Below are 230,686 nucleotides of genomic sequence, written 5' to 3'. Positions count from 1 at the left end.
CCGGATCCTCATCGACAAACTTGCCATCCACCAGCCCCGCACTGGGAACACTTTTTGGATAATCCATTACTTATCTCCTGATCTGAAATCACATACATGCTGACGGCGTTAGCCAACATCAGCGGCTAGCCAATCGGGGGCCGAAGGCCGGGAAACTGGCGAAGGAAACCGGCTTGAATCCGGCCAATCGCGCAGCGCCTGGCGGTATTCCAGCAACTCCAGATACTGCGCAGCCTTGAGCGTGGTTCCACGCCCCAGCGCCTGTTCGTCGCGATGCCGCGTCACCCACCACTCGGTGGCCGACAGACCGGACTGGCGCCAGGCGCGCGCGGCCATCAGCGGCTCTTGCTGATCGGAGATGATTTCAGGGGTGACGACAGGAGTGTCGATAACCGGCAACGGCACGCTCTCAGGTCGCAGTTCGCCGACGGGCGCGCCGATTTCGACCTGCACACTCTCCGGTACCGGCACCATCGTCTCGACGAAAGCGGGAGCAAACAGTTGGGTGATCGCGTAGTCACCGGTATCGATGAGTTCGACCACAACACCGTTTTCCACTCGTGCATAACGGGCCATTATTCGTACTCCCATATTTCACAAAAAGCGTTGCCGCCAGCGCCGCTCAGAACAGATGCGGAGGCATTGGTGGAGCAAGAACCACTGCCACCCGAGCCTCGAGCGCCAGCGATGCCGGTGCCGTTTACACCGACCAATGGACCACCGCCGTCAAAGGGACTTGGGCCGCCGCCACCGCAAAGCACTCCCCAATTGGAGTTGTACATCGCATAAGTACCGGGAATGCCCCGGGCACCGCAGAGGTTGCCGCCTGTCACTATTTGACCTCCCGCACCACCTTGTACAAAGCCGGACGTACCCGCTCCCGTCACGACCGAAATCGTCTGCCCGCCCATACCGCCGGACACACTCAGGAATGATCCGAAGGACGCGCCGCCGCCCGCCTGGCCGATCGCATTACGGGCAGCACCGCCGGCTCCCAGCGAAACCGGCACACCGGCGAACATTTCCGGGGTGACGTCATACAGGCTCTCGCCATAAGCGCCCGCCCCGCCACCGCCACCGATTCCTTGATACGTCGCCGCAATGGGCGCACAGCCACCGCCCGAACCACCCGCCCCCACCAATCGCACGCGAATTCGTCTGGCTCTCGGATTGGGCTTGTAAACCGTGATTCCGACGGTCTCGATCTGCCGCACCGCCAGCAACCGCCCCACCGCATCGGTGATGCCGTAACCGGCCAATGTGCTCGGGGTATTTTTCAGTTTGGTGAAATCGACCAGTGCACCAATGGCCGTTGCCAACTGGTCGGTTCTGGCTTCATCAGGCGTCAGCCCGGCCGCCTTGATCGCGTTGAGAATTTCCTGCGTGACGCTGTTGCCCCACGCGGCGGGAATCAACGATCCCGGGGTACCGGCGACCGGGTTTTCATCGACGAAGGCGCCGTTGATCAACCCCACGCCGGGGACAGTTTTTGGATAATCCACGTCAGAACCTTTCAGTTTTACAGGCAGCCGAATGCTGGAAGCACAAGGCTGCCGGTGAGTTTTCAGTGAATGACTTGCGAGTTAAACGGTGGGCGAAACCACGAGGCGCTCAGGTGCGCTCGGCCATTCGATTTTCGATGGATAATCCGTTTGCAACTCAATTCGAGCCAGGTTGAGGGTGTACCGTTTCCACGCCTGCAGCGATGCCAGCTGATCACTGCTGGCCTCCCCCAGGTCGTACGCGTATTGCAGTGGAGCAACGCGAATGACCACTTCGCGCAGGCGACTGTCGCGCTCGACATCCGCCTGCGCCGCCAGCCCGGCACGTTCGGCTTCGACGTTCAGCACCCAGTCATCGTCCTTCCAGAAGTAATACGCGTTGGGACGAGGCTTGGCCGTCAGGTCATCAGGCAGCGGTCCCAGTTCGGTCCAGTAGACATAGTTGCCATCGACCTTGCGGTAGACGAACCGGTTGCGCAAATCGATCAACTGCAACGTCTGGCCATTGCGCCAGACCCAGACATGACCCGGTTCGGCGGCTGGCAATTGTTCCGTCAACTCGATCACATTGCCGGGAACCTGTACGCCTATACCTGGAGTAATCGGCAACTCGATCGGTCCGCTCAATTCCTGGGTTGTTTCATTTACAACATAGTAATAAGTCATTGCTCACTTCCTTTTGCTATTGAGAACTGCCGGAAAGCGGCAGCGTCAGATCAGTTTGATTCGGCCGGGATAGGCCATATTGCGCGGGCGGGTTTCGGCCCCGCCGGTGTTTTCGGTAAACCCCAGACTCATGTTGGCCTGATTGAACAGGGCGTCAGGCGCTGCGTTCTGTGCCGACACCAGCGGAACGCCCAGCATGTCGCTTTTGAGTTCGTGTCGATGGGAGCGGAACATGTCGACCTGCCAACTGCCGATCGAGCGACCAGCATCGACTCCGCGCCCCTCATCGCACACTCTGATGAACTCGCCTCGCCCTTCAGGCCCACGGAAAGTCAGCGTGCCGTCTCCGCTGGTCCAGCCCCCCTCTGCCCCGACCCTCGCAGCTTCAGTGGTCAAGGCGCCGGACTGCTGTGCGTGATCCCATAACCACGGCCAGTCGCTGCGACTGAATACCGCGCCGTTAAGCGGGCCGTATCCTCCGGGGTTGAGCAGTGCTGTGGTCTCGAAGACGGTCCGGCCCAATGGCGTGCCATCAAAGCGACCGATCGGCCACCAGTTACCTGCGCCGTCACTACGCAGATGCCACCAGTCACCCGCCCCCATCAGGACAAAAAACGGGTAACCGTCCAGGGCCAGATGGGTATGAAATCTGATTTTGTCAGTGCCCGAAGCGCGCACTGCCAAGCGCGAAGTCGAGTTGTCGACCCGACGCACAATGACGTCGCGCACCCCTAAGGCAAGGTCCGCCGGCGGCAGGCTGATAGTGCTCGCACCACTACTCGCATTGACAAGCACCAGCCCTAGCTCATTGGCCGCCAATGCTTTGGAGGACGACACATTCGTTACCGACGTGGCCATCGGGCTGGCCAATGCCAGCAGCACTCGCAAGGCCTTGAGCAACTGCCGGTTGTCACCTTCGGCAGGTGTCAGCCCAGCGGCGGTGACAACGTTGAGCATTTCCTCGGTTATAGCATTGCCCCACACCGCCGGAATCAACGACCCCGGCGTTCCCGCCACCGGGTTTTCATCGACGAAGCGGCCATCGACCAGGCCGACGCTGGGGACGCTTTTTGGATAGTCCATAGGTTTTTCATTCCTCTGAAATAACAAATCAACCGCGTCGTCAGGCTCACGACCGAGAGCCCGCCAGCGGTCTGTTTTCTGAAAATAAAAAGCCCACAGGACGTGGGCTTGGGCGCAGCAGAGGCGGGGTCGTGGCTAAGCGCTCTGGCTGTCGAGCAGTTCGCGGATTGCCGTCAACGCCTGTTCCCCAACGCTGCGCGCCAGGTCGAGGTTGCCTTTGGCCCCATGCGCGCGGATCTGGTTTTTGGCCTTCAGGCGCAAGGTGCGCAAGGTCAGCAGATGGTCGGTGAGCTGGTCGGCTTTGCTCAGGATCTGCTCGGCAGCCTGTTTGGCGGTACGACCTTTAACCACCCATGCTGCGACTGACAGCGGCACTTCTTTTTTCGGGTAGCCGGCGTCCTGATAGGCCTGCGCGTCGGCCGCAGCCTGGGCGTATTCCATGGCCTTGAGCGGGTCGCCGGCCAGCAGGTTGCGGGCGTAATCTGCGGCGGCGTCAACCTGAGCACAGAGTCGTTCGGCTTCCTGTTGCTCGAGCAAAGCGACCTTTTCGGCGTTTGCCAGCCATTGCTCGCCGTCCCAGTCATGGGCTGCGGAAGGTTGTGGCAGGCGCAGTTCGCCATCGATGTGATGGAGTTCCTGAATGACGATCATCGAATCAGCTCCCATGTCAGTTGCACATTCACGGCTTCGGCAAAGTTGATCGGGATACCCACGCTGTAATCCGTCGTCGGGTGGGTCTTGATGCCCATACTCATTAACAGCTCATCGCTGTCGGCGGTCGTTTGCCCCAGAGTATGTTCGGCCTGATAGCACTGCCACAGGGAGCGCAACTGGGTGTGATCGAAACTGGCGGTCAGCGTCGAAACAGTCACGTCATTGAGCACGTTGTTGGTGAAAATGGCGCATGGATAAAGGTTCGCCGCAGTCCAGCCAGTCGGGTTGTTGGACACACCGGTCGAAACCGGTGACAGGTAACTGTAGTTCCCTCCCATCCAGCCTGCGCCGGGAAACGCGACACTGGTTACTGACGTCGAGGAAGGTGTCGGATTACCCGCGACCAATCGTGCAGCCCTGGCATGCGGATCCAGCGGCAGAAACAGCGCACCGGTGCCATTGATCGTTTGTGTCCATACCAGCCGCGCACGGTTGTAGATCGAACGCACCACCGGTACCGATCCCGGCGCCCCGGTCACGACCCAGGCCAGACACATATCCAGCACCGAAGACTGGAAGCCGCCACCGGATGCGCCGTTGACCGTGCCTTTGAGCGACTCGGGCACCACATCGAAAATCGTGCCGCGCTGCATGTAAAACGTCAGCACGCCCGCGATCACCTGGGCGCGCAGAAAGTACGCAGAACTGGGCAGCAAATCGACACTGCTCCAGGCGCTCGTCTGGAACGTACGCGAACGCCCCAATTGCCCGGCCAGCACCTCCTGACCAAGGCTGACATACACCCCCGCCGGCACCGACACACGTCCACCACTGGTGGACACCGCCGCCGGCGTAATCGGCAGACGCCCGTCAGTCGTGGCAACCGTGGGCAACGGCAACGCGCCCAACGGCAATGCCGAGTCCAGGTTCCAGCCCTTGGCCGAAACACTCTGAATCGCCTGCAGCAGTTGATCGTATTTCTTCTCGTCCGGGGTCAGGTCCCCGGCCTTGATCACGTTGAGAATTTCCTGGGTAACGCCGTTACCCCAATCTGCGGGGATCAACGATCCCGGGGTTCCAGTCATCGGGTTTTCATCGACGAACTTGCCATTTACCAATCCGGCGCTGGGCACACTGTTTGGATAATCCATCCCGTCACTCCTCCCTAGTCATAGTTGATATGCACCTTGGTATGCGCCGGTGCGCTGCGGTGGATCAGGCACTCCAGCGCCGAGCCCGGGTTGACGCCGAAGCGTTCGCCCCAGTAGCTCGCGCCATAACGCCGACCGAGCAGCAGCCGGCCGCCGGTATTGAGCGTCCACATGAACTGCGCTTCCCAGGTGCCCCAGTGCGCCGCGCCGAAACGTGCGCGGCCCATGCGTGGAGCTTCGTGTTCGGTGATGGAGGCGTTGGGGTAGCCCTGGCTTTTGGCGATGTCGAGGTAGTAACCGACGGCCTGGCTCCCAACCGCGAGCAAGCGTCGGCGCACGGCGAGGCGGCGGTCGTCGAACAGCGGCGTGGCGCCCAGGCACGGGTCGGGCAATTCCATCACCCGCTCCCAGTCCGGCACCAGTTCGCTGACCCCGGCCGGGTCCATCTCGTTGAGCAGGTCGGCAGCGCGGGCGTCGAGGCGCGCCAGTTCGACGGCGACGCCTTGCAGCACTTCCTCCAGTTCCGGCACGCGCTCCGGGTCCCACGCCGGACCGCTGGGCAGCAACGCGCGCAGTTGCGCCTGGTATTGCGCGGCGGTTCTTATGCCCCCCATACGCAACCTCCGAAGGTCAGCAGTTCGCTTGCCCCCGCAGGCACGTCAGCAGCCGGCGCGGTCAGCGTGTGATCGTACTCGCCGCCGGCGCTGCTGATGGCTTCGCGGATATGGCTGATCAGCAGCGGCACACCCAGATCGGCCTCGCGGTTGTGCAGGTCGCGCAACTGCGCTTCGACCGCGGCGCGCACGGCAGTGGTGTCGGGATTGACGCTCTTGAAGCGGTACACCACCGGCACCTGAATTGGCCGCTGCACGTGCACTTCAGCGGTCACCGGACGCAGCGGTTCGATGTACGCCTGAACCTCCGCCAGTTGCTCATCGTTGGGCACCGGTTGCGGGTCTTCGTCGCGCATGATGAACACCGTTACGGTGCCCGGCCCGAGCAGGCCGCCACGACACCAGGCGCGGGTCACGCCCGGCACTTCCAGGGCCCAGGTCTCGTAGTCGCTGGCCGAACCGCCATGCGGAATCACTCGATAGGAGCGGATCACCCGCGAGCGCAGCGACTCCAGGCTTTCCCGCGCCACACCGCCGCTGAGACCCGGCGCCAGTACCACAAAACTGTTGCCGACAACGCCGGCAATCGGCTGAACCGGGTTCAGTGCCAGACCCGCATCGGCATTGCCGAGGCTGCCGGCATCCAGTGCGGCGATGGTGGTGCTGTTGCTGCTATTGACGGTGGTGCGTGCGGTGGTGACTTTGTAGGTGCGGCCATCGCTGGCTTGCAGCAGCGTGTCGACATCCAGCACCGCCCCGGCGGTTGCGGTAAAACTGACGCTGCCAGTGGCGACTTGCGCCGGTTTGCGCGGCTGGTTCAGGCGCAGCGCAGCGATCCGTTCAAGGGTCGATTCGTCGGCGGTGTCCGGCAGGATTTGCTCGGCAATCCAGTCGAGATAACCGTACAGGCCAAACGCGGCACCACCAAGGGTACGCGCCAGTACTTGCGCATCGGACTGGCGCAGCGAATCGCCGGCCAGGTCGCTTTGGGTGCGCTTGATCAGCACCGGCAGCGAAGGGGTTTCAAACGGCATAGATCACCTGCCAACTGTTATCGGGGTTGATGTCCAGACGTTCGCCGTCGGCCAGGGTCAGGACCGTGCGCAGGTTCAGGCGCTGGGCGTCGAGGCGTTCGCTGATGATGTCGATGGCGCTGCAGTGACCGTCGTCGATCAGCCATTGCAGGGCTTCACGGGCGTAGAACTCGGCGTCCATCTGGGTCTGTCGGGTCAGCTTGACCCGGCGCAGCAGCCACAGCCGCGAGCCGATACGGTCGTCGGCAACGGTGGGGAAACTGTCGCCCCACCAGCCGAAGCGCTCCTCGTCGTCGAGGGCGTCGTCATCGGCGGCACGGCGCCAGGTGAACAGGCTGATCAGTACGGCGCGGGTCAACGCGGCCTCAAGGTTGGGCGAGATCAACATCAGGCACCTCCCGTCGGCGCAGCAGTCTGGCCGTTGCCACCCTGCACGCCACCGTGCACATGTTTGATCTGGCTGATGGCGCCAGCGACCTGATCGCCCTGGGAGACGATCTTGCCGGTCTGGTTGATCACCGGCGTGTCGAAGTTCACCGCGCTGCTGGCGCGGATGTTCAGCGTGGCGGTTTCGATGTCGATGATCCGCCCGCGCTTGAAATGAATCTTGTCGCCCTCGTCGGTGTAGATCGCCACTTCGCCAGAAGCCAGCGACTGCAGGCGATAACGGCGGTCGGCGACCACCAGGGCGATGGCGTGGGAACGGTCGCCGCCGAGGAAAGTGACGATGCCCTCGGCGCCGGCCAGCGGGTTACTGGTAAAACCGTAGGGCTCGAAATGCTCCATGTCGTCGTTCACCTCGCCGGCGGTGAGGCGCATTTGCAGCGATTGCAGCTTGGATGCCGACTGGGCGAGCACGACAGTGCCGCGCGCCAGCAGGCGTGTCAGTAGGCTCATAAGTTGTCCTCAAGGAGCAGACCCGACACAGACAAAATGTGGGAGCGGGCTTGCTCGCGAAAGCGGTGGGTCAGTCAATGGGGTGTTGGAGCGGCCGACGCTTTCGCGAGCAAGCCCGCTCCCACAGGTTTCGGAGTCAGGCTCAGGTTTTTTTCGGGGGGACTGGATCAGGATCAAACGTATGCGGCGGAGCCACTTGCAGGGTGGTTACCGAACCCTGTGCCGACAGCGAATACGACACCTTGGAGATCAGCATGTCGCCATCGAAACCGAGCACCGGATCCTTGACCTTGACCAGCGTGTTGTGGCGCCACAGATCGCCGTTCGACTGACGCCAACCCTGCACCTGATAGGTGGTGGTCTGCGCCCGGCCCATGCGGGTGACGCTCTCCCACTGGGCGCGTTGCTGGGCCAGTTCGAAGGTCAGCGCGGTGCCCTCGTTGATGATCGTGGTGCGTCGCCGCTTGAAGCTCAGGTCGGCGGCTGTGGATTCAACCTCGCTCACCGCCGCCCCGCTCTTCTGGTCCGAACCTTTCTGCTGGCCGATCACCCGGTATTCGGAAAACACCTGGCTCTGATCCATCGGCGCATTGGCCGACAGAATGTTCTTGCCCAGCTCCAGCGCATCACTGGCGCGCCCGCCGCTGCCGGGTTTGGCCAGCACCAGCTGGCCTTGCTCGTCATCGGTAGAAAACACCCGGAACAGCGAGAGCAAACGGTCGATCGACTGAAACACCGTTTCCCCCGGCACAATCGTGTGTTTGGCCAGCCGTGCGGTCTCAGGAATCTGGTTGACCACCATCAGCTTGTACTCCATCGCCAGTGCCTGAACGATGGTCAGCAACGGCTGGTCCTGCCATTGGTTGGGCCGGTTGGTGGCCGCGCAATCGACCAGGTCCTGGGTCTTCGAACTGCCCTCGATGCTCAGGCTGATCTGGCGTCCGTCATAACTGATCGGCGCCTTGAACACGTAGCCGGTGAGCACCAGGTCCTGGCCGATTTTCACTTCGCAGGGGTCACCCGGTTTGATCCGTTGATCCACGGTCTGCCCCGGCCACTGCCAGGTGATGTCGAGCTTGAAGGTACGAAACTGACGCTCCAGATCAGCGGTGATTTCCACGCTTTTCCAGCCGCCGTATTCCATGTTGTCGACAGTCAGCGTGACGCGGTTGTCCATCTCGCTCATGGCTTACTCCCTGGACACTTTCACGTCGTTTGGCGAGAACCCCGGATGGGTGATGCCATTGCGCTGAGTCACTTCGTTCACCCGCGTCGCATCGCCAAACTGCTTGTAGGCCACTACCAGCGCGGGATAGCTTTCCTGGAAGGACTTGGTGACCTGTCGCACCCCGGAAGACGCCACGGCCTTGAGATGCGCTATCAGCGCTTCCTTCACATCGTTGATAGCCTGGTGATGCTTGGGGTCGGCCTTGTCCAGCATCGGATCAATGGCCACACTGACGGCCTTCTGCAGCGCTTTCATTTCCTCGGTCACCGGCACTTCCTGACGGGTCACCGGTTGATCCGCCTGATGCGCCACCGAAGGAATCGACGGCAGCTTCACCGCCGAGGTCGCGACCGGCATCGATGCCACCCATTGCGCGACTTTGACCAGCATCGTGTCCTGCACCAGATCGGCCATGGCTTGCGCCGCGGCGTTGGTGTCCTTGCCCGTAGTGATCTTCGGCGCGTCGGCCTTGCGGATAGCTTCGAGTTGTTGGGAGACGTCGGCAATCACGCCACGGTAGCCCTCCTTCGCAAAGGCCTTCAGCTCCTTGATATCGCCGAGCAAGCCCTTGAACTCGGCCGCCACTTCCTTGGGCAACTCCTTCACGGCTTTGACCAGTTCGGTGATCTGCCGGTACTGCTCAATCAGCGGTTTGAGCTGCTCCTTGATCACCTCATACACCCCGGTCAGGCTGTTGCGCAGATTGGCAATGCCGATCCGCGCCGCCTTGATCAAAGTCATCGCCTGCTCGAAGCGCGCCACCGCCGAACCCAACAGCGTGTCGGCCTTGGCCAGCAGGACTTTTTGCGTACTGACCGTCGCGGTCGGAAACGGCAACGGCTTGTCCGGATAGAACTTCAGACTGAACGTCACCAGCCCGCCGTCCTGGCGGGTGTGGGTCATGTCGCATTCGCCGACCTTGACCTGCAGGCGTCCGAGCCACGGATGCACCAGCTCGCCACTGCCCTGCTCCAGTGCCTTGAGCAGCTTGTCGCGCTGCTCCAGGCAATCGGCGCCGATGATGAACGCCGTCAGATCGTGGGTCTTGGCCTGCTGGCCGAGATCCTCGAAATACGGCAGGTCGCGTTGCGGATACTCGTGCAACTGACCTTTGCGTCCGACCGGGGTTTTCGCCTGATCGATCCAGAACCCGACACCGCGAAACGATGCCGGCAACAAACGGTCACGCCAATTCATTGAGCACCTCCCATGGACAGCGAGCGATAGCCGATGCGCGACGACACGGCCAGGCCCGGCTGATTGGTTTGCGGTTGATCGGTACGCAGCCCCGCCGGCGCATTTTCAAAGCGCACGGTCAGGCCGCCTTCGAGTTGCGTACGGTTGTTGGCCGCGCTTTGCTGGATAAGGTTGCTGGAGGTTTGTGGGAGCGAACTGCCCTGCAATGCACCGTTGGCCGCAGGTGTCGGGCTCGCGCCAAAGAACGCTGGCGCCAGTTCACCCTTGCCTTCGGCGTTGGTTTGCAGCTGCGCCTTGGTCAGGGTTTCGACCTTGCCGGTGACCTTGGCAATCAATCCGGCGAAACCACCGTCGAACAATTCCTTGATCGGCGCGATGACGGTTTGCAGCTTTTGCCACAACTCGCCGAACCACTCGGTGATCGGCCCCCAGTTCTTGATGATCTGCCCCAACGGCGTCCACTCGAACAGGGTGTGCAGAAACTCCAGCACTGGCGCGGCCAAGGCCTGCACCACGCCCCACAGCGCGGAAAACACCTCGCTGATCGGCTGCCAGTACATCGCGATCTGTTCCAGCGGCGACCATTCGAACAGGCTCTGGAAGAAGCCTTTGACTTGCTGCGCCGATGCTTGCAGCGCGGCCCAGATCGGTTCGAAAAACGCGACGAGGCTGCCCCAGTTGTTGACGATCATGCCCAACGGCGAATAGTCGAACAGCGTGACGAAGAAATCTTTGACCACCTGCCCCGCCGCTTGCAACTGCGCCCACAGCGGCGCGAAAAACGTCAGTACCGCGCCCCAGGCGCTGACGATCATTTGCATCGGCGAGAAGTCGAACAGCCGGCCGAGAAAATCCTTGATCGCCTGCGCCGCAGGTTGCATGGCGGCCCAGATCGAAGCGAAAAACCCGCTGATCGCCCCCCAGTTCTTGATGATCATGCCCAACGGCGTCCAGTCGAACAGTCCCTTGAGAAACGACACCAGCGGCACGCTCAACGCCTTGAGCAGTTCCCAGATTGCCGAGAACAGCCCGGTCAGCGGTGCCCAGTTATCCATGATCATGCCCGCCGGCGACCACGAGAACACCGCCTTGAAGAAGTCGATCACCGGTGCGGTGACCGCTTTGACCTTGTCCCATATTCCCGAGAAAAACCCGGTCACCGGCTGCCACAAGGCAGCCAGTGCTTCCAGCGGTCGCCAGTCGAGCACCGAACGCAGCAGCGCCATGGTGCTGGCCGCGGCGTCTTTCACGCCTTGCCAGAGGCCGGTGAAGAACGCGGAAATCGGTGTCCAGTTGGCGATGATCAAACCTGCCGCCACGGCAATGCCCATGGCGATCAGCATGACCGGGTTGGTCTTGAGCACCATGCTCATCACGTCCATGACTTGCGTCGCGCCGGTGATGGCGGTCTGCATCGCCGAGAAGGCAATAGCCCCCGCCGCCAGTCCTTCGACCAGTTGCGGGTTGTCGGCAAGCAGACTGCCAACCTGGGTCAGCATCGGCTCGAGGCCGACCACCAGTGCGCCGACCGCAGGCACCAGTGCCGCATCCACGGACGCTGACACTTTCGCCATCGCATCACCAAAGACGTTGAGGTTTTGCACAGCGGCTTTCGGGGTCTCGGGCAGGTCGACGGCTTTCGCCGCTTCGCCGACCTCGGCCAGTTTGCCCTGGAAGGCTGCCGCCGATTTGATTCCATCCACGAACGGTGTGACCACGCTGCCGCCCTTGAACAGGCCACTGATGTCGATCTTGTCGAGGCCGACCTGTTCGAGGTTTTTCCTGAAACTTTCGACTCGCCTGGCCAGCGCGCCGAGCTTGGGTGACAGTTCATCGATGCCCGTGATCAGCACCGGTTTTGCTGCATTGTTTTCGTCTGCCATCACTGCACCTGCTGCATCGCATTGATCCGTTGCGCGTGCTCCAGCGATTCGCGGAGCACATCCAGTGGCCTGGCCATCATCTGTTCGGGGTCAACCTTCCAGAACCAGGCCAGGTCATAGGCGACTGCGATCAGGTCGGTGATGGCTCCGACGCCGCACTCATGAAAAAACTCGCAACGGCCCAGCTCAGCGCATTGAGGTCAGCCAGATCGAGCTGGTTGACCGACGACGGTGGAATACCGGCGCACACGGCGATGTATTTGGCCGCCACGTCCATGTCGAGGCTGACTTCTTCGCTCTTGTCGATCTTGTACGGCAGCGCCTTGATCGCTCGCACTTCCTGCACCGTCGGACGGCGCAGGACGAGTTCGGTCAGGGGCTCGCCGTGAGCTTCGATCGCAACCTGAAGCTTCACGGCGCCGCTCATTGCCAGGTCCCCTTGATGCCTTCGAATTTCAGTTCGATGGTGGCGTCATCGCCCTTGGAAACCGGCTCTTCGACCAGATAGGCGCCGGCCAGCACGTAAACTTTGCCGTTGCTGAATTCGCAAGTGACGGTGATGTCGGTGCCTTCGATCAGTTTCTTCAGCGGGAAGTCGGCGGTGTGCAGCGCGGTCACTTTGAACGACGGCGCGACGTCGGTTTCCTTGTAGAAACCCGGTACGACGGTTTCGCGTTTGACGGCCATCAGCGGGGCTTCGCAGCCGCCGTTGATAGTCAGTTGTGCACCGTCGACTTTGACGTAGCAGGTGCCTGCAATCACTTGACCCATGGTGTTACTCCCTTCAAATAAAAAGCCCACGCGAGGTGGGCTGAATGCTTCACGTCAAACGCGGCTATCAGGCCGCGTCGTCGTATTGCAGACGGAATTGGTTGAGCAGTGCGAACACGCGCAGACCGTTGATGTAATCCGGCGGGAACAGCACGTTCACGCGGCTCGGGTCCTGCACGTCGCGCTCGACGATCAGGTGCTCGGCGAACAGCTCGGCGTTCTCCACGTGGCCTTCCAGTTCCAGCTTGGCGTACTGCGCAATCAGCTCGCCGCGAATGGTCGCCGGCGTCACGATCGGCTGACCGGCGCCGAAACGGGTGCCGTCGGAGGCCAGTTTGTGGCGCCCGTATTTGCTGGTGATCACGCTTTGCAGACGACGCACGATGAACGCCGACTGGTGCATGGTTTCGCTGTCCAGATAGGAGTTGTCGGCCTGACCGTAAGCGTTCTTCTGGTAGGTGGTGATCGAACGCTGGATGCGCACATAACCGCCTTCGTAGTAGGCCGTGGCGATGCCGTAGTTGAGCAGCGACTGACGCTCGGTCAGGGTGAAACGCTCGCTCGCCGGCGCTGGATCAACGCCCGGCAGGCTGCCGCTCTGGGTCGGACGGCTGGCGTCGGCGGAGATGAACACCGCAGTGCGCGCAGCCAGGGCTGCCGCCTGGACCCAGACGGGTTGCGGCACGCCCAACTCCAGCGCCTGAATGGTCATGTGCTGATCGTTACGCGCCTGGCCGGCGGCAACCAGTGTGCCGACGGTGCCGCGTTTGGCGCTGTAGACGTGACCGAACAGTTGCTTGGCCCAGGACCAGCGACCGGTGCTGTCATCCATCACTGCTTGCCAGGTGTTGAGGGTCGACAGATCCGACCATGGCAATGCGATGAATTCGAACGGCTCGTCGCCCAGTGCGGCAACCGCAGCGACCTGATCCGGCACGCCGGCGCCGCCGGTCATGGCGGTGATCGCGGTGGTCAAACCGGCCGGGGTTTCTTCGCCGTTGCTCTTGCCCAGGCGATTGAATTGCAGGCTGATGTCGTTACCGCTGTCGCCCGTCCATTTGGCGTTCAGGGTGACCACACCTTCGGCAGCCGCAGCGCTGACCGGCAGATCGGCGCTTGCGTTGATTTTCTGCGCCAGCGCAGTGGCCGCTTGCGCAGCGGTAGCACCGTTGACCACGGTGGCCTGCACCCGCACACCACCGACGTACAGGTTGAGCACGCCCGCCTGAGTCGCGGTGCCGGTCAGGGTCAGCACGCCTTTGGCGATGGCGCCTTCAGTGTTGTGCAGCGGCAGGCACCAGATCTCGCCGATCGGGTCGGCCTTGCGGAACGTCTCGTACATCGAGGCGAGCATCGAGCCCTGACCACCGATGCTTTTCGCCAGCGCCACGCTGGAGACCAGCACCAGTTTGCCGACTTCAGTCGGGGCGATGTTGTCGTTGACCTGAGCGACGATCAGCCGACGCAGGGTCGAGCTCGCGCTATTGGCGGCCGAGTTGTCCATTTCGGCATAGAACAGCGGTACACGAATGTCCGCGGGGATGTTGCTGAATCCGATCGCCATTATTTGGCTCCCTGTGGTTTAGCCGCTTTTGCGGTTTTGAGTGTGATATCGCCGTCGGCCAGACGCCGGCGCCACCAGGCGCTGTCCAGCACTTCACGGCCTTCCTTGGGCAGCAGATCGCCCGCTTCCGGGTCAGGCACGGCACGGCCAGCGGCCGGCAGTACGGTGATGCGATTGCTCATGGGGTTACGTCTCCAGAGAAAGTCAGTTCCACGCGCCCGTCTGGGCCCGGGTATTTCAGGTTGGGGTCCGCCGGGTCGATCGCATCGACCCGCACGGTGGCCCCGGTAAAGGACGACAAAGCGTCCAGTTCACGTTCGTGCCAACTCTCCGCAGGCTGACTCGGCAGATTGCGGCCGAGCTGGAACTCGGCAAAAAAGCGCAGCCGGTAGAAGGCGCGGCTGCTGTTGATCGAGACCATTTCGCCGCCGTCATAAACGATGGCGCTGTAGTGGGAATCGGGTTTGAAACCGACCAGTGCGCGCCACAGTTCGGCGCGCAGGTCGTGCAACAGATCCAGCGCTTTTGTGCCGTCAGTGGCGTCAAGCGCGAGGACGATTTCGAAGCGGTCGCGGATCGGTTGGCTGGCGGAGTTCTGTGCGGTGCTGGCGCTGGCTATGTCAGCCAGCGGCACGACGTAGGCACATGGTGTTTGCAGCGGGTTGTCAGCTTGCAGTGTTGCCAGGTCAATCCCGGCTGCGATTCGATAGCCCAAGGTCGGGCACTGATCGCGCAGCTGCGCGATCAGGGGAGTCATTTTCATGATGAAAGTACCGAGTAGGAGCAGTCGCTAGAACCAGCGTCCGATCGCGAGACAGTCAAAGGAGACCATCGAAACGTCGGCCTCCGCGAACTGCCCGAGACTGAAAACACAGACGCTGGCGAAGGTGTTGGTTCTGCTATAGGCGCCAACGGACGTCACTTGTTTCACCACACCCAAAACGCCTACCAGATTGCCGGTCACAAAACCCGGCGCCACGAAGGCCATTGGATACGTCCAAATGAAACCTATGTTGGACGTGTTGTTGAACGCGACCGCCCCCTTATTGAAGAGGGTGCAAATCAACGTACCGTCGGCAAACTTGACGTATTCCCCGTTGGCGTTCGAGCCACGCTCAATCACAGCGCCCGTGGCAACACCCCCGACTTGACTGACCGTTCCCACCAGCGAGGCGACGGCCGCGCTCCCCAGGCCAAGGCCAGACCTGGCCGCTGCCTGGGTTGTGCCTCCGGTGCCACCACGCACGATCGGAACAATCGCATCAGTGGCGACGGCCCCCAGCCCCAGCGCCTGGCGAGCGGCAACGACATCGGTCGCGCCGGTACCGCCATTTCGCAGAGGCAGGACATCAAAACTACTCGCCTCCCCCATGGCCGCCAGCTTCGGGCCGTATTGAACATTCAGGTTGTTGAATGCATCAGCCAGCGCCTTGGGATAGCCCTGCACCGGCATGATCGAATAGGCCGCACCGGTTACCGTTGCGCCCTGATAGGCCGGCGTGATCGACAACATCGCCGGGCCTACGATATTGCTCACTTCATATTGCCGGCCGTCCGGCCCGACGAAGGCATCGCCTATCCGGGCATTGCTCACGAAATCAACATTGACACCGATGACCGCTGGCGAGTTACTCGTGACATTGACCGTACCTGCTCTTAGCCATGGCATGGCGTCGTCCTTGTTTTCTGAGTAAAAAAAACCGCCTCTGGGGGCGGGGATCACAGGCTGCGAGGACTCATGCCGTTGCATCGCCGGCATGTTCCGGCACTGCGGAAATCTCTGGAATGGCCGGCTGCACGGGCCATGCCGGCGACGCTGGCCAACCGGCCTGACGGGGCACATTGCCGAGGGTGAATTTGTAGGCTTTCCAGGCTTTGAGCCCCTCCATCAATGCCCGTTGTTCCGCCTCGTCCTGAGGCGTCGCGGCGCCAGCGTCAATGCCGTAACCCAAGGTTTCGACACGATCCTGAATACGCGAAATCTGTGCGGCAGCCGCCTCGTTCCGGTCAGTGAGCAGCGCGTGCGCTTCGTTCAATCGCGCAACAGTGGCAGCAGCTTCTTTCATGTCACGGGTGATCAGTTGCGACCAGTCGATATTCATACGCCTGCCTCCGGTTGCGACAACGGTGGTGGCAATGCCACCTCTCCATCCGGTACCTTGACAAGGTCCTCGGGAAACGCTTGCGCCGGACTGTAGTGAGCAGGAATCGGCAGCAACAGACGAAGCGTCAGCTCGCCTTGCTCCCGGGTCACATCTCCGACAAACCACTCGGATTGAATCGCCCCCTCAGGAAGCGTGTCTCCGTCTCCCAGACGTGAGAAATCAAACAGTTCACCGTTGACGGTGAGTTGATCCCCAAGCTTGCGCAGCACCAGAGAATCCTCTCTGCGCTGCGGCGACAAAATGATCTTCATTAGTACCACCGCCCGATTGCGATCAGGTTGATTTGAGCAGCCACGGCTGCGTTGGAAATTGCCATTGCGCGCCATGCGCCCCAGCTGTTTAGCGTCGGCGGATTGAAGGCACTGGCCAGGACACAATCCGAGTTGACTCCCCGTGTTGCTCCCGATGCCACCATCGGCACCGATACGTAAGCCGAGGGAAATGCACCCGGCCCATATGCATCGCTGCCAAACAGCGCGCCCGCCGCATAGGTGCCCGTCGAATTCGTCGTGATTGCCTTCCAGCAGATCAGGGTTCCGTCGGCATACTTGGTGTATTCGCCATTGGCATTGGCGCCACGCTCGATGATCGCACCCGTAGGGGCACCCGCCCCGGTCACGGCTCCGATAATGTTGTTCTGCCGGTAAACCATGCGCCACGGGCCAAACACCCCCGTACCGTATTGATCACGCTCCCAGGTACGCAGGGTGCCGCCGGATGCGATTCCGTTGACTTCGTGCCAGATCTGATGGACCGGCTGCCCCACGACCATGATGGTGTCCAACAGGCCGTAACTGGCGCTTGGGGGCTTGACCCCGCCGCTGGTGTTGACAACGAAACAACGGCCCGCTGGTACCGCCGACTGGTCGTCAATGCTTCCGTAGAACACCGGCGTATCACCGCCAATGCCAAAAGCGCCGACTTGCATCACTCGACCAGGGGTTGCATCACTCGGACTGGCTTGCAGGTTCGCTGACGCGGCACTGCCGAGTTCCAAAGCTGCCCGGGCGGCGGCTGGCGTTGTGCTGCTGGTTCCGCCTCTGGATACTGGCAGCACATCGAAGTTGGCGGTGGCGCCCAGCGCAGCCAGCTTTGCTCCATGCTGATTGACAACCGTGCGCAGTTGGTCGGCAGAGTCCTTGACGTACCCCTGCATGGGAGCCAGCGTATACACACCGCTGCCGGTGCTCCCCCGATATTCGGGCGAGATAGAAATAGCCGTATCACTGGCAATGTTGACGACTTCGTACCATCCCCCATCAGGGCCTCGGAAGGCATCACCCACACGACTGTTGGCTATGAAAGCAGTGCCATTTCCAACGACGGCTGTTGAATTCTGGACGACAGAAACTGTTCCGGTCTTATACCAGGGCATATAAACTCCAAAAAATAGAAAGAGCTCCGAATGCAACAACTATCAATTAGAACGAAAGTTGTAGGCACATTAAAATGTCGAAAAAGATCAATTATTCCTTGATGATCGGAATGGCCGGCATGGAATAGTAAATAGCCTTTGGAATACCCGGATAATTTGTACTAAACCCGGTGCGCGAATCCAGCATCAATCGTGGTTCGCCATTGACCGCAAATCCCCAGCGAATATAGGTAATCGCATTGACCGTCGCGCCATTGACCGCCACTTGACCGAGTTCCACATCCAGCGCCATACCGACTGCCAGATAAGTGTTGCCACTGGAAATCCATGACGCTGGACGATAGATATCCATACGTGCAGCACCGGCGATCTGTTGTCCGGACACCTGTATCCAATCCGCAGGATCGCCACCCAGCTCTCTTTCGAATACCGGAGGCCGGAGCAGGGAATCAAATACCACTTCACCCCTTTCGTTGCGTACACGCATACCGTAACCACTGGTGGAGCGGAGGTTGTAAGCATAAACGCGTATGGCAATATTCTGCGTTGTGTGCCCCCCATTACCGTTGAATGCCAGAACCGCGCCGGTCCAGTTGCCTGGCCCCCCCAGATACTGGACGCTGTCGTAAAACAACATCGGATTATTCCAGGCTTTAACGGCCAGGATAGGTGGAGCCGCCGAAGTTATCGGATAGGGGAAAGGCAAGTTAAAGACAGCTGTCGTACTGACATCTATATTCTGCTCCAGCAAAATTCCGAGATTGTGGAACTTGCTGTCGATGATGGTTGCCCCTCCGGCATTGCGTACCAATAAACCAAAATCACTCATGATTTGGCCACCACATAGAGCGTCCCGGCCGTGTGGAAATCGTTTCTCCACCAACCGTAGTAGCCCCACTCGACATAGCCATCGCGCATGAATGCCCATACCGGACGTTTATTGACTTCGTTTCCGACCACGTAGGCAGTTGCATTGCCGGCATTGAAGCCAGGCAGGGCAAAAGTTCCTGAATCGGCGAACTTGACGGGCATTGAGTGAATAACTCTCAAGGCGCGATCCGTCACATCAATAGTCATTTTTCCATTCTCGTCGAACGTTCGAAATCCAAAAGTCATGACGACAGCATCCCCATTTCGACTCGAACCGTCCCCGCCTGATCAACCACCGTCCAGCGTCCCCCTTTGTCCAGCGTCCAGATGGGAGTGCCATTGTTGGCTAAAGCTGTAGATTGAATGACGTTGCCGATTTTCGCGTTAGTGATCGTACCGTTCTGGATAAAGGCAGAATTGATATAGGTAGCACCACCCGAGACGGTGAATGGTGAGACCGGCGTTCCATTGTTCAAATTCAACAGACTGAACGTATCCGCCCGCACCACAAACTGCGAAGAAACACCGGATGGATCAACCTGAAGCCCCAAACCAAAGGACGCGGCGTATTTCTGGCCGCCCGCCGTGGTATCCATTTTCACCGACCAGAGCGTCGACAGCTTGCCGTTGGTGTCCGCCAGAGCTGTCGTCGCTTGCTGGACTGCCGCGCTGTTCTGCCCGATCGACGCATTTAACTGATCGATTTTCATGGCCGTTGCAGCATTGGCGGTCGTCACGGCCTTGTCGAGCGATGTGATCGTGGCCGTGTTCTGGCCAGTAGTGACCTCTACCGTAGTCAAGCGCTGTGCGGTTGCCTCGTTCTGAGTCGAACGTACAGAACTTTCCGTAGCAATGGCCGCCGTACTCGTCCAGCCTTTGAGGGCATCCGCCAGTTCACCTTCCCCGTTGTCGTCGCGGGAGGCTGCTCGCAGTGCCTGGAATGCAGCGGCCTGGGCGGTCATCGCTCCATCAATCTTGCTGATATCGGCGGTGTTGGTCCCGACCTGTTGAACCAGTCCATTGGCGGTCTCGACCGATTGCCCTACGTCCGTCCAATAAGTGGCATCCGGCGGTGGCAGATTGGCCGGTACCGGGCCTTTGGCCTGATACAGTCGATCGCCCTGACGCACGATCGCGTATTTGGCGTAGGTTCGGGTTGCGTCATAACCTTCTTCCAGCGAATCGATCTGACTCTGCAAGCTCGGAATTTTCTCGATCTCGGTTAGCAGGTCTTTACCCAACTCGGTTTGCGAAACCTTTCCCGCGAGCATTTCGAGAATCGGCCCGGCCTCGGAACTGGCCTGACCAAGCACCCCATTCCCGGTGGGATACCACGGGCCTATATTGCCCGTGCGATCAACCAGCCGAGCCCAGAAGAAAAACGACGTGCCAGCCAACAGGCTCTGCATCGTGTAATCACTTTGCGGATAAGCCAGATCCGCCAGCTTCTTGGCGGCGTCCAGATTCGGAGTCGGTCCATGCCAGATCTCAGTGCGCTGAGTGTCTTCGGCACCCACAGGGAATTCCCATTTCAGGCCGATACCGAACAACAGGCTTTCGGCCTTGAGCATGGTCACCGAAGGTGGTGGCGTGGTTTTACCGGAAAGCTGGGTTTCCACCGAAGTTGCATAGATCGAACCGATGTCCAGCGCATTGATTGCCCGAACCTTGGCCACGTACCGCCCGGCATAGATGCCGCGTACTTCCATCGACGTACCACCGGTACGGCCGGCGAAAACCCATTCGCTGTCGTTCTTGCGCCAGTGGACTTCGTAGGCGATGGCATTGGCCGGACGCGTCCATTCAATGGTCATGACGCCGACTGCACTGCCCTGATCAATGAAGTGGTTGTTACTGACGGTGACCGAGCCCGGCGGCGCCTGGACGCCTGGCGGGATGACGGTGATCGGCGGCCGCTCGATGCGGGAACCGTTGTCGATGGCGCCGAATTTGCTCGGCACATGCTTGACGGCACTGATGCTGTACTTGATTTCGTTGTCGGTGAAATCTTCGGCAATCGACATTACGCGAAATTGCTGCGTAGCCAGATTGGGCGAATCGATCGCCCACATCGACTGGGCCGGTGGCAGTTCACTCAAGGGCTGGGTCAGCAGCACACGCTGAACGTCGCCGCTGATGTCTACTGACTTGATTGAGCGAGATACAGCTTTGCCAGTTGGCATGACCAGCGTGATGGTGTCACCCGTTGTGGCGGTGACCTGCGCGTCGAGGGTCAGCACATCAAGCGTTGCATCACGCAGGCGTCCGCCGATTCGACGCCCGGCGCGATCGTTGTCGGCCACCCGGATGATCTGCCCCGGGCGCGCCAGCGTGCCATCAAGCCCCACTGCGAAGGTGACGCTTTCGGTTTCCATGCGATTGGTCAGCAGTGCCCACTTGCCGATTCGCTGTGCCTGCGCCTGAGAGGTACAACCGGTGGCGCTGATTTCTGTCTGCTGGACACCGTAACGGGCGATGCCGTCCGGGTCGTCGACATACTCGACCTTCTGCCGGTAGAAGTCCGAAGGGTCGTTCCAACTGACCAGCGCCACGCTGAACCGGGTCTTTTTCGCCGACCCGCCGTAGATGAATTTGCCGTCGATGACATTGCCATTGGAGTAGGTGTAGACCGGGTCCTCCGGCATGTCGGCCACTGCCATGACTGAACCTGCGCCCCAATACGCCATACCCCGGAACGTCGTGGCCAGGTCTTGCAGTACCTTCAACGCATCGGCGCGCGCCGAAAGGTAAAGGTTGCAGGTAAAGCGCGGCTCGGTGCCGCCCTTGCCATCGGGAACAGGCTGATCGCAGTACTGGCCGATGCGATACAGCTCCCATTTATCGACCTGGCCGGCATTGAGCAAATGCCCCAGGCCATAGCGCGGATGCAGCAGAAGATCGTAGTAAATCCACGCCGGGTTATCGGTCCATGCCGATTTGAACATGCCGTCCCAGACGCCCGAGTAGAGGCGACTCTGTGGATCGTAGTTACTCGGCACTCGAATGATCCGACCCAGCAGTTCAAAAGAGCGCGACGGGATGGACTGGAACTGCGACGCGTCGAATTGCAGGCCAATGATCGCCGAACCGGGATAGCGCAACTTGGCGTCGATCACCTCGGTGCTCGACTCGACACTGGTGGTGTCGGCGATAGCGCCGCTGGTGGAGTTGGGGGTCAAACGACGCACCCGTATAGTCCAGCCGCTTTTGGCCGTCGGCAGATCGATGCGGTGCGAACGCTCGTACTTACTGCTGGTCTTGCCGCTGAAAGCAGATGCCAACACCTCGACGAAGGCACCGCCATCGGTAGACAGGTCAATGGCGTACTTGACCGTATAGCCGTTAGTGTCGCCATTGCTGGTATTGGTCTGTGCCAGACGCGACACCGCCAGGCGAATCCGCACGGCGGACAGTTGCAGATTGGTGAAGGCCTTGGTCCAAGGTTGATCGCCGCGCAATTCGACAGCCGCAGCCGTTTCGTTTTCCACCGCAGGGAAACCCGGGATGTACGCCTGGTCCTGGCTACCGGTACGAACGTCGAGCGTCACGCCGTTGAAGTTCAGGCTACCGTCGTCGTTGGCAAGCGGCGTTTCGTCCAGAAACACCGATTGAGTATGGTTTTTCAGACCGACAATCTCGCCTTCGCTGACGAGATCGAGGATACGAGCGTAAGCCGTGCTTTGCAGGCTGTCTGGCGCTTCCACGGAGGGGCGCGGCTTGGCGGCGCCACCTTTGCTGCCAGCGAGAATGAGGTCAGTCATGGCTTTCCTTCAGGCGAAATAAAACCCGCACCGGGCGGGCTGGATGGAAATCATTGAAACGTGTAACGCTAGAGCTGATCCTGGGCGTAAACGCCGGCGCTGATCACGGCGCTGCCGACAATCATCTGACCGTAAAGAAGGCTCACGGGATTGCCTTGGGCACTGGTATTGACCGGCCCGTTGAAACTGTAGCTGGCACGATTCTGGGGAGCATCCATGGAGCCTAGTCCCTTGGCCTGCGGCGACATCATTTGCATGACGCCGCCCATTGCCATTGCAATCCCGACATTCGCAGCCGCTGTCCAGCCCGCACCGGCCCCTGTGCCCAGCAGACCTGTGCCACCTGCAGCCATTCCTCCGGTGAAGTAGGAGGCTGCGACGACCAGCGCAACACCGATGATGGTCTGCAACGACCCCGCCCGCTTGCTGCCTGTCATCACCGGCGCAATACGGATATCCGTGCTGCCACTCGGTGCCTTGAGCCGGTCATGGCCAATATTTTCGCGTCCTAGAAAGACCGAATACGCCATCCCACGATCCTTTGATTCCATCAGGAAGCGCTCGAAACCCGGGATCAAAATGCACAGCGCATGAATGGCTTCCGCCGCGTTGCTGACGGCCAACCGGTGTACACGGCCGAAACTGGCCCCCAGGGTGCCGTAGAGGCGGATGGTTCTGAGTTTTTGCTGATTCATCTCACGGCTCCAGGAGAAGAACTCCAATGTGGTATTAAATCCGTTGTTCGGGGATCAGACAGTCGCACTGGACATCTTCGAACGATGCCGCCAGCAACTCACCGTCACCTCTGCCCAATACCCGCCGTAGATGTCGCGACGGCTGTCGCGTCCATACAAGTGATGCAGGATCGAACCCGGCGCCGGAAAGTGATCCGGCTCGCTGTTGAGCACGCCATCTTCCAGATAAATGGCGGCATGGTTGGGCACTGGCGAGCGGATCTGCATCAATACGACATCGCCCTGTTGCAGCCGGCTGACCAGTTCGAAACCGGCGGCGGGCAGATTGTCGAGATAGAGATTGCCGCCCTTGTTCCACCAGCCGTCTTCACGCTGATAGTTGCCCAGTTCAATGCCCATTTCCCGGCGGTAGTAATCGAGGATGATGCTCAGGCAATCATGCACACCATGGACGAAATCCCGCCCGATCAAGGGCGCCAGATAACCCATGGGAGCGATGCTGACCAGTTCGCCTTTGCCGACCGTCCCATCATCGCCTTTACGTACTTCCAGTATGTGCCAGGGCAAACCGGAGGCTTCACAGGCGACCCGATCCGCCTCACTGGCTGTCGCCGGATAATCCGGATGACTGTGCACCACCGCCAGAACCTCGCCGCACTCTTCGGCCGCCGCATAATCCTGCGGTGCCAGACGAAAGTGCTCGCTGGGGGTGGTCGCGGTATTGCGGCACGGTACATATCGCTGTTGACGCCCTTCGCGGATCAACAGACCGCAACACTCGTCGGGGTATTGAGCGACGGCGTGACGCTCGATGGCGGCCAGTATTGCCTTATTCATGATCAACCCCGAATCAGGCCGGCGGCGGGAAACGAACCGTAGGGCAGTGGATTGTTTTCGCCGAAACGCAGCTTGCAGCTGCTCAGGCGACCACCGCACTTGTCCTTGGCGGCGTCAGTGACGATCACGTCATTGGCGTCTGCCACCGGACCACCGTTGTAACCGCAATAAGGGCCACGGTAACCGCCGCAACTGAGCCACCAGCAAACGTTGGCGACAATCTGCCGACGTGGCAATTGCACGCCGTTGAAATCCAGTGCGCTGGCCAGTTCGAACTTCACTACTTCGCTGTCTTCACTGAGCTTGCGCTCGATGTACCAGAGGTCGGGTGGCAGTTCTTCTTCCGGATCGGCTTCCGGCTGGCCATCAAGGTATTTGCCCAAGGTGCGATGACGGATCAACCGCGCCCCGACCAGATCCTGGAAATACAGCACCAGAGCCGTAATGAAACCGCCCACATTGCCCACCGACAACGTCGGCGTCGGTTGCGTGCCCTGCCCGGTCATTTCGAACCCCTCGGCCAGGATTGGCCAGGGTGAATACTCAAGGCCTTGCCAGAAAATCGAGGATTGCTGGGGATAGCCGTGAAAGCGGTACAACTCGGCGCCGAGGCTGGTGGCATCGAGCTCGAACAGTTCGACCCAGGCGCCGGGCTCCAGCGCCTGGATATCTGCAGTAATGGACATGTGAATCTCCGGGCAAAGAGAACCCCGCTTGAAGCGGGGTTGTAGTCGTGGCATTCAGCGCCGTCAGCGTCTTATGGATGAAAGGCCTGCTCGAAGGTCGCCGCAAGGCTGTACAAGCCAGCCCCCAGCGGGCTCGGCTGATAACCCTTGCAACGGAAGAGAGCAGGTTCGCCCAAGGGTGCCGTCCAGTAAAACGGTGTAGCACCAGCGTGGCGATCAAGGAACTGCACAATGGTTTTGATCCGCGTCTCATCACCGACAAACGTCAACGGCCAGGACTGAGATCTGTTGTTGATTCCGTCCTGCACCACCTGCTGATATCCATCGCCGAACTTTGCGGACTTGAGACGAAATTCGACGTTGCCGACGGGTTCGACTTTCGGTGTCCAGGTGAATGTTTCTGTTGTCATGTTTCCTCCGGGCGTGAACCGTTGCGGCCACTGATATTCAGCGGCCGTTGATGGCCGACCAGATCTGGCCGCCCGGTTTCAGGTCACGGGCGATCTGCTCGGCAGCGCCCTGCTTGGCGGCGCTGGCATAAGCCTTAGCGACGGTCTGCGAGTTCATATCCCCGCTCGCCGCTGCACCCGAACTATCGCCCACATTGATGGTTTGCTGAATCACGACCTGCTGACTGCTGGTCCCCCCCAGACCGGCGCCCTGCACCTGCACGCCGAGGGAGCCATCGGAACTGCGACTCAGCGGCATGATGGCTTCCGGTCCGGCTTCACCGAACATTGCCATCGGGGCCAGGGTCGGCCCGGTGGCGATACCGTTGGTGAAAGCACCGCCCTTGGCGTGGAAGGAAACGTTCGACACGTCGAGTTGCGGGACGTAAGTCGTACTCATGTCATCCAGTTTGAATGTTTGCGGTGTTGGTGCAGTTGTACTGCCAAACATCGACGATGCCGCCGACCCGACCAGACTGAACAGCGAACTCAAACCGCTGGAAACAGCCGTCTGCGCCGCCAGTTTGGCCATATCGGCGAGTACCGATTTGGCAAAGTCGGAAAACGAGAACTTCCCCGTCATCGCAAACGTGCTCACGGCGTCGCCCATGGTATTGAAAGCCTTGGTGAAGACCTCCTTGGACTTGCCGGCCACATTCGCGCTGTTGTCGAGGTAGTCGTCCCAGGCCGATGTGGCACCGTTGATCCAGTTGCCCTGAGCCTCCGTCATCGCCTCATAGTTGCTTTGAACTTGCAGGGTCAGTTGATCGTGGTTGGCTTTCAACGCATCGAGACTGGCCAGGTAATCGGCCCCCTCCCGAGGGTCACCGCCTCCTGCCGAAGGCATGTCCAGCTTCTTGCGCGCCAAAGCATAGTTCTGGTCGATATCACTCAGTGCCTGCGCCCGCGCGCTTTCTCGGGCACCCATTCCAACTTGTGCAGCCGCAAGTGCACCGGCACGTCGCGACTTGTCAAAGTCATCGGAATAATTGATTTGCTTCCTGGCTTCTTCCTGAACATCGACATAGGTCGCGATATTTGCCTGGGTTATCGAGCTGGCGGACGCATTCAGCGTCACGCCGATTTTCTTTGCCGCGTCTTCGATCTGTTTTTGCATCTGACGCAGCTTTTGTTCGGTGATACGCGACGCCTGGGTCCACGCTTGTTCAAGGCCGTTGAGATTAGGCGTCAACCCTGCTGAAGAAGTAACTGCCATGTGCTTTTCTCCGGGTTAAGAAAAAACCCGCCGAAACGGGTCATGTAAATGAACGCCTATCGCCACTGCTCAAGAGCACGCTCGAGAGAAAGTCCCTGGCGATGCTCATGAGGCATGAAGTCCAGCAGCTCCGCCATTCCGCCGCCCAGCCGGTGGATTTGCAGCGCGACCAGCGCGCTGCCCGCCTCCAGCCGCCTACCGGCGTGGAGCGAGCCATATCGATCGATATAGCGGCCCCACGCCAGGGCTTCGTGGTAGGTCATGCGTTCCTTGGCTTCGGCAATCGTCCGGCCGCCGACTCCGTTCAGCACCAGTTCGTGCCAGAACTCATCGGCGGCCGTCAGTTTTTTGCTGCGACACCGCCAGTGCCATTGACCTCATTGACGGCGTTGAGCATCAGGAACCCCAACGATGGCTCAAGGTTGTAAGCATCGTCGTAGCCGAGCGCTTCCATACCGTCATCACCAAGCGAAACGCAGGCCGCGAGATAGCTCGCGTTGCGGCTTTGCTCGGTTTCATCCTGAGCGAAAAGCCGTTCGATGACGCCGAACGACTGACGACGGATATGCAATGTGAACGAGTCGGTCACTTCCTGGCCCGACTCGGCATCCAGATGCTTCCAGCTCACTTCTTTCTTGACGGGCTGGCCATCGACAATGCCGCCCCGGGCTTTCAACTGTTTGAGGTTCATGATTGGCCTCAGGCTTTCTTGATCCAGGCGGAACCGCCGGTGCGCTGGATGGTGACGGTAGTGGTCACTACAGCATTCAAGGCGAAATTGAACGGGAAGTCCGAGACGTAACCATCAAAGGTGAACCAGGTACGAGTGGTCGGCAACTCAAAGGCATTGCCTTGAGTATTGACGGTTGGCAGAACGTCTTTGCCATCCGACCAACCCACCACCCATTTGATGCTGGTGTCGCCATTGGCTTCGGACAATTGATGCAGACGGATGTGACTGGCATTGGTCGGATCGGCATTGAGACCCAGACTGGCCGTACCAGGTGTACGAAGACCTTTCTTGTAGGTACGTTCCTGGGCATCAAGCGTGGTGTCCTCGATCTGTTCGGCAGGTGCACCGCCCGGATCGAAAGAGGTGGCGTGCTCGACTTCCAGCACGGTGTAAGGACCGGAACCGGTGGTCGGCGGCACGAGGGCGAAAATTTGAGTACCTTGGGTAAGGATCGACATCTGGCGTTCTCCAGCGAACATAAAAAAACCCGCGGATGCGGGGTTGTGGGTGTTGCTCGGTTGGTTGTTTCTGGAAGGATGAACCGGTGCGTTCAGGGCGCCGGCGTACCGTCCAGGTAGGGTGGCGCATTCGGATCCGGCTCACGACTTTTGATCAGGTCAACCAGCGCCTGATTGCTCTGAGCCAGCAATCTGATGGAAGCATTAAAGGCTGTTTGGCTGTCCGTCTGAACCTGCAGGGCGGCAATGAGTCTGTTCAGCGCCGCCAAGTCTTCGTCATTCATGGTCTGTCATTCTCTTCTCAATGATCATTGTTCGGATGAAGGATCGTGCGGTGGAACTTCGCAAACGCCAATCCGCTTGGCGGCCCAGCGTTCGTACAGGCCGATGGCGACGTCGGCGCCGGCCATCGCGGTCAGGCAGCCGAATGCACCGGCGGCCCAGATCGACAGCCCGGCGGCGTACAGCAGCATGATTGCCGACACGCCACAGATCATGCAGGCGCCGGAGCGCAGGGCCAGACGCCGCAGCAATGACCAGCCGCGGGCGCCCTCCTTGTCGGCGCGCCACATTTCGCCAGACACCCCGCCCACGACAGCAAGGAGGATGACCAGCCAGATTGGCATGTCGGCCAATGCTTGTTGCTCGGTTGTCATGTCACGCCTCCTGTTTTCAGTTGATTAATGTTGAGTGTTGGGTTCAAGCGATGTCTCTTCAGGTAGGCATTCCAAAAAGCCCGGCTATGCACCGGGCTTTTCAGTAATGCGCTCCTTCGCCTTCCTTCAAATCCTGTGTTCAAGAAGGAAGCTGACTTTTCGGCGCTACTGGCGCGGTACGAGTCCATTCAAATTGTTTTTCCGACCGCGGTCCCTGCCCGCCGGATAACTGCTTCTGGTGCTTTACGCTGCACACCCGGGTCAGTTGCCAACCCTCTGAACCGTTGAGGCCGGTTCATCGCTGCCTGTTCTTGTGGAACTAAAGAGCTGTTGTTGCCAGCCGCTTTGTCGAGCGGCTTGGTGGCAAGAATATGCATGGATGCATATACAGTCAATGCGTAAATGCATTTATTTATGCACAAGAAATGCTCGGGTGCATGGGAGCCCCGTCGTGCAAGGGTTCGGGGATTTTGCACAGGCGAAAAAAAACCCGCCGAGGCGGGTTTTTATCTGAAGGGGTTCAGGTCAGCGGGCGTACATGCCCCACCAGAAGACGTGGCCGAGGATGACGATCTGCTCATCCTGCATATCCTGGAAGCTGTAGTCCTCGTCCGGATGCTCATCGCGGTTGAAGCTGCGCAGACGGATGCCGGTCGGCAGGCGATAGAGCTGCTTCACCCGCAACTGACCGTTGTGATTGATCGCGTACAGGTCGCCATCAATGATGTCGCCGATGCCGCACTTGCCCGCATTGACCCCGACGGTGGCACCGTCACGCAACACCGGCAACATGCTGTTGCCACGCACTGTCACACACTTGGCCTGGTCGAACTGCACACCGTTATGGCGCAGGCTGCGCTTGCCGAAGCGCAGGCTAGAGCGCTCGCTCTCTTCAATGACGAATCTTCCTGATCCAGCAGCCAATTCAACCTCGCGAAGAAAGGGCACCGACACCTCGTCGTCATCGACAGGAGTATCGTCGTCCCACAGGCTTATGTCCTTGAGTTCTGCATGCACGTCGTCGCGCGCGCCGCCAGTCGCGATTGCGACATCTACGCGGCCGCGCAGTTGATCGGTGCTCACATTGAAGTATTCGGCGATCTTCGAGATGTGTTTATCCGAAGGATCGACAATCTTCCCGCTGAGAATCCGCGAGAGCGTTGATTGAGGCACGCCGGTGCGACGGTGGAGCTCCGTGGGGGAGATCCCGTGCTGGTCGAGCAGTGCTCTTAAGACGGAGGATACGTTGCGTTTTTGCATAAGGCGCATAGTGCTTGAAGTTTTTTCCGAAGACAAATGCTGATTTGCATAAATCGTGCATAAGTCACAAATAAACGCAGAACGTGTCAGCGGGCCGTCATGCCTGCGTCGAGCAGACCGCCCATGGTAACCTTGCGTCCATCGCGGAAAAGCCCGGCGCTTGCCCTCGCTTTTGCCCTACATCATTTAACGAGTTACCTGACAATCCGATGAATAAAGCCGTCTCCGACCTGTCCTCCCACACCCCGATGATGCAGCAATACTGGCGCCTGAAGAATCAGCACCCGGATCAGCTGATGTTCTATCGCATGGGCGACTTCTACGAGATCTTCTATGAAGACGCGAAGAAGGCTGCCAAGTTGCTCGACATCACCCTGACCGCGCGCGGGCAGTCGGCGGGACAGGCGATTCCGATGTGCGGGATTCCGTACCACGCGGCGGAAGGTTATCTGGCGAAACTGGTCAAGCTCGGCGAGTCGGTAGTGATCTGCGAGCAGGTCGGCGACCCGGCGACTAGTAAAGGCCCGGTGGAGCGTCAGGTAGTACGGATCATCACCCCAGGTACGGTCAGCGACGAAGCGCTGCTCGATGAGCGCCGCGACAACCTGATTGCCGCGGTGCTGGGCGACGAGCGCCTGTTTGGTCTGGCGGTGCTGGACATCACCAGCGGCAACTTCAGCGTGCTGGAGATCAAGGGCTGGGAAAACCTGCTGGCGGAGCTGGAGCGGGTCAACCCGGTGGAACTGCTGATCCCGGACGACTGGCCGAAAGACCTGCCGGCGGAAAAACGCCGTGGCGTGCGTCGTCGCGCACCGTGGGATTTCGAACGTGACTCGGCGCTGAAGAGCCTGTGCCAGCAGTTCTCCACGCAAGACCTCAAAGGCTTCGGTTGCGAAACCCTGACCTTGGCCATCGGCGCCGCCGGTTGCCTGCTGGCCTACGCCAAGGAGACCCAGCGCACCGCCCTGCCCCACTTGCGCAGCCTGCGTCACGAACGCCTGGATGACACCGTGGTGCTCGACGGCGCCAGCCGCCGCAACCTTGAACTCGACACCAATCTGGCTGGCGGTCGCGATAACACCCTGCAATCGGTGGTCGATCGCTGCCAGACCGCGATGGGCAGCCGCCTGCTGACCCGCTGGCTGAACCGTCCGCTGCGCGATCTGACGGTGCTGCTGGCGCGGCAGACCTCGATCACTTGCCTGCTCGACGGCTATCGCTTCGAAAAGCTGCAGCCGCAGCTCAAGGAAATCGGCGACATCGAGCGGATCCTCGCGCGGATCGGCCTGCGCAATGCGCGGCCCCGTGACCTCGCGCGCCTGCGTGACGCTCTCGGTGCCCTGCCGCAGCTGCAAGTGGCAATGACCGACCTGGAAGCGCCGCACCTGCAGCGCCTGGCGACCACCACCAGCACCTACCCGGAACTGGCGGCGCTGCTGGAAAAAGCCATTATCGACAACCCGCCCGCGGTGATTCGCGACGGCGGCGTGCTGAAAACCGGTTACGACAGCGAGCTGGATGAACTGCAGTCGCTGAGCGAAAACGCCGGGCAATTTCTGATCGACCTCGAAGCCCGGGAAAAGGCCCGTACCGGCCTGGCTAATCTCAAAGTCGGCTACAACCGCATCCACGGCTACTTCATCGAGCTGCCGAGCAAACAGGCTGAATCCGCTCCGGCAGACTACATCCGGCGCCAGACCCTCAAGGGCGCCGAGCGCTTCATCACTCCGGAGCTGAAGGAGTTCGAAGACAAGGCGCTGTCGGCCAAGAGCCGCGCGCTGGCCCGCGAGAAGATGCTGTACGAGGCGCTGCTGGAAGATCTGATCAGCCAGTTGCCGCCGTTGCAGGACACCGCTGCGGCACTGGCCGAGCTGGACGTGCTGAGCAACCTTGCCGAGCGTGCGCTGAACCTTGACCTGAACTGCCCGCGCTTCGTCAGCGAGCCGTGCATGCGCATCAGCCAGGGCCGTCACCCGGTGGTCGAGCAAGTGCTGACCACGCCGTTCGTGGCCAACGACCTGAGCCTGGATGACAACACCCGGATGCTGGTGATCACCGGCCCGAACATGGGCGGTAAATCCACTTACATGCGGCAAACCGCATTGATCGTGCTGCTGGCGCACATCGGCAGCTTTGTGCCGGCAGCCAGTTGCGAACTGTCGCTGGTGGACCGGATTTTCACCCGGATCGGCTCCAGCGATGACCTCGCCGGCGGCCGCTCGACGTTCATGGTCGAGATGAGCGAAACCGCCAACATTCTGCACAACGCCACCGAGCGTAGCCTGGTATTGATGGACGAAGTCGGTCGTGGCACCAGCACCTTCGATGGTCTGTCGCTGGCATGGGCGGCAGCCGAGCGTCTGGCGCAACTGCGTGCCTATACTCTGTTTGCGACGCATTATTTCGAGCTCACAGTATTGCCGGAAGCCGAGCCGCTGGTGGCCAACGTGCACCTCAACGCCACCGAGCACAACGAGCGCATCGTGTTCCTGCACCACGTGTTACCAGGGCCTGCCAGTCAGAGCTACGGCTTGGCCGTGGCGCAACTGGCCGGTGTCCCGAGCGAAGTGATCGTGCGCGCCCGTGAGCACCTGAGCCGACTGGAAGACACCGCCTTGCCGCATGAAGCACCGAAGCCTGCCGTCAAAGGCAAACCGGCGGCGCCGCAGCAGAGCGACCTGTTTGCCAGCCTGCCGCATCCGGTGCTGGATGAGTTGGCGAAAGTGGATCTCGATGACCTGACCCCGCGTCGTGCGCTCGAATTGTTATATGCACTTAAGAACCGGATCTAAGCAGCGAAGAACCGGATATAACGCAAACGGCTTCAAGCTGTTAGAATCTCGCGCGGTTCGGGATGCTGCTGGCTAATAGCCTGGCTGGCAGACATCGCTCCCGAACCTGGCGACCCCAACCGTGAAGGGGCAACGCTGCCGCCGCCTGAGGAGAAAATTAGAAATGACCTTCGTCGTCACCGACAACTGCATCAAGTGCAAGTACACCGACTGCGTAGAAGTGTGTCCGGTGGACTGCTTTTACGAAGGCCCGAACTTCCTGGTCATCCACCCGGATGAGTGCATCGACTGCGCCCTGTGCGAACCAGAATGCCCGGCCGTGGCGATCTTCTCCGAGGACGAAGTTCCGGAAGAGATGCAGGAGTTCATTCAACTGAACGTTGAATTGGCCGAAATCTGGCCGAACATCACCGAGAAGAAAGAATCGCTGCCGGATGCCGAAGAGTGGGATGGCGTCAAAGGCAAGATCAAAGATCTCGAACGCTGATCTGCTGCGCGTTCCGAAAAGGCCCCTTGCGGGCCTTTTTTTGCTTTTGGCTTTGACTTTTTTCGGGCAAAAAAAAGGGGCGGTATGACCCGCCCACATTTTTTCCCTATTCCCTGTATTCCTTTTCATCGTCCTGATGAATCGCGTCCTGCAATGTCCTTTCCCCTCCTCCTTGAAGGGCGTGTCTGTCCGTCGACACAGGGCTGATATTAGAGATTTCTCTGCAGGGAGCAATCGGCTGTGATGGCCGAAAAATGCTGTCATAAGCACTTCACATTAAAAAATAAATATGGAAATCAACCAGTTAGATTGCTACGCCGTGAGCAATCGACGTCTGCCGGCCTGTAAAAATAGGGAACACTTACGAAAGAGTAAGCCAAGGCTTACACCGCCAGACTACAAATCCCGCCCTGTAGGAGCTGCCGAAGGCTCGGGCCGCGTTCGGACGATCTTTTGATCTTGATCTTGATCTTGATCTTGATCTTGATCTTGATCTTGATCTTGATCTTGATCTTGATCTTGATCTTGATCTTGATCTTGATCTTGATCTTGATCTTGATCTTGATCTTGATCTTTAAAAACAAAGTCAAAAGATCGCAGCCTTCGGCAGCTCCTACAGGAAATATTTCAGGTAACAAAAAGCCCCGAACCAGTCGGGGCTTTTTGAGGCGGTCGGCAGAGGTGCTTACTGAAACAGCGACTCGCTCGACAGACCGTTCTTCTCGAGAATTTCGCGAAGACGCTTGAGGCCCTCCACCTGGATCTGCCGTACCCGTTCCCGGGTCAGACCGATTTCCAGGCCGACATCTTCCAGCGTGCTGCTTTCATGGCCGCGCAGACCGAAGCGGCGTACCACCACCTCGCGCTGCTTGTCGGTGAGTTCCGAGAGCCATTGATCGATGCTCTGCGAAAGATCGTCATCCTGCAGCAGTTCGCACGGATCGGTCGGACGGTCATCCGTCAGGGTGTCCAGCAGGGTTTTATCCGAATCCGGACCCAGCGAGACGTCGACCGAAGACACCCGCTCGTTCAGGCCGAGCATGCGCTTGACCTCGCCCACCGGTTTTTCCAGCAGGTTGGCGATCTCTTCGGGTGAGGGTTCGTGATCGAGCTTCTGTGTCAGCTCACGTGCCGCCCGCAGGTACACGTTGAGCTCCTTGACCACATGAATCGGCAACCGGATGGTGCGGGTCTGATTCATGATCGCGCGTTCGATGGTCTGACGAATCCACCAGGTCGCGTAGGTCGAAAAGCGGAAGCCGCGCTCAGGGTCGAACTTTTCCACCGCGCGGATCAGGCCGAGGTTGCCCTCTTCGATCAGATCCAGCAGCGACAGCCCCCGATTGACGTAACGCCGGGCGATCTTCACGACCAGCCGCAGGTTACTTTCAATCATGCGCTTGCGCCCGGCAGGGTCGCCACTTTGCGACAGACGCGCAAAATGAACCTCTTCCTCCGGGGAGAGCAGTGGGGAAAAGCCGATTTCGTTGAGATACAGCTGCGTGGCGTCGAGCGCCCGGGTGTAGTCGATGTACTTGTGTTGTTTAAGTGAAGCGGATTGTTTGGATCTGGAACGAACGGAAGGTGGAGCAGCCCCTTCATCATTCGACATCGAAGATTCCGAATCGATGCCGGCCTCCATCAGGAGAACCTCATCGTCGATGTCAAACTCCGGCACTTCTTTACTGAGAGCCATTGTTATAGTCCTTTGGTGAGTTCGACCCCAAGCTCAAGCGACGCCTTTATCCTTGGCAGCGCTGGAGCCTGTCCCCTCTACGCGACGGAACAGGCTGGCCTCAAATCAACGTCTGGGCAGGAACTGCAGCGGATCGACTGGCTTACCTTGTCGGCGAATCTCAAAATGCAGTTTCACCCGGTCCGTACCCGTTGACCCCATTTCGGCAATTGTCTGTCCGACCTTGACCTGCTGCCCCTCCCGTACCAACAGCCTGCGGTTATGTCCGTAAGCACTGACGTAGGTTTCACTGTGTTTGATGATGACTAATTCGCCGTAGCCCCTTAAGCCACTCCCGGCGTAAACCACCGTCCCATCAGACGCAGCTAAAACAGGCTGTCCCAAATCTCCGGCGATATCAATTCCTTTATTCAAACTACCGTTTGAAGAGAATTTTCCAATCAGAATGCCATTAGAAGGCCATCCCCAGCCGGTCGGGGCCGGCCCTGCTGGAGGCAGCGGAGCCGAGGTCGGTTTGTTGGCGACGGACGGTGTAGCCCCCGCAGAACCGGCACCGGAGCCGGTCACCGTGGTGGTCGTCGTGCCGTTCGCCTGACGCCGGATTACCGTGGTTTTGCTCGACGAGGATGGCGCAGAACCGCCGCTGCTCACCACCGCCGTCGGCGTTGAACCGCTGCGCCCGTCGAAGCGAATTGTCTGACCCGGATGGATCGTATACGGCGTAGGAATGTTGTTCCGCGCGGCGAGGGCTTTGTAGTCCCAGCCGTAGCGAAAAGCGATGGAAAACAGCGTATCGCCCGGACGGACTACATACTGCCCGGTCGTGACGACAGGACGCTGGGGCGCCGCATTGTTGCGATCGACCACCCGCACGTTACTCGATTTGGTGCTGGAGCAACCGACCAGCAAGGTGCTCAATACAAGGCCAGTCACCAGGCGCTGAAAGCTCGTGTTACCCATACGCTGCGCTATGACTGTGAGACTCACCCGCCGCTCCCTTTGTGCTGGCTGAAATAGATGGAATGCCGTCTTTCGGCAAGCAGTGTCGCAAGTATAACGGGCCGAACAGGCTTTACCGTTAAAGATGCGAAAACCGCTCGCGCACACGTTTGCCCGTGGACTATATGTAGTGTTTAACGCCTTGCCGCCGGTGTAAGACCGAGTCCGGCGAAAGGAATTCAGCGCCTTTGCACAAATGCTCAGGCCAGCGGGCCATTAAGCAATGGCACGAAGCGCACCGCTCCCAGAACGTGACGGGAAAAGCCATGCTCCTCACGCACGATCAGCATCAGTTGCTGCACTTCCCCCGAGCCCACCGGTATCACCAGCCGCCCACCCGGCGCGAGTTGATCGAGCAAGGCCTGCGGCACATCGGTCGCAACCGCGGTGACAATGATGCCGTTGTACGGCGCCAGCGCCGGCCAGCCCTCCCAGCCGTCGCCCCAGCGGAACACCACGTTGCGCAGGTTCAGCTCCAGCAGACGTTCCTTGGCCCGGTCCTGCAGAACCTTGATGCGTTCGACCGAGAACACCCGCTCCACCAGTTGCGACAGCACTGCAGTCTGATAGCCGGAACCGGTCCCGATCTCCAGCACCTTGTCCAGAGGCCCGGCCTCCAGCAGCAGCTCGCTCATGCGCGCCACCATATAAGGCTGGGAGATGGTCTGGTTGTGGCCGATCGGCAACGCCGTGTCTTCGTAGGCGCGGTGCGCCAGCGCTTCATCGACAAACAGATGACGCGGCGTGCGGCGGATCACTTCCAGCACCTTGGCGTTGGACAGGCCTTCTTCATAGAGACGCTGGATCAGACGTTCGCGGGTGCGCTGCGAGGTCATGCCAATGCCGCTGCGGAATCTGTCTTCGTGTTCACGGGCCATCAGCGCAGTCCCTCCAGCCAGCCATCAAGACTTCTGAAGGCGTCGTTGAAGGTGCGATCGAGCAACAATGGCGTGATCGACACGTAGCCTTGCATCACCGCATGGAAGTCAGTGCCCGGGCCGCCATCTTCGGCATCGCCGGCAGCGGCAATCCAGTAACCGGCCTTGCCACGCGGGTCGACCACTTTCATCGGTGCCGCCGCGCGGGCGCGATGGCCGAGACGGGTCAGCTGAATGCCACGAATGTGCTCGATTGGCAGATTGGGGATGTTCACGTTGAGTACCGTACGCGGTGGCAGGTCCAGCCCGGCGTGGGCCTCGACCAGTTTGCGCGCGAAATGTGCTGCTGTCGCCAGATTGTCCACCTGCCGTGACACCAGCGAGAACGCAAACGAAGGACGCTCAAGAAAGCGTCCTTCGAGGGCCGCCGCCACGGTGCCGGAATACAGCACGTCATCACCCAGATTGGCGCCGAGGTTGATCCCGGAAACCACCATGTCCGGCTCGCGCTCCAGCAGACCATTGAGGCCCAGGTGCACGCAGTCGGTGGGTGTGCCGTTGAGGCTGATGAAACCGTTGGCCAGGTATTGCGGGTGCAACGGACGGTCGAGCGTCAGCGAACTGCTGGCGCCGCTTTTGTCCTGCTCCGGGGCGATAACCACGCACTCGGTGTAATCCGCCAGCGCAGCATAAAGCGCGGCGAGACCGGGTGCGGTTACCCCATCGTCGTTAGAAATCAGAATACGCATGGGCTGTCCGTCTGCCCCACCGGCACCAGATCAACGAGTTCGCGCACCAATACGGTGGCGAAGCATCCGGCCGGGAGGACGAATTCCAGTTGCAGAATGTCAGGCTGGGGATAATGCCACGACAACCCGCCAATGGGCAGCCGCAGAATGCGCCGTTCGTGGCTCATTCCGGCATTGATCAACCAGTCGCGCAGATCTGCCTCGCGAGCAGCAATCCCCTGCTCCAGATCATGGACAGCACCGGCGGCCGGTGAGTCACCTTCGCCCCACTGCGGACCGGTCGGATGCAGATCGAGAATCGCCAGGCGCGGGTCGCTGCATTCAGCTTCACCGGCAGGGAAAAAACTGCGGCTGTCGGTGAACGCCAACAGATCGCCGACCTGCGCCTGCTGCCAGGTGCCATCCGCCACCCGCGCTGCCAGCACCTGGTTGAACAGAAAACTGCGCGCCGTCGAGAGCAGCCGCGAGCGCACGTTGCGCTGTTCTGGCAACGCCTTGCGCGCCGCCCAGGCACGCGCATCAACGACGTTGCCGCCGTCATGGCCGAAACGCTGGGTGCCGAAATAGTTGGGAATGCCGTGCTGGGCGATCAGTTGCAGACGCTGTTCGATCGCTTCTTTGTCGCCGGCGAATTGGGTCAGGCGCAAAGTGAAACCGTTGGCCGAATGTGCGCCGCGTTGCAGCTTGCGTTTGTGCCGGGTGGTCTTGAGGATCTTCAGCGTGTCGTTTTCCGCCGCCGACAGATCCGGATCCGCCTTGCCCGGCAGTTGCACGCTGAACCACTGGCGGGTCAGCGCCTGGCGATCCTTGAGTCCGGCATAGCTGACGGTGCGCAGTGACACACCGGCGGCCTTGGCAATCCGCCGCGCCGCCTCTTCGGTGTTCAGGCCACGCTTTTCCACCCAGATCCACAGGTGTTCGCCATCGCCGCTGAACGGGATGTCGAGTACTTCATCGACCTGAAAATCTTCGGCGATGGCTTTCAGTACCGCGGTGCCGAGGGGTTCGCCATAGGCGCGCGGGCCGAGCAGTTGCAGTTCGTTCATGCGCGCAGCAACAAGGCAACGGAATGCACGGCGATGCCTTCTTCACGGCCGACAAAGCCGAGCTTTTCGGTGGTGGTAGCTTTCACGTTCACTTGGTCCAACTCAACTTGAAGATCGGCGGCGATCAGCGCGCGCATCGATTCGATATGCGGGGCCATTTTCGGCGCCTGGGCGACGATGGTGTTGTCGACATTGCCGACTTTCCAGCCCTTGGCGTGGATCAGCGCAACCACATGGCGCAGCAGCACACGGCTGTCGGCGCCCTTGAATTGCGGATCGGTGTCCGGGAAATGCTTGCCGATATCACCCAGCGCGGCGGCGCCGAGCAAGGCATCGCTCAAGGCGTGCAGCAGGACGTCACCGTCGGAATGAGCGAGCAGCCCGAAGCCGTGTGCAATGCGCACGCCGCCCAGAGTAATGAAATCGCCTTCAGCGAAACGGTGCACATCGTAGCCGTGGCCAATACGCATAAAAAAACGCCCCGATTTTTGTCAGGGCGTGATTCTACCTGCATTAGCTCCGAAGGGCTTGTGCGTGATGCTGCAAGTGACCGTCAATGAAGCTTGAGATGAAGAAATAGCTGTGGTCGTAGCCCGGCTGCAGGCGCAACGTCAACGGATGGCCCGCCTGTTTTGCAGCTTGTTGCAGGGCTTCGGGCTTGAGCTGGGTCGCGAGGAAGTCGTCGCGGTCACCCTGATCAACCAGCAATGGCAGCTTTTCATTCGCCTCGGCGATCAACGCACAGGCATCCCATTCACGCCACTTCGAACGGTCTTCGCCCAGGTAACGGGAGAACGCCTTCTGCCCCCACGGGCAATCCATTGGATTGGTGATCGGCGAAAACGCCGACACCGATAGGTAACGCCCCGGATTGCGCAACGCACAGACCAACGCACCGTGGCCGCCCATGGAGTGGCCGCTGATGCTGCGCTTTTCCGACGCCGGGAAATGCGCTTCAACCAGTGAAGGCAATTCCTGCACGACATAATCATGCATCCGATAGTGCCGCGACCAAGGTTCCTGCGTGGCATTCAGATAAAACCCGGCACCGAGACCGAAATCCCAGGCGCCGTCCGGATCACCCGGCACGTCCGGGCCGCGCGGGCTGGTGTCCGGCGCGACGATGATCAACCCCAGCTCGGCCGCCATGCGCATTGCGCCGGCCTTCTGCATGAAGTTCTCGTCGGTGCAGGTCAGCCCCGACAACCAGTACAGCACCGGCAATTTGCCGCCCTGCTCCGCTTGCGGTGGCAGGTACACGGCAAACACCATGTCGCAACCCAGCACCTCGGAGCGATGACGATAGCGCTTGTGCCAACCGCCGAAACTTTTCTGACAGGAGATGTTTTCCAGACTCATGGGATTCTCCCAGCTGCAAGCGGCAAGCTTCGAGCTGCAAGGCCAGGCAAAAGCGCCCTGACTTGCAGCTTGAAGCTTGTAACCTGGAGCTGCTTTTTAGAAATGAATGACCGTGCGGATGCTCTTGCCTTCGTGCATCAGGTCGAACGCCTTGTTGATGTCTTCCAGGCCCATGGTGTGGGTGATGAACGTATCCAGCGGAATCTCACCGCTCTGGGCCATGTCGACGTAGCTTGGCAGTTCGCTGCGACCACGCACGCCGCCGAACGCCGAACCGCGCCAGACGCGACCGGTCACCAGTTGGAACGGACGGGTGGCGATTTCCTGACCGGCTCCGGCCACGCCGATGATCACCGATTCGCCCCACCCCTTGTGGCAGCACTCAAGGGCGGCGCGCATCAGTTGCACGTTGCCGATGCATTCGAAGGAAAAGTCGACGCCGCCATCGGTCATGTCGACGATCACTTCCTGGATCGGGCGATCGAAATCCTTCGGATTGACGCAGTCCGTGGCGCCCAGTTGTTTGGCGATTTCGAACTTGGCCGGGTTGATGTCGATGGCGATGATTCGCGCAGCCTTGGCTTTCACCGCACCAATCACGGCGGACAGACCGATGCCGCCGAGGCCGAAGATTGCCACGGTATCACCCGGCTTGACCTTGGCAGTGTTGATTACCGCACCGATCCCGGTGGTCACGCCGCAACCGAGCAGGCAGACCTTTTCCAGCGGCGCATCCTTGGCGATTTTCGCCACGGAGATTTCCGGCAGCACGGTGTACTCGGAGAAAGTCGAGGTGCCCATGTAGTGGAAAATCGTCTCGCCCTTGTAGGAAAAACGCGAAGTACCGTCCGGCATCAGGCCTTTGCCCTGAGTGGCGCGAATTGCCTGACAGAGGTTGGTCTTGCCCGACTTGCAGAATTTGCACTGGCCGCATTCCGGGGTGTACAGCGGAATCACGTGATCACCGACGGCGACCGAAGTCACGCCTTCGCCGATGGCCTCAACGATCGCCCCACCTTCGTGACCGAGGATCGCCGGGAAGATGCCTTCCGGATCCGCGCCAGACAAAGTGTAGGCGTCTGTGTGGCAGACCCCGGAAGCCACCACGCGCAGCAGCACTTCACCGGCCTTGGGCATGGCGACATCGACTTCTACGATTTCCAGCGGCTTTTTGGCCTCGAAGGCAACGGCGGCGCGCGACTTGATCATGCTGACTCTCCAGTGAATCCATTGAATAAAAAAGCAGACCGGCAGTGTAGTACAGCGCGATCTGATGAATAATCCGGACCAAAGCAAAACATTATTGCCATACAGGGATAATCCCGATGTCCGAAAATCGCTGGGAAGGCATCGACGAGTTCGTCGCGGTTGCCGAATGCAGCCAGTTCACCGCCGCAGCGGAACGCCTTGGGGTGTCTTCCTCACACATCAGTCGACAAATCGTACGGCTGGAAGAGCGTTTGCAGACACGGCTGCTCTATCGCAGTACCCGCCGCGTCACGCTGACGGAAGCCGGGCAGACTTTTCTGCAGCACTGCCAGCGCCTGCAGGACGGTCGCGAAGAAGCCCTGCGCGCGGTCGGTGATCTGACCAGCGAACCCAAAGGCATGCTACGCATGACCTGCGCCGTCGCCTACGGTGAGCGGTTCATCGTGCCGTTGGTGACGCGATTCATGGGCCAATACCCGCAATTGCGCGTCGATATCGAGCTTAGCAATCGCCAACTCGACCTGGTGCATGAAGGCCTGGATCTGGCGATCCGCCTCGGTCGGCTGCAGGACTCGCGACTGGTCGCCACCCGACTGGCGCCACGGCGCATGTACCTTTGCGCGTCACCGTCCTACCTTGAACGGTATGGTCGCCCGCATAGTTTGTCGGAATTGAGTCGGCACAATTGCCTGATCGGCAGCTCGGACCTGTGGCAACTGGAACAGAACGGGCGGGAATTTTCCCAGCGCGTACAGGGAAACTGGCGCTGCAACAGTGGGCAAGCGGTGCTGGATGCGGCGCTGCAAGGGGTCGGGCTGTGTCAGTTGCCGGACTATTACGTGCTTGAGCATTTGCACAGCGGCGCGTTGATTTCATTGCTGGAAGCGCATCAGCCGCCGAATACGGCGGTGTGGGCGTTGTATCCGCAGCAGCGGCATCTGTCGCCGAAGGTGCGCAAGCTGGTGGATTTTTTGAAGGAAGGGTTGGCTGAGCGACCGGAGTATCGGAGCTGAGCTATGCGTCGCTTGAGCTATCGCTTTCGCGAGCAAGCCCGCGCCCACATTTGATCGCAGTTACCTGTCGAACACGGTCAAATGTGGGAGCGGGCTTGCTCGCGAAGGCGGCAGAACAGGCGACGAAAATCAGTGGCGATTAGTCCACCGCTGGCGCAACCACTCCAGATCCTCCGGCCGGGTGACCTTGAGGTTGTCGGCCCGCCCTTCGATCAGTCGCGGCGCCAGACCGGCCCACTCCATTGCGGAAGCTTCGTCAGTGATCACAGCATCTGCCACCAGACTGTCGGCCAGTGCCCGATGCAATGCGCCGAGGCGAAACATCTGCGGCGTATACGCCTGCCAGATCACGCTGCGGTCAACGGTTTCGACTACACGACCGTGCTTGTCGACGCGTTTGAGCGTGTCGCGTGCCGGCACTGCGAGCAACCCGCCCACCGGGTCATTCGCCAGTTCAGTCAGCAGTCTGTCGAGATCGTCACGACTCAGGTTCGGCCGCGCGGCGTCATGCACCAGCACCCAATCCTCATCGTCGGCACCTTGCGCATGCAGATGCAGCAAGGCATTGAGCACCGACCCGGAACGCTCCGAGCCGCCCTCGACCCGCTGAATCCGCGAGTCGCTGGCGCATGCCAGGTTCGGCCAATAAGGATCATCAACAGCAAGACTGACCACCAGGCCCTTGAGGCTCGGGTGATCGAGGAAACAGCCGAGGCTGTGTTCAAGAATTGTGCGCCCGCCCAGTTGCAGATACTGCTTGGGACGGTCCGCGGCCATTCGGGCACCGACGCCCGCGGCAGGAATCACGGCCCAGAAGGCCGGCAGGGGATCGATCATTGCGCCAGCTGGTAAAGGGTTTCACCGTCCTTGACCATGCCGAGCTCATGGCGAGCCCGCTCTTCAACGGTCTCCATACCTTTTTTCAACTCGCTGACTTCAGCGTCCATCACCCGGTTGCGCTCCAGCAGGGCTTCGTTCTCGGCGTGCTGATCAGCAATCTGCTGCTTCAGCTCGGCGACTTGCGCCAGACTGCCATTGCCCACCCACAGGCGGTACTGCAGACCGGCCAGCAGCAAGAGCAAAACGAGAAATAACCAGTAAGGACTGCGCATCGAATATCAGGTATCCAGTGAAAAAAGACAGCCACGCCAACTTTGAAACGTCTGATAGCACGAAGCCTGGAAGATCCAGGCTTGTGCATGTAAGGCATCAGATTAGTGGCAAATCCATCGCTGTCACGACTTTTCCGACACAATCCGGTGTCCTTCCATCAGTTTGTACTTAACCGCGGAACTCGGAGCGACCGTTGTACTTGGCTTTGCCATTCAACTGCTCTTCGATACGCAGCAGTTGGTTGTACTTGGAAACGCGGTCGGAACGGCACAGCGAACCGGTCTTGATCTGGCCAGCCGAAGTGCCCACGGCCAGGTCGGCGATGGTCGAATCTTCGGTTTCGCCCGAACGGTGCGAAATCACCGCGGTGTAACCGGCAGCCTTGGCCATCTGGATGGCTTCCAGGGTTTCGGTCAGGGTGCCGATCTGGTTGAACTTGATCAGGATCGAGTTGGCGATCTTTTTATCGATGCCTTCTTTCAGGATCTTGGTGTTGGTCACGAACAGGTCGTCGCCGACCAGTTGGGTCTTCTCGCCGATCTTGTCGGTGAGGATCTTCCAGCCAGCCCAGTCGGACTCGTCCAGACCGTCTTCGATCGAGATGATCGGATAACGTTCGGTCAGGCCTTTCAGATAATCGGCGAAACCTTCAGCAGTGAACACCTGACCTTCGCCGGACAGGTTGTACTTGCCGTCTTCGTAGAATTCGCTCGCTGCGCAGTCCAGCGCCAGGGTCACGTCGGTGCCCAGTTTGTAACCGGCGTTGGCCACGGCTTCGGAAATCACTTTCAGCGCGTCTTCGTTGGACGCCAGGTTCGGTGCGAAACCGCCTTCGTCGCCAACCGCAGTGCTCAGGCCACGGGCCTTCAGCACGGCTTTGAGGTGATGGAAAATCTCGGTGCCCATGCGCAGACCTTCCGAGAAAGTCTTGGCGCCAACCGGCTGCACCATGAATTCCTGGATGTCGACGTTGTTATCGGCGTGTTCGCCACCGTTGATGATGTTCATCATCGGTACCGGCATCGAGTAAACACCCGGGGTGCCGTTGAGGTTGGCGATGTGTGCGTACAGTGGCAGGTCCTGATCCTGAGCAGCTGCCTTGGCCGCAGCCAGGGACACGGCGAGGATGGCGTTGGCGCCCAGGGTTGCCTTGTTTTCGGTACCGTCGAGCTTGATCATCGCGTGATCCAGGGCTTTCTGGTCGCTTGGGTCGGTGCCCAGCAGCAGATCGCGGATCGGACCGTTGATGTTGGCTACCGCCTTGAGCACACCTTTGCCCAGGTAACGGCTCTTGTCGCCATCACGCAGCTCGAGCGCTTCACGCGAGCCAGTGGATGCACCGGACGGCGCGCAGGCGCTGCCGATGATGCCGTTGTCGAGAAGCACGTCCGCTTCCACGGTGGGATTGCCACGGGAGTCGAGAACTTCACGACCTTTGATGTCGACGATTTTTGCCATTGTTGTAAACACTCCAAAGTTGACGAAAACGACGCAGCTAGAGGAAATCTTTTTACCGTCGGCAAGTGGTGTGCAGCGGGCAGCTTGCAGACGACAACGCACATGCCCGAGGGCATGTGCGACAAATCGTGCGGTACTTTACCGGAGAAATGAGCGTTACGCGGTTTCTACCGTCGGAAAACTCTTCACCAGTTCGTCCAGAGCTTTGAGCTGGGCCAGGAATGGCTCCAGTTTGTCCAGACGCAAGGCACAAGGGCCGTCGCATTTGGCGTTGTCCGGGTCCGGATGCGCTTCGAGGAACAGACCAGCCAGCGACTGGCTCATGCCCGCCTTGGCCAGATCGGTGACCTGTGCACGACGACCGCCGGCGGAGTCGGAACGACCGCCAGGCATTTGCAGCGAATGGGTCACGTCGAAGAATACCGGGTACTCGAACTGCTTCATGATGCCGAAGCCGAGCATGTCCACCACGAGGTTGTTGTAGCCGAAGCTCGAACCGCGCTCGCAGAGGATCAGTTGATCGTTACCCGCTTCCACGCACTTGTTCAGGATGTGTTTCATCTCCTGAGGCGCGAGGAACTGGGCTTTCTTGATGTTGATTACAGCGTTGGTTTTAGCCATCGCGACGACCAGATCGGTCTGGCGCGACAGGAAGGCCGGCAGCTGGATGATGTCGCAGACTTCAGCGACGACCGCGGCCTGGTCAGGCTCGTGGACGTCGGTGATGATCGGCACGCCGAAGGCCTGTTTGATGTCCTGGAAGATGCGCATGCCCTCTTCCAGGCCAGGACCGCGATAGGAGGTCACGGAAGATCGGTTGGCCTTGTCGAAACTGGCCTTGAACACGTAAGGGATACCGAGTTTCTCGGTGACCTTAACGTACTCTTCGCAAACCTGCATGGCCATGTCGCGGCTTTCCAGCACGTTCATGCCGCCGAACAGCACCATGGGTTTGTCGTTGGCAATCTCGATGTCGCCAACGCGGATGATCTTCTGTGCCATCGGGGATTACGCCTTCTTCTGGTGTTGTGCCAACGCTGCCTTGACGAAACCGCTGAACAGCGGGTGACCGTCACGTGGCGTCGAGGTGAACTCAGGGTGGAACTGGCAAGCGACGAACCATGGATGATCCGGGGCTTCGACCACTTCAACCAGCGCTGCGTCAGCGGAGCGACCGGAGATTTTCAGGCCGGCTTCGATGATTTGTGGCAGCAGGTTGTTGTTCACTTCGTAGCGGTGACGGTGACGCTCGACAATCACGTCCTTGCCGTAGCAATCGTGCACTTTGGAGCCGGCTTCGAGCAGGCATTCCTGAGCGCCGAGGCGCATGGTGCCGCCCAGATCGGACGCTTCGGTACGCACTTCAACCGCGCCTGTGGCGTCTTCCCACTCAGTGATCAGACCGACGACCGGATGGCCGCTGGCACGATCGAACTCGGTGGAGTTGGCGTCTTTCCAGCCCAGCACGTTACGGGCGAATTCGATAACCGCCACTTGCATGCCGAGGCAGATACCCAGGTACGGAACCTTGTTTTCGCGAGCGTACTGAACGGCAGTGATCTTGCCTTCAACGCCACGCAGACCGAAGCCGCCCGGTACCAGAATCGCGTCGACACCTTCGAGCAGCGCGGTGCCCTGGTTCTCGATGTCTTCGGAATCGATGTAGCGTAGGTTGACCTTGGTACGGTTGGTGATGCCGGCATGACTCATCGCTTCGATCAGCGACTTGTAGGCGTCCAGCAGCTCCATGTACTTGCCGACCATCGCGATGGTCACTTCGTGCTCCGGATTGAGCTTGGCATCGACGACCTTTTCCCACTCGGACAGGTCGGCGCCGTTGCATTGCAGGCCGAAACGCTCGACGACGAAATCGTCCAGACCCTGCGCGTGCAGCACGGCCGGAATCTTGTAGATGGTGTCGACGTCTTCCAGGGAGATCACCGCACGCTCTTCAACGTTGGTGAACAGTGCGATCTTGCGACGCGACGAGACATCCACCGGATGGTCGGAGCGGCAGATCAGCACGTCTGGCTGCAGGCCGATCGAACGCAGCTCTTTCACCGAGTGCTGGGTTGGCTTGGTCTTGGTTTCGCCCGCGGTGGCGATGTACGGAACCAGCGTCAGGTGCATCAGCATCGCGCGTTTGGAACCGACTTCCACACGCAGTTGACGGATGGCTTCGAGGAACGGTTGCGACTCGATGTCGCCCACGGTACCGCCGATTTCCACCAGGGCCACGTCAGCGTCGCCGGCACCCTTGATGATGCGGCGCTTGATTTCGTCGGTGATGTGCGGAATCACCTGGATGGTTGCACCCAGGTAGTCACCACGGCGTTCCTTGCGCAGCACGTGTTCGTAGACACGGCCGGTGGTGAAGTTGTTGTTCTGGGTCATGGTCGTGCGGATGAACCGCTCGTAGTGGCCCAGGTCCAGGTCGGTCTCGGCGCCGTCGTGGGTGACGAATACTTCACCGTGCTGGAACGGGCTCATGGTGCCCGGGTCGACGTTGATGTACGGATCCAGCTTAAGCATGGTGACCTTAAGCCCCCGCGCCTCCAGGATGGCCGCCAATGAAGCCGAGGCAATGCCTTTCCCCAATGAAGAAACAACACCGCCCGTGACGAATATGTAGCGCGTCATGAAAAACCCTAGAAGTCTGCGTTAAAGCGGTCAGTGCCGCCGGGGAAAGCGAAGGAAGGCCGAAGCCCCCGATCACCTGCATTAATCACAGTGCACCTTTCAAAAAAACCGCCGCGTTGGGACAGACCGGAAGTGAAAACACCGGTACGTTGCTCGCTACACATTTTTTGGAATCGCCCAGCAAAGACTGCTTGGTAATCGGCAACTCCTGCAATTCAGGCGAATCCACAGAAGTTGTATCAAGAAGGGAGCGTAGTCTACCGGAATGCCCCTTTCATCTCAAACCTTGATCTTCGTCCGTTGGCTGCCAATGCAATTTCCAGCCGTCCGGCCCACTGCCGTCAAGGCCCGGCAGGTTCGCCACCGCTAGCAATTCGGCGCCGCGAAACAGCAGCGGCAATCTGCCACGGACGAAGGCCGGTACCGCGCGTTCATTGAGCAGACGTTTGAGATCGCGATGTCCGCGATCCGCCAGTTGCATCACTTCGCCGCCCTGCCGATAGCCAATTCGCAACGGCCCGACGGGAGTCTGCCCGCTGAACATGACACGGCCGTTATTGGCCAAGCGTAGCGGTTGCGACGGGGCATGCCACTCGACGCCCGGCGCTGGCGCCTGCAGCCAGTCGCCGCTCAACCACCACACCCGCCCGGCGCTGCGCTGCAGCTCGCCATCGGCCAGACGCCAGACCGGCGACGCATCGTTGCCAGCCTCGCACAGGCTGGTCCAACCCGACCAATGGTCAGTGTCCGGCAGCCGGGTCAGGGGCTGCAGCCAATGGCTGAGCGCGTTGCGCTGACGAGCGGCAGACAGTGCCGCCAGCGGCGCCAGTTCCAGCGACGGTACGCCGAGCCATTGAAACTCGTTCGGCGTGGCAGCTTGTGCCAGATCGATCTGCGCCAGCTCATCGAGCAGACCTTGCGCTTCGCGCAGATGCGCCGCGCTGCGGGCCATGCTCGCCTGGGCCTGCGGCCAGCGTTCGGTCAATCGCGGCAGCACCTGATGACGCAGGAAATTGCGCGAGAACTGCCGATCCTGGTTCGACGGATCTTCGATCCAGCGCAACTGATGCCCGCGGGCGTACGCTTCCAGTTCGGCGCGCGTGACCTCGAGCAAGGGCCGCAGCAACGTGCCCTGCCCCAGCGAGCGCTGCGCCGGCATCGCCGAAAGCCCGCGAACGCCGGCACCGCGCATCAGGCGAAACAGCAAGGTCTCGGCCTGATCATCGCGGTGTTGCCCGGTCAACAGCACGTCACCGTTCCCGGTCAACGAGGTGAACGCCGCATACCGCGCTTCCCGCGCTGCCCTTTCCAGACTGGCGCCGGACGGTACTTTCACGCGCATCACTTGCAATGGAATACCCAGCGCATCACACACCGACTGACAGTGCTGCGGCCACGCATCAGCCGCAGCCTGGAGACCATGATGGATATGAATGGCACTCAGCGCCGGCAGAGAATGGTGTTGCGCGAGATCAGTAAGCAGATGCAGGAGAACGGTGGAATCGAGGCCACCGGAGAAGGCGATACGCCAATGAGCGGCATTGCGCCAAGGCTCAAGGTGCAGTAATAGCCGGGAAGGCAAATCAATCGAGAGCTGACTCATTTTTCACCTTCACCGAAAACCAATGTGGGAGCGGGCTTGCTCGCGAAAGCGGTTTAACATTCAACGTTTTCGTTGTCTGTCATAACGCCTTCGCGAGCAAGCTCGCTCCCACAGTGTTTTGCACTATCAGCCGAATCGGCGTTCGATCAGAGGCCGTAGCTCATCAGACGATCGTAACGGCGCTTGAGCAGCGCTTCGTTGTCGAACTTCTTCAGCATCGCCAGTTGCGAGCTCAGCTCGGCACGGATCGAGGCAGCGGCAGCGGCTGGATCACGGTGGGCGCCGCCCAGTGGTTCGCCGATCACCTTGTCAACGATGCCCAGGCCTTTCAGGCGCTCGGCGGTGATGCCCATCGCTTCGGCAGCGTCCGGCGCCTTTTCGGCGGTCTTCCACAGAATCGAAGCACAACCTTCCGGCGAGATCACCGCGTAGGTCGAGTATTGCAGCATGTTCAACTGGTCGCAGACGCCGATGGCCAGTGCGCCGCCGGAACCGCCTTCGCCGATCACAGTGGCGATGATCGGGGTTTTCAGGCGCGACATGACACGCAGGTTCCAGGCAATCGCTTCGCTCTGGTTACGCTCTTCGGCGTCGATGCCCGGGTAGGCACCCGGGGTGTCGATGAAGGTCAGGATCGGCATCTTGAAACGCTCGGCCATCTCCATCAGACGGCAGGCCTTGCGGTAGCCTTCCGGACGCGGCATGCCGAAGTTGCGGCGAACCTTTTCGCGCACTTCACGGCCTTTCTGGTGACCGATCACCATTACTGGCTGGTCTTCCAGACGAGCCACGCCGCCAACAATGGCCGCGTCGTCGGAGAAGTGACGGTCACCGTGCAGTTCGTCAAACTCGGTGAAGATGTGCTCGATGTAGTCCAGGGTGTACGGGCGTTTCGGGTGACGCGCCAGGCGAGCGATCTGCCAGCTGGTCAGCTTGCCGAAGATGTCTTCGGTCAGCGTGCGGCTCTTGTCCTGCAGGCGGGAGATCTCATCGCCGATATTCAGCGAATTGTCATTACCGACCAAGCGCAACTCTTCGATCTTGGCTTGCAGGTCGGCGATCGGCTGTTCGAAATCTAGAAAATTCGGGTTCATAGGCGTCCGTCTTGGGTCGTGTCCCAATTGAGCTTGGGCCGGCCGGTTGTCTATTCGCGCCCTACCTTAAGGGAGAGGCGCGCTGAGGTCGAGATTAAAAATTCAGGTTGTGCACAAGCGCAATGATGGCACTTGCCGGTCAACGGTATTGGAGGAAGACGTTGTCTCGCCCGAACTGGTCACGCAGGGCTTGAATCAAGGCATCCGCCGGGTCGATCCGCCAGGTCTCGCCGAACTGCAGCAAGGTCTTCGCATCCGGGCTGGTGTACTCCATCGTGATCGGGCACGCGCCGCGATGACGCTTGAGCAGTTCACCCAACCAGCGTAGCTGATCGCCCTTCAAGTCCTGAGTCTGCAGCTTCAGACGCAGACTTTCGGCCAGGTTGGTGCGCGCATCTTCCATGCTCATCACCCGCTTGACTCGCAGGCGCAGGCCGCCGGAGAAATCGTCGTTGCTGACTTCGCCTTCGACCACCACCATCGCATCGGTCTGCAACAACGACTGCGCCGAGTGGAACGCCTCGGCAAACAGCGACGCTTCGATCCGCCCCGAGCGGTCGTCGAGGGTGATGAAGCCCATCTTGTCGCCCTTCTTGTTCTTCATCACCCGCAGGGCAATGATCATTCCCGCCACAGTCTGGGTATCGCGCGCCGGCTTCAGGTCGACGATGCGTTGCCGGGCGAAACGGCGGATCTCGCCTTCGTATTCGTCAATCGGGTGACCGGTCAGGTACAGGCCCAGGGTGTCTTTCTCACCCTTGAGGCGCTCCTTGAGGGTCAGCTCCTTGGCCTTGCGGTGGCTGGCATAAACGTCGGCATCTTCTTCGACGAATAACCCGCCAAACAGATCGGCGTGGCCACTGTCGCGGGTACGTGCGGTCTGTTCGGCGGACTTGATCGCCTCTTCCATCGCAGCCAGCAGCACCGCGCGGTTGCGGTCGATGTTGGCCTGATAAGCCTTCTGCTCGTCGTGGAAGTGCGGACCGAGGCGATCCAGCGCACCACTGCGGATCAGACCGTCCAGCGTGCGCTTGTTGATACGTTTGAGATCGACCCGGGCGCAGAAATCGAACAGGTCCTTGAACGGACCGTTCTGACGCGCCTCGGTGATCGCTTCCACCGGGCCTTCGCCGACGCCCTTGATCGCGCCGAGGCCATAGACGATGCGGCCTTCGTCGTTCACCGTGAACTTGAACTCCGAGGTGTTCACGTCCGGCGCATCGAGGCGCAGCTTCATGGTGCGCACTTCCTCGATCAAGGTCACGACCTTGTCGGTGTTGTGCATATCCGCCGACAGTACCGCGGCCATGAACGGCGCCGGGTAGTGGGCTTTCAGCCAGGCGGTCTGGTACGACACCAGGCCGTAGGCGGCGGAGTGGGATTTGTTGAAGCCGTAACCGGCGAATTTCTCTACCAGGTCGAAAATGTTACCGGCGAGGTCGGCGTCAATATTGTTGGTCGCGCAACCCTCAATGAAACCACCGCGCTGCTTGGCCATTTCCTCGGGTTTCTTCTTACCCATGGCGCGACGCAGCATGTCCGCACCGCCGAGGGTGTAACCGGCCATCACCTGAGCGATCTGCATCACCTGTTCCTGATACAGGATGATGCCGTACGTCGGCGCCAGGACTGGCTTGAGGCCTTCGTACTGGTAGTCCGAGTGCGGGTACGCCAGTTCGGCGCGACCGTGCTTACGGTTGATGAAGTCGTCCACCATGCCGGACTGCAGCGGGCCCGGACGGAACAGCGCCACCAGTGCGATCAAGTCTTCCAGGCAGTCGGGCTTGAGCTTTTTGATCAGCTCTTTCATGCCGCGCGATTCAAGCTGGAACACCGCGGTGGTTTCGGCTTTCTGCAGCAGGCTGTAGGTCGGTTTGTCGTCGAGCGGGATAAACGCGATGTCCAGCGGCTCTTCGCCGACCTTGGCACGGTCGCGGTTAATCGTTTTCAACGCCCAGTCAATAATCGTCAGGGTCCGCAGGCCGAGGAAGTCGAACTTCACCAGACCGGCCGCCTCCACGTCGTCCTTGTCGAACTGGGTGACCAGACCGTCGCCGGCCTCATCGCAATAGATCGGCGAAAAGTCGGTCAGCTTGGTCGGGGCGATTACCACGCCACCGGCGTGCTTGCCGACGTTACGCACCACGCCTTCGAGCTTGCGCGCCATCTCCCAGATTTCCGCCGCCTCTTCATCGACCTTGATGAAGTCCCGCAGAATTTCTTCCTGTTCGTAGGCTTTTTCCAGGGTCATGCCGACTTCGAACGGAATCATCTTCGACAGACGATCCGCCAGGCCGAACGACTTGCCCTGGGCCCGCGCCACGTCGCGCACCACAGCCTTCGCCGCCATGGAACCGAAGGTGATGATCTGGCTGACCGCGTTGCGCCCGTATTTCTCGGCCACGTAGTCGATCACCCGGTCACGACCATCCATGCAGAAGTCGACGTCGAAGTCGGGCATCGAAACCCGTTCCGGGTTAAGGAAACGTTCGAACAGCAGGTCGTATTCCAGCGGATCGAGGTCGGTGATCTTCTGCACGTAAGCCACCAGCGAGCCGGCACCCGACCCCCGGCCCGGACCTACCGGCACGCCGTTGTTCTTGGCCCACTGGATAAAGTCCATCACGATCAGGAAGTAACCGGGGAAACCCATCTGGATGATGATATCCAGCTCGAAATTCAACCGATCAACGTAGACCTGGCGCTTGGCTTCGTAGTCTTCGGTGGTGTCCTTGGGCAGCAGCACCGCGAGGCGCTCTTCGAGACCGTCGAAAGACACTTTGCGGAAGTATTCGTCGATGGTCATGCCATCGGGAATCGGGAAGTTGGGCAGGAAGTGCGTACCCAACTTCACTTCAATGTTGCAGCGTTTGGCAATCTCGACGGTGTTTTCGATGGCGTCGGGAATGTCGCTGAACAGCTCGGCCATTTCCTCGGCGCTTTTCAGGTATTGCTGGTCGCTGTAATTCTTCGAACGGCGCGGATCGTCGAGGGCGCGGCCTTCGCCGATGCACACGCGGGTTTCGTGGGCGGCGAAGTCTTCCTGCTTGATGAAACGCACATCGTTGGTCGCGACCAGTGGCGCGCCGAGCTTGTCGGCCAGGGCCACGGCGCCGTGCAGTTGCTCTTCATCGTTGGGACGATTGGTGCGCTGGATCTCCAGATAGAAACGATCCGGGAACACCGCCATCCAGTCCCGCGCCAGCGCTTCGGCTTCGGCCGGGTTACCGCCGATCAGCGCCATGCCGATCTCGCCCTCTTTGGCGGCGGACAGCATGATCAGGCCTTCGTTGGCCTCGGCGACCCATTCACGCTCGACAATGACCATGCCGTTGCGCTGGCCTTCGATGAAGCCGCGCGAGATCAACTCGGTGAGATTGCGATAGCCCTTGGCGTTCATCACCAGCAGGCTGATCCGGCTCAGCGGTGCGTCCGGATCCTTGTTCGACAGCCACAGGTCGGCGCCGCAGATCGGCTTGATGCCAGCGCCCATGGCGTTTTTATAGAATTTGACCAGGGAACACATGTTGTTCTGATCGGTGACCGCCACGGCCGGCATGTTCATGCCGGTCAGCGCCTTGACCAGTGGCTTGATCCGCACCAGCCCGTCGACCAGGGAGTATTCAGTGTGCAGGCGTAGATGAACGAATGAAGCCGGCATAGTGATCCTGTCCAGTTACATAGAGACAACAAGGCCCGGATTGTACCGGGCCTCGAACAAAACATCAGCCTTGCGCCTAAACCTGCGTCAGGCTTTCCAGCGCCTCGTAAGCCTGGCGAACCGGAGCGAACGAGCGCCGGTGAATCGGCGTCGGCCCGAGCCGCGCCAAGGCTTCCAGATGAACGGGCGTCGGGTAGCCTTTGTGGCCGCCGATGCCATAGCCCGGGTAGATCAATTCAAACGCGGCCATTTCCCGGTCGCGGCTGACTTTGGCCAGAATCGACGCGGCCGCGATGGCCGGCACCTTGCCGTCGCCCTGCACCACCGCTTCGGCGCGCATCGGCAGCTGTGGGCAGCGGTTGCCGTCGATCATCGCCAGTTTCGGCTGCACGTGCAGCCCGGCCACCGCGCGCTGCATAGCGAGCATGGTCGCGTGCAGGATGTTCAACTGATCGATTTCCTCGACCTCGGCGCGAGCGATGCACCAGCTCAGGGACTTCTCGATGATCTCGTCGTAGAGCTTCTCGCGTTTGGCCTCGGTGAGCTTCTTCGAATCGTTGAGACCGAGGATCGGCCGGTTCGGATCGAGGATCACCGCCGCCGTCACCACCGCCCCGCACAAGGGGCCGCGACCGACTTCATCGACACCGGCGACCAGTTCGTCGACTTCGGCGACCAGGGTGAAATCCAGGCCCATCTGCAGCGTCTTGCTCATTGTTTCTGACCGATCAGGTTGAGGACGGCATCCGCCGCCTGATTGGAAGCATCTCGCCGCAACGTGCGGTGAATCTCGTCGAAGCCACGGGTCTGCTCCTCGCCGCCATCGATCAGCGGCGCCAGAGTCTGGGCCAGCGCCTCGACTGTCGCATCATCCTGCAATAATTCCGGCACCAACAAACGCTGGGCCAGCAGGTTTGGCAGCGACACGTAAGGGCTCTTGACCATGCGTTTGAGAATCCAGAACGTCAGCGGCGCCAGGCGATAGGCAACCACCATCGGCCGCTTGTACAGCAACGCTTCAAGCGTGGCGGTGCCGGAGGCGATCAATACCGCGTTGCAGGCTGCCAGGGCCAGATGCGATTTGCCGTCAAGCAAGGTTACCGGCAAGTCACGCCCCGCGAGCAGCTCTTCGAGCTGAACGCGACGCTCGGCATTGGCGCACGGAATCACGAAGCGCAGCTCCGGACGCATGACTCGCAGGCGCTCGGCCGTATCGAGGAACAACGCGCCCAGACGTCCGACTTCGCCGCCACGACTGCCCGGCATCAGGGCCACCAGCGGACCGTCGGGCAAGCCCAGCTCGGCACGCGCTGCGGCACGATCAGCCTCAAGCGGAATGGTATCGGCCAGGGTGTGACCGACAAACCGTACCGGCACGCCCTTCTCTTCGTAGAATTTTGCTTCGAACGGCAACAGCGTCAGCATCAGGTCGCAACCTTCGCGAATCTTCAGCACACGCTTCTGCCGCCACGCCCACACCGACGGGCTGACGTAGTGCACGGTCTTGATCCCGGCCTGCCGCAGCTTGAGTTCGATATTGAGGGTGAAATCCGGGGCATCAATGCCGATGAACACGTCCGGCTTCTCGGCGATCAAGGTGGCGACCAGCTCCTTGCGGCGCTTGAGCAATTCGCGCAACCGCCCGAGCACTTCCACCAGTCCCATGACCGACAGGCGCTCCATGGGGAAGTAGGACGTCAGCCCTTCGGCCTGCATCAATGGTCCGCCGACGCCGATGAACTCGACCGCCGGGTGTTGCGCCTTGAGCGCACGCATCAGGCCGGCGCCCAAGATATCACCGGAAGCTTCGCCCGCCACCAGCGCAATACGCAGATTGGCCATGATCAGCGGGTGATGCCGCGAGTCGACGACTGGATCGAGTCACGGAACACCGCGACTTCCGGGAACTGCGCAGAAGGCTCGACCAGTTCGGCCAGCGCCTGTTCCACGGTCAATCCCTGGCGATACACGGTTTTGTAGGCGCGGCGCAGAGCGTGGATGGCGTCCTCGCTGAAACCACGACGGCGCATGCCTTCGAAGTTCATGCTGCGCGCTTCGGCCGGATTGCCGAACACGGTCACGAACGCCGGGACGTCCTTGCCGATGGCAGTGCCCATGCCGGAAAAGCTGTGTGCACCGATGTGGCAATACTGATGAACCAGGGTGAAACCGGACAGAATCGCCCAATCGTCAACGTGGACATGCCCGGCCAACGCGGTGTTGTTGACCAGAATGCAGTGGTTGCCGATGACGCTGTCATGCCCGATGTGGGCATAGGCCATGATCAGGTTGTGATCGCCCAGCGTGGTTTCCGAACGGTCCTGCACGGTGCCACGGTGAATCGTCACGCCTTCGCGAATAACGTTGTGGTCACCGATGACCAGGCGGGTTTCTTCGCCTTTGTACTTCAGATCAGGCGTATCTTCGCCTACCGAGGAAAACTGGTAGATGCGATTGTGCTTGCCGATTCGGGTCGGGCCTTTGAGGACCACGTGTGGTCCGATCACGGTACCCTCGCCGATTTCCACACCTGCGCCGACGATCGACCACGGGCCGACCTCGACGCCGTCAGCCAGAACGGCCGACGGATCGATGATTGCGCGAGGGTCAATCAAACTCATAGCTTGCGTTCCGCACAGATGATTTCAGCCGAGCATACTGGCTTGCCATCGACCGAAGCCTGGCACTCGAATTTCCAGATCTGACGTTTACAGCTCAGAAACTTGGCTTCCAGGATCAACTGGTCGCCCGGCAGCACTGGCTGGCGGAAACGCAGCTTGTCGGAACCGACGAAGTAGTAAAGCGTGCCATCGGCGGGCTTCACATCAAGCATTTTGAAACCGAGGATCCCGGCAGCCTGGGCCATCGCTTCGATGATCAGCACGCCCGGCATGATTGGGTGCGCCGGGAAGTGACCGTTGAAGAACGGCTCATTGATGCTGACATTCTTGTAGGCGCGAATGCGCTTGGCCTCGGTGTCCAGGTCCACTACCCGGTCCACCAGCAGGAACGGGTAACGGTGAGGCAGGTATTCGCGAATCTCGTTGATGTCCATCATTTCGGGGGGAAGCCTATGTAAAGATTGGGAGCGCGACTGAGGCGCACTCCTCTAGCAAATCAAGGAGGCAGTCCAGAGGCTGTGCACACTTGATATGGAAATGGTATCAGCCTTCAGATGAAGCATTGCCGCCGGGGGTCACTTCCCCCACGCGCTTTTCCAGCTGCTTCAAACGTCGCGCGAGGTCATCGAGCTGACGGATGCGTGCCGCGCTTTTTCGCCATTCGGCTGCTGGTTGCATGGCTGTGCCGGAAGAGTAGGCGCCCGGTTCGGTAATCGAATGGGTCACCATGGTCATCCCGGTCAGGAAAACGTTGTCGCAAATATCGATATGCCCCACCAGACCCACGCCGCCGGCCAGCATGCAGTGCTTGCCAATCTTGGTGCTGCCGGAGATGCCGACGCACGCGGCCATGGCGGTGTGATCGCCGACCTGAACGTTGTGGGCGATCTGGATCTGATTGTCGAGCTTCACGCCGTTGCCGATCACGGTATCGGCCAGCGCACCGCGGTCGATGGCGGTGTTAACGCCGATCTCCACATCGTCACCGATAGTCACGCCGCCAATCTGCGCGATCTTCTGCCAGACACCTTTCTCGTTGGCGAAGCCGAAGCCCTCACCGCCGAGCACGGCGCCGGACTGAATCACCACACGCTTGCCGATGCGCACGTCGTGATACAGGGTCACGCGCGGAGCGAGCCAGCCGCCTTCACCGATTTCACTGCGAGCACCAATGACGCAATGTGCGCCGAGGGTGACCTGCGCGCCGATGCGCGCGCCTGCTTCGATCACCACGAACGGACCGATGCTGGCGCTTGGATCAACCACTGCATCCGGCGCAATCACCGCAGTGGGATGAACCCCTGCAGTAGCTTTTGGCTTGGGATCGAACAGGTGCGAGATGCGTGCGTAAGCCAGGTAAGGATCCGGCACCACCAGCGCGTTACCGGCAAAACCGTCGGCATCAGCTTCCTTGAGCAATAGCGCAGCCGCCTGGGACGTTGCCAGGTATTTGCGATATTGAGGATTTGCCAGAAAGCTCAACTGAGCTGGGCCAGCCTCCTGCAAGGTGGCTAGCCCAGTAATTTGTATCTCGGAGTCGCCACGCAGGGTGGCGCCGAGGAACTCGGCCAACTGGCCGAGCTTGATGGTCGCGGTCATGGGTTACTTCAGCTGATTCATGCGCTCGATCACCTGGCGCGTGATGTCGTACTGAGGTTTGACATCGATTACTGCGCCACGCTCGAACACCAGGTCAAAACCACCTTTCTTGATGACTTCTTCCACTGCGCTGTCCAGTTTCGGCTTCAGTTGCTTGAGCATTTCGCGGTCGGCAACAGCCTTGGCTTCGTTCAGCTCCTTGGACTGGAACTGGAAGTCACGGGCCTTTTGCTTGAATTCAAGCTCCAGACGCTCACGCTCGCCCTGCTGCATCTTGTCGCCACCGGCCATCAGACGGTCCTGAATGCCCTTGGCACTGCTTTCCAGGGTCTTCAGTTTGGTCAGTTGCGGACCGAACTTCTTCTCGGCGTCCACGGCGTATTTCTTCGCCGCGTCAGATTCCAGCAGTGCCATCTGATAGTTCAGAACGGCGATTTTCATGTCGGCGAACGCCGGGCCTGCCACCAGTACGGAGGCCAGGAGAACCAATTGAGTCAACTTACGCACGATGCACTCCTACAAAATCCATTGTCGTTGTCTTGGGACAGACGCTTAGAACGTCTGGCCGAGGGAGAATTGGAACACCTGAGTTTCAGCGTTATCCGGTTTCTTGATCGGTGTGGCCAACGCGAAGCTCAAAGGCCCCAGTGCGGTTACCCAGGTCACGCCAACACCAACGGAACTTGCCATGTTGCTCAGGCTGATGTCGTTGCACTGAGTGTTGGCCTTTGTACCATCGGCGTTGGTGGTCGACTTGCAAGTCGAGTCGAACACGTTACCGACATCCCAGAATACCGAGGTACGCAGGGAGCGCTGATCTTTCACGAACGGCAGCGGGAACAGGACTTCAACACCACCCTGGATCAATACGTTGCCACCAAACGGCAGCGGATCCTGATCCGGGTCGGCAATGGTACCGGCGTTACCGGTGATCGCCTGGCCACGGCTCGGCGTACTGCGAGGGCCGAGGGTACTGTCCTTGAAGCCACGTACCGAGTTGAAACCACCAGCATAGTAGTTTTCATAGAACGGCAAGCCGTCGGTCGAACCATAACCGTCGCCATAACCCAGCTCGGTGTGCAGACGCAGGGTGTAGTTCTCGGTGATCGGCTGGAACAACTGACCACGGTAGTCGAGTTTGTAGAATGACAGGTCGCTGCCCGGAATGGTGGTTTCCAGAGTCAGGCTCTGGGAACGGCCACGGGTCGGCAATACGCCCTTGTTCAGGGTCGACTCGGACCAGCCGGCCGAGGCCTTGAAGTTCAGGTAGTTGTCGCCTTCCTTGTTAACGAAGTCGAAGATCTCGTCAACGGTGTACTGACCGGTCTTGATCTTGTCCTGCTGAGCGGACAGACCGAAGGTCAGACGCGAAGTCTCGCTGATCGGGTAACCAACGTTGACGCCGGCACCCAGGCTGTCTACCGCATAGCTCGCTACGTCGACGTCGAGGTCTTTGTAGTCGGTGGTGCGATAGAACGCGTTGTAACCCAGGCTCACGCCATCGGCGGTCCAGTACGGGTCAACGTAGCCGAAGTTGTAGCGGCTCTGGTATTCGCTGCGGGTCAGACCGACGCTGACACGGTTACCGGTACCCAGGAAGTTGTTCTGGGTAATCGAGCCACCGAGGATCAGACCGGCACTCTGGGCAAAACCGACGCTGGCGGTGATCGAACCGGACGCCTGTTCTTCAACGGCGTAGTTCACGTCCACCTGATCGTCGACACCCGGAACGGCTGGCGTTTCAACGTTCACTTCTTTAAAGAAGCCCAGACGCTCAAGACGGGTCTTGGACTGGTCGATCAGGTAGGTCGAAGCCCAGCCACCTTCCATCTGACGCATTTCACGACGCAGCACTTCGTCTTCGGACTTGGTGTTGCCACGGAAATTGATGCGGTTGACATAGGCACGCTTGCCCGGATCGACAGCGAACAGGATGTCCACGGTGTGATCGTCGTCATGCGGCTGAGGAACACCGTTGACGTTGGCGAAGGTGTAGCCCTCGTTACCCAGGCGGCGGGTGATCAGTTCGGAGGTGGTGGTCATCAGCTTGCGCGAGAACACCTGGCCTTTCTGCACCAGCAGCAGGGACTTGATCTGGTCTTCAGGAACTTTCAGGTCACCGCTGAGCTTGACGTCACGGACGGTGTACTTCTCGCCTTCGGTGATGTTGACCGTGATGTAGACGTGCTTCTTGTCCGGGGTGATCGACACCTGGGTCGAAGCGATGTCCATGTTGATGTAACCACGGTCCAGGTAGTAGGAACGCAGACGCTCCAGGTCACCGGACAGTTTTTCACGGGCGTACTTGTCGTCGTTCTTGAAGAACGACAGCCAGTTGGTGGTTTTCAGTTCGAACAGGTCGATCAGGTCGTCGTCAGGGAAGACCGTGTTGCCCACCACGTTGATGTGCTGGATCGCGGCCACGGTGCCTTCGTTGATCTTCACTTTCAGCGCAACGCGGTTACGCGGTTGCGATACCACTTCGGTATCGACCGTCGCCGAGTAACGGCCCTGGGCAACGTATTGGCGTTGCAGCTCGTTACGCACACCTTCGAGGGTGGCGCGCTGGAAGATTTCACCTTCGGACAGACCGGACTGCTTGAGGCCTTTCATCAGGTCTTCGGTGGAGATTGCCTTGTTGCCTTCGATCTCGATGCTGGCGACGGACGGACGTTCGACGACCGTGATCACCAGAACGTTGCCTTCGCGGCCCAGCTGGATATCTTGAAAGAAACCGGTTTTGAACAACGCACGAGTGGATTCCACCAGGCGACGATCATCCGCCTGCTCGCCGACGTTCAACGGCAAGGCACCAAACACGCTACCCGCGGAGACCCGCTGGAGGCCGTTGACGCGAATATCAGAGATAGTGAAGGACTCGGCGTGAACTTCGGCGATCATCAATACGGTGAGAACCGCAGTTAGCAGCAGACGTTTCATGAAGTCCTTTCTTATTCCAACTGGCAATAAACAAACTGCCGCAAAATGCGGCAGATTCGCAATTCAGCGAAGCTTTACAGTCGACCCAGATCATTGACCAGAGCAAGCAACATCACTCCGACCACCAAACTGATACCGATCTGCACCCCCCAACCTTGCACCCGATCCGACAAGGGGCGACCACGCACCCACTCAATCAGATAAAACAACAAATGCCCCCCATCCAGTACAGGAATGGGCAGCAAATTCAGAACCCCCAGGCTAATACTCAGATAAGCAAGGAAATTCAGGAAATCAGCAACGCCCGACTGGGCAGAAGCGCCCGCCACTTTAGCAATGGTTATCGGCCCACTCAAGTTTTTTACCGAGAGCTCGCCAAACAGCATTTTCTTCAACGAGTCCAGCGTCAGGACGCTCATGGTCCAGGTACGACGGGCACCCTCGCCAATCGCGGCCAGCGGACCATAACTGACCTCGCGGATCATTTCCGGCGGCCAGTCCACAGCTTTTACGCCAGCCCCGAGATAACCGCTTGGCGACTTGCTTTCGCCGCGTGCCGCCAAGGTCACCGGAAGGTCGATTTGAGCACCGTCGCGCTCGATGCGCAGCATGATTTTGGTATCAGGACGCGTACGAACGGTATCGACCACCTGCTGCCAGTCATTCAGCGCCTGGCCATCGAGCGCCAGCAGGCGATCACCGGTTTTCAGACCAGCGGCTTGCGCCGGGCCTTTCGGGTCGAGCTCGGCCAGCACCGGCGGCAAGGCCGGGCGCCATGGGCGAATGCCCAGCGAGCGGATCGGATCCGGCTCGTCAGCCCCCTTGAGCCAATGGTCCAGCGCCAGCACACGCGGCGTGTCGGCGGTCGAACCCTGCTCGCGCACGAGCAATTGCAGGGAACCGCTTTCGCCCAGACGACGCACCAGTTGCAAATTGACGGCAGCCCAACCGGAGGTCGGCTCGCCATCGATGGCGACGATTTCCTGACCTGCGTTCAAACCGGCCTTGGCCGCAATGCTGCCGGACTCAACAGCACCGATGACCGGACGGATCTGCTCGCTGCCGAGCATGGCCAGCACCCAGAAGAACACCAGGGCCAGCAGGAAGTTGGCGATCGGTCCCGCCGCGACAATCGCGATACGCTGGCGCACCGATTTGCGATTGAACGACTGATCAAGTTGATCGGCCGGCACCTCGCCTTCCCGCTCATCAAGCATCTTGACGTAGCCGCCCAGCGGAATCGCTGCGACGACAAATTCAGTGCCCTGCTTGTCGTGCCAGCGCAACAGCGGCATGCCGAAGCCCACGGAAAAACGTAAAACCTTGACGCCACAGCGACGCGCGACCCAGAAGTGGCCGAACTCGTGAAAGGTGACCAGCACACCCAAAGCGATCAGGGTGCCGGCAATCATATAGAGCGCGCTCATCTACTTTCTCCGCAATCCTGTTCAGTGCCGCGTGACGCCATGTTGCTGTGAGAGCTATCGGTTGTGCCGGCTCAGCCACTGCCCGGCCAGAATCCGCGCTTTCGCGTCTGCGGTAAACACCGCATCCAGATCTTCCAGCGCAACCACAGGCTCGAGATTCAACACGTCCTCGATGATACTCGCGATTTCCAGATAACCCACGCGTCCGTCGAGAAACGCCGCAACCGCGACTTCGTTGGCCGCATTGAGCATCGCCGGTGCGCTGTTCCCTGCCTCGGCGGCCTGTCGCGCCAGGCGCAGACAAGGGAAGCGCTGTTCGTCCGGCGCCTCGAAATCCAGGCGCGCAATCGCGAACAGATCCAGCGGCGCCACGCCCGAGTCAATACGTTCCGGCCAGGCCAGGGCATTGGCAATCGGCGTGCGCATGTCGGGATTGCCCAACTGCGCCAGCACCGAACCGTCCACATAGTCGACCAGCGAGTGAATCACACTCTGCGGATGGATCACCACCTCGACCTGCGCAGGTTTGGCGTCGAACAGCCAGCAGGCCTCGATCAACTCCAGGCCCTTGTTCATCATGCTTGCCGAATCCACCGAGATCTTGCGCCCCATGGACCAGTTCGGGTGCGCACACGCCTGATCCGGCGAGACATGCGCCAGCTCGCTCAACGGCGTCTGACGGAACGGCCCCCCTGAAGCGGTGAGCAAGATCCGGCGTACGCCAACAGCACCGAGCCCACGAGCGAAGTCCTGCGGCATGCACTGGAAGATCGCGTTGTGTTCGCTGTCGATCGGCAGCAGCACCGAGCCACTTTTGTGCACCGCCTGCATGAACAGCGCGCCGGACATCACCAGCGCTTCTTTGTTGGCCAGGAGGATTTTCTTGCCAGCCTCCACCGCAGCCAGAGTCGGACGCAGGCCAGCCGCGCCGACAATGGCCGCCATCACCGCATCGACTTCAGGAGCGGACGCGACCTGGCACAGGCCCTCCTCCCCCACCAGTACGCGAGTGGACAGGCCGGCAGCCCGCAAGTCGTCTTGCAGGCCACGCGCCGCCGCCACTTCCGGAACCACTGCAAACTGCGGCACATGGCGAATGCACAAGGCCAGCAACTCGCTCAGGCGGGTGAAGCCGCTCAGGGCGAAAACCTGATAGCGCTCAGGATGACGAGCGATGACGTCCAGGGTGCTCAGACCGATCGAGCCGGTCGCCCCCAGAACGGTAATCTGCTGAGGACGACTCACGGCGCAGCCATCCACAGCAATACTGCAAAAATCGGGATCGCAGCAGTCAGGCTGTCAATGCGATCCAGCACGCCGCCATGACCAGGCAGCAGGTTGCTGCTGTCCTTGATGCCGGATTGACGCTTGAACATGCTTTCGGTGAGGTCGCCCACCACCGAAATGAACACGATCAACGCCGCACCGATCAAGCCTTTGAGCAATTCGCCCACAGTCCAGTCGCGCACCAGGCCGACGATGGCGGTAATCACCAGGCTCAGCGCCAGGCCACCGTAAACGCCTTCCCAGCTTTTGCCCGGGCTGACTTGCGGCGCGAGCTTGCGCTTGCCGAAGGCACGGCCGGAGAAATAGGCACCGATGTCGGCGCCCCAGACCAGCACCATCACCGCCATGATCAGCCAATTACCCAACGGGTATTGCTTGATCTGCACCAGCCCTTGCCAGGCCGGCAGCAGGATCAGCAAACCGATCACCAGCTTGGTGGCCGCTGTGGACCAGTGCTCGCTCGAACGCGGATAGGTCAGCACCAGATACGTCGCCACTGCCCACCACAGCACCGAAGCACCGAGCACCCAAGGGGCTAGGCCAGGCAGGACGTACATGACGAACAGCATCAGTGCCACGACAGCAGCAAAACCGACACGGAACGACTGTGCGGTAAAGCCTGCCAGACGCGCCCATTCCCAGGCACCGAGACTGACAACCAGACCGATGAACAGAGCGAAACCGGAACCCTCGAGCAGGAAAAACCCGCACAAGGCGATCGGCAGCAGGATCAGTGCAGTGATGATTCGTTGTTTAAGCATTAAACCCGGGCTCCAGCTTCAACCTGCTCGCTCGTTTTACCAAAGCGCCGCTGGCGTGAAGCGAAATCGGCCAGCGCCGCGCGCATGGCTTCGTGTTTGAAGTCCGGCCAGAACAGGTCGGAAAAGTACAACTCGGCGTATGCCAGTTGCCAAAGGAGGAAGTTGCTGATGCGGTGCTCGCCACCGGTACGGATGCACAAGTCCGGCAACGGCAGATCGCCGGTCACCAGACAGGTTTGCAGCAGGTCCGGGGTGATGTCTTCCGGGCGCAGGTGCCCGGCCTGGACTTCACGCGCCAGGCGCTGTGCCGCTTGCGCAATATCCCACTGACCGCCGTAGTTGGCGGCGATCTGCAGGATAAAGCGATTGGCCCCCGCCGTCATGGCTTCGGCCTCGCGCATCGCCGCCTGAAGTTCAGGATGGAAGCGCGAGCGGTCACCGATGATGCGCAAGCTGATGTTGTTGTCGTTGAGGCGCTTGGCCTCACGACGCAGCGCCTTGAAGAACAGATCCATCAAGGCACTGACTTCGTCAGCCGGCCGTTGCCAGTTTTCACTGGAAAAGGCGAACAGGGTAAGCACTTCGACCTTGGCCTCGGCGCACACCTCGATCACTGCCCGCACCGCATCCACGCCCGCTTTATGCCCGGCGACACCCGGCATGAAGCGTTTCTTCGCCCAGCGATTGTTGCCATCCATGATGATCGCGACATGGCGCGGCACCGCGGACGGCGCAGACTGCTTGGTCTTTTCCATTGAAACGCGACCCTTATACGGCCATCAGGTCTTTTTCTTTCTCGTCCGTGGCCTTGGTGATCTGGGCCTCGAAGTCTTTGGTCAGCTTGTCGATATCAGCGGTGGCGCGACGCTCTTCGTCTTCGCTGATTTCTTTATCCTTGACCAGTTTTTTCAGCTCGCCCAGCGCATCACGGCGGATATTGCGCACAGCAACACGTGCATCTTCAGCGGCAGCACGCGCCTGCTTGGTGAAGCCCTTACGGGTTTCTTCGGTCAGGGCCGGCATGGAGATCAGCAGCAGCTCACCCAGGTTGGTCGGGTTCAGGTTCAGACCGGCGCTCTGGATCGCTTTGTCGACGGCCGCCAGCATGTTGCGCTCGAAAGCGACAACCTGCAGGGTGCGGGAGTCTTTTACAGTGATATTGGCCACTTGAGTGATGGAGGTGTCTGCGCCGTAGTACGGCACCATCACGCTGCCCAGGATGCTTGGGTGAGCCTTGCCGGTACGAATCTGGCCAAACGCATGAGCCAGAGAGTCCAGGGATTTCTGCATACGCTCTTGAGCGTCTTTCTTGATTTCGTTGATCATTGTTGAACTTCCTCGATCAGGGTTCCTTCAGCGCCGCCATGTACGATGTTCAGAAGGGCGCCGGGCTTGTTCATGTTGAATACGCGCAGCGGCATCTTGTGGTCGCGGCACAGGCAGATTGCGGTCAGGTCCATTACACCCAGCTTGCGATCCAGTACTTCATCATAAGTCAGATGATCGAACTTCTCGGCATGCGGGTCCTTGAACGGATCTGCGGTGTAGACGCCATCGACCTTGGTCGCCTTGAGCACGACGTCGGCATCGATTTCGATGGCACGCAGGCAGGCTGCCGAATCCGTGGTGAAGAACGGATTGCCGGTACCGGCGGCGAAAATCACCACGTCTTTGGAGTTCAGGTGACGCATGGCTTTGCGGCGATCATAGTGATCGGTCACGCCAACCATGGAAATGGCCGACATCACGATGGCCGAGATATTGGCACGTTCCAGCGCGTCGCGCATGGCCAGGGCGTTCATCACAGTGGCCAGCATGCCCATGTGGTCGCCTGTCACCCGATCCATGCCAGCCTTGCTCAAGGCCTCACCACGGAACAGGTTGCCACCGCCGATCACCAGACCGACCTGTACGCCGATGCCAATCAGCTGACCGACTTCCAGTGCCATGCGATCCAGGACTTTCGGATCGATCCCGAACTCTTCCGAGCCCATCAGGGCCTCGCCGCTAAGCTTGAGTAGAATGCGTTTATAGCGAGCCTGATAACCACTGCCCTGCTGAGCCATTGCGAATCTCTCCTGCGGCGTATTTAAAAATTCTTTGCGAGCTGTTTACAGCTGCGTTCACTCTAGCTTGGCGCTGCTTCAGCGCCATCGGAACATGGCTTTGTAAGTCAGTTCCAGGTGGAAACCAATTAAAAATTGGTAACCCCATCTGAAAAGAGGCTGCGCGCGTGAGCGGGCAGCCTCTTTCGGGCGACAGTTGAAAAACCGTCTTATTGCTTGGCGGCAGCCAGCTGGGCAGCAACTTCTTCAGCGAAGTTGTCGACGGGCTTCTCGATGCCTTCGCCTACTTTGAAGTAGGTGAAGGAAACGATTTCTGCGCCGGCTTTCTTGGCCAGCTCGCCAACCTTGACTTCAGGGTTCTTGACGAACGCCTGCTCAACCAGGCTCGCTTCGGCCAGGAACTTGCTGATACGGCCTTTGACCATGTTCTCAACAATGTTTTCCGGCTTGCCTTTGATCTTCTCTTCGTTCAGCTGCAGGAACACAGCCTTTTCACGCTCGATCGCTTCATCGGACACTTGCGAAGGCAGCAGGAACTCAGGGTTGCTTGCCGCTACGTGCATCGCGATGTCTTTGGCCAGCTCGACGTCGCCGCCTTTCAGGACAACAGCAACACCGATCTTGTTACCGTGCAGGTAGGTGCCGACAACGTCACCCTCTACGCGGACCAGGCGACGGATGTTGACGTTCTCGCCAACTTTGGCAACCAGTGCTTCACGCGCCGATTCCTGAGCGGCGATCAGCGGAGCTGCGTCGGTCAGTTTGTCAGCGAAAGCTTTTTCCACGCTGGCAGCAACGAAGTTCTTGAAGTCGTCTTGCAGGGCCAGGAAGTCGGTCTGCGAGTTGACTTCCAGCAGCACGGCTGCCTTGTCGTCTGCCTTGATGGCGATTGCGCCTTCAGCGGCAACGTTACCCGCTTTTTTGGCAGCCTTGATCGCGCCCGAAGCACGCATGTCATCAATGGCTTTTTCGATGTCGCCGTCAGCCTTTTCCAGGGCTTTCTTGCAGTCCATCATGCCTTCGCCGGTACGCTCGCGCAGTTCTTTGACCAACGCTGCAGTAATTGCTGCCATTTTCAAATTCCTCTTGGATAGGTTTTCAACCATTCCACCCGATCGAACGGGCGTTCAATTCTTCCCGAACCACCCATGTTGGCTGCCGCACATGACAAATACAGACGTGGGCGCCGACAAATGGTTTTCGAGGTGGCAAAAAGGGGGCCAAGCCCCCTTTTTGCTTACTGAGTCAACGCCAGGGCGTCAATTACTCAGCTGCAGCCTGAGTTTCTTCAGCTGCGAATTCAACAGTGCCGCCAGCAACGTTGTTGCGACCACGGATCACTGCGTCAGCCATCGAACCCATGTACAGCTGGATAGCGCGGATTGCGTCATCGTTGCCTGGGATGATGTAGTCAACGCCTTCCGGGCTGCTGTTGGTATCGACAACGCCGATGACCGGGATGCCCAGCTTGTTGGCTTCGGTGATCGCGATGCGCTCGTGGTCAACGTCGATCACGAACAGTGCGTCTGGCAGACCGCCCATGTCCTTGATGCCGCCCAGGGAACGATCCAGCTTTTCCAGGTCACGGGAGCGCATCAGCGCTTCTTTCTTGGTCAGCTTGGCGAAAGTACCGTCTTCGGCTTGAACTTCAAGGTCACGCAGACGCTTGATCGAAGCACGAATGGTTTTGAAGTTGGTCAGCATGCCGCCCAACCAGCGGTGATCGACGTACGGCGAACCGCAACGTGCTGCTTCTTCAGCAACGATCTTGCCAGCGGAACGCTTGGTGCCGACGAACAGAATCTTGTTTTTGCCCTGGGCCAGACGCTCTACGAAAGTCAGAGCTTCGTTGAACATTGGCAGGGTTTTTTCAAGGTTGATGATGTGAATCTTGTTACGCGCGCCGAAAATGTACTTGCCCATTTTCGGATTCCAGTAACGGGTTTGGTGACCGAAGTGCACACCGGCCTTCAGCATATCGCGCATGTTGACTTGGGACATGATAGTTCCTTAATAAGTCGGGTTTGGCCTCCACGTATCCCAATGACCAACCAGCGGCATAAAAGCCAAAGGCACCCAGGTCATCGTGTCGACACGTGTGTGGATTTAAGCTTTTCGGGGCATCCCCGGAAAGCGGCGCATTTTATACCACAGGGTGCGCAGAAACGGAACCCGGAATCTGTATTCGCACCAAGGACATGGGCGCAGCCCCCTTGGAATCGGCCCCGAGCGCACCATTCTATAGACAGAAGCGATGCACGCGGGCGCTGAATTGCGCCGTGCGTCTGTTAGAATCGCGTTTTTCAGGGTCGCAGCCGCACACCTGCCGCCCTATCCGTATCAGCAAGCGCCGCCGAGCGCAGAGAGAGCCTGTATGACCGTCAACCTCAAAACTCCCGAGGACATCGCTGGCATGCGTGTCGCCGGCAAACTGGCCGCCGATGTGCTGGAAATGATTGCCGAACACGTCAAACCGGGCGTCACCACCGATCAACTGAACCAGATCTGCCACGACTACATCGTCAATGTGCAGCAGGCCGTCCCTGCCCCGCTCAACTACAAGGGCTACCCGAAGTCGATCTGCACCTCGATCAACCACGTGGTGTGCCACGGCATCCCGAATGACAAGCCGCTGAAAAACGGCGACACGCTGAACATCGACGTCACCGTGATCAAGGACGGCTACCACGGCGACACCAGCCGTATGTTCCACGTCGGTGAAGTACCGGTCTGGGCCGAGCGCCTGTCGCAGGTCACGCAGGAATGCATGTACAAGGCGATCGAAATCGTCAAACCCGGCTGCCGCCTCGGCGACATCGGTGAAATCATCCAGAAGCACGCGGAAAAGAACGGCTTCTCGGTGGTTCGCGAGTTCTGCGGCCACGGCATCGGCAAGGTGTTCCACGAAGAACCGCAAATCCTGCACTACGGTCGCGCCGGCACCGGCATGGAACTGCAGGCCGGCATGACCTTCACCATCGAGCCGATGATCAACCAGGGCAAGGCCGATACCAAGGTGCTGGGCGATGGCTGGACCGCCATCACCAAGGACCGCAAGCTCTCGGCGCAGTGGGAACACACGCTGCTGGTGACCGAGACCGGCTACGAGATCTTCACCCTGCGCGCCGACGACACCATCCCGCGCGTCTCGGCCTGATCCAAAGAACGCTCCCAGCCTTATAGAAGGAAAGCCAATCGATGCCGCAGGTGGATCCCGAACTCTTCGACCGCGGCCAGTTCCAGGCTGAACTGGCCCTCAAAGCGAGTCCTATCGCGGCGTTCAAAAAGGCGATCCGCCAGGCGCGCGAGGTACTCGACACGCGCTTTCGCAGTGGCCGCGATATCCGTCGGCTGATCGAAGATCGCGCCTGGTTCGTCGACAACATCCTGCAAAAGGCCTGGGAGCACTTCAACTGGAGCGAAGACGCCGACATCGCGCTGGTCGCGGTCGGTGGTTATGGCCGAGGTGAATTGCACCCCTACTCCGACATCGACCTGCTGATCCTGCTGGACAGCGCCGATCACGAAGTTTTCCGCGATTCCATCGAACGTTTTCTCACGCTGCTGTGGGACATCGGCCTGGAAGTCGGTCAGAGCGTACGCTCGGTTGATGAATGCGCCGAGGAAGCGCGGGCCGACCTGACGGTGGTCACCAACCTGATGGAAAGCCGCACCATCTGCGGCCCCGAGCGCCTGCGTCAGCGCATGCTCGATGTCACCAGCACCGCGCACATGTGGCCGGCGAAGGAGTTCTTCCTGGCCAAGCGCGCCGAGCAGAAGGCCCGCCACCACAAATACAACGACACCGAATACAACCTGGAACCCAACGTCAAAGGTTCGCCCGGCGGCCTGCGGGATATCCAGACGATTTTGTGGGTGGCCCGGCGTCAGTACGGCACCCTGAACCTGCGCGCCCTGGCCGGCGAAGGCTTTCTGGTCGAAAGCGAAAACGCGCTGCTGGCCTCCTCCCAGGAATTCCTGTGGAAGGTGCGCTACGCCCTGCACATGCTCGCCGGACGCTCCGAAGACCGCCTGCTGTTCGATCATCAGCGCACTATCGCCGGGCTGCTTGGCTTTCAAGGTGACGACGCGAAACAAGCCGTCGAAAACTTCATGCAACAGTATTTCCGCGTGGTGATGAGCATCGCCCAGCTCAGCGACCTGATCATCCAGCATTTCGAGGAAGTCATCCTCGCCCCGGAAGACGAAGCGCCACCGCAGCCGATCAACTCGCGCTTCCAGTTGCATGACGGCTACATCGAGGCGCGCAACGACAACGTGTTCCGTCGCACGCCGTTCGCCATGCTCGAGATCTTCGTGCTGATGGCCCAGCAGCCGGAAATCAAAGGCGTACGCGCCGACACCATCCGCCTGCTGCGGGAGAACCGTCACCTGATCGACGACAACTTCCGCAACGATATCCGCAATACCAGCCTGTTTATCGAGCTGTTCAAGTGCAAGATCGGCATCCATCGCAACCTGCGCCGAATGAACCGCTACGGCATCCTCGGGCGTTACCTGCCGGAGTTCGGCTTCATCGTCGGCCAGATGCAGCATGACCTGTTCCACATCTACACGGTCGATGCGCACACCCTTAACCTGATCAAACACCTGCGTAAGCTGCAGTACACGCAGGTGTCGGAAAAATTCCCGCTGGCCGCCAAGCTCATGGCCAAGCTGCCCAAGCCCGAACTCATCTACATGGCCGGGTTGTACCACGACATCGGCAAGGGCCGGCACGGTGATCACTCGGACATTGGCGCGGTCGATGCCGAAGCGTTCTGCCAGCGCCACCAATTGCCACTGTGGGACAGCCGCCTGATCGTCTGGCTGGTGCAGAACCATCTGGTGATGTCGACCACTGCGCAGCGCAAGGATCTGTCCGATCCGCAGGTCATCCATGATTTCGCCCAGATCGTCGGCGACGAAACCCGTCTGGATTACCTGTACGTGCTGACCGTGGCCGACATCAATGCGACCAACCCGACGCTGTGGAATTCGTGGCGTGCCAGCCTGTTGCGCCAGCTCTACACCGAAACCAAACGTGCGCTGCGCCGTGGTCTGGAAAACCCGGTGGATCGTGAAGAGCAGATCCGCCAGACCCAGAGCGCGGCGCTGGACATCCTGGTGCGCGGCGGCAACGACCCGGACGACGTCGAGCAGTTGTGGACGCAGTTGGGCGACGACTACTTCCTGCGTCACACCGCCGGCGATGTCGCCTGGCACACTGACGCGATCCTGCAGCAGCCGGCCGATGGCGGCCCGCTGGTGCTGATCAAGGAAACCACCCAGCGCGAATTCGAGGGCGGCACGCAGATCTTCATTTATGCCCCGGACCAGCACGATTTCTTCGCCGTGACCGTGGCCGCGATGGACCAGCTGAACCTGAACATTCACGACGCGCGGGTCATCACCTCGAGCAGTCAGTTCACCCTCGACACCTACATCGTGCTCGACAACGACGGCGAATCCATCGGCGACAACCCGACCCGGATCAAACAGATCCGCGATGGCCTGACCGAAGCCCTGCGCAATCCGGACGACTACCCGACCATCATCCAGCGTCGAGTGCCGCGCCAGCTCAAGCATTTCGCCTTTGCGCCGCAGGTGACGATCCATAACGACGCCCAGCGTCCGGTGACGGTGCTGGAACTCACCGCACCGGATCGCCCTGGCCTGCTGGCGCGGATTGGCGGGATCTTCCTTGAGTTCGATCTGTCGCTGCAGAACGCCAAGATTGCGACCCTGGGCGAACGGGTGGAAGACGTGTTCTTCATCACCGACGCCCACAACCAGCCGCTCTCCGACCCGCTGCTGTGCAGCCGTTTGCAGGATGCGATCGTCGAGCAACTGAGCGTCAATCAGGAACCGGATATCAAGCTTTCACGTATCAGTATTTGAATGACCCGATTTCCCTCGACAGGTATCGACCTCTGAGGCAAAGCGCATATGTGGCGAGGGGGCTTGCCCCCGTTGGGCTGCGAAGCAGCCCCGAAAATCATGCTACCGCGATGTGTCAGATACATCGCATGCGACGGCTTACGACTGCTTCGCAGCCGAACGGGGGCAAGCCCCCTCGCCACAAAAAGCCTCTGCACCACATTTAGACCTCCCACATTGAACGAGGCATCCATGAACAACGCTCTGAACCAGCTCCAGCCCTACCCGTTCGAAAAGCTTCGCGCCCTGCTCGGCACCGTGACCCCAAACCCGGACAAACGCCCGATCGCCCTGTCGATTGGCGAGCCGAAACATCGCTCGCCGAGCTTTGTCGCCGAAGCGCTGGCGAACAATCTGGATCAGATGGCGGTGTATCCGACCACCCTCGGTATTCCGGCCCTGCGCGAAGCCATCGCCGGCTGGTGCGAACGGCGTTTCGGCGTGCCAGCCGGCTGGATTGACCCGGCGCGCAATGTGCTGCCAGTCAACGGCACTCGCGAAGCGCTGTTCGCCTTCACCCAGACTGTGGTCAACCGCGCTGACGACGCATTGGTGGTCAGCCCGAACCCGTTCTATCAGATCTACGAAGGCGCCGCGTTCCTCGCCGGGGCCAAACCGCACTACCTGCCGTGCCTGGATGAAAACGGCTTCAACCCGGACTTCGACGCCGTATCGCCGGATATCTGGAAACGTTGCCAGATCCTGTTCCTGTGCTCGCCGGGCAACCCGACCGGTGCGCTGATCCCGGTTGAAACCCTGAAAAAGCTGATCGCCCTCGCCGATGAACACGACTTCGTGATCGCCGCCGACGAGTGCTACAGCGAGCTGTACTTCGACGAACAGACCCCGCCGCCGGGCCTGCTCAGCGCCTGCGTTGAACTGGGCCGCAAGGATTTCAAGCGCTGCGTGGTGTTCCACAGCCTGTCCAAGCGCTCCAACCTGCCAGGCCTGCGCTCCGGTTTCGTCGCTGGTGACGCCGAGATCCTCAAGGGCTTTCTGCTGTACCGCACCTATCACGGCTGCGCGATGCCGGTGCAAACCCAACTGGCCAGCGTGGCGGCGTGGAACGACGAAGTACACGTGCGCGCCAACCGTGCGCTGTACCGCGAGAAGTTCGACGCAGTACTGGCAATCCTCAGCCCGGTGATGGACGTGCAGCGTCCGGATGGCAGCTTCTATCTGTGGCCAAATGTTAAGGGTGATGACGCCGCGTTCTGTCGCGACCTGTTCGAAGCAGAACACGTGACCGTCGTACCGGGCTCGTATCTGTCGCGGGATGTCGACGGCACCAATCCGGGCGCTGGTCGTGTGCGCATGGCACTGGTCGCGCCCTTGGCCGAATGCGTCGAAGCGGCGGAGCGCATTCGCGCATTTATTACTCGCAAGCAGTAAATAATGAACGCCGTGTCAGGCAATCTGGCACGGCAACTTGCAAATAATCACTCAATACAACTTTCCAACTTTTGCGCTTTCCACTTTACCTCGCTCTAGCAAACGACAGGACAAAGCTTTCATGGCGAAGGCTTATCCGTACCCGACCAGCGAGTGGCCGCGCACGTTGGAGCGGGATTATTTGACCTGTCCCAGATTCGCCTCGCTCAAATCAAGCTCACCCAACACCTCACGCAGCACATCGTCAGCGATCCGGTGCTGACGGCTGAGGCTGTATAACTCAAGGCGTTGCGCACGTAGCGCCTTGAGGCGCAAACGGCGCTCCAGCAGATCCATCTGGAACGCCAGCGCCTGGGCCTCGGCCGAATCATTGAACACGTCGAGCTGATGCCGGTACTCGGACATGATCCGCGCCTTGAGTTCCGCCGACAGCGCCGCTTGCGCGGCGTCCTGCGGGCCGACCTCTTCGGTTTCCAGTGCATGAATCGCCGCCTCCGCGGTCTTGCGCCACGCATCGCGCACTTCCTGGCGACGCTTGTCATCCGGGCTTTTCTCGATGCCGCGCAGCAGCAACGGCAGGGCGATGCAAGCGCTGATCAGCGACAGCAGAATCACCCCGGCAGCGATGAAGATCAGCAGATCACGCTCGGGGAACGCCTCGCTGCCCATCAATATCGGCACCGACATCACACCCGCCAGCGTCACTGCTCCACGCACGCCGCCGACGGTCAACAACCAGCAGGAACGGGCCGTCGGCACCTGGGTCAGCTCGCCCTTGCCGCGCAAGCGTCGCAGTAGCACCGACAAGCGCCAGATGCTTTGAACCCAGACAAACCGCAGCAGTACCAGCGCAAGGAAAATCGCCACCACGTCGAGGCCGCGATACAGCAGCGTCGGCCACAACGTCGGCTCATGACTGACCACGGCTTTGATGATGTCCGGCAATTGCAAGCCAAGCAGCAGGAAGATCAGCCCATTAAAGGCAAATTCGAGCAGCGACCAGACGCTGCGGTTGAGCAAGCGGGTGCTGGTCTGACGTGGCAACAGATCGAGCCAGCTCTGCATCATCCCCGCCGCCACCGCCGAAAGAATGCCCGAGGCACCCAGGCGTTCAGCCAGGACATAAGCCGCGAACGGCAGCAGCAACATGAACACCACATGGGTGGCCGGATCGTCCCAGCCGCGGGCGATCATCCATGCACGCAAGCGCCCGACCAGCCAGCTCAACGCCACGCCGACCGCCAACCCGCCGACCGCCACCAGCACGAAGGTCAGACTGGCATTGGCCAGCGAGAACACCCCGGTCACCGCTGCCGCCAGGGCAAACTTGAACGTCACCAGGCCCGACGCATCGTTCATCAGCGCCTCGCCCTGGAGGATGTGCATCAACGGCGTCGGCAAGCGGTTTTGCGAGATGGCTGAAACCGCCACGGCATCGGTCGGTGACAGCACGGCAGCGAGGGCGAAGGCCACCGGCAAGGGAATACTCGGCAACAGCCAGTGAATGAAATAGCCGGCGCCGACCACGGTGAACAACACCAGACCGACCGCCAGCGTCAGGATCGGGCCGCGCAAGTGCCAGAACTCGCGCTTGGGCATGCGCCAACCGTCGGAAAACAGCAGCGGCGGCAGGAACAGAAACAGAAACAGTTCCGGGTCCAGCGCCACGTGCAGGCCGAGGGTCGGCCAGGCCAACAAGGCGCCTGCGGCGATTTGCACCAGGGGCAGTGGCAGCGGGATGACCCGTCCGACCAGCCGCGACACGCTGACCAGCATCAACAGGATCAGGACGGTATAAGCGGTTTGCATAAAGCGGAAATCCCAGACAATCGACAGCGTTGAACTGCCATATTAGCGGCTTAGGATGCGTCTGACCGTTGCACCTATGTCGCACTGCCGACACCGATCCCCTGTAGGAGCTGCGGCACGCTGCGATCTTTTGATCCTAAAAAACACAATCAAAAGGTCGCAGCCTCGTTTCACTCGACAGCTCCTACAGGGATTCGTGCAGGGTAATGAAGCCGGGCGCCCGAAACGCGTTGGTCATGGCATAATCCGACACCATTTTTTTCCAGCACCTGTAAAGGGGGCGATTCCTTGACCGTTTCAAGTAAAACGTTGCACCTTTTCGGCATCAAAGCGTGCGACACCATGAAGAAGGCGCGCACCTGGCTTGATGAGCACGCTGTCAGCTACGACTTTCACGATTACAAAACCGCCGGTATCGACCGTGAGCACCTGACCCGATGGTGTGACGAGCACGGCTGGCAAACGGTGTTGAACCGTGCAGGTACGACCTTTCGCAAACTCGATGACGAACGCAAAGCCGATCTCGACCAGACGAAAGCCATCGAACTGATGCTTGCGCAACCCTCGATGATCAAGCGCCCGGTGCTTGATCTCGGTGACCGAACCCTGATTGGCTTCAAGCCAGACATCTACGCGGCCGCACTCAAGTAAAGCAGCCCGTCACTTATTGCTAGAGGTATTCCCATGTCCAACTCTCTGTTCAGCATCGCCTTTGGTGTCGGCACGCAAAACCGTCAAGGCGCGTGGCTGGAAGTGTTCTACGCCCAGCCGCTGCTCAATCCGTCGGCCGAACTGGTCGCCGCCGTGGCGCCGATCCTCGGTTACACCGAAGGCAACCAGGCCATCACCTTCACCACCGCGCAGGCTGCGCAACTGGCTGAAGCGGTCAAAGGCATCGACGCCGTTCAAGGCAAACTGCTGACCCGTCTGGCCGAGAGCCACAAGCCGCTGGTCGCCACCGTGCTGGCCGAAGACACCGCGCTGACCTCGACGCCAGAGGCTTACCTCAAGCTGCACTTGCTGTCCCATCGTCTGGTCAAGCCACACGGCGTAAGCCTGGCGGGGATCTTCCCGCTGCTGCCGAACGTTGCCTGGACCAGCCAGGGCGCGATCGACCTGAGCGAACTGGCCGAGCTGCAACTGGAAGCCCGTCTGCGTGGCGAGTTGCTGGAAGTGTTCTCGGTGGACAAGTTCCCGAAAATGACCGACTACGTGGTACCGGCCGGCGTGCGTATCGCTGACGCCGCGCGTCTGCGCCTGGGTGCGTACGTGGGCGAAGGCACCACCGTGATGCACGAAGGCTTCATCAACTTCAACGCCGGCACCGAAGGCCCGGGCATGATCGAAGGCCGCGTGTCCGCTGGCGTGTTCGTCGGCAAGGGTTCGGACCTGGGCGGCGGCTGCTCGACCATGGGCACCCTGTCGGGTGGCGGCAACATCGTGATCAAGGTCGGTGAAGGCTGCCTGATCGGTGCCAACGCCGGTATCGGTATTCCATTGGGCGACCGCAACACCGTCGAGTCTGGCCTGTACGTGACCGCCGGCACCAAGGTGGCGCTGCTGGACGAGCATAACAACCTGGTCAAGGTGGTGAAGGCGCGCGAGCTGGCGGGTCAGACCGACCTGCTGTTCCGTCGCAACTCGGAAACCGGTGCCGTGGAATGCAAAACCCACAAATCGGCGATCGAGCTGAACGAAGCGCTGCACGCGCACAACTAAGCGCCGCTGTGACCTCCTGTGGGAGCGGGCTTGCTCGCGAAGACGGTGTGTCAGTCACCCTTGATTTCGACTGACACGACGCATTCGCGAGCAAGCCCGCTCCCACAAGGTTCGGTGTATACCCGCCCAAGATCACAGGGCTGAACAGATGATGATTCCCTCCCCCTGGCGCGCCGACTTTCCGGCCATCGCCGCCCTGCAACGGCAGGACCAGACCTATCTGGACAACGCCGCCACCACGCAAAAGCCCCAGGCCCTGCTCGACGCACTGACGCATTACTACGCCAACGGCGCGGCCAATGTGCATCGTGCGCAACACCTGCCCGGCGCACATGCGACGCAGGCGTTCGAAGACAGTCGGCTCAAGGTCGCCCAGTGGCTGAATGCCGGTGACAGCGGGCAGATCATCTTTACCCACGGCGCCACTAGCGCGCTGAATCTTCTGGCCTATGGCCTGGAACATCTTTTCCAGCCAGGCGATGAAATTGTCATCAGCGCCCTGGAGCATCACGCCAACCTGCTGCCATGGCAGCAACTGGCCAAGCGTCGCGAGCTGAAACTGGCGATCCTGCCACTGGACGCTGACGGGGTGATCGACCTCGGCGCCGCCGTGCGTCTGATCACCCCGCGCACTCGCTTGCTGGCGGTCAGTCAGTTGTCCAACGTAATCGGCGCCTGGCAACCGCTGCCGGCACTGCTGGCGATGGCCAAGGCGCAGAACGCGCTGACCGTGGTCGATGGCGCCCAAGGCGTGGTGCACGGTCGTCACGATGTGCAGGCGCTGGGTTGCGACTTCTATGTGTTTTCCAGCCACAAACTGTACGGCCCCGATGGCCTCGGCGTGCTGTTCGGGCGCAACAAGGCGCTCGAGCAACTGCAGCCGTGGCAGTTCGGCGGCGAAATGGTGCTCGAGGCCAACTATCACGACGCGCGCTTCCGCCCTGCTCCGCTGGGGTTCGAGGCAGGAACGCCGCCGATTGCCAGCGTGATCGGCCTCGGCGCGACCCTCGACTATCTGGCCGCGCTCGATCAGGACGCGGTGTCCGCTCACGAAGCGGCGCTGCACGCCTATTTGCTGCAAGGTCTGGCCGCGCGCAACGGCATTCGCCTGCTGGGCAAACCGCAACTGGCGCTGGCCAGTTTTGTCGTCGAAGGGGTGCACAACGCCGACCTGGCGCACCTGCTGACCGAACAAGGCATCGCCGTGCGCGCCGGGCATCACTGCGCCATGCCGCTGCTGAAAAGCTTTGAACTCGCCGGAGCGATTCGTGTGTCGCTGGCGCTGTATAACGATTCCGAGGATCTGGAGCGCTTCTTCGATGCACTGGATCAGGCGCTGGAGTTGTTGCGATGAGCTTGCCATTGGCCGCGGCCGAAGCGTTGCAGACCTTCCAGAACGCCGTGGGATGGGAACAGCGCGCACGCCTGCTGATGCAATTTGGCGATCGCCTGCCAGCGCTGGATGAGGCGGATAAATGCGAGGCCAACCGGGTACATGGCTGTGAGAGCCAGGTGTGGCTTGTGGGGGAACTGCGCGACGGGCATTGGCAGTTCGCGGCGAGCAGCGATGCGCGGATGATTCGCGGGTTGGTGGCGTTGTTGCTGTCGCGGGTCAATGGTCTGAGTGCTGCCGAGTTGCAGCAGGTGGATCTGCCGGACTGGTTCAGTCAACTGGGCCTTTCACGGCAGTTATCGCCCTCGCGCAGTAATGGCCTTAATGCCGTGCTAAAACGCATGAACGAACTGGCTTCCACCCTGTAGGAGCTGCCGAAGGCTGCGATCTTTTGACTTTGATTTTAAAAAACAGGATCAAAAGATCGCAGCCTTCGGCAGCTCCTACAGGGGAGGCATTTCAATCTGAGGGCTGAGTTGCCAACAGAAATGGCCATCTGCCCTGCTGATCAAACCTGAGGTTTGACCCGATCCGCCGGCCGCCGAACCCCGGCGACAATCTTGTCCACCGCCTTGGTCGCCGCGACCATGCCGAAGGTCGCCGTCACCATCATCACCGCGCCGAACCCGCCAGCACAGTCCAGCTTGACGCCATCGCCGACAAAACTCTTCTGCAGGCAAATGCTGCCGTCCGGTTTCGGATAGCGCAGTTGTTCGGTGGAGAACACGCACGGCACGCTGTAATGGCGCGTCACGGTGCGTGAGAAGCCGTAGTCACGGCGCAGGGTCGAACGCACTTTCGAGGCCAGTGGATCGTTGAAGGTGCGGTTGAGGTCGCAGACCTGAATCAGCGTCGGATCGATCTGCCCACCGGCCCCGCCGGTCGTGATGATCTGGATCTTGCGACGCTTGCACCAGGCAATCAGTGCAGCCTTGGCGTTGACCGCGTCGATGCAGTCGATCACGCAATCGATGTTCGGCGTGATGTACTCGGCCATGGTGTCGCGAGTGACGAAATCGGCCACCGCATTCACGGTGCAATCGGGATTGATCCCGCGCAGGCGCTCGGCCATCACCTCGACCTTGGGTTTGCCGACGGTACTGTCCAGCGCGTGCAACTGGCGGTTGGCGTTGCTGACGCAGACGTCATCGAGGTCGAACAGTGAAATCTCGCCGACGCCACAACGGGCCATGGCCTCCGCCGCCCAGGACCCGACGCCACCGACGCCGACAATCGCCACATGGGCCGCCCGCAGGCGCTCGAGACCCTCGATGCCATACAAACGGGCGATGCCTGCAAACCGTGGATCTTCTGTACTCATGACCATTACCCCAAAAACCGGCGCGCATTATAGGGCTACGCAGCGACAAGTTTTAAGCTTCAAGCTACAAGTGTAAGAACTTAAGTCAAAGTAGACTGCCCAACATCGAGCATTTCCCTGTCCGGTGTACGACTAGTGGAGTGCCGGTGTAGGATTCGCGCCCTTTTGGCGTAAGCCGATCCGTTCCTTCGTTCCACAGCCTTTGGAACCCGAAATAGCTATGTCATCGCGTAAATTTGGTCTCAACCTGGTGGTGGTTCTGGCAATTGCCGCCCTGTTCACCGGTTTCTGGGCACTGATCAACCGCCCGGTCTCCGCGCCCAACTGGCCGGAGCAGATCTCCGGCTTCTCTTATTCGCCATTCCAGCAGGGTCAATTCCCACAGAAGGATCAGTATCCAACTGACGATGAAATGCGCCGCGACCTGGAGATCATGAGCAAGCTGACGGACAACATCCGCATCTACTCGGTCGACGGCACGCTGCAGGACATTCCGAAACTGGCGGAAGAATTCGGTTTGCGCGTGACCCTCGGGATCTGGATCAGCCCCGATCAGGAGCGCAACGAGCGCGAAATCACCCGCGCCATCGAACTGGCCAACACCTCGCGTAGCGTGGTTCGCGTGGTGGTCGGTAACGAGGCGATTTTCCGCAAGGAAATCACCGCCAAGGACCTCAGCGTGCTGCTCGATCGCGTGCGCGCGGCCGTCAAAGTGCCGGTGACCACTTCCGAGCAGTGGCACGTCTGGGAAGAGCACCCGGAACTGGCCAGGCACGTCGACCTGATCGCCGCCCACGTTCTGCCGTACTGGGAATTCATTCCGGTGGACAAGGCCGGGCAATTCGTCTTCGACCGCGCCCGCGACCTGAAAAAGATGTTCCCGAAAAAACCGCTGCTGCTGTCCGAAGTGGGCTGGCCGAGCAACGGTCGCATGCGCGGTGGCGCCGATGCCTCGCCGGCGGATCAGGCGATCTACCTGCGTACGCTGGTCAACAAGCTTAACCGTCAGGGCTTCAACTACTTCGTGATCGAAGCCTTCGACCAGCCGTGGAAGGCCAGCGACGAGGGTTCGGTGGGCGCTTACTGGGGCGTGTTCAACGCTGCGCGCCAGCAGAAATTCAACTTCGAAGGCCCGGTCGTGGCGATCCCGCAATGGCGCGTGCTGGCCATCGGCTCGGTGGTGTTGGCGCTGCTGTCGCTGACCCTGCTGATGATCGACGGCTCGGCCCTGCGTCAGCGCGGCCGCACCTTCCTGACCTTTATCGCCTTCCTTTGCGGCTCGGTGCTGGTGTGGATCGGCTACGACTACAGCCAGCAATACAGCACGTGGTTCAGTCTGACGGTCGGTTTTCTTCTGGCGCTGGGTGCGCTGGGGGTGTTCATCGTATTGCTGACCGAGGCGCATGAGTTGGCCGAAGCGGTGTGGATTCACAAGCGTCGGCGCGAATTCCTGCCAGTGGTCGGTGACTCCGACTACCGGCCGAAAGTCTCGATCCACGTGCCCTGCTACAACGAGCCGCCGGATATGGTCAAACAGACCCTCGACGCGCTGGCGGCTCTCGATTACCCGGACTATGAAGTCCTGATCATCGACAACAACACCAAGGACCCTGCGGTCTGGGAGCCGGTGCGCGACTACTGCGAAACCCTCGGCCCGCGCTTCAAGTTCTTCCACGTCGCGCCTCTGGCCGGGTTCAAGGGCGGCGCGCTGAACTACCTGATTCCGCACACCGCCAAGGACGCCGAAGTCATTGCCGTGATCGACTCCGATTACTGCGTGCACCCGAACTGGCTCAAGCACATGGTGCCGCACTTCGCCGATCCGAAAATCGCCGTGGTGCAGTCGCCGCAGGATTACCGCGACCAGAACGAAAGCACCTTCAAGAAGCTCTGCTACGCCGAGTACAAAGGCTTCTTCCACATCGGCATGGTCACCCGTAACGACCGCGACGCGATCATCCAGCATGGCACCATGACCATGACCCGGCGCTCGGTTCTGGAAGAACTGGGCTGGGCCGACTGGTGCATCTGCGAAGACGCCGAACTCGGTCTGCGCGTGTTCGAAAAAGGCCTGTCGGCGGCGTATTACCACGACAGTTACGGCAAGGGTCTGATGCCGGACACCTTCATTGACTTCAAGAAACAGCGTTTCCGCTGGGCCTACGGCGCGATCCAGATCATCAAGCGCCACACTGGCAGTTTGCTGCGCGGCAAGGACACCGAGCTGACCCGTGGCCAGCGTTACCACTTCCTCGCGGGCTGGCTGCCGTGGGTCGCGGACGGCATGAATATCTTCTTCACCGTCGGCGCACTGTTGTGGTCGGCGGCGATGATCATCGTGCCGCAACGGGTCGATCCGCCGCTGCTGATCTTCGCGATCCCGCCATTGGCGCTGTTCGTGTTCAAGGTCGGCAAGATCATCTTCCTGTACCGTCGCGCCGTCGGCGTGAACCTCAAGGATGCGTTCTGCGCGGCGCTGGCCGGGCTGGCGTTGTCGCACACCATCGCCAAAGCGGTGCTGTACGGCTTCTTCACCAGCAGCATTCCGTTCTTCCGCACGCCGAAAAACGCCGACAACCACGGCTTCTGGGTGGCGATTTCCGAAGCGCGGGAAGAGTTGTTCATCATGCTGCTGTTGTGGGGCGCGGCGCTGGGGATCTACCTGGTGCAAGGCATTCCGAGCAACGACATGCGCTTCTGGGTGGCGATGCTGCTGGTGCAGTCGCTGCCATATGTCGCGGCGCTGATCATGGCGCTCCTCTCGTCGCTGCCGAAACCGGCAGCGGAGCCTGAACCGGCGCCTGTCATCTAATTCCTTTCCGATGCACTAAACGGCGGCCAATGGTCGCCGTTTTGCTTTAAGATAAGCGCCATTTTGCGGGGCTCGGCGCTAATCCCTGTGGGAGCGGGCTTGCTCGCGAATGCGGGGTGTCATTAACCATTGATGTCGACTGACACACTGCTTTCGCGAGCAAGCCCGCTCCCACATTTAGTCCGCGCCCACATTCATGACTCCGGAGTTTTCCATGACGGCCCACGCCGACCTTTCGCCGACCCTCCAACTCGCCATCGACCTGATCCGCCGTCCGTCGGTGACGCCGGTCGATGCCGATTGCCAGAAGCAGATGATGCAGCGCCTGGGCGATGCCGGCTTCACCCTTGAGCCGATGCGCATCGAAGATGTGGATAACTTCTGGGCCATCCACGGCAACGACGAAGGTCCGGTGCTGTGCTTCGCCGGCCACACCGACGTGGTGCCCACCGGCCCGGTCAGTGCCTGGCAGATCGACCCGTTCAACGCCATCATCGATGAACACGGCATGCTCTGCGGCCGTGGCGCGGCGGACATGAAAGGCAGCCTGGCGTCGATGACCGTGGCCGCCGAGCGTTTCGTCGCCGACTACCCGAACCACAAGGGCAAGGTCGCGTTCCTGATCACCAGCGACGAAGAAGGTCCGGCGCACCACGGCACCAAAGCGGTGGTTGAACGTCTGGCGGCGCGCAACGAACGTCTGGACTGGTGCATCGTCGGCGAACCGTCGAGCACCACCCTGGTCGGTGACGTGGTGAAAAACGGACGTCGCGGCTCGCTCGGCGCCAAGCTCACCGTGCGCGGTGTGCAGGGTCACGTGGCCTACCCGCATCTGGCGAAGAACCCGATCCATCTCGCCGCGCCGGCGCTGGCCGAACTGGCCGCCGAGCACTGGGACCACGGTAACGATTTTTTCCCGCCGACCAGTTTCCAGATTTCCAATGTCAATTCCGGCACCGGCGCGACCAACGTGATTCCGGGCGATCTGGTGGCGGTGTTCAACTTCCGCTTCTCCACCGAATCCACCGTCGAAGGCCTGCAGAAACGCGTGGCCGCCATCCTCGACAAGCACGGTCTGGACTGGCACATCGACTGGGCACTGTCCGGCCTGCCGTTCCTCACCGAGCCGGGCGCGCTGCTCGACGCGGTGTCGTCGAGCATCCGTGACATCACCGGCCGCGAGACCAAGGCCTCCACCAGCGGCGGCACCTCCGACGGTCGTTTCATCGCGACCATGGGCACCCAAGTGGTTGAGCTCGGCCCGGTCAACGCGACCATTCACCAGGTCAACGAACGCGTGCTGGCAGCCGACCTCGACGTGCTGACCGAGATCTACTACCAGACTCTGATCAAGTTGCTCGCCTGATGCTCGCGTGCCCGATCTGCAGTGAACCGCTGAATGCGCTGGATAACGGCGTGGTCTGCCCTGCCGGCCACCGCTTCGACCGCGCGCGTCAGGGTTACCTGAACCTGTTGCCGGTGCAGCACAAAAACAGTCGCGACCCCGGCGACAATCAGGCGATGGTCGAGGCGCGCCGCGACTTCCTCAATGCCGGGCATTACGCGCCGGTGGCCAAACGTCTGGCCGAACTGGCGGCGAGTTACGCGCCGGATCGCTGGGTCGACATCGGCTGCGGCGAGGGTTACTACACCGCGCAAATTGCCGAAGCCCTGCCGGATGCCGATGGCTACGCACTGGACATCTCCCGCGAAGCGGTCAAGCGCGCCTGCAAGCGCAACCCGGCGCTGACCTGGTTGATCGCCAGCATGGCTCGCGTGCCGTTGGCGTCGGGCAGTTGCCAGTTTCTCGCCAGTGTTTTCAGTCCGCTGGACTGGGCAGAAGCCAAGCGTCTGCTCAGCGTCGGCGGCGGCCTGATGAAGGTCGGCCCGACCAGCGGCCACCTGATGGAACTGCGCGAACGCCTGTACGACGAAGTACGCGAGTACACCGACGACAAGCATCTGGCCCTGGTGCCCGAAGGCATGGCACTGGCGCACAGCGAAACCCTGGAATTCAGACTGACGCTGGCCAAGCCCGAGGATCGCGCCAACCTGCTGGCGATGACGCCCCACGGCTGGCGCGCCAGTGCCGAGCGCCGCACGGCGGTGATCGAACAGGCCGAGCCATTCGTGACCACCGTGTCGATGCGCTACGATTATTTCGTTCTTCAATAACTTATGGTCTCGGGCGAGCGCCCGGGGCCGGCTAAATCCGCGAATGGATTTTTCAGACCCGCAGTGAGGACATCCATGCGCCAACCGGATATCGAGATTTACCTGAAAGACGCCGACGTCGACCACAAGGCCATTTCCAACTGGCTCGGCGAAGCCATCGGCCCGTGCAGCGACTGGGTACAGAAAGGCCAGACCTACAAGTGCAAGGCAGGCAATGTTCCGGTGACCTGGCTGCCAAAAGCCGTGGGCAAGTGGAACAGCCTGTACCTGGAAAGCGATGCGACCCCATGGGACGACGACATCGCCTGCGCCCGCGCCGCCTTCGCCGCGCTGAACGTGGAAGTGCGTTGCGCCCCGGGGACGTGGGTTGAAGAAGAAAGCGACGAAACCGCCGATCGCTGGATTCGCATCAGCGCCGACGGAGAAGAAGAGATCACCTGGAAAACCGCTTAAAAAGCAAAAGATCGCAGCCTGCGGCAGCTCCTACAGTTTGGAATGCATTCCCCCTGTAGGAGCTGCCGCAGGCTGCGATCTTTTGATCTTGAAAGCTACAGGCCTACAACGTCTTCCGCCTGCAACCCCTTCTGCCCTTCCACCACCGCGTATTCAACCTGCTGACCCTCGGTCAGCGACCGATGCCCTTCGCCGCGGATCGCGCGGTAGTGCACGAACACGTCCACCCCGTCTTCGCGCTGAATAAAGCCGTAGCCCTTGGCGTCGTTGAACCACTTCACGTTGCCGGTTTCACGTGTTGCCATCTGTTCATACTCCTTTTTTATTATTGAACAGGCTTTTCGCAGGAAAGCCTTTGCGGAACGTCAGACTGCGCCCGACGTCCATAAAGGGCCGCGGCGACAGATTGCCGAGTATATGACAGGCGCGAAAACTCTCAACAGGAGATTACTTCGCCGCTTTTTTGCCGATTTTCAGCGAATCCGTCACACTATCGTCCGCCCGAGCATCTGCTCGGTTTTATCCACTCACGCAGAAGCCGTATGACCCGTTCCCCGTTCCGCCGTCTTGTGTTTGGCACCTTGCGCCGACTGTTGTACCTCTGGGTTCGCTCGGAGACGATCAATCAGTCGTCACTCTCCCTCAACCTCGATCGCAGTCGTCCGGTGTTCTACGTCCTGCAAAATCCTTCGCTCACCGATCTGGCGGTGGTCGATACAGAGTGCACCAAGGCCGGGCTGCCACGTCCGGTGCTGCCGGTGTCGGTCGGCTCGCTGATCGAGCCGGCGGCGTTCTTTTACCTGACGCCGGATCCGGACTGGCTTGGCCGCCAGGACAAGCGCGGTGCGCCACCGACCCTGACCCGTCTGGTCAGCGCCCTGACGCAGAACGCGGCCGAAGACGCGCAGGTGATTCCGGTCAGCGTGTTCTGGGGCCAGTCGCCGGACAGCGAAAACAGCCCGTGGAAGCTGCTGTTCGCCGACAGCTGGGCGGTCACCGGGCGCCTGCGGCGACTGCTGAGCATCATCGTCCTCGGGCGCAAGACCCGCGTGCAGTTCTCGGCGCCGATCCACCTGCGCGATCTGATCGAGCACAACAAGGGCCACGAACGCACCGTGCGCATGGCCCAGCGCATCCTGCGCGTGCACTTCCGCAACCTGAAGGCGGCAGTGATCGGCCCGGACATCTCGCACCGACGCAATCTGGTCAAGGGCTTGCTCAACCAGCCACTGGTCAAGCAAGCGATCGCGGAAGAGGCCGAGCGCGAGAACATCTCGCTGGACAAAGCCAAGGCCCAGGCATTGCGCTACGGCAACGAGATCGCTTCGGACTACACCTACACCGCGATCCGCTTCCTCGAAGTGGTGCTGAGCTGGTTCTGGAACAAGATCTACGACGGGATCAAGGTCAACCACATCGAAGGCGTGCAACAGGTCGCCCAGGGTCACGAAGTGATCTACGTGCCGTGCCACCGCAGCCACATCGACTACCTGCTGCTCTCGTACCTGCTGTTCCGCAACGGCCTGACCCCGCCGCACATCGCCGCCGGGATCAACCTCAACATGCCGGTGATCGGCAGCCTGCTACGGCGTGGCGGCGCGTTCTTCATGCGGCGCACATTCAAAGGCAATCCGCTGTACACCTCGGTGTTCAACGAATACCTGCACACCCTGTTCACCAAAGGTTTCCCGGTCGAGTACTTCGTCGAAGGCGGCCGCTCGCGCACCGGGCGCATGCTGCAGCCAAAAACCGGCATGCTCGCCATTACCCTGCGCAGCTTCCTGCGCTCCTCGCGGATGCCGATCGTCTTCGTGCCGGTGTACATCGGCTATGAACGCGTACTGGAAGGTCGGACCTATCTCGGCGAACTGCGCGGCGCGAGCAAGAAGAAGGAATCGATCTTCGACATCTTTAAAGTCATCGGCGCGCTCAAGCAGCGTTTCGGCCAGGTCGCGGTGAACTTCGGCGAGCCAATCAAACTGGCGGAATTCCTCGACAGCGAACAACCGGGCTGGCGTCAGCAGGACCTCGGTCCGCAGTTCAAACCGGCATGGCTCAACGAGACCACCAACCGCCTCGGCGACAAAGTTGCGCAGCACCTCAACGAAGCGGCAGCGATCAATCCGGTCAATCTGGTGGCGCTGGCGCTGTTGTCCACTACGCGTCTGGCACTGGACGACCGGGCCATGGCGCGGGTGCTGGATCTGTATCTGGCGCTGCTGCGCAAAGTGCCGTACTCGCCGCACACCACCTTGCCGGAAGGCGACGGCCGCGCGCTGATTGAACATGTGAAGGACATGGACCTGCTGTCCGAGCAGAACGATGCGCTGGGCAAGATTCTGTATCTGGACGAGCAGAATGCGGTGCTGATGACCTACTACCGCAACAACGTGTTGCACATCTTCGCCCTGCCGGCGCTGCTGGCGAGCTTCTTCCAAAGTACCTCGCGCATGAGCCGCGAGCAGATCCTGCGCTACACCCGTGCGCTGTATCCGTACCTGCAGGCAGAGCTGTTCATTCGCTGGAGCCTGGACGAACTCGACGCGGTGATCGACCAGTGGCTGGAAGCGTTCGTCGAGCAAGGCCTGCTACGTTTCGAGAAGGACGTGTACCTGCGCCCCGCCCCGAGTTCGCGGCACTTCGTGCTGCTGACCCTGCTGTCGAAAAGCATCGCGCAGACCCTGCAGCGCTTCTACATGACCGTGTCGCTGCTGCTCAACGCCGGGCAGAACAGCATCAGCGCCGAAGAACTGGAAGACCTGTGCACGGTCATGGCCCAGCGCCTGTCGATCCTGCACGGCCTGAACGCGCCGGAATTCTTCGACAAGAGCCTGTTCCGCCACTTCATCCAGACCCTGCTCGACCTCGACGTGCTGCGCCGCGACGAAGCCGGCAAACTGAGCTACCACGAACTGCTCGGCGAACTGGCCGAGGGCGCGGCCAAACGCGTGTTGCCGGCGGAGATTCGTTTGTCGATCCGCCAGGTGGCGTTGCATCGCAGTGAAGATGCCGCAGACGTACCGGCCCCAGCGCCCGAGGCCTGATGCAAAACCCTGTGGGAGCGAGCCTGCTCGCGAAAGCGCCGTGTCAGTCGACATCCCAGTGACTGAAATACCGCCTTCGCGAGCAAGCCCGCTCCTACATTGAAAAGGACAACAATCGATGAAAAAAATCACTTTGCTCGCCGTCGCGACGCTGCTCAGCGCCTGCCAGTCGACCACCCCCGCCGGCAAAGTCGGCCTCGACGGCGAAGTGTTCTACCTGCAACGCATCGCCCTGCCACCGAGCGCGACCTTGAGCGTGAGCCTGCAGGACGTGTCGCTGGCCGACGCGCCAGCCGTGGTCCTCGACGAACAGAAAGGCCCGGTCAAAGGTCAGGTGCCGCTGCCGTTTCATTTGAGCTACGATCCGGCGCAGGTCAAACCCGGTCATCGCTACTCGATCAGCGCGCGCATCGAAGTCAACGGCGAGCTGATGTTCATCACCACCGAAAACCACGCCGTGCAACTGGACGGCAACGATCCGCAGCCGCTGAAAATCCGCGTCGACGCCATCCGCTAACTGTCCAACAAGGAAGCCGCCATGCTCCGCCCTACCCTTCGCTTCGCCGGCCTGTGCGCGGGCTTGATGATCTCCGCCAACGTGCTGGCGCTGTCGCTCAGCGACCTGTCACAACAAGACGCCACCGGCGGCCTCAAGGATGCCCTGACCCAAGGCGCACAACTGGCCGTCAAACAACTCGGCACCCCGGGCGGTTTCAGCAACAACCCGGAAGTGAAAATCGAACTGCCGGGCAAACTCGGTAAAGTCGCCAGCAAAATGAAAGCCTTCGGCATGGGCGCCCAGGTCGACGAGCTCGAAACCGCGATGAACAAAGCCGCGGAAACCGCCGTGACCCAGGCCCAGCCAATCCTCGTCGACGCCGTAAAAAAAATGACCGTGGCCGACGCCAAAGGCATCCTCAGCGGCGGCAACGACTCGGCCACCCAATACCTGGACAAAACCAGCCGCGAACAGATCCGCGCCAAATTCCTGCCCATCGTCAAACAAGCCACCGACAAAGTCGGCGTCGCACAGAAATACAACAGCTTCGCCGGCCAGGCCGCGACCCTCGGCGTGGTCGATGCGAAAAGCGCCAACGTCGAAAACTACGTTACCGAACAAGCGCTCAACGGCCTGTTCGAAATGATCGGCAAACAGGAAGAAACCCTGCGCAAGAATCCCGCTGCTGCAGCGACCGGTCTGGCGAAGAAGGTCTTCGGCGCTTTGTAATTTTGCTGCTGCACGAAAAAGCCCGCTGAACCGTTAACGGTCAGCGGGCTTTTTAATATCGATTAACCGGCAAATCATCGATACCCGCCCAGACTCAATGCAGGAGCTGCCGCAGGCTGCGATCTTTTGATCTTGTTTTTGATTTCGAAAAGCCAAAGTCAAAAGATCGCAGCCTGCGGCAGCTCCTACAGGGAATGCGTTCAACATCAAGAATCAGGTCGGCTGTCAGGCCGCCTTCGCGAGCAAGCCCGCTCCCACAGAAAAGCCAAAGCAAACCGCATCCGCTCTTCACCAATCAACAGGATGAGCGTTAGCTCGGCTGCAGCTCTTGATCTGCAGGCCCCGTCGGCAGGCTGAGTGGAGGGATGCATCCGGGGGTGGGAGCGCAGCGACCGTGCGGCGCAGCCGCACACATCGAGAGGAGGTGCAGCGAAGCAAACCGTAGGCGATGCCCCCGGATGGATCCCGGAGCGAAGGGACCCGAGCCACGGCGAGGGCCGAACGTTGGGGCACAGACCTTTGGTTACTTTGGGGCGTTTGCCAAAGTGACTCGCCGTAAGGGCGAAACCGCCAGCCGCTACACCCCAAAAAACGGATATACACCCAAAACCCCAAGAACCTGGTCGGCCCAAAGGCCGCCAAGGCTCACCCCTCCCGACGCACCCGAAACCAGGCCGCATACAGCGCAGGCAAAAACAACAGCGTCAGCGCCGTAGCCACAATCAACCCACCCATGATCGCCACCGCCATCGGCCCGAAAAACACACTGCGCGACAACGGAATCATCGCCAGCACCGCCGCCAGAGCCGTCAACACGATCGGCCGAAAGCGCCGCACCGTCGCCTCGATAATCGCCTGCCAAGGCGTCAACCCCGAGGCGATATCCTGCTCGATCTGATCCACCAGAATCACCGAGTTGCGCATGATCATCCCCGACAGCGCAATCGTCCCCAGCATCGCCACAAATCCGAACGGCTGGCGGAACACCAGCAGAAACAGCACCACCCCGATCAAGCCCAGCGGCGCCGTCAGAAACACCATCGCCGTGCGCGAAAAACTGCGCAACTGCACCATCAGCAACGTCAGCACCACCACAATGAACATCGGCACCCCGGCGTTCACCGACTTCTGCCCAAGCTCCGAATCCTCCACCGTACCGCCCACGTCCAGCAAATAGCCGTCAGGCAATTCGGCGCGGATCGGATCAAGCGTCGGCTGGATCTGCTGCACCAGCGTCGCCGGCTGCTCCTTGCCATAAATGTCCGCGCGCACGGTCACCGTCGGCAGACGATTGCGATGCCAGATGACGCCTTCCTCGAAACCGTATTCCAGCGTGGCGATCTGCGACAGCGCCACACTGCGGCCGTTATCGGTCGGCACCGCGAGGCTCGGTAGCAATGACAACTCGGTACGCTCATGCACCGTGCCGCGTAGCAGAATCTCGATCAACTCGTTGTCCTCGCGGTACTGGCTGACGCTCGACCCGGTCAGCGAACTCTGGAGGAATTTCGCCAGGTTGGCGGTGCTCACCCCCAAGGCCCGGGCGCGGTCCTGATCGATGTTCAGGTACACGACTTTGCTTGGCTCTTCCCAATCCAGGTGCACGTTGACCACATGCGGGTTCTCGCGCACCTTGGCCGCCACTTTGCGCGCCAGCGCACGGACTTCCTCGATGTGCTCACCGGTGACGCGGAACTGCACCGGATAGCCAACCGGCGGCCCATTTTCCAGACGCGTGACCCGCGAGCGCAGCGCCGGGAATTGTTCGTTCAAGGTGCTGATCAACCAAGTGCGCAAGGTTTCGCGCTCTTCGATGTTTTTCGCCAGCACCACAAACTGGGCGAAGCTGGCCGCCGGCAATTGTTGATCCAGCGGCAGGTAGAAACGCGGCGAACCGGTGCCGACATACGCCACGTAATTGTCGATGCCGGCATGATCCTTGAGCAGCGCTTCCAGGCGCTGGACCTCGGCCGTGGTGTTGGCCAGCGACGCGCCTTCGGCCAGTTTCAGATCGACCATCAGCTCCAGTCGATTGGAGGCCGGGAAGAACTGCTGCGGCACGAATCGGAACAGCATCACCGACGCGATAAACAGCCCGACTGTCAGCACGATCACGGTCTTGCGGTGCGCCACGCACCACTCCACCAGACGTCGCACCCGCTGATAGAACGGCGTGCCATACGGGTCTGCTTGCCCATCAGTGGTTCCGTGTTTGGCGGCGTGAATCTTCGCCAGATCCGGCAGGAGTTTTTCCCCCAGATACGGCACGAACATCACCGCGGCCACCCATGAGGCGAGCAAGGCGATGGTCACCACCTGGAAGATCGAACGGGTGTATTCGCCGGTGCCGGATTGCGCCGTGGCGATCGGCAGAAACCCGGCGGCGGTGATCAGCGTACCGGTAAGCATCGGGAATGCAGTGCTGGTCCAGGCGTAGCTCGCTGCCTTGATCCGGTCGAAACCCTGCTCCATTTTGATCGCCATCATTTCCACGGCGATGATCGCGTCGTCCACCAGCAAACCCAGCGCCAGCACCAGCGCGCCGAGGGAGATCTTGTGCAGGCCGATACCAAGGTAATACATGCAGGCGAAGGTCATCGCCAGCACCAGCGGAATGGTCAGCGCGACCACCATGCCGGTACGCACCCCGAGGGAGAAGAAGCTCACCAGCAACACAATCGCCAGCGCCTCGACCAGCACCTGAACGAACTCGCCAACCCCGGTTTTCACTGCGGCCGGCTGATCCGAGACCTTGCGCAATTGCATGCCGGCCGGAAGGTTTTTCTGCAGGCGCGAGAACTCGCCTTCCAGTGCCTTGCCCAGCACCAGAATGTCACCACCGTCCTTCATCGCGACTGCCAGACCGATGGCGTCTTCGCCCATGAAACGCATGCGCGGCGCCGGTGGATCGTTGAAACCACGGCGTACATCGGCGACATCGGAGATGCGGAAGGTGCGGTCACCGACGCGGATCGGGAAGTTCCTGATCTCGTCGACGCTCTGGAAATTCCCCGAGACCCGCAGTTGCACGCGCTCGCTGCCGGTTTCGAAGAAGCCGGCGGTGGACACCGCGTTCTGCTCTTCCAGCGCCTGTTGCACCGCGGCGAGCGGCAAGCCGAGGGTCGCAAGTTTGACGTTGGACAGCTCGACCCAGACCTTCTCGTCCTGCAACCCGAGCAGATCGACCTTGCCGACATCCTTGACCCGCTGCAGCTGAATCTGGACGCGGTCGGCGTAATCCTTGAGCACCGCGTAGTCGAAACCGTCGCCGGTCAACGCGTAGATATTGCCGAACGTGGTGCCGAATTCGTCATTGAAAAACGGACCCTGAATGCCTGGTGGCAAGGTCTGGCGAATGTCGCTGACCTTTTTGCGCACCTGATACCAGAGGTCAGGAATTTCCTTGGAATGCATCGAGTCGCGGGCGATGAACGTGACCTGCGACTCACCCGGGCGTGAGAACGATACGATGCGCTCGTACTCGCCGGTTTCCATGAGTTTCTTCTCGATGCGCTCGGTGACCTGACGCGAGACTTCCTGCGCGGTTGCGCCCGGCCAGCGGGTCTGGATCACCATGGCCTTGAAGGTGAACGGCGGGTCTTCGCTCTGCCCCAATTTGGTGTAGGACAAAGCACCGACGATCGCCAGCAAAAGCATCAGGAACAGAACGATCTGGCGGTTACGCAGCGCCCATTCGGAAAGGTTGAAGCGCATCGGGGCTTACTCCTTGTCCGCCAGATTGACCACACGGTTGGAGCGATCCACGGGCCGCACCTGCTGCCCGTCGAGCAATACGTGGACGCCGGCGGCAACCACCCAGTCGCTGGCGCTCAGGCCTTCGAGCACCGGCACCGTTTTCTCGCCGAAGGGGCCGACGCGTACCGGCGTCTTTTTCAAGGTGTTGTTGGCGTTGACCACCCAGACGTAGGTCGCGCCGTTTTCTGCGGTCAGCGCCGAGAGCGGCACCGACAGCGGCACCGCATCCGTCGACTGCACGAACACCCGCGCGCTCTGGCCGAGTTCGGCCGGGACCTTACCGCTGGTGAACGCGATGCGCGCGGCGAAGGTGCGGGATTTCGGATCGGCGGCCGGCGACAGTTCACGGATCTGCCCGGCAAAGCGCTGATTTTGCTGGGTCCACAATTCGACAGTGACCGGCTGCCCGACCTTGAATCGGCCGAAGCTCTGCTCCGGCAGGCTGATCGACACTTCGCGCTCGCCATCAGTGGCAAGGGTGAACACGGTTTGCCCGGCGGCAACCACCTGCCCGACTTCCACCGAGCGCTTGGCCACCACACCGTCCTGCGGCGCACGCAGCACGGCGTAACTGGCCTGGTTGGTCGAGACGTTGAATTCGGCTTTGATTTGCTTGAGGCGGGCTTCGCCGGAGCGGTAGAGATTTTCCGCGTTGTCGTAGGCGGAACGGCTGACCATCTGCCGCTCCATCAGGGTCTTGTAGCGGTCACGTTCGGCACGCACCAGGTTCAGATTGGCTTCGGCGGCGGCGACCTGCGCGCGGGTGGCTTCGAGCTGCAGGCGCACGTCCTGCGGATCGAGCTCGGCGAGTGGCTGGTCGGCTTTCACTCGTTGCCCTTCTTCGACCAGTCGTCGGCTGACTTTGCCGCCGATGCGAAAGGCCAGATCCGGTTCGTAGCGCGCGCGAACCTCACCCGGATAACTTTCCATCGCCTGCGCCGAAGGCTCTGGCTGCACCACCATGGCCGGTCGGATGCTGACTTGCGCCGCCTCTTCCTGACCGCATGCGGACAATAAAAAGGCCAGGCTGACTGGCACGGCAAAGGACAACGCATGGCGGAACATGGTGACGGACCTTTCGCTAATGGTGCTTGGAATATTTATACTGGCCGGTATGGTATTAATAGCAAACTCACCAGTCCAGTATTAAAAGCGAAGAATGTCGAACAATCCTGCAGCACCAAACGGCCCGGGGCGTCCGAAGGATCCGGCCAAGCGCCAGGCCATCCTCGATGCGGCGAAAGCCCTGTTTCTGAGTCAAGGCTACGCCAGCACCAGCATGGACGCGGTTGCCGCTGAGGCCGGGGTGTCGAAACTGACGGTTTACAGCCACTTCAACGACAAGGAAACGTTGTTCTCCTCCGCCGTGGTGGCCAAGTGCGAGGAGCAATTACCGCCGCTGTTCTTCGAATTGCCCACCGGCATCGCCGTGGAAAATGTGTTGCTGAACATTGCCCGAGGCTTTCACCAACTGATCAACAGCGAAGAGTCGGTGAATCTGCATCGTTTGATGATGGCGCTGGGCACCCAGGATCCGCAGCTGTCGAAGATCTTCTACGACGCCGGCCCCGAACGCATGGTGCAAGGCATGGAGCGCCTGCTGAAACGCATCGACGAAACTGGCGCGTTGCGCATCGACCAGCCGCGTAATGCCGCCGAGCATTTCTTCTGCCTGATCAAGGGCGCGGGGAATTTTCGTTTGCTGTATTGCTGCGGCGAGCCGCTGAGCGAAGCGGCGGCGGAGAGTCATGTGCAGGAGGTGGTGGGGTTGTTTATGCGGGCTTACAGGCTCTGATTTTATAGCGCCTGTTCTGACGCCATCGCTGGCAAGCCAGCTCCCACAAGAGATGCGCTGAACACAAATCGTGCGAACGACACAAAAACCTGTGGACCTGGCTTGCCAGCGATGGCCGCTGAGCGATGAGGCGGCGGAGAGTCATATGCAGGAGGTGGTGGGGTTGTTTATGCGGGCTTACAGGCTCTGATTTTATAGCGCCTGTTCTGACGCCATCGCTGGCAAGCCAGCTCCCACAAGGGATGCGCTGAACACAATTTGTGCGAACGACACAAAAACCTGTGGGAGCTGGCTTGCCAGCGATTGAGGCGACTCGGTTTTAAGGCTTGAGCGCCTTCTTCGGGTAAATGTCATAACGGCTCGACTTGCCATCCAGCGCATGGCTCGGCTTCGGCCCGTCGATGCACGGCGCCTTGCGCGGGCGCTTGACCACCACGCGGTGCGTCGCCAGGGCCAGCGCCGCTTCGAGCAATGCCGGCGCGTCCGGATCATCACCGACCAGCGGCCGGAACAGGCGCATCTCTTTCTTTACCAGCGCGGTTTTCTCGCGGTGCGGGAACATCGGGTCGAGGTAGATCACCTGCGGTGGCTCGCCTTCCCAGTTGCGCATGACCTCGATCGAGTTGCCCTTGAGCAGCTTCATCCGCGCGACAATCGGCGCCACGTCGAAATCCTCCGCCGCCCGCGCCAGACCGTCCTCCAGCAGCGCAGCGATCAACGGCTGACGCTCGATCAGGCTCATTTCACAACCCAGACTGGCCAGCACAAACGCGTCCTTGCCCAGCCCCGCCGTGGCGTCCAGCACCCGTGGGCGCACGCCTTGGGCGATGCCGACGGCCTTGGCGATCATCTGCCCGCTGCCGCCACCGTACAGACGCCGGTGCGCCGCGCCACCTTCGACAAAATCCACCCGCACCGGCCCCGGTGCATCCGGGCCCAGCTGTTGCAGCTGCAAACCGTGCTCGCCCAGTTGCAGGGCGAACTCGCCGTCGGCCACTTGCAGCGGCAGGCCCAGACGCTCGGCCCACTGTTCGGCTTGCGCGGCAAACGTCGGGCTCAAGGCCTGGACATGGATGCGGCAGGCCGCGGGTTGCTCAATCATGAAAACACGCTCAAAAAAGTTAAGGATCGGCAAAAGGTGGCCGATAAACCAATCAACGCACATTTTGCCAGAGCTGAGCGTCAACCGAAAAAAATGTCAGGCATTCTTCCCACATCGATTGGCTACATTTCGCCCAAGGGCGACTTCAGCCGTCATAACACTCAAGCATTGGGCGGCGTCAGTCACCTGTGGCAGGATTTCTTTGCCCAGGCCCTGGCCGAACAGACGAGTGATGTGGTGCCGGCCTGTGGCACGTTTCCACCGGTTGACCTGAACAGCCCGCAAGAACCGACCCTGGGCAGCGAGCTGCACGCGCACATCGTCGAGCAGCGTCAGTGCGACGTGGTCGAAACCGTAGTGCGGCCGCCGGAGCCGCTGTTCCTGCCGATCGCCGAGTTCGACACCGAACTGCTGGACAAGCCGTTCCCGCCATTCCCGCCGGAAGAAATCCACGCACAGCAACAGCAGCAGGATTTCGACAGCAGCTGGGTTCGGCCGATCGTGATCAACAATGGTCAGCCGGTGCCTGAGCCAGGCCCGGCGCCGCAGAAAAAACCGCTGTACCTGCCGATTGCCGAGTTCGACCTCGACCTGCTGCAGAAACCTTCTCCGCCGTTCCCGCCGGAAGAAATCATCGAGCAGCAGAAAGCGTTGGACTTCGATAACGGCTGGGCGCGCCCGATCGTTCTGCAGAACCTGCGCCTCGCCGCCTGATCCCTCAGCGACACACGCTCCAGCGCCCGACATCGAGATGAAAGTGATTGCGATGGGCGGCGTTGTAATCCGGGCTCAATACCACACTGAACGCCTCGCAGGCGCCATCGCGCACCTGACGCAGAAACTGCGCGTCCTGATTGTGTTTCGGCCAGTCCTTGAGCACGCTGATGACGCGCCCGTCCGCCAGGCGAAAACCGGCGATATCCAGCGCATCGGCACTGGCGTGGCGACTGAGTGCCCCGCCCTCGCGGTTATAGACATTGCGGCAGGCAAAGCTGCCAAGGTGATCGACACGCGCCACAGGCTGGCCGTAAAGCGCCTGTGCGGCGGGTTGCAGGGTATGCCGTTCGAACATCGCGTACGCCACCGCCAGCGGGCAACTGGCGAGGAAGCTGCTGCTCAACGCCGTCTCCCCGCCCTGCACACGCACCGCGCCGAGCAGCGGACACTTGGCGTCGGGGCTGTCGGCTTGCGCGGTGACGCGCAGATCGGAACTGCGCAGCGCCTGTGCGCATAACTCGGGATTGCCGCGCAGGCGCATCAACTTGAAACCGCTCAGCCAGTTCGGCGCAGCCTGCACATCCAGCGGCGCCCACGGATTCCATGGCGCCGGCACGTCCAGCCAGCCACGCCAGACGCTGACCAGCGCGCTCGTGACGATCAGCAGCAGCGACAGCGCGATCCAGCGCCCCATGCTCAGCCTTTGAAGAACTGATTGGCCTTGGCGTACGGCATCGATTGCGCGGTAAAAGTGAAAGTCCCCGAATCGCGGATCTCTTCCGCCGCACGGAAAAATTCGCCGAACGCCGCCAACGCCAGGGCCGAGCCGGTACTGACGCGGCGCACACCCATTTCTTCCAGCGCCCGCACGCTCAGTTTCAAGCCGCCGGACATCAACACGTTGACGGGTTTCGGCGCCACCGCGCGCACCACCGCCAACACTTCTTCGGCATTGCGCAAACCTGGCGCGTACAACACGTCGGCGCCGGCTTCGGCGAAAGCCTGCAAGCGGCGGATGGTGTCGATGAGATCAGGATTGCCGTGCAGATAGTTTTCCGCGCGGGCGGTCAGGGTGAAGGGAAATGGCAGCGTGCGCACGGCCGCGACGGCAGCTTCGATGCGCGCCACGGCGTGTTCGAAGCAATAGATCGGCGCGTCGGCGCGGCCTGTGGCGTCCTCGATCGAACCACCGACCGCCCCCGCCTCGGCGGCGCGCAACAGGCTTTTCGCAGACTCGGCGGGCTCATCGGCGAAACCGTTTTCCAGGTCCACCGCCACCGGCAGATCAGTCGCCGCGACAATCGCCCGGACATTGGCCAGGGTTTCATCGAGACTCAGGGCGCCGTCGGCCTTGCCTTGGGAAAACGCGTAACCGGCGCTGGTGGTTGCCAGCGCCTGATAACCCAGGCTGGCGAGCATCTTCGAAGAACCGGCGTCCCACGGATTGGGCATGACAAAGATCCCCGGTCGCTCATGCAGGGCTTTGAAGGCGTGGGCTTTGCGGGCTTGTTCGTTACAGGCTTCGGTGTCCATTGGCAGGCTCCCGGGCAGAAAAAAACCGCCTCAGAGCAGGCCAAGTTGCTCGGCGGCGGGTTCTCTGTATAGCTCAGGCAGGGATGGCAGGCCAGGCAAACGTTGCATCAATTGTGCGTGGAAACGTTGCGCCAGCTTCGCCGCCATGATGTTGTCGGCGGTGTGCAGGAAGATGTACGGCGTGCGGCCCTCTTCGATCCACTCGGCGATTTTCGCCACCCACGGCAGCAGAAACGGGTCATTGGCCTCAAGTTCGGGATGGCCGATAAAGCGCACCTGCGGGCACTGGGTAAACGCCGCCGGCCGCGTCGGCACCCGCGGTTTTTTCGATTGCGCGTGGATCACCGAGGACTCCGTCGACAGGCAACTGAACAGCGCCCGCGGATCGAGGCAGATGCGCTCCACGCCACGTTCCAGCAACAGCCGATTGAGCAAACGCTCGCTCTCGCCCTTGGCGAAGAACTGCTCGTTGCGCACTTCCACTGCCAGCGGCCGGTCCACCGAGTCGATGAACGCGGTCAGCTCCGGCAGGCGCTGCGGAGTAAAGCTTTTCGACAGTTGCAGCCACAGCGGCGAGACTCGTTCGCCGAGCGGACTGAGCAGTTGCACGAAGGTTTCGGCAGCGGTCAGCTGATCGCGCAGGTCACCGCTGTGGCTGATGTCGCCGGGGAATTTGGCGGTGAAGCGAAAGTGTTCCGGCATGATCTCGGCCCAGCGCTGCACGGTGGCCGGCGACGGGCTGGCGTAGAAGGTGGTGTTGCCTTCGACGGCGTTGAACACTTGGGAGTAGAGACTGAGGAAGTCGGAGGTCTTGGCGTCCTCGGGATACAGATACTCGCGCCAGGCGTTTTCGCTCCAGGACGGGCAACCGAGGTAGTAAGGCAACGCCATCAGATGTACAGGTCGAGGCCCAGCACGTCCGCATCCCAATCGACAAAACCGGCGGTGCTCAGGTAGCTGGCCAAGGCCATCGCTACGCTCTTTTTCATCGCACGGTGATAGATCATGTCTTGCTGACGGGCAGGCAGATTGCTCAGGCGTTGGGCAGAGGCTTTGGCAGCACGGGCGGCAAGTTGCTCTTCAGTCGGAAATTCCAGCTCGCCGTCGATATCGTCGACGGATTCATCCAGCGCCACATTGCCTTTGCGAGGCTTGCGCTTGATTGGGTAGGACTGAGAGGAAACGCCGTCTATACGCATAAATTCATGCTCGGTATCGATGATGGCAATTTAGCGGCACTTGACCGACTTAGCAAACCGCCGAGTGATAACTAGAACACATAAAGCGTAAAAGGTTTAAAACCTGGGTGGGAAACTGACGATTGGCAGGCAAAAGCAAAAAGATCGCAGCCTTCGGCAGCTCCTACATAAGTGTGCAATCCCTGTAGGAGCTGCCGCGGGCTGCGATCTTTAAAGACTTAGCGAGCCTTGGGCGTGGCGACCTTGTCGCGCAGATAAACTGGCTGCGCATCGTCGGCCGGAATCGCTTCACCGCGCTCCCAGGCAAACCGCGCCAGGGTCAGCAGGTCTTCGGCGTGAGGCAGCATGCCGGCGTCCTGACCGGACAGACTGACCGCGATCCGCTCGCCATAACCCCAGCCAGTACCGGCACCGAACCAGTCGCCACTGGCATCGGCCGGCAGCGCCGCGACTTCCGGTGGCAACACCGCTTCGGCGCCGATCAGGCGCATCTCGCCAGCCGTCTCGCGGTAGCAGCCCCAATACACTTCATCCATCCGCGCATCGATGGCCGCCGCGACCTGACTCACGCCGTGTTCGCGATACGCACGCTGGGCCAGCACCGCCAGGTTCGACACCGGCAGTACCGGACGATCCAGGGCAAACGCCAGGCCCTGCACCACGCCGATGGCGATCCGCACCCCGGTAAACGCGCCCGGGCCACGACCGAAGGCAATGGCGTCCACCGCTTGCAGCGTGGTCCCGGCATCGGCCAGCAGTTGCTGGATCATCGGCAGCAGCTTCTGCGCGTGCAGACGCGGGATCACCTCGTAATGGCTGGTGATCTTGCCGTCATGCAGCAAGGCAACGGAGCAAGCTTCGGTCGCGGTGTCCAGGGCCAGCAAGGTGCTCATCGATGTATCCAAAACAGGTGAGAGAAAAAGGGCCGTCAGTATAAACAACTACGGCCCGCAAGCGGGCCGTGGATGAAGCAGCGGATCAGCTTTTTCAGCTGAGGGCTTCGAGCACCTTGGCGGTGATCGCTTCGACCGAACCAACGCCCGGGATGTGGCTGTACTTCGGCTTGCCGCCATTCTTGGCGGACAGGTTCTGGTAGAACTCCACCAGCGGCTTGGTCTGCGAATGGTAGACCGACAGGCGATGACGCACGGTTTCTTCGGTGTCGTCCTTGCGCTGCACCAGCTCATCGCCAGTGATGTCGTCTTTGCCGGCCACTTTCGGCGGGTTGTAGACGATGTGGTAAACGCGGCCGCTGGCCTCGTGAACGCGGCGACCGGCGATACGCTGAACGATTTCTTCGTCTTCAACGGCGATTTCAACCACAGCGTCCAGCTCGACACCGGCAGTCACCAGCGCTTCGGCTTGCGGAATGGTGCGTGGGAAACCGTCGAACAGGAAACCTTTGGCGCAATCGGCTTGAGCAATACGGTCTTTGACCAGCGCGATGATCAGGTCATCCGACACCAGGCCGCCGGCATCCATGATGCTCTTGGCTTGAACGCCCAGTGGGGTGCCGGCCTTGACCGCGGCACGCAGCATGTCGCCGGTGGAGATTTGCGGAATGCCGAATTTCTCGGTGATGAACTTAGCCTGAGTACCTTTACCGGCCCCGGGAGCTCCCAGCAGAATGACGCGCATCGATGTGCTCCTCAATTTTTTATATAGAAAACAACGGATTCGCCGCTTGGGGCCAATCTCGAAAAAACGGGTCGTGGCCGCACAAACGGCCAAAGGCTGATCAAGATACACAGCAGGCTGCGCCCACACAAGACGCCAAAAGTCGGAGAAACCGGCGCCCGCCGCGACCTTGCGCCGCGGTAAGCCAAGTCGCAACCCCGTCATTAACTGTCGCCTGCCCGCACGTTCCGCCTGTGTACAAAGCGGCACCCGGCCTGTGCACCGGGTGCCTGACGCCCGCGTTAAAACCTTAGCCGGTATTGCGCAAACCGGCGGCGATCCCCGCCACAGACACCAGCAGCGCCTGCTCGACCGGGCTGCCCTGCTCGACATCCTGCTGCCGCGAACGCGCCAATAGCTCGGCCTGCAATAGATGAAGCGGGTCGAGGTAGGTGTTGCGCAAACGGATGAATTCGAGGGTGTCCGGGCTATGTGCCAGCAGCTGCGACTGGCCGGTCAAGCCGAGCACCACCGTGCATGCCTGCGACAATAGGTCGCGTAACTGCGCGCCCAATGGCAGCAACTCCGGCTCGACCAGACGCTGATCGTAAGACAGCGCAATGTCGGCGTCGGCCTTGGCCAGGACCATTTCCAGCATGTCGATGCGCGTGCGGAAGAACGGCCACTGTTCACGCATCTGCCCGAGCAGTTCGCCCTCGCCGCGCGCCAGAGCATTGCTCAATGCGCGCTCCCAGCCGAGCCAGGCGGGCAGCATCAGACGGGTCTGGGTCCAGCCGAAAATCCACGGAATCGCCCGCAGACTCTCGATGCCACCGGCACGGCGCTTGGCCGGACGGCTTCCAAGCGGCAGGCGTCCCAGCTCCTGCTCCGGTGTGGACTGGCGGAAGTACTCGACGAACTGCGGATTCTCCCGCACCACCGCGCGATACGCGGCAACCCCGTCCGCTGCCAGTTCATCCATCAGGTGCCGCCACTCGGGAGTCGGTGGCGGTGGTGGCAACAACGTCGCTTCAAGCACAGCGGCCAGATACAGATTGAGGTTCTGCTCGGCGATGTCCGGCAGGCCGAATTTGAAACGAATCATTTCGCCCTGCTCGGTGGTACGGAAACGCCCCGCCACAGACCCCGGCGGCTGCGACAGGATCGCCGCGTGCGCCGGACCGCCGCCACGGCCCACGGTGCCGCCGCGACCGTGGAACAGCAGCAGTTCGACTTGCTGTTCACGGCAGATTTCCACCAAGCGTTCCTGCGCGCGATATTGCGCCCACGCCGCTGCAGTGGTGCCGGCGTCTTTGGCCGAGTCGGAATAGCCGATCATCACTTCCTGCGGGCCTTGCAGGCGTGCGCGATAACCCGGCAGCAGCAACAGGCGCTCCATCACCGGCCCGGCATTATCGAGGTCGGCGAGGGTTTCGAACAACGGTACCACGCGCATCGGCCGTAGTACGCCGGACTCTTTCAGCAACAATTGCACGGCCAGCACGTCGGAAGCGGCGCCCGCCATCGAGATCACGTACGAACCCAGCGAAGCGCTCGGTGCAGCGGCGATTTCCTTGCAGGTGGCGAGCACTTCGGCGGTGTCGGCGGACGGTTTGAAATGTGCCGGCAGCAAGGGTCGCCGATTGCTCAATTCGCGGGTGAGGAAGCTGATGCGTTGTTCTTCGTCCCAGTCTTCATAGCGACCGAGGCCAAGGTAATCGGTGATTTCCGTCATCGCCGAGCTGTGCCGGGTCGAATCCTGACGCACATCGAGGCGCACCAGGAACAGGCCGAAGGTCACCGCGCGGCGCAGGCAATCGAGCAACGGCCCGTCGGCAATCACGCCCATGCCGCACTCGTGCAGCGAGTTGAAACACAGCTCCAGCGGATCGAGCAGGTCGCGGTTGTTGTGCAGCACATCGGCGGGGGCCGGCGTGCTCGCCGTCAGCGACGCATGCGCCCAGTTGCGCGTGGCGCGCAGGCGTTCACGCAGTTGCTTGAGCACCGCGCGATAAGGCTCGGCGCTGTCCCCGGCGCGGGCCTTGAGCGCATCGCTGGCCTGCTGCATCGACAATTCGGCAGCCAGATGATCGACATCGCGCAGGTACAGGTCGGCGGCCATCCAGCGCGCCAGCAGCAATACTTCGCGGGTCACGGCAGCAGTGACATTGGGGTTGCCGTCACGGTCGCCGCCCATCCACGAGGCGAAGCGGATCGGCGCGGCTTCCAGCGGCAGACGCAGGCCGGTCGCTTCGAACAACGCCTTGTCGGCCTTGCGCATATGGTTGGGGATCGCTTGCCACAGCGAATGTTCGATCACCGCGAAACCCCACTTGGCTTCGTCAACCGGGGTCGGCCGTGTACGACGGATTTCTTCGGTGTGCCAGGCTTCGGCGATCAGTCGTTGCAGCGTGTTGTGGATCTGTTCGCGTTCGGCGCTGGTCAGGTCGCGATGATCCTGCGCGGCGAGTTGCGCGGCAATCGCGTCGTACTTCTGGATCAGCGTGCGCCGCGCCACTTCGGTGGGGTGCGCGGTGAGTACCAGCTCGATTTCCAGACGCGCCAGTTGCCGGGCCAGGGATTCGGCGCTGTGGCCTTCGTTGCGCAGGCGGGCGAGCAGTTCCGGCAGCACGCGGGACTCGAAAGGCGCCGGCTGCGACTCTTCGCGGCGATGAATCAACTGATACTGCTCGGCGATGTTCGCCAGGTTGAGGAACTGGTTGAACGCGCGGGCCACCGGGAGCAATTCGTCCTCGCTCAACTGGTTGAGGCTGGCGCTCAGTTCAGCGTCCATCGAACCGCGTCGATCGGCCTTGGCGCCCTTGCGAATCTGCTCGATCTTGTCGAGAAATTCCTCGCCGTACTGGTCACGGATGGTATTGCCCAACAGCTCACCCAGCAGGTGAACATCCTCGCGCAAGCGTGCATCAATATCGGTCATCAGCAGTTCTCCAGCGGTAATCGGGACGGCGCAGAAACGAATGCTTTGCCCAGAGAGTGCCGCTCTACGGCGCTTCTTACAAGCAGACGACGAAGGGACTTTAAACCTTGCGCCCAGAAGCTAGTCTCAACAGTAAGCCGTACAACGGCTGGCCGCCGGCCCCGCCGGACACTCAACCGATCCTGCCACGAGCAGGCACGACATGAGGTCATCATGAAAATCCGTGAACTCGCCCAGCACTGGGAAGAAAACGCCAAAGGTCGCCTGACCGATACCGGCTACACGATTCATCTGGACGTCGAAGCCGCCGCGCGGCTGGCGGCGATTGCCGAGATGTACCCCAAACGCCACCCCGAAGAACTGCTCGGCGAACTGATCGGCGCCGCGCTCGAAGAGTTCGAGGCGAGCCTGCCGTATGTGAAGGGTTCGACCGTGGTCGCCACCGATGAAGAAGGCGATCCACTGTACGAAGACGTCGGCCCGACCCCGCGCTTTCTGGCGCTGTCGCGGCGGCATCTGCAGGATCTGTCGGTAGCTGCCGGTAAACAGAAACACTGAATCAGACAACACAAAAACCTGTGGGAGCGGGCTTGCCCGCGATGACGTCAGTTCAGGCACATACGGGTTGAATTTGGTGGCCTCATCGCTGGCAAGCCAGCTCCCACAGGGACTGTGCTCCCCCTTCAATGCTGCGCACTAATTCCACACTTTTTCGCCCGCGCGTACCCCTCCCCGCCCCCAAAGTTCCCGCTCTAGAGCCTTGTCCGTTTGGTCAAAAAAAATTTTGGCGATGGGCCATCTTTTCTGAACTTTTGAAAAACGCCGCCGGTCGGAAGCTGTAACCACGCCTGGAACGAGCGTTTCAAAAACGCCTTTTCACCTGACGCTCGCGGCTCCTCACCAGGATGGATTTTCGGTTTTTTCAGGAGTTAAACAATGGAGTTGAAGACCATGAAGACCCAAACCTCGTTCTCTCACCTGCGCGGTCTGAAACTGGCTGCTCTGGCCATCGGTACCAGCTTCGTTCTGGCCGGTTGCGCCGGTAACCCGCCGACCGAGCAGTACGCCGTGACCCAATCGGCCGTCAACAGCGCCGTGAGCGCAGGCGGTACCGAGTTCGCTGCAGTGGAAATGAAGCAGGCGCAAGACAAGCTCAAAGAAGCTGAAATCGCCATGCACGACAAGAAGTATGAACGCGCACGCACCCTCGCCGAACAGGCTGAGTGGGACGCTCGTGTCGCAGAACGCAAGGCTCAGGCTGCCAAGGCCGAACAGGCTCTGAAGGATTCCCAGAAAGGTGTTCAGGAACTGCGTCAGGAAAGTCAGCGCACCGTGCAGTAAGCGCGCATCCCGATTGCAAAGCTGAAACTCTTATCGATAGAAAGGACGAAAATTATGCGTAAGCAACTGATGATCCCCGCTCTCCTGGCTGCAAGCGTTGCCCTGGCTGCCTGCTCCACTCCGCCTAACCCGAATCTGGAACAGGCGCGCACCAACTACGCCGGCCTGCAGGCCAACCCACAGGCCAGCAAAGTGGCTGCCCTGGAAACCAAGGACGCCAGCGATTACCTGGACAAGGCCGACAAGGCTTACCTGGACAAAGAAGATGCGGCCAAGGTTGACCAACTGGCCTACCTGACCAATCAGCGCGTCGAAGTGGCCAAGCAGACCATCGCCCTGCGCACCGCTGAAAACAACCTGAAGAACGCTGCCGCACAACGTGCCCAGGCGCGTCTGGACGCTCGCGATCAGCAGATCAAACAACTGCAGCAGAGCCTGAACGCCAAGCAGACCGATCGCGGTACGCTGGTGACTTTCGGTGATGTGCTGTTCGCCACTAACAAGGCTGACCTGAAATCCAGCGGTCTGGTGAACATCAACAAACTGGCGCAGTTCCTCCAGGAAAACCCGGATCGTAAAGTGATCGTCGAGGGTTACACCGACAGCACCGGCAGCGCTGCGTACAACCAGTCGCTGTCCGAGCGTCGCGCGACTTCGGTACAGGTTGCACTGGTCAAGATGGGCGTAGATCCTTCGCGCATCGTGGTTCAGGGTTACGGTAAAGAGTACCCGGTTGCTGACAATAGCAGCGTGTCGGGCCGTGCAATGAACCGTCGTGTGGAAGTGACCATTTCCAACGACAACCAGCCAGTAGTGCCACGTTCGGCGGTCAGCTCGAACTAAGCTGCACGCGGTAACGCGAAAGCCCCGCCTGAGTGATCAGGCGGGGCTTTTGCGTTTGTAGTGTTCGGTTTGGAATGGGTGGGGTCGCCGACATCGCAGCCCCTCACCCCAGCCCTCTCCCAAGGGAGAGGGAGCCGATTGGGGGATATTTGAGAATGGACCGACCTGATATTTCCTCACTGAATCCATAATCGACGCGACCTTTCAGGTCGATGTGTGCCGCAAGACAACTCGGTCAGTCCCCTCTCCCCTTGGGAGAGGGTTAGGGTGAGGGCTTGTCCTGCAGAATCACTCTTCCAGCTTCTGCGGGGTTTCCTGGCCCATGCAGCGCACGGCTTTTTTCTGCGCGTTGATCAGCACGCCAGTCAGGCCTTTCTGCTCGGTGTCGAACAACACCAGCACGCCATCGATGCACTGCGCCACTTGCGGCGCCGGGTCCAGCGAGACCTTGTAGTCTTCGCCCGGTACGGTCTTGAGCATGGTGAATTCGTTGAGCAGCAGCGCGTCCTCGGGTTTGGCGAAGTGCAGGTAGCCGTAGTACCACAGCGCCCCGACGGTGCCGAGGATGCTGCAGATACCGGTGATGATCAGCGGGATGGCGTTACGTTCTTCACTCATTGCGGACTCTCATCTTCAGAATTCGGGGCTTGCGGATAATTCGGGATCTCGCCGAGGCGGCGCAGGCCGTTGAAATGTTCGGGGTCTTCCAGATAACGCAGCATCACTTGCCGCCAGACCGGGTCGCCGAAGGTCTGCACGTGACCACCGCGAGTCAACTGCAGCACGCGCGGTGGCGGCGCCGCCTGATACAGGCGGATGCCATTGACCATCGGCACCAGCGGGTCGTCGATGCTGTGGAAGATCAGTTTCGGCACGCCTTTGAGCTGCGGCATCGAGTTGATCGCACTGTCGCCGTCCGGCACCAGCCACGACAACGGCACCTGCAACGGCCAGGTCAGCCATGAAGTGCTGAGCGCATATTGGCCGACGCTGCGGTAACTGGCGGGCACACCGTCGAGCACCAGGGCCTTGAGTTGCTTCTGCCGCTCCGGATGCTGCACCAGCCAATGCACCGCCATCGAGCCGCCAAGGCTCTGGCCGAGCAGGACCAGCGGTTTGCCTTTGACCTCGGGCGCTTGGTCCAGCCAGGCGAACGCGGCGTCGATGTCCTGATAGATCGCCGGCAAACTCGGCTCACCCTCGGACAAACCGTACCCGCGATAATCCACCAGCAGCACCTGATAGCCGTTTTTCGGCAACCACCAACTGCCGCCCAGATGCATCGGCAAATTACCGCCGTTGCCGTGCAAGTGCAGCACCGTGCCTTTGACCGCAACGCCGGGTTTGGCCGGCAGCCACCAGGCATTCAGCTTGAGGCCATCGGCGGTGGTCAGGGTGACGGTGCGGTACTCGAGCTTGGCTTTTTCCGGGGTGAAGACCTGGCCGGGTTCGGGGTAGAACAACAGCGAACTGCAACCGCCAAGGGTCAGGAGCAGGCAAAAAATGCCGAGGATTCTCATCCGGTGAAACCTCGCAGAAAATTCGGGTTGGAACGCAATAATTGTGGCAATAAAGCACCCTGTGGGAGCTGGCTTGCCAGCGATGGCGGCGGCTCAGCCAACATCAATATCGATTGACAGAAAGCAATCGCTGGCAAGCCAGCTCCCACAGGGATTGTGTGCGTGTTGGCTAGAGGATATTGGAGTAATCCGCCTCGATCCGGTCCAGGCTCAAATGATTGAGGAAGTTGGAGAAGCACATCCACGCCGACAGCGCGTTCATGTCGCGGAATTGTTCCGGCAGATACTTCGGTGGCACCACCAGGCCTTCGTCGACCAATTGCCGCAAGGTGCGCATGTCCTCCAGCGTGGTCTTGCCGCAGAACAGCAGCGGCACCTGCTCAAGCTTGCCCTTGCGCACGGCCAACTGAATGTAGTTGTAAACCATGATAAAGCCCTTGAGGTAGGACAAGTCTTTGGTGAATGGCAGACCGGTCGGCGTCGAGCCACGGAACACCCGGCTGGCGTTGCCGTAGCTTTCGGCCATTTCGAAACCCTGCTCGCGGAAGAACTCGAACACCTGCAAAAAGTCCGCGCCCTCCTCGACCATGTGGATCGCGCGAGTACGGTTGGTCAGTTTGCGCAAGCGGCTCGGGTAGGAGGCGAAGGTGATAATTTCCATCAGGATCGCCAGGCCTTCCTGGGTCACCGTCGACGAGGGCGGGCCTTTGGACAGGAAGGTGCAGATCGGCTGGTTCAAACCGTTGAGCGTGGTGCCCACATGCACCAGGCCTTCGTGGACTTCCAGCGCGCGCACGTCGCGGTCATTGAACAACGCGTCGGTGCGGATCTTGATGTAGTCGGCGCCCGCCGCCGCGTCGGCGACGATGCCGTCGGACTCGAACACGCGGATGGTTTCCTCGGCCTCGCCGAACACCTTGTTCAAGCGCGTCTGCAGCAGGTGCACGGCGTCCTTGGCGGTGAGAATCTTCGGTTCGTCCTTCAGATCACCGCGGCCATCGATGTTGTTCAGGTAGTCGGACATCATCAGGCCGAGGTCAGCCAGGGTCGGGTCGCCGGCGTGGAACGCGTCGGAGGCGGCGCCGTACAGTTCCTGCGAGATCAGGCCGAAGTCCTCGGTGCCGCGCGCCTCGAGCATGCGCACCACCATGCGGTATTCCTTGCACATGCGCCGCATGATCTGCCCGACCGGGTTGAACTGGCCGAGCTGGCGGGTGATGTCGCGCTCGATGTTCTGGAACTCGAGTTTGACCTTGCTCGAATCGAAACTCAGTGGCCGATTGAGGTAGTAGTCGCGATCCACCGCCGGCATTTCCTTGCCCTTGGCCTTGAGAAAGCCCTTGCGGATGTTCTCGTCCCACTTCACCGCATCGAGGACGCGGATCGGCGTCTGCGCCAGCACAATGCGATCGGACAGCGTGCGTATCGTCTGCTGGTAATCGTCCACCTAAAACTCCTGTCGAAAGCTGAATTATTTGGCGCGGGCCTGGCGCTGATAGCGCGCGGCTTCAACGAATACATCGGAATTGGCCGGATCGTCGAGGTAAGCAAAGACCTTGTCGAGGCTGCTGTCGACTTGCACGCCGTCGCCATCGTCGTCGGTCTGGAAGGCGTGGCCGTCGAGGGCTTGCTGTTTGATCGCCTGATTGATCTGCTCGAGGTCGAGGTTGTACAGCACCAGCTCGTGTTTGTCGGTCAACTCAAAACCGGCAATGGTGTACTGCCCGCCGTAACGCGCCGGGACCTTCGCCGACAGATACCAGCGACTGCCATGGCGCGACACGCTGAACGGATAGGCCTCACGCTCGTGGGGGCGGGCCTTGAACCATGTGACGGCCTGATAGCGATCGGTGCCGACGCGAGTCAGCTCAAGGTTCATCGGCTCGCCCCAGGCATTGGTGCTCGACCACTTGCCCAGCAGGCCCTTGGGCGCCGGTTCATGGGCGGGCAGCGGATCCTTGAAGGTCACCAGACAACCGCTGAGCAGCAGGAACGACAAGGCGATCAGCACGCCACGCCAGGCTTTCATTCAATACTCCCTATGAACACACGGCCCTGTGCATCACCCCATTACCCTGTGGGAGCGGGCTTGCTCGCGAAAGCGGCGTGTCAGGCAACAAAGAAGTTGAATGTCAGACCGCATTCGCGAGCAAGCCCGCTCCCACAGGGTGAAGCAACAGCGAATTACGCAGATGCCAGTACCAGATGCATATACCGCGTCAGAATCCCGAGCATGTCCTGTTCGGCCAAAGGCTCGGCTTCATTGAGCAGGCCCTGATACTCCATCCGTCCGATGATCGCCGTCAACACCTTGGCATCCTGCTGCGGCTCGCGCGAGCCCAGGACCTGGAACAACTGGCAGGTGCCCTGCAGCAGAATCTGTTGGTGGGAGCGCACCAGATCCGCCAGCCGCGGGTTGAGCAGCGCTTCCTGACGGAACGCCTGCTCGGCCATCAGATGTTCACGCCGATTGACCAGTTGCCGGTGCACATAGTCGGCCATCAGCCGCGCAATATCGTCCGCCAGTTGCGAGCGCGACTCGGGGCTGCCGTCGCCGCTGACCACCATCTCGCGCAGCAGGCCTTCGTTGTTGATCCACAGCTTGGCCATGTAGGCCGCACTGCGTTCGACGTACTGGGCGAAGGTATCGGTGAGCAGGTCATCGATGTCCTTGAAGTAATAAGTGGTGGCCGACAGCGGCACGCCGGCCTCGGCGGCCACGGCCCGGTGGCGTACCGCGCGTACTCCGTCACGCACGACAATGCGCATCGCCGCGTCGAGAATGTCCTGACGCCGCTGCTCACTGCCCTGCCGGCTGGCCTTGCGACCCTGGTACTGAACACTTTCAGCGACCGCAGTGGCGATACCCGCTGCACCCTCTTGAGCCATTGCACCGATCACGACAGGCATACCTCTGTTGTTTTCTTCAAAATTAACCATTTGATACGTTTGTACCAGACAGGCAATAAAAAGCCGCCCATTGCAGGCGGCTTTTTTATTGAAACACTTACGCTTGTGGCCGCATGTGCGGGAACAGGATCACATCGCGGATCGACGGCGAGTTGGTCAGCAACATCACCAGGCGGTCGATGCCGATCCCTTCGCCGGCGGTTGGCGGCATGCCGTACTCCAGCGCACGCACGAAGTCAGCGTCGTAGTGCATGGCTTCGTCGTCGCCGGCGTCCTTGTCGGCCACCTGCGCCATGAAACGCTCGGCCTGGTCTTCCGCGTCGTTCAACTCGGAGTAGGCGTTGGCGATTTCACGGCCACCGATAAACAGCTCGAAACGGTCGGTGACGTTCGGGTTGTCGTCATTGCGACGGGCCAGCGGCGACACTTCGAACGGGTACTGGGTGATGAAGTGCGGCTGCTCCAGCTTGTGCTCGACCAGCTCTTCGAAAATCATCACCTGCAGCTTGCCCAGACCTTCGAAGCCCAGCACCTTGGCGCCGGCCTTCTTGGCGATGGCGCGGGCCTTGTCGATGTCGTTCAGGTCATCGGCAGTGATCTCGGGGTTGTACTTGAGGATCGAGTCGAACACCGACAGACGGACGAACGGCTCGCCGAAGTGGAACACCTTGTCGCCGTACGGCACGTCGGTACTGCCCAAGACCAGTTGCGCCAGTTCACGGAACAGTTCTTCGGTCAGGTCCATGTTGTCTTCGTAATCGGCGTACGCCTGATAGAACTCCAACATGGTGAATTCAGGGTTGTGACGAGTCGAAACGCCTTCGTTACGGAAGTTGCGGTTGATCTCAAAGACCTTCTCGAAACCACCGACCACCAGACGCTTCAGATACAGCTCCGGGGCAATACGCAGGAACATTTCCATGTCCAGCGCGTTGTGGTGGGTTTCGAACGGCTTGGCCGCGGCGCCACCCGGGATGGTCTGCAGCATCGGCGTTTCGACTTCGAGGAAGTCGCGCTTCATCAGGAAGCTGCGGATGTGCGCGATCACTTGCGAACGCACGCGGAATGTCTGGCGCACGTCTTCGTTGACGATCAGGTCAACGTAACGCTGACGGTAGCGCTGTTCGGTGTCGGTCAGGCCGTGGTGCTTGTCCGGCAGCGGGCGCAGCGACTTGGTCAGCAGGCGCACGTTGGTCATTTCGACGTACAGGTCGCCCTTGCCGGAACGCGCCAGGGTACCTTCGGCGGCAATGATGTCGCCCATGTCCCAGGTCTTGACCGCGGCCAGGGTTTCCTCGGACAGGGTTTTACGGTTGACGTAGACCTGGATGCGCCCGGTCATGTCCTGGATCACCATGAACGAGCCACGGTTGAGCATGATGCGACCGGCAACCTTGACCGGAATTGCAGCCTCGGCCAGCTCTTCCTTGGTCTTGTCCGCGTACTGTTTCTGCAGTGCATCGCAGTAGTTTTCGCGGCGGAAGTCGTTCGGGAAGGCGTTGCCCTTGGCGCGCTCGGCAGCCAGCTTTTCCTTGCGCAGGGCGATCAGGGAGTTTTCTTCCTGTTGCAGGGCTTGCGGGTCGAGTTGTTGGTCGCTCATGTCTTTAGGTATTCCATCAGGTTCGTTGCCCCCGGGCCCTGCGGCCCGGGGATCGCCAGCAGGGCTGGCTCCTACAGGGATCGAGCCGAATCGCTCGATCCTGTCTCGGCGTCTGTTACAGGCCCGATTTCAGGCTGGCTTCGAGGTATTCGTCGATGTCGCCGTCGAGCACCTTGTCGCAGTCGCTGCGTTCGATGTTGGTGCGCAGATCCTTGATCCGCGACGCATCGAGCACGTAAGAGCGAATCTGGTGACCCCAGCCGATGTCCGACTTGGTGTCTTCCAGCGCTTGCGACGCGGCGTTGCGTTTCTGCATTTCCTGCTCGTACAACTTGGCCCGCAGCATTTTCATGGCGGTGTCCTTGTTGGCGTGCTGGGAACGTTCGTTCTGGCAGCTGACCACGGTGTTGGTCGGTACGTGGGTGATACGTACGGCCGAGTCAGTGGTGTTTACGTGCTGACCACCGGCACCGGAGGAACGATAGGTGTCAATCCGCAGGTCTGCCGGATTGATCTCGATTTCCACCTTGTCATCGATCTCTGGCGAGACGAACACTGCCGAGAACGAGGTGTGGCGACGGTTGCCGGAGTCGAACGGGCTCTTGCGCACCAGACGGTGCACGCCGATCTCGGTACGCAGCCAGCCAAAGGCGTATTCGCCCTTGATGTGCACGGTCGCACCTTTGATACCGGCGACTTCACCGGCCGACAGTTCCATGATGGTCGCTTCGAAACCGCGCTTGTCAGCCCAGCGCAGGTACATGCGCAGCAGGATGTTGGCCCAGTCCTGCGCTTCGGTACCGCCGGAGCCGGCCTGGATGTCCAGGTAGGCGTTGTTCGGGTCCATCTCGTGGCTGAACATGCGGCGGAATTCGAGCTTGGACAGCGACTCTTCGAGGCCTTGCAGGACTTCGACGACGTCGTTGACCGCGCCTTCGTCATTCTCTTCGACAGCCATGTCCAGCAGCTCGCGGCAATCGGCCAGGCCGCCGTTCAGTTCGTCGAGGGTGTCGACGATCTGCGCCAGCGCAGCGCGCTCGCGGCCCAGTTCCTGGGCGTATTCAGGTTTGTTCCAGACTGCAGGATCTTCAAGCTCGCGATTGACTTCGATCAGACGCTCATGCTTTTGATCGTAGTCAAAGATACCCCCGAATAGTTTCGGAGCGCTCGGACAGGTCCTTGATGGTGTTCAGGATCGGGTTGATTTCCATGACGGGCAGCACTCGTTGGCGAACTTTTGAAAGCCGGCGAGTATAACGTAATCAGACTGTCACGGCAGCCCGTCTGGCGGGTCCGGGGGCGAATCGCTTGACATTGACTCGACGCATTTCAAATGTGGGAGCGGGCTTGCTCGCGAAGGCGGCGTGTCAGTCGACATCAATGCTGAATGACACGCCGAATTCGCGAGCAAGCCCGCTCCCACAGGGGATTTGCATCGTCCAGCAGATCTATTCGATACCCACCTGGTTGCGTCCGCTGTTTTTCGCCTTGTACAACCCGCGATCCGCCGCCGAGATCAGCAGCCGGCAATCACTGCCCGCCTGCGGCACCATGGTCGCCAGGCCAATGCTGATGGTCAGGCTCGCCCCGTCGTCCGGGGTGTTGTGCGGAATTTTCAGGGCGGCTACGGTCTGGCGCAGCTTTTCCGCCACCAGCCGCGCGCCACCCGGCGAGGTATTCGGCAGCACCAGGGCAAATTCTTCACCGCCATAGCGCGCCGGCAGATCCGATGGTCGGGCGCTGGCGTCACGAATGGCCGCCGCGACCTTGCGCAGCGCCTCGTCGCCTTCGACGTGGCCAAAGGTGTCGTTGTACGACTTGAAGTAATCGACATCGATCATCAGCAACGACAACTGGCTCTGATCGCGCAACGAACGGCGCCATTCCAGTTCCAGATACTCGTCGAAATGCCGGCGGTTCGACAGCCCGGTCAGGCCATCGGAGTTCATCAGGCGTTGGAGCACCAGGTTGGTGTCGAGCAACTGCTGCTGGCTGACCCGCAGCGCGCGATAAGCCGCATCGCGTTGCAGCAGGGTCATGTAGGAGCGCGAGTGATAACGGATGCGCGCCACCAGTTCGATGGTGTCCGGCAGCTTCACCAGATAATCGTTGGCCCCGGCCGAGAACGCCGCGCTCTTGATCAGCGGGTCTTCCTTGGTCGACAGGACGATGATCGGGATGTCTTTGGTCGCCGGGTGATTGCGGTACTCGCGCACCAGACTCAGGCCATCGAGGCCGGGCATCACCAGGTCCTGCAGAATCACCGTCGGCTTGATCCGCACCGCTTGGGCGATGGCCATGTGCGGGTCGGAGCAGAAGTGGAAGTCGATGTTTTCTTCGTTCGACAGCCCACGGCGCACGGCTTCGCCGATCATCGCCTGATCGTCCACCAACAACACCATGGCGGCGTTTTCGTCGGTTTTAATGTCGTCGATCTGTAAATCATTCATGGGCGGTCACCTGAGTACTGCGGGGGCCAGGATTGCCGATTGACCTGTTCATTTGGGGAAAATCTCCTGCAATCGTGGCGCTATTCTTTCCAGCGGACGTATTTCTACCGCGGCATCAATCGCCGCCGCAGCCTTGGGCATGCCATATACCGCGCTGCTTTGCTGATCCTGCGCGATGGTCAGATAACCCTGCTGGCGCATGAGCTTAAGCCCTTGCGCACCGTCGCGTCCCATCCCGGTCAATAAAACGCCGATCGCATCACCATCCCAATGGTTGGCGACGCTTTCGAAAAACACGTCGATCGAGGGGCGGTAGATCTCGTTGACCGGCTCGGCGGTGTAGGCCAGCGTGCCGTTTTTCAACAAACGAATATGGTGGTTGGTGCCGGCCAGCAACACCGCGCCGGCCTGCGGCGGCTCGCCTTCACGGGCCAGACGCACATCGAGGCCACTGGCACCGGCCAACCATTCGGCCATGCCCGCAGCGAACACCTGATCGACATGCTGCACCAGCACGATGGCGGCCGAGAAACTTCGCGGCAGGCCCTTGAGCAGCACTTCCAGCGCCGCCGGTCCGCCGGCAGACGAGCCGATCGCCACCAGCCGCTTGCACGAACCACCGCTGCGCTGTGGGGTTGGCGCCTGCCGCGTGCGGCTGGGCTTCTCGCCGATCAGCCAGCCGATATTGAGGATCTTGCGCAGCAACGGTGCCGCCGCTTCCCGGGGATCGCCGGCCCCCAGCGCCGGGGTGTCGACCACGTCCAGCGCGCCATGGCCCATGGCTTCGAACACCCGGTGCACGTTCTGCTGACGGTCGACCGTGACGATGACGATGGCGCACGGGGTCTCGGCCATGATCCGTCGGGTGGCCTCGACGCCGTCCATCACCGGCATGATCAGGTCCATCAGGATCAGATCCGGGGTATTTTCGGCGCACAGTCGCACCGCCTCGGCGCCATTGTTTGCCACCCACACCACCTGATGCGCCGGCTCGAAGGCCAGCGCCCGACGCAGCGCCTCCACCGCCAGAGGCATGTCGTTGACGATTGCGATTTTCATGCCCGCGCTCCTCCAATGAGCTCAACCACTGCATCAAGCAGGGCGTCGTCATGAAAACTGGCCTTGGCTAAATAATAGTCGGCCCCGGCGTCCAGTCCACGACGGCGATCCTCTTCACGATCCTTGTAAGAAACCACCATCACCGGCAGCGATTGCAGGCGGTTGTCGCGGCGCAACAGGGTCACCAGCTCGATACCATCCATGCGCGGCATGTCGATGTCGGTGATCAGCAAATCGAAGTCCTCCGAACGCAAGGCGTTCCAGCCGTCCATGCCATCCACCGCGACCGCCACGTCATAGCCGCGATTGAGCAGCAGCTTGCGTTGCAGCTCGCGCACGGTGAGCGAATCGTCGACCACCAGAATCCGTTTGCGCGCTGCTTCGGCGGCCTGATTGCCATGCCGCGCGATGCGCTCCAGGCGCCCGGTATTGAGCAATTTGTCCACCGAACGCAGCATGTCTTCGACATCGACGATCAGCACCACCGAACCGTCGTCGAGCAGCGCCCCGGCGGAAATGTCCTGCACCTTGCCCAGCCGCTCATCCAGCGGCAGCACCACCAGCGTTCGCTCGCCGACAAAGCGCTCGACCGCCACCCCGTAGATCGCGTCGCGCTCGCGGATCACCACGACTTTGAGGGTCTCGCCGCTGCTCTGGCTTGCCGGTCGATTCAGCAACTGACTGGCCGCGACCAGCCCGACATGCCGGCCTTCATGCCAGAAATGCTGGCGGCCCTCGATCTGCACGATGTCCTGCGGCGCCAGATCGCACATGCGTTCGATGTGCGCCAACGGAAAGGCGTAGGCCTCCTCGCCGACTTCCACCACCAGACTGCGCACCACCGACAGGGTCAGCGGCACCTCCAGATGAAAGCGGCTGCCCTCGCCCGCCGTCTGCTCCAAGACCACCGCACCGCGCAGTTGCCGGACCATGTGTTGCACCGCGTCGAGACCGACGCCGCGCCCGGAGACTTCGGTGACCGTGTCGCGCAGGCTGAAGCCCGGTAGAAACAGGAAAGTCAGCAACTCTTCCTCGCTCAACTGCGCGGCGGTTTCGGCCGGCGACAACTGACGCTCGACGATGCTGCGGCGGACCTTTTCCAGATCGACGCCATTGCCGTCATCGCTCAGCTCCAGCACCAGCAGACCGGCCTGGTGCGAGGCGCGCAGGCGGATCAGGCCTTCCTCGGGTTTGCCCTTGAGCAGGCGTTGCTCCGGCGACTCGATACCGTGGTCAACCGCGTTGCGCAGCAGATGCGTCAGCGGCGCTTCGAGTTTTTCCAGCACATCGCGATCGACCTGGGTCTTCTCGCCTTCGATCTCCAGCCGCACCTGTTTGCCGAGGCTGCGCCCCAGATCGCGGACCATGCGCACCTGACCGGTCAGCACGTCAGCGAACGGGCGCATGCGGCAGGCCAGCGCGGTGTCGTAAAGCACTTGTGCGCGCTGGCTGGCCTGCCAGGCGAATTCGTCCAGTTCAGCGTTCTTCTCCGCGAGCAATTGCTGCGACTCGGCCAGCAGACGCCGCGCATCTTCAAGCGCTTCCTGGGCTTCGAGGCTCAACGCGTGCTCCTTGAGGTGCACGTTAAGGCTTTCCAGCGCACGCAGGCCGTTGTTCTGCATACGTTTGAGGCGCTGCATGGTCGCCAGATGCGGCTTGAGGCGCTGGGTTTCCACCAGCGATTTGCTCGACAGATCGAGCAGACTGTTCAGGCGTTCGGCGGTGACCCGCAGCACGCGCTCGCCACCTTCGGTGGTGCGCTTGTTCTTGCGCGGGACCGGCACAGAGGTTTCCAGCGCGGTATCAAGCACTGGCGCCAAGGGATCAAGCGCAACAGGCATCGGTGCCTGCATCTGCAATTCGGCCATGACCTGCGGCGCAACGAGGGGCGCCGCCGACGGGTCGAGCAGGCGCCCCATCAGCGCCACATAGGCCTCGATGTCGGTCGCTTGCGGAGCATTGGCCGGCGTGGCAATGCGCATCAGCAGATCGGTGCCTTGCAGCAGCGCATCGATGTGTTCCGGACGCAGCAACAATCGCCCTTCCTGGGCGCTGACCAGACAATCTTCCATCACATGCGCGACGCTGACGCCGCTGTCGATGCCAACGATGCGCGCCGCGCCCTTGAGCGAGTGCGCCGCGCGCATGCACGACTCCAGATAATCGGCCTGGGTCGGATTGCGCTCCAGCGCCAGCAGCCCGCTGCTGAGCACTTGGGTCTGGGCCTCGGCTTCGAGGCTGAACAGCTCCAGCAGCGAGGCGTCGCGCATTTGCTCGGGGGTCATGTGAGGCTCCGGGTCACGGCGGACAACAACTGTTCTTCATCCAGCCAACGCAGGCTGCGCCCGCGGAATTGCAGAACACCACGGGTGTATTTGGCGCTGGCCGCGCTGCTGTGGTCCGCGCCGGCACGCGACGCGGCGTCGAGAATGCGTTCGTCGATGGCATGGATGCCGTCGACCTCGTCCACCGGCACCACCACCGGCCCGCCGTGGGCGGCGATGATCAGCATGCGCGGCATGACCCGCGCGCCGCTGACCGGTGCGGCGTTGCCATCGAGGTCAAGCAATTCGACCAGCGACAGGCAGGCCACCAGCGCCCCGCGCACGTTCGCCACACCGAGCAAGGCCCGCGAACGCTGGTGTGGCAAGGAGTGAATCGCCTGCAGCGGCGCCACCTCCACCAGACTGCGGGTTGCCAGGCCCAGCCATTCTTCGCCGAGGCGGAACATCAGCAGCGAGCGGGTTTTGACATCACTTTCGACCGCTATGGCGACCGGGTCGCGTTCATCCTGCTGCAACGCATAGCGGTCGAGCAGACGCGTGGCGGCGGCGGAATACACCGCGCAGTTGCGGCAATGAATGTGCTCGGCCAGCAACGGACAGGACTTGTCGCCATGAATGCCGATGCGGTTCCAGCAATCATCGATGGCCCGGGCGTCTTCGTGGGTGACGTTCAAGGTGTCGGACGGGATCATCGTTTACGCTCACTGTCGGCGGTGCGCCCGCTGCGTGCGGCGCGCTCCTGCAATCGTCTGGCACCGGCGCTGTCACCCTGGGCCTGCAACAACGCCGCCAAGTGCATCAACGCCTCGGGGTGTTGCGGTTCAAGGTACAAGGCCTTGCGATAGTAATTCTGGGCTTCGAGCGCCGAGCCGGCCACGTCACTGAGCAGGCCGAGCCAGTAGAACACCTGCGCCACCGGCGGGTGACTGCGCAGGTATTGCTCGCACGCTGCACGGGCCTCGACGCTTTTGCCTTCGTTGGCCAGCGCAGCAATATGGGCCAACAACGTGGCGGCGTCCGGGTTGGCCCTTGGCTTGCTGACGGGCAGCGGTGCTGCGCTGGCGAACGGCCGTGGGCGCACCGGCGCCGGGGGCGGCGGACTGCGCAAGGACTGGCGCACCGTTAGCGGCGTGGGCGTCGGCAATGCCACCGGTTCAGGCTGCGGATCAGCGTGGCGGCTGAAGGCGAACGACTGCGGGATGCCGATCGAGCGCATGCCCAGCCGCCCGAGCAGACTGCCCTCGGCCGGGCCGATAAACAGCACGCCGTCAACGTGCGTCAGACGTTTGAGCACGGCAAACACCTGCTGCTGGGTCGGCTGATCGAAATAGATCAGCAGGTTGCGGCAGAACACAAAATCGAACGGCGGCTCGCTGGCCCACAACGTCGGATCGAGGACATTGCCGACCTGCAGGCGCACCTGCTCACGCACGATTTCGTTGACGCGATGGCCGTCCTGCTCCGCAGTGAAATGCCGCTCGCGAAAGTCCAGATCCTGACCGCGAAACGAGTTCTTGCCGTACAGCGCGCGCCGCGCCTTGTCCACCGACAGCGGGCTGACGTCCATGCCGTCGACCTTGAACTGATGCGGCTTGAGCCCGGCATCAAGCAACGCCATGGCAATCGAATAGGGTTCCTCGCCGGTAGAACACGGCAGGCTGAGGATGCGCAGCGCGCGCATGTTGTTCAATTCGTCGAGGCGCTTGCGCGCCAGTTTGCCCAGGGTGGCGAAGGATTCCGGATAACGGAAAAACCAGGTCTCGGGGACGATCACCGCTTCGATCAGCGCCTGCTGCTCATCTCGGGAACCTTGCAGCAACTGCCAGTATTCGTCGCTGTGCGCCGCTTGCGAAAGCGTGGTGCGCTGACGCACCGCGCGCTCGATGATCGCCGGCCCCACCGAGCTGACATCCAGACCGATGCGCTCCTTGAGGAAGTCGAAAAACCGCTGGTCGCTGCTCATGGCTGTGCCTCAAGTGGCGCGGGGAACAGCAGACTGCGCACGGCGTCATCCAGCAAATCGTTGACCCGCACCCACTGCACCAGCCCTTGGGCATCTTCGCGCACCGGACCGAGGTACGGCGCCTGGCGATTGTCCAGGCCATAAGGCTGAAAATCGTCGGGATTGCAGCGCAGGGTATCGGTCGCCTGCTCGAGGATCAGCCCGAGCCAGTGTGATGGCTGCTGTTCGTCCGGGCGGTAATGCACCAGCACCAGCCGGGTGCTGGTGCGCGCCTCGGCGGCATGGCCAAAAGTCAGGGCACTGAGGTCGAGTACCGGCACCACCGTCCCGCGATAGGCGAACACTCCGGCCACCCAGTGCGGGGCCTGGGCAATCGGTTTCAACGGCAGACGCGGCAGGACTTCGGCCACTTCGGTGGCGCGCAAGGCGTAGCGCTCGTTGCCGATGCGAAACAGCAGGAACAACGCCTGCTTCGCCACCGGTACAGCGCTGCGTTTGGCGGTGATTTCGCTCATCAGACTTTGAATCGCGAAACGCCACTGCGCAGCCCGACGGCCACCTGGCTCAGTTCGTCGATGGCAAAACTGGCCTGACGCAACGACTCGACGGTCTGGCTGCTGGCATCACCCAACTGCACCAGCGCATGGTTGATCTGTTCGGCGCCAGTGGCCTGGGCCTGCATGCCCTCATTGACCATCAACACCCGTGGCGCCAGCGCCTGCACCTGATGGATGATCTGCGACAGTTGCTCGCCGACCTGCTGCACCTCGGCCATGCCGCGGCGCACTTCCTCGGAGAACTTGTCCATGCCCATCACCCCGGCCGACACCGCCGACTGGATCTCGCGAACCATTTGTTCAATGTCATAAGTGGCAACGGCGGTCTGGTCCGCCAGACGCCGTACTTCAGTGGCGACCACGGCAAAACCGCGACCGTACTCACCGGCCTTCTCGGCCTCGATGGCGGCGTTGAGCGACAGCAGGTTGGTCTGGTCGGCGACCTTGACGATGGTCACCACCACCTGATTGATGTTGCCGGCCTTCTCGTTGAGGATCGCCAGTTTGGCGTTGACCAGATCGGCCGCGCCCATCACCGAGTGCATGGTGTCTTCCATGCGTGCCAGACCTTGCTGGCCGGAGCCGGCGAGCACCGAGGCCTGATCGGCGGCGGTGGACACTTCGGTCATGGTGCGCACCAGATCGCGCGAGGTGGCGGCGATTTCCCGCGAGGTCGCGCCGATCTCGGTGGTGGTGGCCGCGGTTTCGGTGGCGGTGGCCTGTTGCTGTTTGGAGGTGGCAGCGATCTCGGTCACCGAGGTGGTCACCTGCACCGACGAACGCTGGGCCTGGGACACCAGCGAGGTCAGCTCGGTCATCATGTCGTTGAAGCCAGTCTCCACCGCGCCGAACTCGTCCTTGCGTTCCAGGTTCAGACGGCTGCTCAAGTCGCCGGTGCGCATGATGTCGAGGATTTTCACGATGCGGTTCATCGGTGCCATGATCGCGCGCATCAGCAGCAAGCCGCAGGCGCCGGCCGCCAGCACCGCCACCAGCAACGAAACGAACATGCTGACTTTGGCCGCCGCCACCGCCTCGTCGATGTTGGCCATGGCCTGATCGGCGACTTTCTTGTTTTCGCCAATGATGTCGTTGAGTTTCATGCGGCCGGCGTACCAGGCTGGCGTCAGCTTCTCACTGAACAGCTTGACGGCCTCGGCTTCCAGATTGCGCTTGTGCAGGTCCAGCACCTGATCCTGGATCTGCATGTAAACCTCGTGGTCCTTCTCGAACGCAGCGAACTCGACACGGTCCTCGTCAGTCGTGACGGTGTTGCGGTAGTTGGCCATCTGTTCTTGCAGACGGTTCTCGAACGCCTTGTAGTCCGCGGCATCTTCGTTGCTGATGCCCTGCCCTTCCTTGAGCCCGAGCAGTTCCTGGGTCTGCAGATAGCTGTCGACCCACGCCCCACGAATCATCGAGCTGTAATAAACGCCGGGAACCGCGTCATCGCGCACGCTGCTTTCACTGGCTTCGATCTTCAGCAACCGTGAATAAGAGACGACGACCATCAACAACATGATCGCGATAATCACCGCAAAGCTCGCCAAAATGCGTTGGCGCAACGTCCAGTTCTTCACAGTGATTCCTCATGCGTCAGTCGAAATGCGGGGAGTATAGCCGAGGGCGCTGTTTCATTTATAAGACGCTTTTTAACCCCCGGGCCTGCCCGGAGTGGTTGTCGGCAAGGCTCTGGGTTGCGACTGTCCGCCAATCCGGGGCTGGCGTGCCAGTGATGGATCGGTAAAAAGGGGCGATGGATTGGTCATTGCTGGCGCTGTGACGCTACAAACGCTATCGCCAGCAGACGACCTTGTAGGAGCTGCGGCACGCTGCGATCTTTTGATGTTGGCTTTAAAGATCAAAAGATCGCAGCGTGCCGCAGCTCCTGCAGAGGTATCGGGCAGTTTTAGAGAGCTGCCAGCCGCACCTGTTTTTCCAGTTCGTCCTTTAATCCGGGCTCCAGCTTCAGTTGTTTGGCCAGTTCCTCCAGATACGCCTTCTCCAGAAAGCTTTCCTCGTCCACCAGCATCACGCTGGCAATGTACATCTCAGCGGCCATTTCCGGGGTACTCGCAGCGCGGGCAACGTCGGCCGGGTCTAGGGGCTTGTTGAGTTCGGCGTGCAGCCAGTGCTGCAGTTCCTGGTCGTTATCGAGTTTGCTGAATTCACCCTCGATCAACTGGCGCTCGCGGTCATCGATGTGGCCGTCGGACTTGGCGGCGGCGACCAAAGCCTTGAGGATGGCCTGGCTGTGCTGCTCGGCTTGCGCAGGTGGCAGTCGATCCAGCGTCTGCGGTTCGGTTTGCGGTGCGGTGCCCTTTTGCGCGTTCCAGTTGCCGTAAGCCTTGTAGGCCAGCACGCCGAGCGCGGCGAGGCCACCGTAGACCGCGACTTTGCCGCCGACCTTGCGCGCTTTTTTGCTGCCGAGCAGCAGGCCCATCGCCCCGGCCGCCAACGCCCCACCGCCGGCCCCCGAGAGCAAGCCGCCCAAAGCGCCCGAGCCCGAAGCGCCGCCGAGCAAACCGCCCAGACCGCCAGCCGCCGATTTGTTCTGCGCACCGCCGGCCTTGTTCTGCAACAGATCCTGGCCGGACTTGAGCAGTTGATCGAGCAATCCACGGGTGTTCATGTTCCGCCTCCAAAACAGGGTTTATCCGGATCTATCAGGCCCTCAGCCTAGTTCGAAAGTGCCCCTGCCCGGCATGCGAGTGTGCTTCCAGATGTTGCTCACCGGTTAGCCGCAGCTTCTGTGGCGCCACAGGTGTTCGCTTGCAACTGCCTTCTAAAAAACCGATATACACTCAGGCCAATCGATAAAAACAGCCCAGCGGGTACCCCTTTCATGATGACCCTGCGTCAGATTCGTCACTTCATCGCGGTGGCCGAGACCGGCTCGATTTCCGCCGCCGCACAAACCGCGTTCATTTCTCAATCGACCCTGACCCTGGCGATTCAGCAATTGGAAGAGGAAATCGGCGTCGGCCTGTTCAGCCGTCACGCCAAGGGCATGACCCTGACGCATCAAGGGCATCAGTTCCTGCGTCAGGCGCATTTGATTCTGGCGACTGTAGAAAACGCCAAACGCAGCCTGCAACAGAGCACCGATCAGGTCGCCGGGCAGTTGATCGTCGGCGTGACCAGTCTGGTTGCCGGTTATTACCTGGCGGATTTGCTCACCCGGTTCCAGCGTGCTTATCCCAACGTGGAAATCCGGGTGATGGAGGACGAGCGGCCGTACATCGAGCATTTGCTGGTCAGCGGCGAGATTGATGTCGGTGTGCTGATTCTGTCCAACCTCGAAGATCGCCACGCCTTGCAAACTGAAGTGCTGACCCATTCGCCGCATCGGTTATGGCTGCCGGCCCAGCATCCGCTGCTGGAGCACGACAGCATCAACCTCGCCGACGTCGCCAGCGAGCCACTGATTCAATTGAACGTCGACGAGATGGATCGCAACGCCCAACGCCTGTGGCGCGGGGCCGGGCTTAATCCAAAAATCACCTTGAGGACGGCTTCTACCGAAGCGGTGCGCAGTCTGGTGGCGGCGGGACTGGGCGTGTCGATCCAGCCGGACATGACCTACCGCCCCTGGTCACTGGAAGGCGACATCATCGAAGCGCGGCCGATTGCCGACCTCAACCAGACCCTCGACGTGGGCCTGGCCTGGCGCCGTGGCACCGCACGGCCGGCGCTGGTCGATCCGTTTCTGACCGTGGCGCGCGAGCAACCACACGGCGGACGCAAGCCATCTATTTAATCGAATGCCACCTTCAGTATTTAGAATTTGTCGACCCCGGAGCCGCGCACTAGTCTTGGTCCATCGAAAAGACGGTCGGCTCCCCGGGCACGGGAGCAGCAATGACCACACAACAAAAGAGATCGCGGAAAATGGCTGGTGTGCAGACCCCGATGTGTACCGCGTTGTTGATCGATGGCGAACTGGTCGCCGGGCAGGGTTTTGTCGAGCCGATTCTCAACCCGGCTACCGGCGAAATCCTTACGCACATCGCCGAGGCCAGCACCGAGCAGGTCGAGGCCGCGATCCTTGCTGCACACCGCGCGTTCGGTGAATGGTCCCGGACCACACCGCAGCAACGCTCGAATCTGCTGCTGGAAATTGCCAGTGCCGTCGAAAAGCATGCCGACCATCTCGCCCGCCTCGAAGCGCTGAACTGCGGGAAGCCGCTGCACTTGGCGCGGCAGGATGATCTGAGTGCCACGGTCGATGTATTCCGCTTTTTCGCCGGTGCCGTGCGCTGCCAGACCGGCCAGCTCAGCGGCGAATATCTGCCGGGCTACACCAGCATGGTCCGGCGTGATCCGATTGGTGTGGTTGCCTCGATTGCCCCATGGAACTACCCGATCATGATGGCCGCGTGGAAAATCGCCCCGGCCCTCGCCGCCGGCAACACCCTGGTGTTCAAACCCTCCGAACACACACCGCTGTCGATCCTCGCGCTGGCGCCAGCCCTCGCCGAAATTCTTCCACGCGGGGTGATCAACATCATCTGCGGCGGTGGCGAAGGCGTCGGCAGCCATCTGGTCGGCCACGCGAAAGTGCGCATGGTCTCGCTGACGGGCGATATCGTTACCGGGCAGAAGATCCTGCAGGCCGCCGCGAAAACCCTCAAACGCACACACCTGGAACTGGGCGGCAAAGCGCCGGTGATTGTCTGCAACGATGCCGACATTCAAGCGGTGGTCGACGGCGTGCGCACCTACGGTTACTACAACGCCGGTCAAGACTGCACCGCCGCGTGCCGCATCTACGCACAGGCTGGCATCCACGACAAACTGGTGGCCGAACTCGGTGCGGCAGTCAGCAGCCTGCGTTTTGCCGGTAAACGTGACGCCGACAACGAGATCGGCCCGCTGATCAGCACCCGCCAGCGTGACCGCGTCGCCAGTTTCGTCGAGCGCGCCCTCGGTCAGCCGCATATCGAGCGCGTGACCGGGGCGGCGGTGCATTCCGGCGCCGGGTTCTTCTATCAGCCGACGCTGCTGGCCGGGTGCAAACAGAGCGATGAAATCGTCCAGCGCGAAGTGTTCGGCCCGGTGGTGACCGTGACCCGCTTCGACGAGCTCGCGCAAGCGGTGGATTGGGCCAACGACTCCGAATACGGCCTGGCCTCGTCGGTGTGGACGCAGAACCTGGACAAGGCGATGCAGGTCGCCGCGCGTTTGCAGTACGGCTGCACCTGGATCAACAGCCATTTCATGCTGGTCAGCGAAATGCCCCACGGCGGGCTGAAACGCTCCGGTTACGGCAAAGACTTGTCCAGCGATTCGCTGCAGGACTACAGCGTGGTGCGGCACATCATGGCCCGGCATAGCCGGGAGCTTTGAGTGGCAAGCTATATGCCGCAAGTTAAAAGCAGATCCGCTGTGTCTTGCAGCTTGGCGCTTGCGGCTTGCGACTACTCTTAACAGAAATCTAAAAAACGAAGAGGTGTGTCCCATGTTCGTGCACAAGACCGCACTGCTCAGTGCAATCACCACGGCCTTGCTGGCCAGCGCCAGTCTGCAAGCCGCCGAGCCGCTGAAAGCGGTCGGTGCCGGCGAAGGACAGCTGGATATCGTGGCCTGGCCCGGTTACATCGAACGTGGCGAAAGCGACAAGGCCTATGACTGGGTGAGCGGTTTCGAGCAGGAAACCGGCTGCAAGGTCAACGTCAAGACCGCCGCCACTTCCGATGAAATGGTCAGCCTGATGGCCAAGGGTGGTTACGACCTGGTCACCGCGTCGGGCGATGCCTCGCTGCGCCTGATCGTCGGCAAGCGTGTGCAACCGATCAACACCGCGTTGATCCCGAACTGGAACACCCTCGACCCACGCCTGAAAGATGCACCGTGGTACGTGGTCAACAAACAGACTTACGGCACCCCGTATCAGTGGGGCCCGAACGTGCTGATGTACAACACCAACGTGTTCAAGTCTGCGCCAGGCAGCTGGAGCGTGGTGTTCGCCGCACAGGATCTGCCCGATGGCAAACCGAACAAGGGCCGCGTGCAGGCGTATGACGGGCCAATCTATATCGCCGATGCGGCGTTGTATCTGAAGACCGTCAAGCCGGAGCTGGGCATCAAGGATCCGTATCAACTGACCGAAGAACAATACAAAGCCGTGCTCGATCTGTTGCGCGCGCAGCAGCCGCTGATCCACCGCTACTGGCACGACACCACGGTGCAGATGAGCGACTTCAAAAACGAAGGCGTGGTCGCCTCCAGTGCCTGGCCGTATCAGGTCAACGGCCTGATCAACGAGAAGCAGCCGATCGCTTCGACCATTCCGAAAGAAGGTGCCACCGGCTGGGCCGACACCACCATGCTGCACGCCGAAGCCAAGCATCCGAACTGCGCCTACAAGTGGATGGACTGGTCGCTGAAACCGAAAGTCCAGGGCGATGTGGCGGCGTGGTTTGGTTCGTTGCCGGCCGTGCCCGCGGCATGCAAGGAGAGCGAACTGCTCGGTGCCGAGGGCTGCAAGACCAACGGGTTCGATCAGTTCGACAAGATCGCCTTCTGGAAAACCCCGCAGGCCGAAGGCGGCAAGTTCGTGCCGTATAGCCGCTGGACCCAGGATTACATTGCGATCATGGGCGGCCGTTAGGGCCGAGAGCACCTCGGTCGAGCTCCCTTTCCCCCTCTCCCCCCTGGGGGAGAGGGAGCCAAAAGCAATTTCAGCGCCCTGCAGACCTACTGTAGGAGCTGCCGCAGGCTGCGATCTTTTCGACGCACACACGACTTTTTTGAAAGCCCGTTTTACCGGAGCACCGCACCATGACGCTTGCAGTCCAGTTCACCAACGTTTCCCGGCAGTTCGGCGAGGTGAAGGCCGTTGACCGGGTTTCCATCGATATCGAGGACGGCGAGTTCTTTTCCATGCTGGGTCCGTCGGGCTCGGGCAAGACCACTTGCCTGCGGCTGATCGCCGGTTTCGAACAACCGAGCGCCGGCTCGATCCGCATTCACGGCGCCGAAGCGGCCGGGTTGCCGCCGTATCAACGTGACGTCAACACGGTGTTTCAGGATTACGCACTGTTCCCGCACATGAACGTGCTGGACAACGTCGCCTACGGCTTGAAGGTCAAAGGCGTGAACAAATCCGAGCGCCACAAGCGCGCCGAAGAGGCGCTGGACATGGTAGCCCTCGGCGGCTACGGCGCGCGCAAACCGGTGCAGTTGTCTGGTGGTCAGCGCCAGCGCGTGGCCCTCGCTCGCGCCCTGGTCAATCGCCCGCGGGTGTTGCTGCTCGACGAACCTTTGGGTGCGCTCGACCTGAAACTGCGCGAGCAAATGCAGAGCGAGCTGAAGAAGCTGCAACGCCAGCTCGGCATCACTTTCATTTTCGTCACCCACGACCAGACCGAAGCACTGTCGATGTCCGACCGCGTCGCCGTGTTCAACAAGGGTCGCATTGAACAGGTCGATACACCGCGCAATCTGTACATGAAACCGACCACCACCTTCGTCGCCGAATTCGTCGGCACCTCGAACGTGATCCGTGGCGATCTGGCGCGCCAGCTCAGCGGCCATCCGCAGCCGTTTTCAATCCGTCCGGAACATGTGCGTTTTGCCGAAGGTCCGCTGGCCAGCCACGAGATCGAAGTCAGCGGCTTGCTCCACGACATCCAGTATCAAGGCAGCGCCACACGTTATGAATTGAAACTGGAAAACGGCCAGACCCTGAACATCAGCCACGCCAACAATCAGTGGCTCGACAGCAGCGCCCAGCACCAGACTGGTCAGCGCTTGAGCGCTCGCTGGGCGCGGGAAGCGATGATCCCGCTGCACGACACCATCGCTGGCGGGGTGTGAGATGAGCACGCTCGCGCTGACTCAAGCGCCGCCGTTGCGCAGGTTTTCCAACCTGCTGTATCGCAAGCCGAACCTGTACCTGTCGCTGTTGCTGGTGCCGCCGCTGCTGTGGTTCGGGGCGATCTATCTGGGCTCGTTGCTGGTGCTGTTGTGGCAGGGCTTCTACACCTTCGACGACTTCACCATGGCGGTCACACCTGACCTGACGCTGGCCAACTTTGCCGCGCTGTTCCAGCCGTCGAATTTCGACATCATCCTGCGCACGCTGAGCATGGCCATCGTGGTGTCGATCGCCAGCGCCGTCGTCGCATTTCCGATCGCCTACTACATGGCGCGCTACACCACGGGCAAGACCAAGGCGTTTTTCTACATCGCGGTAATGATGCCGATGTGGGCCAGTTACATCGTCAAGGCCTATGCGTGGACGCTGCTTTTGGCCAAGGGCGGCGTGGCGCAATGGTTCGTTCAGCAGCTGGGGCTGGAGCCAGTATTGCAGTTCATCCTGGGGATTCCCGGCGTCGGCGGCAGCACCTTGTCGACCTCGCATCTGGGACGGTTCATGGTGTTCGTCTACATCTGGCTGCCGTTCATGATTCTGCCGATTCAGGCGTCGCTGGAGCGTCTGCCGCCGTCGCTGCTGCAGGCCTCCGCCGACCTCGGTGCCACGCCGCGTCAGACCTTCATGCAAGTAATTCTGCCGCTGTCGGTGCCGGGGATTGCCGCGGGTTCGATCTTCACTTTTTCCCTGACTCTGGGCGACTTCATCGTGCCGCAACTGGTCGGGCCGCCGGGTTACTTCGTCGGCAGCATGGTGTATGCGCAGCAAGGGGCGATCGGCAACATGCCGATGGCGGCGGCGTTCACGTTGGTGCCGATTGTGCTGATCGCGGTTTACCTGTCCATCGTCAAACGTCTGGGGGCCTTCGATGCACTCTGAGAAAGCGTCTTTGGGCTTGAAAATCGCCGCTTGGGGCGGGCTGGTGTTCTTGCACTTCCCGATCCTGATCATCTTCCTCTACGCCTTCAACACTGAGGAAGCCGCGTTCAGTTTTCCACCGAAGGGCTTCACCCTGCACTGGTTCAGTGTGGCGTTCTCGCGGCCTGATGTTCTGCAGTCGATCAAGCTTTCTTTGCAGATCGCAGCTATCGCCACGTTGATTGCGATGGTGCTTGGCACGCTCGCATCAGCCGCTTTGTACCGCCGGGAGTTCTTCGGCAAGCAGGGTATTTCTCTGATGCTGATCCTGCCGATTGCGTTGCCAGGTATCATCACCGGAATCGCCCTGCTGGCGACGTTCAAGACGCTGGGGATCGAACCGGGGATGTTCACCATCATCGTCGGCCACGCGACCTTCTGCGTGGTGATCGTCTACAACAACGTCATCGCCCGCCTGCGCCGCACTTCGCACAGCCTGATCGAGGCCTCGATGGATCTCGGTGCCGATGGCTGGCAGACCTTCCGCTACATCATCCTGCCGAACCTCGGCTCGGCGTTGCTGGCCGGCGGCATGTTGGCGTTTGCGCTGTCGTTCGACGAGATCATCGTCACCACGTTTACCGCCGGGCATGAACGCACGTTGCCGCTGTGGCTGCTCAATCAACTGAGCCGCCCGCGGGATGTGCCGGTGACCAACGTCGTCGCGATGCTGGTGATGATGGTGACCATGCTGCCGATTCTCGGCGCGTATTACCTGACCCGGGGTGGCGAGAGCGTGTCGGGAAGTGGCGGCAAATAACCGAATAACCGGAGAAACCGGAACCCTGTAGGAGCTGCCGCAGGCTGCGATCTTTTGATGTTGTTTTTCAAGATCAAGATCAAAAGATCGCAGCCTTCGGCAGCTCCTACAGGATCGGGTTTCTACAGAGAAAAATAATAGATTCGAAGAGGACAAACCCATGCAAACCAGACTCTTGATCAACGGCCAACTGGTCAACGGCGAAGGCCCGGCGCAGCCGGTGCTCAACCCCGCCCTCGGCGAAGTGTTGGTAGAGATCCACGAAGCCAGCGAAGCCCAAGTCGATGCCGCGGTGCGTGCCGCCGACAACGCGTTTACCGAGTGGTCGCAAACCGCACCGAAAGACCGCTCGCTGCTGCTGCTCAAACTCGCCGACGCCATCGAGGCCCATGGCGAAGAACTGGCCAAGCTCGAATCCGCCAACTGCGGCAAACCCTACAGCGCCGCACTGAATGACGAGATTCCGGCGATTGCTGACGTGTTCCGTTTCTTCGCCGGCGCCAGCCGTTGCATGAGCGGCTCGGCGGCGGGCGAATACCTGCCCGGGCACACCTCAATGATCCGCCGCGATCCGGTCGGCGTAATCGCCTCCATCGCACCGTGGAATTACCCGCTGATGATGGTCGCCTGGAAAATCGCCCCGGCCCTCGCTGCCGGTAATACCGTGGTGCTCAAACCGTCGGAACAAACCCCGCTGACGGCGTTGCGTCTGGCCGAACTGGCGTCGGAAATCTTCCCGGCCGGCGTACTCAATCTGGTGTTCGGTCGCGGTCCTACGGTGGGCAGTCCGCTGGTCAGCCATCCGAAAGTGCGCATGGTCTCGCTGACCGGCTCGATCGCCACCGGCGCGAACATCATTTCCAGCACCGCCGACAGCGTCAAACGCATGCACATGGAACTGGGTGGTAAGGCGCCGGTGATCATCTTCGACGATGCCGATATCGATGCGGCGGTGGAAGGCATTCGCACTTTTGGTTTTTATAACGCCGGTCAGGACTGCACCGCGGCCTGCCGGATCTATGCGCAGCAAGGCATCTACGACAAATTTGTCGAGAAGCTTGGCGCGGCGGTCAGCAGCATCAAGTACGGCTTGCAGGATGATCCGTCCACTGAACTGGGGCCGCTGATTACGGCGCAACATCGCGACCGCGTCGCCGGGTTCGTCGAGCGCGCCGTGGCGCAGCCGCACATTCGTTTGATCACCGGCGGCAAGGCGGTCGAGGGCAATGGTTTCTTCTTCGAACCAACGGTGCTGGCCGATGCGCAGCAGGACGACGAGATCGTTCGCCGTGAAGTGTTCGGGCCGGTGGTGTCGGTGACCAAATTCACCGATGAAGCGCAGGCGCTGGAGTGGGCCAACGACTCGGACTACGGCCTCGCCTCTTCGGTGTGGACGGCGGATGTCGGCCGCGCGCATCGCCTGTCCGCGCGTTTGCAGTACGGCTGCACCTGGGTGAATACGCACTTCATGCTCGTCAGCGAAATGCCCCACGGCGGTCAGAAATTGTCCGGTTACGGCAAGGACATGTCCATGTATGGGCTGGAGGACTACACCACGGTTCGGCATGTGATGTTCAAGCACTGACAGCGAAAAGATCGCAGCCTGCGGCAGCTCCTACATGATGGACGCCGCTCTCCTGTAGGAGCTGCCGCAGGCTGCGATCTTTTCCGCGACACACGGATGATGTCGGCGATTCACCACCAGGCTTACCGAAACCAAAACAATAACCACCGATCCGGGCGGCGCCCACAAAGCCCCGCCACGGCTTCGGCCATCCGAAATCTGCCGATTTCACGGAGCATACCCACATGAGTGCCTCACCCGATCTCAGCGCCACCGTTGTCGATAGCGATGCCGAACAACTGCGCAAACTGGGCTACACCTCGAACTTCAACCGCAGCATGAGCCTGTGGGAAAACTTCGCACTGGGCTTCACTTATCTGTCACCGGTCGTAGGGGTTTATACCCTGTTCGGCCTGTGCCTCGCCGCTGGCGGGCCGCCGATGTTCTGGGCGTATTTGCTGGTCGGTTGCGGCCAGTTGCTGGTGTGCCTGATCTTCGGCGAAGTGGTCTCGCAGTTCCCGATCTCCGGCGGCGTCTACCCTTGGGCGCGCCGTTTGGTCGGCAAGAAATGGGCGTGGATGGTCGGCTGGATCTACTCCATCGCCCTCTGCGTGACCATCGCCGCCGTGGCGGTCGGTGCCGGCCCGTATCTGGCCGCCATGCTTGGTTTTGAGCCGAGCAACAACACCAACATCGTCATCGCCCTGCTGCTGACGCTGTTCGCCACCCTGGTCAACCTCAGCGGCACCAAAGTGCTGGCGCGGATTGCCATGTTTGGCTTTCTCTGCGAACTGGTGGGCGCGGTAATCGTCGGCGTGTACTTGCTGATTTTCGAGCGTCACCAGCCGATCAGCGTGCTGTTCAACACCTTCGACATCCGCGTCGACGGCTCGTACCTGCCGGCCTTCCTCACCGCCTCGCTGGCGGGGATGTTCCTCTACTACGGCTTCGAGGCCTGCGGCGACGTTGCCGAAGAAACCCCGAACCCCAGCGCGAAAATCCCGGTGGCCATGCGCATGACCATCTACATCGGCGGCATCGCGGCGATGTTCGCCTGCCTGGCGCTGATCCTCGCCGTGCCAGACATGCAAGCGGTGATCAACGGCACCGACAAGGACCCGGTCACCACCATCCTCAACAACGCCTTCGGCCCGATCGGCTCGAAAGTGGTGATGGGCGTGGTGATGATTTCCTTCATCTCCTGCGTCATCAGCCTACAGGCCGCAGCGAGTCGTCTGCTGTATTCCTACGCTCGCGATGAAATGGTCATCGGCAGCCGCCTGCTGAAAAAGATATCTCCTACGACTCAAGTACCGGTTGCCGCACTGTTCGTTTCCGGCGTCCTGCCGGCGCTGATCATCGCCCTCGGTTTCTTCCTGCAAGACGCCGTCGCGACCATCGTCAGCTTCGCCGCCATCGGCATCTACCTCGCGTTCCAGATGATCGTACTGGCTGCTTTGTATGCGCGGATGAAAGGCTGGAAACCCAGCGGCAAATTCACCCTCGGCGCCTGGGGCTGGCCGGTGAACCTCGGCGCGCTGGTCTACGGCGTCGGCGCAATCATCAACATGGCCTGGCCGCGTACGCCGGATGCGGCGTGGTATGTGAACTATGCGATGGTGTTGAGTACGGTGATCGTGATTGGCTTGGGGCTGGCTTATATGTGGATTGGCAAGCCGTATGACCATGGGAAGGCGCCGGCTGGGGATGCTTGGAAGGTGAGTCGCTAAGAAGAATCACCCCGGAATCGAGATTTGATTCCGGGGTCTCCTCGAAGCACTACCATCAATTCATCAGTTCGCCATTTGATATCGGCTTTACCTCTAACAGCTTCGAAGCGATCAAGATCGATCACCTTTCTCTTTTTACCCTTCGCTTCATCTTTGCTCACAGAATTGCTTCTCCCTTTTCCCGATAGCTAACTCATAAAGGAAAATCTTCGTTGCAGGGATGGTTTAGCAGCGGAAGCTGCAAAAACAGGCATTTCCTACGGACACAGCCTTCCTCAAAAAGCTGCGCGAAACCCACTCAAGTCCCAGCGGGAAACCACCCGAGCCTGAGTTCGATGCATTGGGCGGGCGTCACCGTGCCGGTTGATGCACGGACAGCGACCGTATTCGGTTCAGGGGATTTGTCGCTAAACCCCAGTGAACAAAAAACCTGTGGCGAGGGAGCTTGTCGAATCGTCGCAGAGGCCCTCTGCAAAAAGCAGAGGACTGCTGCGCAGTCCAGCGGGAGCAAGCTCCCTCGCCACAGGTTTACTCCGCAATTTGATTGATCTGGCCACCGTAAAAGCCAGATGGCTTTCACGGTGCCAACCATGGCGCTAAAACCGCGAAACACTCCTCATCGCATCCACCAGATACCGCATCGCAATCCGGTCGCTCTCCGACAACTCGCGATAACGCTCGACCAGTTTCAATTCCTCGGAGCTCAACCGCCGCCTTCTGCGTCCGTTGCTCAGGCAGGGGAAGATGCCGAGCATTTCGGTGATGTCTTGTACTTTTGCCATGGACGATGTCCTTCTCTAATACTTCAAAGAATTGCCTGATCACCACATCGCCCTGCCCCTTACAGCAGCGCCTGTGCCCTGCCGGTCGTGCCGGCCATGCCCATAGAATAGAAAGTTAATCGGCGCTGAAAAGCGGTTTTTAGAGTAATTAGTCGAGAAAAGCAGATATGCCCTATAAATCAGAAAGTGCCGTCAGATTTTTAACCGACATGTCTTGTTTCATTGACACTCTGTCACTCTGCTATCAATGAATTTTGCCCGGCGAGCGAACCGTTTAAGCTAGCCGGCATCTGTTTATAGTCCGTTGCGTTTGGTCGAAGGCGTGTCCGAACCGTAATTTCTGATCCAGCACGTGCCAGGAACGGCGCGGGATTGCTCACCACAGGTTGTATTTATGCACCGCAGGAATTTGCTCAAAGCGTCGATGGCCATTGCGGCCTACACCGGTCTCTCGGCTTCCGGCCTGCTGGCTGCCCGTGCCTGGGCGGCCAATGGTGGCGCCGCTGATGGCGAGGCTCAGGCTTTCGACTTCGAAGCGCTCAAGCGCCAGGCCAAGCAGTTGGCCGGTTCGCCCTATCAAGACACCAAGCAAGTGCTGCCGCCAACCCTGGCAACCATGACTCCGCAGAACTTCAACGCGATCCGCTACGACGCCGATCATTCGTTGTGGAAAGAGAACAAGGGGCAGCTGGACGTGCAGTTCTTCCACGTCGGCATGGGTTTCCGCCAGCCAGTGCGCATGTACAGCGTCGATCCCAAGACCCGCACCGCCCGTGAAGTGCATTTCCGTCCAACGCTGTTCAATTACGAAAACACCTCGGTCGATACCCAGCAGCTCAAGGGCGACCTCGGCTTTGCCGGTTTCAAACTGTTCAAGGCGCCGGAGCTGGATCGCCATGACGTGGTGTCGTTCCTCGGCGCCAGCTATTTCCGCGCGGTGGACGCCACTGGCCAATATGGCCTGTCGGCCCGCGGTCTGGCCGTCGATACCTACGCGAAGAAGCGCGAAGAATTCCCTGACTTCACCAAATTCTGGTTCGAGACCCCGGAGCAGAACGCCACGCGTTTTGTGGTCTACGCCCTGCTCGACTCGCCGAGCGCCACCGGTGCGTACCGTTTCGACATCGATTGTCAGGCCGAGCGCGTGGTGATGGAGATCGACGCGCACATCAACGCGCGGACCGCCATCGAACAACTGGGCATCGCGCCGATGACCAGCATGTTCAGCTGCGGCACCCACGAGCGCCGCATGTGCGACACCATTCACCCGCAAATTCACGACTCTGATCGCCTGGCGATGTGGCGCGGCAACGGCGAGTGGATCTGCCGCCCGTTGAACAACCCGGCGACCCTGCAGTTCAACGCCTTCGCCGATACCGATCCGAAAGGTTTTGGTCTGGTGCAGACCGACCACGAATTCGCCAACTATCAGGACACCGTCGACTGGTACAGCAAGCGCCCGAGCCTGTGGGTCGAGCCGACCACCGCGTGGGGCGAAGGCTCTATCGACCTGCTGGAAATCCCCACCACCGGCGAAACCCTCGACAATATCGTCGCGTTCTGGACCCCGAAGAAACCGGTGGCCGCCGGGGACTCGCTGAACTACGGCTACAAGCTTTACTGGAGCGCGCTGCCGCCGGTGGGCACGCCACTGGCACGAGTGCATGCCACCCGTTCGGGCATGGGCGGTTTCGTCGAAGGCTGGGCCCCAGGCGAGCATTACCCGCCGGTCTGGGCCCGTCGCTTTGCCGTGGACTTCACCGGTGGCGGTCTGGATCGTCTGCCGCAGGGCACCGGGATCGAACCGGTCGTGACGTGCTCCAACGGCAAGGTGCAGGACTTCAGCGTGCTGGTGCTGGATGACATCAAGGGTTACCGGATCCTGTTCGACTGGTACCCGACCAGCGACAGCGTCGATCCGGTGGAACTGCGCCTGTTCATCCGCACCAATGACCGCACGTTGAGCGAAACCTGGTTGTACCAGTACTTCCCGCCGGCGCCGGACAAGCGCAAATATCCTTGATGATTTGAGGTGCCTGCATGGGCCTCATCGCTGGCAAGCCAGCTCCCACATGATCGGGGTTGATCACAAAATATGTGAATGGCACCAAACCTGTGGGAGCTGGCTTGCCAGCGATGACGGCAGCATGACAACCCAAAACAACCAGACAAAACAAAGCCCCGGCCATTACTGACCGGGGCTTTTTGCTTTACCGCTACCGACTCAATCGCGCAAATCGGACTCATGAATCGGCTGATCACGATGCGTCGCGCGCTGATACTGCGCCGGCCACACCGCTTTGCGCCCGCCAAGATCATCGTCGGCATGCAGCGGCCAGTACGGATCGCGCAACAGCTCGCGGGCGAGGAAGATGATATCGGCCTGGCAGGTGCGCAAAATGTGCTCGGCCTGCGCCGGTTCGGTAATCATGCCGACGGTGCCGGTGGCGATGCCTGACTCCTTGCGCACCCGTTCGGCGAAGCGCGTCTGATAACCCGGCCCTACGGGAATCTCGGCGTTGGCGGCAGTGCCACCGGACGAGACGTCGATCAGATCCACCCCCAGTGCCTTGAGCCGACGCGCCAGCTCCACGGTTTCATCCGGGTTCCAGCCGTCTTCGACCCAATCAGTGGCTGATACCCGGACGAATACCGGCAATTCTTCCGGCCAGACCTCGCGTACGGCCTCGGTCACCTGCAGCACCAGACGAATGCGGTTTTCGAACGAACCACCATATTGATCGCGACGCTGGTTGCTCAGGGGAGACAGGAACTGATGCAGTAGATAACCATGGGCGGCATGCACCTCGACCACACTGAATCCCGCCGTCAGCGCGCGTTTGGCGGCGGCGACGAAGGCCTGGATGACTTCAGCGATTTGCCCTTCATCGAGCTGCCTGGGTTGCGTGTGTTGCGGATCAAAAGCAATCGGCGAAGGCCCGACCGGCGTCCAGCCACCGTCGTCCGGTTTGACGCTGCCATGCTTGCCGATCCATGGCCGATGGGTGCTGGCCTTGCGCCCGGCATGGGCCAGCTGAATGCCGGCCACCGCGCCCTGGGCGGTGATGAAACGGGTGATGCGTTGCAGCGGTTCGATCTGTTCGTCGTTCCACAAACCGAGGTCTTCGGCGGTGATCCGCCCGTCGGCCGTGACCGCCGTGGCTTCGGTGAACACCAGACCGGCACCACCCACGGCGCGACTGCCCAGGTGTACCAGGTGCCAGTCGTTGGCCAGGCCGTCGACGCTTGAGTACTGGCACATCGGCGAGACGGCGATGCGATTGGGCAGGGTCAGTTGGCGCAGGGTAAAGGGTTCGAGCAGCAGACTCATGGGGCACCTCGCAAATCAGTGGGCAGGCTCCAGGGTTCTGTTTGAAAAGTCGACGAGTGACAAGAAAAGGTGCAACACCCGCCCCCGCGGGCAAAACATTCGACAAGGCGTCACAAGGCCAATCAAGCAGTGCTTAGAGCCTAGTCGACAACTGGGGATGAGGCAGGGTTCAGAGTAATTCTGTGTGTGAAAGACCGCCTTCGCGAGCAAGCCCGCTCCCACATGGGCAACACCGTACCTGTGGGAGCGGGCTTGCTCGCGAATGGCGTCAACGCGGTTCGATGTGGGCAATCATCAACTGAACAGTTTCGTTACCGCGGAACTCGTTAACGTCGAGCTTGTAGGCCAGCTCAACCCACTGAATGGTCGGATTCGGCCAGACCTCACGGTCGATGCCGAAAGCGATGCCGTCGAGCTTCACCGAACCGCATTCGCTTTTCAGCACCACTTTCAGGTGCCGCTCACCGACGACCCGCTGCTCGACCAACTGAAACACGCCATGGAACAGCGGCTCCGGAAAGTGCTGGCCCCACGGCCCGGCGTGGCGCAAGGCGCGAGCCAGTTCGAGGTGGAATTCCTCAACCGCCAGCGTACCGTCCGACAGCATGCGCCCGGTCAGGTCCTCTTCGCGAAGCTGGCGACGTACTTCGGCATCGAACGCTTCGGCGAACAGCGGAAAATTCTCTTGTGGCAAGGTCAGGCCGGCTGCCATGGCGTGGCCGCCGTATTTGCTGATCAGGTTCGGATGCTGCGCGGCGACAACGCTCAGGGCGTCCCGAATATGGAAGCCCTGCACCGATCGCCCTGAGCCTTTGAGCAGGCCGTCGCCAGCATCGGCAAAGGCGATGGTCGGACGGAAATACCGTTCTTTCATCCGCGACGCGAGAATGCCGATCACACCCTGGTGCCACTCAGGATCGAACAGACACAGACCGAATGGCATCGACTCCACCGGCAAGTCCTTGAGCTGGGCCAGCGCTTCGCGCTGCATGCCCTGCTCGATGGATTTTCGGTCCTGGTTCATGCCGTCCAGCTGTGCAGCCATTTCCCGCGCCAGATTGACGTCGGCGGTGAGCAGGCATTCGATGCCCAGGCTCATGTCGTCGAGGCGCCCTGCCGCGTTCAGGCGCGGGCCGACGATGAATCCGAGGTCGGTGGAGGTGATCCGCGCCGCGTCACGCTTGGCCACTTCGAGAATCGCCTTGATCCCCGGCCGCGCGCGCCCGGCGCGAATCCGCTCGAGGCCCTGATGCACCAGAATCCGGTTGTTGGCATCCAGCGGCACCACGTCGGCGACGCTGCCCAGCGCCACCAGATCCAGCAGTTCACCGATATTCGGTTGCGGTTTGCTGTCGTACCAGCCGAGGCTGCGCAGGCGTGCGCGCAAGGCCATCAACACATAGAAAATCACCCCGACCCCGGCCAAGGCCTTGCTCGGGAATTCACAGCCCGGCTGGTTCGGATTGACCAGCGCATCGGCCTGCGGCAGCTCATCGCCGGGCAAGTGGTGGTCGGTGATCAAAACTTTGAGCCCAGCCTGTTTCGCTGCGGCCACGCCTTCGACGCTGGAGATGCCGTTGTCGACGGTGATCAGCAACTGCGGCTCGCGGGTCAAGGCGACTTCAACAATTTCCGGGGTCAGGCCGTACCCGTATTCAAAACGGTTCGGCACCAGATAATCGACGTGCGCCGCGCCCAGCAGGCGCAAGCCGAGCACGCCAACCGTACTGGCGGTCGCGCCGTCCGCATCGAAGTCGCCGACGATCAGAATCCGCTGGCGCTGCTCCAGCGCCGTCACCAGCAGATCCACTGCCGCCTCGATGCCCTTGAGCTGCTGGAACGGGATCAGCCGCGCCAGACTCTTGTCCAGCTCCGCCTCGGACTGCACGCCCCGCGCCGCGTACAAACGGGTCAACAGCGGTGGCAGGTCGCCGAGAAACGGCAGCGTGGCGGGCAACGGTCGAGGATCAATACGCATGGGCTAACGGAAACTTCTCTTGAATACGTGGGATTAATCAGTTGCGACGCAGGATCAGCCGCGCTCGCCTTGCAGCCATTGCAACTGGACTTCATGCTGGCCACGGTCGTCAGTGACGAACATCGTGCCTTCGCTGATCATCACGTCCCACTTGATAACGCGCGGCATGTCCTTGGCCAGGGTTTCCAGCACTTCCTGCGGGACGGCAGCGATGTTGACGTTTTTCAGGTTCTTGATCGCCGGGATCACCTTGGTTTCCCAGACGCGCAGGCTGCCATAGGCCAGCAGACTGGTGCGTTCGGTGCGACGCGAGCACCAGGTCAGGCGATCCGCGTCCGGCTGGCCGACCTCGATCCAGTGCAGAACGCGGTCATCCAGGCTTTTTTCCCACAGCGCAGGTTCATCCACGTCCGACAGACCACGACCAAACGACAGCTGCTCGTTGTACCAGAGGGCGTAGGCCAGCAGCCGCACGGTCATGCGCTCTTCGGTTTCCGAAGGGTGACGGGCGATGGTCTGCTTGACGTTCTCGTAGACGCTACGGTCGAGGTCAGTGAGGTTCAGTTCGAATTTGTAGGTGGTAGACGGCTGGGCCATGAACGGGCTTCTTGATACGAGGAAAGTCGGCAAGTCTAACCGATGCGCCAGGCAATCATCGAATTGATGGCGATCAACCTGCGGCGTCTGACAGCCGGCTATGTTAAAACGCTGTATCTGCTCAGCCTTGTCCTACAGGATTCTGTATGCCGTTCGCCAACAAACCGCTCAGCGGTGTGAAAGTCATTGAATTGGGTACGTTGATTGCCGGGCCGTTTGCCTCGCGCATTTGCGGCGAGTTCGGCGCCGAAGTGATCAAGATCGAATCGCCCGACGGCGGCGATCCGCTGCGCAAGTGGCGCAAATTGTATGAAGGCACCTCACTGTGGTGGTTCGTTCAGGCGCGCAACAAAAAGTCGCTGACGCTGAATCTGAAACACCCCGAGGGTCTGGCGATCCTGAAAAAACTGATTGGCGAAGCCGACATCCTGATCGAGAACTTTCGCCCCGGCGTGCTGGAAAAGCTCGGGCTGAGCTGGGAAACCCTGCACGCGCTGAACCCGAAACTGGTGATGGTGCGCCTCTCCGGCTTCGGTCAGACCGGGCCGATGAAGGATCAGCCGGGCTTCGGCGCGGTCGGCGAATCCATGGGTGGTTTGCGCTACATCACCGGTTTTGAAGACCGGCCACCGGTGCGCACCGGGATTTCCATTGGCGATTCGATTGCTGCGCTGTGGGGCGTGATCGGCGCCTTGATGGCGCTGCGTCATCGCGAAGTGAATGGCGGACTCGGCCAAGTGGTTGATGTCGCGCTGTACGAGACGATTTTCGCGATGATGGAAAGCATGGTTCCGGAGTTCGACGTGTTCGGTTTCATCCGCGAACGCACCGGCAATATCATGCCGGGCATCACACCTTCTTCGATCCACACCAGCGCCGACGGCAAGCACGTGCAGATCGGCGCCAATGGCGACGCGATTTTCAAGCGTTTCATGCTGATCATCGGCCGCGACGATTTGGCCAATGACCCGACGCTGGCGAGCAACGATGGGCGCGACAGCCGCCGTGACGAGCTGTATGGGGTGATCGACCGCTGGGTCAATTCATTGCCGCTGCAACGTGTGCTCGATCTGCTCAATCAGGCAGAAGTGCCAGCCAGCCGGATCTTCAGCGCCGAGGACATGTTCAGCGATCCGCAGTACCTGGCGCGGGAAATGTTCCTGCAGGCGAAACTGCCGGACGGCAAATCCTTCAAGATGCCGGGCATCGTGCCGAAACTCTCTGAGACGCCGGGTACGTCCGAATGGGTCGGGCCGCAGCTCGGTGAACACAACGCGCAGGTACTCCACGATCTTGGCTACGACGAACAGCAGATCGCCCGCTTGCGCGCTGATGGCGCCATTTAACCTGAAACGGCAGCAGCCATCGGACGCCAACCGCGCCCACCACTGGTGGACATGGCGCTTGTTCGGCCTGTTGTTTCTGCTGGCACTGCCGGCCTGGGCCGAGGCCAAACCGACGCTGATCTGGTTGATGCGCGACCTGCCGCCGCTGACCATCTTCGAAGGCCCGAAAAAGGGCCAGGGCGTGATTGATCAACTGCTGCCGTTGCTGATCGCCGGCATGCCGCAATACGAACATACGCTGATGCGGGTCAACCGCGCCCGGGGCATGCAGATGATGCATGAGACCTCGTTCACCTGCGATCCATCGCTGATCTGGAGCAAGGAGCGCGCGCAATGGATCGCTTTCTCCATCCCGGCGTTTCGCGCCGTCAGTAACGGCCTAGTTGTTCGTCAGAAAGATCGTGCCGTGCTGGAGCCCTACCTGGTCGATGGCGAGGTCGATCTGGCAGCGTTGCTGGCCGACGCCAGGCAAAAGGTCGGGATCGTGGCCGAACGCAGTTATGGTGAATTTCTCGATGGCCTGCTGAAACAGGCGCCCGACGGTGCGCTGACGCCGCATTACGGTAACGATGCACTCAGCAACCTGTTATCGATGCAGCGCCTGGGCCGCCTGCAGGTTGTGCTGGGTTACTGGCCGGAGATTCGCTATCAGGCCCATCAGGCGCAAATTGCCGAAGATGAACTGCTGTTCTATCCGATCCGCGGCACGGGCAAATACCTGTCGGGCTACGTCGGCTGTTCTGATACTGCCGAAGGACGGCAGGCCATCAGCGAGATCAATCAACTGTTACGCACCCTTGCCCATGACCGTTTGAACGAGCTCTACGCCGACTGGCTGGACCCGGGCATGCGCAGCGATTATCTGGAACAGGCCCGTGTCTTTTTCGGGCAGCAAACCGCGCCGTAAAAACCTGCGGGCAAAAGAAACCCCGAGCAGTGGGGAGACAACTCGGGGTTAAACGTGGCCTGTATAAAGACCCGTAGCAGCAAGCGACAAGCACCGGAGCACAATGCTTGATCCTGCTGTTATGGGGTCTGACTGACAGGGATGCAGGAAGGTTCCCACAAAAAATATTTCATCTTTACAGGGCTGCGTGCTTATCCAGCGCCGCATTGCGCAAGGCCGCGATCACACAGGGTTCCAGTCGCCCTTCGGCGATCAGCACGTCGCGGTGCAAGCCATCGACCACATCGGTCAGCAGGCGTTTGTCGGTCAACTGCGCCTGATTGAATTCGCGCTCCACCACGAGGGCGCCGTTGCTGTTCCGAAGCGTCACCAGGCATTCGCCATGGGCGCCACATGGGGTCAACGTCACCTGATACGGGCTCAGAGCCTCACCGAGCAATAGACTGATACTTTCCATCTCGATCTCCACTCAATAGTCCGAAAACATTGTGTCTGGGGCGTGTCCACAATAAATGACCACCGGCCCGAGAAGAAAGTTCTGTATACCGGGCTGCTGTCTGCAGTGACCCGTCTGTCAGAGCATGCACGCGGAAGATGACAGAAAAATAACCATGCGATTCAGGCCATGACCGGTATTCCCCTGCACGCCAGATACGCGTCCAGCAAGCCTCTCATCAGGACGGCTGACACCGGCGTGTGCAAACGCCCCAGCAGCATCGGCGCCTGTCCCTGCAGCGAGCATTCGAGATCCGCCAGAATTCCGGCCGCCACCGGCCCTAGAAGAATCAGGCCGCGGGCCTGGCGTTGTGCCGCCAGGTGACGGATCAGCGCCAGACCATCACCGCCCTTGAGCTGCGGATTGCAGATGGCAATGTCCACAGCGCCGCGACGGCTCAGGGAGACCCGCGCCGAAGCGAGTGTCGACGCGGTCAGCACGTCGTAGATGCCGATCGCGTTGAGCATCTGATGCAAGGCCATCAGTTGGAACGGGTCGGGTTCAAGTATCAGGACTTTTAACGAGCGCATCGGCGACCTCGGTAACGGCGGTGGCGGACTTTCGCCGCATTGGCCCTTCACTCTAGGGGAGCCGTCTTCAGCCTCCCATCGGAAAAGGCGCCGCATCGCATAGGATATTTCCCTGTTTCACGGCGAACATGCGCAACCGCCTGGCGCGCGGCGCTGGCCGATGTCGATCCAGCCACCGAGCAGGCCACGCAATTGCCCATCGGCGCTGTAAAATGGCACGGTCCACTGATAGATCGCCTTGGGACCGCTCTTGAATGCCAACTGGCGCTGACTGAAGCGCGCCTTGCGCGTTTGCAGTTGCACCATGAACTCGTCGTGCAGCATTCGAGCCGTGTCTTCGGGCAACGTATCGACTTCGAACAGCGTTCGTCCCTGCGCCTGCTCGAGCCGGATCGACAGCGCCTCCTCATAGCTGCGATTGCACATCACCAGCCGCCCTTGCAAATCACGCACAAAGACCGGATCAGGCATCGCATCGATCAACGCGTGCTGAAAAGCCAGTTGGTCGCCCAGATGTTTTTCTGCCTCGGCTCGCTGCCGGATGACCACGGTCAGCCGCCGATTCCAGATCAGAGACAACAACCCGAAGCCCCCCAGCCCCACCATTCCCCAGCAGCCCCAATCGACGATCGTCTCCCACAGCGAAAGTGGTGCCGGAGGAGAAACACCGCCCAGCCATTTCACCCGGATCGCCCGCAATTCTGTAGCGGGAAACGCGCTCAGCGCCTTGTTGAGGATACTCAGCAGCTCCGGCATGCCCTTGCGCACGGCCAAGTGATCGGCTTCCCAACGCCCTTCCAGCAAAGCACCGACCCGGAGCAAGCCCGAAGGGAACAGTTGCGCGCCGATTTCATTTTCGATGGTGGCGTAGGCCTCACCGCTCTCGACCAGCGCCCGCGCTTCGGCATACGTCTTGACCGACAAAATCTCGATGGTTGGATATTCGCGCCGAACCGCTTCTTCCAGCGCGTGCCGTGCGGGTAACACCAATACCCGCCCGACCAGTTGCTCCAGCGACTGGATCGCCGGCGCGTCCCTGTGCCCGACAAACACCCAGCCGGCACCGCCGAACGCGTGACTGAAATCCAGGAAGGTTTTACGCTGGTCATTCATGGCCAGGGTCGTACTCAGATCAGCCGCGCCACTTTGCAGACGCTCCAGCATCTGATCGGTGGAAAACGATTCCGCGTGCACAAATTGCAGGCCGGTCATGGCACTGATGCGCTTGAGCACATCGTTGTTCAAACCCGCCCAGCGCCCGTGTTCGTCCTGAAACAGATACAGGGGGTATTGCACTGAGGCGACCGTCACGCTGGGATTGTCCCGTATCCAGCGCCGCTCCCGCTCGTCCAGTTCGATACGTTCGATGTTCGGTGCCTGCACCTGTTCGTGCAGCATCATTTGTGCCGCCATGCCTGCACGGACAAATCCGCTCAGGCACAGCAACACCAGCCAGCCCAAGGCCGGTTTAATTGCTCGTTCAAACAGCATTGCCACTTCCTTCGTGATCGACTCACCCATTTTTCATGGGCGAAAACCCGAGCAGTGTGGCAGCAGAAACAAAAAAGCCCGTCAGGAGACGGGCTTCAAAATGTGACAGCTTTTACGGCTTACAGCGGCTTTCCGCGGTTGCCATGCTGGCTGACAAAGGCCTGCACGGCTTTCAGATCGTTTGGCAAAACGGTGCAACGCTCGTTTCGCTCAAACAAATCAGAAAGATGTACAGGGAGTTCGAGAGCTTTTCCTACACCCGCTTTCTCCACCGCGTCCGGGAATTTCACCGGATGCGCGGTGCCCAGGATCACCATCGGGGTGTCCAGGCTGCGACGGCATTCACGGGCCGCGCGCACGCCGATGGCGGTGTGCGGATCCAGCACTTCGCCGCACTGTGCGTAAACTTCGGCGATGGTGTCGCAGGTTTGCGCATCGTCCACGGCCAGCGAGTCGAACAGTTTGCGTGCTTCGGTCCAGCGCTCCTGTTCGACGCTGAAACCGCCGCCCTGCTTGAACGAATCCATCAGCCCGGCAATCGCCGCGCCGTTGCGACCGTGCAGGTCGAACAGCAGGCGTTCGAAGTTCGACGAGACCATGATGTCCATCGACGGCGACAGGGTGGCGTGCAGGGTTTCCTTGACGTACTGGTTGCCGCTCATGAAGCGGTGCAGGATGTCGTTGCGGTTGGTGGCGACGATCAACTGGTTGATCGGCAGCCCCATATTGCGCGCCAGGTAGCCGGCGAAGATATCGCCGAAATTGCCGGTCGGCACCGAGAACGCCACCGAACGCGCCGGGCCGCCCAACTGCAGGGCGGCGTGGAAGTAGTAGACGATCTGGGCCATGATCCGCGCCCAGTTGATCGAGTTCACCGCCACCAGACGCGTGCCTTTGAGGAAGCTCTGGTCGGCGAAGCTGTTCTTGACCATTTCCTGGCAGTCGTCGAAGTTGCCTTCGATGGCGATGTTGTGGATGTTCTCGCCGAGAATGGTGGTCATCTGCCGACGTTGAACTTCGGACACACGGTTGTGCGGGTGCAGGATGAAGATGTCGACGTTTTCGCAATGCTTGCAGCCTTCGATGGCCGCCGAACCGGTATCACCGGAAGTGGCGCCGACGATCACCACACGCTCGCCGCGTTTTTCCAGCACGTAGTCGAGCAGACGACCGAGCAGTTGCAGGGCGAAGTCCTTGAACGCCAGGGTCGGGCCGTGGAACAGCTCCAGCACCCATTCGTTGCCGTTCAGCTGACGCAGCGGCGCCACCGCGCTGTGCGAGAACACACCGTAGGTTTCTTCGAGGATCTTCTTGAAATCGGCATCAGGAATGCTGCCGGTGACAAACGGGCGCATGACCCGGAAAGCCAGCTCGTGATACGGCAGACCGGCCCAGGAAGCGATTTCTTCCTGGGTGAAACGTGGCAGGTTTTCCGGGACGTACAGACCGCCGTCGGTGGCGAGACCGGCCAGCAGGACATCTTCGAAATTCAGGGCCGGTGCCTGGCCGCGGGTACTGATATAACGCATAAGGGCAAACCTTCGGTTTGAGCTTCAAGCCATGAGCTGCAAGCTGCAAGTGAAAAGCGGTTGTGCTTTTACTTGCGGCTTGCAGCCTGAAACTTGCCGCTGCTGTTAATTCAAGTGTTCGACGCGGATCCGCACAACCGGACCGTTGACGCCGGCCAGCGCTTCGAGCGCGGTGATCGCGTCGTTGATGCGCTGCTCGACCACGCGGTGGGTCAGCAGGATCATCGGTACCAGACCGTCGTGCTCTTCAACTTCCTTCTGCATGATCGACTCGATGTTGATGCCGCGCTCCGAGAGGATGCTCGCCACCTGCGCCAGTACGCCCGGATGGTCCTTGGCCTGAATGCGCAGGTAGTAGGCGCTTTCGCAGGCTTCGATCGGCAGGATCGGATGGGCCGACAGCGAGTCCGGCTGGAAGGCCAGGTGCGGCACGCGATTTTCCGGATCGGAAGTCATCGCACGCACCACGTCCACCAGGTCGGCGATCACCGACGAAGCGGTCGGCTCCATGCCGGCACCGGCGCCGTAGAACAGCGTCGAACCGGCGGCGTCACCGTTGACCATCACCGCGTTCATCACGCCGTTGACGTTGGCGATCAGGCGATCGGCCGGGATCAACGTCGGGTGCACGCGCAGCTCGATGCCGGCAGCGGTGCTGCGCGCCACGCCAAGGTGTTTGATGCGGTAGCCCAGCGCTTCGGCGTAGTTCACGTCAGCGGTGGTCAGTTTGGTGATGCCTTCGGTGTAAGCCTTGTCGAATTGCAGCGGAATGCCGAACGCGATCGACGCCAGAATCGTCAGCTTGTGCGCCGCGTCGATGCCTTCGACGTCGAAGGTCGGATCGGCTTCGGCATAGCCCAGCGCTTGCGCTTCGGCCAGCACGTCCTCGAAGGTGCGACCCTTCTCGCGCATTTCGGTGAGGATGAAGTTGCCGGTGCCGTTGATGATCCCGGCGACCCAGTTGATGCGGTTGGCGGACAGGCCTTCACGGATCGCCTTGATCACCGGAATGCCACCAGCCACCGCCGCTTCGAACGCCACGATCACGCCTTTCTCGCGTGCCTTGGCGAAAATCTCATTACCGTGAACGGCGATCAGTGCCTTGTTCGCGGTGACCACATGCTTGCCATTCTCGATGGCCTTGAGTACCAGCTCGCGGGCAACGGTGTAGCCGCCCATCAGCTCTATGACGATGTCGATCTCAGGGTTCGTGGCCACTTCGAAGACATCGTTGGTAATCGCAATACCGGTCGTCTGGAACTGAGGCTTTGGCGTGCGCATGGCAATTTGTGCCACTTCGATCCCACGCCCGGCACGACGAGCAATTTCCTCGGCGTTGCGCTGAAGTACGTTGAAGGTACCGCCACCGACGGTCCCTAACCCACAGATGCCTACTTTGACCGGATTCACTGTGAACTCCCCATGAAACGGCCGACGCAAGGTCGGCCGGAAAACAACCGCGTGCTCGCGGCTCTCTATTAATGGCCCGGCGCGGATGGCGCCGGACCATGATCGTCAAGGCTGACCCTGACGATGCGAATTACTTGGCGCCCAGCGCCAGTTTGGCGACTTGTGGCGCCGGCTGGTAGCCCGGAATCACTTGTCCGTCGGCCAAAACGATGGCCGGTGTGCCATTCACGCCGATCGACTGACCGAGGGCGAACTGTTTGGAAACCGGGTTGGCGCACTTGGCGGCCTTGATTTCCTTGCCATCGACCATCTTGTCCATGGCGGCTTTCTTGTCGGTCGAGCACCACACGGCCTGCAGTTGCTCGTCACCCGGCGAACCGAGGCCCTGACGCGGGAACGCCACATAACGCACTTCGATGCCGCGCTTGTTCAGCTCCGGCACTTCGGCGTGCAGCTTGTGGCAGTACGGGCAGGTGGTGTCGGTGAACACGGTGATGTGCGACTTGGTTTCGCCCACGGCCGGATAGACCACGGTTTCCGCCACTGGAATGGCGTTGATCAGTTTGGAGATGCCCAGACGTTCGGTCTTCTCGGTCAGGTTGACCGGTTTACCGTCCTTGAGCTGGAACAGATTGCCCTGAACGATGTACTGGCCGTCGGCGCTGGCGTACAGCACCCGGCTGCCCTTGAGCCTGACTTCATACATGCCCGGCAACGGGCTGGCGCTGATGTTTTCTACCGGAACCTCGAGTTCGAGTTTTTCCAGGCTTTGGCGAATCGCTTTGTCGGCGGCGTCATCGGCGACGGCAAAGGTGCTGACCAACGCAATGGCTGCGGCGGCGAAAATCTGGGTCAAACGCATGAGAACTCCTGAAGGCGGACAAATGAAACGGTCAGAACGCCCGTGCCGGAACACCGGGTCATCACCGTCCATCGTGCAAACCGGGAAAGCCTAACACATAAGGCCACGGTGGCCGAATGCGCCTGTCGCCACACATCACACCCACTCCTGTAGGAGCTGCCGAAGGCTGCGATCTTTTGATTTTGTTTTTAAGAGCAAGATCAAAAGATCGCAGCCTTCGGCAGCTCCTACAGGGATTGTATTCAGCCTCGCGGGTGGTGTTTGGCGTGCAGGTCTTGCAGGCGGGCGCGGGCGACGTGGGTGTAAATCTGCGTGGTCGACAGGTCACTGTGCCCGAGCAGCATCTGCACCACCCGCAGATCGGCGCCGTGGTTGAGCAAGTGCGTGGCGAACGCATGACGCAGTGTGTGCGGCGACAGCGTCTTGCCGATCCCGGCGACCCTGGCCCAATGCTTGATGCGGTGCCAGAACGTCTGGCGGGTCATCTGCTCGCCGCGCTGGCTGGGAAACAGCACATCGCTGGGGCGCCCGCCGAGCAGTTCGCTGCGACCATCGCGCATATAGCGCTCGACCCAGACAATCGCTTCCTCGCCCATCGGCACCAGGCGCTCCTTGCTGCCTTTGCCCATCACCCGCAGCACGCCCTGGCGCAGATTGACTTGCTCCAGGGTCAGGCTCACCAGTTCAGTCACCCGCAAGCCGCAGGCATACAGGACTTCCAGCATGGCGCGATCACGCTGGCCGATGGCTTCGCTCAGGTCCGGCGCCTTGAGCAGCGCCTCGACGTCAGCTTCCGACAGGGATTTGGGTAATGGCCGACCGAGTTGCGGCATGTCGACGCGTAGGGTCGGATCGACGCTGATAAGCTTTTCCCGCAGCAGATAGCGATAAAAGCCACGCACCCCGGAGAGAAATCGCGCGGTGGAACGCGGCTTGTAGTTCTGTTCCAGACGCCAGGCCAGATGATCGAGGATCAGCTCGCGACCGGCATTGATCAGCTCGAGATCCTTCTCCTGCAGCCAGCCGTTGAACAGCGCGAGGTCACTGCGGTAGGCGCCACGGGTATTGTCGGACAGGCCTTTTTCCAGCCACAGGGCGTCGAGGAATTGATCAATCAGCGGATGGTCGATGGCAGGCATGGGCGCTCGAAACATGCAGCCTCAAAGGCCGCGGGCAAAGGTAGAGTGAACAGCAGGAATGCGCACTAGTCTTTCATAGCCCGCCATTTCAAGGAACAGGGAGCATCAATGAACGAGCAGCAAATTCTTTTGGCATTTGGCGGGATTGGCGTCGCTGCGCTGGGTTGCCAGTGGCTGGCGTGGCGTTTGAAACTGCCGGCGATTCTGTTTCTGTTGCTGACCGGGATTGTCGCCGGGCCGGTTCTGGGCTGGCTCGATCCGCAGGAAATGTTCGGCCCGCTGCTGATGCCGCTGGTGTCGCTGGCGGTGGCGTTGATCCTGTTCGAGGGTAGCCTGACCCTGCATCTGTCCGAATGGCGCGAGATCGGCAGTGTCGTGCATCGACTGGTGACGATCGGCGCCCTCGTCACCTGGGGCGTGATTGCCGTCGCCACGCACTTCTTGCTCGGCTTCGACTGGCTGCTCGCCATTCTCTTCGGCAGCCTGACGCTGGTGACCGGTCCGACCGTGATCGTGCCGATGTTGCGGGTGGTGCGCCCGAAGGCCTCGATTGCCAACATTTTGCGTTGGGAAGGGATTGTCATCGACCCGATCGGCGCCCTGCTCGCGGTGGTGGTCTACAGCTTCATCATCGCCAGCGGCGAGGGTCAGGGGCTCAAGCAGAGTCTGCTGACCTTCGGTGGAGTGATCCTTTGCGGCAGCCTGTTCGGCATCGTTGGTGGTTGGGTGCTCGGCACCATCATCCGCCGCCAGTGGCTGCCGGAATACCTGCACAATCTCGCTTCGCTGGCAGCCGTGCTGGGGATTTTCATTGCGTCCAATCAGGTGATGCACGAGTCCGGTCTACTGGCGGTGACGCTGATGGGTATGTGGCTGGCGAACATGAAGGGCGTGGATGTGCGGCACATTCTGCACTTCAAGGAAAACCTCAGCGTGCTGCTGATTTCCGGACTGTTCATTCTGTTGGCGGCGCGTCTGGATCTGCACGCGCTGATCGGTCTGGGTCCGCTGGTGCTGATACTGTTGCTGGTGATTCAACTGATCGCCCGCCCGCTGAACGTGTTGCTGAGTACCGCCGGCTCCAGCCTGAGCTGGCGAGAACGGGCGCTGCTGTGCTGGATCGCCCCGCGCGGGATCGTCGCGGCCGCGGTGTCGGCGATTTTCGCGATTCGCCTCGATCAGGCCGGGCACGAGGGCGCCCTGCTGCTGGTGCCGCTGACGTTCGCGGTGATCATCGGCACGGTGGTCCTGCAGAGCGCCACCGCGCGACCGCTGGCGCGTTTGCTCAATGTGGCGGAGCCGGCGCCGAGTGGCTTCCTGATCGTCGGCGCCAATGGTCCGGCCCGGGAGCTGGGCAAGGCGCTGCAGCAACTGGGCAGCCGGGTGCTGCTCACCGATTCAAGCTGGGAGAATATCCGCGCCGCGCGCATGGAAGGATTGCCGACGTATTTCGGCAATCCGGCCTCGCAGCACGCCGATGCGCATCTGGACCTGGTCGGCCAGGGGCATCTGCTGGCGCTGTCGCCGTCAGGCGAACTCAACACGCTGGCAGCGATGCGCTTTCGCCACGACTTTGGCCATCAACGATTGTTTGGTCTGGCCAGCGGCCATGAAAGCCGGCGCAGCGACAAGCATCGGGCGAGCCTCGAACACCGTGGCAATCAGTTGGGCAGCGAGGCGTTGACCTACGCCAAACTGGCGAGCCAGATGGGCCAGGGCGCCGAGCTGTACAGCACGACGCTGACCGACGGATTCGGCTGGGAGGATTACCGCGCGCTGCATGGTAATCGTGCGACGTTGCTGTTCATGCGTGACGACAGTGGCTGGGTGCATGTGGTGACGCCGGAGACTGCGCTGAAGCCGGGAGCCGGGTGGACGCTGTTGGCATTGATTCAGCCTGAGAGCGGCGGCGCCTCTTGAATCCAATCGCGGGCAAGCCCGCTCCCACAGTGGCCGAGTCGTACATAACAGATGTGAACGACACAAAACCTGTGGGAGCGGGCTTGCCCGCGATGGCCGCGACTCGGTTTGGGATCAGGCCGCAAACCCCGGCAACACCGGCACCGGCCGCTTGTCAGCATCAATCGCCACAAAGCTGAACTGACCGTGAATCGCCTTCTCGCGACCGTCACAGCTCATGCTCTCGACGAACACTTCAACCTCGACCTTGAGGCTGGTATTGCCGACCTTGATCACCCGGCCCACCAACTCGACGATGGAGCCGGCCGGAATCGCGTGATTGAAGTCGATGCGGTCGGTGGACACGGTCACCAGCGGCAGGCGGCAGAAGCGTGTGGCGGTGATGAATGACACTTCATCCATCCACGCCAGCGCAGTGCCGCCGAACAGAGTGTTGTGGTGGTTGGTGGTCGGCGGGAAGACGGCTTTGGTTACGCGGGTTACCGAGAGTTCGGTTCGGCGTTCGATTTCCTGGGTGCGGGTGGTCATGGTTATTACTGCTCGTGTGTGCACATACCGGATACAGCAAGATCAAAAGATCGCAGCCTTCGGCAGCTCCTACAAAGGGGGAAATAGCGGGCAACAAAAAAGCAGCCCGTAGGCTGCTTTTTTCTGCATCGGAAGCTGGGCTTAAGCCAGTTTTTCCTTGATGCGAGCTGCTTTACCCGACAGGTCGCGCAGGTAGTACAGCTTGGCTTTACGTACGTCACCGCGACGTTTGACAGCCATGCTGTCGATCTGCGGGGAGTAGGTCTGGAAAGTACGTTCTACGCCAACACCGTTGGAGATTTTACGAACGGTGAACGCACTGTTCACGCCGCGGTTACGCTTGGCGATTACAACGCCTTCGAACGCTTGCAGACGGGAACGATCGCCTTCCTTCACTTTCACCTGAACGACAATGGTGTCGCCCGGGGCAAAGGTAGGGATTTCTTTGGTCATCTGCTCTGCTTCGAGTGCAAGGATGATTTTGTTGGTCATGCTGTGCTCCTAAGGTAAATCAACTGATCTACCATCGATACGTTGTTAACTATCGTCCCGCTCGCGGATATATTCCTCGAGCAGCTTCTTCTCTTCTCCAGAAAGCGAGCGGCTTTCCAGAAGATCGGCGCGTCGTTCCCAGGTCCGACCAAGGGACTGCTGTAAACGCCAACGCCGGATATGCGCGTGATTGCCACTCAGCAACACGTCGGGAACACGCTGATCCGCATACACCTCAGGTCGGGTGTAGTGCGGGCAATCCAGCAGACCATCCGTAAAGGAATCTTCCTCAGCGGAATCCGCATGCCCTAAAGCTCCAGGCAGCAGTCGTGTAACCGCATCGATCATGACCATGGCCGGCAGCTCGCCGCCAGACAATACATAGTCACCAATCGACCACTCTTCATCGACATGAGCCTCAATAAAGCGCTCGTCAATGCCTTCATAGCGGCCGGCAATCAGGATCAATGCATCCGATTGTGCCAGCTCGCGTACCGCCGACTGAGTCAGTTGACGGCCTTGGGGGGACAGGTAAATCACCTTCGCCGCCTCCCCGGCTGCTGCCTTGGCCTGAACCAGTGCATCTTCCAGGGGCTTGATCTTCATCACCATGCCCGGACCACCGCCAAACGGGCGATCGTCCACCGTGTGATGCCGATCCGTCGTGTAATCCCGCGGATTCCAACAGGTCAGCTGCAACAGCCCCTGTTTCACCGCCCGACTGGTAATGCCGTACTCACTGATGGCCGAGAACATCTCGGGGAACAACGTTATGACGTCTACGCGCAGGCTGGCCATTGCTTAGAAGTCCGCGTCCCATTCCACCCGCATCACGCCTGCCTCCAGGTCGATTGCCAGCACGCATTGCTCCGTATAGGGCAACAACCGCTCGCGATCATCCAGGCTGCCTGCGCAGGGCTTGACCACCAATACATCGTTCGCGCCGGTCTCCAACAGGTGATCAACCTTGCCGAACAATTGCTCGTCCTGGTTGATGACGCTCAGACCCTGCAACTGGTACCAGTAGTACTCGTCGCCTGTCAGGTTGGGCAAAAGGCTTCGCGAGATGCAAATCTCGTAACCGCTCAGAAGACGGGCTTCATCGCGATCGTCGAGGCCTTTGAGCTTGGCAACCAGATCCTTTTGAGTGGATCGGCCGCTGACCAGCTCGACCTGTTTCACCACGCCTTCGCGCCGAAGCGTCCAGTTGCGGTAGTCCAACAGGTTTTCAATCGGATCGGTAAAGGAAAAGACCTTCACCTCGCCGCGAACGCCGTGAACCGAAAAAATCTTGCCGACAACGATCAGGTCATCAGCTTTTTCTGGCGTCGCGCTCATACTGCTCAGGCTGCAGCCTTGGCAGATTCCTTCAGCAACTGAGCAACACGCTCAGAAGGCTGTGCACCAACGCTCAGCCAGTAGGCTACGCGCTCTTGGTTCACGGACAGACGGATTTCCTGACCACGGGCAACAGGGTTGAAGAAACCAACCTGTTCTTTGTGGGAGCCGTCACGCGGGTTACGCGAGTCGGTTACGGTCAGGTGGTAAAACGGGCGCTTTTTGGAGCCGCCAAGGGCAAGACGGATTGTTAGCATGTGAACATCGTTCCTGTAGTCGGTGCTGCAAATCTAAATGCACAGCGGGCATGGGTGCCCGAAAGGCCGCATATTCTAAGGAATATCCGGACTTTTGCAAATGACTTTTTCCGGCGCCCATGGCATGCCGTGCGGATTTGCATAGTGAGCCGTCGGTAACAACGGCCAGTCAGCTCCCGCCGAGTGCGGGTTTGCTGTTGATCCCGCGTCCTTGCGGGGTCTGCGCCGGTGCGACGACCGGCGAAGTCCTGGTGTCCTGTCTCACCCGTTTCGCTCGTTTTTGGCGAGAGGAAAGGGCGAAACGGCGCACCTTACATCTTTGGCATGCCGCCGCCGGGCAACATTCCGCCCATGCCGCGCATCATTTTCGCCATACCGCCTTTGGCGGTAAATTTCTTCATCATCTTCTGCATCTGCTTGTGCTGCTTGATCAAGCGGCCGATGTCCTGCACCTGGGTACCGGAACCCATGGCGATCCGGCGCTTGCGCGAACCGCTGATCAGCTCAGGGTCGCGGCGCTCGGCCGGGGTCATGGAGTTGATGATGGCTTCCATCTGCTTGAACTGCTTTTCTGCGGCGTTCTGGGCATTGCCCATCTGCGACAGGTTGACGCCGCCGATGCTCGGCAGTTTGTCCATGAGCCCGCCGAGGCCGCCCATGTTCTTCATTTGTTGCAGCTGATCGCGGAAGTCTTCGAGGTCGAAGCCCTTGCCCTTCTTCAGCTTCTTGGCCAGCTTGTCGGCCTTGTCCTTGTCGAGCGTGGCTTCGGCCTGTTCGATCAGGCTGAGCACGTCGCCCATGCCGAGAATGCGCGAGGCAATACGCTCCGGGTGGAACGGATCGAGCGCTTCGCTCTTCTCGCCCATACCGATGAACTTGATCGGCTTGCCGGTGATTGCCCGCACCGACAGCGCGGCACCACCACGGGCATCGCCGTCGACCTTGGTCAGGATCACGCCGGTCAGCGGCAGTGCATCACCGAAGGCCTTGGCGGTGTTGGCGGCGTCCTGGCCGGTCATGGCATCGACCACGAACAGGGTTTCGACCGGGTTGATCGCGGCGTGCAGCGCCTTGATCTCGCCCATCATCTCTTCGTCGATGTGCAGACGACCGGCGGTGTCGACGATGACCACGTCGATGAACTTCAGTTTTGCTTCTTTAATAGCCGCGTTGGCGATGTCGACCGGCTTCTGGCTCAGATCGGACGGGAAGAACGTCACGCCGATGTCGTTGGCCAGGGTTTCCAGCTGTTTGATAGCGGCTGGACGGTAGATGTCCGCCGACACGACCATCACCGACTTCTTCTTGCGCTCTTTAAGGAAGCGCGCGAGTTTGCCGGCGGTGGTGGTTTTACCCGCACCCTGCAGACCGGCCATCAGAATGACCGCTGGCGGCACGGCGCTCAGGTTCAGGTCTTCGTTGGCCGCGCCCATCAGGCTTTCGAGTTCGGCCTGGACGATCTTCACAAACGCCTGGCCCGGCGTCAGGCTGCGCGACACCTCGGTGCCGACAGCGCGCTCCTTGACCGAATTGACGAAGTCCTTGACCACCGGCAGGGCGACGTCGGCTTCGAGCAACGCCATGCGCACTTCGCGCAGGGTGTCTTTGATATTGTCTTCAGTCAGCTTCGCCTTGCCGGTGACATGGCGCAGCGTCTGCGAGAGACGGTCGGTTAAGTTTTCAAACATTGCGCGATCCTTTCAGGCCCTGTGTAGACCGGGATAATGGCGGCCCAGACCGGATTCAACATGTGCTCGGCGAGCCTGCGGCGTGGGCAGGTCGCGGATTATAGCGAAGACTGCGTCGGGCGGACACCTCGCACTTTCGTGGTATGGCGGTTCTATGCCAAACTCAGCGCCTTTCGGGCCTGCCTAACAGGATTTATGCTCCCCTTGTCACCCAGTTTGCTGACTACGCTCGCCGCCGCGCTCCTTTATGCCGCTGCGACTCTTTATCAGGGCACCCGCCTGGCCACCGGCGCCAAGGCCAACAAGCGCCTGCTGGTTACGCTCGGCATTCTCGCCGTGCTCGCCCACAGCGCCAGCCTGCTCACTCACCTGCTGACGCCGATCGGCCTCGGTCTGGACTTCTTCAGCGCTGCCAGCCTGATTGCTGCAGCGGTGATCGCCCTGACGCTGCTGGCCTGCTCGCGGATCCCGGTGGAAAACCTGCTGGTGCTGCTGTTCCCGCTGGGTGCGGCAACGGTGCTGCTGGCGCAGTTCGCGCCCGCCGGCACGGTGCAGATCATCGACGAAGAGCCGGGCATCCTCGCCCACATCCTGCTGTCGATCCTGGCCTACGGCATGTTCACCATCGCAGTGTTCCAGGCCTTGCTGCTGCTGGTGCAGGATCACCAGCTCAAGCACAAGCACCCGTCCGGGCTGATCAAGAACTTCCCGCCGCTGCAGACCATGGAAAGCCTGTTGTTCGGTTTCCTCTGGGCCGGCTGGACGCTGCTGTCGCTGTCGCTGATCTCCGGCTGGCTGTTCGTCGAGAACCTGTTCGCCCAGCATCTGGTGCACAAGACCCTGCTGGCGTGCCTGGCGTGGGTGGTGTTCAGCGTGCTGTTGTGGGGCCGCAATCGCCTTGGCTGGCGCGGTCACAAGGCGATTCGCTGGACCCTCGCCGGTTTCTGCCTGCTGATGTTGGCGTACTTCGGCAGCAAACTGGTTCGTGAATACATCCTGCACATCTGACGGGCGGCATAAATGGACGGTTTGCCCATGGGGCCGATGCTCGCGGTATTTGTCCTGCTGATTTTATGGTCGGGGCTGTTTACCGCCGTCGAAATCGCGCAGCAGCATTTGCTCGCGCAACGCACCGCCTCGCGCGCCAGCGACAAACCGCTGGCGAAGCTGAGCTTCCCGCTCGACAGCCTGATCCTGTGCAACACCCTGTGCCGCGCCCTCGCGGTGGTCATCGCCACTTTGCTGGCGATTTTCCTCTGCGAAGAAAACGGTCCGTGGGCCGCCTGCCTCGGCGCCGCCGCGGTATTGCTGGTGTTTGCCGATTACTTCCCGCGCACCGTGGCCCAACGCTATCCGGATGCGGTGCTGTCCTTCGGCAATACCCTGTTGGCGATACCGCTGAAAATCCTTTATCCGCTGGCCTGGCTGCTGAGCAGCATCAGTGGTCTGCTGACGCGCCCCTTCGCGCGCAAGGTTCAGGTGGTGCAACAGAGCGACGATGAGGAGCCCGCTGATCGCCACGAAGATTCCGAGCATCCGTCTCGCACCCATCCGGTTTCAGGGATTCACGCGCTGGACAACATCACGGTCAACGACATTCTGGTCCCGCGCAGTGATGTCGATGGCATCAACCTCGACGACTCGATCGAGGCGATCATCGAACAATTGCGCCACAACAAGCGCACGCGCCTGCCGGTGTTCCACAGCGACATCAACCAGGTCGAAGCGGTACTCAACACCCGGCAAATCCGCCACTTGCTCAATGACGGCGAGCTGACCCGCGAAGCCTTGCTCGGCGCCAGTTATGAACCGTACTTCGTCCCGGAAAGCACCCCGCTGCAACTGCAACTGCTGAACTTCCACAAACAGCAGCGCCGTTTGGGCATGGTGGTCGACGAATACGGCGAGGTGCTGGGCATCGTTACTCTGGAAGACATACTCGAAGAAATCGTCGGCGAGTTCGAAAGCGAGCACAGCCTCGACAACCCGCACATCCATCCGCAGGCCGACGGGCGCATGGTGATCGACGGCACCGCGTCAATCCGCGAACTGAACAAATGTCTGGGCTGGCATTTGCCCAGCGACGGGCCGAGAACCCTCAACGGCCTGGTGACCGAAGCGCTGGAGACCATTCCGGAAAGCGCGGTTTGCCTGAAGATCGGGCGCTATCGACTGGAAATTCTCGAGACCGAGGAGAACCGGGTGAGCAAAGTCTTGATCTGGCATACGAGCTCGGTGCCCGCCGTCGCGGCGATTCGTTAAGCAGATCAAAAGATCGCAGCCTTCGGCAGCTCCTACATGTGAAATACACTGCCCTGTAGGAGCTGCCGAAGGCTGCGATCTTTTGCTCTTGTTTGATCGTTAGCCCCCTTCCTATAATCGAGGTGCTTACCCAAGCACCGCCGAACCTCGTGCTTACCCCGCACAAGACAGGTTTCGGCTATTTCCGCATCACCCCGGCGACTGTTCCTACTCGAAACAGCGACCGCGCCTCATCCCACATCCCTGGGTGCTCGACCATAATAATTCGCTCCAACGGAGCTCATGACTGTCAGGGATCACCGCATGACGACCAGTACCGCTTACAGCGCCACCGCGCCTGCCCAACCGACCAACTCCGCCACCCGCGTGGCCACCGCGAGTTTTATCGGCACCGCCATCGAGTTCTACGATTTCTATGTGTACGCCACCGCCGCCGCACTGGTGATCGGGCCGGTGTTCTTTCCGCAGACCTCCGGCACCGCGCAGATGCTGTCGGCGTTTCTCACCTTCGGCATCGCTTTTCTCGCCCGACCGCTGGGCTCGGCGCTGTTCGGCCACTTCGGTGACCGTATCGGGCGCAAATCGACGCTGGTTGCCTCGCTGTTGCTGATGGGCGTGTGTACCACGCTGATTGGCGTGCTGCCGGGCTATGACAGCATCGGGGCCTGGGCGCCGATTCTGCTGTGCGTGCTGCGCTTCGGTCAGGGTCTGGGACTGGGCGGCGAATGGGGTGGCGCGGCGCTGCTGGCCACGGAAAACGCGCCCAAGGGCAAACGTGCGTGGTTCGGCATGTTCCCGCAGCTTGGCCCGTCGATCGGCTTCCTTGCGGCCAACGGGTTGTTCCTGACCCTGGCCATGACCCTCAACGATGAGCAGTTCCGCAGCTGGGGCTGGCGGATTCCGTTTCTGCTCAGCGCGGTGCTGGTGATGGTCGGCCTGTACGTGCGCCTAAAACTTCACGAAACCCCGGTGTTCGCCAACGCCATCGCCCGTCAGGAGCGGGTGAAAGTGCCGCTGGTCGAACTGTTCAGCCAGTATTGGGCGCCGACCCTGCTCGGTGCTGCGGCGATGGTGGTGTGCTACGCGCTGTTTTACATCTCGACCGTTTTCTCTCTGAGCTACGGCGTGGCCACGCTCGGCTACAGCCGTGAGACCTTCCTTGGATTGCTGTGCTTTGCCGTGCTGTTCATGGCCGCCGCGACACCATTGTCGGCTTGGGCCAGCGACCGTTACGGACGCAAACCGGTACTGATCATTGGTGGCATGCTAGCGATTCTTTCAGGGTTTCTGATGGAGCCGCTGCTGACTCAGGGTTCGACCTGGGGCGTGGCACTGTTCCTGTGCATCGAGCTGTTCTTGATGGGTGTGACATTTGCCCCGATGGGCGCGTTGCTGCCGGAATTGTTCCCGACGCATGTGCGCTATACCGGCGCATCTGCCGCTTACAACCTGGGTGGCATCGTCGGCGCGTCGGCGGCACCGTTCTTCGCGCAGAAGCTGGTGGCGATGGGTGGTTTGGGTTATGTCGGTGGGTATGTGTCGGCGGCGGCAGTGCTCAGCCTGATTGCAGTGCTGTGCCTGAAGGAAACGCGCAATAACGATCTGAATCAGGTTGCCTGAGAGAAGATCAAAAGCTTCGCGAGCAAGCCCGCTCCCACAGTGGTTTTGGTCGATCACACGTTCTGTGTACAGCCGAAATCCTGTGGGAGCGGGCTTGCTCGCGAATGTCGCGCCTCGGTTTACAGCTCTACGACGACAGCCTGAGCAGCACGGGTCGCCTTCGCACGAGCCGCTTCAATCGACTCATCCCGCGCCAACGCCACGCCCATGCGGCGCTGACCGTTGACTTCAGGTTTGCCGAACAGACGCAGCGCGGTATCCGGCTCGCTCAGCGCAGCGCCAAGGTTGGCGAAGGCGGTCTGGGTCGACTGCCCTTCCACCAGAATCACCGCAGAGGCCGATGGGCCAAACTGACGGATCAGCGGCACCGGCAGGCCGAGAATCGCGCGCGCATGCAGCGCGAACTGCGACAGGTCCTGGGAAATCAGGGTCACCAGACCGGTGTCGTGCGGGCGCGGCGAAACCTCGCTGAACCACACCTGATCACCCTTGATGAACAACTCGACGCCGAACAGACCGCGGCCACCCAAGGCCTCGGTCACGGCTTTGGCCACGCGCTCGGACTCGGCCAGGGCAATCGGGCTCATCGCCTGCGGCTGCCAGGATTCCTGATAGTCGCCCTTCTCCTGACGGTGACCGACCGGCGCGCAGAACGTGGTGCCACCGATGTGGCGTACGGTCAGCAGAGTGATTTCGTAGTCGAAATCGATAAACCCTTCGATGATCACCCGGCCCTTGCCGGCCCGCCCGCCTTCTTGCGCGTAATCCCAGGCTTTCTGCACGTCATCGGCGCTGCGCAGCAGGCTCTGGCCTTTGCCCGACGAACTCATGACCGGCTTGACCACGCACGGGAAACCCAAGTCCTGCACGGCTTTGCTGTAGTCCTCGAAGGTGTCGGCAAAGTGGTAGGGCGAGGTCGGCAGGTCCAGCTCTTCAGCCGCCAGACGACGGATACCTTCGCGGTTCATGGTCAACTGCGCTGCACGCGCGGTCGGGATCACGGTGAAGCCTTCGGCTTCCAGCTCGACCAGCGTGGCGGTGGCGATCGCTTCGATTTCCGGCACGATGAAGTGCGGCTTTTCGGCTTCGATCACCGCACGCAGGGCGGCGCCGTCGAGCATGTTGATCACATGGCTGCGGTGCGCAACCTGCATCGCCGGCGCGTTGGCGTAACGATCGACGGCAATCACTTCAACGCCCAGGCGCTGCAGCTCGATTACCACTTCCTTGCCCAACTCACCACAGCCACACAGCAATACGCGGGTCGCGGTTGGCGACAATGGAGTTCCGATACGGGTCATCTCAGGTCCTCAAAGAAGCGGATCATCGAGGAAAGCAACGCCAGACGCGCTTTCCATGGGGGAGAAAGCGCGGCATTTTACATGAACCCGAAGGTTTGGCTTCAGCTGGCAACGGCCTGTTTGCGCTCGCGCCAGGCCATGATCAGCCAGACGGCGGTAACGCCGGCGAACTTAGAGGCCAGCGCGGTGATGATTACCGGTGGCGTCATCAGGTCGATCATGCCGAAGAAGATGAAGGTATCGAGGGGAATGCTCAGCGCCGAGCTGATCCACAAGCGGTCACGCAACGGCCGTTTGGTGATGCTGAATACCAGCCAGTCGATGCACTCGGAGACCGCGAACGCCGTGGCGCTGGCCAGAGCGATGGACGGATCTGACGTCACGTAGGACAACACCAGCGCCACCAGCATCGCCACGATGGCGCCGTGACCGAAACGGGTCTGCACCATGTCGCGCAATACAAACACCAACCCGCCCCAGGCCGACCAGATGATGTCCAGGTGCGGTGCAGTGGAGAAGGCGAAGTTGATCAGCACGACGCTGCTGATGTAGGCGATGAGGAAAATCATGGGGGATGACCTGTGAGATTGGCGCACAGGGTACTTGAGGGTTGCTTTTGCGCCAATAAGAAGTGGTGAATGTGCCGCCGCCTTCGCGAGCAAGCCCGCTCCCACAAGGGAATGCATTTCAAATGTGGGAGCGGGTTTGCCAGCGATGGCGGCCTGACAGCCGATCATGCTCTGACAGATTGAACTCTGTCCCCTGTGGGAGCGGGCTTGCTCGCGAAAGCGGTGGCTCAGGCGCCTGATTTCCCGGGAATCATCCACACCAACCCACTCGCCTTCGCCCGCTCATGACACAACCCCAGCACCACGCGGCGCTCGTCGTTGTTCATCCGGCCCCAGCGGGTGATCTCCTCGACCGTGCGCTGGCAGCCGGTGCAGATATCGTCGTCATCCAGTGCGCAGATATTCACGCACGGCGAGGCGACCGGTCTTTCTGGAGTGTTCATTCTTCCTGCTCTACCAGATCACGCGCATAGCGTTGCGAGTTATGCACATAGTGCGCGGCGCTGGCTTCGAGCATCTTCTTCTGCGCCTCGGTCAGCTCGCGCACGACTTTGCCCGGCGAGCCCATGACCAGCGAGCCGTCAGGGATTTCCTTGCCTTCGCCGATCAGCGAATTGGCGCCGATGATGCAGTTCTTGCCGATCTTTGCGCCATTGAGGATCACCGCGTTGATGCCGATCAGGCTGTAATCGCCGACGGTGCAGCCATGCAGCATGGCGTTATGGCCAATGGTCACGCCGGTGCCGATGGTCAGCGGATAACCCATGTCGGTGTGCATCACCGTGCCGTCCTGCACGTTGCTGTTCCTGCCGATCAGGATCAGTTCGTTGTCGCCGCGCAGCACGGCGTTGAACCAGACGTTGGCGCCCTCTTCCAGTTTGACCTTGCCCACCAGCACGGCGTTAGGCGCGACCCAGCTCTGTGGGTGGGTCTCGACGCGGGCGTCGCCCAGGCGGTATTTCATGGTGTTTTCCTCAAGGCTCACGGTCACAGGCCATTCGCACGATGGCTTCAGGTATTGATATAGCTTTTCGGCGGGTGGTGCAGGCTGATCTGTTCGTCATAGAGCAGATTGATCAGCTCGACGATCATGATTGCCGTCAGTCCCCAGATCTTGTATTCGCCAAACCGATAGCTTGGCACATACCAGCTGCGGCCCTGGTAATCGATGCGGTGCGTGTGTTCACGCGGGTCTTTGCGGAAGAGTTCCAGCGGCACATTGAACACGGCGGCGATCTCGGCATCGTTGGCCTGGTATTCGACGAAGTCCGGGATCACCCCGACATACGGCGTGACCTTGATCCCGTGCAGCGAGATCAGCGGGCTCAACGGGCCGATGACCTCGACCAGTCCTGGGGGCAGGCCGATTTCTTCCTCGGCTTCGCGCAGCGCAGTGAAAATCAGGTCAGGGTCTTCCGGATCGCGGCGACCACCGGGGAAAGCCACTTCGCCGCCATGGGTCGAGAGGCCGCTGGCGCGCAAGGTCAATACCAGTTCCGGCTCGTCACTGCGGGTGATCGGCACCAGAACAGCGGCCTCGGGGAAACGCTTATCGGTCTCCAGCGTGCGCGGTGTGTGGTTGCTTACCCTATGCAGTAGCTCGTCCAGCATGAGTGTTCTCGATCTGTGCCTTACCCGGCATCATGCACCAATCATGGCAGCCGCCCAAGCCCCTCGCCAGGCCATGTCGCGAAACGACAACTTGCCGACCGGCACCGCTGCACGCCAAGATAGGCGCAGCATTCAGGAACCCCAGCATGAAATTTTGCAGCCAGTGCGGCAACCCGGTGACCCAGCGCATTCCCGAAGGCGACTCGCGGCTGCGATTTGTCTGTGACAGCTGTCAGACCATTCACTATCAAAACCCCAATATTGTCGCCGGCTGCGTCGCGACCTGGGGCCGCCAAGTGTTGCTCTGCCGCCGCGCCATCGAACCGCGCCTCGGTTACTGGACGCTGCCGGCCGGTTTCATGGAGAACGGCGAGACCATCGAGCAGGCCGCCATTCGCGAAACCGCCGAGGAAGCCTGCGCCCGGGTGCGCAACCTGAGCATCTATACGCTGATCGATGTGCCGCACATCAGTCAGGTGCATGTGTTCTTTCGTGCCGAACTGGTCGATCTGGACTTTGCCGCCGGCCCCGAGAGCCTCGAAGTGCAACTATTCGACGAAGCCGACATTCCATGGGACAAGCTGGCTTTCCGCACGGTGGGGCGTACCTTAGAATGCTTCTTCGCTGATCGGCGTGTCGAGACCTATCCGGTTCGTTCGGAATCGATTCCGCCGTTGGTGCAGCCGGTCATTGTCGGTTAGAAGATCAAAAGATCGCAGCCTGCGGCAGCGCCTACACTTAACAATGCGTCATCTTTGGGGAATCGTTTCAATGCGCTGGTTGTTTGCTCTGTTTTGCCTGTCGTTCGTCTCAGTCTCCCAGGCGTCCTTCGTGACCACCGTGACGCCGTCGAATACCCCCATGATCGAAAAAGTCCTCGTGCTCAAATCGGCGCATCAACTGCAGCTGATTGCCGATGGTAAGCCGTTGAAGACCTATCGCATTTCCTTGGGCAAAGGCGCGAAGAAAGGTCCGAAACTGATAGAGGGCGACAAACGCACGCCGGAAGGTTTCTATTGGATCGACTGGCGCAAGGTCAGCGAAAAATTCAACCTGGCGATGCACATCTCCTACCCGAACATCAGCGATTCCGCACGCGCCCGGCGTGAAGGCGTCGAGCCTGGCGGGATGATCATGATTCACGGTACGCCGGACTCGGAAGACACCCCGGAAGACCTGTTCCACACCCTGGACTGGACCGACGGCTGCATCGCCATGCGCAACATGGACATGCGCGAAGTCTGGGGCCTGGTGCCGGACGGCACGATGATCGAGATTCGCCCGTAACCTGCGACCGCTGGTCACCCGCAAAAAAATAAATCAAAAGATCGCAGCCTGCGACAGCTCCTACAGGGTTGATACCACTTTCCCCTGCAGGAGCTGCCGCAGGCTGCGATCTTTTGCTTTTTAACGCCCACCCTTAATACCACTTGAAACCACCATCCATAAAACCCTCTATTTCACTGGACTTCAGGCCAATTCGACGCGTTGACATGGTATTCAAGTGGTATTAATTTCCGCCGCACAAGCGAGCAACAACAATCCTATACTCGCGACGGAAATGACCTACATGAAAGACCTCCACGCCCTACGCCCGGACGACTCCCAGCCGACGCCGTTGTACCTGCAGCTGGCGCGCAATCTGGAATCGGCGATCCATGCCGGGCAGTGGAAAGCCGAACAGGCGATGCCATCCGAGCGCAACCTCAGCGAGCAACTGGGTATCTCCCGGGTCACCGCACGCAAGGCGCTGGAAGTGTTGCTCGATCAAGGTCTGATCCGTCGCCTGCAAGGCTCCGGCACTTTCATCACGCCACGCCTGGAACAACCGCTGTCACGCCTGTCGGGCTTCAGCGAAATGCTCCGCCTCAAGGGCTTCGTCCCCAGCTCACAATGGCTGGAGCGCGAAATCACCCTGCCGACCCACGAAGAACTGATCCGCCTGAGCCTGTCGCCCAACGACAAGGTCGCGCGCATGAAACGCCTGCGCAAGGCCGACGACACCGTGATGGCCATCGAGATGAGCACCCTGCCCGCCTCGATCATGCCCAAGCCGCAACGGGTCGGCGATTCGCTCTACGAATACCTCGACGGCATCGGCAAACCGGTCGTCCGCGCCCTGCAGCACATTCAGGCGATCAACGCCTCGGACGAATTCGCCGCACTGGTCGGCATCGCTCCCGGCACCGCCATGCTGCTGATGACCCGGGTCGGCTATCTGGAAGACAACACGCCGATCGAAGTCACCGACACCTATTGCCGCAACGATTACTACGACTTTGTTGCAGAGCTGCGCCGTTAATCGCGGCCCCAAGCGAGAACCGAAATGTCCGAAGACAACATCCTCACCGCCAGCGGCTGGGTTCGCGGCCGGCTGATCCACGAACACGGCAAAGTCGTGTCGATCGAAGGCGTGCCCTGCGATCCGGCCGACAATGACCTGCCGTATCTGCTGCCAGGCTTCATCGACCTGCACGTGCACGGCGGTGGCGGCAAGGACATCATGGAAGGCGCCAGCGCGTTCGAGACCATCAGCAAAACCCACGTGCGCTTCGGCACTACTTCGCTGCTGGCGACCACCATGACCGCGCCGAGCGCCGAGATCTCCAGCGTGCTCAGGGATGTGGGAATCTTCTGCGAACAGCGTCCGAAAGGTACCGCCCGGGTGCTCGGCGTACACCTTGAAGGCCCGTACATCAATCCCGGCAAACTCGGCGCGCAACCGAATTTCGCCCACACCGCGTTGATGGCCGAAGTCGAGGAATACCTGGCGCTGGCACCGATCCGGGTGATCACCATCGCCCCGGAAATCGCCGGGCATGACGGTTTGATCCGTGAGCTGAGCAGCCGCGGCATCCGCATGCAGATCGGCCACACCCTCGGCAGCTACGAGGAAGGCGTCGCGGCGCTTGCGGCCGGCGCGACCAGCTTCACCCATTTGTACAACGCCATGAGCCCGCTGCACCACCGCGAGCCGGGAATCGTCGGCGCTGCCCTCGCCCACGCCAAATTCGCCGAGTTGATCCCGGATTTGCTGCACGTGCACCCCGGCGCGATTCGCGTGGCCCTGCGTTCGATCCCGTGCCTGTACTGCGTCACCGATTCCACCGCGGCCGCCGGCATGCCCGACGGTGAATACAAGCTTGGCAGCCATACCGTGACCAAATGCCTGGGCGGCGTGCGCCTGCCCGACGGCACGCTGGCCGGCAGCACCCTGACCATGGATCAGGCCCTGCGCAACCTGGTGAAGATCGGGTTGCCGATCGCCGAAGCCTCGCAGCGTCTGTCGCAATTTCCCGCCGACTACCTCGGCATCACTGAACGCGGGCGCCTGCAAACCGGTGCCTGGGCCGACTGCGTGCGGCTGGATCGCTCACTCACACTGACCGCCGTCATGGTCGAAGGAGAAGACATTGACTTCAAAAATGCTTGAAGAGGCGCTGTCCTCGTTCGAGGCCGTGCAAGCGCAACTGCAGCAACTCGACCCGCAAATGATCGAGATCGCCGGGCGCCTGCGCCGTCAGCCTCCGCAAGTGGCGATGACCGTTGCCCGCGGCAGCTCCGACCATGCAGCGAGCTACTTCGCTTATCTGACCATGCAGCAACTGGGCGTGCCGGTGGCGTCGTTGCCGATGTCGGTGGTGACCATGCAGCAGGCGCCGTTGAAGGTCAGCGGTCAGGTGGCGTTCGCCTTTTCGCAATCGGGGCAGAGCCCGGATCTGGTCAACAGCCTGCGTCTGCTGCGCAAGCGCGGCGCACTCAGCGTATCGATGGTCAACGCCGCCGATTCGCCGCTGGAAGCAGCCTGTGAATTCAGTCTGCCGCTACTGGCCGGCACCGAAAGCAGCGTCGCCGCGACCAAGAGTTTTATCGCCACCCTCAGTGCCAGCGCCCGGCTGATCGCGCACTGGAAAGAAGATCGCGAATTGCTGCAAGCGCACGACGCCCTACCCGAAGGCCTGCGCGAAGCGGCGCAACAGGACTGGAGCGCCGCCATCGACGCACTGCGCGATTGCGAACGGTTGATGGTGATTGGTCGTGGCGCCGGTTTTGCCATCGCCCAAGAGGCTGCGCTGAAGTTCAAGGAAACCTCGGCGATTCAGGCTGAAGCCTTTAGTAGCGCCGAAGTCCGTCACGGCCCGATGGCGCTGATCGACGAGCACTACCCGCTGCTGGTGTTTGCCCCACGCGGTGCCGAGCAGGCCGGCCTGATCAGCCTCGCAGCGGAAATGCGTCAACGCGGCGCCCGCGTGTTGCTCGCCGCGCCGGACGACATTCCCGAACGCGACCTGACCCTGAGCCGCGCCGAACACCCGGCCCTCGACCCGATTCTGGCGATCCAGAGTTTCTACGTGATGGCCGCCGGCCTGGCCGTAGCCCGAGGCATGGACCCGGATCAACCACGTCACCTGAGCAAAGTGACACGTACGCACTGATAACCAAGACGGACGACGATTTCCCCTGTAGGAGCTGCCGAAGGCTGCGATCTTTTGATCTGGTTTTTATGGATCAAGATCAACAGATCGTCCGATCGCGGCCCGAGCCTTCGGCAGCTCCTACAGGGCTCAGCGAAACCGTGAGATCGCGATGCAGCCATTAAGCAATACCGTGGAATCGCGACATTCCGAACTACTGATGAGACCGAGCCATGCACAACAACAACAATAAAGAGCTGACCCTCAGCGCCCCGCTCAGCGGCCCGGTGCTCACGCTCGCCAAAGTCCCGGACGCGGTGTTCGCCAGCGGCGCGATGGGTGACGGCATTGCCATCGACCCGCTGAACGACACCCTGTATTCGCCCTGCGCCGGCGTAATCATCCACGTCGCCCGTACCGGCCATGCGCTGACCGTGCGCGCCGACAACGGCGCGGAAATCCTCCTGCACCTGGGCCTCGACACCGTTGAACTGAACGGCGAAGGCTTCTCGATGCTGGTCAAGGAAGGCACACCGGTCAGTCAAGGCCAGCCACTGTTGCGTTTCGATCTGGACAAGGTCGGCCAGCAATGCAAAAGCCTGGTCAGCCTGCTGATCCTGACCAACAGCCAGGATTTCCAGGTCCGCCCGATCACGCTCAAAGCAGTGAAAGTCGGCGAGCCGTTGTTGCATATCATCGCCCGCAACGGCGCGGCCGCGAACGTTGAAGAGGCTGGCGGGCCAGAGGTGCAGGGGCACGCGTTGGTGGCGCATCGCGGCGGTCTGCATGCGCGCCCGGCGGCACTGATTCGCCAGACCGCGCAAGCCTTCAACAGCCAGTCGCAACTGCACTACGCCGGCAAATCGGCGCCGTGCAACAGCCTGATCGGGCTGATGGGCCTGGCGATTGGCGAACAGGACGAAGTACGTGTCAGCTGCCAAGGGCCGGACGCCGAAGCCGCGCTGCAAGCCTTGCTCAGCGCATTGACCACCGCGCTGCCCGAGGACCATCACGCCGCTGCACCGGTCAGCGCCGCACCGCGCCAACGCCCGGCCGAAGCAGGTGTATTGCAAGGAGTGTGCGCCGCGCCGGGACTGGTCGGCGGGCCGCTGTTTCGCCTGAACGCGATCAACCTGCCGGCGGATACGGGTAATCATGATCCGCTGGCGCAACAGCAGCTTCTTGAATCAGCGCTGAATCAGGTACGCAGCGACATCCACGCCACCCTGACCCAAGCGCAAAAGCATAAAAGCAGCGACGAAGAAGCAATCTTCGCCGCGCATCTGGCGCTGCTCGAAGACCCGGCACTGCTCGACGCCGCGCAACACGCCATCGAGCAAGGCAGCGCAGCGACTCACGCCTGGAGCCAGGCAATCGATGTGCAGTGCGAAGTGCTGCAACACACCGGCAGCGCGCTGTTGGCCGAGCGCGCCAACGACCTGCGCGACCTTAAGCAACGGGTGCTGCGCGCGCTGCTCGGCGAAGCCTGGCATTACGATGTGCCACCTGGCGCCATCGTCGCCGCGCATGAACTGACGCCGTCGGATCTGCTGCAACTCAGCACGCAAGGGGTCGCCGGGTTGTGCATGGCCGAGGGCGGCGCGACGTCGCACGTGGCGATTCTGGCGCGGGGCAAAGGGTTGCCGTGCCTGGTAGCGTTGGGTTCAGCGTTGCTTGATCAGCCGCAAGGGCAGTCGGTGGTACTGGATGCTGATGGCGGTCGTCTGGAACTGACGCCAAACGCTGAGCGCTTGGTTGAAGTGCAGCAGGCACAAATCGATCGCCAGCAACGTCGCGACGCACAGCAAGCCAAAGCCCACCTGCCTGCCGAAACGCGCAACGGCGTAACCATCGAAGTGGTTGCCAACGTTGCCTCTAGCCATGAAGCGGCCGACGCATTTGCCAACGGCGCCGACGGTGTCGGCCTGTTGCGCACCGAATTTCTCTTTGTCGATCGGCAAACCGCGCCGGACGTCGAAGAACAGCGCGCCGCTTATCAAGCCGTGCTCGACGCCATGGGCGACAAATCGGTGATCATCCGCACCATCGACGTCGGCGGCGACAAGCAACTCGACTACCTGCCGCTGCCCGCCGAGGCCAACCCGGTGCTCGGTTTGCGCGGCATTCGGTTGGCGCAGGCGCGTCCGGAGATCCTCGATCAGCAATTGCGCGCGCTGCTGCAAGTCAGGCCATTGCGCCGCTGCCGGATCCTGTTGCCGATGGTCACTGAGGTCGATGAGCTGCTGGACATTCGCCAACGTATCGATGCGTTGTGCCTCGAACTGGGTGTGAATCAGCGCCCGGAAATCGGCGTGATGATCGAAGTCCCCGCCGCCGCGCTGCAGGCCGAACAACTGGCCGAACACGCTGACTTCCTGTCGATCGGCACCAACGACCTGTCGCAATACACCCTGGCCATGGACCGCGACCACGCCGGCCTCGCCGCGCGGGTCGATGCCCTGCACCCGGCGCTGCTGCGCCTGATCGCCATGACCTGCGCAGGCGCGGCGGTGCACAAGCGCTGGGTCGGCGTCTGCGGTGCTCTCGCCTCGGATCCGTTGGCTACGCCGGTGTTGATCGGCTTGGGCGTGACCGAACTGTCGGTGAGCCCGGTACAGATCGGTGAAATCAAGGACCGCGTGCGCCAGTTGCACGAGGCCGAATGCCAGCGCCTCAGCCGTGACCTGCTCAAGCTGAGCAGCGCCGCCGCCGTGCGTCACGCCTGCCGCCAGCACTGGCCTCTGCACTAACAACAAGCTCTCTATAAAGAGCCGGGAGAACCACCATGTACCAACTGTTCATCGAAGGCCTGCAACGCCTCGGTCGCGCGCTGATGCTGCCGATCGCGATCCTGCCGATTGCCGGCCTGCTGCTGCGTCTGGGTGACACCGACCTGCTGAACATCGCGATCATCCACGATGCCGGTCAGGTGATCTTCGCCAACCTGGCGATGATCTTCGCCATCGGCATCGCCGTCGGTTTCGCCAAAGACAACAACGGTACCGCCGGCCTGGCCGGGGTAATCGGTTACCTGGTGATGATCTCGACGCTGAAGGTGCTCGATGCGAGCATCAACATGGGCATGCTCGCCGGGATCGTCAGCGGCCTGATGGCCGGCGCGCTGTACAACCGCTTCAAGGACATCAAGCTGCCGGAGTACCTGGCATTCTTTGGCGGCCGGCGTTTCGTGCCGATCGTCACCGGGTTTGCCGCGGTCGCGCTGGGCGTGCTGTTCGGCTATATCTGGCCGCCGATCCAGCACGGCATCAACAGTTTCGGCAGCCTGATGATGGAAAGCGGCAGCCTCGGCGCGTTCGTGTTTGGCGTGTTCAACCGCCTGCTGATTGTCACCGGCCTGCACCATATCCTCAACAACATGGCGTGGTTCGTGTTCGGCAACTTCACCGACCCGACCACCGGCGCCCTGGTCACCGGCGACCTGTCGCGCTACTTCGCCGGCGATCCAAAGGGCGGCCAGTTCATGACCGGGATGTTCCCAATGATGATCTTCGGCCTGCCCGCCGCGTGCCTGGCGATGTACCGCAATGCCCTGCCGGAGCGGCGCAAGGTCATGGGCGGGATCTTCCTGTCGATGGCGCTGACCTCGTTTCTGACCGGCGTGACCGAACCCATCGAATTCGCCTTCATGTTCCTCGCCCCGCTGCTGTATCTGCTGCATGCGCTGCTGACCGGGCTGTCGATGGCGATCACCAATGCGCTGAACATTCACCTGGGCTTCACCTTCTCCGGCGGCTTTATCGACATGGTTCTCGGCTGGGGTCGCTCGACCAACGGCTGGCTGGTGATTCCGGTCGGGCTGGCGTATGCCGTGGTGTATTACGTTGTGTTTGATTTCTGTATTCGTCGCTTCAACCTGAAAACGCCGGGGCGTGAGGATGTTGCTGTCAGTGAAAAAGCCGTACTCACTGAAAACGAACGCGCCAGTGCTTACATCAAGGCCTTGGGCGGTGCGCAGAATCTGCTCACCGTTGGCGCGTGCACCACGCGGTTACGGTTGGAGATGGTCGATCGCAACAAGGCTTCGGATGCTGATCTGAAAGCACTGGGTGCGATGGCGGTGGTACGTCCGGGCAAAGGTGGCAGTTTGCAGGTTGTTGTGGGGCCGATGGCCGACAGCATCGCCGACGAAATTCGCCTCGCCATGCCGGCGTTGGGTCGCGCGTTGGTGGCTGCGCTTGGGGTGGTGGTCGAGGAGTCGAAAGCCGCATTGGTCGCTGCACCGGAAGCCCTACAATGGTTGGCGGCATTGGGCGGTCACCAGAATGTGCTGCAACTGGACTGCATCGCCCTGACGCGCATTCGTTTGCAACTGGCCGATGGCAAGGCGTTGTCCGAGGCGCAGTTGAAAGCGCTGGGGTGTCAGGGTGTGAGCGCGTTGGAAGGTGGGGTCTGGCATTTGTTGGTGGGGGAAAAGGCGGCGAGTTTGAGTGGGGCGATTGAGGCCCTCGTCAGTCGAAGTGAGGTCAGTGCCAAGGTTTGAATCTCCGGCGTCTGGGCGGGCCTCTTCGCGAGCAAGCCCGCTCCCACAGTTTGAATTGAATGCTGCCTGCCACAATCTGGTCGGCGCGAAGGGCGTCATCGCTGGCAAGCCGACTCCCACATTTGCAATGCAATCACCTGTGGGAGCGGGCTTGCTCGCGAAGAACGATAACGCGGTGAAGCTGAGAGATCAGGTTTGTGGATCGACCCGATCCAGGGCGCGGTTTACCGCGAGTTCGGCGAGCATGGTGATCTGCTGGATCGCAAGTGCGGTGCTGCGTTGCAGACCGCTCAGTTCGTTGGCGAAGTTGCTGGCCATGGCGCTGGCGCAGGCCAGTGATTCACACGCGTGAGCGAGCAGGCTTTCGGTGTCGACGTTGGGGTGGACGAGGAACATCGTGCTCGGTTGGCGCGGCTTTTTCGGTTCGGGGCAGAGATAGAAGTCCAGCGCGCGCTTGATCGCTTCGCGGTTTTTGGCGAGGTCTTCGGCGTGGAGGGCTTCGGCGAGTGGGGTGGTGGTTTCGGGGGGTGGATCGGGGATTAGTTTGTCCATAATTCAACTCCTGCTGCAGCAAGTAAGGATGCCATCGTTCGCCGGATCTCACGCGGCGAAGAGGTGGCAGCTATGTGCAGGGTGAGATCCACCGGAGCAGGCAACCGGCCAGACCGAAGTCTGCCCGCACACAGCCGCCATAAAACAGGCAGCAGATTGAGCTGGCGCCAATTATCGTGGTGTTGGCGCTAGTTGCAAGCATTCCGGGGATCTCACGCCCGGTCGCTGAATTGGCAGCGACAGGTAAAGCCTAGAGAGCAGGCGTCCGACGGACAACCTGAAAACCTTGTGGGAAGGTTCTTGTTGATTTGACCCAGATTTAAACAGCCTCATAGACCTTGGAGACGGCACTGATCCTACCGGCAGTAGGCTCGCTCAAACATTTTGAGCACGGTGTTTCCAGATAAAGGCCGCCATCGATTTACAGGCGATTGTGTATTTCGAGAGCAGTCCAACTTCGAATAACAAACTCAGTCAATATTCAAAAAAACTCTAGCGGACTGTTAGTTCTTACAGTAGAGATCATTTAGCTATCGGTAGACCCTGCACAAGAGCAGTTCAACTAAAATGATAGTTTATAAAGCAGGTATCTTATGCAAACTCGTAATAAATTCATTATGGTTTCGTCATTCCCTTTCGCCTTGTCGCTCTGTTCTGAATATGTCTCAGCGGGTGATTGCGAAGTCGCATGGGAAGCCAGCAGCGCTAAGGCTTCCTGCGAATTGACGGTAAAACCTATTCCTCTCAGTTATCCTAAATCGGGCTTGGAAGAACAAGTAATTTCATGTGAGATGAATACTAAATGTTTAACAGGAACCACCCACCCGGAGAACAGCAACAGCTTGAGTACGCGTGAAATACTGGATTATAAATTTGAAAAATTTGTAATGCCGCCACGTCAAGTAAAAAACCTCAAAAACTGCGGTGGCAGCTTACGATTCAGTAATTGTTGAAACAAAAACCGCAAAAACCCGCTGGAATCACTCCCAGCGGGTTTTTCATTTCAGCAGCAGAAAGATCAGAAATCTTCCAGCCGCCACACCTCATAAGCCGGCGTCTCATACGGATGGCTGAGCTTCAACGCCGCCACAACAGCAACGATCACCTCATCCGCCACCACAAGCTCGACCTTCCACTCCTCAACCCGCTCGACCTGCCCCGCTTCACCCATAAACGGCTGACTGCCGTCCAAAGGTCGAAACTGGCCCAGACCGAGCACCTGCCAGGCACAGTGGTCATAGTCGCCAATCCGCCCACCACCGGCAGCGAATACGGCTTCCTTGACCACCTCGACATGACTGTCAGGAACAAAAAACCCGACCTTGTACACAGGCCTCAGTTCACCCAGACGCGCGCATTACGGAACATGCGCATCCAGGGAGCATCCTCGGTCCAGTCTTCCGAACGCCACGAGTTCTGCACCGCGCGGAACACCCGCTCCGGGTGCGGCATCATGATCGTCACACGGCCATCACGGCTGGTGAGACCAGTAATCCCGCGCGGCGAACCGTTCGGGTTGGCCGGGTAGGCTTCGGTGACCTTGCCGTGGTTGTCGACAAACCGCATCGCCACGCAACCGGACAGATCAGCTTCCAGCAGCGCTTCTTCGCTGGCGAACTCGGCATGGCCTTCACCGTGAGCGATGGCGATCGGCATGCGCGAACCGGCCATGCCCTGCAGGAAGATCGAGTTCGATTCCTGGATCTGCACCATCGCCACGCGCGCTTCGAACTGCTCGGAGCGGTTGCGCACGAAGTGCGGCCAGAACTCGCTGCCCGGAATCAGCTCGTGCAGGTTGGACATCATCTGGCAACCGTTGCACACGCCGAGGGTGAAGCTGTCGTTACGCTCGAAGAAGCCCTGGAACGCATCGCGGGCGCGGCTGTTGAACAGCGCCGACTTGGCCCAGCCTTCACCGGCGCCGAGTACGTCGCCGTAGGAGAAACCGCCGCAGGCCACCAGACCTTTGAACTCGTTGAGGTCGACGCGGCCAGCGAGAATGTCGCTCATGTGCACGTCGATCGCGTTGAAACCGGCGCGGTCGAACGCGGCGGCCATTTCCACCTGACCGTTGACGCCCTGCTCACGCAGCACGGCAACCTGTGGGCGGATGCCTTTCTTGATGTAAGGCGCGGCGATGTCCTGGTTGACGTCGTAGCTCAGCTTGACGCTCAGGCCCGGATTGTCTTCTTCCAGCAGCGCGTCGAACTCTTGCTCGGCGCAGTCGGCGTTGTCACGCAGACGCTGGATCTGGTAGCTGGTCTCGGCCCACTGACGCTGCAGCAGACGACGCTGGCCTTCGAACACGGTGTCACCGTTGAAGGTGATGTTGATCTGGCCATTGTTGATCGGCTGACCGATCACCGACACGCAGTCGCCCAGACCGGCCGCGCTGAATTGCGCGAGGATGTCTGGCGTGGCGTCCTGACGAACCTGGATCACGGCGCCCAGCTCTTCGTTGAACAGGATCGCGGCGATTTCTGCCGAGCTTTCGGCAACGCTGTCCAGGTTCAGGCTCAGACCGCAGTGGCCGGCGAAGGCCATTTCCACCACGGAGGTCAGCAGACCGCCGTCGGACCGGTCGTGGTACGCCAGCAGGTGACCGTCGGCGTTGAGGCCCTGGATCACCGCGAAGAAAGCTTTCAGGTCTTCAGCGTCATCGACGTCCGGAGCCTGCTTGCCGAGCTTGCCGTGCACCTGCGCGAGGATCGAAGCACCCATGCGGTTCTGGCCGCGACCGAGGTCGATCAGGATCAGGTCGGTGGTGCCCTTGTCCATGCGCAGTTCGGGGGTCAGGGTCTGACGGATGTCAGCCACTGGGGCGAAACCGGTGACGATCAGCGACATTGGCGACGTGACGGTTTTCTCTTCGCCGTTGTCGTTCCAGCGAGTGGCCATGGACATCGAGTCCTTGCCCACCGGGATGGTAATGCCCAGCTCAGGGCACAGTTCCATGCCGACCGCTTTCACGGTGTCGTACAGACGCGCGTCTTCGCCGGGGTGGCCGGCGGCGGACATCCAGTTCGCCGACAGTTTGATGTCGGAGATTTTGTTGATGCGCGACGCGGCAATGTTGGTCAGGGTTTCGCCGATGGCCATGCGGCCTGACGCCGGAGCGTCCAGCAGTGCCAGCGGAGTGCGCTCGCCCATGGCCATGGCTTCACCGGTGTAGACGTCGAAGCTGGTGGCGGTGACGGCGACGTCGGCCACCGGAACCTGCCACGGGCCGACCATCTGGTCACGGGCCACGAGGCCGGTGATGGTGCGGTCGCCGATGGTGATCAGGAAGCTCTTGCTGGCCACGGCCGGGTGATGCAGAACGCGCTCGATGCTTTCAGTGATGTCGAGGTTCGACGGATCGAAGTCATCGCCCAGCTCGGCTTCGCGAACCACCGAACGGTGCATGCGCGGCGCCTTGCCCAGCAACACTTCCAGTGGCATGTCCACCGGGTTGTTGCCGAAGTGGCTATCCGTGACAGTAAGCTGCGGTTCGGCGGTGGCTTCACCGACCACGGCAAACGGGCAACGCTCGCGTTCGCAGATCGCCTGGAAGCGCTCGAAGTCTTCCGGGCCGACCGCCAGAACGTAACGCTCCTGGGATTCGTTGGACCAGATTTCGTGCGGGGCCATGCCCGGCTCGTCGTTGGGAATGTTGCGCAGTTCGAAACGGCCACCGCGGTCGCCGTCGTTGACCAGTTCCGGGAAGGCGTTGGACAGACCGCCCGCACCCACGTCGTGGATGAAGCTGATCGGGTTCTTGTCGCCCAGCTGCCAGCAACGGTCGATGACTTCCTGGCAACGACGCTCCATCTCAGGGTTTTCCCGCTGAACGGACGCGAAGTCGAGATCTGCCGAGCTGGTGCCGGTGGCCATCGAGGACGCAGCGCCGCCGCCCAGACCGATGAGCATCGCCGGGCCGCCAAGCACGATCAGCTTGGAGCCCACGACGATTTCGCCTTTCTTGACGTGTTCTTCGCGGATGTTGCCCATGCCGCCAGCCAGCATGATCGGCTTGTGGTAACCGCGAACTTCGTCACCGTGCGGAGTGCTGATCGACTGTTCGAAGGTACGGAAGTAGCCGGTCAGGGCCGGACGACCGAATTCGTTGTTGAACGCGGCGCCGCCCAGCGGGCCTTCGATCATGATGTCCAGTGCGGTGACGATGCGCTCAGGCTTGCCGTACGGCACTTCCCACGGCTGTTCGAAGCCCGGGATCTGCAGGTTGGACACGGTGAAACCGGTGAGGCCGGCCTTTGGCTTGGCACCACGACCGGTGGCACCTTCGTCGCGGATCTCGCCACCGGAACCGGTGGAGGCGCCCGGGAACGGCGCGATCGCGGTCGGGTGGTTGTGGGTTTCGACCTTCATCAGAATGTGCACCGGCTCCTGCACCGCGCCGTACTGGCGGGTTTCAGGGTTCGGGAAGAAGCGGCCGGCGACGTTGCCGACGATCACCGAGGCGTTGTCCTTATAAGCGGACAACACGCCTTCGCTGTGCATCTGATAGGTGTTCTTGATCATGCCGAACAGGCTTTTTTCCTGGCTCTGGCCGTCAATATCCCAACTGGCGTTGAAGATCTTGTGGCGGCAGTGCTCGGAGTTGGCCTGGGCGAACATCATCAGTTCGATGTCGTGCGGGTTGCGCTTGAGGCCGTTGAAGGCGTTGACCAGATAGTCGATCTCGTCTTCGGCCAGGGCCAGGCCCAGCTCGGTGTTGGCCTTTTCCAGCGCGGCGCGGCCGCCGCCGAGGATGTCGATCGCGGTCAGCGGCTTCGGCTCGGCGTGGCTGAACAGACCGGCGGCCTGTTCCAGATTGTTCAGGACGATCTGGGTCATGCGGTCATGCAGTACGTCGGCGATTTGCTGCGCCTCGGCTTCGCTGAACTGCCCGGCCACGTAGAACGCGATACCGCGCTCCAGGCGCTGGATCTTGCTCAGGCCGCAGTTGCGGGCGATGTCGCTGGCCTTGCTCGACCATGGCGAGATGGTGCCGAAACGCGGCAACACCAGAAACAGACGGCCGGTCGGCTCTTGAACCGGAACGCTTGGACCGTACTTCAGAAGGCGCGCAAGCACCTGCTGTTCGTCGCCGGTCAGGACGCCGGTGACTTCGGCGAAGTGAGCGAATTCAGCATACAAGCCACTGACAGCTGGAACCTTCTGGCTCAGTTGCTCAAGGAGTTTGCTGTGGCGAAAGGCAGAAAGGGCAGGAGCGCCGCGCAGGATCAACATCTTCGGGACAGCCTCGGGAAGGGGTGTGCTTTGAGGCCGTGCATTCTAGCCTAAACCGCCCTCAACATCACCCGAAACGCTACGCACGGTTGCACCCGGATATCAATCTGTGTTTCTGCCTTTCGAGTCAGATTTAACCGACCTGTGATGCTGGCTTATTTTTACTGTAACAAAATGCTCTAGAGCCCCGTTCCTGCTGGGTTTCGCGCAGATTTGTGATCTCTAGCAGACAAGCCCTTCACTGTCGAGATATGGCGCCCGCAGCCGTTTGCGTATACTGCGCAGATGTTTTTCCCAACGGCTTTGCGTCCGCGGTACGCCAAATGGCTGATCGCAACCGGACTCTTCCTGATGCTCGGTGGCTGTGTTGATAAACCCAACACACTCGAGCGCGTAAAGGAGGATGGTGTGCTGCGGGTGATTACCCGTAACAGCCCCGCCACCTACTTTCAGGATCGCAGCGGTGAAACCGGCTTCGAATACGAGCTGGTGAAGCGCTTCGCCGACGATTTGGGGGTCGAGCTGAAGATCGAGACTGCCGACAATCTTGATGATCTGTTCAACCAGGTCGGCAAACCGAACGGGCCGGTATTGGCGGCAGCCGGGCTGGTCAGCAGTGAAGATCGGCAGAAGCAGGTGCGCTTCTCCCACTCCTACCTCGAAGTCACCCCGCAGATCATCTATCGCAACGGCCAGTCGCGGCCGACCGATCCCGGCGATCTGGCCGGCAAGAAGATCATGGTGCTCAAGGGCAGCACCCACGCCGAACAACTGGCAGAGCTGAAAAAGAAATTTCCCGGCATCGAGTACGAAGAATCCGACGCGGTGGAAGTGGTCGACCTGTTGCGCATGGTCGATGAAGGCCAGATCGACCTGACCCTGGTCGATTCCAATGAAGTGGCGATGAATCAGGTGTACTTCACCAACATCCGCGTGGCCTTCGACCTCGGCGATGCGCGCAGCCAGAGCTGGGCCGTGGCTGCCGGCGAAGACAACAGCCTGCTCAACGAGATCAACGCCTACCTCGACAAGGTGCAGAAAAACGGCACCCTGCAGCGCCTCAAAGACCGTTATTACGGGCACGTCGATGTCCTCGGCTACATGGGCGCCACCACCTTCGCCCAGCACCTGCAGCAGCGCCTGCCCAAATACGAACAGCACTTCAAGACTTACGCCAAGAAAGAGAAAGTCGACTGGCGCCTGCTCGCCGCCATCGGTTATCAGGAATCGCTGTGGCAACCGTCGGTCACTTCGAAGACCGGCGTGCGCGGCCTGATGATGCTGACCCAGAACACTGCTCAGGCGATGGGCGTGTCGAACCGACTCGATCCCAAGCAAAGCATCATGGGCGGCGCCAAGTACCTGGCGTACATGAAGGATCAGCTCGACGAATCGATTCAGGAGCCGGACCGCACGTGGTTCGCCCTGGCGGCTTATAACGTTGGCAGCGGCCACCTCGATGACGCGCGCAAACTGGCGTCCCGCGAAGGCCTGAATCCGGACAAATGGCTGGACGTGAAGAAGATGCTGCCGCGCCTGTCGCAGAAGCAGTGGTACAGCAAGACCCGCTATGGCTACGCCCGGGGCGGCGAGCCAGTGCATTTCGTGGCGAACATCCGGCGCTACTACGACATCCTGACTTGGGTGACCCAGCCGCAGCTTGAGGGCGACCAGGTGGCCGAGGGCAATCTGCATGTGCCCGGTATCGACAAGTCAAAACCCGCTCAAGAACCTGCCCCGCTCTAAATTTTTGTTGTCTTTGATGACGCCATCGCGGGCAAGCCACGCTCCCACAGGAGATCCCCGAACCTGTGGGAGCGTGGCTTGCCCGCGATGGCAGCGCCGCCGTCTTCAGCCTTTGAGCGCAGCAGCCAGAATCAGCGCCTTCATCTCCGACACCGCCGACTTGAACCCCACAAAAAGAGCATGTGCCACCAGCGCATGACCAATGTTCAGTTCGTTGATGCCCTTGATCGCCGCCACCGCTTCAACATTGTGGTAATGCAGGCCATGCCCGGCATTGACGATCAGGCCTTGAGCCAGACCAAACGCCACGCCGTCCGCCACACGCTTCAGCTCTTCAGCAACCTCGGTCGGGGTCTCGGCATCGGCGTAACGCCCGGTGTGCAGTTCGATGGCCGGTGCACCCACGCGTTTGGACGCAGCGATCTGCCGCTCGTCGGCGTCAATGAACAGCGACACTTCACTGCCGATCTTCGACAGACGCTCGACCGCTGCCTTGATCCGCTCTTCCTGCCCCGCGACATCCAGACCGCCTTCGGTGGTCAGTTCCTGACGGGTTTCCGGGACCAGGCAGATGTGCGCCGGACGGATGCGTTCGGCGAACGCCATCATTTCTTCGGTAACGCCCATCTCGAAGTTCATGCGGGTCTGCAGCACATCCTTGAGCAGCAACACGTCGCGCTCCTGAATATGCCGGCGGTCTTCACGCAGGTGCACGGTGATGCCGTCGGCGCCCGCCTCTTCCGCGTCCAGCGCCGCCTTGACCGGATCCGGGTAGCGCGTGCCACGGGCCTGCCGCAGGGTGGCGACGTGGTCGATGTTCACGCCAAGAAGAATGCGATTGCTGCTGGTCACGGATGCGCTCCTGAAGGGAAAGATTCGGCGCACAGCATATCAGGGCTTGCGAAATAGCTCGCGGCTGACGAGGGGGCGCCCGCCGAGATGAACCGCCAATGCCTGGCGCATCAGCCGCTTGGCCGCCGACAGCGCGCCGGGGGCGGTCCAGTCGGCTTCGGCCATGGCCAACAATTCAACACCGTTGAACAAACCCGGTTGCAGCAGATAGACCCGCTCAAGCCCGGCATCCACTTGCAGGCGATAGAGCCCGTCCGCCGCCACCGGTTCGCCGTGGATGTCAGTGTTCATCGAGAAACCGTAGCCGAGATCGTCCAGCAGACGCCATTCGAAAGAACGCAGCAGCGGCTCCAATGGCCGACCTTCGGCCAGGGCCAGCAACGTGGCGGCGTAATGATCGAACACCGCCGGATGTGGATCTTCGGCGGGCAGCAGACGGATCAGCAGTTCATTGAGATAGAGGCCGCTGAACAGCGCCTCGCCGACCATCCAGGTCGCATTGCCGGCACTTTCCATGCGCCCGACATTCTTCAATTCACCCTTGCCCCGAAACTCCACCTCCAACGGCACGAACGGCCGCGCCAATGTCCCGGCCTTGCCCCGCGCGCTGCGCAACACCGCCCGCAGCCGACCTTGCGGCGTGAGGAAATCGACCAGTGCGCTGGTTTCGCGGTAGGCGCGCGAATGCAGGACGTAGGCGGGTTGGGCGGGAGGCGAGGTTTGCGACATTGAGTTCTCGATGAAGAATCGCGGTTTTGTAAACAACCCAGAACCAAATGTGGGAGCGGGCTTGCTCGCGAATGTGGTGTAACAGTCAACATCAATGCTGAATGCTACACCGCATTCGCGAGCAAGCCCGCTCCCACAGGGGGTTCTGGTCTACTGGAAAACCGCTACTTACAGGTCGCCGTAACCCAGCGAACGCAGTGCGCGCTCGTCGTCGGACCAGCCGCCCTTCACCTTGACCCACAGGTTGAGCATGATCTTGGAGTCGAACAGCAGCTCCATGTCCTTGCGCGCCTCGGTGCCAATGCGCTTGATGCGCTCGCCCTTGTCGCCAATGATGATCTTCTTCTGTCCGTCACGCTCGACCAGAATCAACGCGTGAATGTGCAGGGTCTTGCCCTGTTGCTTGAATTCTTCGATCTCGACGGTGATCTGGTACGGCAGCTCGGCGCCCATCTGGCGCATGATTTTCTCACGCACCAGTTCGGCGGCGAGGAAACGGCTGCTGCGGTCGGTGATCTGGTCTTCGGGGAAGAAGTGATCGTTCTCCGGCAGATGATCAGCGATGACTTTTTCCAACGCATCGAGGTTGTGCCCGTGCTGCGCGGAAATCGGGATGATCTGCGCGTTCGGCAGCTGTTCCTGCAACCACGACAGGTGCGGCATCAGCTCGGCCTTGTCTTCGATGCGGTCGGTCTTGTTCAGCGCGACGATCAGCGGGCCGGTCACGTACTGCACGCGCTCCAGGACCATCTGGTCTTCGTCGGTCCACTTGGTACGGTCGACCACGAAGATCACCACGTCGACGTCTTTCAACGCCGCCGAAGCGGTCTTGTTCATGTAACGGTTCAGGGCCTTTTCGCCGCCCTTGTGCATGCCGGGGGTGTCGACATAGATCGCCTGCACGTCGCCCTCGGTCTTGATCCCGAGCATGTTGTGGCGAGTGGTCTGCGGCTTGCGCGAGGTGATCGCCAGCTTCTGCCCGAGGATGTGGTTCAGCAGCGTCGATTTGCCGACGTTGGGACGGCCGACGATGGCAACGTAGCCACAGCGAGTTGCGTTTGTATCAGTCATTGCCATTCTCCACGCCCAGGGCAATCAGTGCTGCGGCGGCCGCTACCTGTTCGGCAATGCGACGGCTCACGCCCTGACCCCGGCTTTTTTCATTCAGTAAAACCACTTCGCACTCGACGAAGAAGGTACGGCAGTGCGGCTCGCCCTGGATATCCACCACTTCGTAGCGCGGCAGTTCACAACCGCGCGATTGCAGGTGTTCCTGCAGACGGGTTTTCGGGTCCTTGTTGGTGTCGACCAGCGTCAGGCCTTCGAACTCGCCGGCCAGCCAGGACAGGACGCGCTCACGGGCGACGTCCATGCCGGCGTCGAGGTAGATCGCACCGATCAACGCTTCGAGGGCATCGGCCAGGATCGACTCGCGACGGAAGCCACCGCTTTTCAGTTCGCCCGAACCCAGGCGCAGGTAGTCGCCCAGGTCGAAACCACGGGCCAGCACGGCCAGTGTCTCACCCTTGACCAGACGTGCGCGCAAACGCGACAACTGGCCTTCGCGGGCCAGCGGGAAGCGATCGAACAGCGCCTCGCCGGCGACAAAGTTGAGGATCGCATCGCCGAGGAATTCCAGGCGCTCGTTGTTGCGCCCGGCAAAGCTGCGATGCGTGAGGGCCAGCAGCATCAGCTCCTGATCCTTGAAGGTGTAACCGAGCTGGCGCTCGAGACGGCTTAGAGAAACGCTCACGGTTTACCCACGCTGAGTTCGTGGCTGGATTCCACCGCCATCGCCGGGATACGGCGCAGGCCTGGGACAATTAACGCTGTGTTCAAAAATGACGTCCTGAATATCGTGGCTTCATGCCCTGGCGCCGATTTGTGTCGACTCCAGAAATGCATTCGGCGCTGTGGTCAACAGCGCCGTGATTGATTACTTGATCAGGCCAACCCGCGAGAAATTCGGCAGGTGGCTGAGTTTCGGTTCCGGCCAGCTCATCCAGACAGCGAAGGCTTTGCCGACGATATTCTGGTCGGGAACCATGCCCAGCAGATCCTTGGGAATGTTCGGGTCATCCCAGTAGCGACTGTCGTTGGAGTTGTCGCGGTTGTCGCCCATCATGAAGTAATGGCCGGCCGGCACGGTCCAGCTATGGTCCGGGGTGGCGCGGTAGCGGCTCATTTCCTTGCGGATCAGGTGCTCGGCAGCGCCGAGTTTTTCCTTGTACAGCTCCGCGCTGCCCAGCGTGCCCGGCTCGGAGCCGACCAGTTGCTCGGCAATCGACTCACCATTGACCAGCAGACGCTTGTCGGCGGTGTACCGCACGGTGTCGCCCGGCAGGCCGACTACACGCTTGATGTAGTTGACGTTCGGGTCGCTCGGGTAGCGGAACACCATCACATCGCCACGCTGCGGGTCACCGACTTCGATGATTTTCTTGTCGATCACCGGCAGGCGGATCCCGTAGGAAAATTTGTTCACCAGAATGAAGTCGCCGACGTCCAGGGTCGGTTTCATCGAGCCGGACGGGATCTGGAACGGTTCCACCAGGAACGAACGCAGCACCAGCACGATGAACAGCACCGGAAAGAACGACTTGCCGTATTCAACCAGCAACGGCTCTTTGTTCAGCTTCTCGACCACCACGGCTTCGGGCTGGCTGACACTGCCTTGATAAGAGGCAATGGCAGCACGCCGACGCGGTGCCAGGAACAACAGATCGAGCAACGCCAACAGGCCGCAGACGAACACGGCGATGACCAGCAACAGCGGGAAATTTAGTGACATAGGACCTGACTATTCCAACCTGAGCACGGCAAGGAAGGCTTCCTGTGGAATTTCCACGTTGCCGACCTGCTTCATGCGTTTCTTACCGGCCTTCTGCTTTTCCAACAGTTTTTTCTTACGGCTTACGTCACCGCCGTAGCATTTGGCCAATACGTTCTTTCTGAGTGCCTTGACGGTTGTCCGGGCAACGATCTGACCGCCAATGGCCGCCTGGATCGCCACGTCGAACATCTGACGAGGAATCAGTTCTTTCATCTTCTCGGTCAACTGGCGACCTTTGAAGTGCGAATTGTCGCGGTGCACGATCAACGCCAGGGCGTCGACCTTGTCACCGTTGATCAGCACGTCCAGTTTCACCAGATTAGCCGATTGGTAACGATCGAAATGGTAATCCAGCGAAGCATAGCCGCGGCTGGTGGATTTGAGGCGGTCGAAGAAGTCCAGGACCACTTCGTTCATCGGCAGGTCGTAAGTGACCTGCACCTGATTGCCGAGGAACAGCATGTCGACCTGCACACCGCGTTTCTCGATGCACAGGGTGATGACGTTGCCCAGGTGTTCCTGCGGAACCAGGATGTTGGCACGCACGATCGGCTCGCGCATGTCTTCGATGGCCGACACATCCGGGAGCTTGGACGGGTTGTCGACGTAAATCGTTTCACCGGTTTTCAGCACCAGCTCGAAAATTACCGTCGGCGCAGTGGTGATCAGGTCCAGGTCGTATTCGCGCTCGAGACGCTCCTGGATGATCTCCATGTGCAGCATGCCGAGGAACCCGCAACGGAAGCCGAAGCCCAGGGCGTCAGAGCTTTCCGGGGTGTACTGCAGCGACGAGTCGTTCAGGGTCAGTTTCTGCAGCGCTTCGCGGAAATCCTCGAAGTCGTCGGAGCTGACCGGGAACAGACCGGCGTAAACCTGTGGCTGGATGCGTTTGAAGCCGGGCAGTACCGGGACGTCCGGGGTCGAGCTCAGGGTCAGGGTGTCACCGACCGGTGCACCGTGAATGTCCTTGATGCTGGCGATGATGAAACCCACTTCGCCGGCCTTGAGGTCAGCGGTGGCGGTGTGTTTCGGGTTGAATACACCGACGCTGTCGACGAGGTGAACCTTGCCGGTGGACTTGACCAGAATCTTGTCGCCCTTCTTCACCCGGCCATGACGCACGCGCACCAGGGAGACAACGCCCAGGTAGTTGTCGAACCAGGAGTCGATGATCAACGCCTGCAACGGATCTTCGATGTTGCCGGTCGGCGCCGGAATGGTCGCGACCAGACGCTCGAGCACTTCGTCGACACCCAGGCCGGTCTTGGCGCTGCAGGTGACGGCGTCGGTGGCGTCGATGCCGATGATCTTCTCGATCTCGTCCTTGACGCGGTCCGGCTCGGCCTGTGGCAGGTCGATCTTGTTCAGTACCGGCATGACCTCCAGGCCCTGCTCGATCGCGGTGTAGCAGTTGGCCACGGACTGGGCTTCAACACCCTGACCGGCATCGACCACCAGCAATGCACCTTCACACGCGGCCAGGGAGCGGCTGACTTCATAGGTGAAGTCGACGTGGCCCGGGGTGTCAATGAAGTTCAGCTGGTAGGTGACGCCATCTTTGGCTTTGTAATAGAGGGTAACGCTGTGGGCCTTGATGGTGATCCCGCGTTCGCGCTCCAGATCCATGGAATCCAGTACCTGGGCTTCCATTTCACGCTCGGCCAGGCCACCGCACATCTGGATGAAACGGTCAGCCAGCGTCGACTTGCCATGGTCAATGTGGGCGATGATGGAGAAATTGCGGATATGACTCAAATCACTCACGGATCAACACTCAAAAAGGCTGCAGGCTGGGCCCGCCGAAAAATAGCCGGGGATTGTACCTGATGCGCGGCGCAAGCGTCACGTTCGCCTGTCACCCGGATTGCATACGAAAACGCCCCGATCTGTCGACCGGGGCGTTTCAAGGTTAAAGCGCTTGCTTCAACGCGGCCATCAACCGGCCCGGCGCAACAGCCAGACCCCGGCCAGCGCACAGACCGTGGCCGGCACCAGCACCGCGAACAGCGGCGAGAAACCGAACACCAGACTCGACGGGCCGAGCAGATCCTGGACGATGCGGAAGGTGAAGCCCACCAGCACACCGGTGAACACCCGCTGACCGAGAGTCACCGAACGCAATGGCCCGAAGATGAAGGAGATCGCCATCAGCACCAGCGCGGCGGTGACCAGCGGCTGCAACACCTTGACCCAGAATGCCAGCCAGTAACGGCCGTTGCTCAGGCCTTGATCCTTCAGATAGTGGATGTAGCCCCACAGCCCGGAAATCGACAGCGATTCAGGCGCCATCACCACGGTATTGAGCAGTTGCGGGCTCAGCGCCACGTCCCACTCCTCGCTCGGCGCGTTCACCACCTCGGTGCTGCGCTCATGGAACAGCGTGGTGGTCACGTCGGTCAGCAGCCAGCGCTTGCCGTCGAACTCTGCGCGCTTGGCGAAGCTCGAACTGAGCAGGTGACGCTCCTTGTCGAAGTGGTAGCGGGTCACGCCATACAGCAGGCCGTCAGGTTGCACGGCATTGATATGGATGAACTCCTCGCCCTGACGGTGCCACATACCGTGCTTGGCGCTTTGTGCATCGCCGCTGCCTTGCGCCAGCGAGCGATTGGCCTGGGCCATGCTTTCGGTAGCCGGGGCCACGTACTCGCCGATCAGCACACCAGCCAGCATCAGCACCAGCATCGGTTTCATCACCGCCCAGACAATGCGGCCGATGGACACGCCAGCGGCACGCATCACGGTGAGTTCACTGCTGCTGGCCAGACTGCCAAGACCGATCAGGCAGCCGATCAGTGCGGCCATCGGCAGCATTTCATAAAGACGACGCGGTGCGGTGAGCAGGACGAAGCTCAATACGTCGGTCAGCGTGTAGGTATCGCTGACGTCGCTCATCTCGTCGATGAAGGCAAACAGCGTTGCCAGACCCAGAATGATCGCCAGCACGGCGATGATTGCCACGAATACGCTGCTGCCGATGTAGCGGTCGAGTTTAACCACGGGCCACCTCCAGCGCAGCGCTGCGACGGCTGGCCAGCTTCAGGCGCAACGGCTCCCAGTACAACAGGCCGAGGCCGATGACCAGGAAGATCCCGTGCACCCACCACAGGCCAAGGGCCGGCGGAATCTTGCCTTTTTCGAGGGCGCCGCGGGCGGCAATCAGGATGGTCAGGTAAGCCATATAAAGAAGAATCGCCGGCAGCAGCTTCAGGAAACGCCCCTGACGCGGGTTGACCCGCGACAGCGGCACCGCCATCAGGGTCACGATGAATACCAGCAACGGCAACGAAAGGCGCCATTGCAGCTCAGCCTTGGAACGCTCGTCGCTGTTGCTCAGCAAGGTCGAAGTCGGCATCGCGTCACGGTCGGTGACCTCGTCGCTGGCATCGGGCTTGGGCAGCAATACGCCGTAGGTGTCGTATTTGATCGCGCGATAATCGGCCTGGCCCGGGCTGCCGTCATAGCGATAGCCATTGTTCAGGATCAGGTAGCGGTTGCCGTCGGCATGGATTTCCTGACGGCCCTTCTCGGCCACCAGCACGGAAATCCCGCGGTCCTTCTGATTGGCCCCGAGGTTTTTCTGCGAGATGAACACGCCGCTGAGGTTGACGCGATCGTCAGTCAGGGTTTCGGTGTAGGTCACCCGGGTGCCATCACGCAGCGCCTGGAAACGGCCGGGTTCGAGGGTATCGAACTCGGTCAGCGCGTCCTGCTTGTTCAGCAACAGCTGGAACTGATTGGCGCCTTGCGGGGCCAGGCTCAGGCTCAACCACGCCACCACCAGTGCGACCAGCGTCGCCGGAAACAGGGTCATGCGCAGCAGGCGCTGCTGACTCATGCCGGTGGCCGAAAGCACGGTCATTTCGCTTTCGAGGTACAACCGGCCGTACGCCAGCAGGATCCCCAGAAACAGGCCCAACGGCAGGATCAGTTGCATGAACCCCGGCAGACGGTAACCCATGATCAGGAACAGCGATCCCGGATCGAGTTGGCCCGCAGCAGCCTGGGCAAGGTATTTGATGAAGCGACCGCTCATGATGATGACCAGCAGCACAGCGCTGACGGCGCTCAGGGTCAACATCACTTCACGGGACAGATAACGGAAGACGATCAAACCAGACACTCCAGGGTTGTCAGGCTAAGGCGGCCAAACAAGCAAACGTCTCGACCGGCCCGCAAGGCAGAGCCGTCGAAAAAAGATGCGGCATTATCCTGTGATTGGGTGCGCCTGTCACTGCGCACACTCATCCATCTCTGTAATCCTTTGCTGATCGTACAACCTAGGGGGCGTTCTCAATTAGTTTTCACACCGCGCCGGGTCTGCTGTTGTGCAGGGCAAGGCGCGAGAAGCGTGGTTTGGTCATTCCAAATAAGCTTCGAGCAACGCAGCCCTGCACAACAGCAGGCCCAGCCCTTCGGGTTGTGCCTTAAAGCCGGCCAGTCTGCGTTGCAGGCCTTGGAAAGGGAACAACCATTCCCAGCGGCGCCTTGCCTGGCTGGCTTTAAGGCGACAACGCGGTGTGAAAACTAATTGAGAACGCCCCCTAGGGTTGTCAGGCGCGGGGAGCGAGGTTCAAACTGCGGCCCTTGTCGCAGGCTTTGGCCTGCGCCTCTTCTATCTATAAGCAGGCGCCTGCGGACACCGCCGAACGCCTGTGTGTTGACCATTCATTCAGGGATCCGGACATGGAACTGGTTGTAAAAAGCGTTAGCCCAGAAACGTTGAAAACCGCCACCCTGGTGGTTGCCGTCGGCGAAGGCCGTAAACTCGGCGTTGCCGCCAGACAGGTCGACGAACTCAGCGGCGGCGCGATCAGCGCCGTGCTCAAGCGTGGCGATCTGGCCGGCAAAGTCGGTCAGAGCCTGCTGCTGCACAGCCTGCCAAACCTGAAAGCCGAGCGCGTGTTGCTGGTCGGCGTGGGCAAGGATGAAGAACTGGGCGACCGTCCGTTCCGCAAAATCGTCGCCGGCATCCTCAACACCCTCAAAGGTCTGGGCGGCAGCGACGCCGTGCTGGCGCTGGACGAAATCATCGTCAAAAAACGCGACAGCTATGGCAAGACCCGTCTGCTGGCCGAAACCCTGGTGGACGGTGAATACACCTTCGACCAGTTCAAGAGCCAGAAAGCCGAACCGCGCGCCCTGAAGAAGATCACCCTGCTGACCATCAAAGCCGCTCAGGCCGAAGTGCAGCGCGCGGTGAACCACGCCACGGCAATCGCCAACGGCATGGCCTTCACCCGTACCCTCGGCAACCTGCCGCCGAACATCTGCCACCCGACTTTCCTTGGCGAGCAGGCTAAGAGCCTGGGCAAAGAGTTCAAGGACCTGAAAGTCGAAGTCCTCGACGAGAAGAAGATCAAATCCCTGGGCATGGGCTCGTTCTACGCGGTAGGCCAGGGCAGCGCCCAGCCGCCGCGCCTGATCGTCATGCAATACAACGGTGGCAAGAAGTCCGAGAAGCCGTACGCGCTGGTCGGCAAAGGCATCACCTTCGACACCGGCGGCATCAGCCTGAAGCCGGGCGCCGGCATGGATGAAATGAAATACGACATGGGCGGCGCAGCCTCCGTGTTCGGTACCCTGCGTGCCGTGCTTGAACTGAAACTGCCGATCAATCTGGTGTGCATCCTCGCCTGCGCCGAAAACATGCCGAGCGGCACCGCTTCGCGTCCGGGCGATATCGTCACCACCATGAGCGGCCAGACCGTGGAAATCCTCAACACCGACGCCGAAGGCCGTCTGGTGCTGTGCGATGCCCTGACCTACTCCGAGCGCTTCAAGCCGCAAGCGGTGATCGACATCGCCACCCTGACCGGCGCCTGCGTCGTGGCGCTGGGTGCCCACACCTCGGGTCTGCTGGGTAACAACGACGAGCTGATCGAGCAACTGCTCAGCGCCGGCAAAGCGGCTGACGACCGCGCCTGGCAACTGCCGCTGTTCGACGAATACCAGGAGCAACTGGACAGCCCGTTCGCCGACATCGCCAACATTGGCGGGCCGAAGGCCGGCACCATCACCGCCGCGTGCTTCCTGTCGCGCTTCACCAAAAACCTGAACTGGGCGCACCTGGACATCGCCGGCACCGCCTGGACCAGCGGCGGCAAGGACAAGGGCGCCACCGGCCGTCCGGTTCCGCTGCTGACCCAATACCTGCTGGACCGCGCCAAAGCCTGAAACCGATGACTTGCGGCGGCGTCACTTGCGGGTGACGCCGTTTGCAGCTCAGGAACCGCAATGACCAAAGTCGACTTCTATATCCTGCCCAGCGCCGATCCTTCGGCTCGCCTGGACTTTGCCTGCAAGCTCACCGAGAAAGCCTGGCGCATGGGCCACCGCATCTACCTGCATTGCAGCGATGTCGCCCAGCGTGATGACCTCGATGCACGCCTGTGGGCATTCAAGGGTGAAACCTTCGTGCCTCACGGCCCTGCCGACAGCGAACCGGACGGTTTGATTGTATTGGGGGTGGGCGCCGACTGTGGCGCGCATCAGGATCTGCTGGTCAATCTCGACCTGAAAGTCCCGGCCTTCGCCAGCCAATTCGCCCGCGTCGCGGAAGTGGTGGTGGAAGATCCGACGATTCGCGCGGCGGGACGGGAGAGTTTCCGTTTCTACCGGGAACAGGGCTATCCTCTGCAAGATCACCGTTTACAGCGCCTCTGAGTACGCCGATGGACACTCCAAAACCGCTGCAAAAGCCTGCGCACCTGCTGGACGATCTCGAATCGATCCGCCAGTTGCTCGGCGATGACAACCTGCAACCGCCGCTGCTGACCGATACGGTCGAGGACGGCGAACAAGAACAGATTCCGATGCTGTTCGAGGCCGTCGACACCAAGCCGCCGGCCATCGAACCGTCACCCGCGCCGGCCCCGACACCTGCGCAACCGCCTGCTGCCGCACCTGTGAATAAAGGCCCGGACGCCCTGCTGCACCTGGACCGCGAACTGCGCGCCGCCGCGCAATTGATCATGCAGGACGTGATCGACGACTTCGCCCCGCACATCGAAACCGAAATCAAACGCCGCCTCGAGGCGCGCATGGAACGGCTGCTCAGCCAATACGAATAACCACAAATCCCCTGTAGGAGCTGCCGCAGGCTGCGATCTTTTGACTTTGTTTTTCAAGATCAAAATCAAAAGATCGCAGCCTGCGGCAGCTCCTACATTTAAATGCCCTACCCGATCCCCCGCTCGCCCTCGGCCCCATGCCCCGCTATACTTCCCGGCTTTTCCTGAATAAATGCCAATAGGGTCCCGCCGCGCATGGATAAGACCTACCAGCCGCACGCCATTGAAACTTCCTGGTACAACACCTGGGAGTCCGAGAACTATTTCGCACCGCAAGGCGCGGGCGATTCCTACACCATCATGATCCCGCCGCCGAACGTCACCGGCAGCCTGCACATGGGTCACGGTTTCAACAACGCGATCATGGACGCCCTGATCCGTTTCCGCCGCATGCAGGGTCGCAACACCCTGTGGCAGCCGGGCACCGACCACGCCGGCATCGCCACGCAGATGCTGGTGGAGCGTCAACTGGAAGCCACCGGCCAGAACCGTCACGACCTGGGCCGCGAGAAATTCCTCGAGAAAGTCTGGGAGTGGAAAGAGCAGTCCGGCGGCAACATCAGCCGGCAGATCCGCCGCCTCGGCTCGTCGGTGGACTGGAGCCGCGAGCGCTTCACCATGGATGACGGTCTTTCGGAAGCGGTTAAAGAAGCGTTCGTGCGCCTGCACGAAGACGGTCTGATCTACCGTGGCAAGCGTCTGGTCAACTGGGACACCAAGCTGCACACGGCGATTTCCGACCTCGAAGTGGAAAACCACGACGAGAAAGGTTTCCTGTGGAACCTGAAATACCCGCTGGCCGACGGCGCGAAAACCGCTGAAGGCAAGGATTTCCTGATCGTCGCGACCACCCGTCCGGAAACCATGCTCGGCGACTCCGCCGTCGCGGTGAACCCGAACGATGAGCGCTACAAAGCCCTGATCGGCAAGTTTGTCGAGCTGCCACTGGTGGGCCGCCGCATCCCGATCATCGCCGACGATTACTGCGATCCTGAATTCGGCACCGGCTGCGTGAAAATCACCCCGGCCCACGATTTCAACGACTACGAAGTCGGCAAGCGCCACAACCTGCCGCTGCTGAACATCTTCGACAAGAACGCCAACGTGCTGCCAGCGGCCCAGGTGTTCAACCTCGACGGCACGCTGAACGACAGCATCGACGGCAAGATCCCGGCTGAATACGCCGGCCTCGAGCGTTTCGAAGCGCGCAAGCAGATCGTCGCTGCGTTCGACGCCGCCGGCCTGCTGGTCAGCGTCGATGACCATAACCTGAAAGTGCCGAAAGGCGATCGTTCCGGCACCGTGATCGAGCCGTGGCTGACCGACCAGTGGTACGTGTCGACCAAGCCGCTGGCCGAGCCGGCGATTGCTGCCGTTGAAGACGGTCGCATCCAGTTCGTGCCCAAGCAATACGAAAACATGTACTTCTCGTGGATGCGCGACATCCAAGACTGGTGCATCAGCCGTCAGCTGTGGTGGGGCCACCGGATTCCGGCATGGTACGACGAGTCGGGCAAGGTCTACGTCGGTCGCGATGAAGCCGAAGTGCGCGCCAAGCACAACCTCGGTCCGGACGTTGCGCTGCAACAGGACAACGACGTGCTCGACACCTGGTTCAGTTCGGGTCTGTGGACATTCTCCACCTTGGGCTGGCCGGAGAAGACCGAATTCCTGAAGAAATTCCACTCCACCGACGTGCTGGTCACCGGTTTCGACATCATCTTCTTCTGGGTTGCCCGGATGATCATGCTGACGATGCACCTGATCAAGAACGAGGACGGCACCCCGCAGGTACCGTTCAAGACCGTTTATGTACACGGTCTGGTGCGGGATGGTCAGGGCCAGAAGATGTCCAAGTCCAAGGGCAACGTCCTCGACCCGCTGGACATCATCGACGGCATCGAGCTGGAAACCCTGGTGCAGAAACGCACCTCGGGCCTGATGCAGCCGAAGCTGGCGAAGAAGATCGAAAAAGCCACCCGCGACGAGTTCGCCGACGGCATCGCCAGCTACGGCACTGACGCCCTGCGCTTCACTTTCTGCTCGCTGGCCTCCACCGGTCGCGACATCAAGTTCGACATGGGTCGCGTCGAAGGCTATCGCAACTTCTGCAACAAGATCTGGAACGCCGCGCGCTATGTTCTGGACAAGGGCGAAGACTGCGGCCAGAACGGCGAGGCCTACGAGCTGTCGCTGGCCGATCGCTGGATCATCTCGCAGTTGCAACGCACCGAAGCCGAAGTGACCCGTCAACTGGATCAGTTCCGTTTCGACCTCGCCGCGCAAGCGCTGTACGAGTTCATCTGGAACCAGTACTGCGACTGGTACCTGGAACTGTCCAAGCCGGTGCTGTGGGACGAGAACGCGCCGGTTGAGCGTCAGCGCGGCACTCGCCGTACGCTGGTGCGCGTGCTGGAAGTGGCGCTGCGTCTGGCGCATCCGTTCATGCCGTTCATCACTGAAGAAATCTGGCAGCGCATCGCGCCGCTGGCCGGCATTCAGGGCAAGACGATCATGCTGCAACCTTGGCCGGTGGCCAATGAAGAGCGCATTGATCCGGCGGCCGAAGACGACATCGAATGGCTCAAGGGCCTGATGCTCGGCACGCGCAACATCCGTGGCGAAATGAACATCGGCCCGGGCAAACCGCTGCCGATCTACCTGAAGAATGTCAGCGCTGAAGACCAGCGTCGCCTGACCGAGAACGAAGCGCTGCTGAAGAAGCTGGCGCGTCTGGAATCGATCACCGTGCTGAAGGCTGGCGAAGAAGCACCGTTGTCCGCCACCGCGCTGGTTGGCGAGATGGAAGTGCTGGTGCCGATGGCCGGCCTGATCGACAAGGGCGCCGAGCTGGCACGTCTGGACAAGGAAATCCTGCGCCTGCAGGGCGAAGTCCAGCGCGTTGGCGGCAAGCTGTCGAACGCCGGTTTCGTTGACAAGGCCCCGGCCGAAGTCATCGAGAAAGAACGCGCCAAACTGGCCGAGGCCGAACAGGCCCTGAGCAAGCTGGCCGAGCAGCACGCGCGGATTTCCAGCCTGTAACGGCAAGCCGCAATGAAAGAGGGAGGCCCAGGTGGCCTCCCTTTTTCATTCCCGCCACACCAAAAATCCCCTGTGGGAGCGGGCTTGCTCGCGAAGGCGGTGTGTCATTCCATTGGTGCGTTGGCTGATACAACGCATTCGCGAGCAAGCCCGCTCCCACAGTTTGATCGGTGTTGCCTTTATATGTGGGACAATACCCGCCACTTTCAGCCATACCCGAATCGACCACGCCCATGAACGCCCCCCGTACACCTCGCCCCGCGCGCAAGAAGCCTGATTCCGCCACCCCGGCCAAAGCCGTGGAGCCGCGTAAAGAGGCCAGCCTGCACCCGCGCAACCGCCATCAGGGCCGCTATGACTTCCCGGCGCTGATCAAGACCACGCCGGAACTGGCGAAGTTCGTGATCACCAACCCGTACGGCAAGGAAAGCATCGACTTCGCCAGCCCCGACGCGGTGCGCGTGTTCAACCGGGCGTTGCTCAAGGCGTTCTATGGCATTCAACACTGGGACATCCCGGCAGACTACCTCTGCCCGCCCGTGCCGGGCCGTGCCGACTATGTGCACTTCCTTGCGGACCTGCTGGCGAGCATGAACGACGGCAAGGTGCCCCGTGGCGCAATCGTCAACGTGCTGGACATCGGCATGGGCGCCAACTGCGTGTATCCGCTGATTGGCAACAGCGAATACCGCTGGCACTTCCTCGGCTCGGAAATCGATCCGACGGCCGTGGCTGCTGCCAAAGCCATCGTCCAGTCCAATGATCTGAACAAGGTGATCCAGCTGCGCCTGCAGGAAAACCGCAAGCACATCCTGATCGGCTTGCTGGAACCGGGCGAGCGTTTTGACCTGACCATGTGCAACCCGCCATTCCACGCTTCGATGGAAGAAGCGACCAAGGGCAGCGAGCGCAAATGGCGTGCACTGGGCAAGGCTGATCCGAAACGCAAGCTGCCGGTGCTGAACTTCGGCGGTCAGTCGGCGGAGCTGTGGTGCGAAGGTGGCGAAGCACGTTTCGTGACGCAACTGATCGCCGAAAGCGCGAACTTTGCGCACAAGGTACTGTGGTTCAGCACGCTGGTGTCGAAAGCCTCGAACTTGCCTGCCATCGAAACCGCGCTGAAAAAGGCCGGCGTGCTGGAAAGCCAGGTGGTGGAGATGTCCCAGGGGCAGAAGCAGAGCCGCTTCGTCGCCTGGACCTTCCAGACCAAGTCCGAACAGCAGATCTGGCGACGCGAGCGCTGGACCCGCTGACCTTGCCCCTGTAGGAGCTGCGGCACGCTGCGATCTTTTGCTCTTGTTTTTGACAAGCCAGATCAAAAGATCGCAGCGTGCCGCAGCTCCTACAGGAGAATCGCAGGCACAAAAAAACCGTGCCCGGATTGCTCTGGTGCACGGTTTTTTTATCGCTGCGTCTTACTTGTTCACAGCGTCGGTCAGGCCTTTGGCCACAACCAGCTTGATCACTTTCTTGGCAGGAATTTCGATGGCAGCGCCAGTCGAAGGGTTACGGCCAGTGCGGGCAGGACGCTCGGTCACTTTCAGCTTGCCGATACCTGGCAAGGTGATTTCGCCGCCATTTTCCAGCTGATCAGCAACGATTTGGCCCAGTTGGTCCAGAGCGTTACGCGCGGTGGTTTTCGGCGCGTCGATAGCTTCAGCGATGTCAGCGATCAGTTGGTCTTTAGTAAGAGCCATGTAGTGTTCCTTCCCTATCAAATTCATATGGATTGCAGAGTGCAGTGTCAGCCATCGAGCCCGATCTTCTGGATCTGGCACCCTCGGCGATAACCGCGACGAGTCGGGTTATAGATGCCGAAATCAGGGTTTGGTTCGACCTGACAAATGCTGAATGCACGCTTAACGCAGTGACTTCGCGTAAGACCGGGCAAAACTAGCACAGAGACGGGGAAATATCCGCCTCTAGCTACCCATTTGGTCAGGTTTATTGCTCTAAATCGGTAAAAAACTGCATAAGGACGGGCGCTTGCCCCGGTTTCGGCCTTCAACCCCCTGATTACGCGGCCACGGGTCACAGTTTTTTGCGGCGCCCGCTTTCTGTAGGAGCTGCCGAAGGCTGCGATCTTTTGATCTTGTTTTTTAAAAAATCAAAGTCAAAAGATCGCAGCCTGCGGCAGCTCCTACAGGGGGACGGTTGCAACGTCCCGGGTGGAGAATCGGGTACACTTAGCGCTTTTTCGGGGGAGCCTGCCCTCCTCCCTTCCACCAGCCGAGAAGCCCATGCCGATCCGTCATTGCATCGTCCACCTGATCGACAAAAAACCCGACGGCACGCCCGCAGTTCTGCACGCCCGTGATTCCGAACTGGCTGAGTCCGCGGCCATCGAGAACATGCTCGCCGACCTCAACGAGAGCTATAACGCCAAACAGGGCAAAGCCTGGGGCCTGTTCCATCCGGAATCCGGCGCGTTCCCGTTCAGCGGCTGGCTGAAGGAGTACATGGACGGTGGCAAGGACTTCACCACGTTCAGCAAAGTCGCGGTCGAGCATCTGCAGAAGCTGATGGAAGAGTCGAACCTGTCGGTCGGCGGCCACGTGCTGTTCGCCCATTACCAACAAGGCATGACCGATTACCTGGCGATCGCCCTGCTGCACCACAGCGAAGGCGTGGCGGTGACCGATGAGCTGGACGTGACCCCGTCACGCCACCTCGACCTCGGCCAGTTGCACCTGGCGGCGCGGATCAACGTGTCCGAGTGGCAGAACAACAAGCAGTCCAAGCAGTACATCTCGTTCATCAAGGGCAAGAACGGCAAGAAGGTCTCGGAATACTTCCGCGACTTCATCGGTTGCCAGGAAGGCGTCGACGGCCCAGGCGAAACCCGCACTCTGCTCAAGGCCTTCAGCGATTTCGTCGAGAGCGAAGACCTGCCGGAAGACTCCGCCCGCGAAAAAACCAAGACCCTGGTCGATTACGCCAGCAGCCAGGCCAAACTCGGCGAGCCGATGGGTCTGGAAGAGCTGTCGGAGCTGATCGATGAAGAGCGCCCGAAAGCCTTCTACGACCACATCCGCAACAAGGACTACGGCCTGTCGCCAGAGATTCCGGCGGACAAACGCACCCTCAACCAGTTCCGCCGCTTCACCGGCCGCGCCGAAGGCCTGTCAATCAGCTTTGAAGCGCACCTGCTGGGCTCGAAGATCGAATACGACGAAGAGGCCGGCACCCTGATCATCAAGGGCCTGCCGACCTCGCTGACCGATCAGCTCAAGCGTCGCAACTGATGCTGGGCAAGGTGCTGAAGAAGGTCGCGCTGGTTCTGCTGGTGGTGGTGATCTATCAGAACTGGGGCAAGATCGAGCGGGTGTTCAATCCGTCGCAGATGGTCTCGGAGCAGACGCGGGCGCAGGCCCGTGTCGTGCTGTACGCCACCGACTGGTGTGGCTACTGCAAGCAGACCAAGCGTTTTCTCGACAGCAAGGGCATTGCGTTCAAGGAGTTTGACATCGAGAAGGATGCCGAGGCGCGCAAGGCGTATGAGGCCTTGGGCGGGCGCGGGATTCCGTTGATTGATGTGAATGGCACGTTGATTCGCGGGTTTGATCCGGATGAGATTCTGGCGGCCCTGAAGTAACACTGCGCCCCTGTGGCGAGGGGATTTATCCCCGATCGGCGGCGAAGCCGTCGCAAAACCTGCCTGGTGAAGCGTGCAGGTTTTTGGGGGCGCTTCGCACCCCATCGGGGATAAATCCCCTCACCACAAATGCGCCCCATCCTATCAAGCAAAGGCTACTCGCTGATCAGCGAGCCTCGATGCGGAAACCAAAGCGCGGGAAGTGCACATGCACCACGCCGCCACGCGGGTCTTCACGGCGCAGGATCAGTTCTTCACGTCCGGCAAACAGCAACTCGCCCTGCACCGCATCCACGCCGTAGTCGATCGCGGCTATCGCCACCTGCTGCCCGGCCTTGAAGCCGTTCGGATCGGCAAACGGCTCCTCCGGCAATGCGGCCGGCGTCGCGTTGCGCGCCACGTCCAGCGCTTCCTCGGCGGTCATTACACTCGACGCACCATGTCCAAAGCCCAGCACACGCGACAGCCACGCAGTGACCGCCGGATATTCGTCGACCAACGGCGCAGTGACAGGCGTCGCCTTGAGGAACCACAGCGGATGCGCCAGGGCGAAGTCGGCAATCGACGGCTCACCGAACAGGAAGTCGCCCTGCTCGCGCTGCAACTGTTGCTCCAGACGCGCCATGATCGTTGGCCATTGATGCTTGGCCTGTTCGGCCGACAGGCGGGTGGCGCTGCCGCCACTGAACAGCCCGGCACGGTCGGCGAGGAACGCCTTGATCGCTTCCGGCGGCAGCTTGGCGAAACGCACCGCCACCGACTCGGGCTGGAACACCAGACTCACGGCATGCTGGAACACCACCGAGTCGGCCCACGCGGCAAAACTGGTGCTGATCATTTCCTGGCCTTCAGGGAACAACGCCGGCAGGGCTTTTTCCTGCTCCAGGCGCCGAGCGATCAACGCCGTGTCGCAATAAATATCCGCGCCGATCTGCAGCACCGGGGTCTTGCGATAGCCACCGGTCAGTGCGGTCAGATCGGGTTTGGGCATCACCGGCGAAATGTGCACCGAGCGCCAGGACAGGCCTTTGAAGCCCAGCAACAGGCGCGCCTTCTCGGCAAAGGGCGAGGTCGGGTAATGATGCAGAATCAACTCGGACATGCTCGGCTCCGCCGCTCAATTAGTGAGTCGGCAGCTTAGCGTGCATTTGATTAGCGGCCTACAGATCTGGCTGATAGCAACCGATCAGTCAGATTGATAAGACGCGACCAGACATTCCTTGGCGCTCTTGCGCAACTTCTTGATCAGCCGTTCCTGACGCAGCGCATCGCTTTTGTCGCGGCAGCGCTCGGTATAGACCAACGCCATGGCCGGACTGGACAGGAAAAAGCGTGCGCCCTTGCCGCTCTGGTGCTTGGCGAAGCGGCGCAGCGGGTCGTCGCTGATCCCGCAGTACAGCGAACCGTTGGCCGCGCGCACCAGATAGACGAACCAGGACTTGCTCACGGGTTCGACGACTTCGGCAGTATTTTCGCTGAGGCTGGTCACTTCGGGATCAGGACGTGTAGGAAACAGGCCGCGATCTTATCAGCGACCGGCCTGAAATGCCTTCAGCCCTTTCAACGCCTGCGCACGAACAGCGTTGCGCACCAGCGGCGTCCAGCCCAGCAACAGACCTTTGAAACCCAGCGCCTGACGCGACCAGCGCCACAGATCGAAGTGGTCGTGGTGCTCGCAGATCTTGCCGTCGCGGAAGACAAAACGCGCCTGGATGTCGTTGATCACCACGTTGCCGGTCTGACTGAACAGATACGTCGCCACCCAGTGCGCGCCGCCACTGCGCTCGTCGGCGCGGACGTTGTCGAAGGTCAGGGAGAAGTCCTTGGCCCGGGTGGTGAGCATCCGCCACATGTCGCCGGCATCACGTCCGCGCAACTCGCCGAAGGCCGGGTCGCTGAACACCACATCGTCGGTGTAGCAGGCGGCCATGGCCTCGGCGTCGAGGCGCTGGAAGGCCTGGTAGAAGCGGGTGATCAGGGCGGCGTGGGCTTCGCTCATGGGCAAACTCCAGAAAATGGACAGATTGCCAGCACGATAATCTGCAACGCGCAGAAACACTATCGGCATTCGCCCACCGAATACCCTTGGTGCACAAAACCTGTAGGAGCTGCGGCACGCTGCGATCTTTTGCTCTTCAGGATTTTCCAATCAAGAGCAAAAGATCGCAGCGTGCCGCAGCTCCTGCAAGGTCAGATTTTTTCGCTTTGCACTTGCACGTACAGCGCCCGGCCCGCGCCCAATCCGGCAACGATTGCGCCAGCGCCGATGATGCCGAAAATCCAGCCCAGCGCAGTCCAGCCACCGGTCCAGTCATGCACCACGCCGACGGCGAATGGCCCCATTGAGGCCAGGGTGTAGCCGAAGCCCTGAGACATGCTCGACAGGTTCGCCGCGACGTGGGAGTCCCGCGAGCGCAACACGATCAAGGTCAGCGCCAGACTGAACGTACCGCCCTGCCCCAGCCCCAGCAGGATTGCCCAGCCCCACAGACCTTCGAGCGGCGCATACAGGCAGCCGAACAGCCCACCGAGGGTCAGCGCCATCACCACCACGATCGCCAGCCGCTGATCCTTGCCCCGGGTCGCCAGCCATGGCGCCGCGAGGGAGCTGGCGAGCTGGATGAGCACCGAGCCGGACAGCACTAGTCCGGCCTGGGTCGGGGTCAGCCCGCGACCGATCAGGATCGACGGCAACCAGCCAAATACGATGTACGCCAACGACGATTGCAGGCCCATGTACAAGGTCACCTGCCAGGCCAGCGGATCACGCAGCAGTCCTTTCACTCGATAGGCAACGTTGTGCGCACCGTGCTTTTTCCCCACTTGAGGCAGCCAGAACACCGCCGCCACCAGCGCCGGAATCACCCAGAAACCCAGACCCAGCGCCCAACTGTGGTCGAAGTGTGCGCTCAACGGCACGGTCGAACCCGCCGCCATCGCCGCGCCCAGGCACAGCGCCATGGTGTAGACGCCGGTCATGGTCCCGGCGTGTCGGGCGAAGTCGCGCTTGACGATGCCCGGCAGCAGCACACCGATAATGCCAATGCTCGCGCCACCCAGGACGCTGCCGGCAAACAGGCCGACTTCACCGAAGTTGCTGCGCAAAATGATCCCGCCGGCCAGGGTCAGCAGAATCCCCAGCACTACCCGCTCGGCGCCGAAACGCCGCGCCAGAATCGGCGCCAGCGGTGCGAAAAGTCCCAGGCACAGCACCGGCAACGTGGTCAGCAGACCGGCTTGTGCGGCGGACAAGCCAAGGCTTTTCGAAACTTCGCTGAGCAGCGGCGCCATGCTCGACAGCGCAGGACGCAAGTTCAGCGCCACCAGAATCAGCCCCAGCAGCAACAGCCACGGCCGACGCACCAGCGGATGGCTTTGCTGCACCTGCTCGTCGTCGGCTTCGGCGTCGATCAGCAGCTCTTCGAGCTCTGCCGCGCGCTTGGGGGTTGCGAAGTTTTTCTCGCTTTCAAGGTTCATTGATCAACTGCCTCGATATGGCTTTGGCCCGTTCCGGGTCGCGTTGTTCGACGGCATCGAGCAGCTCGATATGCAGGTCGAACACTTCCTGACGGCGCGGGACGATGTTCAGCGTCTGACGCAATTGCGCGCCGACAATGCTGGAGAAATAGCGATACAACTCGCTGAGAGTGGGGTTGTGCGCGGCGTCCACCAAACGGCGGTGGAACACCAGATCGCAGGCGATGTAAGTATCGAGATCGCCGTGGTAATGGCTGCCGCTGGTGCCGAGCGCCTCGCGCAAGGCGCGCAGATCTTCATCGGTGCGCCGTACTGCCGCCAGGCCGATGGCCTCGACTTCAAGGATGTGCCGGGTTTCGCGCGCCTGCTCCAGCGAGCAGCGCGACAGCGCCTTGAGCGTGTCCATCGGATCGACCACCGCGCGCAGATAACTGCCGTCGCCCTGGCGGATTTCGATCAACCCGGAAAACGCCAGCACGCGCATGGCTTCACGCACGGTGTTGCGGCTGATGCCCAGCTCGGCGCACAGCTCGGGTTCGGTGGGCAGCCGTTCACCGACCTGCCACACGCCGTCGGTGATGCGCTGACGCAGTTGATCGAGCGCCTGATCGACCAGTGAGCGTTTTATGAGCAACGAATTTTCTGACATGGGACTCGTCCTTTCATCCAATCATAGGATGAATTTTCTGACATGTTAGTCAGCTCCATGTAGGACGGCAACCGCCTAGGGTTCAAAGGAGACACACGAAGCGAGATTTTCGATTAGTCAAAATTACCCTTAGAGGGTAATTTCAGGGACAGGATTAAGCGTTCATGGAGAAAAACACACCCCACTACAATCTGGCGGTGATCAAGGAGGATGTCAGGCGCAAGGGCAAAGCAGCGTTCACCCAAACTGCGCGAATCAGCGCCAGGAATTTGGGGTTGGACATCAATGAGATGCAACAAATCGTGTTCGGGCTCGACAGCCGGATGCTGTTCAAATCCATGACGACCTACAACGACCATCGCATCTGGCAGGACGTCTATCACACGACCTGGAACGATCTGGAGATCTACATCAAGGTGACTTACTGCGCGGGCGGTGAACCGCCGGTGATCTCCTTCAAGGAGAACAATGCATGAGCACAAAACAATGCTTCAGTTGTGGCGCTCCCGAGGGCATGCGGCATTTCGCGGGGCGCGCTGAAACCATGAGCGTCAAGGGCATGGAACGACGGCTTGATGACCTGTCCGGCTGGGAATGCCAGGCATGCGCCGAGGTCATCTTTGATCCTGAGAGCGCGGAACGCCATTCGGATGCCTGCGACGAGTTGGTCGTCGCGGGCAGACAAATGATCGGCAGCGAGATGAAGCGCATCCGGCGCAAATTGCATCTTTCCCAGAAAGACGCAGTGCAATTGCTCTCGGGTGGCGGGCATAACGCGTTTTCACGTTACGAACGTGGCGAAACACTGCCGCCCAAAGCGTTGCTGGTTTTGATGCGGCTGCTTGATCGCTACCCGTACTTGCTCGCTGACGTTCGCGCACTGGGTGAAGGTGCGGACTTGCGGGGTTTCAAAGATACCGTCCACAAAGAACACGAAACTATCAACGTGCCCTGACCCACAAAAAACAAACCCGGCACAAGGCCGGGTTGGTTTTACGCGCCGATCATCAATGCAAAATCTGACTCAGGAACAACTTCGTCCGGTCATTCTGCGGATTGTCGAAGAAGTCGTTCGGCGCTGCCTGCTCAACGATTTCGCCCTTGTCCATGAAGATCACGCGGTTGGCCACGGTGCGGGCGAAGCCCATTTCGTGGGTCACGCAGAGCATGGTCATGCCGTCTTCGGCGAGGCCGATCATGGTGTCGAGAACTTCTTTCACCATCTCCGGGTCGAGCGCCGAGGTCGGTTCGTCGAACAGCATGATTTTCGGTTTCATGCACAGCGCGCGGGCAATCGCCACACGCTGTTGCTGGCCGCCGGACAGTTGCCCCGGGAATTTATGCGCCTGCTCCGGAATGCGTACGCGCTCCAGGTAATGCATGGCGATTTCCTCTGCCTTGCGCTTGGGCATCTTGCGCACCCACATCGGTGCCAGCGTGCAGTTCTGCAGGATGGTCAGGTGCGGGAACAGGTTGAAGTGCTGGAACACCATGCCGACTTCGCGACGGATCGCTTCGATCTGCTTGAGGTCGTTGGTCAGTTCCACGCCATCGACGACGATGCGCCCCTGCTGGTGTTCTTCCAGGCGATTGAGGCAGCGGATGGTGGTCGACTTGCCGGAACCCGACGGCCCACACAGCACAATACGCTCGCCCTGTCTGACGTTGAGGTTGATGTCCTTCAGCACGTGGAACTGGCCGTACCATTTGTTGACGCCCTGCATCTGGATAATGCCTTCAGGGCCCACAGGCTTTTTGATTGCTTCGCTCATTTACAGAGAACTCCTAACGCTTGTGGCCAGTGTCGAGCTTGCGTTCCAGATGCATGGAATAGCGCGACATACCAAAACAGAAAATCCAGAACACCAGGGCGGCGAACACGTAGCCTTCGGTGGCCATGCCCAGCCATTTCGGGTCGGCAGCGGCTTGCTTGACGCTGTTGAGCAGGTCAAAAAGGCCGATGATGATCACAAGGCTGGTGTCCTTGAACAGCGCGATGAAGGTGTTGACGATGCCCGGAATCACCAGCTTCAGGGCTTGCGGCAGAATCACCAGGCCCATCGCCCGCCAGTAACCGAGGCCCATCGCTGCAGCGGCTTCGTACTGACCTTTGGGGATCGCTTGCAGACCGCCACGCACCACCTCGGCAACGTAGGCCGACTGGAACAGGATCACCCCGATCAGCGCCCGGAGCAGCTTGTCGAAGTTCATGCCTTCAGGCAGGAACAACGGCAGCATTACCGAGGACATGAACAGCACGGTAATCAGCGGCACGCCGCGCCAGAACTCGATGAACGTCACGCACACCACGCGAATCGCCGGCATGTTCGAGCGCCGGCCCAGCGCGAGGATGATCCCCAGCGGCAAGGCGCCGGCGATGCCGACGGTGGCGATCACCAGGGTCAGCATCAGTCCGCCCCACTGGCTGGTCGCTACGCTGTCGAGGCCGAACACGCCGCCATGCAGCAAGCACCAGGCGATGATCGGGTAGATCACCAGGAAGCTCAGGCCGTAAATCGCTTTACGCGGAAAGCGCGAGATGAACAGTGGCGCCACCCCAAGCACCGCCAGCCACACGGTCAGGTCCACGCGCCAGCGCAGTTCGAGCGGGTAGTAGCCGTACATGAACTGGCCGAAACGCTGCTGAATGAACACCCAGCAGGCGCCATCCTTGGTGCAGTCGGCGCGAGTAGTGCCGACCCAGTTGGCATCGAGGATCGCCCAGCTGAGGATCGGTGGCACCACCAGGTAGATCAGGTAAAACGCAAACAGTGTCAGCAAGGTGTTGAGCCAGCTGGAGAACATGTTCGCACGCATCCACGCCACCACGCCGATGCTACTGTTCGGTGGAGGCATGTCGGGTTTGAAAGTATGAGTACTCATGCGCTATTCCTTACCGCTCGATCAGCGCAATGCGCTTGTTGTACCAGTTCATCAGCAGGGAAATGCTGATACTGATCGCCAGGTACACGCTCATGGTGATGGCAATCACCTCGATCGCCTGACCGGTCTGGTTGAGCACCGTACCGGCAAACAGCGAAACCATTTCCGGATAACCGATACCGGCCGCCAGCGAAGAGTTTTTCGCCAGGTTGAGGTATTGGCTGGTCAGCGGCGGAATGATCACGCGCAGGGCCTGCGGGATGATCACCTTGCGCAGGGTCGGGCCGTTGCGCAGGCCGAGCGAGCGGGCCGCTTCGGTCTGGCCGTGGCTGACCGACTTGATCCCCGAACGGACGATTTCCGCGATGAACGCGGCGGTGTAGACGGTCAGGGCCAGGGTCAGTGCCAGCAGTTCCGGGATCAATACCCAGCCACCGACGAAGTTGAAGCCCTTGAGCTGCGGCATTTCCCAATGCAGCGGAGCGCCGAAGATCAGCGCGCACAGGGTCGGGATTACCAGCAGAATCGCCAGACCAACCCAGAACTTGTGGAACGGCTCGCCGGTTTCCTCGAAACGCTTGTTGGCCCAGCGGCACATCAGCACGGTGGCGACAATCGCCAGCACCACGCTGATCACAAACGCCCAGAAGCCGTCAGCCATTTGCGCGGCCGGCATGTTCAAGCCCCGGCTGCTGACGAAGAAGGTGTCGCCGAAGTTGTGGCTGTTACGCGGCCCCGGCATGGTCAGGAATACCGCGAAGTACCAGAACAGGATTTGCAGCAGCGGCGGAATGTTGCGGAACACTTCCACATACACGGTCGCCAGTTTGCTGATGATCCAGTTCGGCGACAGGCGCGCCACACCGATGATGAAGCCCAGCAACGTCGCCAGGATCACGCCGATAAAGGTGACCAGTAACGTGTTGAGCAGGCCGATCACAAACACCCGTGCGTAACTGTCCGCTTCGGTGTAGGAGATCAGGTGCTGAGCGATACCGAAACCGGCACTACGCTCCAGAAAGCTGAAACCGGAAGTGATGCCCCGGTGCTGCAGGTTGGTCTGGGTGTTATCGAACAGATACCAGCCCATGGCGACCACCGCCACGACGGTGATGATCTGAAACAGCCACGCACGCACTCGCGGATCGCTGAGGCTGAACCTCTGCTTTGGTGCGCCGATTGAATTTTGCATGAAGTGCCCCGGAAGAAATGGAACAGAACATCACCCGGTGGTTGGCCCACCGGGTGATAGAACCATTAGCGCACTGGTGGTGCGTACTGAATGCCGCCGGCGTTCCACAGCGCATTCATGCCACGGTCGATTTCCAGCGGAGTGCTCTTGCCGAGGTTTTTCTCGAAGATTTCACCGTAGTTACCGACCTGCGAAACGATTTTCACAACCCAGTCCTTCGGCAGTTTCAGGTCCTTGCCGTATTCACCGTCAGCACCCAGCAGACGCGCGACGTCCGGGTTCTTGGTGGATTTGGCTTCTTCCAGGACGTTTTTCGAGGTCACGCCGGCTTCTTCAGCGTTGAGCAGCGCGTAGCCAACCCAGCGCACGATCGCCAGCCACTCGTCGTCGCCGTTACGCACGACCGGACCCAGTGGTTCCTTGGAAATGGTTTCCGGCAGCACCACGTAGTCTTTTGGCGAAGCCAGTTTGCTGCGCTGTGCGTACAGCTGCGACTTGTCGGAGGTCAGCACGTCGCAACGACCGGATTCCAGCGACTTGGCGCTTTCATCGGAGGTGTCGAAAGTGATCGGGGTGTACTTCAGGCCGTTGGCGCGGAAGTAGTCGGACACGTTCAGTTCGGTGGTGGTACCGGCCTGGATGCAGATGGTTGCACCGTCCAGTTCCTTGGCACTTTTCACGCCCAGCTTGTTGTTGGCCAGGAAGCCCACGCCGTCGTAGTAAGTGATGAAGCCCGGGAATTTCAGGCCCATGCCGGCGTCACGCGAGCTGGTCATGGTGGTGTTGCGCGAGAGCAGGTCGATTTCGCCGGATTGCAGCGCGGTGAAGCGCTCCTTGGCGTTCAACTGGCTGAATTTGACCTTGTTCGCGTCGCCGAAAACGGCAGCCGCCACAGCGCGGCAGACGTCAGCGTCGATCCCGAGGATCTTGCCCGAAGCGTCCGGTACCGAGAAGCCCGGCAGACCGTCGCTCACGCCACACTGCACGAAACCTTTCTTCTGTACGGCATCCAGGGTTGCACCCGCCTGAGCGAACCCGCTGACGCCGAGTACTGCTGCAGCAGTCACGACCGCCAGAGTGGATTTCAACATCTTCATTCAAACCTCCAGTTTTGCTCTTGTTGTGTCGGAGCTTGAGTCCCGTCGCACCCTTTTGAGGCGTTGCTGACCCGTGTTGGCTTTTTTTGGGGTCAACCGACGTAAGACCTTCGCTATGAGTCTAGTAGGAGAAAATCCACATCATGGACAACTCACTTCTCACCAATCGGCCGAACGGGCTGTAGCCCTTTCACGTTCGCTTTGCCCGTAGCGGCCATTGGCGAACATCCATCACCGGATTCTTTGCAATCCCTTCACACGACGTACACTGATAGTGTTACCGCCACATGCGAGAACAGTTGCACGCAAAGAGCCGTAGCAAAGCCCGTACCACTCCGCTTGCTGAAGCGATTGCGCGACAGGTCAATAGCAAAACTTGTAGCCTTGCGACATCTTCTTAACGGATCGACCGGGTGCGCACCTCAATCACGCACTTATTGAGAGCGCCCGCACACTTTTGGAGCAGCCATGACCGAGCCCCTGATTCTTCAACCCGTAAAGCCCGCAGATGCCTGCGTGATTTGGCTGCACGGCCTCGGCGCGGACCGCTATGACTTCCTGCCAGTGGCCGAAGCGCTGCAGGAAAGCCTGCTGAGCACACGCTTCGTATTGCCCCAGGCACCGACCCTGCCGGTGACCATCAATGGTGGCTACGCGATGCCGAGCTGGTACGACATCAAGGCCATGAGCCCGGCGCGGGCGATTGATCGTGAGCAGCTGGAAGCGTCGGCGGATCGTGTCATTGCATTGATCGAAGAGCAGCGAGCCAGCGGAATAGACGCTTCGCGGATTTTCCTCGCCGGGTTTTCCCAGGGCGGCGCCGTGGTGCTGCACACCGCTTATATGAAGTGGCAAGGTCCGCTGGGTGGGGTCCTTGCCCTGTCCACCTATGCCCCGACGTTCTTCGACGAGATGGAGCTTTCTGCCAGCCAGCAACGGATCCCGGCGCTGTGCCTGCACGGCCAGTTCGATGGCGTGGTGCAAAACTCCATGGGGCGCAGTGCCTATGAGCATTTGGTGAAGCATGGTGTCACCGTGACATGGCAGGAATACCCAATGGAGCACGAAGTGTTACCCGAAGAAATTCGCGACATCGGCGTCTGGCTGGCAGAGCGTCTACGCTGATTCGGCCGCTCAGCGGACCCCTTTGATCATCCCCCTACGCCGAGCCCGCTTCTTGCATTACACTGGCCGGCGTACATTCCTTAACCAATTGATGAGATGACCGTGCTCAAAGCACTCAAGAAAATGTTCGGTAAAAGCGAGGCCGAACAACTCGCGCCAGTCCCCAGTGCGCCGTCGCACACCCCCGGCCCTCGCGCCGATGCGCCCAAGGTTGAGCGTCCGGCGCCGGTCGCGCCACCCAAGCCTGAGCGCCAGCCTGCGCCTGCCGTCGAACCGACCCGCACTGAAGCCCCGAAACCGGCCAGACCGCGGCGCGAACCGAAGCCCAAGGCGCCGGTCATTGCCTGGAAACTCGAGGATTTCGTCGTCGAACCCCAGGAAGGCAAAACCCGCTTCCACGATTTCAAACTCGCTCCGGAACTGATGCACGCCATCCAGGACCTGGGCTTCCCGTATTGCACGCCGATCCAGGCGCAGGTGCTGGGTTACACCCTCGCCGGCAAAGACGCCATCGGCCGCGCGCAGACCGGTACCGGTAAAACCGCCGCGTTCCTGATTTCGATCATCACCCAGTTGCTGCAGACCCCGCCGCCGAAAGAACGCTACATGGGCGAACCGCGCGCGCTGATCATCGCTCCGACCCGCGAACTGGTGGTGCAGATCGCCAAGGACGCCGCCGACCTGACCAAGTACACCGGCCTCAACGTCATGACCTTCGTTGGTGGCATGGACTTCGACAAGCAGCTCAAGCACCTCGAAGCGCGGCACTGCGACATTCTCGTCGCCACCCCCGGCCGCCTGCTCGACTTCAACCAGCGCGGCGATGTGCACCTGGACATGGTCGAAGTGATGGTGCTGGACGAAGCCGACCGCATGCTCGACATGGGCTTCATCCCTCAGGTACGGCAGATCATTCGCCAGACCCCGCCGAAATCCGAGCGTCAGACACTGCTGTTCTCCGCGACCTTCACCGAAGATGTGATGAACTTGGCCAAGCAGTGGACCACCGATCCTGCGATCGTCGAAATCGAAGTCACCAACGTGGCCAACGAAAACGTCGAGCAGCACATCTATGCCGTGGCCGCCGCCGACAAATACAAACTGCTCTACAACCTGGTCAACGACAACGGCTGGGAGCGGGTCATCGTATTTGCCAACCGCAAGGACGAGGTACGCCGCATCGAAGAGCGCCTGGTACGTGACGGCATCAACGCCGCGCAGCTGTCCGGCGACGTGCCGCAGCACAAACGGATCAAGACCCTTGAAGGCTTCCGCGAAGGCAAGATCCGCGTGCTGGTGGCGACCGACGTGGCCGGTCGCGGCATTCACATCGACGGCATCAGCCACGTGATCAACTTCACCCTGCCGGAAGTGCCGGACGACTACGTGCATCGCATCGGTCGTACCGGTCGTGCGGGGGCCGATGGCGTGTCGATCAGCTTCGCTGGCGAGGACGACTCCTACCAATTGCCGTCCATCGAAGAGAAGCTGGGCCGTAAGATCAGCTGTGAAACCCCGCCGACGCACCTGCTGCGTCCCGTGGAGCGCAAGCGTCCGCAATAAGCGACCCGATAAAGAAAAAGCGCAGCCGGCAACGACTGCGCTTTTTTTTCGTCCGGCCTTTCAACCGGTGCTTGCGAGAAATGGATTTAAATATCCATAATGGATAAATAAGTTTAATTTCAGATGCCGGAGCCCGAGATGCCCATTACGCCCTTCGTGATCGACCAGCCTCAGGCCCGCGAGCTGTTGGCGCGCATCGACGTGCCGCAAATCCTCCGCAAACTGTTTCGTGACCTCGCCGCAGGGCACGCCGTGCAACCGCCACAGCAACTGGTGGAATTCCCCCAGGGCGCCGGCGACTTCATCAATTATCTGGGAGTGCTGGCCGAGGACGGTGTGTATGGGGTCAAGACCTCGCCGTACATCGTCCGTGAACAGGGGCCGCTGGTAACGGCGTGGACGTTGCTGATGTCGATGAAAACCGGCCAGCCGTTGCTACTGTGCGATGCCGGAGAACTGACCACCGTGCGCACCGCTGCGACCACAGCGGTAGCGGTCGATGCCCTCGCCCCGCTGAATGCCTCGCGACTGGCGATCGTCGGCAGCGGCAAGGTCGCGCAGGCGCATCTGCATTATGTGAAAGGTCTGCGCGACTGGCAGAGCATCAGCGTCTATTCGCCCTCCTTGCTCGAAGACGCTGAAACTCAGGCACAATTGCGAGCCATCGCGCCCGCTGTGAAGATCGCCGACAGCCGCGAAGCCGCCCTCGCCGAGGCCGATGTGATCATGCTCTGCACCTCATCCGCCGGACCGGTAATCGACCCGACCACCCTGAGCAAACCGGCGCTGATCACCTCGATCAGCACCAACGCCCCGCGCGCCCACGAAGTACCGCCGCACAGCCTCAACGCCATGCAGGTGTTCTGCGATTATCGACTGACTACGCCGGACTCGGCGGGGGAAATGCTGATCGCGACCGAGCAGCATGGCTGGGACAAATCTGCAATTGTCGGCGACCTGGCCGACCTGCTCAGCGAGAAAGTGCCGCGCCCCGGTAACGACCGTCACGTGTTTTTCCGTTCAATCGGTCTGGGGCTGGAAGACATTGCGCTGGCGAATGCGATTTACCAGCTGCACAACTGAACCGAACACCGAAACATTGAACCCTGAAACACCGAAACACCGAAACACCGAACACTGTAGGAGCTGCCGAAGGCTGCGATCTTTTGATCTTGATCCTGATTTTGAAAAACAAGATCAAAAGATCGCAGCCTTCGGCAGCTCCTACAGGGGATGTATTCAATGGGGAGTGCCGCGGGCAGATCCTCAAGAACCTCGACAGCTTTTGGAGTGACTCATGAGCCAGGCAGACTTCATCATCATCGGCGGCGGGATTGCCGGCGCTTCCACCGGGTTCTGGCTGGCGCCGCACGGCAAAGTGGTTGTGCTGGAACGCGAGTCGCACCCGGCCTATCACTCCACCGGACGCTCGGCAGCGCTGTACACCGCGGCTTATGGCACCCCACAGGTGCGCGCACTGACCCAGGCCAGCCGGGCGTTTTTCGATCAGCCGCCAAGCGGCTTCTGTGAGCATCCTTTACTGACACCGCGTGGCGAGATGACCGTCGATTTCACCGGCGATGCCGTTGAACTGCAAAACCAATACCTCAGCGCCAAAGCCACGGTGCCGGAGATGCAACTGCTCAGCGCTGACGAAGCCTGTGCTCGCCTGCCGATCCTGCGTCGGGAAAAGGTTCACGGCGCGATCTACGACCCGACCGCCAGCGACATCGACACCGACGCCCTGCACCAGGGTTACCTGCGTGGCATCCGCCGCAACAACGGCGAAGTACACACCGACTGCGAGGTGCTGGGCCTGAGTCGCGGCGCCGACGGCCAATGGCAGGTGCAGACCAACGGCCAGACGTTCAGTGCGCCAGTGATCATCAACGCTGCCGGCGCTTGGGCCGACCAGATCGGCGCTTTTGCCGGCGCCAAACCATTGGGCCTGCAACCCAAGCGTCGTGCCGCATTCATTTTCGCCGGCCCCGAAGGCGTCGACATTCATCACTGGCCGATGCTGGTCAGCCTCGACGAATCGTTCTACATGAAGCCCGACGCCGGGATGTTTCTCGGCTCGCCGGCCAATGCCGACCCGGTCGAGCCGCACGACGTGCAGCCGGAAGAACTGGACATCGCCATGGGCATTTACCAGATCGAAGAAGCCACCACGCTGACCATCCGCCGCCCGACGCGCACCTGGGCCGGCCTGCGCAGCTTTGTCGCCGACGGAGATCTGCTCAGCGGTTTCGATCCGCAGGTGCCGGGGCTGTTCTGGGTCGCGGCCCAGGGCGGCTACGGCATTCAGACGTCACCGGCGATGGGCCAGGCCAGCGCGGCATTGGTCCGTGGTCTGCCGCTGCCCGAGCCGCTGCTGCAATTCGGTCTGAGCAGCGCCATGCTCGCCCCTGCCAGGCTTGGCTGAACCTCTCGCGGATGACGCGCCCAACGGATTGCGGCACACTCGCAGCGCCCCCTGTTCACGGGGGCGTTGACGCCGCCTGGAGCTCCACAGACATGACCGCCCCCGAATTCGATCCGGCACTGGATAACTTCCGTGCCGTCGCCGACGCCATCGCCACGCTGTTCTTTCCCCACGCCGAAGTGGTGCTGCACGACCTGCGTACGCAAAAGGTCGATTACATCGCCAACAACCTGTCCAAGCGCGAGATCGGCGACGACTCGTCGCTCGAAGACATGCTCAGCGAGGATGTCAGCGACCGTAACATCGGCCCGTATGAAAAACTGAATTGGGACGGTCAAAAGATTCGCAGCCTGAGCACCGTGCTGCGCGACAGCGAAAGCCGGCCGCTGGCGGTGCTGTGCATCAACCTGAATATTTCGCTGTTCGAAAATGCCAAAGCGGCGCTGGACCTGTTCCTGTCGCCAAGCAAACTGATCCCGCAACCGGATTCATTGTTTCGCGATGATTGGCAGGAACGCATCAACACCTTCCTCCACGCCTGGCTGCGCGAGCGCCAGCTGAGCCTGAATCTGCTGACCCGCGACCACAAGCGCGAGCTGGTACTGGCTCTGCACGCCGAAGGCGCGTTCAAGGGCAAGAGCGCCTCGAACTATGTGGCCAGTGTGCTGAACATGGGGCGGGCGACGGTGTACAAGCATTTGAAGGAATTGAAGGGCTGAAGATCTGCGCTGATTTTTCCGGCCCCATCGCTGGCAAGCCAGCTCCCACAGGTTGTGTAGTGATCACATATTTGTGCACGACACAGACAATGTGGGAGCTGGCTTGCCAGCGATGGCGGACTATCAATCGCCGTAAATATCGGACTTGAAATACTTCTCGGAAATCTTCTGGTACTCACCACTCGCGCGAATGCCATCGATGGCGCCATTCAACTGGCTGACCAATTCGGCATTGCCCTTGCGCACCGCAATCCCCGCGCCCTCGCCCACGTATTTCGGGTCTTTGAGTTCAGGCCCGACAAACGCAAAACCCTTGCCGCGCGGCATCGACAGGAAGTCTGTCAGCGGAATGGTGTCGGCGAAAATCGCATCGAGGCGCCCGGCGGCCAGGTCCATGTAGATCTCTTCGTTGTTGCTGTAGCGCTTGACGTTGATACCCTTGGGCTCGAACACCTCGGTGGCATAACGGTCGGTGGTGGTGGCGCGCTGCACGCCGACGTTCTTGCCCTTGAGGCTGGCGTACTGGTCATCGACCGTGGCGCCTTCCTTCATCATCAGTCGCGACGAGGTGAAGTAATACTTGTGGGTGAAATCCACCGACTTCTTGCGGTCCTCGTTGATGGTCATCGACGACAGCGCCATGTCGATTTTCTTCACTTTCAGCGACGGAATCAGGCCATCGAACTCCCCCTCGACCCATACGCATTTGACCTGCATCTGCGCGCACAGAGCGTTGCCGATGTCGTAGTCGAAACCGACGATTTCACCCTTGTCGGTTTTCGAAGCAAACGGCGGGTAAGCCGCCTCGATGCCGATGCGCAGGGTTTTCTCCGCGGCGAACACGCTGGTGCACGCCAACAGGCTCAGAGCCAGACCGGTGATGAGGGGAAGTTTCTTCATGTTCGTTCTCTCGCGGGGTTGTTGTTGGTTTGGCAAGAAAAAGCTGAAAACGGAGGCGGAAGTTTTTTGTACTTATAAATCCATACTGGACTTTAATGTTTATCTCGTCAATCGGCGGGAAAAGCAAAAGATCGCAGCCTTCGGCAGCTCCTACAGGGTGTACGCCTGTAGGAGCTGCCGAAGGCTGCGATCTTTTTGCTGGCAAAGCAGAGGTTATTTGTTCCAGCGATCCGCTGCGGCATGATCGCTGTCACGCCCCTCAACCCAACGCGGGCCGTCGCTGGTGTTTTCTTTCTTCCAGAACGGCGCACGGGTTTTCAGGTAGTCCATGACAAAGGCGCAGGCATCAAATGCGGCCTGGCGATGGGCACTGGCGGCGCCGACAAACACGATCGGCTCGCCCGGTTCCAGCGCGCCGATGCGGTGCAACACTTCCAGTTTCAACAACGGCCAGCGCTGCTCGGCCTCGACGGCGATCTTGCCGAGGGCCTTTTCAGTCATGCCCGGATAGTGTTCGAGGAACATTCCCGCCACGTCCAGCCCATCATTGAAGTCGCGCACGTAGCCGACAAAACTCACCACCGCGCCGACGCCAACATTGGCCGCGTGCATCGCGTTGACTTCAGCACCGGGATCGAACGCCGTGGACTGCACACGAATCGCCATGCCTCAGCCCCCGGTCACGGTGGGGAAAAACGCCACTTCGTCGCCGTCGCTCACTGGTTCATCGAGCTGACACAAGTCTTCGTTGCGCGCGCACATCAGGTTCTGTTCGCTCAACACCTCGGCGCCGTCACGTTGCGCGAGCAATGCGCGCACGTCCTCGACAGTGGCGAAATCGCCTTCGACCTTCACCGAATCCACGCCGAGCGCTTCCCGGTAACGGGCGAAAAACTTCACGGTCAGGTTCATGGCTGCTCCGCCTGGAAATGCCCGCTCTTGCCGCCGACTTTCTCCAGCAGGCGCACGCTTTCGATGGTCATGCCGCGGTCCACGGCCTTGCACATGTCGTAGATGGTCAGCGCGGCGACGCTGGCGGCGGTCAGCGCTTCCATCTCGACGCCGGTCTGCCCGGACAGCTTGCAGCGCGCGACGATGCGCACGCTGTCGTCGCCTTCAGCACTGAGCTCGACTTTGACCCCGGTGAGCATCAGCGGATGGCACAGCGGGATCAGATCACTGGTTTTCTTCGCCGCCTGAATGCCGGCGATCCGCGCCACGGCAAACACGTCGCCTTTGGGATGGCCGCCACTGACGATCATCTGCAGGGTTTCAGGGAGCATGCGCACCAGCGCCTGAGCGGTCGCCTCACGGAACGTCACGGCTTTTTCGGTGACGTCGACCATGTTGGCGCGACCTTGGGAATCGAGATGAGTCAGCACGGGATTACTCCTGATCAGGAGCCGGGATTGTAAACCTGTGGGTCAAATTTCCGCATCATTGATTATGAAATCACCCGTATCCCCTGTGGGAGCGGGCTTGCTCGCGAATGCGGTATGTCAGCCACCACATCTGTGCCTGATACACCGCATTCGCGAGCAAGCCCGCTCCCACAATGGTTATGCATTTATCCAGAAAAAACCGGGCGGCTTGTCGGCCGCCCGGTTGGGTGTGAAGGGTTACAGATGCGATTCGGCGTATTCGGCCAGAATCGAGCGTGGCACGCCCTGCAGGGTGATGTGCACCCCGTTGGGGAAATCCTTGAAGCGTTCGGTCAGGTAGGTCAGCCCGGAGCTGGTCGCGGACAGGTAAGGGGTGTCGATCTGTGCCAGGTTGCCCAGGCACACCACTTTGGAACCGGCGCCGGCCCGGGTGATGATGGTTTTCATCTGGTGCGGCGTGAGGTTCTGGCATTCGTCGATCAGGATCAGGCTCTGCTGGAAGCTGCGACCGCGAATGTAGTTGAGCGATTTGAACTGCAACGGCACTTTGCTGAGGATGTAGTCGACGCTGCCATGGGTGTTTTCGTCATCCATGTGCAAGGCTTCGAGGTTGTCGGTGATGGCGCCCAGCCACGGCTCCATTTTTTCCGCTTCGGTGCCAGGCAGGAAGCCGATTTCCTGGTCCAGGCCCTGCACGCTGCGGGTCGCGATGATGCGCCGATAACGCTTGCTGACCATGGTCTGCTCGATCGCCGCAGCCAGCGCCAGAATGGTTTTACCCGATCCCGCCGCACCCGACAGGTTGACCAGATGGATGTCCGGATCCAGCAGCGCATACAGCGCCAGGCTCTGATAGATGTCCCGAGGCTTGAGGCCCCAGGCTTCCTGGTGCAGCAGCGGTTCCTGGTGCAGGTCGAGGATCAGCAGCTTGGCGTCGTGGATTTCCTTGATCCAGCCGACAAAGCCCTGTTCGTCAATGATGAACTCGTTGATGTGCACCGCCGGCAGGTTGTCGATCAGTTGCACCTGGTGCCAGGTGCGGCCGTGATCCTGACGGGTATCGACCTTGCTCACGCGGTCCCAGAAGGAGCCGGTCATGTTGTGGTAACCATTGGGCAGCAGGGACACGTCATCGACCAGTTGGTCGGTGCTGTAGTCCTCGGCATCAATCCCGCAGGCGCGTGCCTTGAGGCGCATGTTGATGTCTTTGGTGACCAGCACCACGGCTTTCTGCGGGTCACGGGTGTGCAGGTCGATCAGTTGGTTGATGATTTTGTTGTCGTTCAGATGCTCGGGCAGAATCAGATTCGACTCGGCCTGCTTGCTCATCAGAATTGACAGCAAGCCCTTCGGCCCGCCCTTGCCGCGCTGGATCGGTACGCCCAGCTCGACATCCTCGGGGGAGGCATCGCCCAGGGTCTTGTCGATCAGCCGGATCGCCTGGCGGCATTCGGCAGCAACGCTGTGATGGCCGCTCTTGAGCTTGTCCAGCTCTTCTAGCACGGTCATCGGGATCGCGACGTGGTGTTCTTCGAAATTCAGCAGGGCATTCGGATCGTGAATCAGTACGTTGGTATCGAGTACATAAAGGATTGGCTGGTTGGAAGAAGGGCTACGTCCGTGATCATCCATACTCGGTCACCTTTGTGGGAGCCATTCGACGCAATACCTGGGCGGTGCTGCGCCTCGAAGTGACTGCCGAATACATCCCCGAGCGTCAGGATGAACTGCACACAAAATGGGTCTTGGGAGACGCCACCTGTGTTGCAGGTTTCGGCGGTCTGTCTTCGTAATACTCCAAAACCCATGACATAAAAAAGCACTTTGACGGATTTTTCAGGTTTATTTTGCAGAGTGACGAAAAGCCCTTGGCGGACCGTCCAGACCCCGCTAAAGTCGGAAGTCCGCCTGCATCGAATCCCCTCGTAAAATCACCCCAGGCCCAATGTTTCCGGGCTTTTGCCGTTGGTCAGCGAAAACCGTCCTGACAATCCTCCCAGCCGATGCCGCTTTGCGCGGTTTGCGTGATCAGCCACGGCAACGCGGTCTTCACCGCATCCTGTTTCATGTTGAAATTGATCACCCCGTGACGCCACAGCAGCATCAGGGTGAGCACCCGCTGCGCGCTTGGCTCGCCCTTGAGTTTGCCCGCGCCATCCTGGGCATCAATGTCCCACAGCGCCACGTGCAGGCCCTGAGTGCGGAAAAAACTGCCGGCATCACTGCGTCGCTGTCCTTCCGGCGGACGGAACAGCGGCACGTAGTTTTCCGGCAGTTTGTTCTTCACCAGATCGCTGCTGCGGCGCACCGAATCCTGCCAGTCCTGCCAATAGCTGTGGGAACGGAACTCCCAGCCCTGTACGCCGACGCACTGTTTCGAGAAGCCGGCTTGCAGGCTACTCACCGGACTGTCGGCCAGGCGCGCCTGAATATCCTTGCCCAACACAAAGAACGTGCCGCTCAGGTTCGCTTTGCGCAGGTATTCGGTGAGCCAGCCGGTATTGTCTGGCTGTAGGTTGGCGGCGCTATCGAACGTCAGCAAAAACAGCCGGTCGTGCATCTCGTCACCGCTGCGCTCGTAGTCACCGAAACGATCGATCTCGCTGCTGGTCTGCGGCGACAGAGCGGCCTTGCGCAGCAACTCGTCGAGATACTGCACATGGAAGATCCGGCTCGGCTCGGCCCACTTGGTGTAGTAGCTGTCATCGCTGACCACGAACTTGGCGGCCTGCTCGCGCAAGGTCGGCAAGTCCTCGACGAGGAAGCAGAACGAAGCGTCCTGATCGCAGCTTTGCTGGGCGTAGTTGTAGTTGGCCAACAGGCGTGCCCACAGCCGCTGACGCAGGCTGTTGACTGCATCGACGTTGACCGTACGCAGCCCCAGACGTTGGGCCAGCGCGGGCTCGTCAATCGACTCGGTGCCCAGCAGAACACGGGCGAACATGAGGATTTCCGCGCGCGAGGCGACGTCGAACAGGGTCGGGCTGCCGAGCTGCTCCGGCCAGGTGCTGCGATCCAGCGTCGCCACATCGCTCGGCGCCGCCATGGCACCGCAACTCAACAGCCACGCGGTGAATAAAAGAACAATGCGCAAAGGGGTGTCTCCATAACCAAACCCGCGCGGCACTATAGCTGATGTGCAAGATTCACGGACGCTGCCCTCACCCCAACCCTCTCCCGGAGGGAGAGGGAGCTGACCGAGTGTTTCTTTCGACATCCGCCGACCTGAGATAACGAGTCGAACTCAATTTTGAAACCAACCAAGATCGGCTCCCTCTCCCTCCGGGAGAGGGCTGGGGTGAGGGAAAAATCCACCAGCCGTCGCAAATGCCCGAGCTGAACCATACCTATAACCCCCATAGCTGGAGTCAACTCGGACAACCCCCTAGAATCGCCCCCACGATTAAAGGAGACGACTTCATGCTGATGGTGATTTCCCCCGCCAAGACCCTCGATTACGAAACACCGCCGGCGACCCAGCGTTTCACCCAGCCGCAATACCTCGACCACTCCCAGGAGCTGATCCAGCAACTGCGCGAACTGAGCCCGGCGCAAATCAGCGAACTGATGCACGTGTCCGACAAGATCGGCGGCCTCAACGCCGCGCGTTTCGGCAGCTGGACGCCCGCCTTCACCCCGGACAATGCCAAGCAGGCGCTGCTGGCGTTCAAGGGTGACGTGTACACCGGTCTCGACGCCCAGTCCTTCAGCGAAGCCCAGTTCGACTATGCGCAAAAGCACCTGCGCATGCTCTCCGGCCTTTATGGCCTGCTGCGCCCACTGGATCTGATGCAACCCTATCGTCTGGAAATGGGCACCAAACTGGCCAATGCCCGTGGCAAAGATCTCTACGCCTTCTGGGGCACGCGCATCAGCGAATGGCTCAACGAAGCGCTCGCCGAACAAGGCGATGACGTGCTGCTGAACCTGGCTTCCAACGAGTACTTCTCGGCGGTCAAACGCAGCGCCCTGAACGCGCGGATTATCAACACCGAGTTCAAGGACCTGAAGAACGGCCAGTACAAGATCATCAGTTTCTACGCGAAGAAAGCCCGTGGTCTGATGAGCCGTTTCGTGATTCAGCAGCAGATTAATGATCCAGCTGCCCTCAAACAGTTCGATGTGCAGGGTTATCGCTACAGCGCCGAGCAATCGAAACCGGACAATCTGGTGTTTCTGCGCGACCACGCCCCGGAATAAAGCATGCTCAATGCACGACTCTTTCTATAAGGAGTCGTGCAGTGCGCACGACGTCAAAAATCCCCCGCCACATTTCGCCGACTTATTGGCGCCATAAAAGCGTCCCTACCGATTCTAATTTTAGTTTCACTCGACAGCCGCCATTTTTTTCAGTAGTGGCACGCAAAATTTTTTACGGTAGTGGCACAAAACTATCGACCTCAATTTCACCTCGATTAATAAAGGCCCAAATCGAAAGTGCTATCAAATTGAAAGCAGTGCCATCTTTGGCAATATTTCAAAAAATTTCAGATTTCGCGATGAGCGGGTAGGAACTATGTCCGAATGCATAGCTCATACCACCGGTAACGATTCTCGCCGAGTTTGTACGAGATAACTTACGCAGAGCGGAGAACCATGTAACCAAGTTGTCACAGCAACTTGCCTAGATGGTTCACTCATCTGACGAACTGACGATGGATAGGTGAAACGCACCATAAACATCCTCTACAAGGCCAAGGTTGCGCCCCTGTATAACGTGCTCGCCTGAGCACCCAACCGCTTGATTCATAGGCCTTCCGGCCAAAATCAGGTGGACTGAGAACATGCACGAGAGTCTTTCTGAGAAGAGGATCGGCCGCATAACAGGGCAAGCCATAACAATCAGGCCTAGTTGCGCACATCTTGAGTGCACTTATTTAGACACTCGGAACTTAGTATGCCTGCACACGGCATTGTGGCGCCTGTTTGCCGCACTTTCGAGTGCACTATGACCGCTGAACACCATTAACTCCGGCCATCTAATGGCTTGATAAAACACAGAGGTAATTGCGATGCGCATCAGCATATTTGGTTTGGGTTACGTTGGCGCGGTGTGTGCCGGTTGCCTGTCTGCACGGGGCCACGACGTGGTTGGCGTCGATGTTGCCAAAGACAAGATCGACATGATCAACGCCGGTAAATCGCCCATCGTTGAACCGGGTCTGGGCGAACTTCTGGCCCAGGGTATCGAGACCGGTCGTCTGCGCGGTACGACCAACTTCGCCGAAGCCATTCGTGACACCGACCTGTCGATGATCTGCGTCGGTACACCAAGCAAGAAGAACGGCGACCTGGAACTGAACTACATCGAAGCAGTGTGCCGCGAGATCGGTTTCGTGCTGCGTGAAAAATCCACTCGCCACACCATCGTGGTCCGCAGCACCGTGCTGCCGGGCACCGTGGCCAACGTGGTGATCCCGATCCTCGAAGACTGCTCGGGCAAGAAGGCCGGCGTCGACTTCGGCGTTGCGGTCAACCCGGAATTCCTGCGTGAATCCACCGCGATTGCCGACTACGACCAGCCACCGATGACCGTCATCGGCGAGTTCGACAAGGCCTCGGGCGACGTTCTGCAATCGCTGTACGAAGAACTCGACGCACCGATCATCCGCAAGGACATCGCCGTTGCCGAAATGATCAAGTACACCTGCAACGTCTGGCACGCGACCAAAGTGACCTTCGCCAACGAGATCGGCAACATCGCCAAGGCGGTCGGCGTCGATGGCCGTGAAGTGATGGACGTGGTCTGCCAGGACAAGACCCTCAACCTGTCCCAGTACTACATGCGTCCAGGCTTCGCTTTCGGCGGCTCGTGCCTGCCAAAAGACGTGCGTGCCCTGACCTACCGTGCAGGTTCGCTGGACGTCGAAGCACCGCTGCTCAACTCGCTGATGCGCAGCAACGAATCGCAGGTGCAGAACGCTTTCGACATCGTTGAAAGCCACGAAAAACGCAAAGTCGCCCTGCTCGGTCTGAGCTTCAAGGCCGGTACCGACGACCTGCGCGAAAGCCCGCTGGTGGAACTGGCCGAAATGCTGATCGGCAAGGGCTACGACCTGAGCATCTACGACAGCAACGTCGAGTACGCCCGTGTCCACGGCGCGAACAAGGACTACATCGAGTCGAAAATCCCGCACGTGTCGTCCCTGCTCAACTCGGACTTCGATTCGGTGATCGACAACTCCGACGTGATCATCCTCGGCAACCGTGACGAGAAATTCCGCTCGCTGGTGCAGGACGTACCGCACGGCAAGCAGGTAATCGACCTGGTGGGCTTCATGTCCAAGGCCACCAGCGCCGGTAGCCGTGCCGAAGGCATTTGCTGGTAAAGCAGCCTTAAGCGGCAAGCCTCAAGCTGCAAGACAAAGCGTTTCGCTTGCAGCTTGAAGCTTGCAACTTGCAGCTTCCCTGACCTTCGGATGACGTCGATGACCAAGCTCAAACATCTTTTTCTACAATCCGCCGGCTGGCTTTTGTTTTTAAGCCTGTTGATGGGCCTGGCCTTGATGCTGCCCGCGTCCACATTCGACTCGCAGTCGAAGGACTTCATTTTCCTGATTGGCGCCGTGGGTATCTGGCGCTACTCGATGGGTGCAACGCACTTTGTGCGCGGCATGATTTTTCTCTACATCGTTTACCCGCACCTGCGCCGCAAAGTGCGCAAGCTGGGTGACGCGGCGAACCCGTCGCATGTGTTTCTGATGGTCACCAGTTTCCGTATTGACGCGCTGACCACTGCGCAGGTCTACAGCTCGGTGATCCGCGAAGCCATCGACTGCGAACTGCCGACCACCGTGGTCTGCTCGATCGTCGAAATGTCCGATGAGCTGCTGGTCAAGGCGCTGTGGGCGCGGATGAATCCGCCGGACCGGGTCAAACTCGACTTCGTGCGCATTCCCGGCACCGGCAAGCGCGATGGTCTGGCCTTCGGTTTCCGCGCGATCTCCCGTCACCTGCCGGACGACCGCGCCGTGGTCGCCGTGATCGACGGCGACACCGTGCTCAGCGAAGGCTGCGTGCGCAAGACCGTGCCGTGGTTCCAGCTGTTCGGCAACGTCGGCGGCCTGACCACCAACGAGTTCTGCGAAGTGCGCGGCGGCTACATCATGAGCGAATGGCACAAGCTGCGTTTCGCCCAGCGCCACATCAACATGTGCTCGATGGCCCTGTCCAAGCGCGTACTGACCATGACCGGGCGCATGTCGGTGTTCCGCGCCAGTGTGGTGACCAACCCGGAATTCATCGCCGACGTCGAAAGCGACTCGCTGCAACACTGGCGCCTGGGCCGGTTCAAGTTCCTCACCGGCGACGACAAGTCGAGCTGGTTCAGCCTGATGCGCCTGGGTTACGACACCTTCTACGTGCCGGACGCGGCGATCAACACCGTTGAGCACCCGCCGGAAAAGAGCTTCATCAAGGCCAGCCGCAAGCTGATGTTCCGCTGGTACGGCAACAACCTGCGGCAGAACTCGCGTGCGCTGGGCCTGGGTGTGAAACGCCTCGGTGCCTTCACTTCGGTGGTGCTGTTCGACCAGCGCGTATCGATGTGGACATCGTTGCTGGGCCTGACCGTGGCGATCATCGCCAGCTTCAAGTACGGCGGCGCGTTCATCCTCGCCTACCTGCTGTGGATCGGTATCACCCGACTGATTCTGACCCTGTTGCTGTCGTGCTCCGGTCACCGGATCGGCCCGGCCTATCCGCTGATTCTCTATTACAACCAGATCGTCGGTGCGCTGGTGAAGATCTACGTGTTCTTCCGTCTCGACCAGCAATCCTGGACTCGCCAACCCACTTCCCTGACCCGTGATCTCGCCAGCTTTCAACGTTGGTTCAACACCTGGTCGTCTCGGACCATGACCTTCTCCGCCGGCAGCATTTTCGTCGCCGTGCTGCTGATGATGGTCTGACCTGCCCCTATTGAATTAACAAGGAAATCGCCCCCATGAATACCGCCGTCAACGCCAACGTAGTGCATGAATCCGAAGCCCAGCGCCAGCACGCCCGAGTGAAAATTCCGGCCAAACTGCGCTTCTTCGGCCCCGACCGGACCCCGATCGAAGCGCGGGTCCTGGACCTGTCCGCCGGTGGTCTGGCGTTCAACGCCGGGCAGACGCCGCTGACCATCGGCGAGGTGTACAAGGCACGTCTGCAGTTCGTGATCGACAACCTCGGCCTGGCCATGGACGTTGAACTGCAAGTGCGCTCCATCGACCGCCCGACCGGCCGTGTTGGCTGCCAGTTCCAGAACCTGGAGCCACAGGACATCTCGACCCTGCGTCACCTGATCACCTCGCACCTGGCCGGCGACATCGTCAGCATCGGCGAAGTGCTGGCGACCCTGCAGCGCGACAACTTCACCAAGGCGCGCAAGAACAAGGACAGCGGCAGCGGCATGACCCCGTTCGGGCGTCTGAAAGCCGTGACGTTCAGTGCCGGGATCTTCGCCATCGGCCTGGTCGCGTTCGGTTTCGTGTTCAAGTCGGTGTACGGCATGTACTTCGTCAGCCATGCGCAGGCCGGTCTGGTCAGCGTGCCGGGGATGAACATCACCATGCCGCGCGACGGCACCGTGCAAAGCCTGGTCAAGTCCGACGGCGTCGCGGCCAAAGGCGCACCGCTGGCGACTTTCAGCACCAGCATGCTCGACGTGCTCAAGGGCCATCTGGACGAAGACCAGTTGCAACCGGCCAAGGTTGAAGAACTGTTCGGCAAGCAGATGACCGGCACCCTGACCTCGCCGTGCGATTGCACCGTGGCCCAGCAACTGGTGGCGGACGGGCAGTACGCGAGCAAGGGCGATGTGATCTTCACCCTGGTACCGCGCAATACTCAGGCCACCGTCGATGCACGCTTCTCCTATCGCCAGTTCGGCGACGTGCGTCCGGGGACTCCGGTGAGCTTCCAGATCGCCGGCGAAGACAAGACCCGCACCGGCAAGATCGTCAGCAGCACCAGCCTGAAGAGCGCCGACCTGTCCTCCGACATCCGCGTGCAGATCCAGCCGGACGAACCGCTGGACAGCAGCTTCGCCGGCCGCCCGGTGGAAGTGAACAGCGACCGTGGTCCGAACCTGAACTGGCTGATCGACAAAGCCATGGCTGCCGGTCTTTAAGTCGAGGACATGCCTGTGACTACTCCAACGCTCTTGAACACGCCGCAGCCCTTGTGGGAGCGGGCTTGCTCGCGAATGCGCTTCAACGTTCAAAATCAGTATGGGCTGACACACCGCCTTCGCGAGCAAGCCCGCTCCCACATGGGGCCTCTGTGTGCAGTTGCATTGGCCGTCAGCCTCGCCGGTTGCGCCGGCCTGCCTGACCAGCGCCTGGCCAACGAAGCGCTCAAGCGTGGCGACACCGCCACCGCCGCGCAGAACTACCGGGCGCTGGCGGACCTGGGTTACAGCGAGGCGCAAGTCGGCCTCGCCGATATCCAGGTCGACAGCCGCGACCCCGAGCAGATCAAACAGGCCGAGGCGACCTACCGCGCCGCTGCCGATGTATCGCCACGCGCCCAGGCGCGTCTCGGGCGCCTGCTGGTGGCCAAACCGGGCTCCACCGAAGCCGAGCATCACGAGGCCGAAAGCCTGCTGAAAAAAGCCGCCGCCAATGGCGAAGGCAATACCTTGATCCCGCTGGCGATGCTGTATCTGCAATACCCGCACAGCTTCCCCAACATCAACGCCCAGCAGCAGATCGATCAGTGGCGCAAATCCGGCTACCCGGAAGCGGGTCTGGCCCAGGTGCTGCTGTATCGCACTCAGGGCACTTACGACCAGCACCTGGATGACGTGGAAAAGATCTGCAAAGCCGCGCTCAACACCACTGACATCTGCTACGTCGAACTGGCCACGGTCTATCAGAAACGTGCCCAGCCGGAGCAACAGGCCGAGCTGATCAAGCAGCTGCAGGCCGGTTACAGCCGTGGCACGGTCAGTGCGCAGCGTGTCGATTCGGTGGCCCGTGTACTGGCCGATTCGACCCTCGGCAAGACCGACGAGAAGACCGCGCAAGCGCTGCTCGAGCCGATCGCTCCGGGCTATCCGGCATCGTGGGTGACCCTCGCGCAACTGCTCTACGACTTCCCGGAACTGGGCGACGTCGATCAGATGATGAAGTATCTGGACAACGGCCGTGCCGCCGACCAGCCGCGCGCCGAGCTGTTGCTGGGCAAGCTCTACTACGAAGGCAAACTGGTGCCGGCCGATGCCAAAGTCGCCGAAGAACACTTCCAGAAAGCCGTTGGCCGCGAAGTCGCCGCCGACTACTACCTCGGCCAGATCTATCGCCGTGGTTACCTGGGCAAGGTCTATCCGCAGAAGGCGCTCGACCATCTGCTGACCGCTGCGCGCAACGGCCAGAACAGCGCCGATTTCGCCATCGCCCAACTGTTTTCCCAAGGCAAGGGCACCAAGCCCGACCCGCTCAACGCTTATGTATTCAGCCAGTTGGCCAAGGCGCAGAACACCCCGCAAGCCGATGAGCTGGCGACCACCCTCGCCGCGCAACTGCCGCCCGAGCGTCTGGCCGAAGCCCAGCGCCTGTTGCAACAGGAACAGGCCAGCCGTGGCGCCCTGAATCAGAACACGCTGCAACTGCACGCCCTGCAAGAAGAAGACGGCGAGGAATCCCTATGAAGTTGAATCCCTTTGTGAAGGCCGGTATCGGCCTGACCTTCGCGCTGATCTGGTCTTGCCCGACCCTGGCCGCGATCACTGAATCGAAGAACTTCGGCCTGGAAGTGAAAATCACCGGCCAGTCCGAAGACGACCGCGACCTCGGCACCGCCCCCGGTGGCGACGTCAACGGTGTCGGCCTGGACCTGCGCCCATGGATCTACGGCGAAAGCGGCGCGTGGAGCGCCTACGCCATGGGTCAGGCCGTGACCTCGACCGACATCATCGAGACCGACACCCTGCAACAGGCAGACGGCGCCGAAACCACCGACAGCGGTGATCGTGAAACCAAGAAAAACTACCTGGCGATGCGCGAGTTCTGGGTCGGTTACAGCGGCTTCACGCCGTACCCCGGCGAGATACTCAAGTTCGGTCGCCAGCGCCTGCGCAATGACGACGGCCAATGGCGCGACACTAACATCGAAGCGCTGAACTGGACCTTCGACACCACCCTGCTGCGCGCCAACGTCGGCGTCGCCGAGCGCTTCAGCGAGTACCGCACCGACCTCAAAGAGCTGGCGCCGAAAGACAAGGATCGCCTGCACGCCTACGCCGACGCCGCCTACCAGTGGACGCCGGGCAACTGGGTCGGCATTCGCGGCCATCACACCCACGACGACGGCAAACTCGATTACGCCGAACCGGGTGTACCGCGCGACTCGCTGGACAAGACCCAGAACGGTGACATCAGCTGGCTCGGCCTGACCGCCGACAGCGACGCCTACAACTGGCGCAACACCAACACCGTCAACTACTGGGGCAGCATCACCGGCATGAGCGGCGACCGCGATACGGTCAACGCCTTGAACGCCGATGGTTCGCGCCCGGCGCAGGCCAAGCGCAGCGACGACATCAACGGCTGGGCGACTGATCTGGGCGTGCGTCTGCGCCTCGATCCGCAGTGGCAGGTCGGTGCCGCCTATGCCCGCGCCAGCGCCGATTACCAACAGAACGGTCTGGAGAGCAACCGCTCCAACTACACCGGTACGCGCTCGCGCGTGCACCGTTTCGGCGAAGCATTCCGTGGCGAAATGAGCAACATGCAGACCGCCACCCTGTTCGGTTCGTGGATGCTCAACGACCAGTACGACGCCAGCCTGATCTACCACAAGTTCTGGCGCGTGGACGGCAACAAGCCGGTGGGCAGCAACGGCATCAACGCCGTGGAAAACAACACCGACGACGTCACCGGCGCGATCCTCTCCAGCACTTCGCTGCCGCTGCAGGATGGCAACAAGGACCTCGGTCAGGAGATGGACCTGGTGGTCACCAAGTACTTCAAGCAAGGCCTGTTGCCGGCCGCGCTGAGCCAGTCGATCGACGAGCCGTCCGCCCTCGTGCGCTTCCGTGGCGGTGTGTTCAAGCCCGGCGATGCCTACGGCAGCCAGGTTGATTCGTACATGCACCGCGCGTTCATCGACGTGATCTGGCGCTTCTGATGCAAACCGCCAAGGGAGTGCCCGACATGCACCATGCAAGGAAAGGCTCGCTCAGCCTGTTGGCCGGCGCCATGCTGCTGGCCTCCGCTGGCGCCTTCGCCACGGTGGAACCGGCTGCGCCTCAACAGGGCAAGCCGGTGACCACCGCCAAAGAGCTGCAACAAGCCAAGACCTACACCGTCAGCAGCGCGCCGACCGAGGCGCTGCAACTGGCCAAGCCGACATTGCCCGACCTGTCCGGCTTCACCGCCGAGGCTGCCGCCGCGAAGATCAATCGCAGCAAACCGGGCAAGATCAGCGTGCGCCGGATGATGCAGGAAGACGCCCTGAAGGACTTCATCGGCGGCGACAACAAGATGGCCGAATGGGTGGTGCGTCAGCACGGCATCCCGCAGGCGATCTTCGTCGACGACGGCTACCTGAACCTCAAGGATCTGGCGCAGAAACTGCCCAAGCAGTACTTCAGCGAAACCGCGCCGGGTGTGTACCTGGCAAAGCTGCCGATCGTGGTCGGCCGCAAAGGCATCCTTGAAATCGACGGTCAGACCCAGGAATTGCGCCTGTCACAAGAAGGCGGCTCGTTCCTGGTCAACGACGGTCAGCTGTTCGTGCGTGACACCAAAGTCACCGGCTGGCGCGAGAAGGACAACGGCCCGGCAACCTTCCGTTCGCCAAAGGAATTCCGTCCGTTCCTGCTGGCCTGGGGCGGCACCGAGACCTACATCGTCAACAGCAAGATGGCCAGTTTCGGCTACGCCAACAGTAAGTCGTACGGGGTGAGTATTTCCCAGTACACGCCGAACATGGCCAAGGTGCTCAAGCGTCCGGAGCCGACCGGCTGGATCGTCGGTTCCGAGTTCTCCGACATGTGGTACGGCTTCTACTGCTACGAGACCCGCGACTTCGTGGTCAAGGGCAATACCTACAAGGACAACATCGTCTACGGCATCGACCCGCACGACCGTTCGCACCGTCTGATCATTGCCGAGAACACCGTCCACGGCACCAAGAAGAAGCACGGGATCATTATTTCCCGTGAGGTCAACGACAGCTTCATCTTCAACAACAAGAGCTACGACAACCACCTTTCGGGCCTGGTGATCGACCGTAACAGCGTCAACAACATCATTGCCTACAACGAGATCTACAAGAACCACACCGACGGCATCACGCTCTACGAGTCCGCCGACAACCTGCTGTGGGGCAACAAGGTCATCAGCAACAAGCGTCACGGCATCCGCATTCGTAACAGCGTGAACATCCGCCTTTACGAAAACGTCGCCATGGCCAACGGCCTGACCGGTGTCTACGGGCACATCAAGGACCTGAGCGACACCGACCGGGACATCAAGCTCGACCCGTTCGATGCGCAGGTGTCGCTGATCGTGGTGGGTGGTGAATTGGCGGCCAACGGCAGCGGCCCGATGGCCATCGACTCGCCGTTGAGCGTCGAGTTGTACCGCGTGTCGATGCTGGCGCCGACCAAATCCAGCGGCATCAGCTTCAACGGCATCCTCGGCGAGCGCCAGGATGAAATTCTCGACCTGCTGGTGCGCCAGCAGAAAGCCGTACTGATCGACCCTGTCGAACGCCAGACCGAACTGCGGGACTGAGGATAATTTTATGCACCCACACTTGATCAAATTACTCAGCCTGTCGGCCCTGACCGTGGGCATCCTGGCGGCCAGCAATGCGGCTCGCGCCGACGCAGCGGCGGGCGTCACCCCGCCAAAGTTCAGCGCCGAACCGTGCTGCAACCTGTGCCCGGCTGCTCACGATCCGAAGAACTACACCACGCGCTACCAGCAGAACTTCACCACCCTGGTGCAGGCGCAGGGCGACTGGTTGTTCCGTACCCAGGAAGACCTGCGCACCGAGTTCAACACCACGCCGGCCGGCTACAAACGCCTGCAACAACTGCACGATGCGTTCAAGAGCAAAGGCGTCGAACTGGTGATCGTTTATCAGCCGACCCGTGGCCTGGTGAACCGCAACAAGCTCAACCCGGCAGAAAAAGCCGCGTTCGATTACGAGAAAGCGCTAGGCAACTACAAGACCATGCTGAGCCGTTTCGCGCAGATGGGTTACGTGGTGCCGGACCTGTCGCCGCTGACCAACGAATCGCTGCCGGACACCCTGCCCGCGCACGATTTCTACTTCCGTGGCGACCAGCACTGGACCCCGTACGGCGCGCAGCGCACGGCGAAAATCGTCGCCGAGAAGGTCAAGCAGATCCCAGCCTTCGCCGACATTCCCAAGCGTGAATTCGAGACCAAGCGCTCCGGGCGCATGGGCAAGACCGGCACCCTGCACAACATGGCCGGGCAGCTGTGCGGCACCAGTTATGCGATCCAGTACATGGACCAGTTCACCACCGAGCCGAAGGGCGAGGCCGGTGACGGCGACCTGTTCGGCGATTCGGGCAACCCGCAGATCACCCTCGTCGGCACCTCGCACAGCGGCAAGAACTACAACTTCGCCGGCTTCCTCGAAGAAGCCATCGGCGCCGACATTCTCAACGTCGCCTTCCCCGGCGGAGGTCTGGAAGGTTCGATGTTGCAGTACCTGGGCAGCGACGAATTCCAGAAGACCCCGCCGAAGATTCTCATCTGGGAATTCTCGCCGCTGTACCGCCTCGACCAGGAAACCATCTATCGCCAGATGATGGCCCTGCTCGACAACGGCTGCGAAGGCAAAGATGCGCAAATGTCCGCGAGCACCACGCTCAAGCCGGGCGGCAAGCAAGAACTGCTGGTCAACAGCAAGAACCTGAACCTGCAGAACAGCAGCCATCAGGTCGACATCCGCTTCGCCGACCCTTCGGTGAAAAAACTGCAAGCCACCCTCTGGTACATGAACGGTCGCCACGAGGACATCAAGATCGAGAAACCGGAAACCTCCGACACCGACGGTCGTTTCGCCTTTGAGTTGCGCACCGACGAAGACTGGGCCTCGCAAAACCTGCTGGCGGTCGAAGTCCAGGGTCCGGATGCGGGCACCGCGCCACAAAAAGTCGAAGCGAAAATCTGCAAACGCAACGTATTCCCGGGCGCTGGGCAACAAACCGCCCAGATCGGGCAATGAGGTCTGCTATGCGAAATCCGAAACTGAAGAATCTGTTGGCCCCCACCCTGCTGAGCCTGGCGATGTTCGCCGGCGCCACCCAGGCCGCTGCGCCACTGCGTCCACCACAGGGTTACTTTGCCGCGGTGGATAAATTCAAGACCGGCGACCACAGCGAAGGCTGCGACGCGATGCCCGCGCCGTACACCGGCCCGCTGCAATTTCGCAGCAAATACGAAGGCTCGGACAAGGCCCGCGCGACACTGAATGTGCAGTCGGAAAAAGCTTTTCGCGACACCACCAAGGACATCACCACGC

At 60.7% G+C, this 230,686-nt stretch carries 216 protein-coding genes (2 of these 216 only partly in view); 70 read left to right on the top strand and 146 right to left on the bottom strand.

Annotated elements, in window-relative coordinates; all coding sequences use genetic code 11:
- The 37 genes from ACXR0M_RS05550 to ACXR0M_RS05370 all read right to left on the bottom strand — a co-directional run.
- Positions 1-67, bottom strand: partial view of a gp53-like domain-containing protein gene (locus ACXR0M_RS05550; RefSeq protein WP_458830660.1) — the 5' end (the start) only. 830 nt of this gene lie to the left of the window's left edge; 67 of the gene's 897 nt are visible here — the first part of the coding sequence; the start codon lies at positions 65-67; its stop codon lies beyond the left edge, outside the window.
- Positions 68-108: 41 nt separating this feature from the next.
- On the bottom strand, positions 109-576 hold the full coding sequence (locus tag ACXR0M_RS05545; RefSeq protein WP_458830658.1) for a phage tail assembly chaperone: 468 nt from the start codon (positions 574-576) through the stop codon (positions 109-111).
- Positions 576-1,502 carry a hypothetical protein gene (locus ACXR0M_RS05540; RefSeq protein WP_458830656.1) on the bottom strand — a complete coding sequence of 309 codons (927 nt, stop codon included), beginning with the start codon at positions 1,500-1,502 and terminating at the stop codon, positions 576-578. Before ACXR0M_RS05540 ends, ACXR0M_RS05545 begins: the two co-directional genes overlap by 1 nt.
- A gap of 81 nt (positions 1,503-1,583) precedes the next feature.
- Complete coding sequence (locus tag ACXR0M_RS05535; RefSeq protein ID WP_458830654.1) at positions 1,584-2,168, bottom strand: tail fiber assembly protein; 585 nt, start codon at positions 2,166-2,168, stop codon at positions 1,584-1,586.
- Between the two features lie 45 nt (positions 2,169-2,213).
- Entirely contained in the window at positions 2,214-3,251 is a 1,038-nt protein-coding gene (locus ACXR0M_RS05530; RefSeq protein WP_458830652.1) for a phage tail protein, read from the bottom strand.
- Positions 3,252-3,386: 135 nt separating this feature from the next.
- Positions 3,387-3,902 (bottom strand): phage tail protein, encoded by a 516-nt coding sequence (locus tag ACXR0M_RS05525; protein WP_458830650.1) that lies wholly within the window; start codon positions 3,900-3,902, stop codon positions 3,387-3,389.
- Positions 3,899-5,056, bottom strand: coding sequence for a phage tail protein (locus ACXR0M_RS05520; protein ID WP_458830648.1), 1,158 nt, complete (start codon positions 5,054-5,056; stop codon positions 3,899-3,901). The genes ACXR0M_RS05525 and ACXR0M_RS05520 overlap by 4 nt, the downstream gene beginning before the upstream one ends.
- Positions 5,057-5,070: 14 nt before the next feature.
- Entirely contained in the window at positions 5,071-5,670 is a 600-nt protein-coding gene (locus tag ACXR0M_RS05515; RefSeq protein WP_003222238.1) for a YmfQ family protein, read from the bottom strand.
- Positions 5,658-6,704, bottom strand: coding sequence for a baseplate J/gp47 family protein (locus ACXR0M_RS05510; protein WP_458830646.1), 1,047 nt, complete (start codon positions 6,702-6,704; stop codon positions 5,658-5,660). Before ACXR0M_RS05510 ends, ACXR0M_RS05515 begins: the two co-directional genes overlap by 13 nt.
- A complete protein-coding gene (locus tag ACXR0M_RS05505; RefSeq protein WP_458830644.1) occupies positions 6,694-7,092 on the bottom strand; it encodes a phage GP46 family protein in 399 nt (132 codons plus the stop codon). The genes ACXR0M_RS05510 and ACXR0M_RS05505 overlap by 11 nt, the downstream gene beginning before the upstream one ends.
- On the bottom strand, positions 7,092-7,601 hold the full coding sequence (locus ACXR0M_RS05500; RefSeq protein ID WP_458830642.1) for a phage baseplate assembly protein V: 510 nt from the start codon (positions 7,599-7,601) through the stop codon (positions 7,092-7,094). Before ACXR0M_RS05500 ends, ACXR0M_RS05505 begins: the two co-directional genes overlap by 1 nt.
- Positions 7,602-7,743: 142 nt before the next feature.
- Positions 7,744-8,787, bottom strand: coding sequence for a phage baseplate assembly protein (locus ACXR0M_RS05495; RefSeq protein ID WP_458830640.1), 1,044 nt, complete (start codon positions 8,785-8,787; stop codon positions 7,744-7,746).
- 3 nt (positions 8,788-8,790) lie between these two features.
- Positions 8,791-10,026, bottom strand: coding sequence for a DNA circularization protein (locus ACXR0M_RS05490; protein ID WP_458830638.1), 1,236 nt, complete (start codon positions 10,024-10,026; stop codon positions 8,791-8,793).
- On the bottom strand, positions 10,023-11,909 hold the full coding sequence (locus ACXR0M_RS05485) for a phage tail protein (RefSeq protein ID WP_458830637.1): 1,887 nt from the start codon (positions 11,907-11,909) through the stop codon (positions 10,023-10,025). Before ACXR0M_RS05485 ends, ACXR0M_RS05490 begins: the two co-directional genes overlap by 4 nt.
- 130 nt (positions 11,910-12,039) lie before the next feature.
- Positions 12,040-12,336 carry a phage tail assembly protein gene (locus ACXR0M_RS05480; protein WP_003222226.1) on the bottom strand — a complete coding sequence of 99 codons (297 nt, stop codon included), beginning with the start codon at positions 12,334-12,336 and terminating at the stop codon, positions 12,040-12,042.
- Entirely contained in the window at positions 12,333-12,680 is a 348-nt protein-coding gene (locus ACXR0M_RS05475) for a phage tail tube protein (RefSeq protein ID WP_007964335.1), read from the bottom strand. The genes ACXR0M_RS05480 and ACXR0M_RS05475 overlap by 4 nt, the downstream gene beginning before the upstream one ends.
- 67 nt (positions 12,681-12,747) lie before the next feature.
- Positions 12,748-14,244: a phage tail sheath subtilisin-like domain-containing protein gene (locus ACXR0M_RS05470; protein ID WP_458830635.1), complete on the bottom strand. Its 1,497-nt coding sequence runs from the start codon at positions 14,242-14,244 to the stop codon at positions 12,748-12,750.
- Positions 14,244-14,426 (bottom strand): DUF2635 domain-containing protein, encoded by a 183-nt coding sequence (locus tag ACXR0M_RS05465; RefSeq protein ID WP_041072263.1) that lies wholly within the window; start codon positions 14,424-14,426, stop codon positions 14,244-14,246. Before ACXR0M_RS05465 ends, ACXR0M_RS05470 begins: the two co-directional genes overlap by 1 nt.
- Complete coding sequence (locus ACXR0M_RS05460) at positions 14,423-15,007, bottom strand: phage tail terminator protein (protein ID WP_458830634.1); 585 nt, start codon at positions 15,005-15,007, stop codon at positions 14,423-14,425. The genes ACXR0M_RS05465 and ACXR0M_RS05460 overlap by 4 nt, the downstream gene beginning before the upstream one ends.
- A gap of 27 nt (positions 15,008-15,034) precedes the next feature.
- On the bottom strand, positions 15,035-15,913 hold the full coding sequence (locus tag ACXR0M_RS05455; RefSeq protein WP_458830632.1) for a hypothetical protein: 879 nt from the start codon (positions 15,911-15,913) through the stop codon (positions 15,035-15,037).
- 67 nt (positions 15,914-15,980) lie between these two features.
- Positions 15,981-16,346 carry a tail fiber assembly protein gene (locus tag ACXR0M_RS05450; RefSeq protein ID WP_458830630.1) on the bottom strand — a complete coding sequence of 122 codons (366 nt, stop codon included), beginning with the start codon at positions 16,344-16,346 and terminating at the stop codon, positions 15,981-15,983.
- Positions 16,343-16,660 carry a hypothetical protein gene (locus ACXR0M_RS05445; protein ID WP_458830628.1) on the bottom strand — a complete coding sequence of 106 codons (318 nt, stop codon included), beginning with the start codon at positions 16,658-16,660 and terminating at the stop codon, positions 16,343-16,345. The genes ACXR0M_RS05450 and ACXR0M_RS05445 overlap by 4 nt, the downstream gene beginning before the upstream one ends.
- Positions 16,660-17,784 (bottom strand): hypothetical protein, encoded by a 1,125-nt coding sequence (locus ACXR0M_RS05440; protein WP_458830626.1) that lies wholly within the window; start codon positions 17,782-17,784, stop codon positions 16,660-16,662. Before ACXR0M_RS05440 ends, ACXR0M_RS05445 begins: the two co-directional genes overlap by 1 nt.
- Before the next feature lie 91 nt (positions 17,785-17,875).
- Positions 17,876-18,613 (bottom strand): hypothetical protein, encoded by a 738-nt coding sequence (locus ACXR0M_RS05435; RefSeq protein WP_458830624.1) that lies wholly within the window; start codon positions 18,611-18,613, stop codon positions 17,876-17,878.
- A complete protein-coding gene (locus tag ACXR0M_RS05430) occupies positions 18,610-18,900 on the bottom strand; it encodes a hypothetical protein (protein ID WP_458830622.1) in 291 nt (96 codons plus the stop codon). Before ACXR0M_RS05430 ends, ACXR0M_RS05435 begins: the two co-directional genes overlap by 4 nt.
- On the bottom strand, positions 18,897-22,415 hold the full coding sequence (locus tag ACXR0M_RS05425) for a TipJ family phage tail tip protein (protein WP_458830620.1): 3,519 nt from the start codon (positions 22,413-22,415) through the stop codon (positions 18,897-18,899). The genes ACXR0M_RS05430 and ACXR0M_RS05425 overlap by 4 nt, the downstream gene beginning before the upstream one ends.
- Positions 22,416-22,483: 68 nt before the next feature.
- Entirely contained in the window at positions 22,484-23,110 is a 627-nt protein-coding gene (locus ACXR0M_RS05420) for a tail assembly protein (RefSeq protein ID WP_458830618.1), read from the bottom strand.
- A 54-nt stretch (positions 23,111-23,164) separates the two neighbouring features.
- A complete protein-coding gene (locus ACXR0M_RS05415) occupies positions 23,165-23,947 on the bottom strand; it encodes a C40 family peptidase (RefSeq protein WP_458830616.1) in 783 nt (260 codons plus the stop codon).
- Between the two features lie 2 nt (positions 23,948-23,949).
- Entirely contained in the window at positions 23,950-24,633 is a 684-nt protein-coding gene (locus ACXR0M_RS05410; protein ID WP_458830614.1) for a phage minor tail protein L, read from the bottom strand.
- A 71-nt stretch (positions 24,634-24,704) separates the two neighbouring features.
- Positions 24,705-25,043, bottom strand: a complete 339-nt coding sequence (locus ACXR0M_RS05405) for a phage tail protein (RefSeq protein WP_458830612.1) — start codon at positions 25,041-25,043, stop codon at positions 24,705-24,707.
- 37 nt (positions 25,044-25,080) lie between these two features.
- A complete protein-coding gene (locus ACXR0M_RS05400; RefSeq protein WP_458830611.1) occupies positions 25,081-26,298 on the bottom strand; it encodes a phage tail tape measure protein in 1,218 nt (405 codons plus the stop codon).
- 56 nt (positions 26,299-26,354) lie between these two features.
- Positions 26,355-26,609: a hypothetical protein gene (locus tag ACXR0M_RS05395; RefSeq protein ID WP_458830609.1), complete on the bottom strand. Its 255-nt coding sequence runs from the start codon at positions 26,607-26,609 to the stop codon at positions 26,355-26,357.
- A gap of 29 nt (positions 26,610-26,638) precedes the next feature.
- On the bottom strand, positions 26,639-26,989 hold the full coding sequence (locus ACXR0M_RS05390) for a phage tail assembly chaperone family protein, TAC (protein ID WP_458830607.1): 351 nt from the start codon (positions 26,987-26,989) through the stop codon (positions 26,639-26,641).
- Positions 26,990-26,997: 8 nt separating this feature from the next.
- Positions 26,998-27,489 (bottom strand): phage tail tube protein, encoded by a 492-nt coding sequence (locus ACXR0M_RS05385; RefSeq protein ID WP_458830605.1) that lies wholly within the window; start codon positions 27,487-27,489, stop codon positions 26,998-27,000.
- A 92-nt stretch (positions 27,490-27,581) separates the two neighbouring features.
- Positions 27,582-27,773, bottom strand: coding sequence for a hypothetical protein (locus tag ACXR0M_RS05380; protein ID WP_458830603.1), 192 nt, complete (start codon positions 27,771-27,773; stop codon positions 27,582-27,584).
- Positions 27,774-27,797: 24 nt separating this feature from the next.
- Complete coding sequence (locus ACXR0M_RS05375) at positions 27,798-28,145, bottom strand: phage holin family protein (RefSeq protein WP_458830601.1); 348 nt, start codon at positions 28,143-28,145, stop codon at positions 27,798-27,800.
- Between the two features lie 525 nt (positions 28,146-28,670).
- Entirely contained in the window at positions 28,671-29,405 is a 735-nt protein-coding gene (locus ACXR0M_RS05370; protein ID WP_458830599.1) for a LexA family transcriptional regulator, read from the bottom strand.
- Positions 29,406-29,614: 209 nt separating this feature from the next.
- Between ACXR0M_RS05370 and mutS the strand changes: the two genes are divergently transcribed.
- Positions 29,615-32,197: a DNA mismatch repair protein MutS gene (mutS, locus tag ACXR0M_RS05365; protein WP_458830597.1), complete on the top strand. Its 2,583-nt coding sequence runs from the start codon at positions 29,615-29,617 to the stop codon at positions 32,195-32,197.
- A 163-nt stretch (positions 32,198-32,360) separates the two neighbouring features.
- Positions 32,361-32,684 (top strand): ferredoxin FdxA, encoded by a 324-nt coding sequence (fdxA, locus tag ACXR0M_RS05360; protein WP_007908827.1) that lies wholly within the window; start codon positions 32,361-32,363, stop codon positions 32,682-32,684.
- A 383-nt stretch (positions 32,685-33,067) separates the two neighbouring features.
- On the opposite strand, the gene ACXR0M_RS05355 is transcribed toward fdxA, so the two are convergent.
- From ACXR0M_RS05355 to ACXR0M_RS05315, 9 genes are all read right to left on the bottom strand, one after another.
- On the bottom strand, positions 33,068-33,274 hold the full coding sequence (locus ACXR0M_RS05355; protein WP_458830595.1) for a hypothetical protein: 207 nt from the start codon (positions 33,272-33,274) through the stop codon (positions 33,068-33,070).
- Between the two features lie 95 nt (positions 33,275-33,369).
- On the bottom strand, positions 33,370-34,380 hold the full coding sequence (gene rpoS / locus ACXR0M_RS05350; RefSeq protein ID WP_458830593.1) for an RNA polymerase sigma factor RpoS: 1,011 nt from the start codon (positions 34,378-34,380) through the stop codon (positions 33,370-33,372).
- Positions 34,381-34,485: 105 nt separating this feature from the next.
- The gene (locus ACXR0M_RS05345; protein WP_458830591.1) at positions 34,486-35,367 is read right to left on the bottom strand and encodes a peptidoglycan DD-metalloendopeptidase family protein; all 882 of its coding nucleotides are present in this window, start codon (positions 35,365-35,367) and stop codon (positions 34,486-34,488) included.
- Positions 35,368-35,579: 212 nt separating this feature from the next.
- Positions 35,580-36,215, bottom strand: a complete 636-nt coding sequence (locus ACXR0M_RS05340; protein WP_458830816.1) for a protein-L-isoaspartate(D-aspartate) O-methyltransferase — start codon at positions 36,213-36,215, stop codon at positions 35,580-35,582.
- 41 nt (positions 36,216-36,256) lie between these two features.
- On the bottom strand, positions 36,257-37,006 hold the full coding sequence (gene surE, locus ACXR0M_RS05335) for a 5'/3'-nucleotidase SurE (protein ID WP_458830589.1): 750 nt from the start codon (positions 37,004-37,006) through the stop codon (positions 36,257-36,259).
- Positions 36,994-38,052, bottom strand: a complete 1,059-nt coding sequence (truD, locus tag ACXR0M_RS05330; protein WP_458830587.1) for a tRNA pseudouridine(13) synthase TruD — start codon at positions 38,050-38,052, stop codon at positions 36,994-36,996. Before truD ends, surE begins: the two co-directional genes overlap by 13 nt.
- Positions 38,049-38,522, bottom strand: coding sequence for a 2-C-methyl-D-erythritol 2,4-cyclodiphosphate synthase (gene ispF, locus ACXR0M_RS05325; RefSeq protein ID WP_007907189.1), 474 nt, complete (start codon positions 38,520-38,522; stop codon positions 38,049-38,051). Before ispF ends, truD begins: the two co-directional genes overlap by 4 nt.
- A 43-nt stretch (positions 38,523-38,565) precedes the next feature.
- Positions 38,566-39,411 carry an S-formylglutathione hydrolase gene (gene fghA / locus ACXR0M_RS05320; RefSeq protein ID WP_458830585.1) on the bottom strand — a complete coding sequence of 282 codons (846 nt, stop codon included), beginning with the start codon at positions 39,409-39,411 and terminating at the stop codon, positions 38,566-38,568.
- 96 nt (positions 39,412-39,507) lie between these two features.
- Complete coding sequence (locus ACXR0M_RS05315; protein WP_458830583.1) at positions 39,508-40,620, bottom strand: S-(hydroxymethyl)glutathione dehydrogenase/class III alcohol dehydrogenase; 1,113 nt, start codon at positions 40,618-40,620, stop codon at positions 39,508-39,510.
- A 116-nt stretch (positions 40,621-40,736) separates the two neighbouring features.
- Between ACXR0M_RS05315 and ACXR0M_RS05310 the strand changes: the two genes are divergently transcribed.
- Complete coding sequence (locus ACXR0M_RS05310) at positions 40,737-41,633, top strand: LysR substrate-binding domain-containing protein (protein WP_250603115.1); 897 nt, start codon at positions 40,737-40,739, stop codon at positions 41,631-41,633.
- Between the two features lie 129 nt (positions 41,634-41,762).
- Here the strand turns inward: ACXR0M_RS05310 and ispD are convergent, their stop codons facing one another.
- The 23 genes from ispD to rpsB form a co-directional block, all read right to left on the bottom strand.
- The gene (ispD, locus tag ACXR0M_RS05305) at positions 41,763-42,470 is read right to left on the bottom strand and encodes a 2-C-methyl-D-erythritol 4-phosphate cytidylyltransferase (protein WP_458830580.1); all 708 of its coding nucleotides are present in this window, start codon (positions 42,468-42,470) and stop codon (positions 41,763-41,765) included.
- A complete protein-coding gene (ftsB, locus tag ACXR0M_RS05300; protein WP_458830578.1) occupies positions 42,467-42,745 on the bottom strand; it encodes a cell division protein FtsB in 279 nt (92 codons plus the stop codon). Before ftsB ends, ispD begins: the two co-directional genes overlap by 4 nt.
- A gap of 169 nt (positions 42,746-42,914) precedes the next feature.
- Positions 42,915-44,204 carry a phosphopyruvate hydratase gene (gene eno / locus ACXR0M_RS05295; protein ID WP_003222156.1) on the bottom strand — a complete coding sequence of 430 codons (1,290 nt, stop codon included), beginning with the start codon at positions 44,202-44,204 and terminating at the stop codon, positions 42,915-42,917.
- Positions 44,205-44,360: 156 nt separating this feature from the next.
- The gene (kdsA, locus tag ACXR0M_RS05290; RefSeq protein WP_007954807.1) at positions 44,361-45,206 is read right to left on the bottom strand and encodes a 3-deoxy-8-phosphooctulonate synthase; all 846 of its coding nucleotides are present in this window, start codon (positions 45,204-45,206) and stop codon (positions 44,361-44,363) included.
- A gap of 6 nt (positions 45,207-45,212) precedes the next feature.
- On the bottom strand, positions 45,213-46,844 hold the full coding sequence (locus ACXR0M_RS05285; RefSeq protein ID WP_003222153.1) for a CTP synthase: 1,632 nt from the start codon (positions 46,842-46,844) through the stop codon (positions 45,213-45,215).
- Between the two features lie 274 nt (positions 46,845-47,118).
- Positions 47,119-48,447, bottom strand: coding sequence for a tRNA lysidine(34) synthetase TilS (gene tilS / locus ACXR0M_RS05280; protein WP_458830575.1), 1,329 nt, complete (start codon positions 48,445-48,447; stop codon positions 47,119-47,121).
- A gap of 146 nt (positions 48,448-48,593) precedes the next feature.
- Positions 48,594-49,541 (bottom strand): acetyl-CoA carboxylase carboxyltransferase subunit alpha, encoded by a 948-nt coding sequence (locus tag ACXR0M_RS05275; protein WP_127650700.1) that lies wholly within the window; start codon positions 49,539-49,541, stop codon positions 48,594-48,596.
- Between the two features lie 139 nt (positions 49,542-49,680).
- Positions 49,681-53,202: a DNA polymerase III subunit alpha gene (gene dnaE / locus ACXR0M_RS05270; protein WP_458830573.1), complete on the bottom strand. Its 3,522-nt coding sequence runs from the start codon at positions 53,200-53,202 to the stop codon at positions 49,681-49,683.
- Positions 53,203-53,278: 76 nt separating this feature from the next.
- A complete protein-coding gene (rnhB, locus tag ACXR0M_RS05265; protein ID WP_458830814.1) occupies positions 53,279-53,905 on the bottom strand; it encodes a ribonuclease HII in 627 nt (208 codons plus the stop codon).
- Between the two features lie 8 nt (positions 53,906-53,913).
- A complete protein-coding gene (gene lpxB, locus ACXR0M_RS05260) occupies positions 53,914-55,044 on the bottom strand; it encodes a lipid-A-disaccharide synthase (protein ID WP_458830571.1) in 1,131 nt (376 codons plus the stop codon).
- A 2-nt stretch (positions 55,045-55,046) separates the two neighbouring features.
- Entirely contained in the window at positions 55,047-55,823 is a 777-nt protein-coding gene (lpxA, locus tag ACXR0M_RS05255) for an acyl-ACP--UDP-N-acetylglucosamine O-acyltransferase (protein WP_458830569.1), read from the bottom strand.
- Positions 55,820-56,260, bottom strand: a complete 441-nt coding sequence (fabZ, locus tag ACXR0M_RS05250) for a 3-hydroxyacyl-ACP dehydratase FabZ (protein WP_458830567.1) — start codon at positions 56,258-56,260, stop codon at positions 55,820-55,822. Before fabZ ends, lpxA begins: the two co-directional genes overlap by 4 nt.
- Before the next feature lie 106 nt (positions 56,261-56,366).
- Positions 56,367-57,422 (bottom strand): UDP-3-O-(3-hydroxymyristoyl)glucosamine N-acyltransferase, encoded by a 1,056-nt coding sequence (lpxD, locus tag ACXR0M_RS05245; protein ID WP_458830565.1) that lies wholly within the window; start codon positions 57,420-57,422, stop codon positions 56,367-56,369.
- 3 nt (positions 57,423-57,425) lie between these two features.
- Complete coding sequence (locus ACXR0M_RS05240; RefSeq protein WP_003222140.1) at positions 57,426-57,929, bottom strand: OmpH/Skp family outer membrane protein; 504 nt, start codon at positions 57,927-57,929, stop codon at positions 57,426-57,428.
- A gap of 45 nt (positions 57,930-57,974) precedes the next feature.
- Positions 57,975-60,362: an outer membrane protein assembly factor BamA gene (gene bamA, locus ACXR0M_RS05235; RefSeq protein WP_458830562.1), complete on the bottom strand. Its 2,388-nt coding sequence runs from the start codon at positions 60,360-60,362 to the stop codon at positions 57,975-57,977.
- A gap of 74 nt (positions 60,363-60,436) precedes the next feature.
- Positions 60,437-61,789, bottom strand: a complete 1,353-nt coding sequence (gene rseP, locus ACXR0M_RS05230; protein ID WP_458830560.1) for a sigma E protease regulator RseP — start codon at positions 61,787-61,789, stop codon at positions 60,437-60,439.
- 54 nt (positions 61,790-61,843) lie between these two features.
- Positions 61,844-63,034: a 1-deoxy-D-xylulose-5-phosphate reductoisomerase gene (gene ispC, locus ACXR0M_RS05225; protein WP_458830558.1), complete on the bottom strand. Its 1,191-nt coding sequence runs from the start codon at positions 63,032-63,034 to the stop codon at positions 61,844-61,846.
- Positions 63,031-63,837, bottom strand: coding sequence for a phosphatidate cytidylyltransferase (locus ACXR0M_RS05220; protein WP_003222130.1), 807 nt, complete (start codon positions 63,835-63,837; stop codon positions 63,031-63,033). The genes ispC and ACXR0M_RS05220 overlap by 4 nt, the downstream gene beginning before the upstream one ends.
- Positions 63,837-64,592, bottom strand: coding sequence for a polyprenyl diphosphate synthase (gene uppS / locus ACXR0M_RS05215; RefSeq protein WP_458830556.1), 756 nt, complete (start codon positions 64,590-64,592; stop codon positions 63,837-63,839). The genes ACXR0M_RS05220 and uppS overlap by 1 nt, the downstream gene beginning before the upstream one ends.
- A gap of 13 nt (positions 64,593-64,605) precedes the next feature.
- On the bottom strand, positions 64,606-65,163 hold the full coding sequence (gene frr / locus ACXR0M_RS05210) for a ribosome recycling factor (RefSeq protein WP_047601296.1): 558 nt from the start codon (positions 65,161-65,163) through the stop codon (positions 64,606-64,608).
- Positions 65,160-65,903, bottom strand: a complete 744-nt coding sequence (pyrH, locus tag ACXR0M_RS05205) for a UMP kinase (RefSeq protein ID WP_458830554.1) — start codon at positions 65,901-65,903, stop codon at positions 65,160-65,162. The genes frr and pyrH overlap by 4 nt, the downstream gene beginning before the upstream one ends.
- 209 nt (positions 65,904-66,112) lie before the next feature.
- Positions 66,113-66,976, bottom strand: coding sequence for a translation elongation factor Ts (tsf, locus tag ACXR0M_RS05200; protein ID WP_458830552.1), 864 nt, complete (start codon positions 66,974-66,976; stop codon positions 66,113-66,115).
- A 190-nt stretch (positions 66,977-67,166) separates the two neighbouring features.
- Complete coding sequence (gene rpsB / locus ACXR0M_RS05195) at positions 67,167-67,904, bottom strand: 30S ribosomal protein S2 (RefSeq protein WP_003222119.1); 738 nt, start codon at positions 67,902-67,904, stop codon at positions 67,167-67,169.
- A gap of 373 nt (positions 67,905-68,277) precedes the next feature.
- Between rpsB and map the strand changes: the two genes are divergently transcribed.
- The 3 genes from map (at position 68,278) to dapC (ending at position 73,235) form a co-directional block, all read left to right on the top strand.
- Entirely contained in the window at positions 68,278-69,060 is a 783-nt protein-coding gene (map, locus tag ACXR0M_RS05190; protein ID WP_458830549.1) for a type I methionyl aminopeptidase, read from the top strand.
- 41 nt (positions 69,061-69,101) lie between these two features.
- Positions 69,102-71,804: a [protein-PII] uridylyltransferase gene (locus ACXR0M_RS05185; RefSeq protein WP_458830547.1), complete on the top strand. Its 2,703-nt coding sequence runs from the start codon at positions 69,102-69,104 to the stop codon at positions 71,802-71,804.
- Positions 71,805-72,035: 231 nt separating this feature from the next.
- Positions 72,036-73,235 (top strand): succinyldiaminopimelate transaminase, encoded by a 1,200-nt coding sequence (dapC, locus tag ACXR0M_RS05180; RefSeq protein WP_458830545.1) that lies wholly within the window; start codon positions 72,036-72,038, stop codon positions 73,233-73,235.
- 177 nt (positions 73,236-73,412) lie between these two features.
- On the opposite strand, the gene ACXR0M_RS05175 is transcribed toward dapC, so the two are convergent.
- A complete protein-coding gene (locus ACXR0M_RS05175) occupies positions 73,413-75,044 on the bottom strand; it encodes a Na+/H+ antiporter (RefSeq protein ID WP_458830544.1) in 1,632 nt (543 codons plus the stop codon).
- Between the two features lie 288 nt (positions 75,045-75,332).
- Here ACXR0M_RS05175 and ACXR0M_RS05170 point away from each other — a divergent pair, with 288 nt between their 5' ends.
- From ACXR0M_RS05170 to ACXR0M_RS05155, 4 genes are all read left to right on the top strand, one after another.
- The gene (locus ACXR0M_RS05170) at positions 75,333-75,695 is read left to right on the top strand and encodes an ArsC family reductase (protein WP_458830542.1); all 363 of its coding nucleotides are present in this window, start codon (positions 75,333-75,335) and stop codon (positions 75,693-75,695) included.
- A 33-nt stretch (positions 75,696-75,728) separates the two neighbouring features.
- On the top strand, positions 75,729-76,763 hold the full coding sequence (dapD, locus tag ACXR0M_RS05165; protein ID WP_458830540.1) for a 2,3,4,5-tetrahydropyridine-2,6-dicarboxylate N-succinyltransferase: 1,035 nt from the start codon (positions 75,729-75,731) through the stop codon (positions 76,761-76,763).
- 148 nt (positions 76,764-76,911) lie between these two features.
- Complete coding sequence (locus tag ACXR0M_RS05160) at positions 76,912-78,117, top strand: aminotransferase class V-fold PLP-dependent enzyme (RefSeq protein WP_458830538.1); 1,206 nt, start codon at positions 76,912-76,914, stop codon at positions 78,115-78,117.
- Positions 78,114-78,524, top strand: a complete 411-nt coding sequence (locus ACXR0M_RS05155) for a SufE family protein (RefSeq protein ID WP_458830536.1) — start codon at positions 78,114-78,116, stop codon at positions 78,522-78,524. The genes ACXR0M_RS05160 and ACXR0M_RS05155 overlap by 4 nt, the downstream gene beginning before the upstream one ends.
- Positions 78,525-78,664: 140 nt before the next feature.
- Here the strand turns inward: ACXR0M_RS05155 and tcdA are convergent, their stop codons facing one another.
- Positions 78,665-79,483 (bottom strand): tRNA cyclic N6-threonylcarbamoyladenosine(37) synthase TcdA, encoded by an 819-nt coding sequence (tcdA, locus tag ACXR0M_RS05150; RefSeq protein ID WP_458830534.1) that lies wholly within the window; start codon positions 79,481-79,483, stop codon positions 78,665-78,667.
- A gap of 214 nt (positions 79,484-79,697) precedes the next feature.
- On the opposite strand from tcdA, the gene ACXR0M_RS05145 reads away from it, so the two are divergent.
- The 4 genes from ACXR0M_RS05145 (at position 79,698) to ACXR0M_RS05130 (ending at position 84,917) form a co-directional block, all read left to right on the top strand.
- A complete protein-coding gene (locus ACXR0M_RS05145; protein ID WP_458830532.1) occupies positions 79,698-82,289 on the top strand; it encodes a glycosyltransferase in 2,592 nt (863 codons plus the stop codon).
- Positions 82,290-82,503: 214 nt separating this feature from the next.
- Entirely contained in the window at positions 82,504-83,655 is a 1,152-nt protein-coding gene (dapE, locus tag ACXR0M_RS05140; protein WP_458830530.1) for a succinyl-diaminopimelate desuccinylase, read from the top strand.
- Complete coding sequence (locus tag ACXR0M_RS05135; protein ID WP_458830528.1) at positions 83,655-84,464, top strand: putative RNA methyltransferase; 810 nt, start codon at positions 83,655-83,657, stop codon at positions 84,462-84,464. Before dapE ends, ACXR0M_RS05135 begins: the two co-directional genes overlap by 1 nt.
- Positions 84,465-84,539: 75 nt before the next feature.
- Complete coding sequence (locus tag ACXR0M_RS05130) at positions 84,540-84,917, top strand: hypothetical protein (RefSeq protein ID WP_458830526.1); 378 nt, start codon at positions 84,540-84,542, stop codon at positions 84,915-84,917.
- Positions 84,918-85,012: 95 nt separating this feature from the next.
- Here ACXR0M_RS05130 and ACXR0M_RS05125 read toward each other — a convergent pair whose 3' ends face one another.
- Positions 85,013-85,222 (bottom strand): cold shock domain-containing protein, encoded by a 210-nt coding sequence (locus ACXR0M_RS05125; protein ID WP_007954750.1) that lies wholly within the window; start codon positions 85,220-85,222, stop codon positions 85,013-85,015.
- Between the two features lie 237 nt (positions 85,223-85,459).
- On the opposite strand from ACXR0M_RS05125, the gene plsB reads away from it, so the two are divergent.
- The 3 genes from plsB (at position 85,460) to ACXR0M_RS05110 (ending at position 89,189) form a co-directional block, all read left to right on the top strand.
- Entirely contained in the window at positions 85,460-87,961 is a 2,502-nt protein-coding gene (plsB, locus tag ACXR0M_RS05120; RefSeq protein ID WP_458830523.1) for a glycerol-3-phosphate 1-O-acyltransferase PlsB, read from the top strand.
- Positions 87,962-88,079: 118 nt separating this feature from the next.
- Positions 88,080-88,478 carry a YbaY family lipoprotein gene (locus tag ACXR0M_RS05115; RefSeq protein ID WP_458830520.1) on the top strand — a complete coding sequence of 133 codons (399 nt, stop codon included), beginning with the start codon at positions 88,080-88,082 and terminating at the stop codon, positions 88,476-88,478.
- A 21-nt stretch (positions 88,479-88,499) separates the two neighbouring features.
- Positions 88,500-89,189 carry a DUF4197 domain-containing protein gene (locus tag ACXR0M_RS05110; protein ID WP_458830518.1) on the top strand — a complete coding sequence of 230 codons (690 nt, stop codon included), beginning with the start codon at positions 88,500-88,502 and terminating at the stop codon, positions 89,187-89,189.
- Positions 89,190-89,834: 645 nt separating this feature from the next.
- Here ACXR0M_RS05110 and ACXR0M_RS05105 read toward each other — a convergent pair.
- Both ACXR0M_RS05105 and ACXR0M_RS05100 read right to left on the bottom strand, forming a co-directional pair.
- Positions 89,835-92,903: an efflux RND transporter permease subunit gene (locus ACXR0M_RS05105; protein WP_458830516.1), complete on the bottom strand. Its 3,069-nt coding sequence runs from the start codon at positions 92,901-92,903 to the stop codon at positions 89,835-89,837.
- A gap of 6 nt (positions 92,904-92,909) precedes the next feature.
- Entirely contained in the window at positions 92,910-94,010 is a 1,101-nt protein-coding gene (locus ACXR0M_RS05100; RefSeq protein ID WP_458830514.1) for an efflux RND transporter periplasmic adaptor subunit, read from the bottom strand.
- 94 nt (positions 94,011-94,104) lie between these two features.
- Between ACXR0M_RS05100 and ACXR0M_RS05095 the strand changes: the two genes are divergently transcribed.
- Positions 94,105-94,740 carry a TetR/AcrR family transcriptional regulator gene (locus ACXR0M_RS05095; RefSeq protein WP_458830512.1) on the top strand — a complete coding sequence of 212 codons (636 nt, stop codon included), beginning with the start codon at positions 94,105-94,107 and terminating at the stop codon, positions 94,738-94,740.
- 319 nt (positions 94,741-95,059) lie between these two features.
- Here ACXR0M_RS05095 and ACXR0M_RS05090 read toward each other — a convergent pair whose 3' ends face one another.
- The gene (locus ACXR0M_RS05090; RefSeq protein WP_458830510.1) at positions 95,060-95,842 is read right to left on the bottom strand and encodes a class I SAM-dependent methyltransferase; all 783 of its coding nucleotides are present in this window, start codon (positions 95,840-95,842) and stop codon (positions 95,060-95,062) included.
- Between the two features lie 93 nt (positions 95,843-95,935).
- Between ACXR0M_RS05090 and ACXR0M_RS05085 the strand changes: the two genes are divergently transcribed.
- Positions 95,936-96,556 (top strand): energy transducer TonB, encoded by a 621-nt coding sequence (locus ACXR0M_RS05085; RefSeq protein ID WP_458830508.1) that lies wholly within the window; start codon positions 95,936-95,938, stop codon positions 96,554-96,556.
- A 4-nt stretch (positions 96,557-96,560) separates the two neighbouring features.
- On the opposite strand, the gene ACXR0M_RS05080 is transcribed toward ACXR0M_RS05085, so the two are convergent.
- The 7 genes from ACXR0M_RS05080 to ppc all read right to left on the bottom strand — a co-directional run bounded on the left by ACXR0M_RS05080 (position 96,561) and on the right by ppc (position 103,849).
- Complete coding sequence (locus ACXR0M_RS05080) at positions 96,561-97,253, bottom strand: extensin-like domain-containing protein (RefSeq protein ID WP_458830506.1); 693 nt, start codon at positions 97,251-97,253, stop codon at positions 96,561-96,563.
- A 2-nt stretch (positions 97,254-97,255) separates the two neighbouring features.
- Entirely contained in the window at positions 97,256-98,092 is an 837-nt protein-coding gene (locus ACXR0M_RS05075; RefSeq protein ID WP_458830504.1) for an isocitrate lyase/PEP mutase family protein, read from the bottom strand.
- Positions 98,093-98,122: 30 nt separating this feature from the next.
- The gene (locus tag ACXR0M_RS05070) at positions 98,123-98,983 is read right to left on the bottom strand and encodes a DUF72 domain-containing protein (RefSeq protein ID WP_458830502.1); all 861 of its coding nucleotides are present in this window, start codon (positions 98,981-98,983) and stop codon (positions 98,123-98,125) included.
- On the bottom strand, positions 98,983-99,291 hold the full coding sequence (locus ACXR0M_RS05065) for a hypothetical protein (protein ID WP_123465034.1): 309 nt from the start codon (positions 99,289-99,291) through the stop codon (positions 98,983-98,985). Before ACXR0M_RS05065 ends, ACXR0M_RS05070 begins: the two co-directional genes overlap by 1 nt.
- A gap of 218 nt (positions 99,292-99,509) precedes the next feature.
- Positions 99,510-100,184 (bottom strand): tRNA (adenosine(37)-N6)-threonylcarbamoyltransferase complex dimerization subunit type 1 TsaB, encoded by a 675-nt coding sequence (gene tsaB / locus ACXR0M_RS05060; protein ID WP_458830499.1) that lies wholly within the window; start codon positions 100,182-100,184, stop codon positions 99,510-99,512.
- 94 nt (positions 100,185-100,278) lie between these two features.
- Positions 100,279-100,929 (bottom strand): adenylate kinase, encoded by a 651-nt coding sequence (adk, locus tag ACXR0M_RS05055; protein ID WP_458830497.1) that lies wholly within the window; start codon positions 100,927-100,929, stop codon positions 100,279-100,281.
- A 289-nt stretch (positions 100,930-101,218) separates the two neighbouring features.
- Positions 101,219-103,849, bottom strand: coding sequence for a phosphoenolpyruvate carboxylase (gene ppc, locus ACXR0M_RS05050; protein ID WP_458830495.1), 2,631 nt, complete (start codon positions 103,847-103,849; stop codon positions 101,219-101,221).
- A gap of 213 nt (positions 103,850-104,062) precedes the next feature.
- Here ppc and ACXR0M_RS05045 point away from each other — a divergent pair, with 213 nt between their 5' ends.
- From ACXR0M_RS05045 to ACXR0M_RS05035, 3 genes are all read left to right on the top strand, one after another.
- Positions 104,063-104,407 (top strand): pilin assembly protein, encoded by a 345-nt coding sequence (locus ACXR0M_RS05045; RefSeq protein WP_458830493.1) that lies wholly within the window; start codon positions 104,063-104,065, stop codon positions 104,405-104,407.
- A 378-nt stretch (positions 104,408-104,785) separates the two neighbouring features.
- A complete protein-coding gene (locus ACXR0M_RS05040; protein WP_458830491.1) occupies positions 104,786-105,190 on the top strand; it encodes a DUF4398 domain-containing protein in 405 nt (134 codons plus the stop codon).
- 54 nt (positions 105,191-105,244) lie between these two features.
- Positions 105,245-106,033: an OmpA family protein gene (locus tag ACXR0M_RS05035; protein ID WP_458830489.1), complete on the top strand. Its 789-nt coding sequence runs from the start codon at positions 105,245-105,247 to the stop codon at positions 106,031-106,033.
- 288 nt (positions 106,034-106,321) lie between these two features.
- Here the strand turns inward: ACXR0M_RS05035 and ACXR0M_RS05030 are convergent, their stop codons facing one another.
- The 15 genes from ACXR0M_RS05030 to ACXR0M_RS04960 form a co-directional block, all read right to left on the bottom strand.
- Positions 106,322-106,651 carry a hypothetical protein gene (locus ACXR0M_RS05030; RefSeq protein ID WP_458830488.1) on the bottom strand — a complete coding sequence of 110 codons (330 nt, stop codon included), beginning with the start codon at positions 106,649-106,651 and terminating at the stop codon, positions 106,322-106,324.
- Positions 106,648-107,553 carry an alpha/beta hydrolase gene (locus ACXR0M_RS05025; protein WP_458830486.1) on the bottom strand — a complete coding sequence of 302 codons (906 nt, stop codon included), beginning with the start codon at positions 107,551-107,553 and terminating at the stop codon, positions 106,648-106,650. The genes ACXR0M_RS05030 and ACXR0M_RS05025 overlap by 4 nt, the downstream gene beginning before the upstream one ends.
- A gap of 169 nt (positions 107,554-107,722) precedes the next feature.
- Positions 107,723-109,000, bottom strand: coding sequence for a flavohemoglobin expression-modulating QEGLA motif protein (locus tag ACXR0M_RS05020; RefSeq protein WP_003222055.1), 1,278 nt, complete (start codon positions 108,998-109,000; stop codon positions 107,723-107,725).
- Positions 109,001-109,024: 24 nt separating this feature from the next.
- Positions 109,025-109,582, bottom strand: a complete 558-nt coding sequence (locus ACXR0M_RS05015) for a hypothetical protein (RefSeq protein ID WP_458830483.1) — start codon at positions 109,580-109,582, stop codon at positions 109,025-109,027.
- A 155-nt stretch (positions 109,583-109,737) separates the two neighbouring features.
- On the bottom strand, positions 109,738-110,442 hold the full coding sequence (locus ACXR0M_RS05010; protein WP_458830481.1) for a TetR/AcrR family transcriptional regulator: 705 nt from the start codon (positions 110,440-110,442) through the stop codon (positions 109,738-109,740).
- 118 nt (positions 110,443-110,560) lie between these two features.
- Positions 110,561-112,063, bottom strand: a complete 1,503-nt coding sequence (lysS, locus tag ACXR0M_RS05005) for a lysine--tRNA ligase (protein WP_458830479.1) — start codon at positions 112,061-112,063, stop codon at positions 110,561-110,563.
- Between the two features lie 115 nt (positions 112,064-112,178).
- Positions 112,179-113,274, bottom strand: a protein-coding gene (prfB, locus tag ACXR0M_RS05000) for a peptide chain release factor 2 (protein ID WP_458830478.1) whose coding sequence is annotated in 2 segments (ribosomal slippage) — positions 112,179-113,201 and positions 113,203-113,274 — 1,095 coding nt in all. Because the reading frame shifts where the segments join, the coding sequence is not laid out codon by codon here.
- A gap of 237 nt (positions 113,275-113,511) precedes the next feature.
- Entirely contained in the window at positions 113,512-114,513 is a 1,002-nt protein-coding gene (locus ACXR0M_RS04995; protein WP_458830476.1) for a diguanylate cyclase domain-containing protein, read from the bottom strand.
- A gap of 48 nt (positions 114,514-114,561) precedes the next feature.
- Positions 114,562-115,572 (bottom strand): chemotaxis-specific protein-glutamate methyltransferase CheB, encoded by a 1,011-nt coding sequence (cheB, locus tag ACXR0M_RS04990; RefSeq protein ID WP_458830473.1) that lies wholly within the window; start codon positions 115,570-115,572, stop codon positions 114,562-114,564.
- Positions 115,569-117,857, bottom strand: coding sequence for a response regulator (locus tag ACXR0M_RS04985; protein WP_458830472.1), 2,289 nt, complete (start codon positions 117,855-117,857; stop codon positions 115,569-115,571). Before ACXR0M_RS04985 ends, cheB begins: the two co-directional genes overlap by 4 nt.
- On the bottom strand, positions 117,854-118,549 hold the full coding sequence (locus tag ACXR0M_RS04980) for a chemotaxis protein CheW (protein WP_458830470.1): 696 nt from the start codon (positions 118,547-118,549) through the stop codon (positions 117,854-117,856). The genes ACXR0M_RS04985 and ACXR0M_RS04980 overlap by 4 nt, the downstream gene beginning before the upstream one ends.
- Positions 118,546-119,820 carry a CheR family methyltransferase gene (locus ACXR0M_RS04975; protein ID WP_458830468.1) on the bottom strand — a complete coding sequence of 425 codons (1,275 nt, stop codon included), beginning with the start codon at positions 119,818-119,820 and terminating at the stop codon, positions 118,546-118,548. Before ACXR0M_RS04975 ends, ACXR0M_RS04980 begins: the two co-directional genes overlap by 4 nt.
- The gene (locus ACXR0M_RS04970; RefSeq protein WP_458830466.1) at positions 119,817-120,335 is read right to left on the bottom strand and encodes a chemotaxis protein CheW; all 519 of its coding nucleotides are present in this window, start codon (positions 120,333-120,335) and stop codon (positions 119,817-119,819) included. Before ACXR0M_RS04970 ends, ACXR0M_RS04975 begins: the two co-directional genes overlap by 4 nt.
- A complete protein-coding gene (locus ACXR0M_RS04965) occupies positions 120,335-121,957 on the bottom strand; it encodes a methyl-accepting chemotaxis protein (protein ID WP_458830464.1) in 1,623 nt (540 codons plus the stop codon). Before ACXR0M_RS04965 ends, ACXR0M_RS04970 begins: the two co-directional genes overlap by 1 nt.
- Before the next feature lie 329 nt (positions 121,958-122,286).
- Positions 122,287-123,009 (bottom strand): tellurite resistance TerB family protein, encoded by a 723-nt coding sequence (locus ACXR0M_RS04960; RefSeq protein WP_458830462.1) that lies wholly within the window; start codon positions 123,007-123,009, stop codon positions 122,287-122,289.
- A gap of 213 nt (positions 123,010-123,222) precedes the next feature.
- Between ACXR0M_RS04960 and ACXR0M_RS04955 the strand changes: the two genes are divergently transcribed.
- From ACXR0M_RS04955 to ACXR0M_RS04920, 8 genes are all read left to right on the top strand, one after another.
- A complete protein-coding gene (locus ACXR0M_RS04955) occupies positions 123,223-124,137 on the top strand; it encodes a LysR family transcriptional regulator (RefSeq protein ID WP_458830460.1) in 915 nt (304 codons plus the stop codon).
- A 101-nt stretch (positions 124,138-124,238) separates the two neighbouring features.
- Positions 124,239-125,726: a gamma-aminobutyraldehyde dehydrogenase gene (locus tag ACXR0M_RS04950; RefSeq protein ID WP_458830458.1), complete on the top strand. Its 1,488-nt coding sequence runs from the start codon at positions 124,239-124,241 to the stop codon at positions 125,724-125,726.
- 112 nt (positions 125,727-125,838) lie between these two features.
- Positions 125,839-126,990 carry a putative ABC transporter substrate-binding protein YdcS gene (gene ydcS / locus ACXR0M_RS04945; RefSeq protein WP_458830456.1) on the top strand — a complete coding sequence of 384 codons (1,152 nt, stop codon included), beginning with the start codon at positions 125,839-125,841 and terminating at the stop codon, positions 126,988-126,990.
- Between the two features lie 170 nt (positions 126,991-127,160).
- Entirely contained in the window at positions 127,161-128,198 is a 1,038-nt protein-coding gene (locus ACXR0M_RS04940) for an ABC transporter ATP-binding protein (protein ID WP_458830454.1), read from the top strand.
- A 1-nt stretch (position 128,199) separates the two neighbouring features.
- The gene (locus ACXR0M_RS04935; RefSeq protein WP_458830452.1) at positions 128,200-129,135 is read left to right on the top strand and encodes an ABC transporter permease; all 936 of its coding nucleotides are present in this window, start codon (positions 128,200-128,202) and stop codon (positions 129,133-129,135) included.
- Complete coding sequence (locus tag ACXR0M_RS04930; protein WP_458830450.1) at positions 129,125-129,934, top strand: ABC transporter permease; 810 nt, start codon at positions 129,125-129,127, stop codon at positions 129,932-129,934. Before ACXR0M_RS04935 ends, ACXR0M_RS04930 begins: the two co-directional genes overlap by 11 nt.
- 160 nt (positions 129,935-130,094) lie before the next feature.
- The gene (locus tag ACXR0M_RS04925; RefSeq protein WP_458830448.1) at positions 130,095-131,519 is read left to right on the top strand and encodes a gamma-aminobutyraldehyde dehydrogenase; all 1,425 of its coding nucleotides are present in this window, start codon (positions 130,095-130,097) and stop codon (positions 131,517-131,519) included.
- 224 nt (positions 131,520-131,743) lie between these two features.
- Complete coding sequence (locus tag ACXR0M_RS04920) at positions 131,744-133,228, top strand: APC family permease (protein WP_458830446.1); 1,485 nt, start codon at positions 131,744-131,746, stop codon at positions 133,226-133,228.
- Between the two features lie 596 nt (positions 133,229-133,824).
- On the opposite strand, the gene ACXR0M_RS04915 is transcribed toward ACXR0M_RS04920, so the two are convergent.
- Entirely contained in the window at positions 133,825-134,010 is a 186-nt protein-coding gene (locus ACXR0M_RS04915; RefSeq protein ID WP_458830444.1) for a hypothetical protein, read from the bottom strand.
- Between the two features lie 394 nt (positions 134,011-134,404).
- Between ACXR0M_RS04915 and ACXR0M_RS04910 the strand changes: the two genes are divergently transcribed.
- On the top strand, positions 134,405-136,033 hold the full coding sequence (locus ACXR0M_RS04910; protein WP_458830442.1) for a glucan biosynthesis protein D: 1,629 nt from the start codon (positions 134,405-134,407) through the stop codon (positions 136,031-136,033).
- Between the two features lie 201 nt (positions 136,034-136,234).
- Here the strand turns inward: ACXR0M_RS04910 and ACXR0M_RS04905 are convergent, their stop codons facing one another.
- The 3 genes from ACXR0M_RS04905 to ACXR0M_RS04895 form a co-directional block, all read right to left on the bottom strand.
- Positions 136,235-137,341, bottom strand: coding sequence for an NADH:flavin oxidoreductase/NADH oxidase (locus ACXR0M_RS04905; RefSeq protein WP_458830440.1), 1,107 nt, complete (start codon positions 137,339-137,341; stop codon positions 136,235-136,237).
- A gap of 268 nt (positions 137,342-137,609) precedes the next feature.
- Positions 137,610-139,319 (bottom strand): single-stranded-DNA-specific exonuclease RecJ, encoded by a 1,710-nt coding sequence (gene recJ / locus ACXR0M_RS04900; protein ID WP_458830438.1) that lies wholly within the window; start codon positions 139,317-139,319, stop codon positions 137,610-137,612.
- A gap of 54 nt (positions 139,320-139,373) precedes the next feature.
- Positions 139,374-139,916, bottom strand: coding sequence for a YaeQ family protein (locus tag ACXR0M_RS04895; RefSeq protein ID WP_458830436.1), 543 nt, complete (start codon positions 139,914-139,916; stop codon positions 139,374-139,376).
- Positions 139,917-140,062: 146 nt separating this feature from the next.
- Here ACXR0M_RS04895 and ACXR0M_RS04890 point away from each other — a divergent pair, with 146 nt between their 5' ends.
- A complete protein-coding gene (locus ACXR0M_RS04890; RefSeq protein ID WP_458830434.1) occupies positions 140,063-141,262 on the top strand; it encodes a CaiB/BaiF CoA transferase family protein in 1,200 nt (399 codons plus the stop codon).
- Positions 141,249-142,169, top strand: a complete 921-nt coding sequence (locus ACXR0M_RS04885; RefSeq protein WP_458830432.1) for a TIGR02285 family protein — start codon at positions 141,249-141,251, stop codon at positions 142,167-142,169. The genes ACXR0M_RS04890 and ACXR0M_RS04885 overlap by 14 nt, the downstream gene beginning before the upstream one ends.
- Positions 142,170-142,344: 175 nt before the next feature.
- On the opposite strand, the gene ACXR0M_RS04880 is transcribed toward ACXR0M_RS04885, so the two are convergent.
- The 7 genes from ACXR0M_RS04880 to xerD all read right to left on the bottom strand — a co-directional run bounded on the left by ACXR0M_RS04880 (position 142,345) and on the right by xerD (position 149,626).
- Positions 142,345-142,626: a DUF3509 domain-containing protein gene (locus ACXR0M_RS04880; RefSeq protein ID WP_458830431.1), complete on the bottom strand. Its 282-nt coding sequence runs from the start codon at positions 142,624-142,626 to the stop codon at positions 142,345-142,347.
- A 161-nt stretch (positions 142,627-142,787) separates the two neighbouring features.
- Positions 142,788-143,195 (bottom strand): response regulator, encoded by a 408-nt coding sequence (locus ACXR0M_RS04875; RefSeq protein WP_458830429.1) that lies wholly within the window; start codon positions 143,193-143,195, stop codon positions 142,788-142,790.
- 117 nt (positions 143,196-143,312) lie between these two features.
- Positions 143,313-144,686 carry a transporter substrate-binding domain-containing protein gene (locus ACXR0M_RS04870; protein WP_458830427.1) on the bottom strand — a complete coding sequence of 458 codons (1,374 nt, stop codon included), beginning with the start codon at positions 144,684-144,686 and terminating at the stop codon, positions 143,313-143,315.
- 119 nt (positions 144,687-144,805) lie between these two features.
- Positions 144,806-146,215: a threonine synthase gene (gene thrC / locus ACXR0M_RS04865; RefSeq protein ID WP_458830425.1), complete on the bottom strand. Its 1,410-nt coding sequence runs from the start codon at positions 146,213-146,215 to the stop codon at positions 144,806-144,808.
- A 105-nt stretch (positions 146,216-146,320) separates the two neighbouring features.
- The gene (locus ACXR0M_RS04860) at positions 146,321-147,625 is read right to left on the bottom strand and encodes a homoserine dehydrogenase (protein ID WP_064586124.1); all 1,305 of its coding nucleotides are present in this window, start codon (positions 147,623-147,625) and stop codon (positions 146,321-146,323) included.
- 130 nt (positions 147,626-147,755) lie between these two features.
- Entirely contained in the window at positions 147,756-148,487 is a 732-nt protein-coding gene (gene dsbC / locus ACXR0M_RS04855) for a bifunctional protein-disulfide isomerase/oxidoreductase DsbC (protein ID WP_458830422.1), read from the bottom strand.
- A 242-nt stretch (positions 148,488-148,729) separates the two neighbouring features.
- On the bottom strand, positions 148,730-149,626 hold the full coding sequence (gene xerD / locus ACXR0M_RS04850; protein WP_458830420.1) for a site-specific tyrosine recombinase XerD: 897 nt from the start codon (positions 149,624-149,626) through the stop codon (positions 148,730-148,732).
- A gap of 108 nt (positions 149,627-149,734) precedes the next feature.
- Between xerD and ACXR0M_RS04845 the strand changes: the two genes are divergently transcribed.
- Positions 149,735-151,546 (top strand): cation:proton antiporter, encoded by a 1,812-nt coding sequence (locus tag ACXR0M_RS04845; protein ID WP_458830418.1) that lies wholly within the window; start codon positions 149,735-149,737, stop codon positions 151,544-151,546.
- A 114-nt stretch (positions 151,547-151,660) separates the two neighbouring features.
- Here the strand turns inward: ACXR0M_RS04845 and ACXR0M_RS04840 are convergent, their stop codons facing one another.
- The 6 genes from ACXR0M_RS04840 to ffh all read right to left on the bottom strand — a co-directional run bounded on the left by ACXR0M_RS04840 (position 151,661) and on the right by ffh (position 155,849).
- Complete coding sequence (locus tag ACXR0M_RS04840; RefSeq protein ID WP_458830416.1) at positions 151,661-152,074, bottom strand: acyl-CoA thioesterase; 414 nt, start codon at positions 152,072-152,074, stop codon at positions 151,661-151,663.
- Between the two features lie 141 nt (positions 152,075-152,215).
- A complete protein-coding gene (gene rplS, locus ACXR0M_RS04835) occupies positions 152,216-152,566 on the bottom strand; it encodes a 50S ribosomal protein L19 (protein ID WP_003175895.1) in 351 nt (116 codons plus the stop codon).
- A 45-nt stretch (positions 152,567-152,611) separates the two neighbouring features.
- Entirely contained in the window at positions 152,612-153,364 is a 753-nt protein-coding gene (gene trmD / locus ACXR0M_RS04830) for a tRNA (guanosine(37)-N1)-methyltransferase TrmD (RefSeq protein WP_458830411.1), read from the bottom strand.
- A 3-nt stretch (positions 153,365-153,367) separates the two neighbouring features.
- Positions 153,368-153,904: a ribosome maturation factor RimM gene (gene rimM, locus ACXR0M_RS04825; protein WP_047601381.1), complete on the bottom strand. Its 537-nt coding sequence runs from the start codon at positions 153,902-153,904 to the stop codon at positions 153,368-153,370.
- Between the two features lie 5 nt (positions 153,905-153,909).
- Complete coding sequence (gene rpsP / locus ACXR0M_RS04820) at positions 153,910-154,161, bottom strand: 30S ribosomal protein S16 (protein ID WP_003185073.1); 252 nt, start codon at positions 154,159-154,161, stop codon at positions 153,910-153,912.
- 311 nt (positions 154,162-154,472) lie between these two features.
- Complete coding sequence (gene ffh / locus ACXR0M_RS04815; RefSeq protein ID WP_007967791.1) at positions 154,473-155,849, bottom strand: signal recognition particle protein; 1,377 nt, start codon at positions 155,847-155,849, stop codon at positions 154,473-154,475.
- A gap of 195 nt (positions 155,850-156,044) precedes the next feature.
- On the opposite strand from ffh, the gene ACXR0M_RS04810 reads away from it, so the two are divergent.
- The 3 genes from ACXR0M_RS04810 to ACXR0M_RS04800 all read left to right on the top strand — a co-directional run bounded on the left by ACXR0M_RS04810 (position 156,045) and on the right by ACXR0M_RS04800 (position 159,731).
- Positions 156,045-156,857, top strand: a complete 813-nt coding sequence (locus ACXR0M_RS04810) for a cytochrome C assembly family protein (protein ID WP_458830407.1) — start codon at positions 156,045-156,047, stop codon at positions 156,855-156,857.
- A 12-nt stretch (positions 156,858-156,869) separates the two neighbouring features.
- A complete protein-coding gene (locus ACXR0M_RS04805; RefSeq protein WP_458830406.1) occupies positions 156,870-158,111 on the top strand; it encodes a transporter associated domain-containing protein in 1,242 nt (413 codons plus the stop codon).
- A 303-nt stretch (positions 158,112-158,414) separates the two neighbouring features.
- A complete protein-coding gene (locus ACXR0M_RS04800) occupies positions 158,415-159,731 on the top strand; it encodes an MFS transporter (protein WP_458830404.1) in 1,317 nt (438 codons plus the stop codon).
- A 119-nt stretch (positions 159,732-159,850) separates the two neighbouring features.
- Here the strand turns inward: ACXR0M_RS04800 and purT are convergent, their stop codons facing one another.
- From purT to ACXR0M_RS04775, 5 genes are all read right to left on the bottom strand, one after another.
- Positions 159,851-161,032 (bottom strand): formate-dependent phosphoribosylglycinamide formyltransferase, encoded by a 1,182-nt coding sequence (gene purT, locus ACXR0M_RS04795; protein WP_003221968.1) that lies wholly within the window; start codon positions 161,030-161,032, stop codon positions 159,851-159,853.
- 101 nt (positions 161,033-161,133) lie between these two features.
- Entirely contained in the window at positions 161,134-161,601 is a 468-nt protein-coding gene (locus ACXR0M_RS04790; RefSeq protein WP_458830402.1) for a preQ0 transporter, read from the bottom strand.
- 227 nt (positions 161,602-161,828) lie between these two features.
- A complete protein-coding gene (locus ACXR0M_RS04785; RefSeq protein WP_458830400.1) occupies positions 161,829-162,044 on the bottom strand; it encodes a DUF1289 domain-containing protein in 216 nt (71 codons plus the stop codon).
- Positions 162,041-162,565, bottom strand: a complete 525-nt coding sequence (locus tag ACXR0M_RS04780; RefSeq protein ID WP_458830398.1) for a gamma carbonic anhydrase family protein — start codon at positions 162,563-162,565, stop codon at positions 162,041-162,043. The genes ACXR0M_RS04785 and ACXR0M_RS04780 overlap by 4 nt, the downstream gene beginning before the upstream one ends.
- A gap of 47 nt (positions 162,566-162,612) precedes the next feature.
- On the bottom strand, positions 162,613-163,212 hold the full coding sequence (locus ACXR0M_RS04775) for a CoA pyrophosphatase (protein WP_458830397.1): 600 nt from the start codon (positions 163,210-163,212) through the stop codon (positions 162,613-162,615).
- 146 nt (positions 163,213-163,358) lie between these two features.
- On the opposite strand from ACXR0M_RS04775, the gene ACXR0M_RS04770 reads away from it, so the two are divergent.
- The 7 genes from ACXR0M_RS04770 (at position 163,359) to nagE (ending at position 172,128) form a co-directional block, all read left to right on the top strand.
- Entirely contained in the window at positions 163,359-163,913 is a 555-nt protein-coding gene (locus ACXR0M_RS04770; RefSeq protein ID WP_458830395.1) for an NUDIX hydrolase, read from the top strand.
- 70 nt (positions 163,914-163,983) lie between these two features.
- Positions 163,984-164,499 (top strand): L,D-transpeptidase family protein, encoded by a 516-nt coding sequence (locus ACXR0M_RS04765; RefSeq protein WP_458830393.1) that lies wholly within the window; start codon positions 163,984-163,986, stop codon positions 164,497-164,499.
- A gap of 283 nt (positions 164,500-164,782) precedes the next feature.
- Positions 164,783-165,514 (top strand): GntR family transcriptional regulator, encoded by a 732-nt coding sequence (locus ACXR0M_RS04760; protein ID WP_458830391.1) that lies wholly within the window; start codon positions 164,783-164,785, stop codon positions 165,512-165,514.
- Between the two features lie 24 nt (positions 165,515-165,538).
- Positions 165,539-166,645, top strand: a complete 1,107-nt coding sequence (gene nagA / locus ACXR0M_RS04755) for an N-acetylglucosamine-6-phosphate deacetylase (RefSeq protein ID WP_458830389.1) — start codon at positions 165,539-165,541, stop codon at positions 166,643-166,645.
- The gene (locus tag ACXR0M_RS04750; RefSeq protein WP_458830387.1) at positions 166,626-167,648 is read left to right on the top strand and encodes an SIS domain-containing protein; all 1,023 of its coding nucleotides are present in this window, start codon (positions 166,626-166,628) and stop codon (positions 167,646-167,648) included. The genes nagA and ACXR0M_RS04750 overlap by 20 nt, the downstream gene beginning before the upstream one ends.
- Before the next feature lie 212 nt (positions 167,649-167,860).
- Positions 167,861-170,377 carry a phosphoenolpyruvate--protein phosphotransferase gene (gene ptsP / locus ACXR0M_RS04745; protein ID WP_458830385.1) on the top strand — a complete coding sequence of 839 codons (2,517 nt, stop codon included), beginning with the start codon at positions 167,861-167,863 and terminating at the stop codon, positions 170,375-170,377.
- A 35-nt stretch (positions 170,378-170,412) separates the two neighbouring features.
- Positions 170,413-172,128 (top strand): N-acetylglucosamine-specific PTS transporter subunit IIBC, encoded by a 1,716-nt coding sequence (nagE, locus tag ACXR0M_RS04740; RefSeq protein WP_458830383.1) that lies wholly within the window; start codon positions 170,413-170,415, stop codon positions 172,126-172,128.
- Between the two features lie 189 nt (positions 172,129-172,317).
- Here the strand turns inward: nagE and ACXR0M_RS04735 are convergent, their stop codons facing one another.
- Positions 172,318-172,680, bottom strand: coding sequence for a DUF6124 family protein (locus ACXR0M_RS04735; RefSeq protein WP_458830381.1), 363 nt, complete (start codon positions 172,678-172,680; stop codon positions 172,318-172,320).
- Positions 172,681-173,273: 593 nt separating this feature from the next.
- On the opposite strand from ACXR0M_RS04735, the gene ACXR0M_RS04730 reads away from it, so the two are divergent.
- The gene (locus ACXR0M_RS04730) at positions 173,274-173,633 is read left to right on the top strand and encodes a hypothetical protein (protein ID WP_458830379.1); all 360 of its coding nucleotides are present in this window, start codon (positions 173,274-173,276) and stop codon (positions 173,631-173,633) included.
- A gap of 65 nt (positions 173,634-173,698) precedes the next feature.
- Here ACXR0M_RS04730 and ACXR0M_RS04725 read toward each other — a convergent pair whose 3' ends face one another.
- Complete coding sequence (locus tag ACXR0M_RS04725) at positions 173,699-174,010, bottom strand: NGG1p interacting factor NIF3 (protein ID WP_458830377.1); 312 nt, start codon at positions 174,008-174,010, stop codon at positions 173,699-173,701.
- 5 nt (positions 174,011-174,015) lie between these two features.
- Complete coding sequence (gene purL, locus ACXR0M_RS04720; protein ID WP_458830376.1) at positions 174,016-177,912, bottom strand: phosphoribosylformylglycinamidine synthase; 3,897 nt, start codon at positions 177,910-177,912, stop codon at positions 174,016-174,018.
- 285 nt (positions 177,913-178,197) lie between these two features.
- Between purL and mltF the strand changes: the two genes are divergently transcribed.
- Positions 178,198-179,658 carry a membrane-bound lytic murein transglycosylase MltF gene (gene mltF / locus ACXR0M_RS04715; protein ID WP_458830374.1) on the top strand — a complete coding sequence of 487 codons (1,461 nt, stop codon included), beginning with the start codon at positions 178,198-178,200 and terminating at the stop codon, positions 179,656-179,658.
- A 105-nt stretch (positions 179,659-179,763) separates the two neighbouring features.
- Here the strand turns inward: mltF and pdxJ are convergent, their stop codons facing one another.
- From pdxJ to lptF, 8 genes are all read right to left on the bottom strand, one after another.
- Positions 179,764-180,510, bottom strand: a complete 747-nt coding sequence (pdxJ, locus tag ACXR0M_RS04710) for a pyridoxine 5'-phosphate synthase (protein WP_122707172.1) — start codon at positions 180,508-180,510, stop codon at positions 179,764-179,766.
- A gap of 39 nt (positions 180,511-180,549) precedes the next feature.
- Complete coding sequence (gene recO / locus ACXR0M_RS04705) at positions 180,550-181,239, bottom strand: DNA repair protein RecO (protein WP_458830371.1); 690 nt, start codon at positions 181,237-181,239, stop codon at positions 180,550-180,552.
- 168 nt (positions 181,240-181,407) lie between these two features.
- A complete protein-coding gene (era, locus tag ACXR0M_RS04700; protein WP_007909024.1) occupies positions 181,408-182,310 on the bottom strand; it encodes a GTPase Era in 903 nt (300 codons plus the stop codon).
- Complete coding sequence (gene rnc, locus ACXR0M_RS04695) at positions 182,303-182,992, bottom strand: ribonuclease III (protein WP_458830369.1); 690 nt, start codon at positions 182,990-182,992, stop codon at positions 182,303-182,305. Before rnc ends, era begins: the two co-directional genes overlap by 8 nt.
- A gap of 183 nt (positions 182,993-183,175) precedes the next feature.
- Positions 183,176-184,030, bottom strand: coding sequence for a signal peptidase I (gene lepB, locus ACXR0M_RS04690; protein WP_458830367.1), 855 nt, complete (start codon positions 184,028-184,030; stop codon positions 183,176-183,178).
- A gap of 9 nt (positions 184,031-184,039) precedes the next feature.
- Complete coding sequence (lepA, locus tag ACXR0M_RS04685) at positions 184,040-185,836, bottom strand: translation elongation factor 4 (protein ID WP_085608162.1); 1,797 nt, start codon at positions 185,834-185,836, stop codon at positions 184,040-184,042.
- A gap of 171 nt (positions 185,837-186,007) precedes the next feature.
- A complete protein-coding gene (gene lptG, locus ACXR0M_RS04680; RefSeq protein WP_458830365.1) occupies positions 186,008-187,069 on the bottom strand; it encodes an LPS export ABC transporter permease LptG in 1,062 nt (353 codons plus the stop codon).
- A complete protein-coding gene (lptF, locus tag ACXR0M_RS04675) occupies positions 187,062-188,183 on the bottom strand; it encodes an LPS export ABC transporter permease LptF (protein ID WP_458830363.1) in 1,122 nt (373 codons plus the stop codon). The genes lptG and lptF overlap by 8 nt, the downstream gene beginning before the upstream one ends.
- Before the next feature lie 572 nt (positions 188,184-188,755).
- Between lptF and ACXR0M_RS04670 the strand changes: the two genes are divergently transcribed.
- The 5 genes from ACXR0M_RS04670 (at position 188,756) to rlmF (ending at position 195,437) form a co-directional block, all read left to right on the top strand.
- Positions 188,756-190,246: a leucyl aminopeptidase gene (locus ACXR0M_RS04670; RefSeq protein ID WP_458830361.1), complete on the top strand. Its 1,491-nt coding sequence runs from the start codon at positions 188,756-188,758 to the stop codon at positions 190,244-190,246.
- A 60-nt stretch (positions 190,247-190,306) separates the two neighbouring features.
- Positions 190,307-190,735 carry a DNA polymerase III subunit chi gene (locus ACXR0M_RS04665; protein WP_458830359.1) on the top strand — a complete coding sequence of 143 codons (429 nt, stop codon included), beginning with the start codon at positions 190,307-190,309 and terminating at the stop codon, positions 190,733-190,735.
- A gap of 8 nt (positions 190,736-190,743) precedes the next feature.
- Positions 190,744-191,142: a DNA polymerase III subunit chi gene (locus tag ACXR0M_RS04660; RefSeq protein WP_458830357.1), complete on the top strand. Its 399-nt coding sequence runs from the start codon at positions 190,744-190,746 to the stop codon at positions 191,140-191,142.
- A 195-nt stretch (positions 191,143-191,337) separates the two neighbouring features.
- Positions 191,338-194,184, top strand: a complete 2,847-nt coding sequence (locus ACXR0M_RS04655) for a valine--tRNA ligase (protein ID WP_458830355.1) — start codon at positions 191,338-191,340, stop codon at positions 194,182-194,184.
- 233 nt (positions 194,185-194,417) lie between these two features.
- Positions 194,418-195,437 carry a 23S rRNA (adenine(1618)-N(6))-methyltransferase RlmF gene (gene rlmF, locus ACXR0M_RS04650; protein ID WP_458830353.1) on the top strand — a complete coding sequence of 340 codons (1,020 nt, stop codon included), beginning with the start codon at positions 194,418-194,420 and terminating at the stop codon, positions 195,435-195,437.
- Positions 195,438-195,599: 162 nt separating this feature from the next.
- Here the strand turns inward: rlmF and ACXR0M_RS04645 are convergent, their stop codons facing one another.
- Complete coding sequence (locus ACXR0M_RS04645) at positions 195,600-195,881, bottom strand: HU family DNA-binding protein (RefSeq protein WP_003221909.1); 282 nt, start codon at positions 195,879-195,881, stop codon at positions 195,600-195,602.
- Positions 195,882-196,424: 543 nt separating this feature from the next.
- Here ACXR0M_RS04645 and yejK point away from each other — a divergent pair.
- Positions 196,425-197,429 carry a nucleoid-associated protein YejK gene (gene yejK / locus ACXR0M_RS04640; protein WP_458830350.1) on the top strand — a complete coding sequence of 335 codons (1,005 nt, stop codon included), beginning with the start codon at positions 196,425-196,427 and terminating at the stop codon, positions 197,427-197,429.
- A complete protein-coding gene (locus ACXR0M_RS04635; protein WP_458830348.1) occupies positions 197,429-197,779 on the top strand; it encodes a glutaredoxin family protein in 351 nt (116 codons plus the stop codon). Before yejK ends, ACXR0M_RS04635 begins: the two co-directional genes overlap by 1 nt.
- A 166-nt stretch (positions 197,780-197,945) precedes the next feature.
- On the opposite strand, the gene ACXR0M_RS04630 is transcribed toward ACXR0M_RS04635, so the two are convergent.
- The 5 genes from ACXR0M_RS04630 to ACXR0M_RS04610 all read right to left on the bottom strand — a co-directional run bounded on the left by ACXR0M_RS04630 (position 197,946) and on the right by ACXR0M_RS04610 (position 201,905).
- Entirely contained in the window at positions 197,946-198,881 is a 936-nt protein-coding gene (locus ACXR0M_RS04630; protein WP_458830346.1) for a glutathione S-transferase family protein, read from the bottom strand.
- An 84-nt stretch (positions 198,882-198,965) separates the two neighbouring features.
- The gene (locus ACXR0M_RS04625) at positions 198,966-199,268 is read right to left on the bottom strand and encodes a GIY-YIG nuclease family protein (RefSeq protein ID WP_458830344.1); all 303 of its coding nucleotides are present in this window, start codon (positions 199,266-199,268) and stop codon (positions 198,966-198,968) included.
- A gap of 39 nt (positions 199,269-199,307) precedes the next feature.
- Positions 199,308-199,778, bottom strand: coding sequence for a nuclear transport factor 2 family protein (locus tag ACXR0M_RS04620; RefSeq protein WP_003221901.1), 471 nt, complete (start codon positions 199,776-199,778; stop codon positions 199,308-199,310).
- 191 nt (positions 199,779-199,969) lie between these two features.
- Positions 199,970-201,256, bottom strand: coding sequence for a CynX/NimT family MFS transporter (locus tag ACXR0M_RS04615; protein ID WP_458830342.1), 1,287 nt, complete (start codon positions 201,254-201,256; stop codon positions 199,970-199,972).
- Complete coding sequence (locus ACXR0M_RS04610; RefSeq protein WP_458830340.1) at positions 201,246-201,905, bottom strand: FadR/GntR family transcriptional regulator; 660 nt, start codon at positions 201,903-201,905, stop codon at positions 201,246-201,248. Before ACXR0M_RS04610 ends, ACXR0M_RS04615 begins: the two co-directional genes overlap by 11 nt.
- 164 nt (positions 201,906-202,069) lie before the next feature.
- Here ACXR0M_RS04610 and ACXR0M_RS04605 point away from each other — a divergent pair, with 164 nt between their 5' ends.
- Both ACXR0M_RS04605 and ACXR0M_RS04600 read left to right on the top strand, forming a co-directional pair.
- A complete protein-coding gene (locus tag ACXR0M_RS04605; RefSeq protein ID WP_458830338.1) occupies positions 202,070-202,381 on the top strand; it encodes a type II toxin-antitoxin system MqsR family toxin in 312 nt (103 codons plus the stop codon).
- Positions 202,378-202,860: a type II toxin-antitoxin system MqsA family antitoxin gene (locus tag ACXR0M_RS04600; protein WP_458830336.1), complete on the top strand. Its 483-nt coding sequence runs from the start codon at positions 202,378-202,380 to the stop codon at positions 202,858-202,860. The genes ACXR0M_RS04605 and ACXR0M_RS04600 overlap by 4 nt, the downstream gene beginning before the upstream one ends.
- Before the next feature lie 52 nt (positions 202,861-202,912).
- Here the strand turns inward: ACXR0M_RS04600 and ACXR0M_RS04595 are convergent, their stop codons facing one another.
- The 4 genes from ACXR0M_RS04595 to ACXR0M_RS04580 form a co-directional block, all read right to left on the bottom strand.
- Positions 202,913-203,677, bottom strand: a complete 765-nt coding sequence (locus ACXR0M_RS04595) for an amino acid ABC transporter ATP-binding protein (RefSeq protein WP_114881492.1) — start codon at positions 203,675-203,677, stop codon at positions 202,913-202,915.
- A gap of 13 nt (positions 203,678-203,690) precedes the next feature.
- The gene (locus ACXR0M_RS04590) at positions 203,691-204,788 is read right to left on the bottom strand and encodes an amino acid ABC transporter permease (protein ID WP_458830334.1); all 1,098 of its coding nucleotides are present in this window, start codon (positions 204,786-204,788) and stop codon (positions 203,691-203,693) included.
- Between the two features lie 10 nt (positions 204,789-204,798).
- Positions 204,799-205,980, bottom strand: a complete 1,182-nt coding sequence (locus ACXR0M_RS04585; protein ID WP_458830332.1) for an amino acid ABC transporter permease — start codon at positions 205,978-205,980, stop codon at positions 204,799-204,801.
- A 65-nt stretch (positions 205,981-206,045) separates the two neighbouring features.
- On the bottom strand, positions 206,046-207,077 hold the full coding sequence (locus tag ACXR0M_RS04580; protein ID WP_458830330.1) for an amino acid ABC transporter substrate-binding protein: 1,032 nt from the start codon (positions 207,075-207,077) through the stop codon (positions 206,046-206,048).
- A gap of 468 nt (positions 207,078-207,545) precedes the next feature.
- On the opposite strand from ACXR0M_RS04580, the gene ACXR0M_RS04575 reads away from it, so the two are divergent.
- The 5 genes from ACXR0M_RS04575 to ACXR0M_RS04555 all read left to right on the top strand — a co-directional run bounded on the left by ACXR0M_RS04575 (position 207,546) and on the right by ACXR0M_RS04555 (position 212,909).
- A complete protein-coding gene (locus ACXR0M_RS04575; protein ID WP_458830328.1) occupies positions 207,546-208,202 on the top strand; it encodes an alpha/beta hydrolase in 657 nt (218 codons plus the stop codon).
- A gap of 96 nt (positions 208,203-208,298) precedes the next feature.
- The gene (gene rhlB / locus ACXR0M_RS04570; protein ID WP_458830326.1) at positions 208,299-209,765 is read left to right on the top strand and encodes an ATP-dependent RNA helicase RhlB; all 1,467 of its coding nucleotides are present in this window, start codon (positions 208,299-208,301) and stop codon (positions 209,763-209,765) included.
- Between the two features lie 138 nt (positions 209,766-209,903).
- On the top strand, positions 209,904-210,848 hold the full coding sequence (locus tag ACXR0M_RS04565; protein ID WP_458830324.1) for an ornithine cyclodeaminase family protein: 945 nt from the start codon (positions 209,904-209,906) through the stop codon (positions 210,846-210,848).
- Between the two features lie 214 nt (positions 210,849-211,062).
- Positions 211,063-212,190: an NAD(P)/FAD-dependent oxidoreductase gene (locus ACXR0M_RS04560; RefSeq protein ID WP_458830323.1), complete on the top strand. Its 1,128-nt coding sequence runs from the start codon at positions 211,063-211,065 to the stop codon at positions 212,188-212,190.
- Positions 212,191-212,282: 92 nt separating this feature from the next.
- Positions 212,283-212,909, top strand: coding sequence for a helix-turn-helix transcriptional regulator (locus tag ACXR0M_RS04555; RefSeq protein ID WP_458830321.1), 627 nt, complete (start codon positions 212,283-212,285; stop codon positions 212,907-212,909).
- A 123-nt stretch (positions 212,910-213,032) separates the two neighbouring features.
- On the opposite strand, the gene ACXR0M_RS04550 is transcribed toward ACXR0M_RS04555, so the two are convergent.
- The 5 genes from ACXR0M_RS04550 to ACXR0M_RS04530 form a co-directional block, all read right to left on the bottom strand.
- On the bottom strand, positions 213,033-213,809 hold the full coding sequence (locus ACXR0M_RS04550) for an ABC transporter substrate-binding protein (RefSeq protein WP_458830320.1): 777 nt from the start codon (positions 213,807-213,809) through the stop codon (positions 213,033-213,035).
- Positions 213,810-214,022: 213 nt separating this feature from the next.
- Positions 214,023-214,475: a molybdopterin synthase catalytic subunit MoaE gene (moaE, locus tag ACXR0M_RS04545; protein WP_458830318.1), complete on the bottom strand. Its 453-nt coding sequence runs from the start codon at positions 214,473-214,475 to the stop codon at positions 214,023-214,025.
- A 3-nt stretch (positions 214,476-214,478) separates the two neighbouring features.
- Positions 214,479-214,721 (bottom strand): molybdopterin converting factor subunit 1, encoded by a 243-nt coding sequence (gene moaD, locus ACXR0M_RS04540; RefSeq protein WP_458830316.1) that lies wholly within the window; start codon positions 214,719-214,721, stop codon positions 214,479-214,481.
- Positions 214,718-215,191 (bottom strand): cyclic pyranopterin monophosphate synthase MoaC, encoded by a 474-nt coding sequence (gene moaC, locus ACXR0M_RS04535; RefSeq protein WP_007972660.1) that lies wholly within the window; start codon positions 215,189-215,191, stop codon positions 214,718-214,720. The genes moaD and moaC overlap by 4 nt, the downstream gene beginning before the upstream one ends.
- A gap of 237 nt (positions 215,192-215,428) precedes the next feature.
- Positions 215,429-216,823 (bottom strand): PhoH family protein, encoded by a 1,395-nt coding sequence (locus ACXR0M_RS04530; RefSeq protein ID WP_458830314.1) that lies wholly within the window; start codon positions 216,821-216,823, stop codon positions 215,429-215,431.
- A 14-nt stretch (positions 216,824-216,837) separates the two neighbouring features.
- Between ACXR0M_RS04530 and ACXR0M_RS04525 the strand changes: the two genes are divergently transcribed.
- Positions 216,838-216,984: a hypothetical protein gene (locus tag ACXR0M_RS04525; protein WP_458830312.1), complete on the top strand. Its 147-nt coding sequence runs from the start codon at positions 216,838-216,840 to the stop codon at positions 216,982-216,984.
- Between the two features lie 176 nt (positions 216,985-217,160).
- On the opposite strand, the gene ACXR0M_RS04520 is transcribed toward ACXR0M_RS04525, so the two are convergent.
- The gene (locus ACXR0M_RS04520) at positions 217,161-218,237 is read right to left on the bottom strand and encodes a polysaccharide deacetylase family protein (RefSeq protein ID WP_458830812.1); all 1,077 of its coding nucleotides are present in this window, start codon (positions 218,235-218,237) and stop codon (positions 217,161-217,163) included.
- Between the two features lie 374 nt (positions 218,238-218,611).
- On the opposite strand from ACXR0M_RS04520, the gene yaaA reads away from it, so the two are divergent.
- The 9 genes from yaaA to ACXR0M_RS04475 all read left to right on the top strand — a co-directional run.
- Positions 218,612-219,391, top strand: a complete 780-nt coding sequence (yaaA, locus tag ACXR0M_RS04515) for a peroxide stress protein YaaA (RefSeq protein ID WP_458830310.1) — start codon at positions 218,612-218,614, stop codon at positions 219,389-219,391.
- A gap of 812 nt (positions 219,392-220,203) precedes the next feature.
- A complete protein-coding gene (locus ACXR0M_RS04510; RefSeq protein ID WP_458830308.1) occupies positions 220,204-221,520 on the top strand; it encodes a nucleotide sugar dehydrogenase in 1,317 nt (438 codons plus the stop codon).
- A gap of 99 nt (positions 221,521-221,619) precedes the next feature.
- Entirely contained in the window at positions 221,620-223,101 is a 1,482-nt protein-coding gene (alg8, locus tag ACXR0M_RS04505; protein WP_458830306.1) for a mannuronan synthase, read from the top strand.
- A 35-nt stretch (positions 223,102-223,136) separates the two neighbouring features.
- Positions 223,137-224,306, top strand: coding sequence for a PilZ domain-containing protein (locus tag ACXR0M_RS04500; RefSeq protein WP_458830304.1), 1,170 nt, complete (start codon positions 223,137-223,139; stop codon positions 224,304-224,306).
- Positions 224,307-224,321: 15 nt separating this feature from the next.
- Positions 224,322-225,827 (top strand): alginate biosynthesis TPR repeat lipoprotein AlgK, encoded by a 1,506-nt coding sequence (gene algK / locus ACXR0M_RS04495; protein ID WP_458830302.1) that lies wholly within the window; start codon positions 224,322-224,324, stop codon positions 225,825-225,827.
- Entirely contained in the window at positions 225,824-227,305 is a 1,482-nt protein-coding gene (locus tag ACXR0M_RS04490; RefSeq protein WP_458830300.1) for an alginate export family protein, read from the top strand. Before algK ends, ACXR0M_RS04490 begins: the two co-directional genes overlap by 4 nt.
- 26 nt (positions 227,306-227,331) lie before the next feature.
- Positions 227,332-228,918, top strand: coding sequence for a mannuronan 5-epimerase AlgG (gene algG, locus ACXR0M_RS04485; protein WP_458830298.1), 1,587 nt, complete (start codon positions 227,332-227,334; stop codon positions 228,916-228,918).
- A 10-nt stretch (positions 228,919-228,928) separates the two neighbouring features.
- Positions 228,929-230,389 (top strand): alginate O-acetyltransferase, encoded by a 1,461-nt coding sequence (locus ACXR0M_RS04480; protein ID WP_458830296.1) that lies wholly within the window; start codon positions 228,929-228,931, stop codon positions 230,387-230,389.
- Positions 230,390-230,397: 8 nt separating this feature from the next.
- Positions 230,398-230,686 carry the beginning of a mannuronate-specific alginate lyase gene (locus tag ACXR0M_RS04475; RefSeq protein ID WP_458830294.1) on the top strand. Its footprint extends 836 nt past the window's final position, so only the first 289 of its 1,125 coding nucleotides appear in the window; the start codon lies at positions 230,398-230,400; its stop codon lies off the right edge, out of view.

Source organism: Pseudomonas sp. Eth.TT006 (genome assembly GCF_054456575.1).
This window is presented reverse-complemented; position numbering and strand designations above follow the sequence as displayed.

Coding starts and splice junctions, on each gene's coding strand:
- ACXR0M_RS05545 (WP_458830658.1), bottom strand. CDS start 576: ATGGCCCGTTATGCACGAGTGGAAAACGGTGTTGTGGTCGAACTCATC.
- ACXR0M_RS05535 (WP_458830654.1), bottom strand. CDS start 2,168: ATGACTTATTACTATGTTGTAAATGAAACAACCCAGGAATTGAGCGGA.
- ACXR0M_RS05530 (WP_458830652.1), bottom strand. CDS start 3,251: ATGGACTATCCAAAAAGCGTCCCCAGCGTCGGCCTGGTCGATGGCCGC.
- ACXR0M_RS05525 (WP_458830650.1), bottom strand. CDS start 3,902: ATGATCGTCATTCAGGAACTCCATCACATCGATGGCGAACTGCGCCTG.
- ACXR0M_RS05520 (WP_458830648.1), bottom strand. CDS start 5,056: ATGGATTATCCAAACAGTGTGCCCAGCGCCGGATTGGTAAATGGCAAG.
- ACXR0M_RS05515 (WP_003222238.1), bottom strand. CDS start 5,670: ATGGGGGGCATAAGAACCGCCGCGCAATACCAGGCGCAACTGCGCGCG.
- ACXR0M_RS05510 (WP_458830646.1), bottom strand. CDS start 6,704: ATGCCGTTTGAAACCCCTTCGCTGCCGGTGCTGATCAAGCGCACCCAA.
- ACXR0M_RS05505 (WP_458830644.1), bottom strand. CDS start 7,092: ATGTTGATCTCGCCCAACCTTGAGGCCGCGTTGACCCGCGCCGTACTG.
- ACXR0M_RS05500 (WP_458830642.1), bottom strand. CDS start 7,601: ATGAGCCTACTGACACGCCTGCTGGCGCGCGGCACTGTCGTGCTCGCC.
- ACXR0M_RS05495 (WP_458830640.1), bottom strand. CDS start 8,787: ATGAGCGAGATGGACAACCGCGTCACGCTGACTGTCGACAACATGGAA.
- ACXR0M_RS05490 (WP_458830638.1), bottom strand. CDS start 10,026: ATGAATTGGCGTGACCGTTTGTTGCCGGCATCGTTTCGCGGTGTCGGG.
- ACXR0M_RS05485 (WP_458830637.1), bottom strand. CDS start 11,909: ATGGCAGACGAAAACAATGCAGCAAAACCGGTGCTGATCACGGGCATC.
- ACXR0M_RS05480 (WP_003222226.1), bottom strand. CDS start 12,336: ATGAGCGGCGCCGTGAAGCTTCAGGTTGCGATCGAAGCTCACGGCGAG.
- ACXR0M_RS05475 (WP_007964335.1), bottom strand. CDS start 12,680: ATGGGTCAAGTGATTGCAGGCACCTGCTACGTCAAAGTCGACGGTGCA.
- ACXR0M_RS05470 (WP_458830635.1), bottom strand. CDS start 14,244: ATGGCGATCGGATTCAGCAACATCCCCGCGGACATTCGTGTACCGCTG.
- ACXR0M_RS05465 (WP_041072263.1), bottom strand. CDS start 14,426: ATGAGCAATCGCATCACCGTACTGCCGGCCGCTGGCCGTGCCGTGCCT.
- ACXR0M_RS05460 (WP_458830634.1), bottom strand. CDS start 15,007: ATGAAAATGACTCCCCTGATCGCGCAGCTGCGCGATCAGTGCCCGACC.
- ACXR0M_RS05455 (WP_458830632.1), bottom strand. CDS start 15,913: ATGCCATGGCTAAGAGCAGGTACGGTCAATGTCACGAGTAACTCGCCA.
- ACXR0M_RS05450 (WP_458830630.1), bottom strand. CDS start 16,346: ATGAATATCGACTGGTCGCAACTGATCACCCGTGACATGAAAGAAGCT.
- ACXR0M_RS05445 (WP_458830628.1), bottom strand. CDS start 16,660: ATGAAGATCATTTTGTCGCCGCAGCGCAGAGAGGATTCTCTGGTGCTG.
- ACXR0M_RS05440 (WP_458830626.1), bottom strand. CDS start 17,784: ATGCCCTGGTATAAGACCGGAACAGTTTCTGTCGTCCAGAATTCAACA.
- ACXR0M_RS05435 (WP_458830624.1), bottom strand. CDS start 18,613: ATGAGTGATTTTGGTTTATTGGTACGCAATGCCGGAGGGGCAACCATC.
- ACXR0M_RS05430 (WP_458830622.1), bottom strand. CDS start 18,900: ATGACTTTTGGATTTCGAACGTTCGACGAGAATGGAAAAATGACTATT.
- ACXR0M_RS05425 (WP_458830620.1), bottom strand. CDS start 22,415: ATGACTGACCTCATTCTCGCTGGCAGCAAAGGTGGCGCCGCCAAGCCG.
- ACXR0M_RS05420 (WP_458830618.1), bottom strand. CDS start 23,110: ATGAATCAGCAAAAACTCAGAACCATCCGCCTCTACGGCACCCTGGGG.
- ACXR0M_RS05415 (WP_458830616.1), bottom strand. CDS start 23,947: ATGAATAAGGCAATACTGGCCGCCATCGAGCGTCACGCCGTCGCTCAA.
- ACXR0M_RS05410 (WP_458830614.1), bottom strand. CDS start 24,633: ATGTCCATTACTGCAGATATCCAGGCGCTGGAGCCCGGCGCCTGGGTC.
- ACXR0M_RS05405 (WP_458830612.1), bottom strand. CDS start 25,043: ATGACAACAGAAACATTCACCTGGACACCGAAAGTCGAACCCGTCGGC.
- ACXR0M_RS05400 (WP_458830611.1), bottom strand. CDS start 26,298: ATGGCAGTTACTTCTTCAGCAGGGTTGACGCCTAATCTCAACGGCCTT.
- ACXR0M_RS05390 (WP_458830607.1), bottom strand. CDS start 26,989: ATGAACCTCAAACAGTTGAAAGCCCGGGGCGGCATTGTCGATGGCCAG.
- ACXR0M_RS05385 (WP_458830605.1), bottom strand. CDS start 27,489: ATGTCGATCCTTACCCAAGGTACTCAAATTTTCGCCCTCGTGCCGCCG.
- ACXR0M_RS05380 (WP_458830603.1), bottom strand. CDS start 27,773: ATGAATGACGAAGACTTGGCGGCGCTGAACAGACTCATTGCCGCCCTG.
- ACXR0M_RS05375 (WP_458830601.1), bottom strand. CDS start 28,145: ATGACAACCGAGCAACAAGCATTGGCCGACATGCCAATCTGGCTGGTC.
- ACXR0M_RS05370 (WP_458830599.1), bottom strand. CDS start 29,405: ATGCAAAAACGCAACGTATCCTCCGTCTTAAGAGCACTGCTCGACCAG.
- mutS (WP_458830597.1), top strand. CDS start 29,615: ATGAATAAAGCCGTCTCCGACCTGTCCTCCCACACCCCGATGATGCAG.
- fdxA (WP_007908827.1), top strand. CDS start 32,361: ATGACCTTCGTCGTCACCGACAACTGCATCAAGTGCAAGTACACCGAC.
- rpoS (WP_458830593.1), bottom strand. CDS start 34,380: ATGGCTCTCAGTAAAGAAGTGCCGGAGTTTGACATCGACGATGAGGTT.
- ACXR0M_RS05340 (WP_458830816.1), bottom strand. CDS start 36,215: ATGACCTCGCAGCGCACCCGCGAACGTCTGATCCAGCGTCTCTATGAA.
- surE (WP_458830589.1), bottom strand. CDS start 37,006: ATGCGTATTCTGATTTCTAACGACGATGGGGTAACCGCACCCGGTCTC.
- truD (WP_458830587.1), bottom strand. CDS start 38,052: ATGAACGAACTGCAACTGCTCGGCCCGCGCGCCTATGGCGAACCCCTC.
- ispF (WP_007907189.1), bottom strand. CDS start 38,522: ATGCGTATTGGCCACGGCTACGATGTGCACCGTTTCGCTGAAGGCGAT.
- fghA (WP_458830585.1), bottom strand. CDS start 39,411: ATGAGTCTGGAAAACATCTCCTGTCAGAAAAGTTTCGGCGGTTGGCAC.
- ACXR0M_RS05315 (WP_458830583.1), bottom strand. CDS start 40,620: ATGATCAAGTCGCGCGCCGCCGTTGCCTTCGAGGCCAAAAAGCCGCTG.
- ACXR0M_RS05310 (WP_250603115.1), top strand. CDS start 40,737: ATGTCCGAAAATCGCTGGGAAGGCATCGACGAGTTCGTCGCGGTTGCC.
- ispD (WP_458830580.1), bottom strand. CDS start 42,470: ATGATCGATCCCCTGCCGGCCTTCTGGGCCGTGATTCCTGCCGCGGGC.
- ftsB (WP_458830578.1), bottom strand. CDS start 42,745: ATGCGCAGTCCTTACTGGTTATTTCTCGTTTTGCTCTTGCTGCTGGCC.
- eno (WP_003222156.1), bottom strand. CDS start 44,204: ATGGCAAAAATCGTCGACATCAAAGGTCGTGAAGTTCTCGACTCCCGT.
- kdsA (WP_007954807.1), bottom strand. CDS start 45,206: ATGGCACAGAAGATCATCCGCGTTGGCGACATCGAGATTGCCAACGAC.
- ACXR0M_RS05285 (WP_003222153.1), bottom strand. CDS start 46,844: ATGACGCGCTACATATTCGTCACGGGCGGTGTTGTTTCTTCATTGGGG.
- tilS (WP_458830575.1), bottom strand. CDS start 48,447: ATGAGTCAGCTCTCGATTGATTTGCCTTCCCGGCTATTACTGCACCTT.
- ACXR0M_RS05275 (WP_127650700.1), bottom strand. CDS start 49,541: ATGAACCCGAATTTTCTAGATTTCGAACAGCCGATCGCCGACCTGCAA.
- dnaE (WP_458830573.1), bottom strand. CDS start 53,202: ATGCCGGCTTCATTCGTTCATCTACGCCTGCACACTGAATACTCCCTG.
- lpxB (WP_458830571.1), bottom strand. CDS start 55,044: ATGGCCAATCTGCGTATTGCGCTGGTGGCGGGCGAAGCTTCCGGTGAT.
- lpxA (WP_458830569.1), bottom strand. CDS start 55,823: ATGAGTTTGATTGACCCTCGCGCAATCATCGATCCGTCGGCCGTTCTG.
- fabZ (WP_458830567.1), bottom strand. CDS start 56,260: ATGATGGACATCAACGAGATTCGCGAATACCTGCCTCACCGTTACCCG.
- lpxD (WP_458830565.1), bottom strand. CDS start 57,422: ATGACCGCGACCATCAAGCTCGGCCAGTTGGCCGAGTTCCTCGGCGCC.
- bamA (WP_458830562.1), bottom strand. CDS start 60,362: ATGAAACGTCTGCTGCTAACTGCGGTTCTCACCGTATTGATGATCGCC.
- rseP (WP_458830560.1), bottom strand. CDS start 61,789: ATGAGCGCGCTCTATATGATTGCCGGCACCCTGATCGCTTTGGGTGTG.
- ACXR0M_RS05220 (WP_003222130.1), bottom strand. CDS start 63,837: ATGCTTAAACAACGAATCATCACTGCACTGATCCTGCTGCCGATCGCC.
- uppS (WP_458830556.1), bottom strand. CDS start 64,592: ATGGAAAAGACCAAGCAGTCTGCGCCGTCCGCGGTGCCGCGCCATGTC.
- frr (WP_047601296.1), bottom strand. CDS start 65,163: ATGATCAACGAAATCAAGAAAGACGCTCAAGAGCGTATGCAGAAATCC.
- pyrH (WP_458830554.1), bottom strand. CDS start 65,903: ATGGCTCAGCAGGGCAGTGGTTATCAGGCTCGCTATAAACGCATTCTA.
- tsf (WP_458830552.1), bottom strand. CDS start 66,976: ATGGCAGCAATTACTGCAGCGTTGGTCAAAGAACTGCGCGAGCGTACC.
- rpsB (WP_003222119.1), bottom strand. CDS start 67,904: ATGTCCCAAGTCAACATGCGCGATATGCTGAAGGCCGGTGTGCACTTC.
- map (WP_458830549.1), top strand. CDS start 68,278: ATGACCGTCAACCTCAAAACTCCCGAGGACATCGCTGGCATGCGTGTC.
- ACXR0M_RS05185 (WP_458830547.1), top strand. CDS start 69,102: ATGCCGCAGGTGGATCCCGAACTCTTCGACCGCGGCCAGTTCCAGGCT.
- dapC (WP_458830545.1), top strand. CDS start 72,036: ATGAACAACGCTCTGAACCAGCTCCAGCCCTACCCGTTCGAAAAGCTT.
- ACXR0M_RS05175 (WP_458830544.1), bottom strand. CDS start 75,044: ATGCAAACCGCTTATACCGTCCTGATCCTGTTGATGCTGGTCAGCGTG.
- dapD (WP_458830540.1), top strand. CDS start 75,729: ATGTCCAACTCTCTGTTCAGCATCGCCTTTGGTGTCGGCACGCAAAAC.
- ACXR0M_RS05160 (WP_458830538.1), top strand. CDS start 76,912: ATGATGATTCCCTCCCCCTGGCGCGCCGACTTTCCGGCCATCGCCGCC.
- ACXR0M_RS05155 (WP_458830536.1), top strand. CDS start 78,114: ATGAGCTTGCCATTGGCCGCGGCCGAAGCGTTGCAGACCTTCCAGAAC.
- tcdA (WP_458830534.1), bottom strand. CDS start 79,483: ATGGTCATGAGTACAGAAGATCCACGGTTTGCAGGCATCGCCCGTTTG.
- ACXR0M_RS05145 (WP_458830532.1), top strand. CDS start 79,698: ATGTCATCGCGTAAATTTGGTCTCAACCTGGTGGTGGTTCTGGCAATT.
- dapE (WP_458830530.1), top strand. CDS start 82,504: ATGACGGCCCACGCCGACCTTTCGCCGACCCTCCAACTCGCCATCGAC.
- ACXR0M_RS05135 (WP_458830528.1), top strand. CDS start 83,655: ATGCTCGCGTGCCCGATCTGCAGTGAACCGCTGAATGCGCTGGATAAC.
- ACXR0M_RS05130 (WP_458830526.1), top strand. CDS start 84,540: ATGCGCCAACCGGATATCGAGATTTACCTGAAAGACGCCGACGTCGAC.
- ACXR0M_RS05125 (WP_007954750.1), bottom strand. CDS start 85,222: ATGGCAACACGTGAAACCGGCAACGTGAAGTGGTTCAACGACGCCAAG.
- plsB (WP_458830523.1), top strand. CDS start 85,460: ATGACCCGTTCCCCGTTCCGCCGTCTTGTGTTTGGCACCTTGCGCCGA.
- ACXR0M_RS05115 (WP_458830520.1), top strand. CDS start 88,080: ATGAAAAAAATCACTTTGCTCGCCGTCGCGACGCTGCTCAGCGCCTGC.
- ACXR0M_RS05110 (WP_458830518.1), top strand. CDS start 88,500: ATGCTCCGCCCTACCCTTCGCTTCGCCGGCCTGTGCGCGGGCTTGATG.
- ACXR0M_RS05105 (WP_458830516.1), bottom strand. CDS start 92,903: ATGCGCTTCAACCTTTCCGAATGGGCGCTGCGTAACCGCCAGATCGTT.
- ACXR0M_RS05100 (WP_458830514.1), bottom strand. CDS start 94,010: ATGTTCCGCCATGCGTTGTCCTTTGCCGTGCCAGTCAGCCTGGCCTTT.
- ACXR0M_RS05095 (WP_458830512.1), top strand. CDS start 94,105: ATGTCGAACAATCCTGCAGCACCAAACGGCCCGGGGCGTCCGAAGGAT.
- ACXR0M_RS05090 (WP_458830510.1), bottom strand. CDS start 95,842: ATGATTGAGCAACCCGCGGCCTGCCGCATCCATGTCCAGGCCTTGAGC.
- ACXR0M_RS05085 (WP_458830508.1), top strand. CDS start 95,936: ATGTCAGGCATTCTTCCCACATCGATTGGCTACATTTCGCCCAAGGGC.
- ACXR0M_RS05080 (WP_458830506.1), bottom strand. CDS start 97,253: ATGGGGCGCTGGATCGCGCTGTCGCTGCTGCTGATCGTCACGAGCGCG.
- ACXR0M_RS05075 (WP_458830504.1), bottom strand. CDS start 98,092: ATGGACACCGAAGCCTGTAACGAACAAGCCCGCAAAGCCCACGCCTTC.
- ACXR0M_RS05070 (WP_458830502.1), bottom strand. CDS start 98,983: ATGGCGTTGCCTTACTACCTCGGTTGCCCGTCCTGGAGCGAAAACGCC.
- ACXR0M_RS05065 (WP_123465034.1), bottom strand. CDS start 99,291: ATGCGTATAGACGGCGTTTCCTCTCAGTCCTACCCAATCAAGCGCAAG.
- tsaB (WP_458830499.1), bottom strand. CDS start 100,184: ATGAGCACCTTGCTGGCCCTGGACACCGCGACCGAAGCTTGCTCCGTT.
- adk (WP_458830497.1), bottom strand. CDS start 100,929: ATGCGCGTCATTCTGCTGGGAGCTCCCGGGGCCGGTAAAGGTACTCAG.
- ppc (WP_458830495.1), bottom strand. CDS start 103,849: ATGACCGATATTGATGCACGCTTGCGCGAGGATGTTCACCTGCTGGGT.
- ACXR0M_RS05045 (WP_458830493.1), top strand. CDS start 104,063: ATGAAAATCCGTGAACTCGCCCAGCACTGGGAAGAAAACGCCAAAGGT.
- ACXR0M_RS05040 (WP_458830491.1), top strand. CDS start 104,786: ATGGAGTTGAAGACCATGAAGACCCAAACCTCGTTCTCTCACCTGCGC.
- ACXR0M_RS05035 (WP_458830489.1), top strand. CDS start 105,245: ATGCGTAAGCAACTGATGATCCCCGCTCTCCTGGCTGCAAGCGTTGCC.
- ACXR0M_RS05030 (WP_458830488.1), bottom strand. CDS start 106,651: ATGAGTGAAGAACGTAACGCCATCCCGCTGATCATCACCGGTATCTGC.
- ACXR0M_RS05025 (WP_458830486.1), bottom strand. CDS start 107,553: ATGAGAATCCTCGGCATTTTTTGCCTGCTCCTGACCCTTGGCGGTTGC.
- ACXR0M_RS05015 (WP_458830483.1), bottom strand. CDS start 109,582: ATGAAAGCCTGGCGTGGCGTGCTGATCGCCTTGTCGTTCCTGCTGCTC.
- ACXR0M_RS05010 (WP_458830481.1), bottom strand. CDS start 110,442: ATGGCTCAAGAGGGTGCAGCGGGTATCGCCACTGCGGTCGCTGAAAGT.
- lysS (WP_458830479.1), bottom strand. CDS start 112,063: ATGAGCGACCAACAACTCGACCCGCAAGCCCTGCAACAGGAAGAAAAC.
- ACXR0M_RS04995 (WP_458830476.1), bottom strand. CDS start 114,513: ATGAATGATTTACAGATCGACGACATTAAAACCGACGAAAACGCCGCC.
- cheB (WP_458830473.1), bottom strand. CDS start 115,572: ATGAAAATCGCAATCGTCAACGACATGCCTCTGGCGGTGGAGGCGCTG.
- ACXR0M_RS04985 (WP_458830472.1), bottom strand. CDS start 117,857: ATGACCCCCGAGCAAATGCGCGACGCCTCGCTGCTGGAGCTGTTCAGC.
- ACXR0M_RS04980 (WP_458830470.1), bottom strand. CDS start 118,549: ATGATCCCGTCCGACACCTTGAACGTCACCCACGAAGACGCCCGGGCC.
- ACXR0M_RS04975 (WP_458830468.1), bottom strand. CDS start 119,820: ATGAGCAGCGACCAGCGGTTTTTCGACTTCCTCAAGGAGCGCATCGGT.
- ACXR0M_RS04970 (WP_458830466.1), bottom strand. CDS start 120,335: ATGAGCGAAATCACCGCCAAACGCAGCGCTGTACCGGTGGCGAAGCAG.
- ACXR0M_RS04960 (WP_458830462.1), bottom strand. CDS start 123,009: ATGAACACCCGTGGATTGCTCGATCAACTGCTCAAGTCCGGCCAGGAT.
- ACXR0M_RS04955 (WP_458830460.1), top strand. CDS start 123,223: ATGATGACCCTGCGTCAGATTCGTCACTTCATCGCGGTGGCCGAGACC.
- ACXR0M_RS04950 (WP_458830458.1), top strand. CDS start 124,239: ATGACCACACAACAAAAGAGATCGCGGAAAATGGCTGGTGTGCAGACC.
- ydcS (WP_458830456.1), top strand. CDS start 125,839: ATGTTCGTGCACAAGACCGCACTGCTCAGTGCAATCACCACGGCCTTG.
- ACXR0M_RS04940 (WP_458830454.1), top strand. CDS start 127,161: ATGACGCTTGCAGTCCAGTTCACCAACGTTTCCCGGCAGTTCGGCGAG.
- ACXR0M_RS04935 (WP_458830452.1), top strand. CDS start 128,200: ATGAGCACGCTCGCGCTGACTCAAGCGCCGCCGTTGCGCAGGTTTTCC.
- ACXR0M_RS04930 (WP_458830450.1), top strand. CDS start 129,125: ATGCACTCTGAGAAAGCGTCTTTGGGCTTGAAAATCGCCGCTTGGGGC.
- ACXR0M_RS04925 (WP_458830448.1), top strand. CDS start 130,095: ATGCAAACCAGACTCTTGATCAACGGCCAACTGGTCAACGGCGAAGGC.
- ACXR0M_RS04920 (WP_458830446.1), top strand. CDS start 131,744: ATGAGTGCCTCACCCGATCTCAGCGCCACCGTTGTCGATAGCGATGCC.
- ACXR0M_RS04915 (WP_458830444.1), bottom strand. CDS start 134,010: ATGGCAAAAGTACAAGACATCACCGAAATGCTCGGCATCTTCCCCTGC.
- ACXR0M_RS04910 (WP_458830442.1), top strand. CDS start 134,405: ATGCACCGCAGGAATTTGCTCAAAGCGTCGATGGCCATTGCGGCCTAC.
- ACXR0M_RS04905 (WP_458830440.1), bottom strand. CDS start 137,341: ATGAGTCTGCTGCTCGAACCCTTTACCCTGCGCCAACTGACCCTGCCC.
- recJ (WP_458830438.1), bottom strand. CDS start 139,319: ATGCGTATTGATCCTCGACCGTTGCCCGCCACGCTGCCGTTTCTCGGC.
- ACXR0M_RS04895 (WP_458830436.1), bottom strand. CDS start 139,916: ATGGCCCAGCCGTCTACCACCTACAAATTCGAACTGAACCTCACTGAC.
- ACXR0M_RS04890 (WP_458830434.1), top strand. CDS start 140,063: ATGCCGTTCGCCAACAAACCGCTCAGCGGTGTGAAAGTCATTGAATTG.
- ACXR0M_RS04885 (WP_458830432.1), top strand. CDS start 141,249: ATGGCGCCATTTAACCTGAAACGGCAGCAGCCATCGGACGCCAACCGC.
- ACXR0M_RS04880 (WP_458830431.1), bottom strand. CDS start 142,626: ATGGAAAGTATCAGTCTATTGCTCGGTGAGGCTCTGAGCCCGTATCAG.
- ACXR0M_RS04875 (WP_458830429.1), bottom strand. CDS start 143,195: ATGCGCTCGTTAAAAGTCCTGATACTTGAACCCGACCCGTTCCAACTG.
- ACXR0M_RS04870 (WP_458830427.1), bottom strand. CDS start 144,686: ATGCTGTTTGAACGAGCAATTAAACCGGCCTTGGGCTGGCTGGTGTTG.
- thrC (WP_458830425.1), bottom strand. CDS start 146,215: ATGCGTTATATCAGTACCCGCGGCCAGGCACCGGCCCTGAATTTCGAA.
- dsbC (WP_458830422.1), bottom strand. CDS start 148,487: ATGCGTTTGACCCAGATTTTCGCCGCCGCAGCCATTGCGTTGGTCAGC.
- xerD (WP_458830420.1), bottom strand. CDS start 149,626: ATGCCTGCCATCGACCATCCGCTGATTGATCAATTCCTCGACGCCCTG.
- ACXR0M_RS04845 (WP_458830418.1), top strand. CDS start 149,735: ATGAACGAGCAGCAAATTCTTTTGGCATTTGGCGGGATTGGCGTCGCT.
- ACXR0M_RS04840 (WP_458830416.1), bottom strand. CDS start 152,074: ATGACCACCCGCACCCAGGAAATCGAACGCCGAACCGAACTCTCGGTA.
- rplS (WP_003175895.1), bottom strand. CDS start 152,566: ATGACCAACAAAATCATCCTTGCACTCGAAGCAGAGCAGATGACCAAA.
- trmD (WP_458830411.1), bottom strand. CDS start 153,364: ATGGCCAGCCTGCGCGTAGACGTCATAACGTTGTTCCCCGAGATGTTC.
- rimM (WP_047601381.1), bottom strand. CDS start 153,904: ATGAGCGCGACGCCAGAAAAAGCTGATGACCTGATCGTTGTCGGCAAG.
- rpsP (WP_003185073.1), bottom strand. CDS start 154,161: ATGCTAACAATCCGTCTTGCCCTTGGCGGCTCCAAAAAGCGCCCGTTT.
- ffh (WP_007967791.1), bottom strand. CDS start 155,849: ATGTTTGAAAACTTAACCGACCGTCTCTCGCAGACGCTGCGCCATGTC.
- ACXR0M_RS04810 (WP_458830407.1), top strand. CDS start 156,045: ATGCTCCCCTTGTCACCCAGTTTGCTGACTACGCTCGCCGCCGCGCTC.
- ACXR0M_RS04805 (WP_458830406.1), top strand. CDS start 156,870: ATGGACGGTTTGCCCATGGGGCCGATGCTCGCGGTATTTGTCCTGCTG.
- ACXR0M_RS04800 (WP_458830404.1), top strand. CDS start 158,415: ATGACGACCAGTACCGCTTACAGCGCCACCGCGCCTGCCCAACCGACC.
- purT (WP_003221968.1), bottom strand. CDS start 161,032: ATGACCCGTATCGGAACTCCATTGTCGCCAACCGCGACCCGCGTATTG.
- ACXR0M_RS04790 (WP_458830402.1), bottom strand. CDS start 161,601: ATGATTTTCCTCATCGCCTACATCAGCAGCGTCGTGCTGATCAACTTC.
- ACXR0M_RS04785 (WP_458830400.1), bottom strand. CDS start 162,044: ATGAACACTCCAGAAAGACCGGTCGCCTCGCCGTGCGTGAATATCTGC.
- ACXR0M_RS04780 (WP_458830398.1), bottom strand. CDS start 162,565: ATGAAATACCGCCTGGGCGACGCCCGCGTCGAGACCCACCCACAGAGC.
- ACXR0M_RS04775 (WP_458830397.1), bottom strand. CDS start 163,212: ATGCTGGACGAGCTACTGCATAGGGTAAGCAACCACACACCGCGCACG.
- ACXR0M_RS04770 (WP_458830395.1), top strand. CDS start 163,359: ATGAAATTTTGCAGCCAGTGCGGCAACCCGGTGACCCAGCGCATTCCC.
- ACXR0M_RS04765 (WP_458830393.1), top strand. CDS start 163,984: ATGCGCTGGTTGTTTGCTCTGTTTTGCCTGTCGTTCGTCTCAGTCTCC.
- ACXR0M_RS04760 (WP_458830391.1), top strand. CDS start 164,783: ATGAAAGACCTCCACGCCCTACGCCCGGACGACTCCCAGCCGACGCCG.
- nagA (WP_458830389.1), top strand. CDS start 165,539: ATGTCCGAAGACAACATCCTCACCGCCAGCGGCTGGGTTCGCGGCCGG.
- ptsP (WP_458830385.1), top strand. CDS start 167,861: ATGCACAACAACAACAATAAAGAGCTGACCCTCAGCGCCCCGCTCAGC.
- nagE (WP_458830383.1), top strand. CDS start 170,413: ATGTACCAACTGTTCATCGAAGGCCTGCAACGCCTCGGTCGCGCGCTG.
- ACXR0M_RS04735 (WP_458830381.1), bottom strand. CDS start 172,680: ATGGACAAACTAATCCCCGATCCACCCCCCGAAACCACCACCCCACTC.
- ACXR0M_RS04730 (WP_458830379.1), top strand. CDS start 173,274: ATGCAAACTCGTAATAAATTCATTATGGTTTCGTCATTCCCTTTCGCC.
- purL (WP_458830376.1), bottom strand. CDS start 177,912: ATGTTGATCCTGCGCGGCGCTCCTGCCCTTTCTGCCTTTCGCCACAGC.
- mltF (WP_458830374.1), top strand. CDS start 178,198: ATGTTTTTCCCAACGGCTTTGCGTCCGCGGTACGCCAAATGGCTGATC.
- recO (WP_458830371.1), bottom strand. CDS start 181,239: ATGTCGCAAACCTCGCCTCCCGCCCAACCCGCCTACGTCCTGCATTCG.
- era (WP_007909024.1), bottom strand. CDS start 182,310: ATGACTGATACAAACGCAACTCGCTGTGGCTACGTTGCCATCGTCGGC.
- lepB (WP_458830367.1), bottom strand. CDS start 184,030: ATGTCACTAAATTTCCCGCTGTTGCTGGTCATCGCCGTGTTCGTCTGC.
- ACXR0M_RS04670 (WP_458830361.1), top strand. CDS start 188,756: ATGGAACTGGTTGTAAAAAGCGTTAGCCCAGAAACGTTGAAAACCGCC.
- ACXR0M_RS04665 (WP_458830359.1), top strand. CDS start 190,307: ATGACCAAAGTCGACTTCTATATCCTGCCCAGCGCCGATCCTTCGGCT.
- ACXR0M_RS04660 (WP_458830357.1), top strand. CDS start 190,744: ATGGACACTCCAAAACCGCTGCAAAAGCCTGCGCACCTGCTGGACGAT.
- ACXR0M_RS04655 (WP_458830355.1), top strand. CDS start 191,338: ATGGATAAGACCTACCAGCCGCACGCCATTGAAACTTCCTGGTACAAC.
- rlmF (WP_458830353.1), top strand. CDS start 194,418: ATGAACGCCCCCCGTACACCTCGCCCCGCGCGCAAGAAGCCTGATTCC.
- ACXR0M_RS04645 (WP_003221909.1), bottom strand. CDS start 195,881: ATGGCTCTTACTAAAGACCAACTGATCGCTGACATCGCTGAAGCTATC.
- yejK (WP_458830350.1), top strand. CDS start 196,425: ATGCCGATCCGTCATTGCATCGTCCACCTGATCGACAAAAAACCCGAC.
- ACXR0M_RS04635 (WP_458830348.1), top strand. CDS start 197,429: ATGCTGGGCAAGGTGCTGAAGAAGGTCGCGCTGGTTCTGCTGGTGGTG.
- ACXR0M_RS04630 (WP_458830346.1), bottom strand. CDS start 198,881: ATGTCCGAGTTGATTCTGCATCATTACCCGACCTCGCCCTTTGCCGAG.
- ACXR0M_RS04620 (WP_003221901.1), bottom strand. CDS start 199,778: ATGAGCGAAGCCCACGCCGCCCTGATCACCCGCTTCTACCAGGCCTTC.
- ACXR0M_RS04615 (WP_458830342.1), bottom strand. CDS start 201,256: ATGAACCTTGAAAGCGAGAAAAACTTCGCAACCCCCAAGCGCGCGGCA.
- ACXR0M_RS04610 (WP_458830340.1), bottom strand. CDS start 201,905: ATGTCAGAAAATTCGTTGCTCATAAAACGCTCACTGGTCGATCAGGCG.
- ACXR0M_RS04605 (WP_458830338.1), top strand. CDS start 202,070: ATGGAGAAAAACACACCCCACTACAATCTGGCGGTGATCAAGGAGGAT.
- ACXR0M_RS04600 (WP_458830336.1), top strand. CDS start 202,378: ATGAGCACAAAACAATGCTTCAGTTGTGGCGCTCCCGAGGGCATGCGG.
- ACXR0M_RS04595 (WP_114881492.1), bottom strand. CDS start 203,677: ATGAGCGAAGCAATCAAAAAGCCTGTGGGCCCTGAAGGCATTATCCAG.
- ACXR0M_RS04590 (WP_458830334.1), bottom strand. CDS start 204,788: ATGAGTACTCATACTTTCAAACCCGACATGCCTCCACCGAACAGTAGC.
- ACXR0M_RS04585 (WP_458830332.1), bottom strand. CDS start 205,980: ATGCAAAATTCAATCGGCGCACCAAAGCAGAGGTTCAGCCTCAGCGAT.
- ACXR0M_RS04580 (WP_458830330.1), bottom strand. CDS start 207,077: ATGAAGATGTTGAAATCCACTCTGGCGGTCGTGACTGCTGCAGCAGTA.
- ACXR0M_RS04575 (WP_458830328.1), top strand. CDS start 207,546: ATGACCGAGCCCCTGATTCTTCAACCCGTAAAGCCCGCAGATGCCTGC.
- rhlB (WP_458830326.1), top strand. CDS start 208,299: ATGACCGTGCTCAAAGCACTCAAGAAAATGTTCGGTAAAAGCGAGGCC.
- ACXR0M_RS04565 (WP_458830324.1), top strand. CDS start 209,904: ATGCCCATTACGCCCTTCGTGATCGACCAGCCTCAGGCCCGCGAGCTG.
- ACXR0M_RS04560 (WP_458830323.1), top strand. CDS start 211,063: ATGAGCCAGGCAGACTTCATCATCATCGGCGGCGGGATTGCCGGCGCT.
- ACXR0M_RS04555 (WP_458830321.1), top strand. CDS start 212,283: ATGACCGCCCCCGAATTCGATCCGGCACTGGATAACTTCCGTGCCGTC.
- ACXR0M_RS04550 (WP_458830320.1), bottom strand. CDS start 213,809: ATGAAGAAACTTCCCCTCATCACCGGTCTGGCTCTGAGCCTGTTGGCG.
- moaE (WP_458830318.1), bottom strand. CDS start 214,475: ATGGCGATTCGTGTGCAGTCCACGGCGTTCGATCCCGGTGCTGAAGTC.
- moaD (WP_458830316.1), bottom strand. CDS start 214,721: ATGAACCTGACCGTGAAGTTTTTCGCCCGTTACCGGGAAGCGCTCGGC.
- ACXR0M_RS04530 (WP_458830314.1), bottom strand. CDS start 216,823: ATGGATGATCACGGACGTAGCCCTTCTTCCAACCAGCCAATCCTTTAT.
- ACXR0M_RS04520 (WP_458830812.1), bottom strand. CDS start 218,237: ATGGCGGCGCCGAGCGATGTGGCGACGCTGGATCGCAGCACCTGGCCG.
- yaaA (WP_458830310.1), top strand. CDS start 218,612: ATGCTGATGGTGATTTCCCCCGCCAAGACCCTCGATTACGAAACACCG.
- ACXR0M_RS04510 (WP_458830308.1), top strand. CDS start 220,204: ATGCGCATCAGCATATTTGGTTTGGGTTACGTTGGCGCGGTGTGTGCC.
- alg8 (WP_458830306.1), top strand. CDS start 221,620: ATGACCAAGCTCAAACATCTTTTTCTACAATCCGCCGGCTGGCTTTTG.
- ACXR0M_RS04500 (WP_458830304.1), top strand. CDS start 223,137: ATGAATACCGCCGTCAACGCCAACGTAGTGCATGAATCCGAAGCCCAG.
- ACXR0M_RS04490 (WP_458830300.1), top strand. CDS start 225,824: ATGAAGTTGAATCCCTTTGTGAAGGCCGGTATCGGCCTGACCTTCGCG.
- algG (WP_458830298.1), top strand. CDS start 227,332: ATGCACCATGCAAGGAAAGGCTCGCTCAGCCTGTTGGCCGGCGCCATG.
- ACXR0M_RS04480 (WP_458830296.1), top strand. CDS start 228,929: ATGCACCCACACTTGATCAAATTACTCAGCCTGTCGGCCCTGACCGTG.